Source organism: Ensifer oleiphilus (genome assembly GCF_013371465.1).
GTDB lineage: Bacteria > Pseudomonadota > Alphaproteobacteria > Rhizobiales > Rhizobiaceae > Ensifer > Ensifer oleiphilus.
On the sequence record NZ_JABWDU010000001.1, the window covers coordinates 113,380 to 337,739 of the forward strand.

General features: G+C 62.9%; 229 protein-coding genes, 2 tRNA genes and 1 other RNA gene (2 of these 232 only partly in view). 115 read left to right on the forward strand and 117 right to left on the reverse strand.

The annotated features are described in order from the left end of the window. Positions 1-8 carry the 5' portion of a BON domain-containing protein gene (locus HT585_RS00555; RefSeq protein WP_176351154.1) on the reverse strand. It extends 265 nt beyond the left edge of the window, so 8 of the gene's 273 nt are visible here — the first part of the coding sequence; its start codon is at positions 6-8; the stop codon falls past the left edge of the window. A gap of 163 nt (positions 9-171) precedes the next feature. On the opposite strand from HT585_RS00555, the gene HT585_RS00560 reads away from it, so the two are divergent. Continuing rightward, the gene (locus HT585_RS00560; RefSeq protein WP_176351155.1) at positions 172-1,116 is read left to right on the forward strand and encodes an AEC family transporter; all 945 of its coding nucleotides are present in this window, start codon (positions 172-174) and stop codon (positions 1,114-1,116) included. A gap of 84 nt (positions 1,117-1,200) precedes the next feature. Here HT585_RS00560 and HT585_RS00565 read toward each other — a convergent pair whose 3' ends face one another. After that, complete coding sequence (locus HT585_RS00565; RefSeq protein WP_176351156.1) at positions 1,201-1,881, reverse strand: c-type cytochrome; 681 nt, start codon at positions 1,879-1,881, stop codon at positions 1,201-1,203. A 156-nt stretch (positions 1,882-2,037) separates the two neighbouring features. On the opposite strand from HT585_RS00565, the gene HT585_RS00570 reads away from it, so the two are divergent. The 3 genes from HT585_RS00570 to HT585_RS00580 all read left to right on the forward strand — a co-directional run bounded on the left by HT585_RS00570 (position 2,038) and on the right by HT585_RS00580 (position 3,945). After that, positions 2,038-2,793, forward strand: a complete 756-nt coding sequence (locus tag HT585_RS00570; protein WP_176351157.1) for a 3-deoxy-manno-octulosonate cytidylyltransferase — start codon at positions 2,038-2,040, stop codon at positions 2,791-2,793. A 13-nt stretch (positions 2,794-2,806) separates the two neighbouring features. Next, positions 2,807-3,661 carry a prephenate dehydratase gene (locus HT585_RS00575; RefSeq protein ID WP_176351158.1) on the forward strand — a complete coding sequence of 285 codons (855 nt, stop codon included), beginning with the start codon at positions 2,807-2,809 and terminating at the stop codon, positions 3,659-3,661. Positions 3,662-3,807: 146 nt separating this feature from the next. After that, on the forward strand, positions 3,808-3,945 hold the full coding sequence (locus HT585_RS00580; RefSeq protein WP_065784874.1) for a DUF1127 domain-containing protein: 138 nt from the start codon (positions 3,808-3,810) through the stop codon (positions 3,943-3,945). 61 nt (positions 3,946-4,006) lie between these two features. On the opposite strand, the gene HT585_RS00585 is transcribed toward HT585_RS00580, so the two are convergent. From HT585_RS00585 to HT585_RS00600, 4 genes are all read right to left on the reverse strand, one after another. Next, a complete protein-coding gene (locus tag HT585_RS00585; RefSeq protein ID WP_176351159.1) occupies positions 4,007-4,375 on the reverse strand; it encodes a VOC family protein in 369 nt (122 codons plus the stop codon). Between the two features lie 129 nt (positions 4,376-4,504). Continuing rightward, positions 4,505-5,215, reverse strand: coding sequence for a helix-turn-helix transcriptional regulator (locus HT585_RS00590; RefSeq protein WP_176351160.1), 711 nt, complete (start codon positions 5,213-5,215; stop codon positions 4,505-4,507). A 31-nt stretch (positions 5,216-5,246) separates the two neighbouring features. Further along, complete coding sequence (gene nudC / locus HT585_RS00595; protein ID WP_176351161.1) at positions 5,247-6,227, reverse strand: NAD(+) diphosphatase; 981 nt, start codon at positions 6,225-6,227, stop codon at positions 5,247-5,249. A 2-nt stretch (positions 6,228-6,229) separates the two neighbouring features. Beyond that, a complete protein-coding gene (locus HT585_RS00600) occupies positions 6,230-6,634 on the reverse strand; it encodes an HIT domain-containing protein (protein WP_176351162.1) in 405 nt (134 codons plus the stop codon). 107 nt (positions 6,635-6,741) lie between these two features. On the opposite strand from HT585_RS00600, the gene ffs reads away from it, so the two are divergent. The 6 genes from ffs (at position 6,742) to HT585_RS00630 (ending at position 12,154) form a co-directional block, all read left to right on the forward strand. Further along, an RNA gene (gene ffs, locus HT585_RS00605) (signal recognition particle sRNA small type) lies at positions 6,742-6,839 on the forward strand. Positions 6,840-6,980: 141 nt separating this feature from the next. After that, on the forward strand, positions 6,981-8,855 hold the full coding sequence (locus tag HT585_RS00610; RefSeq protein WP_176351163.1) for a DNA polymerase III subunit gamma/tau: 1,875 nt from the start codon (positions 6,981-6,983) through the stop codon (positions 8,853-8,855). A 46-nt stretch (positions 8,856-8,901) separates the two neighbouring features. Continuing rightward, positions 8,902-9,225, forward strand: a complete 324-nt coding sequence (locus tag HT585_RS00615) for a YbaB/EbfC family nucleoid-associated protein (protein ID WP_029742357.1) — start codon at positions 8,902-8,904, stop codon at positions 9,223-9,225. A 202-nt stretch (positions 9,226-9,427) separates the two neighbouring features. Beyond that, on the forward strand, positions 9,428-10,039 hold the full coding sequence (locus HT585_RS00620) for a LysE family translocator (RefSeq protein ID WP_176351164.1): 612 nt from the start codon (positions 9,428-9,430) through the stop codon (positions 10,037-10,039). A 104-nt stretch (positions 10,040-10,143) separates the two neighbouring features. Beyond that, entirely contained in the window at positions 10,144-10,749 is a 606-nt protein-coding gene (gene recR, locus HT585_RS00625; RefSeq protein WP_176351165.1) for a recombination mediator RecR, read from the forward strand. 166 nt (positions 10,750-10,915) lie between these two features. After that, entirely contained in the window at positions 10,916-12,154 is a 1,239-nt protein-coding gene (locus HT585_RS00630) for a lytic murein transglycosylase (RefSeq protein WP_176351166.1), read from the forward strand. Between the two features lie 85 nt (positions 12,155-12,239). Here HT585_RS00630 and HT585_RS00635 read toward each other — a convergent pair whose 3' ends face one another. Then, positions 12,240-13,874 (reverse strand): MFS transporter, encoded by a 1,635-nt coding sequence (locus HT585_RS00635; protein WP_425513708.1) that lies wholly within the window; start codon positions 13,872-13,874, stop codon positions 12,240-12,242. A 275-nt stretch (positions 13,875-14,149) separates the two neighbouring features. Here HT585_RS00635 and rimP point away from each other — a divergent pair, with 275 nt between their 5' ends. The 12 genes from rimP to HT585_RS00695 all read left to right on the forward strand — a co-directional run bounded on the left by rimP (position 14,150) and on the right by HT585_RS00695 (position 28,124). Continuing rightward, positions 14,150-14,770, forward strand: a complete 621-nt coding sequence (gene rimP / locus HT585_RS00640; protein WP_176351167.1) for a ribosome maturation factor RimP — start codon at positions 14,150-14,152, stop codon at positions 14,768-14,770. A 49-nt stretch (positions 14,771-14,819) separates the two neighbouring features. Next, complete coding sequence (gene nusA / locus HT585_RS00645) at positions 14,820-16,436, forward strand: transcription termination factor NusA (RefSeq protein WP_077499353.1); 1,617 nt, start codon at positions 14,820-14,822, stop codon at positions 16,434-16,436. Further along, positions 16,436-17,134, forward strand: coding sequence for an RNA-binding protein (locus tag HT585_RS00650; protein ID WP_173418635.1), 699 nt, complete (start codon positions 16,436-16,438; stop codon positions 17,132-17,134). Before nusA ends, HT585_RS00650 begins: the two co-directional genes overlap by 1 nt. 105 nt (positions 17,135-17,239) lie before the next feature. Beyond that, a complete protein-coding gene (infB, locus tag HT585_RS00655; protein WP_176351168.1) occupies positions 17,240-19,942 on the forward strand; it encodes a translation initiation factor IF-2 in 2,703 nt (900 codons plus the stop codon). Positions 19,943-20,015: 73 nt separating this feature from the next. Continuing rightward, the gene (gene rbfA / locus HT585_RS00660) at positions 20,016-20,423 is read left to right on the forward strand and encodes a 30S ribosome-binding factor RbfA (protein ID WP_176351169.1); all 408 of its coding nucleotides are present in this window, start codon (positions 20,016-20,018) and stop codon (positions 20,421-20,423) included. A gap of 8 nt (positions 20,424-20,431) precedes the next feature. Continuing rightward, positions 20,432-21,367 carry a tRNA pseudouridine(55) synthase TruB gene (gene truB / locus HT585_RS00665; protein WP_176351170.1) on the forward strand — a complete coding sequence of 312 codons (936 nt, stop codon included), beginning with the start codon at positions 20,432-20,434 and terminating at the stop codon, positions 21,365-21,367. 195 nt (positions 21,368-21,562) lie between these two features. Further along, positions 21,563-23,284 carry a sensor histidine kinase gene (locus tag HT585_RS00670; protein ID WP_176351171.1) on the forward strand — a complete coding sequence of 574 codons (1,722 nt, stop codon included), beginning with the start codon at positions 21,563-21,565 and terminating at the stop codon, positions 23,282-23,284. Positions 23,285-23,326: 42 nt separating this feature from the next. Continuing rightward, a complete protein-coding gene (locus tag HT585_RS00675) occupies positions 23,327-23,668 on the forward strand; it encodes an SH3 domain-containing protein (RefSeq protein WP_176351172.1) in 342 nt (113 codons plus the stop codon). 170 nt (positions 23,669-23,838) lie between these two features. Then, positions 23,839-24,108 carry a 30S ribosomal protein S15 gene (gene rpsO, locus HT585_RS00680; RefSeq protein WP_025425494.1) on the forward strand — a complete coding sequence of 90 codons (270 nt, stop codon included), beginning with the start codon at positions 23,839-23,841 and terminating at the stop codon, positions 24,106-24,108. 358 nt (positions 24,109-24,466) lie between these two features. Further along, the gene (gene pnp, locus HT585_RS00685) at positions 24,467-26,608 is read left to right on the forward strand and encodes a polyribonucleotide nucleotidyltransferase (protein ID WP_176351173.1); all 2,142 of its coding nucleotides are present in this window, start codon (positions 24,467-24,469) and stop codon (positions 26,606-26,608) included. Positions 26,609-26,690: 82 nt separating this feature from the next. Then, the gene (locus HT585_RS00690) at positions 26,691-27,707 is read left to right on the forward strand and encodes a class I SAM-dependent methyltransferase (protein ID WP_176351174.1); all 1,017 of its coding nucleotides are present in this window, start codon (positions 26,691-26,693) and stop codon (positions 27,705-27,707) included. Between the two features lie 198 nt (positions 27,708-27,905). Further along, the gene (locus HT585_RS00695) at positions 27,906-28,124 is read left to right on the forward strand and encodes a hypothetical protein (protein ID WP_246707544.1); all 219 of its coding nucleotides are present in this window, start codon (positions 27,906-27,908) and stop codon (positions 28,122-28,124) included. A gap of 63 nt (positions 28,125-28,187) precedes the next feature. Here HT585_RS00695 and fabI read toward each other — a convergent pair whose 3' ends face one another. The 3 genes from fabI to fabA are packed head-to-tail and all read right to left on the reverse strand — an operon-like array spanning position 28,188 to position 30,784. Then, entirely contained in the window at positions 28,188-28,994 is an 807-nt protein-coding gene (gene fabI / locus HT585_RS00700; protein ID WP_176351176.1) for an enoyl-ACP reductase FabI, read from the reverse strand. A gap of 4 nt (positions 28,995-28,998) precedes the next feature. Beyond that, positions 28,999-30,222: a beta-ketoacyl-ACP synthase I gene (gene fabB / locus HT585_RS00705; protein ID WP_176351177.1), complete on the reverse strand. Its 1,224-nt coding sequence runs from the start codon at positions 30,220-30,222 to the stop codon at positions 28,999-29,001. 46 nt (positions 30,223-30,268) lie between these two features. Further along, positions 30,269-30,784, reverse strand: a complete 516-nt coding sequence (fabA, locus tag HT585_RS00710) for a 3-hydroxyacyl-[acyl-carrier-protein] dehydratase FabA (RefSeq protein WP_176351178.1) — start codon at positions 30,782-30,784, stop codon at positions 30,269-30,271. Positions 30,785-31,105: 321 nt separating this feature from the next. On the opposite strand from fabA, the gene irrA reads away from it, so the two are divergent. Continuing rightward, complete coding sequence (gene irrA, locus HT585_RS00715; protein WP_025425502.1) at positions 31,106-31,531, forward strand: iron response transcriptional regulator IrrA; 426 nt, start codon at positions 31,106-31,108, stop codon at positions 31,529-31,531. Positions 31,532-31,542: 11 nt separating this feature from the next. Here irrA and HT585_RS00720 read toward each other — a convergent pair whose 3' ends face one another. The 5 genes from HT585_RS00720 to HT585_RS00740 all read right to left on the reverse strand — a co-directional run bounded on the left by HT585_RS00720 (position 31,543) and on the right by HT585_RS00740 (position 35,158). Then, on the reverse strand, positions 31,543-32,178 hold the full coding sequence (locus HT585_RS00720; RefSeq protein WP_176351179.1) for a trimeric intracellular cation channel family protein: 636 nt from the start codon (positions 32,176-32,178) through the stop codon (positions 31,543-31,545). A 70-nt stretch (positions 32,179-32,248) separates the two neighbouring features. Continuing rightward, positions 32,249-33,064 (reverse strand): YdcF family protein, encoded by an 816-nt coding sequence (locus tag HT585_RS00725; protein WP_176351180.1) that lies wholly within the window; start codon positions 33,062-33,064, stop codon positions 32,249-32,251. Between the two features lie 78 nt (positions 33,065-33,142). Beyond that, positions 33,143-34,318, reverse strand: a complete 1,176-nt coding sequence (locus HT585_RS00730; RefSeq protein ID WP_176351181.1) for a TMEM43 family protein — start codon at positions 34,316-34,318, stop codon at positions 33,143-33,145. 168 nt (positions 34,319-34,486) lie between these two features. Beyond that, positions 34,487-34,562: transfer RNA gene (locus HT585_RS00735), tRNA-Ala, on the reverse strand. Positions 34,563-34,762: 200 nt separating this feature from the next. Then, on the reverse strand, positions 34,763-35,158 hold the full coding sequence (locus tag HT585_RS00740) for a TIGR02300 family protein (protein WP_077499558.1): 396 nt from the start codon (positions 35,156-35,158) through the stop codon (positions 34,763-34,765). 283 nt (positions 35,159-35,441) lie between these two features. On the opposite strand from HT585_RS00740, the gene aroA reads away from it, so the two are divergent. The 4 genes from aroA (at position 35,442) to rpsA (ending at position 40,147) form a co-directional block, all read left to right on the forward strand. Next, positions 35,442-36,788, forward strand: a complete 1,347-nt coding sequence (aroA, locus tag HT585_RS00745) for a 3-phosphoshikimate 1-carboxyvinyltransferase (protein ID WP_176351182.1) — start codon at positions 35,442-35,444, stop codon at positions 36,786-36,788. Continuing rightward, positions 36,785-37,639 carry a hypothetical protein gene (locus HT585_RS00750; RefSeq protein ID WP_176351183.1) on the forward strand — a complete coding sequence of 285 codons (855 nt, stop codon included), beginning with the start codon at positions 36,785-36,787 and terminating at the stop codon, positions 37,637-37,639. Before aroA ends, HT585_RS00750 begins: the two co-directional genes overlap by 4 nt. Beyond that, a complete protein-coding gene (cmk, locus tag HT585_RS00755) occupies positions 37,636-38,274 on the forward strand; it encodes a (d)CMP kinase (RefSeq protein ID WP_176351184.1) in 639 nt (212 codons plus the stop codon). Before HT585_RS00750 ends, cmk begins: the two co-directional genes overlap by 4 nt. A gap of 166 nt (positions 38,275-38,440) precedes the next feature. Continuing rightward, positions 38,441-40,147 (forward strand): 30S ribosomal protein S1, encoded by a 1,707-nt coding sequence (gene rpsA / locus HT585_RS00760; protein ID WP_077499319.1) that lies wholly within the window; start codon positions 38,441-38,443, stop codon positions 40,145-40,147. Positions 40,148-40,396: 249 nt separating this feature from the next. Here the strand turns inward: rpsA and HT585_RS00765 are convergent, their stop codons facing one another. Continuing rightward, positions 40,397-42,004, reverse strand: a complete 1,608-nt coding sequence (locus tag HT585_RS00765; protein WP_176351185.1) for a hypothetical protein — start codon at positions 42,002-42,004, stop codon at positions 40,397-40,399. 418 nt (positions 42,005-42,422) lie between these two features. Between HT585_RS00765 and HT585_RS00770 the strand changes: the two genes are divergently transcribed. Then, entirely contained in the window at positions 42,423-42,755 is a 333-nt protein-coding gene (locus tag HT585_RS00770) for a DUF6665 family protein (RefSeq protein ID WP_173418653.1), read from the forward strand. Here HT585_RS00770 and HT585_RS00775 read toward each other — a convergent pair whose 3' ends face one another. Both HT585_RS00775 and HT585_RS00780 read right to left on the reverse strand, forming a co-directional pair. Beyond that, positions 42,756-43,529 (reverse strand): hypothetical protein, encoded by a 774-nt coding sequence (locus HT585_RS00775; protein WP_176351186.1) that lies wholly within the window; start codon positions 43,527-43,529, stop codon positions 42,756-42,758. A 185-nt stretch (positions 43,530-43,714) separates the two neighbouring features. Then, on the reverse strand, positions 43,715-44,233 hold the full coding sequence (locus tag HT585_RS00780) for a BA14K family protein (RefSeq protein ID WP_176351187.1): 519 nt from the start codon (positions 44,231-44,233) through the stop codon (positions 43,715-43,717). A 217-nt stretch (positions 44,234-44,450) separates the two neighbouring features. Between HT585_RS00780 and HT585_RS00785 the strand changes: the two genes are divergently transcribed. The 3 genes from HT585_RS00785 (at position 44,451) to HT585_RS00795 (ending at position 47,341) form a co-directional block, all read left to right on the forward strand. Then, a complete protein-coding gene (locus tag HT585_RS00785; protein ID WP_176351188.1) occupies positions 44,451-45,878 on the forward strand; it encodes a phosphomannomutase in 1,428 nt (475 codons plus the stop codon). Between the two features lie 77 nt (positions 45,879-45,955). Then, positions 45,956-46,042: transfer RNA gene (locus HT585_RS00790), tRNA-Leu, on the forward strand. A 348-nt stretch (positions 46,043-46,390) separates the two neighbouring features. Next, positions 46,391-47,341 (forward strand): adenylate/guanylate cyclase domain-containing protein, encoded by a 951-nt coding sequence (locus tag HT585_RS00795; protein WP_176351189.1) that lies wholly within the window; start codon positions 46,391-46,393, stop codon positions 47,339-47,341. A gap of 21 nt (positions 47,342-47,362) precedes the next feature. On the opposite strand, the gene HT585_RS00800 is transcribed toward HT585_RS00795, so the two are convergent. The 3 genes from HT585_RS00800 to HT585_RS00810 form a co-directional block, all read right to left on the reverse strand. Next, positions 47,363-49,339, reverse strand: coding sequence for an adenylate/guanylate cyclase domain-containing protein (locus tag HT585_RS00800; RefSeq protein ID WP_176351190.1), 1,977 nt, complete (start codon positions 49,337-49,339; stop codon positions 47,363-47,365). Between the two features lie 167 nt (positions 49,340-49,506). Then, on the reverse strand, positions 49,507-50,538 hold the full coding sequence (locus HT585_RS00805; RefSeq protein ID WP_176351191.1) for a hydroxyacid dehydrogenase: 1,032 nt from the start codon (positions 50,536-50,538) through the stop codon (positions 49,507-49,509). A gap of 96 nt (positions 50,539-50,634) precedes the next feature. Then, on the reverse strand, positions 50,635-50,946 hold the full coding sequence (locus tag HT585_RS00810; protein ID WP_176351192.1) for a hypothetical protein: 312 nt from the start codon (positions 50,944-50,946) through the stop codon (positions 50,635-50,637). A gap of 112 nt (positions 50,947-51,058) precedes the next feature. On the opposite strand from HT585_RS00810, the gene HT585_RS00815 reads away from it, so the two are divergent. Then, a complete protein-coding gene (locus HT585_RS00815) occupies positions 51,059-51,685 on the forward strand; it encodes a ribonuclease D (RefSeq protein ID WP_176351193.1) in 627 nt (208 codons plus the stop codon). A gap of 4 nt (positions 51,686-51,689) precedes the next feature. On the opposite strand, the gene HT585_RS00820 is transcribed toward HT585_RS00815, so the two are convergent. Then, positions 51,690-52,034: a VTT domain-containing protein gene (locus HT585_RS00820; RefSeq protein WP_176352142.1), complete on the reverse strand. Its 345-nt coding sequence runs from the start codon at positions 52,032-52,034 to the stop codon at positions 51,690-51,692. 83 nt (positions 52,035-52,117) lie between these two features. Continuing rightward, on the reverse strand, positions 52,118-52,399 hold the full coding sequence (locus tag HT585_RS00825; protein ID WP_176351194.1) for an Rdx family protein: 282 nt from the start codon (positions 52,397-52,399) through the stop codon (positions 52,118-52,120). A 298-nt stretch (positions 52,400-52,697) separates the two neighbouring features. On the opposite strand from HT585_RS00825, the gene HT585_RS00830 reads away from it, so the two are divergent. Next, entirely contained in the window at positions 52,698-53,153 is a 456-nt protein-coding gene (locus HT585_RS00830; RefSeq protein ID WP_176351195.1) for a DoxX family protein, read from the forward strand. A 105-nt stretch (positions 53,154-53,258) separates the two neighbouring features. On the opposite strand, the gene rnk is transcribed toward HT585_RS00830, so the two are convergent. Further along, a complete protein-coding gene (gene rnk, locus HT585_RS00835) occupies positions 53,259-53,666 on the reverse strand; it encodes a nucleoside diphosphate kinase regulator (RefSeq protein WP_176351196.1) in 408 nt (135 codons plus the stop codon). Between the two features lie 370 nt (positions 53,667-54,036). Between rnk and HT585_RS00840 the strand changes: the two genes are divergently transcribed. Genes HT585_RS00840 through HT585_RS00855 form a run of 4 tightly spaced genes read left to right on the forward strand, consistent with a single transcriptional unit; the run spans position 54,037 to position 56,366 of the window. Continuing rightward, positions 54,037-54,792 (forward strand): type 1 glutamine amidotransferase, encoded by a 756-nt coding sequence (locus tag HT585_RS00840; protein ID WP_176351197.1) that lies wholly within the window; start codon positions 54,037-54,039, stop codon positions 54,790-54,792. Further along, positions 54,792-55,271 carry a GFA family protein gene (locus HT585_RS00845; protein ID WP_176351198.1) on the forward strand — a complete coding sequence of 160 codons (480 nt, stop codon included), beginning with the start codon at positions 54,792-54,794 and terminating at the stop codon, positions 55,269-55,271. The genes HT585_RS00840 and HT585_RS00845 overlap by 1 nt, the downstream gene beginning before the upstream one ends. Then, a complete protein-coding gene (locus HT585_RS00850; RefSeq protein ID WP_343213884.1) occupies positions 55,268-55,834 on the forward strand; it encodes a sugar O-acetyltransferase in 567 nt (188 codons plus the stop codon). Before HT585_RS00845 ends, HT585_RS00850 begins: the two co-directional genes overlap by 4 nt. Positions 55,835-55,874: 40 nt before the next feature. After that, positions 55,875-56,366: a GNAT family N-acetyltransferase gene (locus HT585_RS00855; RefSeq protein WP_425513721.1), complete on the forward strand. Its 492-nt coding sequence runs from the start codon at positions 55,875-55,877 to the stop codon at positions 56,364-56,366. 129 nt (positions 56,367-56,495) lie between these two features. On the opposite strand, the gene lepA is transcribed toward HT585_RS00855, so the two are convergent. Both lepA and HT585_RS00865 read right to left on the reverse strand, forming a co-directional pair. Further along, positions 56,496-58,322, reverse strand: a complete 1,827-nt coding sequence (gene lepA / locus HT585_RS00860; RefSeq protein WP_425513709.1) for a translation elongation factor 4 — start codon at positions 58,320-58,322, stop codon at positions 56,496-56,498. A gap of 82 nt (positions 58,323-58,404) precedes the next feature. Next, entirely contained in the window at positions 58,405-59,646 is a 1,242-nt protein-coding gene (locus HT585_RS00865; RefSeq protein WP_176351201.1) for an MFS transporter, read from the reverse strand. A 209-nt stretch (positions 59,647-59,855) separates the two neighbouring features. Here HT585_RS00865 and HT585_RS00870 point away from each other — a divergent pair, with 209 nt between their 5' ends. From HT585_RS00870 to HT585_RS00885, 4 genes are all read left to right on the forward strand, one after another. After that, complete coding sequence (locus tag HT585_RS00870) at positions 59,856-60,434, forward strand: helix-turn-helix domain-containing protein (protein WP_176352144.1); 579 nt, start codon at positions 59,856-59,858, stop codon at positions 60,432-60,434. A 2-nt stretch (positions 60,435-60,436) separates the two neighbouring features. Beyond that, positions 60,437-60,964, forward strand: a complete 528-nt coding sequence (locus HT585_RS00875; RefSeq protein ID WP_176351202.1) for a GNAT family N-acetyltransferase — start codon at positions 60,437-60,439, stop codon at positions 60,962-60,964. Positions 60,965-61,264: 300 nt separating this feature from the next. Further along, complete coding sequence (locus HT585_RS00880; protein WP_176351203.1) at positions 61,265-62,290, forward strand: histone deacetylase family protein; 1,026 nt, start codon at positions 61,265-61,267, stop codon at positions 62,288-62,290. A gap of 141 nt (positions 62,291-62,431) precedes the next feature. Further along, entirely contained in the window at positions 62,432-62,779 is a 348-nt protein-coding gene (locus tag HT585_RS00885) for an antibiotic biosynthesis monooxygenase (RefSeq protein ID WP_176351204.1), read from the forward strand. A gap of 87 nt (positions 62,780-62,866) precedes the next feature. On the opposite strand, the gene HT585_RS00890 is transcribed toward HT585_RS00885, so the two are convergent. Beyond that, positions 62,867-63,505, reverse strand: coding sequence for an exopolysaccharide biosynthesis protein (locus HT585_RS00890; RefSeq protein ID WP_176351205.1), 639 nt, complete (start codon positions 63,503-63,505; stop codon positions 62,867-62,869). A 205-nt stretch (positions 63,506-63,710) separates the two neighbouring features. Here HT585_RS00890 and HT585_RS00895 point away from each other — a divergent pair, with 205 nt between their 5' ends. Further along, complete coding sequence (locus tag HT585_RS00895; protein ID WP_176351206.1) at positions 63,711-64,376, forward strand: YiaD family glycine zipper/OmpA-like lipoprotein; 666 nt, start codon at positions 63,711-63,713, stop codon at positions 64,374-64,376. Positions 64,377-64,628: 252 nt separating this feature from the next. On the opposite strand, the gene HT585_RS00900 is transcribed toward HT585_RS00895, so the two are convergent. The 5 genes from HT585_RS00900 to epmA all read right to left on the reverse strand — a co-directional run bounded on the left by HT585_RS00900 (position 64,629) and on the right by epmA (position 70,223). Beyond that, positions 64,629-65,441, reverse strand: a complete 813-nt coding sequence (locus tag HT585_RS00900) for a class I SAM-dependent methyltransferase (protein ID WP_176351207.1) — start codon at positions 65,439-65,441, stop codon at positions 64,629-64,631. A 49-nt stretch (positions 65,442-65,490) separates the two neighbouring features. Continuing rightward, positions 65,491-66,930 (reverse strand): MFS transporter, encoded by a 1,440-nt coding sequence (locus HT585_RS00905; RefSeq protein WP_176351208.1) that lies wholly within the window; start codon positions 66,928-66,930, stop codon positions 65,491-65,493. Between the two features lie 205 nt (positions 66,931-67,135). Then, positions 67,136-68,008: an RNA polymerase sigma factor SigJ gene (gene sigJ, locus HT585_RS00910; RefSeq protein ID WP_210270291.1), complete on the reverse strand. Its 873-nt coding sequence runs from the start codon at positions 68,006-68,008 to the stop codon at positions 67,136-67,138. Positions 68,009-68,121: 113 nt separating this feature from the next. Beyond that, positions 68,122-69,174, reverse strand: coding sequence for a lysine-2,3-aminomutase-like protein (locus tag HT585_RS00915; RefSeq protein ID WP_176351210.1), 1,053 nt, complete (start codon positions 69,172-69,174; stop codon positions 68,122-68,124). Next, a complete protein-coding gene (gene epmA, locus HT585_RS00920) occupies positions 69,171-70,223 on the reverse strand; it encodes an EF-P lysine aminoacylase EpmA (RefSeq protein WP_176351211.1) in 1,053 nt (350 codons plus the stop codon). Before epmA ends, HT585_RS00915 begins: the two co-directional genes overlap by 4 nt. A gap of 177 nt (positions 70,224-70,400) precedes the next feature. Between epmA and efp the strand changes: the two genes are divergently transcribed. Further along, positions 70,401-70,970: an elongation factor P gene (efp, locus tag HT585_RS00925; protein ID WP_065773805.1), complete on the forward strand. Its 570-nt coding sequence runs from the start codon at positions 70,401-70,403 to the stop codon at positions 70,968-70,970. A gap of 300 nt (positions 70,971-71,270) precedes the next feature. Continuing rightward, entirely contained in the window at positions 71,271-72,512 is a 1,242-nt protein-coding gene (locus tag HT585_RS00930; protein WP_176351212.1) for an SAM-dependent methyltransferase, read from the forward strand. A gap of 16 nt (positions 72,513-72,528) precedes the next feature. Here HT585_RS00930 and HT585_RS00935 read toward each other — a convergent pair whose 3' ends face one another. Then, positions 72,529-73,338, reverse strand: a complete 810-nt coding sequence (locus HT585_RS00935) for a YiiX/YebB-like N1pC/P60 family cysteine hydrolase (protein ID WP_176351213.1) — start codon at positions 73,336-73,338, stop codon at positions 72,529-72,531. A gap of 164 nt (positions 73,339-73,502) precedes the next feature. Here HT585_RS00935 and mbfA point away from each other — a divergent pair, with 164 nt between their 5' ends. Then, the gene (gene mbfA, locus HT585_RS00940) at positions 73,503-74,486 is read left to right on the forward strand and encodes an iron exporter MbfA (protein ID WP_176351214.1); all 984 of its coding nucleotides are present in this window, start codon (positions 73,503-73,505) and stop codon (positions 74,484-74,486) included. Positions 74,487-74,556: 70 nt separating this feature from the next. Here the strand turns inward: mbfA and HT585_RS00945 are convergent, their stop codons facing one another. Next, on the reverse strand, positions 74,557-75,177 hold the full coding sequence (locus HT585_RS00945; RefSeq protein ID WP_176351215.1) for a transglutaminase-like cysteine peptidase: 621 nt from the start codon (positions 75,175-75,177) through the stop codon (positions 74,557-74,559). Positions 75,178-75,465: 288 nt separating this feature from the next. Further along, positions 75,466-76,275 carry an alpha/beta hydrolase gene (locus HT585_RS00950; RefSeq protein WP_176351216.1) on the reverse strand — a complete coding sequence of 270 codons (810 nt, stop codon included), beginning with the start codon at positions 76,273-76,275 and terminating at the stop codon, positions 75,466-75,468. A gap of 218 nt (positions 76,276-76,493) precedes the next feature. Here HT585_RS00950 and infC point away from each other — a divergent pair, with 218 nt between their 5' ends. From infC to pheT, 10 genes are all read left to right on the forward strand, one after another. Then, complete coding sequence (infC, locus tag HT585_RS00955) at positions 76,494-77,030, forward strand: translation initiation factor IF-3 (RefSeq protein WP_077503129.1); 537 nt, start codon at positions 76,494-76,496, stop codon at positions 77,028-77,030. Positions 77,031-77,246: 216 nt separating this feature from the next. Continuing rightward, entirely contained in the window at positions 77,247-77,843 is a 597-nt protein-coding gene (locus HT585_RS00960; protein ID WP_176351217.1) for a hypothetical protein, read from the forward strand. 331 nt (positions 77,844-78,174) lie between these two features. Continuing rightward, entirely contained in the window at positions 78,175-78,681 is a 507-nt protein-coding gene (locus tag HT585_RS00965) for a PepSY domain-containing protein (RefSeq protein WP_246707546.1), read from the forward strand. A gap of 7 nt (positions 78,682-78,688) precedes the next feature. After that, the gene (locus tag HT585_RS00970) at positions 78,689-79,354 is read left to right on the forward strand and encodes a response regulator transcription factor (protein ID WP_176351218.1); all 666 of its coding nucleotides are present in this window, start codon (positions 78,689-78,691) and stop codon (positions 79,352-79,354) included. Beyond that, positions 79,351-80,718 carry a sensor histidine kinase gene (locus HT585_RS00975; RefSeq protein WP_176351219.1) on the forward strand — a complete coding sequence of 456 codons (1,368 nt, stop codon included), beginning with the start codon at positions 79,351-79,353 and terminating at the stop codon, positions 80,716-80,718. The genes HT585_RS00970 and HT585_RS00975 overlap by 4 nt, the downstream gene beginning before the upstream one ends. A gap of 171 nt (positions 80,719-80,889) precedes the next feature. Beyond that, entirely contained in the window at positions 80,890-81,093 is a 204-nt protein-coding gene (gene rpmI, locus HT585_RS00980) for a 50S ribosomal protein L35 (protein WP_025425550.1), read from the forward strand. Between the two features lie 39 nt (positions 81,094-81,132). Further along, on the forward strand, positions 81,133-81,537 hold the full coding sequence (rplT, locus tag HT585_RS00985) for a 50S ribosomal protein L20 (RefSeq protein WP_025425551.1): 405 nt from the start codon (positions 81,133-81,135) through the stop codon (positions 81,535-81,537). A 91-nt stretch (positions 81,538-81,628) separates the two neighbouring features. After that, the gene (locus HT585_RS00990; RefSeq protein WP_176351220.1) at positions 81,629-82,456 is read left to right on the forward strand and encodes a BUD32 family EKC/KEOPS complex subunit; all 828 of its coding nucleotides are present in this window, start codon (positions 81,629-81,631) and stop codon (positions 82,454-82,456) included. A gap of 52 nt (positions 82,457-82,508) precedes the next feature. Then, positions 82,509-83,591 (forward strand): phenylalanine--tRNA ligase subunit alpha, encoded by a 1,083-nt coding sequence (pheS, locus tag HT585_RS00995; protein ID WP_176351221.1) that lies wholly within the window; start codon positions 82,509-82,511, stop codon positions 83,589-83,591. Positions 83,592-83,717: 126 nt separating this feature from the next. Further along, positions 83,718-86,144 (forward strand): phenylalanine--tRNA ligase subunit beta, encoded by a 2,427-nt coding sequence (gene pheT / locus HT585_RS01000; RefSeq protein WP_176351222.1) that lies wholly within the window; start codon positions 83,718-83,720, stop codon positions 86,142-86,144. A gap of 108 nt (positions 86,145-86,252) precedes the next feature. Here pheT and HT585_RS01005 read toward each other — a convergent pair whose 3' ends face one another. After that, entirely contained in the window at positions 86,253-86,612 is a 360-nt protein-coding gene (locus tag HT585_RS01005) for a nuclear transport factor 2 family protein (protein WP_173418691.1), read from the reverse strand. Positions 86,613-86,717: 105 nt separating this feature from the next. Continuing rightward, positions 86,718-87,713, reverse strand: a complete 996-nt coding sequence (locus HT585_RS01010) for an aldo/keto reductase (protein ID WP_176351223.1) — start codon at positions 87,711-87,713, stop codon at positions 86,718-86,720. Between the two features lie 229 nt (positions 87,714-87,942). Between HT585_RS01010 and HT585_RS01015 the strand changes: the two genes are divergently transcribed. Beyond that, entirely contained in the window at positions 87,943-88,833 is an 891-nt protein-coding gene (locus HT585_RS01015; protein ID WP_176351224.1) for a LysR family transcriptional regulator, read from the forward strand. Positions 88,834-88,930: 97 nt separating this feature from the next. On the opposite strand, the gene HT585_RS01020 is transcribed toward HT585_RS01015, so the two are convergent. After that, positions 88,931-89,881, reverse strand: coding sequence for an aldo/keto reductase (locus HT585_RS01020; RefSeq protein WP_176351225.1), 951 nt, complete (start codon positions 89,879-89,881; stop codon positions 88,931-88,933). A gap of 177 nt (positions 89,882-90,058) precedes the next feature. Between HT585_RS01020 and HT585_RS01025 the strand changes: the two genes are divergently transcribed. Continuing rightward, positions 90,059-91,045 (forward strand): Gfo/Idh/MocA family protein, encoded by a 987-nt coding sequence (locus HT585_RS01025; protein ID WP_176351226.1) that lies wholly within the window; start codon positions 90,059-90,061, stop codon positions 91,043-91,045. A 63-nt stretch (positions 91,046-91,108) separates the two neighbouring features. Here HT585_RS01025 and HT585_RS01030 read toward each other — a convergent pair whose 3' ends face one another. Beyond that, complete coding sequence (locus HT585_RS01030) at positions 91,109-91,516, reverse strand: hypothetical protein (protein ID WP_176351227.1); 408 nt, start codon at positions 91,514-91,516, stop codon at positions 91,109-91,111. A gap of 195 nt (positions 91,517-91,711) precedes the next feature. Between HT585_RS01030 and HT585_RS01035 the strand changes: the two genes are divergently transcribed. Next, entirely contained in the window at positions 91,712-92,491 is a 780-nt protein-coding gene (locus tag HT585_RS01035; RefSeq protein WP_176351228.1) for a helix-turn-helix transcriptional regulator, read from the forward strand. 6 nt (positions 92,492-92,497) lie between these two features. Here HT585_RS01035 and HT585_RS01040 read toward each other — a convergent pair whose 3' ends face one another. Beyond that, on the reverse strand, positions 92,498-92,725 hold the full coding sequence (locus HT585_RS01040) for a hypothetical protein (protein WP_176351229.1): 228 nt from the start codon (positions 92,723-92,725) through the stop codon (positions 92,498-92,500). A 176-nt stretch (positions 92,726-92,901) separates the two neighbouring features. Here HT585_RS01040 and xseA point away from each other — a divergent pair, with 176 nt between their 5' ends. The 3 genes from xseA to HT585_RS01055 all read left to right on the forward strand — a co-directional run bounded on the left by xseA (position 92,902) and on the right by HT585_RS01055 (position 96,177). Beyond that, a complete protein-coding gene (gene xseA / locus HT585_RS01045) occupies positions 92,902-94,494 on the forward strand; it encodes an exodeoxyribonuclease VII large subunit (protein WP_176351230.1) in 1,593 nt (530 codons plus the stop codon). 320 nt (positions 94,495-94,814) lie between these two features. After that, the gene (locus HT585_RS01050) at positions 94,815-95,399 is read left to right on the forward strand and encodes a chloramphenicol phosphotransferase CPT family protein (RefSeq protein ID WP_176351231.1); all 585 of its coding nucleotides are present in this window, start codon (positions 94,815-94,817) and stop codon (positions 95,397-95,399) included. Positions 95,400-95,586: 187 nt separating this feature from the next. Next, positions 95,587-96,177, forward strand: coding sequence for an NAD(P)H-dependent oxidoreductase (locus HT585_RS01055; RefSeq protein ID WP_176351232.1), 591 nt, complete (start codon positions 95,587-95,589; stop codon positions 96,175-96,177). 33 nt (positions 96,178-96,210) lie between these two features. Here HT585_RS01055 and HT585_RS01060 read toward each other — a convergent pair whose 3' ends face one another. Continuing rightward, positions 96,211-96,693: a MarR family winged helix-turn-helix transcriptional regulator gene (locus HT585_RS01060; protein ID WP_176351233.1), complete on the reverse strand. Its 483-nt coding sequence runs from the start codon at positions 96,691-96,693 to the stop codon at positions 96,211-96,213. 105 nt (positions 96,694-96,798) lie between these two features. On the opposite strand from HT585_RS01060, the gene HT585_RS01065 reads away from it, so the two are divergent. Beyond that, entirely contained in the window at positions 96,799-97,677 is an 879-nt protein-coding gene (locus HT585_RS01065) for an EamA family transporter (RefSeq protein ID WP_210270292.1), read from the forward strand. A 94-nt stretch (positions 97,678-97,771) separates the two neighbouring features. Here the strand turns inward: HT585_RS01065 and HT585_RS01070 are convergent, their stop codons facing one another. The 4 genes from HT585_RS01070 to HT585_RS01085 form a co-directional block, all read right to left on the reverse strand. Beyond that, the gene (locus HT585_RS01070; protein WP_176351234.1) at positions 97,772-98,566 is read right to left on the reverse strand and encodes a pyrroline-5-carboxylate reductase family protein; all 795 of its coding nucleotides are present in this window, start codon (positions 98,564-98,566) and stop codon (positions 97,772-97,774) included. Further along, complete coding sequence (locus HT585_RS01075) at positions 98,563-99,816, reverse strand: aminopeptidase (protein ID WP_176351235.1); 1,254 nt, start codon at positions 99,814-99,816, stop codon at positions 98,563-98,565. The genes HT585_RS01070 and HT585_RS01075 overlap by 4 nt, the downstream gene beginning before the upstream one ends. Before the next feature lie 80 nt (positions 99,817-99,896). Next, the gene (locus HT585_RS01080) at positions 99,897-100,784 is read right to left on the reverse strand and encodes an MBL fold metallo-hydrolase (protein WP_176351236.1); all 888 of its coding nucleotides are present in this window, start codon (positions 100,782-100,784) and stop codon (positions 99,897-99,899) included. A 78-nt stretch (positions 100,785-100,862) separates the two neighbouring features. Continuing rightward, positions 100,863-101,537, reverse strand: a complete 675-nt coding sequence (locus HT585_RS01085; protein WP_176351237.1) for a glutathione S-transferase family protein — start codon at positions 101,535-101,537, stop codon at positions 100,863-100,865. Between the two features lie 84 nt (positions 101,538-101,621). On the opposite strand from HT585_RS01085, the gene HT585_RS01090 reads away from it, so the two are divergent. Beyond that, the gene (locus HT585_RS01090; RefSeq protein ID WP_246707575.1) at positions 101,622-102,077 is read left to right on the forward strand and encodes a MarR family winged helix-turn-helix transcriptional regulator; all 456 of its coding nucleotides are present in this window, start codon (positions 101,622-101,624) and stop codon (positions 102,075-102,077) included. A gap of 4 nt (positions 102,078-102,081) precedes the next feature. Here the strand turns inward: HT585_RS01090 and HT585_RS01095 are convergent, their stop codons facing one another. From HT585_RS01095 to HT585_RS01115, 5 genes are all read right to left on the reverse strand, one after another. Further along, positions 102,082-102,666 (reverse strand): dual specificity protein phosphatase family protein, encoded by a 585-nt coding sequence (locus HT585_RS01095; RefSeq protein WP_176351239.1) that lies wholly within the window; start codon positions 102,664-102,666, stop codon positions 102,082-102,084. A gap of 68 nt (positions 102,667-102,734) precedes the next feature. Further along, positions 102,735-103,208, reverse strand: coding sequence for a Cys-tRNA(Pro) deacylase (ybaK, locus tag HT585_RS01100; protein ID WP_176351240.1), 474 nt, complete (start codon positions 103,206-103,208; stop codon positions 102,735-102,737). Positions 103,209-103,224: 16 nt separating this feature from the next. Then, the gene (locus tag HT585_RS01105; RefSeq protein WP_176351241.1) at positions 103,225-103,584 is read right to left on the reverse strand and encodes an ArsC family reductase; all 360 of its coding nucleotides are present in this window, start codon (positions 103,582-103,584) and stop codon (positions 103,225-103,227) included. Between the two features lie 79 nt (positions 103,585-103,663). Further along, a complete protein-coding gene (locus tag HT585_RS01110) occupies positions 103,664-104,299 on the reverse strand; it encodes a YitT family protein (protein ID WP_176351242.1) in 636 nt (211 codons plus the stop codon). Between the two features lie 15 nt (positions 104,300-104,314). Further along, complete coding sequence (locus HT585_RS01115; protein ID WP_176351243.1) at positions 104,315-105,484, reverse strand: amino acid aminotransferase; 1,170 nt, start codon at positions 105,482-105,484, stop codon at positions 104,315-104,317. Positions 105,485-105,714: 230 nt separating this feature from the next. On the opposite strand from HT585_RS01115, the gene HT585_RS01120 reads away from it, so the two are divergent. Further along, positions 105,715-106,188, forward strand: a complete 474-nt coding sequence (locus HT585_RS01120; protein WP_176351244.1) for an Lrp/AsnC family transcriptional regulator — start codon at positions 105,715-105,717, stop codon at positions 106,186-106,188. A 43-nt stretch (positions 106,189-106,231) separates the two neighbouring features. On the opposite strand, the gene HT585_RS01125 is transcribed toward HT585_RS01120, so the two are convergent. Then, positions 106,232-107,293: a succinylglutamate desuccinylase/aspartoacylase family protein gene (locus HT585_RS01125; protein WP_176351245.1), complete on the reverse strand. Its 1,062-nt coding sequence runs from the start codon at positions 107,291-107,293 to the stop codon at positions 106,232-106,234. A 166-nt stretch (positions 107,294-107,459) separates the two neighbouring features. On the opposite strand from HT585_RS01125, the gene HT585_RS01130 reads away from it, so the two are divergent. Next, positions 107,460-108,086 (forward strand): glutathione S-transferase family protein, encoded by a 627-nt coding sequence (locus HT585_RS01130; protein WP_176351246.1) that lies wholly within the window; start codon positions 107,460-107,462, stop codon positions 108,084-108,086. Positions 108,087-108,188: 102 nt separating this feature from the next. On the opposite strand, the gene HT585_RS01135 is transcribed toward HT585_RS01130, so the two are convergent. The 8 genes from HT585_RS01135 to HT585_RS01170 all read right to left on the reverse strand — a co-directional run bounded on the left by HT585_RS01135 (position 108,189) and on the right by HT585_RS01170 (position 114,173). Next, positions 108,189-108,602, reverse strand: a complete 414-nt coding sequence (locus HT585_RS01135) for a GFA family protein (RefSeq protein ID WP_176351247.1) — start codon at positions 108,600-108,602, stop codon at positions 108,189-108,191. Positions 108,603-108,813: 211 nt separating this feature from the next. Further along, entirely contained in the window at positions 108,814-109,278 is a 465-nt protein-coding gene (locus tag HT585_RS01140; RefSeq protein WP_176351248.1) for an SRPBCC family protein, read from the reverse strand. Further along, a complete protein-coding gene (locus HT585_RS01145) occupies positions 109,275-109,604 on the reverse strand; it encodes an ArsR/SmtB family transcription factor (protein WP_176351249.1) in 330 nt (109 codons plus the stop codon). The genes HT585_RS01140 and HT585_RS01145 overlap by 4 nt, the downstream gene beginning before the upstream one ends. A 527-nt stretch (positions 109,605-110,131) precedes the next feature. Then, positions 110,132-110,878, reverse strand: a complete 747-nt coding sequence (locus HT585_RS01150; protein ID WP_176351250.1) for a class I SAM-dependent methyltransferase — start codon at positions 110,876-110,878, stop codon at positions 110,132-110,134. 13 nt (positions 110,879-110,891) lie between these two features. Beyond that, a complete protein-coding gene (guaA, locus tag HT585_RS01155) occupies positions 110,892-112,454 on the reverse strand; it encodes a glutamine-hydrolyzing GMP synthase (RefSeq protein ID WP_176351251.1) in 1,563 nt (520 codons plus the stop codon). Positions 112,455-112,548: 94 nt separating this feature from the next. Further along, positions 112,549-113,187: a 5'-methylthioadenosine/S-adenosylhomocysteine nucleosidase gene (locus HT585_RS01160; RefSeq protein ID WP_176351252.1), complete on the reverse strand. Its 639-nt coding sequence runs from the start codon at positions 113,185-113,187 to the stop codon at positions 112,549-112,551. Continuing rightward, the gene (locus HT585_RS01165; RefSeq protein WP_176351253.1) at positions 113,184-113,636 is read right to left on the reverse strand and encodes a PaaI family thioesterase; all 453 of its coding nucleotides are present in this window, start codon (positions 113,634-113,636) and stop codon (positions 113,184-113,186) included. The genes HT585_RS01160 and HT585_RS01165 overlap by 4 nt, the downstream gene beginning before the upstream one ends. An 84-nt stretch (positions 113,637-113,720) precedes the next feature. Next, positions 113,721-114,173, reverse strand: a complete 453-nt coding sequence (locus tag HT585_RS01170) for a TspO/MBR family protein (protein ID WP_176351254.1) — start codon at positions 114,171-114,173, stop codon at positions 113,721-113,723. A gap of 83 nt (positions 114,174-114,256) precedes the next feature. Between HT585_RS01170 and HT585_RS01175 the strand changes: the two genes are divergently transcribed. Further along, on the forward strand, positions 114,257-114,811 hold the full coding sequence (locus tag HT585_RS01175; RefSeq protein WP_176351255.1) for a GNAT family N-acetyltransferase: 555 nt from the start codon (positions 114,257-114,259) through the stop codon (positions 114,809-114,811). 9 nt (positions 114,812-114,820) lie between these two features. On the opposite strand, the gene HT585_RS01180 is transcribed toward HT585_RS01175, so the two are convergent. The 10 genes from HT585_RS01180 to HT585_RS01225 all read right to left on the reverse strand — a co-directional run bounded on the left by HT585_RS01180 (position 114,821) and on the right by HT585_RS01225 (position 126,495). Further along, positions 114,821-115,912 carry a DUF1513 domain-containing protein gene (locus tag HT585_RS01180; RefSeq protein ID WP_176351256.1) on the reverse strand — a complete coding sequence of 364 codons (1,092 nt, stop codon included), beginning with the start codon at positions 115,910-115,912 and terminating at the stop codon, positions 114,821-114,823. Between the two features lie 83 nt (positions 115,913-115,995). Next, the gene (locus HT585_RS01185) at positions 115,996-116,985 is read right to left on the reverse strand and encodes a magnesium transporter CorA family protein (RefSeq protein ID WP_176351257.1); all 990 of its coding nucleotides are present in this window, start codon (positions 116,983-116,985) and stop codon (positions 115,996-115,998) included. A 305-nt stretch (positions 116,986-117,290) separates the two neighbouring features. Further along, on the reverse strand, positions 117,291-118,418 hold the full coding sequence (locus HT585_RS01190) for an imelysin family protein (RefSeq protein ID WP_425513710.1): 1,128 nt from the start codon (positions 118,416-118,418) through the stop codon (positions 117,291-117,293). Continuing rightward, positions 118,415-119,956 carry a di-heme oxidoreductase family protein gene (locus HT585_RS01195; RefSeq protein WP_176351259.1) on the reverse strand — a complete coding sequence of 514 codons (1,542 nt, stop codon included), beginning with the start codon at positions 119,954-119,956 and terminating at the stop codon, positions 118,415-118,417. The genes HT585_RS01190 and HT585_RS01195 overlap by 4 nt, the downstream gene beginning before the upstream one ends. A 48-nt stretch (positions 119,957-120,004) precedes the next feature. Continuing rightward, on the reverse strand, positions 120,005-121,285 hold the full coding sequence (locus HT585_RS01200) for an imelysin family protein (protein ID WP_176351260.1): 1,281 nt from the start codon (positions 121,283-121,285) through the stop codon (positions 120,005-120,007). A gap of 198 nt (positions 121,286-121,483) precedes the next feature. After that, positions 121,484-122,773, reverse strand: a complete 1,290-nt coding sequence (locus HT585_RS01205; protein WP_176351261.1) for an RsmB/NOP family class I SAM-dependent RNA methyltransferase — start codon at positions 122,771-122,773, stop codon at positions 121,484-121,486. 138 nt (positions 122,774-122,911) lie between these two features. After that, on the reverse strand, positions 122,912-123,286 hold the full coding sequence (locus tag HT585_RS01210) for a septal ring lytic transglycosylase RlpA family protein (protein ID WP_077503071.1): 375 nt from the start codon (positions 123,284-123,286) through the stop codon (positions 122,912-122,914). 470 nt (positions 123,287-123,756) lie between these two features. Next, positions 123,757-124,632 carry an SDR family oxidoreductase gene (locus HT585_RS01215; protein WP_176351262.1) on the reverse strand — a complete coding sequence of 292 codons (876 nt, stop codon included), beginning with the start codon at positions 124,630-124,632 and terminating at the stop codon, positions 123,757-123,759. Beyond that, complete coding sequence (queG, locus tag HT585_RS01220; protein ID WP_343213886.1) at positions 124,620-125,792, reverse strand: tRNA epoxyqueuosine(34) reductase QueG; 1,173 nt, start codon at positions 125,790-125,792, stop codon at positions 124,620-124,622. Before queG ends, HT585_RS01215 begins: the two co-directional genes overlap by 13 nt. Before the next feature lie 10 nt (positions 125,793-125,802). Next, positions 125,803-126,495: a glutathione S-transferase family protein gene (locus tag HT585_RS01225; protein ID WP_173418737.1), complete on the reverse strand. Its 693-nt coding sequence runs from the start codon at positions 126,493-126,495 to the stop codon at positions 125,803-125,805. A gap of 162 nt (positions 126,496-126,657) precedes the next feature. On the opposite strand from HT585_RS01225, the gene HT585_RS01230 reads away from it, so the two are divergent. Then, positions 126,658-127,464: an undecaprenyl-diphosphate phosphatase gene (locus tag HT585_RS01230; RefSeq protein WP_176351264.1), complete on the forward strand. Its 807-nt coding sequence runs from the start codon at positions 126,658-126,660 to the stop codon at positions 127,462-127,464. Positions 127,465-127,596: 132 nt separating this feature from the next. On the opposite strand, the gene HT585_RS01235 is transcribed toward HT585_RS01230, so the two are convergent. From HT585_RS01235 to dnaN, 7 genes are all read right to left on the reverse strand, one after another. Next, positions 127,597-127,758 (reverse strand): hypothetical protein, encoded by a 162-nt coding sequence (locus HT585_RS01235; RefSeq protein ID WP_176351265.1) that lies wholly within the window; start codon positions 127,756-127,758, stop codon positions 127,597-127,599. 242 nt (positions 127,759-128,000) lie between these two features. After that, positions 128,001-128,981 carry a complex I NDUFA9 subunit family protein gene (locus tag HT585_RS01240; RefSeq protein WP_176351266.1) on the reverse strand — a complete coding sequence of 327 codons (981 nt, stop codon included), beginning with the start codon at positions 128,979-128,981 and terminating at the stop codon, positions 128,001-128,003. Positions 128,982-129,101: 120 nt separating this feature from the next. Further along, the gene (locus HT585_RS01245; RefSeq protein WP_176351267.1) at positions 129,102-129,389 is read right to left on the reverse strand and encodes a DUF1330 domain-containing protein; all 288 of its coding nucleotides are present in this window, start codon (positions 129,387-129,389) and stop codon (positions 129,102-129,104) included. A gap of 140 nt (positions 129,390-129,529) precedes the next feature. Beyond that, entirely contained in the window at positions 129,530-130,234 is a 705-nt protein-coding gene (pyrF, locus tag HT585_RS01250) for an orotidine-5'-phosphate decarboxylase (protein WP_176351268.1), read from the reverse strand. Between the two features lie 7 nt (positions 130,235-130,241). Beyond that, positions 130,242-130,826: a histidine phosphatase family protein gene (locus HT585_RS01255; protein ID WP_176351269.1), complete on the reverse strand. Its 585-nt coding sequence runs from the start codon at positions 130,824-130,826 to the stop codon at positions 130,242-130,244. Positions 130,827-130,838: 12 nt separating this feature from the next. Then, positions 130,839-131,441, reverse strand: coding sequence for a phospholipid N-methyltransferase PmtA (gene pmtA / locus HT585_RS01260; protein ID WP_176351270.1), 603 nt, complete (start codon positions 131,439-131,441; stop codon positions 130,839-130,841). 221 nt (positions 131,442-131,662) lie between these two features. After that, positions 131,663-132,781 carry a DNA polymerase III subunit beta gene (gene dnaN, locus HT585_RS01265; RefSeq protein ID WP_176351271.1) on the reverse strand — a complete coding sequence of 373 codons (1,119 nt, stop codon included), beginning with the start codon at positions 132,779-132,781 and terminating at the stop codon, positions 131,663-131,665. Between the two features lie 255 nt (positions 132,782-133,036). Here dnaN and rsmI point away from each other — a divergent pair, with 255 nt between their 5' ends. From rsmI to HT585_RS01310, 9 genes are all read left to right on the forward strand, one after another. Then, entirely contained in the window at positions 133,037-133,966 is a 930-nt protein-coding gene (gene rsmI, locus HT585_RS01270; RefSeq protein ID WP_176351272.1) for a 16S rRNA (cytidine(1402)-2'-O)-methyltransferase, read from the forward strand. After that, a complete protein-coding gene (locus HT585_RS01275) occupies positions 133,956-134,324 on the forward strand; it encodes a YraN family protein (RefSeq protein WP_176351273.1) in 369 nt (122 codons plus the stop codon). Before rsmI ends, HT585_RS01275 begins: the two co-directional genes overlap by 11 nt. Before the next feature lie 159 nt (positions 134,325-134,483). After that, on the forward strand, positions 134,484-135,782 hold the full coding sequence (locus HT585_RS01280; protein ID WP_176351274.1) for an extracellular solute-binding protein: 1,299 nt from the start codon (positions 134,484-134,486) through the stop codon (positions 135,780-135,782). Positions 135,783-135,787: 5 nt separating this feature from the next. After that, positions 135,788-136,783, forward strand: a complete 996-nt coding sequence (locus HT585_RS01285; protein WP_246707547.1) for an ABC transporter permease subunit — start codon at positions 135,788-135,790, stop codon at positions 136,781-136,783. Positions 136,784-136,793: 10 nt separating this feature from the next. After that, positions 136,794-137,636 (forward strand): sn-glycerol-3-phosphate ABC transporter permease UgpE, encoded by an 843-nt coding sequence (gene ugpE, locus HT585_RS01290; RefSeq protein ID WP_176351275.1) that lies wholly within the window; start codon positions 136,794-136,796, stop codon positions 137,634-137,636. A 64-nt stretch (positions 137,637-137,700) separates the two neighbouring features. After that, positions 137,701-138,819: a sn-glycerol-3-phosphate import ATP-binding protein UgpC gene (locus HT585_RS01295; protein ID WP_176351276.1), complete on the forward strand. Its 1,119-nt coding sequence runs from the start codon at positions 137,701-137,703 to the stop codon at positions 138,817-138,819. Further along, complete coding sequence (locus tag HT585_RS01300) at positions 138,816-139,808, forward strand: endonuclease/exonuclease/phosphatase family protein (RefSeq protein ID WP_176352148.1); 993 nt, start codon at positions 138,816-138,818, stop codon at positions 139,806-139,808. Before HT585_RS01295 ends, HT585_RS01300 begins: the two co-directional genes overlap by 4 nt. Positions 139,809-139,869: 61 nt before the next feature. Next, on the forward strand, positions 139,870-140,817 hold the full coding sequence (gene gshB / locus HT585_RS01305) for a glutathione synthase (RefSeq protein WP_176351277.1): 948 nt from the start codon (positions 139,870-139,872) through the stop codon (positions 140,815-140,817). Positions 140,818-141,092: 275 nt separating this feature from the next. Further along, a complete protein-coding gene (locus HT585_RS01310; RefSeq protein WP_176351278.1) occupies positions 141,093-142,625 on the forward strand; it encodes a YifB family Mg chelatase-like AAA ATPase in 1,533 nt (510 codons plus the stop codon). A gap of 122 nt (positions 142,626-142,747) precedes the next feature. Here the strand turns inward: HT585_RS01310 and cysK are convergent, their stop codons facing one another. After that, on the reverse strand, positions 142,748-143,716 hold the full coding sequence (gene cysK, locus HT585_RS01315; RefSeq protein WP_176351279.1) for a cysteine synthase A: 969 nt from the start codon (positions 143,714-143,716) through the stop codon (positions 142,748-142,750). 138 nt (positions 143,717-143,854) lie between these two features. Further along, positions 143,855-144,472, reverse strand: a complete 618-nt coding sequence (locus HT585_RS01320; RefSeq protein WP_176351280.1) for a LysE family translocator — start codon at positions 144,470-144,472, stop codon at positions 143,855-143,857. A 215-nt stretch (positions 144,473-144,687) separates the two neighbouring features. On the opposite strand from HT585_RS01320, the gene HT585_RS01325 reads away from it, so the two are divergent. After that, positions 144,688-145,320, forward strand: a complete 633-nt coding sequence (locus HT585_RS01325) for a LysE family translocator (RefSeq protein ID WP_176351281.1) — start codon at positions 144,688-144,690, stop codon at positions 145,318-145,320. Positions 145,321-145,393: 73 nt separating this feature from the next. On the opposite strand, the gene HT585_RS01330 is transcribed toward HT585_RS01325, so the two are convergent. Further along, entirely contained in the window at positions 145,394-145,699 is a 306-nt protein-coding gene (locus HT585_RS01330) for an NIPSNAP family protein (RefSeq protein ID WP_077503050.1), read from the reverse strand. Next, positions 145,696-146,610 carry a DMT family transporter gene (locus tag HT585_RS01335; protein ID WP_176351282.1) on the reverse strand — a complete coding sequence of 305 codons (915 nt, stop codon included), beginning with the start codon at positions 146,608-146,610 and terminating at the stop codon, positions 145,696-145,698. The genes HT585_RS01330 and HT585_RS01335 overlap by 4 nt, the downstream gene beginning before the upstream one ends. 133 nt (positions 146,611-146,743) lie before the next feature. Here HT585_RS01335 and HT585_RS01340 point away from each other — a divergent pair, with 133 nt between their 5' ends. After that, positions 146,744-147,181, forward strand: a complete 438-nt coding sequence (locus tag HT585_RS01340; protein WP_176351283.1) for an Lrp/AsnC family transcriptional regulator — start codon at positions 146,744-146,746, stop codon at positions 147,179-147,181. A 64-nt stretch (positions 147,182-147,245) separates the two neighbouring features. Here HT585_RS01340 and dut read toward each other — a convergent pair whose 3' ends face one another. Beyond that, positions 147,246-147,713: a dUTP diphosphatase gene (gene dut / locus HT585_RS01345; RefSeq protein ID WP_425513711.1), complete on the reverse strand. Its 468-nt coding sequence runs from the start codon at positions 147,711-147,713 to the stop codon at positions 147,246-147,248. 96 nt (positions 147,714-147,809) lie between these two features. Between dut and HT585_RS01350 the strand changes: the two genes are divergently transcribed. Continuing rightward, positions 147,810-149,393 carry a peptide chain release factor 3 gene (locus tag HT585_RS01350; RefSeq protein WP_176351285.1) on the forward strand — a complete coding sequence of 528 codons (1,584 nt, stop codon included), beginning with the start codon at positions 147,810-147,812 and terminating at the stop codon, positions 149,391-149,393. Positions 149,394-149,456: 63 nt separating this feature from the next. Here HT585_RS01350 and HT585_RS01355 read toward each other — a convergent pair whose 3' ends face one another. From HT585_RS01355 to HT585_RS01370, 4 genes are all read right to left on the reverse strand, one after another. Continuing rightward, a complete protein-coding gene (locus HT585_RS01355; protein WP_176351286.1) occupies positions 149,457-149,825 on the reverse strand; it encodes a hypothetical protein in 369 nt (122 codons plus the stop codon). 156 nt (positions 149,826-149,981) lie between these two features. Then, positions 149,982-150,710, reverse strand: a complete 729-nt coding sequence (locus HT585_RS01360; protein WP_176351287.1) for a B3/B4 domain-containing protein — start codon at positions 150,708-150,710, stop codon at positions 149,982-149,984. A gap of 32 nt (positions 150,711-150,742) precedes the next feature. After that, positions 150,743-151,645 (reverse strand): DMT family transporter, encoded by a 903-nt coding sequence (locus tag HT585_RS01365; protein WP_176351288.1) that lies wholly within the window; start codon positions 151,643-151,645, stop codon positions 150,743-150,745. 152 nt (positions 151,646-151,797) lie between these two features. Then, positions 151,798-152,610, reverse strand: coding sequence for an AraC family transcriptional regulator (locus HT585_RS01370; RefSeq protein WP_176351289.1), 813 nt, complete (start codon positions 152,608-152,610; stop codon positions 151,798-151,800). Positions 152,611-152,841: 231 nt separating this feature from the next. Here HT585_RS01370 and HT585_RS01375 point away from each other — a divergent pair, with 231 nt between their 5' ends. Continuing rightward, the gene (locus HT585_RS01375; protein ID WP_176351290.1) at positions 152,842-153,546 is read left to right on the forward strand and encodes a DUF2268 domain-containing putative Zn-dependent protease; all 705 of its coding nucleotides are present in this window, start codon (positions 152,842-152,844) and stop codon (positions 153,544-153,546) included. A 5-nt stretch (positions 153,547-153,551) separates the two neighbouring features. Here the strand turns inward: HT585_RS01375 and HT585_RS01380 are convergent, their stop codons facing one another. The 7 genes from HT585_RS01380 to HT585_RS01410 form a co-directional block, all read right to left on the reverse strand. Further along, positions 153,552-153,956 (reverse strand): GFA family protein, encoded by a 405-nt coding sequence (locus HT585_RS01380; RefSeq protein ID WP_176351291.1) that lies wholly within the window; start codon positions 153,954-153,956, stop codon positions 153,552-153,554. Positions 153,957-154,089: 133 nt separating this feature from the next. Continuing rightward, positions 154,090-154,890, reverse strand: coding sequence for a 5-deoxy-glucuronate isomerase (iolB, locus tag HT585_RS01385; RefSeq protein ID WP_176351292.1), 801 nt, complete (start codon positions 154,888-154,890; stop codon positions 154,090-154,092). Positions 154,891-155,118: 228 nt separating this feature from the next. Continuing rightward, positions 155,119-156,018: a myo-inosose-2 dehydratase gene (gene iolE / locus HT585_RS01390; protein ID WP_176351293.1), complete on the reverse strand. Its 900-nt coding sequence runs from the start codon at positions 156,016-156,018 to the stop codon at positions 155,119-155,121. Positions 156,019-156,336: 318 nt separating this feature from the next. Beyond that, positions 156,337-158,190 carry a 3D-(3,5/4)-trihydroxycyclohexane-1,2-dione acylhydrolase (decyclizing) gene (iolD, locus tag HT585_RS01395; RefSeq protein ID WP_176351294.1) on the reverse strand — a complete coding sequence of 618 codons (1,854 nt, stop codon included), beginning with the start codon at positions 158,188-158,190 and terminating at the stop codon, positions 156,337-156,339. A 90-nt stretch (positions 158,191-158,280) separates the two neighbouring features. Then, positions 158,281-160,218, reverse strand: coding sequence for a bifunctional 5-dehydro-2-deoxygluconokinase/5-dehydro-2-deoxyphosphogluconate aldolase (locus tag HT585_RS01400; protein ID WP_176351295.1), 1,938 nt, complete (start codon positions 160,216-160,218; stop codon positions 158,281-158,283). Between the two features lie 115 nt (positions 160,219-160,333). Continuing rightward, positions 160,334-161,197: a MurR/RpiR family transcriptional regulator gene (locus HT585_RS01405; protein WP_173418772.1), complete on the reverse strand. Its 864-nt coding sequence runs from the start codon at positions 161,195-161,197 to the stop codon at positions 160,334-160,336. A gap of 115 nt (positions 161,198-161,312) precedes the next feature. Further along, the gene (locus tag HT585_RS01410; RefSeq protein WP_176351296.1) at positions 161,313-162,443 is read right to left on the reverse strand and encodes a Gfo/Idh/MocA family protein; all 1,131 of its coding nucleotides are present in this window, start codon (positions 162,441-162,443) and stop codon (positions 161,313-161,315) included. A 278-nt stretch (positions 162,444-162,721) separates the two neighbouring features. Between HT585_RS01410 and HT585_RS01415 the strand changes: the two genes are divergently transcribed. After that, positions 162,722-163,528, forward strand: coding sequence for a class II glutamine amidotransferase (locus HT585_RS01415; RefSeq protein WP_176351297.1), 807 nt, complete (start codon positions 162,722-162,724; stop codon positions 163,526-163,528). Between the two features lie 250 nt (positions 163,529-163,778). Here HT585_RS01415 and coaBC read toward each other — a convergent pair whose 3' ends face one another. Further along, positions 163,779-164,999, reverse strand: a complete 1,221-nt coding sequence (coaBC, locus tag HT585_RS01420) for a bifunctional phosphopantothenoylcysteine decarboxylase/phosphopantothenate--cysteine ligase CoaBC (RefSeq protein WP_176351298.1) — start codon at positions 164,997-164,999, stop codon at positions 163,779-163,781. A gap of 755 nt (positions 165,000-165,754) precedes the next feature. On the opposite strand from coaBC, the gene HT585_RS32045 reads away from it, so the two are divergent. Both HT585_RS32045 and HT585_RS01425 read left to right on the forward strand, forming a co-directional pair. After that, positions 165,755-165,877 (forward strand): hypothetical protein, encoded by a 123-nt coding sequence (locus tag HT585_RS32045; RefSeq protein WP_281410658.1) that lies wholly within the window; start codon positions 165,755-165,757, stop codon positions 165,875-165,877. Positions 165,878-166,063: 186 nt separating this feature from the next. Then, on the forward strand, positions 166,064-167,677 hold the full coding sequence (locus HT585_RS01425) for an ABC-F family ATP-binding cassette domain-containing protein (protein ID WP_176351299.1): 1,614 nt from the start codon (positions 166,064-166,066) through the stop codon (positions 167,675-167,677). 36 nt (positions 167,678-167,713) lie between these two features. Here the strand turns inward: HT585_RS01425 and HT585_RS01430 are convergent, their stop codons facing one another. The 9 genes from HT585_RS01430 to ubiE all read right to left on the reverse strand — a co-directional run bounded on the left by HT585_RS01430 (position 167,714) and on the right by ubiE (position 176,177). Beyond that, a complete protein-coding gene (locus HT585_RS01430; RefSeq protein WP_176351300.1) occupies positions 167,714-168,616 on the reverse strand; it encodes a cation diffusion facilitator family transporter in 903 nt (300 codons plus the stop codon). A gap of 235 nt (positions 168,617-168,851) precedes the next feature. After that, positions 168,852-170,120, reverse strand: coding sequence for an MFS transporter (locus HT585_RS01435; RefSeq protein ID WP_176351301.1), 1,269 nt, complete (start codon positions 170,118-170,120; stop codon positions 168,852-168,854). Between the two features lie 283 nt (positions 170,121-170,403). Continuing rightward, on the reverse strand, positions 170,404-170,874 hold the full coding sequence (locus tag HT585_RS01440; RefSeq protein ID WP_176351302.1) for a nucleoside deaminase: 471 nt from the start codon (positions 170,872-170,874) through the stop codon (positions 170,404-170,406). 14 nt (positions 170,875-170,888) lie between these two features. Continuing rightward, complete coding sequence (locus HT585_RS01445) at positions 170,889-171,482, reverse strand: ankyrin repeat domain-containing protein (protein WP_176352149.1); 594 nt, start codon at positions 171,480-171,482, stop codon at positions 170,889-170,891. 243 nt (positions 171,483-171,725) lie between these two features. Next, the gene (locus HT585_RS01450) at positions 171,726-172,505 is read right to left on the reverse strand and encodes an SDR family oxidoreductase (RefSeq protein WP_176351303.1); all 780 of its coding nucleotides are present in this window, start codon (positions 172,503-172,505) and stop codon (positions 171,726-171,728) included. Between the two features lie 173 nt (positions 172,506-172,678). Further along, positions 172,679-172,936 carry a hypothetical protein gene (locus HT585_RS01455; protein WP_176351304.1) on the reverse strand — a complete coding sequence of 86 codons (258 nt, stop codon included), beginning with the start codon at positions 172,934-172,936 and terminating at the stop codon, positions 172,679-172,681. 152 nt (positions 172,937-173,088) lie between these two features. Further along, entirely contained in the window at positions 173,089-173,598 is a 510-nt protein-coding gene (locus tag HT585_RS01460) for a GNAT family N-acetyltransferase (protein WP_176351305.1), read from the reverse strand. Between the two features lie 223 nt (positions 173,599-173,821). Next, positions 173,822-175,396 carry a 2-polyprenylphenol 6-hydroxylase gene (ubiB, locus tag HT585_RS01465; protein WP_176351306.1) on the reverse strand — a complete coding sequence of 525 codons (1,575 nt, stop codon included), beginning with the start codon at positions 175,394-175,396 and terminating at the stop codon, positions 173,822-173,824. A 4-nt stretch (positions 175,397-175,400) separates the two neighbouring features. Beyond that, entirely contained in the window at positions 175,401-176,177 is a 777-nt protein-coding gene (gene ubiE, locus HT585_RS01470; RefSeq protein ID WP_176351307.1) for a bifunctional demethylmenaquinone methyltransferase/2-methoxy-6-polyprenyl-1,4-benzoquinol methylase UbiE, read from the reverse strand. Positions 176,178-176,350: 173 nt separating this feature from the next. On the opposite strand from ubiE, the gene mutM reads away from it, so the two are divergent. The 4 genes from mutM (at position 176,351) to dnaA (ending at position 181,015) form a co-directional block, all read left to right on the forward strand. Further along, positions 176,351-177,241 (forward strand): bifunctional DNA-formamidopyrimidine glycosylase/DNA-(apurinic or apyrimidinic site) lyase, encoded by an 891-nt coding sequence (gene mutM / locus HT585_RS01475; protein WP_176351308.1) that lies wholly within the window; start codon positions 176,351-176,353, stop codon positions 177,239-177,241. Positions 177,242-177,295: 54 nt separating this feature from the next. Further along, positions 177,296-178,069 carry an enoyl-CoA hydratase gene (locus tag HT585_RS01480; RefSeq protein ID WP_176351309.1) on the forward strand — a complete coding sequence of 258 codons (774 nt, stop codon included), beginning with the start codon at positions 177,296-177,298 and terminating at the stop codon, positions 178,067-178,069. Positions 178,070-178,261: 192 nt separating this feature from the next. After that, a complete protein-coding gene (gene rpsT, locus HT585_RS01485) occupies positions 178,262-178,528 on the forward strand; it encodes a 30S ribosomal protein S20 (RefSeq protein ID WP_053248916.1) in 267 nt (88 codons plus the stop codon). A gap of 1,041 nt (positions 178,529-179,569) precedes the next feature. Then, positions 179,570-181,015, forward strand: a complete 1,446-nt coding sequence (gene dnaA, locus HT585_RS01490) for a chromosomal replication initiator protein DnaA (protein ID WP_425513712.1) — start codon at positions 179,570-179,572, stop codon at positions 181,013-181,015. Between the two features lie 48 nt (positions 181,016-181,063). Here the strand turns inward: dnaA and gcvA are convergent, their stop codons facing one another. Then, entirely contained in the window at positions 181,064-181,990 is a 927-nt protein-coding gene (gene gcvA, locus HT585_RS01495) for a transcriptional regulator GcvA (RefSeq protein WP_176351311.1), read from the reverse strand. A gap of 130 nt (positions 181,991-182,120) precedes the next feature. Between gcvA and HT585_RS01500 the strand changes: the two genes are divergently transcribed. The 8 genes from HT585_RS01500 to HT585_RS01535 all read left to right on the forward strand — a co-directional run bounded on the left by HT585_RS01500 (position 182,121) and on the right by HT585_RS01535 (position 187,931). Continuing rightward, positions 182,121-183,083: a DMT family transporter gene (locus tag HT585_RS01500; RefSeq protein WP_246707549.1), complete on the forward strand. Its 963-nt coding sequence runs from the start codon at positions 182,121-182,123 to the stop codon at positions 183,081-183,083. A 150-nt stretch (positions 183,084-183,233) separates the two neighbouring features. Then, entirely contained in the window at positions 183,234-183,608 is a 375-nt protein-coding gene (locus HT585_RS01505) for a YciI family protein (RefSeq protein ID WP_176351312.1), read from the forward strand. Continuing rightward, a complete protein-coding gene (locus HT585_RS01510) occupies positions 183,605-184,879 on the forward strand; it encodes an RNA polymerase sigma factor (RefSeq protein WP_176351313.1) in 1,275 nt (424 codons plus the stop codon). Before HT585_RS01505 ends, HT585_RS01510 begins: the two co-directional genes overlap by 4 nt. Positions 184,880-184,954: 75 nt before the next feature. Beyond that, complete coding sequence (locus HT585_RS01515; protein WP_176351314.1) at positions 184,955-185,437, forward strand: SRPBCC family protein; 483 nt, start codon at positions 184,955-184,957, stop codon at positions 185,435-185,437. A gap of 59 nt (positions 185,438-185,496) precedes the next feature. Continuing rightward, positions 185,497-186,363 (forward strand): nuclear transport factor 2 family protein, encoded by an 867-nt coding sequence (locus tag HT585_RS01520; protein WP_176351315.1) that lies wholly within the window; start codon positions 185,497-185,499, stop codon positions 186,361-186,363. 40 nt (positions 186,364-186,403) lie between these two features. Continuing rightward, positions 186,404-186,829 (forward strand): DoxX family protein, encoded by a 426-nt coding sequence (locus HT585_RS01525; protein WP_176351316.1) that lies wholly within the window; start codon positions 186,404-186,406, stop codon positions 186,827-186,829. Between the two features lie 11 nt (positions 186,830-186,840). After that, the gene (locus tag HT585_RS01530) at positions 186,841-187,209 is read left to right on the forward strand and encodes a DUF1801 domain-containing protein (RefSeq protein ID WP_176351317.1); all 369 of its coding nucleotides are present in this window, start codon (positions 186,841-186,843) and stop codon (positions 187,207-187,209) included. Between the two features lie 107 nt (positions 187,210-187,316). After that, positions 187,317-187,931, forward strand: coding sequence for a glutathione S-transferase family protein (locus tag HT585_RS01535; RefSeq protein ID WP_176351318.1), 615 nt, complete (start codon positions 187,317-187,319; stop codon positions 187,929-187,931). A 51-nt stretch (positions 187,932-187,982) separates the two neighbouring features. Here HT585_RS01535 and hemW read toward each other — a convergent pair whose 3' ends face one another. The 4 genes from hemW to rph form a co-directional block, all read right to left on the reverse strand. Then, positions 187,983-189,164, reverse strand: coding sequence for a radical SAM family heme chaperone HemW (gene hemW, locus HT585_RS01540; RefSeq protein ID WP_176352151.1), 1,182 nt, complete (start codon positions 189,162-189,164; stop codon positions 187,983-187,985). A 123-nt stretch (positions 189,165-189,287) separates the two neighbouring features. Further along, a complete protein-coding gene (gene rdgB, locus HT585_RS01545; protein ID WP_176351319.1) occupies positions 189,288-189,932 on the reverse strand; it encodes an RdgB/HAM1 family non-canonical purine NTP pyrophosphatase in 645 nt (214 codons plus the stop codon). Positions 189,933-189,973: 41 nt separating this feature from the next. Continuing rightward, entirely contained in the window at positions 189,974-190,369 is a 396-nt protein-coding gene (locus tag HT585_RS01550; RefSeq protein WP_176351320.1) for a VOC family protein, read from the reverse strand. A gap of 16 nt (positions 190,370-190,385) precedes the next feature. Beyond that, positions 190,386-191,105 carry a ribonuclease PH gene (gene rph / locus HT585_RS01555; RefSeq protein ID WP_176351321.1) on the reverse strand — a complete coding sequence of 240 codons (720 nt, stop codon included), beginning with the start codon at positions 191,103-191,105 and terminating at the stop codon, positions 190,386-190,388. A 159-nt stretch (positions 191,106-191,264) separates the two neighbouring features. On the opposite strand from rph, the gene hrcA reads away from it, so the two are divergent. Both hrcA and grpE read left to right on the forward strand, forming a co-directional pair. Beyond that, the gene (hrcA, locus tag HT585_RS01560; RefSeq protein ID WP_176351322.1) at positions 191,265-192,344 is read left to right on the forward strand and encodes a heat-inducible transcriptional repressor HrcA; all 1,080 of its coding nucleotides are present in this window, start codon (positions 191,265-191,267) and stop codon (positions 192,342-192,344) included. Between the two features lie 105 nt (positions 192,345-192,449). Further along, positions 192,450-193,121 (forward strand): nucleotide exchange factor GrpE, encoded by a 672-nt coding sequence (gene grpE / locus HT585_RS01565; RefSeq protein WP_343213941.1) that lies wholly within the window; start codon positions 192,450-192,452, stop codon positions 193,119-193,121. A gap of 84 nt (positions 193,122-193,205) precedes the next feature. Here the strand turns inward: grpE and HT585_RS01570 are convergent, their stop codons facing one another. Together HT585_RS01570 and HT585_RS01575 are read right to left on the reverse strand one after the other, a co-directional pair. Beyond that, positions 193,206-194,441, reverse strand: a complete 1,236-nt coding sequence (locus HT585_RS01570; protein ID WP_176351324.1) for a D-arabinono-1,4-lactone oxidase — start codon at positions 194,439-194,441, stop codon at positions 193,206-193,208. 14 nt (positions 194,442-194,455) lie between these two features. Then, positions 194,456-195,223, reverse strand: coding sequence for an SDR family NAD(P)-dependent oxidoreductase (locus HT585_RS01575; protein ID WP_115421080.1), 768 nt, complete (start codon positions 195,221-195,223; stop codon positions 194,456-194,458). 136 nt (positions 195,224-195,359) lie between these two features. Between HT585_RS01575 and HT585_RS01580 the strand changes: the two genes are divergently transcribed. Further along, positions 195,360-196,166 (forward strand): response regulator transcription factor, encoded by an 807-nt coding sequence (locus HT585_RS01580; protein ID WP_176351325.1) that lies wholly within the window; start codon positions 195,360-195,362, stop codon positions 196,164-196,166. A 19-nt stretch (positions 196,167-196,185) separates the two neighbouring features. Here the strand turns inward: HT585_RS01580 and ptsN are convergent, their stop codons facing one another. The 6 genes from ptsN to lptC form a co-directional block, all read right to left on the reverse strand. Next, on the reverse strand, positions 196,186-196,650 hold the full coding sequence (ptsN, locus tag HT585_RS01585; RefSeq protein WP_077503002.1) for a PTS IIA-like nitrogen regulatory protein PtsN: 465 nt from the start codon (positions 196,648-196,650) through the stop codon (positions 196,186-196,188). A 172-nt stretch (positions 196,651-196,822) separates the two neighbouring features. Continuing rightward, positions 196,823-197,392 carry a ribosome hibernation-promoting factor, HPF/YfiA family gene (hpf, locus tag HT585_RS01590; protein ID WP_077503001.1) on the reverse strand — a complete coding sequence of 190 codons (570 nt, stop codon included), beginning with the start codon at positions 197,390-197,392 and terminating at the stop codon, positions 196,823-196,825. Positions 197,393-197,630: 238 nt separating this feature from the next. Next, positions 197,631-199,190, reverse strand: coding sequence for an RNA polymerase factor sigma-54 (gene rpoN, locus HT585_RS01595; protein WP_176351326.1), 1,560 nt, complete (start codon positions 199,188-199,190; stop codon positions 197,631-197,633). Between the two features lie 142 nt (positions 199,191-199,332). Next, on the reverse strand, positions 199,333-200,151 hold the full coding sequence (gene lptB / locus HT585_RS01600) for an LPS export ABC transporter ATP-binding protein (protein WP_173418804.1): 819 nt from the start codon (positions 200,149-200,151) through the stop codon (positions 199,333-199,335). Between the two features lie 13 nt (positions 200,152-200,164). Continuing rightward, a complete protein-coding gene (locus HT585_RS01605; protein ID WP_077502998.1) occupies positions 200,165-200,722 on the reverse strand; it encodes an LptA/OstA family protein in 558 nt (185 codons plus the stop codon). A gap of 14 nt (positions 200,723-200,736) precedes the next feature. Then, a complete protein-coding gene (lptC, locus tag HT585_RS01610; RefSeq protein ID WP_176351327.1) occupies positions 200,737-201,405 on the reverse strand; it encodes an LPS export ABC transporter periplasmic protein LptC in 669 nt (222 codons plus the stop codon). Between the two features lie 262 nt (positions 201,406-201,667). Here lptC and sppA point away from each other — a divergent pair, with 262 nt between their 5' ends. The 3 genes from sppA (at position 201,668) to HT585_RS01625 (ending at position 203,484) form a co-directional block, all read left to right on the forward strand. Further along, complete coding sequence (gene sppA, locus HT585_RS01615) at positions 201,668-202,627, forward strand: signal peptide peptidase SppA (protein WP_176351328.1); 960 nt, start codon at positions 201,668-201,670, stop codon at positions 202,625-202,627. Positions 202,628-202,756: 129 nt separating this feature from the next. Next, a complete protein-coding gene (locus HT585_RS01620; RefSeq protein ID WP_176351329.1) occupies positions 202,757-203,056 on the forward strand; it encodes an integration host factor subunit beta in 300 nt (99 codons plus the stop codon). Between the two features lie 83 nt (positions 203,057-203,139). Next, positions 203,140-203,484, forward strand: coding sequence for a DUF1049 domain-containing protein (locus HT585_RS01625; protein WP_176351330.1), 345 nt, complete (start codon positions 203,140-203,142; stop codon positions 203,482-203,484). Positions 203,485-203,502: 18 nt separating this feature from the next. Here HT585_RS01625 and HT585_RS01630 read toward each other — a convergent pair whose 3' ends face one another. Continuing rightward, entirely contained in the window at positions 203,503-203,961 is a 459-nt protein-coding gene (locus HT585_RS01630) for an SRPBCC family protein (protein ID WP_176351331.1), read from the reverse strand. 314 nt (positions 203,962-204,275) lie between these two features. Between HT585_RS01630 and HT585_RS01635 the strand changes: the two genes are divergently transcribed. The 5 genes from HT585_RS01635 (at position 204,276) to olsB (ending at position 210,109) form a co-directional block, all read left to right on the forward strand. Beyond that, entirely contained in the window at positions 204,276-205,427 is a 1,152-nt protein-coding gene (locus HT585_RS01635; RefSeq protein ID WP_176351332.1) for a class I SAM-dependent methyltransferase, read from the forward strand. Further along, the gene (locus HT585_RS01640) at positions 205,427-206,287 is read left to right on the forward strand and encodes a TrmH family RNA methyltransferase (protein WP_176351333.1); all 861 of its coding nucleotides are present in this window, start codon (positions 205,427-205,429) and stop codon (positions 206,285-206,287) included. Before HT585_RS01635 ends, HT585_RS01640 begins: the two co-directional genes overlap by 1 nt. After that, positions 206,284-206,775 (forward strand): signal peptidase II, encoded by a 492-nt coding sequence (gene lspA / locus HT585_RS01645; protein WP_176351334.1) that lies wholly within the window; start codon positions 206,284-206,286, stop codon positions 206,773-206,775. The genes HT585_RS01640 and lspA overlap by 4 nt, the downstream gene beginning before the upstream one ends. Before the next feature lie 55 nt (positions 206,776-206,830). Next, positions 206,831-209,098, forward strand: a complete 2,268-nt coding sequence (locus HT585_RS01650) for a hybrid sensor histidine kinase/response regulator (RefSeq protein ID WP_176351335.1) — start codon at positions 206,831-206,833, stop codon at positions 209,096-209,098. Between the two features lie 120 nt (positions 209,099-209,218). After that, positions 209,219-210,109, forward strand: a complete 891-nt coding sequence (olsB, locus tag HT585_RS01655; protein ID WP_176351336.1) for a l-ornithine N(alpha)-acyltransferase — start codon at positions 209,219-209,221, stop codon at positions 210,107-210,109. A 347-nt stretch (positions 210,110-210,456) separates the two neighbouring features. Here olsB and HT585_RS01660 read toward each other — a convergent pair whose 3' ends face one another. Continuing rightward, entirely contained in the window at positions 210,457-212,742 is a 2,286-nt protein-coding gene (locus HT585_RS01660; RefSeq protein WP_176351337.1) for an NADP-dependent malic enzyme, read from the reverse strand. Positions 212,743-212,845: 103 nt separating this feature from the next. Here HT585_RS01660 and mutS point away from each other — a divergent pair, with 103 nt between their 5' ends. The 9 genes from mutS to olsA all read left to right on the forward strand — a co-directional run. Next, positions 212,846-215,590, forward strand: coding sequence for a DNA mismatch repair protein MutS (mutS, locus tag HT585_RS01665; RefSeq protein WP_176351338.1), 2,745 nt, complete (start codon positions 212,846-212,848; stop codon positions 215,588-215,590). 202 nt (positions 215,591-215,792) lie between these two features. Further along, positions 215,793-218,636, forward strand: a complete 2,844-nt coding sequence (locus HT585_RS01670; protein WP_176351339.1) for a [protein-PII] uridylyltransferase — start codon at positions 215,793-215,795, stop codon at positions 218,634-218,636. Further along, entirely contained in the window at positions 218,633-220,237 is a 1,605-nt protein-coding gene (gene murJ / locus HT585_RS01675; RefSeq protein ID WP_176351340.1) for a murein biosynthesis integral membrane protein MurJ, read from the forward strand. The genes HT585_RS01670 and murJ overlap by 4 nt, the downstream gene beginning before the upstream one ends. A gap of 144 nt (positions 220,238-220,381) precedes the next feature. Further along, a complete protein-coding gene (gene trpS / locus HT585_RS01680) occupies positions 220,382-221,446 on the forward strand; it encodes a tryptophan--tRNA ligase (RefSeq protein WP_176351341.1) in 1,065 nt (354 codons plus the stop codon). Positions 221,447-221,498: 52 nt separating this feature from the next. Next, positions 221,499-221,990 (forward strand): universal stress protein, encoded by a 492-nt coding sequence (locus tag HT585_RS01685; RefSeq protein WP_176351342.1) that lies wholly within the window; start codon positions 221,499-221,501, stop codon positions 221,988-221,990. A gap of 106 nt (positions 221,991-222,096) precedes the next feature. Then, positions 222,097-222,663, forward strand: coding sequence for a NifU family protein (locus HT585_RS01690; protein ID WP_077502982.1), 567 nt, complete (start codon positions 222,097-222,099; stop codon positions 222,661-222,663). Positions 222,664-222,784: 121 nt separating this feature from the next. Then, positions 222,785-223,444 carry a tRNA (adenosine(37)-N6)-threonylcarbamoyltransferase complex dimerization subunit type 1 TsaB gene (gene tsaB / locus HT585_RS01695; protein ID WP_176351343.1) on the forward strand — a complete coding sequence of 220 codons (660 nt, stop codon included), beginning with the start codon at positions 222,785-222,787 and terminating at the stop codon, positions 223,442-223,444. 6 nt (positions 223,445-223,450) lie between these two features. Next, positions 223,451-223,948 carry a GNAT family N-acetyltransferase gene (locus HT585_RS01700; protein ID WP_176351344.1) on the forward strand — a complete coding sequence of 166 codons (498 nt, stop codon included), beginning with the start codon at positions 223,451-223,453 and terminating at the stop codon, positions 223,946-223,948. A gap of 93 nt (positions 223,949-224,041) precedes the next feature. Beyond that, positions 224,042-224,360, forward strand: the 5' end (the start) of a protein-coding gene (gene olsA / locus HT585_RS01705) for a lyso-ornithine lipid O-acyltransferase (RefSeq protein ID WP_176351345.1). It continues 488 nt past the right edge of the window; only the first 319 of its 807 coding nucleotides appear in the window; it begins with the start codon at positions 224,042-224,044; its stop codon lies beyond the right edge, outside the window.

Here is a 224,360-nt window from a genome sequence, read left to right on the forward strand (position 1 = left end):
GTTGGCATTGGCTTTATCCCGGTGCTGTTCGGGAACGCCCCGGGCAAGGGAATGTTCCAGTCGTTTTGCCAATGATCTGCGGCCTTGCCCGATGCACGCAGCGGGCCGCTCAACCTTGCGGCGGTGACGCGAACGGGGCTATTCCTGTCGAACCAAGCGCAAGGCTGATGCATGTCCGATATTTTTCTGAACGTCCTGCCCGTCTTCATCCTGATCCTCACCGGCTGGCTGATCGTCAGGTTCGGTTATCTCAAGCCGACCGTCGGCGACGCGCTCGGAGATTTCGTTTTCCGCGTCGCGGTGCCGGTTCTCCTGTTTCGCACAATCGCCGAGGCGGACTTCAAGGACGGCTCGCCCTGGCCGCTCTGGGTCGCCTATTTCTCCGGTGTCGCCGTCACCTGGACCATCGGCCATCTCGCAGCGACGCTCGTCTTTGGCCGCGACGCGCGCATGGGGGTGCTGGCCGGTGTTTCCTCGGCCTTTGCCAATACCGTCTTCATCGGCCTGCCGCTGGTGTCGCGCATCGTCGGCGAGGAGGGGATCGTGGCGCTCTCCATCCTGCTCTCCGTTCATCTGCCTGTCATGATGATCGCCGGCACGGTGCTGATGGAGCGCGCCGAGCGCAAGGTCAGCGGCAAGCCGGGGCAAAGCCCGCTGAAGCTTCTGGGTGGCGTTGCCCGCAACCTGGCACGCAATCCGCTGGTGATCGGTCTTGCCTGTGGCGCCGCCGTCCACCTTGTCGGCCAGCCGCTGGGCGGGCCGGTCAAGAGTGTCGTCGATCAGCTTGCCGCGGTCGCCGCGCCGGCCGCACTCGTCTCGATCGGCATGGCGCTCGACAAGTATGGCCTGGTCGGCAATCTCGGTCTGGCGACGGTGACGAGCGTCTTGAAGCTCGTGGTCCTGCCGGGTGTCGTCTTTGCTGCCTGTCACCTGCTCGGCCTCAACGACAACTGGACGACGGCACTTGTGCTCACGTCCGCAGTGCCGACCGGCGTCAACGCCTGGCTGATCGCCAACCATTTCAACGTCGGTCACGCACTGGCGTCTTCGACCATCACGCTGACGACGGCGCTCGGCGTCGTCAGCGTTTCGGTCTGGGCCTACCTCCTGATGTAGGCCTGGTCGTTCGGACACAAAGACAGCAAAAAGCCCGGCGCGATGGCCGGGCTTCTCGAAATCAGATCGATTGCACGCTCTGGCTTATTGAGCCGGTGCGGGCTGGCCTTCCGGAGCAGCGTGGCCCTCGGCCGGCTTTGCTTCCGCTGCGGGCGCTTCGGCCGGCTTTTCGGCGGCACCTTCGGCAGCGGCAGCCGGAGCGGCTTCAGCAGCCGCTGCATCGGGCATTGCGGCCGGAGTGTCGGCATGTTCGCGCAGGTAGGCGATCAGGTTGGCGCGTTCGTCAGGCTTCTTGACGCCGGCAAAGCCCATTGCGGTGCCCGGAACGTGCTTCTTCGGTGCTTCGATGAAGAAGCTGAGGTGGTCGTAGTCCCAAACGACCTTGCCGCCTTCGGAGAAGGTCTTCATGCCAGCCGAGTAGCTGAAGCCTTCATGCGAGGCGATCGGGCGGTTGACGAGACCCCACAGGTTGGGGCCGACCTTGTTGGCCCCTCCCTTATCCACGGTGTGACAGCTTGCGCATTTCTTGAACACGGTTTCGCCGGCTGCGACGTCTGCCTTGAGGAGCAAGGGCTTGATGTCGACTTCAGCCGCTTCCTGGGCGCCCGCGCCGGCATCAGCCGTGCCTTCTTCGGCAACGATAGCGAAGCCTTCCTTCTCGGGAGCCTCGGAATGGAAAATGCCTTCCGACGCAATGGATACGGACATCAGAACGAAAACCGTACCCAGAAAGGCACCCACGCCCATGTTCACATATGAGTTCATCTGCAAACGCTCCCTTTGCCACCGGCGTAAACAAAAACCCGGCCCATCTTGAAATCGCGCGGAACCTATGTCTTTTGGCTCTGCGTTGCAACAGAGATTATGGACCCCGAACTGAGACTTTTTGACACCTTCGGCGGGGTTCTTGAAGGCCACATCATGAAACGCGAAAATTCAGGCAAAGCCATCGTGCTCATTCCGGCGCGCATGGCCTCCACCCGTCTGCCGGGCAAACCGCTCGCCGATATCTGCGGCCTGCCGATGATCGTTCAGGTTGCCAGGCGGGCGGCGGAAGCCGATGTCGGACGCGTCGTCGTCGCCGTCGACGACCAGACCGTGTTCGATGTCGTGCGCGACGCCGGTTTCGAAGCGATCATGACGCGGATCGATCACCAGTCCGGATCAGACCGGATCTATGAGGCGCTGACGAAGGCCGATCCGCACCGTGAGGCGGAATTCGTCATCAACGTGCAGGGCGATCTGCCGACCATCGAGCCCGCTCCGATCCGCGCTTCGTTGAAGCCGCTCATCGACAATGCCTCGACCGATATCGCCACCCTGACGGTGGCAATCACCGATGAGGACGAGAAGAAGAGTCCCAACATCGTCAAGGTCGTCGGTTCGCCGTTGTCGGTCACGCGCCTGCGCGCGCTCTATTTTACCCGCGCGACCGCGCCTTATGGTGAGGGGCCGCTCTATCACCACATCGGCCTTTACGCTTACCGACGCCAGGCGCTCGAAAACTTCGTCGCGCTGAAGCCTTCGACGCTCGAAAAGCGCGAATCGCTCGAGCAGCTCCGGGCGCTCGAGGCCGGCATGCGCATCGATGTCGAAATCGTCGATACCGTGCCGCTCGGCGTCGATACGCCGGTCGAGCTGGAAAAAGCCCGCCGCATCCTTTCCGAAAAAGCCTGAGAAGGAAGACAGTGTGACCACGAAGACCAACAGGATCTCCTTCCAGGGCGATTACGGCGCCAATTCCGACATGGCCTGCCGCGACATGTTTCCGTCGATGGAGCCGCTTCCCTGCCAGACGTTCGAAGACGCCTTCGTGGCGGTAGAGAACGGCGAGGCCGATCTGGCGATGATCCCGATCGAAAACACCATTGCCGGCCGGGTCGCCGACATCCACCATCTGCTGCCCGAATCGCGCCTGCATATCGTCGGCGAATATTTCATGCCGATCCGTTTCCAGCTGATGGTGCTGCCGGGCGTGACGCGCGACGAGATCCGCACCGTGCACAGCCACATTCATGCGCTCGGCCAGTGCCGCAAGATCGTGCGCGCCAATGGCTGGAAGCCGGTGGTCGCCGGCGATACGGCCGGCGCTGCCAAGCTGGTGTCGGAGCAGGGCGACCGGTCGATGGCAGCACTCGCGCCGCGGCTTGCGGCCGATCTCTACGGCCTCGAAATCGTTGCGGAGAATGTCGAGGACACGGAAAGCAACGTGACGCGCTTCGTCGTGCTGTCGCGCGAGGAGCAGACGCTTTCCCGCAGCGCCGATGACGAACTGATCATCACCACCTTCGTCTTCAACGTGCGCAACATTCCCGCCGCCCTCTACAAGGCGATGGGCGGTTTTGCCACCAACGGCATCAACATGACGAAGCTCGAGAGCTACCAACTCGGCGGCAAGTTCGTGGCCACGCAATTCTATGCGGATATCGAGGGCCACCCGGATGATGTCGGTGTGCGTCACGCCATGGACGAGCTGCGTTTCTTCTCCGAGAAGGTCCGCATTCTCGGCACCTACAAGGCGCACCCGATGCGCGGCGTGCTCTAAAGCCGCGCGATCCCCCGACTGCAGATCAAGCTTACCAATGCGTTAACCCGTTACGCGCCTGGTGCATGCCTAGTCTGCAATCGCGGTGGTACCTAAATAATGTGCAAATGCCTATTTGACGCTCGTTCACATATGGAGTGTTAAAAATGAAGATCCGTCAGAAGATCGTTGAATATGCAAAAATGCGCCGTGCGATCCGCGAGCTGAATTCGCTGGATGACCACGCCCTGAGCGATATCGGTATTTCCCGTTCGCAGATCCAGGCCGCCGTTTACGGCCGCTAATCAGCACCATTCGCCGTATCCCGCCACCCAAGCTGGCGGGATACGCGCAACGCCCTTGGCCCTATTCGTCAAAGAGACACACGCGCAGGCGGTGTCCATCCGGGTCAAGCGCCACGAAGGTCGGTCCGAAATCCATCTTCGTCATTTCCTGTGCAATTGGCAGGCCAGCGCCCTTCCATTTTTCATAATGTGCGCGAACTGCATCCTCGTCCTCTACCATGAACGCCAATTCCCCACGGTTGCCTGCCTTTGATGGCTCCGGCGCGACCGTGTCCTGTGCCCAAAGCCCGAGCACGAAGCCGTCCTGCAGCTCGAACGACGAGAACGTCGGGAAGGAAACGAGCGGCTCCTTGTCGAGCAGCTTGCTGTAGAAGCCGACGCTTGCCAGCGGATCGGCGACATAGAGAATTATGAGATTTGCCTTGGCCATGATCTGTCTCCTTTTCGGGAGTTGCAGATTAGCGTGCGCCGCTGCCAATTTCTGTCAGCATTGATTGGGCCGTCTTTGCTGTGCGTTTTGTCGATGGAAGACGCGCGCCGCGCTTTCGCTCGAAATGCCTCAGGCCGAACCGACACGCCTGCCCGAGGGCGGAACGATGTTCTGGGTTTCGCGCCATTCCCGAAGCAGGACCTGCCGGCGGCGTCCATAGCGCGTCTCGCTGATGTCCGCCTGCCGGATGCGGTCGGTCCGGAAGTGCCGGAACCCCTGGCGCAGTTCGCACCATGCAACCAGCACCCGGACATTCTCGAAGAAGCCGAGCGCGAACGGCCAGACCGTGCGGCGCGTCTCGCCGCCATCCGTATCGATATAGCTGAGATCGAGCTTGCGCTCGTGTCGGATGGCCTTGCGCAACAGAGAAACGTCGATGCGGTCGGTTACTGGCGGGGCCGGCCCGACCAGCAGCGTCGAGGCATCGAGCTCGTCGCGAAGGTCTGCCGGCAGCACCGCGGCAATCTTGGCGAGTGCATTGCCGGCCGCCGCCGCCAGGTGGGTGTCTGCACGTTTCGCCACCCAGCGTGACCCCAGCACCAGCGCCTCGATCTCCTCCTGCGAGAACATCATCGGCGGCAGCATGAAACCGGGTTTCAGAATGTAGCCGAGGCCCGGCTCGCCCTCGATATGAGCGCCCTGGGCCTGCAGGCTTGCAATATCACGGTAGAGCGTCCTGAGGCTGACGCCGGTTTCCTCTGCCAGCCGGCGGCCGCTGACGGGCTGTCGGTAGCGTCTGAGAACCTGCAGCAGGTGGAGCAGCCGTTCGGAGCGGGACAAGGCAAGTCTCCTCGTATCGGCCGGTCCGTGCTTAGCCGTGCTCGCCCCAGGCCAGCCAGTCGCGCATCAGCCGATGGGCGATGGCTCCCTTCGGCGGCGGAATATGCTCGTTGCCGGAATCGGCGACACCCGTCGTGCGCTCCAGCATTGCCGCCGTTTCGTCGCGGGTAAACCAGCGAACGTCCTCGAGTTCTTGCTCGTCGCGCTTGATCACTGTTGATTTGGCTTCGGCATAACAGCCGATCATCAGCGTGTGCGGCATCGGCCAGGGCTGCGAGGCATGGTAGCGCACACGGCCGACGTGGATGCCGGATTCCTCGTGGGTTTCGCGGCGCACGGCATTTTCGATGGTCTCGCCCGGCTCGACGAAGCCGGCGAGGCACGAATACATGCCGGCGGTGAAGTGCGGGCTGCGGCCGAGCAGGCAGAGATCGCGCTCCAGATCGATGGTCATCATGATGACCACGGGGTCGGTGCGCGGGAAGACCATGTGGCCGCAGGCGGTGCAGGCCCGGCGATAACCGCCTGATTTGCCCTCCATCGGGCCGGCGCAACGGCCGCAGAAGCGGTTGTTGGCGTTCCAGGTGATGAGGCTCGATCCCTGCGCGAACTGACCGAGAAGCTCTTCCGGCAGCATTTGCTGGCGATAGAGTGTGCGCCCGTCGGCGATCTTGAACGGCTCGGCGACATTGTCCTCGGTCAAGCCCGTCGGCACGGCCAGCCGCGGCTCACCGTTTGGCAGGTAGCCGAGCAAAATGGTCTCGTCGAGCACCGGATCCAGCCCCTCGAGCTCATAGGGGGCAAACAGCGGATCGATGATCTTCTCGTCGTGCTTGACGATCAGCTTCGGTCCGGAAAAGGCGAGGAAGTGGGCGCCAGGATGCTTGAGCGCAACTTCGATGCAGTCGTCGGCGCGGTGCTCGGACTGGCGATCCAGGTGGTTCTCGGAAAAGGCGACGAGGGTGCTCGGCTCCGGATGGGGGCTTCGAAGGTCAAAGATCGATTTCGTCATGTTCAGAGATTTTCCAGAATGCGGGCTGCAAATGCCTGGTGGTCCTTCTCGCCCCAGGGTTCCGACTTGCCGAAACCCCAGACAGGTCCGGGCCAGTTCGGGTCGCCGTCGCTGCGGGCGATGATATGCACATGGAGCTGCCGGACGATATTGCCGAGCGCACCGACATTGATCTTCTCGGCACCCGTGACTTTTTTCAAGGCGGTTGCCACCATGTTGGTCTCGAATGTCAGCATCGTCTGGTCGAGCGGCGACAGATCGAAGATCTCGGAGATACCCCCGCGTTGGGGAATGAGCACCAGCCAGGGCCAGCGGCGATCGTTCATCAGGCGCATCTGGCAGAGGCCGATCGAGGCGATCGGGATGCCGTCGCGTTCAAGCCGCTCGTCAAGGGTGAATGTCGTCAAGAAGGTCTCCTTGGGCCGGGAGCGGATTCGCCTTGTTTTGCATATCGATATCAGTTTTTTGATGGCTTGGCTTGCATTTGCTTGCGATATTGCCGATATGGGAGCCGGGAGGTTGGTGGTGGACGAGCCACTCGCCAACCGGGTCAGGTCCGGAAGGAAGCAGCCCTAACGAGCCCCGGCACGGGTCATCGTGCCAGCCTCCCACCTGCCTGATTGCTGAGATCGAAACCGATCTCAGCAATCAGGCAGCACCACACGCTGTTGCGGTGACCAGACGCATCCCATGCGACGCGCGGTGCCGTAAATCCGTCCTGTCGGGACACGAGTTCATTAAGCGGCAGGGTCGATGAGCGACGAAACGTCCATTTCATCCGAACAGAAACCAGCCGCCTACCGCGTTCTGGCGCGCAAGTATCGCCCCAAGGATTTCTCCGACCTGATGGTCGGTCAGGAGCCGATGGTGCGCACGCTGACCAACGCGTTCGAAACCGGCCGTATTGCTCAAGCCTACATGCTGACTGGCGTGCGCGGGGTGGGCAAGACCACCACCGCCCGCATTCTCGCCCGTGCGCTGAACTACAAGACACCCGACATCGATCGGCCGACCATCGACCTGCGCGTTCCCGGCGAACATTGCCAGGCGATCATGGACGGCCGCCACGTCGACGTCATCGAGATGGACGCCGCCTCGCACACCGGCATCGACGATATCCGCGAGATCATCGAGCAGGTGCGCTACCGCCCGGTATCGGCGCGCTACAAGGTCTATATCATCGACGAAGTTCACATGTTGTCGACGCAGGCCTTCAACGGCCTGCTAAAGACGCTCGAAGAGCCGCCGGAGCATGTGAAGTTCATATTCGCCACCACCGAAATCCGCAAGGTACCGATCACGGTCCTGTCGCGCTGCCAGCGCTTCGACCTTCGCCGCATCAGCGGCTCCGACCTCGTCGGCCTGTTTTCGACCATTCTTGGCAAGGAAGGCGTTTCCTTCGATCCGGAAGCGCTGGCGATGGTTGCGCGTGCGGCCGAAGGCTCTGCCCGTGACGGCCTGTCGCTGCTTGATCAGGCGATCGCCCATGGCGGCGGCTCTGTCGAGGTCGAGACCGTGCGCTCGATGCTCGGCCTTGCCGATCGCGCACGGATCGTCGATCTGTTCGACCATATCGTCAGGGGCGATGTTGCCGCAGCGCTCGGCGAGTTCACGGCGCAGTACGAGGCCGGCGCCAACCCGACGGTGGTTCTGACCGACCTCGCCGACTTTACCCATCTCGTCACCCGGTTGAAGTACGTACCGGATGCCGCCAACGACCAATCCCTGAGCGAGATCGAGCGGATGCGCGGCGCGGAATTTGCCGGCAGTGTCGCCGTCACTACGCTGTCGCGCATCTGGCAGATGCTGTTGAAGGGCATTCCCGAGGCAGAAAGTTCGTCGCGCCCGGCAGGGGCTGCCGAAATGGTATTGATCCGGCTTGCCCATGCCGCCCATCTTCCGTCGCCGGAAGACGCGGCACGGCGCGTGCTCGAACTTTCCGGCAGCGACAGCGGTGGCGCCCGTCCGACCTCAGGCGGCGGTGGCAATGGCGGCGGCATGCAGGCGTCAGCCGGCGCACCGTTGCAGGCGCAAGCCGCCCAGCCGACATCGATCGGACGGCCGACCGGCAATGGCGCGACCATGTTGCGCGCCGTTCCCGATGTCAGCCCGCAGCCGATCAGCGTGGGGCACACGGAGGAGCGGCCGGCAGCAGCCCCGGCAGCCAAGGCACAGCCGGCGGTGCCGGTCAATTCTGTCAGCGACATCGCCGACCTCTGCGGCAAGAATAAAGACATCAAACTGAAGACGCTGGTGCGTGGCTTCATACGGCTGGTGCGCATCGAGCCCGGCCGTCTCGACGTCAACGTTTCCGACGATGCGCCGAAGACGCTGCTGGGCGAACTCGCCGTCAAGCTCAAGGAATGGACCGGCATTCACTGGATCGTCAGCTACAGCCGCGACCCTGGCGAGCCGACGATGATCGAAGCCGAACAACGGGCCCAGGAAAAGCGTGTCAGTGACGCGCGCCAGGATCCGGATGTGGCTGCCATTCTCGCCCGTTTCCCGGGCGCCAAGATCACCGACGTGCGCATCCGCGCCGTCGAGGAAGAAGAGACCGAGAGCGTTGCTCCGGCCACAGCCGAATCTGCCGATGGCGATATCGTCCCCGGCGACGATATCGAATAGTCCGTCGGACGAACGACCGGAAATTTCTAGAGAACAGGAGACGACGATGCGCGACATCATGGGGATGATGGGCAAGGTCAAGGAAATGCAGGCCAAGATGGAGAAGATGCAGGCGGAAATCGCCGCGCTCGAAGTCGACGGCACCTCTGGCGGCGGCCTCGTCACCGTCCGTCTCGATGGCAAGGGCACGCTGAAGAGCCTGAAGATCGACCCGTCGCTGTTCAAGGAAGACGACGTCGAGATTCTTGAAGACCTGATCGTCGCCGCTCACAAGGACGCCAAGGACAAGGCCGAGGCCGTCCAGGCCGAAAAGACCCGCGAACTCACCGCCGGCCTGCCGATCCCGCCCGGCATGAAGCTGCCGTTCTAGTCCGCTTATTCCTTCATCGATGAAGGGCGACAGGCGGCTCACTTATATCGGTGAGCGTCTGTTGCTATCGCGATCGGTAAATCCTGCAATGCGCCTGCCGTCCGTCCGCACGGCGCATCGATGCCTCACGATTTCGCGCCCGTCCGCCACTGGTGCCGACGGCAAAGCATGGTAAATTGCCGCCTCCGGAGGAGGATCGCGCATGACCATGACGTCCCTGCTTGTGTTTGCCGGCGCCTTGCTGGTTGCGGCCGGCTCGCCCGGACCGAGCGTCGCGGCCCTTGTGGCCCGCGTGCTGTCGAAGGGCGCACGCGACGTGTTGCCGTTCCTCGTCGCGCTCTGGATCGGCGAAGCCATCTGGCTGTCGTTTGCGGTGGCGGGTCTCGCGGCGATTGCCGAGAGCTTTCATCTGCTGTTCGTCGCCATCAAGTGGCTTGGTGTCGCCTACCTGCTCTATCTCGCCTGGAAAATGTGGACGGCCGAGCCGGACATGCCCGGTGACAGCCTGCCGCAGTCGCGCTCAGCCTCCAAGCTGTTCTTCGCCGGGCTGACGGTGACGCTCGGCAATCCCAAGATGATGATGTTCTACGTCGCGCTGTTGCCGTCCATCATCGACCTGCGCTCCGTCACTGTGATCGGCTGGATGCAACTGGTCGCGACCATGCTTGTGGTTCTGGTCGTGGTCGATCTCGGTTGGGTCACCATGGCGGCCAATGCCCGCAAGCTGCTGAAGAGCAAGCGCGCTGTCCGCATCGCCAACCGCGCGAGCGCCGGAACCATTGCCGGGGCGGCCGTCGTCATCGCCACCCGTTGAGCTGTCGTGCCACGCGACCTTGTGCTGCTGTGCACGTCACATAGGCCGGTTCATATTCCGGTTAGGCGATTCCGTTCGGCGGCGATTTGGGCTAAAAGCGCCGCATGGCAAAGCGAGTCACCGGTCCTGAAATCGAAAAACTGATCCAGCTTCTGGCAAAGGTGCCGGGGCTGGGGCCGCGTTCGGCGCGGCGCGCGGCATTGCATCTGGTCAAGAAGAAGGACCAGCTGCTCGGGCCGCTGGCGGAAGCCATGGGCGAGGCCCATCGCAAGGTGCGCATCTGCTCGTGCTGCGGCAATGTCGATACGATCGATCCCTGCACCGTCTGCGCCGATGAACGCCGCGATCACACGATGATCATCGTCGTCGAGGATGTTGCCGACCTCTGGGCGCTGGAGCGTGCCGGGGCAATGAACGCCGCCTATCACGTGCTCGGTGGCACGCTGTCGCCGCTCGACGGCGTCGGGCCTGACGATCTCAACATCAAGGGGCTGGTGCAGCGCGTTGCCAATGGCGGCGTGCGCGAGCTGATCATCGCTGTCAACGCCACGGTCGAAGGCCAGACCACCGCCCACTACATCACCGACCAGCTCGAGGGCATGGAGGTGAAGATCACCCGGCTTGCCCATGGCGTGCCGGTTGGCGGTGAGCTCGACTATCTCGACGAGGGCACGCTGGCTGCGGCCCTTCGCGCCCGCACTTCGATCTGACGCCACGACCATGCCGGGGCTTTCGCCTCGACCGCCCGCGATCCAACCGATAAGGCGCGTTGCGGTCTTTCAGTTTAGCTGACTGCGCTTTACGTTCTTGTTTTTGCGCATGTCGTTGTCGCAAAACCGCTGCGCACTTTTGCGCGACACGCTCTAGGGAAGCCGGATGCTGAGATTTCTATTACTGTCGACAGTGCTATTCTGCGTTTTCGCGGGCTTGGCCCAGGCCGCCTCGAAAGCCGATGTCGAAAACCAGTTTCGCCAGTGGCTGCAGCGCGACCTCTGGCCCGAGGCGGAAAAATCAGGCGTTTCGGCACAATCCTTCAAAGCGGCATTCGCCGACGTGAAGCTGAACTGGGATCTGCCCGATCTGGCACCTCCCGGTTTCCCCAAGCCGAAGGAGCAGAAGCAGAGCCAGGCCGAGTTCTCCTCGCCCGGCAGCTACTTCTCCGAAAAGCGCCTGCAGGGACTGGCGGCAACCGGGCGCAGCCTTGCGTCCACCCACGCCTCCACCTTGAAGCGGATCGAAAAAACCTATGGCGTTCCCGCGTCGGTGGTCGTGGCGATCTGGGGCCGCGAATCCGGCTTCGGCCGCGCCAAAATCCCCTATCCTGTCGTCGATGTGCTCGCGACGAAGGCCTTCATGTCGACCCGGCCCGATCTGTTCCGCCGCGAGCTGATCGCCGCCTTGCACATCCTCGATAGCGGCGACGTCGAAGAGGCGTCGATGCGCGGCTCCTGGGCCGGCGCCATGGGCCAGCCGCAGTTCATGCCGTCGAGCTTCCTGCAATATGCCGTCGATTTCGACGGCGACGGCCGCCGAGACATCTGGAATTCCGTTCCAGACAGCCTTGGCTCCATCGCCAATTACCTCGTCAAGAAGGGCTGGCAGCGCGGCCGCGACTGGGGCTTCGAAGTGTCGATCCCGGCGGGCGTCTCCTGCGCGCAGGAAGGCCCTGATCTTGCCCGGCCGATGGCCGACTGGGCGGCCAAGGGCATCACCCGGATTTCCGGCAAGGCGTTCCCGTCGCATGAGCTTTCCGCGCCCTCGATGATGCTGGTTCCGGCCGGCACCCACGGGCCGGAGTTCATCGTCACGCCGAATTTCTACGTGCTCAAGGAATACAACAACTCCGACCTCTATGCTCTGTTCATCGGCAACCTTGCCGATCGCATCGGCTCGGGCGGCGGCGCCTTCCGCGGACCCTGGGGCGATGTCGGCAACATGCTGCGCTCCGACGTGCTGGCGATGCAGAAGGCACTGGTTGCCAAGGGCTACGATGTCGGCAAGGCCGATGGGCTCGCCGGCTACAAGACGCGCCGCTCGCTCGGCGACTGGCAGGCCAGGAACGGCCTCAAGTCGACCTGCTTCCCCGATGCCTCGCTGAAGGCGAAGCTTCGATAAGCGGTCACTCTCCTTTGGCGGCTGAGAACGTTCGGGTCGTCCAGCTTCGAAGGGTTGGTGCGCGCCCGGTTTCGGGCGCGTCCCGTCAGTGCATATCGACGTCCACCTGGCGCTTGTAGCGTTCATAGTGCGTCGGAACGATCGTCTGGCGCTCGATCATGCGGTGCACTCGCGGCGGTGCAGTACCCCGATGCAGCGCCGTCAGCTTGTCGCCGACCGAGGCGTCGGCCTGGGTGCGGCGCTGGTTGTGGCGCACATATTCCACCCAGGTCGGCACGTGATAGGTCTCCGTCCAGGTCGTCGGAATTTCGAGGTCGCGCATCAGCGCCCAATGGCCGGCGCCGTCCCGGATGCGGATGCGCCGCCGTTCAGCCATGGTTTCCAGGAATTCCGGAATGTCGGCATCGTCGATCTCGTAATCGATCATGATGACGATCGGGCCGCTACGGGGCTTCAGGTCCAGTTCGAGCAGCGGCTCGTTGAAGCGGTTGAGCGGATCGAGGTTGAGCGACTTGAACTCCGGCAAGGGCAGGCGCAGGCCGACGGCCGCCCCCGCCAGCATCAATAAACAGGACGCAAACAGCGCGTTGGTGGCGCCATATTGCTCGGCCGTCGTGCCCCAGAGCCAGCTGCCGCCGGCAATGCCGCCGAAGGTCATAGTCTGGTAGAGTGACAGCGCCCGGCCGACCACCCAGCGCGGCGCCGAAAGCTGGACGGTGGTGTTGAAGAGCGACAGCGCCAGCACCCAGGACGCGCCGGAAGCAAGCAGCATGAGACAGCTGAGCCACGCATAGGGGCTGAAGGCGATCACCAGCGTGCTCAAGGCAAAACCGCCGAAGGCCAGGCGAACGATCGCCTCGCTCGACATCATTTCGCGCAGTCTTGCGCTCAGCAAGGCGCCGCCGATCGCGCCGAGGCCGAAGGCGCCGAGCATGAGGCCGTAGGTGAGCGGGCCGCCCTGGACGAGATTGCGTGCCACCAGCGGCAGAAGTGCGAGAATGGCGCTCGCCGAAAGGCCGAACAGGAAGCCGCGCACCAGCACCTTGCCGATATTGGGCGACATGACGACATAGCGCAGGCCCGCCGTGATCGCCCGGCCGAGCGTTTCGCGCGGCAGCGGGCTCATGGTCACTTCGCGCCGCCAGCGCACCAGCGCAAACAGGATGGCGAAGTAGCTGAGCGAGTTGGCGGCAAAGGCGGCCGCCGCACCCGCCGTCGCCACGATCACGCCGCCGATCGCCGGGCCGACGCTGCGGGTGATGTTGAAGCCCATGCTGTTGAGTGCGACCGCCGCCGGCAGGTCGTCCCGCGGGACCATGTCGCCGACCGAGGCCTGCCAGGAGGGGTTGTTGAGCGCGGTGCCGCAGCCGATCAGGAAGGTGAAGAGCAGAAGCAGCCAGGGCGTGATTATGCCGAGATAGGCGCACACGGTCAGAAGTGCGGACACCGTCAGCATGAAACACTGCGCGATCAGCATGATCCGTCGCCGGTCGAAATTATCGGCCAGCGCGCCGGAGACCAGCGAGAACATCATGATGGGAAGGGCGGTCGATGCCTGCACCAGCGCCACCATGTTGGCCGAGGAGGAAATCGAGGTCATCAACCAGGCGGCGCCGACCGACTGGATGAGGCCGCCGAAGTTGGAGGCGAGGCTTGCGATCCAGATGGTGCGGAAGATGTCATGCTTGAAGGGGGCCAGTGGCGATATACGGGTGGGCACCTCGTCTTCTCTCTTGTGTCTTTTGATTGCGATATCGAAGCGGTTCGTTGTCTGTTATAAACCTCGAAGACCGAAGTGCCAGCCGCTGAAACTTGCCGTCGCATCGATTGCCTGCCGCCCGCACCGGTGCGGCGCGTTGGACCGCCACCGGTGGAACACCTTGCAATTTGCGGCAACGAGGCGTATATGGGCCTCAAATTCTTGATCGGTAGATGAAGAGTGGGCCCGTCAGGACCCGCTCTTTTTTATTAGCCGGTCCCATGAGGAGACATCGTTTGTCCGATCCGACAACGGCTGAAATTGAAAATGAACCCCGCCTGATCACCGAAACCGGTCTCGATCAGCGCATCGCCGAAATCATCGAGCCGGTGCTGATACCGATGGGCTATCGCCTGGTGCGCGTGCGCATGTCCGGCCAGAACGGCATGACGCTGCAGATCATGGCCGAGCGCAACGACGGCACCATGACCGTCGAAGATTGCGAAGCGATCTCGATGGCTATTTCCCCGGTTCTCGATGTGGAAGATCCGGTCGACAAGGCGTATCATCTGGAAGTGTCGTCGCCCGGCATCGATCGCCCGATGGTGCGCAAGTCGGATTTCTTCCGCTGGCAGGGTCACCTCCTGAAATGCGAAACCTCGGTGCTGGTCGAGGGCCGCAAGCGTTTCCGTGGTAAGATCGTGTCCGTGGATGCGGATGGTTTCCAGATCGAGCGCGATCAGCCGGCCTATGGCGAGGAAGCGACGGTCACCATTCCGTTCACCACGCTTGCGGAAGCGCGGTTGATCCTGACCGACGATCTGATCCGCGACGCCCTGACGGCCGACAAGAAGGCCAAGGCAGCGCGCGCCGCGAACGAGAATTTCGAAGACGAAGATTCACCTATCGAAGAATAAAAAGCCGGGGCGGTGCTTGAGGCCCCCTGCAACCAGACGGAGACATGAGATGGCAGTCAGTGCTAACCGGCTCGAGCTTCTGCAGATCGCAGATGCAGTGGCACGCGAAAAGGTGATCGACCGCGAGATCGTTCTGGCCGCGATGGCCGATGCGATCCAGAAGGCCGCGCGCTCCCGCTATGGTTCGGAATCCAACATCCGCGCCGACATCAATTCCAAGACCGGTGAAATCCGCCTGCAGCGTCTCCTGGAAGTGGTCGAGAAGGCGGAAGACTATTCCACCCAGATCCCACTCGAACTGGCCCGCGACCGCAACCCGGACGCCAAGCTCGGCGACTTCATTGCCGATCCGCTGCCACCGATGGATTTCGGCCGTATCGCCGCCCAGTCTGCCAAGCAGGTCATCGTGCAGAAGGTTCGCGAAGCCGAACGTGACCGCCAGTTCGACGAGTTCAAGGATCGCGTCGGCGAAATCGTCAACGGCACCGTTAAGCGCGTCGAATACGGCAATGTCATCGTCGATCTCGGCCGTGGCGAAGGCATCATCCGTCGCGACGAAATGATCCCGCGCGAAAACATGCGTTACGGCGACCGCGTTCGTGCCTTCGTCTACGACGTTCGCCGCGAACAGCGCGGGCCCCAGATCTTCCTGTCGCGCACGCATCCGCAGTTCATGGTCAAGCTCTTCACCATGGAAGTGCCTGAAATCTACGACGGCATCATCCAGATCAAGTCGGTCGCCCGTGACCCGGGTTCGCGCGCCAAGATCGCCGTCATCTCGAATGACAGCTCGATCGACCCGGTCGGCGCCTGCGTCGGTATGCGCGGTTCGCGCGTTCAGGCCGTCGTCGGCGAGTTGCAGGGCGAAAAGATCGATATCATTCCGTGGTCGCAGGATCCGGCATCGTTCATCGTCAACGCGCTGCAGCCGGCCGAAGTCGCCAAGGTCGTTCTCGACGAAGACGCAGAGCGCATCGAAGTGGTCGTCCCCGACGAACAGCTGTCGCTCGCCATCGGCCGTCGCGGCCAGAACGTTCGCCTCGCGTCTCAGCTGACGGGCTGGGATATCGACATCCTCACCGAGCAGGAAGAAAGCGAACGCCGCCAGAAGGAATTCAACGAGCGGACCAACCTGTTCATGGACTCGCTCGACGTCGACGAAATGGTCGGCCAGGTTCTGGCTTCCGAAGGCTTTGCAGCCGTCGAGGAGCTCGCCTATGTCGATCTCGACGAAATCGCCTCGATCGACGGCTTCGACGACGAAACCGCCACCGAAATCCAGACCCGCGCCCGCGAGTTCCTGGACAGGCTCGAAGCCGAGATGGATGCCAAGCGCAAGGAACTCGGCGTTGCCGACGAACTGCGCACGATCAATGGCCTGACCAGCCCGATGCTGGTCGCGCTCGGCGAGGAAGGCATCAAGACCATCGAGGACTTTGCCGGTTGCGCCGCCGACGACCTGGTCGGCTGGAGCGAACGCAAGGACGGCGAGACCAAGCGCTTCGAGGGCACGTTCTCGAAGTTCGAGGTGTCGCGCGCCGATGCTGAAGCCATGATCGTTCAGGCCCGCCTCGCTGCCGGCTGGATCACGGAAGACGATCTTGCCGTCGAGCAGGAAGAAGAAGAGGCGATCGAGGTTGCCGAAGGCGCGGAACAGGACGCCTGATGGCGACCACCGCATCGACTGACGCTGACGCTCTGCCTTCGGACAACGGTCCGAAGGACAAGAGCGGCAGCACCCGGACTTGCATCGTGACGCGCGAGAGTGGCTCGCCCGACGATCTGATCCGCTTCGTCGCCGGACCCGACGGCCGCATCGTTCCCGATCTGAAGCGTCAGCTTCCGGGGCGCGGCTGCTGGATCAAGGCGGAGCGGGCGCTGGTTGAAAAGGCCATGGCGAAGAAGCTCTTTGCCCGTGCCTTGAAGGCCGACGTCAAGGTCGATGCGACGCTGGCCGACGACGTGGACAGGCTGCTCGTAGAGCAGCTTGCCGGCATGATGAACATGGCGCGCAAGGCGGCCCAGTTCATCTCCGGCGCAACGAAGACGGAGCAGGCCGTTCGTGGATTGGCGGCGCTCGCCGTCTTTCATGCGAGCGATGCGGCCGCCGACGGCGTCCGCAAGATTGACCAGGCCCGCAAGGCAATGAGCTTTGTGGTTGAAGATGAAACGGAAATACCCGCGTTCCGCCCCTTTTCGGCGGCGGAAATGGAGGGCCTTTTGGGAAGTAATGCTTTTATCCATGCCGCAACGCTTGCAGGGCAGGCGGGTGAGGGTGTAGTGAAGCGCGCAATCATGCTCGAAAAGTACCGTGGATCCGTCCCGGTCCGGGCCGAAGGCGGCGCTGGCAAGCCACAGCAATGACCCGCGTCACCGGCAAAATCCGGCATCGCGTACATTGTTTGAGACAATTTGGAAGACAGGGTCAGGTGATACGCATCCGGCCCTGATCGCTAGGAACGGAACGGAATGACCGACAACAACGACGACAAGACAGGCAGCGCAGCAGGCAAGAAGACGCTGACCCTGAAGCCCTCCGGGGTTTCGCAGGGGACCGTGCGTCAGGACATGGGCCGTGGCCGCACCAAGGCGGTCGTGGTCGAAACCAAGAAACGCCCCTTCCATCGCCCGAAGGACGAGCGCCCGATCACGCCGGTTGCCGCTACTCCCGCTGCCCGGCCGGTCGAGCAGCGTCCGGCTCCGCCGCAGCCTTCGGGCCGTCCGGCACCGCAGCCGCAGCAGCATCAGACCCGCCAGGAAGCCAACCAGGCGAACCGTCCGCGCGTCGGCGTCGTTCTGAACCAGCTTTCCGCCGGTGAGATCGATGCGCGCCGCCGTGCTCTGGCCGAAGCGCAGATCCGCGAAGCGGAAGAAGCGATCGTCCGCGCCGAGAACGAAGCGCGCCGCAAGCGTGAGGAAGAAGCCCGTCTCCTGCAGGAGAAGGAAGACGCCGCACGCCGCGCCGCGGAAGAAGCAGCCCGCCCGGCTGTCGAGCCCGAAGCCAAGGCAGAAGAGGTTGTCGAAGAGCGCCCAGCGGCTGCTCGCGCGCCGGCTTCCACCGAGCGTCGCCCCGACAGCCGTCCGCAGGCCGGAAGGCCCGCTGCCGCACCGGCAGCCGGCGTTCCGACACCGGCACCGGCCGGTGCTCTGCGCGGCCGCAAGGTTGACAACGAAAAGGACGACGATCGTAGCGCTCGCCCCGGCGCAGGTCCGGTCCGCGGCAAGGTTGTGCGTCCGGAGCCGGCAAAGCCGGTCACGCGCCCGAAGGGTGACGATGGTCGCCGCCAGGGCAAGCTGACGCTGACCACGGCTGCCGACGAGGATGCCGGCCAGCGCGCCCGTTCGCTGTCGGCAATGCGTCGCCGCCAGGAGAAGTTCAAGCGCAGCCAGATGCAGGAGACCCGCGAGAAGATTTCGCGCGAAGTCGTTCTGCCGGAAACCATTACCATTCAGGAACTGTCGCAGCGCATGTCCGAACGCGCCGTCGACGTCATCAAGTACCTGATGAAGGAAGGCCAGATGATGAAGCCCGGCGATCTGATCGACGCCGACCTGGCTGAACTCATCGCCGGCGAATTCGGCCACACCGTGAAGCGCGTTTCCGAGTCCGACGTCGAAGAAGGCATCTTCAACGTTTCCGACATCGAGGACGAACTGGTTTCGCGTCCGCCGATCGTCACGATCATGGGTCACGTCGACCACGGCAAGACTTCGCTGCTCGACGCCATCCGTCATGCGAACGTTGTTGCCGGCGAAGCGGGTGGCATCACCCAGCACATCGGCGCCTACCAGGTCGAGCAGAACGGTCACAAGATTACCTTCATCGACACCCCCGGCCACGCGGCGTTCACCGCCATGCGTGCTCGTGGCGCCCAGGCGACCGACATTGCCATTCTGGTGGTTGCGGCCGACGACAGCGTGATGCCGCAGACGATCGAATCCATCAACCACGCCAAGGCGGCTGGTGTTCCGATCATCGTGGCGATCAACAAGATCGACAAGCCGACGGCCAATGCCCAGAAGGTTCGCACCGAACTTCTGCAGCACGAAGTCTTCGTCGAATCCATGGGCGGTGAAGTCCTCGACGTCGAAGTTTCGGCGAAGGCCGGAACCAACCTCGACAAGCTGCTCGAAGCCATCCTACTTCAGGCCGAAATCCTCGACCTCAAGGCCAATCCGAACCGGACGGCCGAAGGCACTGTGGTTGAAGCCGAGCTCGACCGCGGTCGCGGTGCGGTTGCGACCGTTCTCGTCCAGAAGGGCACGCTGCGTCCGGGCCAGATCATCGTTGCCGGCGACCAGTGGGGCCGTGTGCGCGCCCTGGTCAACGACAAGGGTGAGCACGTCAAGGAAGCCGGTCCCTCCATGCCGGTTGAAGTTCTCGGCCTGTCGGGTACGCCGGCAGCGGGCGACAAGTTCGCCGTCGTCGAAAACGAAAGCCGCGCTCGCGAGATCTCGGAATACCGTCTGCGGCTTGCCCGCGACAAGGCGGTTGCCCGTCAATCCGGTTCGCGCGGTTCGCTCGAACAGATGATGACCCAGCTTCAGACCTCTGGTCTCAAGGAGTTCCCGCTCGTCATCAAGGGCGACGTGCAGGGCTCGATCGAAGCAATCGCCGGTGCGCTGGAGAAGCTCGGAACCGACGAAGTGCGTGCGCGCATCGTCCATTCGGGTGCCGGCGGTATCACCGAGTCGGATATCTCGCTCGCAGAAGCTTCGAATGCCGCCATCATCGGCTTCAACGTTCGCGCCAACAACCAGGCCCGTTCGGCAGCCGAGCGCGCAGGCATCGAAATCCGCTACTACAACATCATCTACGATCTGGTGGATGACGTTAAGGCGGCGATGTCCGGCCTGCTTTCGCCCGAGCGCCGCGAAACCTTCCTCGGCAACGCCGAGATCATGGAGGTTTTCAACATCACCAAGGTCGGCAAGGTCGCGGGTTGCCGCGTCACCGAAGGCAAGGTCGAGCGTGGCGTCGGCGTCCGTCTGGTTCGCGACAACGTCGTTATCCACGAAGGCAAGCTCAAGACGCTCAAGCGTTTCAAGGACGAAGTCTCGGAAGTCAACGTCGGTCAGGAATGCGGTATGGCGTTCGAGAACTACGAAGACATTCGCGCCGGCGACACGATCGAGTGCTTCCGCGTCGAACACATCACGCGGACGCTGTAAGATCCGTCCGATTAGAAATTGTGCGGGCGCCGGGTTATCCTTCGGCGCTCGCATTTTTTTGAGGTATTGACCAATGACCAGAGCCACATCCTCTGCCCCCAATCAGCGCATGCTGCGCATCGCAGAACAGGTGCGCGCCGCGATCACGCAGGTTCTGCAGCGTGGCGACGTCCGCGATCCTGTGATCGAGAAGACGCTGATCGCGATTTCCGAAGTCCGCATGTCGCCCGATCTGAAGATCGCCACCGCCTTCGTGACGCCGCTCGGCGTTCCCGACCATGCCGAGGTCATCGAGGCGCTGAACAAGCACGCCAAGTACATCCGCGGCCGTCTCGGCCCGCAGTTGCGCCAGTTGAAGTACATGCCGGAGGTTCGCTTCCGCGACGATACGAGCTTCGACAACTACAAGAAGATCGACGCCCTCCTTCGCTCGCCGGAAGTCAGCCGCGATCTCGATCCGAATACCGACGACGAAGAATAGAAGAGTTCATGTCCAAACCGCGTAAACCCAAGGGCCGTCCGATTTCAGGCTGGCTGATCCTCGACAAGCCGCTCGATTTCGGCTCGACCGAAGCCGTCTCCAAGATCAAGTGGCTGTTCAAGGCGCAGAAGGCCGGCCATGCCGGCACGCTCGATCCGCTGGCCTCCGGCATGCTGCCGATCGCCCTTGGCGACGCGACCAAGACCGTCCCCTATGTCATGGACGGCCGCAAGATTTACGAATTCACCGTTGCCTGGGGCGAGGAACGCTCGACCGACGACCTCGAAGGCCAGGTGACGCATGCCTCGGATGCGCGCCCGACGGAAGAGGCGATCCGTGCCCTGTTGCCGAACTACACCGGCGTGATCAGCCAGGTGCCTCCGCAGTTCTCGGCGATCAAGATCGACGGCGAGCGCGCCTACGATCTCGCCCGCGAAGGCGAGACCGTCGATATCCCTGCGCGCGAAGTCGAAGTCTTTCGCCTGACGCTGCTCGGCGCTACCCCCAACCTCGCCCAGTTCGAGATCGAATGCGGCAAGGGCACCTATGTGCGCTCGCTCGCCCGCGACATGGGTCGCGATCTCGGCTGTTTCGGTCACATCGCGTCGCTGCGGCGCACTTTCGTCGCGCCGTTCGGCGAGGATGACATGGTGCCGCTTGCCGACCTGGTGGCGCTGGAAAAGATCGAAAACGAAGAGGAGCGGCTCGCAGCCCTCGACGCCTTCGTCATCGAAACCGGCGAAGCGCTCTCCAGCCTGCCGCATATCGCTGTCAGCGACGACCAGGCGCATCGGCTGAAGATGGGCAATCCCATCATCCTGCGCGGCCGCGACGCGCCGCTGGCAACGCCCGAGGCCTATGCGACAACCCGCGGCAAGCTGATTGCCATCGGCGAAATCGCCGAAGGCGAGTTCCGGCCTAAGCGGGTTTTTTCTGTCGGCTGATCTCCTCGATCGCGGCATTTGCCTTTGCCGCATCGCTGACGCATGATCCCGCAAAAGGTGTTGCGACTGCGTCGAAGCGGCTCCGTTTCGCCTTCGCAAGCGGGCGCTCGTCGCCCGTCTTGGCCGCCGTTCGGCGGTCTTGACCACCGCGCGCCGCGATGCGACGCGCGGCTCGGCAATTGAGAGGCGGTGCAGTTGGCGCAGGTTTCGCAAGAGGGGAGGGAGAGTGCCGTGGGTCGCCTTGCGACAGCTCTCGATTTCATTCGCCACCGCATGACGCGGCCCTTTCGATTTTATCTGACATCGCTGCTTCTCATCGCGATCGTGCCGGCGTTCATCTTCTCGCTGGTGGTGCTGAAGCGCAGCGTCGACGCGCAGGAACAGGTGATCACGGCGCTGCTACAGGCATCGACCGGATCGGTGACCCGCATCGTTGAGCGCGATGTCGAGGGCATGTTGACGACGCTGAAGGTGCTCTCGACAGCGCCGGCAGTCGAGGGCGGTAATATGGAAGCCTTCTATCACAGGGCGTCGACCGCGCTCGCCGACACCGGCTCCTATCTGATCGTCATCGACCGCAAGCACGACCAACTCCTGAACACGCGGGTCCCCTTCGGCACGCCGCTCGGCAAGGGGTCCGATCCGGAATCCGTCGAGCGCGCCTTCACCAACAACGGCGCACCGCTGGTTTCCAACGTCTTCTTCGGCCAGACCGCCGGAAAATGGGTCTTCAACGTTTATTTGCCGGCGAAGCTTCCAACCGGCGAGGACTATCTGCTGACCTTGACGCAGAACGCCGAGAGCATGGCCAAGGCCGTCAACCGCGAGACGCTGTCGCCCGGCTGGAATGCGGCGCTTGTTGATGGCAACGGCAAGGTCATCATTTCCTCCGATGCTGCAGTCAAGGCGGGCGAACCGTTCTTCCTCGACAAGGTGCCGGCGATCAGCATCGGCGTGCGCAACATCACGGAAAACGGCACGGCCTATCGTGTGGCGACGGAGTTTTCCGTCATCACCGGCTGGCGCATCATTGCCTGGGCGCCGCGCGCCACCGTCGATGGGCCGGCCACGTGGTCGTTTCTCTGGTTGTCGCTCGGTGGCATCATCTTTGCCGGCATCGCCATTGCGGGATCGCTGGCCATCGCAAGAGTTCTGTCGCAAGGCGTGAAGCTCGTCGCGCTTGATGCCCGTCGCCTCGGCGCCGGCGAGCGCATCGAGCCGCGCCCGCATATTATCGCCGAAGTCGAAACCGTCTCTGCCGCGCTTGCCAAGGCGGCTGCGTCGCGCACCAAGGCTGAGGGCGAAATCCGTTTTCTCATGCGGGAGGTCGCCCACCGCTCGAAGAACCAGCTGACGGTGATCCAGTCGATGCTGAACCAGTCGGTGCACTCGGCGGAAAGCGTCGCTGATTTCGCCGAATCCTTCCGCAAGCGCATCGCCGGTCTTGCCCGCTCCACCGATCTGATGATCGCCAATGCCGCGCAGGGCGTCGATTTCCGCGAGCTTGCGCAGAACCAGCTGCAGCCGTTCACGCCGGATGATCCCAAGCGCGTGGTGTTGTCAGGGCCGCCGTTGAGGCTCGACACGGAGAGTGCGCAGACGCTCGGCATGGCGCTGCATGAACTGGCGACGAACGCCACGAAGTATGGTGCGCTTGCCAATACCACCGGCGTGGTCAAGCTCTCCTGGTCGCTGTCCGACGAGGGCATTGCCATCCGCTGGCGCGAGGAAGGGGCCGACATCGAGGCGCCGACGACGCCGCGCCGCAAGGGCTTTGGAACGCTGGTGCTGGAGCGCATGCTCGGCATGGCCCTGAAGGCCGAGCTCGAACGGATCATGCACCCTGACGGCATCGAGTGGCGCATCAACATCCCGCGCAATGCCAAAGATGGCGACGGAGATGACGCAGACGCTTGAGACCCTTGCGATGATGACGGGGTGGTTTTGAAAGGCACGGCAATGCGGGTTCGCGCAGTTCGCTTCGGCATCGTCCTAAGCGCCTTCAGCCTTACGGCCATGGCACCCGCCGGCGGTCAGGACGTCGCCTGCGTTGTTGCCGACCCGACCGGCACGCCGCTCAACGTCCGCACGGAGCCAAACGGCCGGGTCGTCATGACACTCAACAATGGCAGCAAGGTTCGCCGTGTCGGCGATCGCCGACATCAGGGCAAAGGCTGGGCACTGGTTGCAAGCGACGGCGGAGCGCTCGGCTGGGTGTTTGCCGCCTATCTCGACTGTGTTCCGGTTGACGGCGACGAGCTGAAGTCGGCGCCGATGCGGCCCCGGCCGTCTGGCAATTGAGAGGCGCTCGGCCATCGCCGAAGGGTCGTTTTCATGACCCTTTCCTTTTTCATCCAATTCGGTTATAGGCACGCCAGCAAAAGGCGCATGCCCATTGCATTCACGGCCGCAGCTGGACGACATCCCGGCTGAAGGCGTCCCTAAATCCTCGAAATCGAAAGGATCATCCGATGTCGATTGCTGCAGAGCGTAAGGCTCAGCTCATCAAGGAATACGCAACCGTTGAAGGCGACACCGGTTCTCCGGAAGTCCAGGTTGCTATCCTGACGGAACGGATCAACAACCTGACCGAACACTTCAAAGGCCACAAGAAGGATAACCATTCCCGCCGTGGTCTTCTCGCGATGGTCTCCAGCCGTCGTTCGCTCCTCGACTATCTGAAGAAGAAAGACGAAGCGCGCTACACCAAGCTGATTGGTGCCCTCGGCATCCGTCGCTAAGCGACTTGCCCGGCGGATCGCATGCGGTCCGCCGGCATTTTTTATTATGGAGCGCAGAGCGCTCGGCAAATAAACTCTCCGCAAGCGCACTAGGCGCGCAAATGGAGAGGTATCCAGCGGGCCGGATGGGCCGGATCCGCGGATCAACCGATGGCCCGTCATGGGGCAGGATTGCAGGATGCTTCGGCGCCTGCTTGCAGAACCCGCTGCGGAGCAGCCAGGTTTTGCACAGCGGAAAGCGGCCGGTCTCTTTTGAAGCCTCCCGTTGTCTTGCCCGTGATGCGCCATACCAGGCGGTTTTCCGACCACCCGCGCTGCAACAGCCGCGGAAAGGTCTGCCGCACACGAAGGACAGAACATGTTCGATACCCATAAGGTTGAAATCGAATGGGCTGGGCGTCCGCTCAAGCTCGAAACCGGCAAGGTCGCCCGTCAGGCTGACGGCGCCGTTCTCGCCACCTACGGCGAAACCGTGGTTCTCGCCACCGTCGTTTCGGCGAAGTCGCCGAAGCCGGGCCAGGACTTCTTCCCGCTGACCGTCAACTACCAGGAAAAGACCTATGCCGCCGGCAAGATCCCAGGTGGCTACTTCAAGCGCGAAGGTCGTCCGAGCGAAAACGAAACGCTGGTTTCGCGCCTGATCGACCGCCCGATCCGCCCGCTTTTCCCCGATGGTTACAAGAACGACACCCAGGTCGTCGTCACGGTCATGCAGCATGACCTCGAAAACAACCCCGACGTCCTGTCGATGGTTGCCGCTTCCGCTGCGCTGACGCTGTCCGGCATCCCGTTCATGGGCCCGATCGGCGGCGCGCGCGTTGGCTACATCAACGGCCAGTACGTTCTCAACCCGCATCTCGACGAGATGGACGAATCGACCCTCGACCTCGTCGTCGCCGGCACGCAGGAAGCCGTGCTGATGGTCGAGTCGGAAGCCAAGGAACTGGGCGAAGACGTCATGCTCGGCGCCGTCGTGTTCGGTCAGAAGGGCTTCCAGCCGGTTATCGACGCCATCATCAAGCTCGCTGAAGTCGCCGCCAAGGAGCCGCGCGATTTCCAGCCGGAAGATCATTCCGCGCTTGAAGCTGAAATGCTCGGCATGGCTGAAGCCGAACTGCGCGATGCCTACAAGATCACCGAGAAGGCTGCCCGCTACGCTGCCGTCGACGCCGTCAAGGCAAAGGTGAAGGCACACTTCTTCCCGGAAGGCGCAGAACCCAAGTATGCCGCTGAAGTCATCGGCGCCGTCTTCAAGCACCTGCAGGCCAAGATCGTTCGCTGGAACATCCTCGACACCAAGAGCCGCATCGACGGCCGCGATCTGGAAACCGTTCGCGCAATCGTTTCGGAAGTCGGCCTTCTGCCGCGCACGCACGGTTCGGCGCTGTTCACCCGCGGTGAAACGCAGGCGATCGTTGTTGCCACCCTCGGCACCGGCGAAGACGAACAGTACGTCGACAGCCTGACCGGCATGTACAAAGAACGCTTCATGCTGCACTACAACTTCCCGCCCTACTCGGTCGGTGAAACCGGTCGCATGGGCTCCCCGGGCCGCCGCGAAATCGGTCACGGCAAGCTCGCCTGGCGCGCTATCCGCCCGATGCTGCCGGAAGCCGAGCAGTTCCCCTACACGCTGCGCGTCGTTTCCGAGATCACCGAATCCAACGGCTCGTCGTCGATGGCGACCGTCTGCGGCACCTCGCTCGCTCTCATGGATGCTGGCGTTCCGCTGGCAAAGCCGGTTGCCGGTATCGCCATGGGCCTGATCAAGGAAGATGAGCGCTTCGCCGTTCTCTCCGACATCCTCGGCGACGAAGACCACCTCGGCGACATGGACTTCAAGGTAGCTGGCACCGACGCCGGCATCACCTCGCTGCAGATGGACATCAAGATCGAGGGCATCACCGAAGAGATCATGGGCATCGCGCTCAACCAGGCCAAGGGCGGCCGTCTCCACATCCTCGGCGAAATGGCCAAGGCCATTTCCGAAAGCCGTGGCCAGCTCGGCGAATTTGCACCGCGCATCGAAGTCATGAACATCCCGGTCGACAAGATCCGTGAAGTCATCGGTTCGGGCGGCAAGGTCATCCGCGAAATCGTCGAAAAGACCGGCGCCAAGATCAACATCGAAGATGATGGCACCGTGAAGATCGCCTCTTCGTCGGGCAAGGAAATCGAAGCGGCCCGCAAGTGGATCCACTCGATCGTTGCCGAGCCGGAAGTCGGCCAGGTCTACGAAGGCACCGTTGTGAAGACCGCCGACTTCGGCGCCTTCGTCAACTTCTTCGGCGCCCGCGACGGCCTCGTCCACATCTCGCAGCTCGCCTCCGAGCGCGTTGCCAAGACCACCGACGTCGTCAAGGAAGGCGACAAGGTCTGGGTCAAGCTGATGGGCTTCGACGAGCGTGGCAAGGTTCGCCTCTCCATGAAGGTCGTCGACCAGGCGACCGGCAAGGAAGTTGCCGCAGAAAAGAAGGGTGACGGCGAAGCCGCTGAATAAGCGGTCTCTGCCCGAACGCATTCGGGGCGCGGAGCGGATCGCTCCGCGCCCTTTTCTTGTACGAGATCGACGGAAGAAACCGATGAGCCGAGATGCATTGAAGACCCTGTTCCACCCGTTCGAAACCGGGGTTATCGACCCGCCGGGCGAGGGCGAGCGTGTGCTCTTCCTCGGCGCAGAAGCGGGCTACAGGCTGCCTGAGGGCTTCGGGGCGTCGATCGCTGCCGTCCAGCCGCTAAGGCCGCTCTATCGCGCCCTGGAGGCTGAGCGCGCCGATGTGGCCCCTGTGGTCACCGGCGAAGACTATGATGTCGCGCTGATCCTGTGCGGCAGGCACAAGGGTGAAAACGAGGACCGCATCGCCGAGGCCTTGAAGCGCACCCGCGAGGGAGCGGTCATCGTCATTGCCGGCGGCAAGGAAGACGGCATCCAGTCGCTGAGGAAGCGCATTGCCAAGTTCGAATGGGATGGCGACCACCTGCCGAAGTATCACGGCGTCGCCTTCTGGTTCACGCGCCCCGAAGACGTCACTGACGCCGTTCAGAAGCTTGCCAAGGTGCCGGTCCGCGTCGACGGCCTGTTCGAGGCATCGCCGGGCATGTTCTCGCACGATCGTATCGATGCCGGTTCGGAGCTGCTTGCCTCGCGCCTGCCGCGCGATTTCAACGGCCATGCGGCCGATTTCGGCGCCGGCTGGGGCTATCTCGCGGTCAAGCTCGCCGAAGCATCGCCAGGCACCAAGGGCATCGACCTGTTCGAGGCCGATCACGATGCGCTGGAAGCTGCCCGCGTCAACATGATGGCAAACGCGTCACGCATGCCGGCACGCTTCTACTGGTTCGACCTGACGAGCGAAGAGCCGCGCGACAAGTACGATCTCATCGTCATGAACCCGCCGTTCCACGAGGGTCATGCCGCCGAGCCGTCGCTGGGCGTGGCGATCATCAAGGCGGCGCACAAGGCGCTGAAGCAGGGCGGCAAGGTCATGCTGGTCGCCAATCGCGGCCTGCAGTACGAGCAGACCCTTGCAGAGACCTTCAAGGAATATGGCGAGACCTGCCGCAACGCGCGCTTCAAGGTTCTCTGGGGCAAGCGCTGATCGCCAGCCGACATTCTGATCCATTGGAAAGGCCGAGCCAAGCGCTCGGCCTTTTGCTTTTGCAAGAGCTGCAACACTGGCAGGCAGCCGTCCTCAAATCCCATTGCCATCGGTGGCGAACAGGCACACGATGAGGTGTCAGTCGGTATTTCCTATCGGAGGTGCGGTGCTATGCCATTCGGGCCAGGAAGGTCGCCTTTGACCGAGGATGTGGCGGAAGTGATCGCCAAAGATATCAAGCAGGCGGAGGGACATGGTGCGACCTCGGAAGTGCCGATGCCGTTCCTCAGAAGTCTTTATCGCCTGCCGCTGATACCGAACCCCATTCGCAGGACGCATGTTTGCCTGATGACCGCTGCCGTCGCTGCAGCCTTGGTCGCGATCCTGCTGCTTTCGGGTCTGCTGACCGCCGGATAAGGCGCATGAAAAAGCCCATGGACCGGATGATCCATGGGCTTTGATGATGGTCGTGGCCGGTTCTTACTCGGCGTCGGCGGTCCTGAGCGCATCGAGCGCCGGCATGGACGTGATGTTGTAGCCGGAGTCCACGTAGTGGATTTCGCCGGTGACGCCGCGCGACAGGTCGGACAGCAGGTAGAGCGCAGAGCTGCCGACATCGTCGATCGTGACGGTGCGGCGAAGCGGCGAGTTCTTCTGCTGCCAGGAGAGCATGGCGCGCGCATCGGAAATTCCGGCGCCAGCAAGGGTGCGGATCGGGCCGGCGGATATCGCGTTGACGCGGATGCCGCGCACGCCGTAGTCCGCGGCCAGATAGCGCACGGAGGCTTCGAGAGCAGCCTTCGCGACGCCCATGACGTTGTAGTTCGGCATCACCCGCACCGAGCCGCCATAGGTCAGCGTCAGCATCGAGCCACCGTCGTTCATCAGTTCGGCGGCCCGCTTGGCGATCTCGGTGAACGAGAAGCACGAGATCACCATTGTGCGGCTGAAGTTGTCGCGGCTGGTGTCGGCGTAAAGGCCCTTCAGCTCGTTCTTGTCGGAAAAGCCGATGGCATGGACGATGAAGTCGAGCTTGCCCCAGCGCTCCTTGATGGCCGAGATCACCGTATCGACCGACGCGATGTCCTCTACGTCGCAGGGAAGCAGGAAGTCGGACCCGACTTCGGCCGCCAGCGGCTTCACGCGCTTGCCAAGCGCTTCACCCTGGTAGGTGAAGGCCAGTTCCGCGCCCTGGGCTGCCAGAGCCTTGGAGATGCCCCAGGCAATGGAGTGGTTGTTGGCCACACCCATGATGAGGCCACGCTTTCCGTTCATCAGTCCCGTCATGGTGTTATCCGTTGTGGCGCTGGAAGACGAGCGTTGCGTTGGTTCCGCCGAAGCCGAACGAGTTGGAAAGGACCGTGTCGATCTTGGCGTTGTCGATGCGCTTGCGCACGATCGGGACGCCGTCGAATTCCGGGTCGAGTTCGGTGATATGAGCGCTCTCGCCGATGAAGCCAGCCTGCATCATCAGGAGACCGTAGATCGATTCCTGGACGCCGGCAGCACCGAGCGAGTGGCCGGTCAGCGACTTCGTCGACTGGATGTGCGGGATCTTGGAGCCGAACACTTCGCGGATGGCACCGATTTCCTTGCTGTCGCCAACCGGGGTCGAGGTACCGTGCGTGTTGATGTAATCGACGTCGCCCTTCACGGTCGACAGCGCCTGGCGCATGCAGCGGGCAGCACCTTCGCCCGAGGGCGCGACCATGTCATAGCCGTCGGAGGTTGCGCCGTAGCCCACGATTTCCGCGTAGATCTTGGCGCCGCGCGCCTTGGCATGTTCAAGTTCTTCGAGCACCAGCACGCCGGCACCGCCGGCAATGACGAAGCCGTCACGGCTGGCGTCATAGGCGCGCGAGGCGGTCGACGGGGTGTCGTTGTACTTGGAGGACATCGCGCCCATGGCGTCGAACAGGTTGGACATCGACCAGTCCAGGTCCTCGTGGCCGCCGGCGAACATTACGTCCTGCTTGCCCCACTGGATCATTTCTGCGGCATTGCCGATGCAATGCGCCGAGGTCGAGCAGGCCGACGAGATCGAGTAGTTGACGCCGTGGATCTGGAACCAGGTCGCAAGCGTGGCCGACGCCGTCGACGACATCGCCTTCGGCACCGCAAACGGGCCGATGCGCTTCGGGCTCACGTTCTTGCGGGTGATGTCCGCCGCCTCGACGATGGTGCGGGTGGACGGGCCGCCCGAACCCATGATGATGCCGGTGCGCTCGTTGCGGGAAATGACCGATTCCTCGAGGCCGGAATCGGCAATCGCCTGCTTCATCGCCACGTGGTTCCAGGCGCCGCCCTGCGACAGGAAACGCATCGCGCGCCGGTCGACGAGATCGGTCGGATCGAGCGTCGGTGCGCCCCAGACTTGGCACTTGAAGCCGTTTTCGGCGAAATCGGGAGAAAACGTGATGCCCGATTTGGCGTCGCGCAGCGATGCCGTGACTTCGTCGGCATTGTTTCCGATCGAGGAAACGATCCCGAGGCCCGTGACAACAACCCGTCTCATGGTAATGACCTTTTCTTTATCTCATTCGGTGCGGAGAACCCGCGGATTATTCGGCCTTTTCCTTCGACAGACCGACACGCAGGTCGGTTGCCTGGTAGATGGTCTCGCCGTCGGCCTTCAGCCAGCCGTCGGCAGTGCCGAGCACGAGGCGGCCGCGCATGACGCGCTTGAAGTCGATACCGTACTGGAGAAGCTTGGTGTGCGGGCGAACCATGCCCTTGAACTTCACTTCGCCCGTTGACAGCGCCATGCCGCGACCGGGCTCGCCGAGCCAGCCGAGGAAGAAGCCGGTCAGCTGCCACATGCCATCGAGGCCGAGGCATCCGGGCATGATCGGGTTGCCCTGGAAGTGGCAAGGAAAGTACCAGTCGTCAGGGCTGACGTCGTATTCGGCGCGGATGAAACCCTTGTCGAAGGCGCCGCCCGTTTCGGAGATTTCCGTGATGCGGTGAACCATGAGCATGGGCGGCAGCGGCAGCTGCGCATTGCCGGGGCCAAACAGTTCACCTCGGCCGCAGGTCAGGATTTCCTCATAGCTGAAGCTTGATTGTCTGGTCGTCATCAATGGTTGTTTCCCCGAGTAACATAAAGTGTTGTCAGACCTGCTTTAGAGCAAGTTCGCTGTGAAATGAAGCGCATCAATGGCCGTTTTCGATGTTTCCGACGTCGGCGTCGCCCATTTCGGTGGCGATATCGTTCCGCCGTCGCTTACAGGATCAATGTGGGCCCGACCAGAGTTAAATACCAGCCTTTGCCGAAATAGGCCGGTTTTTCAGGCATTCCAGCCTTTCTGCACCTTAGAATCTATTGAAAGAACAGCGCGCAAAAGTTATATCGCAACGGAAGTATTGTAAATTTTACGGGATCCATGGAACGCTCCTTGATGACGAAAGCAACCGAAGTGAGTTCGGAAGAGAGATTGCGCAGCTCGGGTCTGCGCCCGACGCGTCAGCGTGTCGCGCTTGCCGATCTGATCTTCGCCAAGGGCGATCGTCACCTGACCGTTGAAGAACTGCATGAAGAGGCTGTTGTCGCCGGTGTGCCGGTTTCGCTGGCAACTGTCTACAACACGCTGCATCAGTTCACCGAGGCTGGCATGATCCGCGTGCTCGCGGTGGAAAGTGCAAAGACCTACTTCGACACCAATGTTTCCGATCACCACCATTTCTTCATCGAAGGTCAGAACGAAGTTCTCGATATCCCGGTGAGCAATATCGAGATCGGCAATCTGCCGGAGCCGCCGGAGGGCATGGAGATTGCCCATGTCGACGTGGTCATTCGGCTCCGCCGCAAGCGCGAACGGTCGTAACGACCTTTTTCCTACATCACATCGTCGGGGTCGCGGCCGGGGCCTGCCTTGCCGATCGGCAGCGTCCAGCCGTATCGGAGCGCGCCGGCGCGCACGGTGAAGGCTGAGATCACGCCAAGCGCCGAGGTCGCCGCCAGCGGCAATCCGAACATGGTGGCGACGACAAAGACGCCCGAGCCGATCAGGGCAGCCGTCACATAGACTTCCGGGCGCAGCAGCACCGAGGGCTCACCCGCCAGGAGATCGCGCAGGATGCCGCCGAAGGTCGCCGTCAGCATGCCGGTGACAAGGGCGACCGCGGGCGAGCCGGTTGCCGCCAGCCCCTTGGCAGCACCCATGACGCAATAGGCCGACATGCCGATCGCGTCGAGCCAGACGAGCACGCGATAGCGCGAATAGAACAGGTGCGCCGTGAAGAACAGGACGACGCTCACCGAGGCGCAGACGAGCAGGTAGGTCGGCTTGAGCACCCAGAACACCGGCGTTGCGCCAAGGACGACGTCGCGCATCGTTCCACCGCCGATGCCGGTGACCGAGGCAAGGAAGAGATAACCGATGATGTCGAGCTGCTTGCGCGAAGCCGAGAGCGCACCTGTGGCCGCGAAGACGGCGACGCCGGCATAATCGAGGATTTCGAGGATCGTCATGGCCGCTCCGTTGAAAGGCGCATCGCGGAAGTCTGTCGCATCACAAGCTGGAACATCCGGGACCGCCGCGTCAACGGGGGGACGCGTTGGGCGGTGAGAGGCCGGGAAGCAGGCTGTCGGTCCGGCCACCGTAGTAATAGGCCGCCAACCCGATCCATTCGCGCATCGCCGTCGTCGTCAGCTGGGCATTGAGAGATGGCTGGGTGAAGTCGAAGCCTGGCGTGACCATGCCGCTGGTGCGGTAGTCCGCCGGCCAGGGCATGACCTTGAGCCCGAGCTTGTGGAAAAGCCCGACCGAGCGCGGCATATGGAAGGCCGACGTCACCAGCGCGCAGTTGCTGAGGCCGTTTGCTTCAAGCAGTCCCTGCGTGTTGCGGGCATTTTCGAACGTCGTTCTCGACTGCTCCTCGCGAATCAGCCGCTCAGGGCCGATGCCGAAGGCGGCAAAGAAGGCGTCCGATGCCTTGGCATCTCCGTCATAGGCGCCGCTGAACGAACCATCGCCGCCGGACACCAGAATGCGCGCCTCCGGATAGCGCTCGGCCAGCATGGCCGTCTCGATGAAGCGGTCGGCCGCCTGGTTGAACTCGATGCCGCCACGGCTTGCCATGACTTCGTTCTCGAAGGCGCCGCCGAGCACGATGATGCAGGAGAGGGATACGGGTGGCTCAGCCGGCCGAGGGAAGCGGTCCTCGAGCACCTGCAGGAAATAGGATCCCGTCGTCGTGAACAGGCTGATGAAGAGAACGATTGCGCCGGAAAGGCCGAAGGCGATGCCGGTGCGCCTGAGGCCTGCCGACGTTGCGACGAGCCCCGCCAAGGTGGCGAAGAACGCCAGGGAAAGGGGCTGCGCGACGAGCCAGAAGATCTTGGAAAGAAGAAACATCAGGCCCGTGTTCTTCCCTGCGATCCCTTAATATTTCGCAAAGGCATGGGGGCGGGTGCCCAGCGCCCGCCCCATTCGTCAGGCCGGCATGCCAGCGGCGATCGGTTTCGCCTTGCCGGCCCGCAAATAGCCGATGCCGAAGGCAACGAGCGCGCCGACGGCGACGATCGCCAGCGACAGCAGCGGGCGATAGGCAAACCAGGCGATGGCGATGACCAGGGGGCCGATGATGAGCGTCAGGATCGCCGCGATGACGCCGGTGCCAAATGCGACCACTGATCCGAGGACCGGAATGACGTCGGCGATGATGGAAATGAGCGACAGCATCAGCGTGAAGCCGATGAACAGGCCGATCAGTCCGCCCACCCGAACCAGCCAGGTAATCAGCGTGTTCTCGCTCTGGGCTGCGTCGAACATCTCGGCGGCGCTGGCAATGCCCGCCGAACTCAGGAACAGGTCGCGGCCGTTCGATGTGCGATAAGGGGCGAGGCTGCCGCCTTTCTGCGCCGCGACGAAGCTCGCGGTTTCCGTGTCTTCGCGGGTAAAGCCGATGCGCAGATCGCCGACGGCTGGGTTCTGGCGGTCAGCGGAGACAAAGATCGTCTGGCCGTCGGTCTTGACTGGGCGGTTGGTGTCGAGCGCATCGGCCACGCGCTGCAGATCGGCGTCCGCCATCTTCACCGGGCTGTCGCGACCGAGATCGGCTACGGCCCTGCCATTGACCGAAAACGCGCCGAGCATCGCGCGCTCGACGGTGAAGCGCTCGCTCGAGAGCGGCATTTCCGGGTTCTGGTGCCCGTTGCCGTCGCGGAAATCGGCCGAATCAGCGCGGTCGCTGCGCCACTCCTTGGTGTAGGAATAGGTGGTGACCGTTTCCTCCCCGCCGCCGAGCGTCTTGCGCGTCTCGCTCTTCTTTTCCTCGACCCATTGGTACATCTCGACCGAGCGGCGCAGACCCGCAGCCCCATTGGCGGACACGTCCAGCAGGCTATCGGTTGGCGTCCCCACAGGGTCGATTCGTCCGGCGATGTGGACCAGCTTGCCCTCGTTGCCAGCCTCGACGGCGCCGCTGTCGACATCGACAACCGCACCGGCGCCCTCGACGAGCGCCCGATACGTCTTGACCGAACGACCCTCGTTCCAGGCCAGCAGCCAGATCATGCCGAATACCAGGATGAGCCCGATGAAGATACCGATGACACCGTTCTTGAGGCGCGCAAACCACGACGTTCTGGTCGTTTCGGTAAAACTCATCTGATCCCCCGGCACGTGAATTCAATCCGGATCGCCAAGCGAATCCGTCGATTTTCCCGTTGGTATCAGAAAAAAAGCGCGAGGGAATATATCGGCCGACGGGTGCAGTCGTTTGGCCCAAATATGGTGAAGCGGTCAGTTCAAGGCGATGTATTTGATGGGAGGGTTTGGTGGAGCTAAGCGGGATCGAACCGCTGACCTCTTGCATGCCATGCAAGCGCTCTCCCAGCTGAGCTATAGCCCCATATCGGGTCCGGCGAGGCCGGTTCCGGGAAACTTGTCGGGCTGTTGTGCCCGGCGAGTGGCGGCTTATTACTTCTGCTTTTCGCGGATAGCAAGCCGAAAATGTCAGGCCGGTGGAAATAATTTCAGGACCGGCCCGATTTTCTCCCGTCCACGCCATTCGGCAGGGGACGGGAGGCATTCGCGTATTATTTTAAGTGCTTAGACGTCGTCGTCGTCGTCGGACACGCCGATGAGGTCGCTCATGTCGTCGTCATCGTCTTCGTCGTCGGTCTGCAGGAAGGTATCGTCGTCGTCGTCGTCGCCGTCGATCTCCACTTCGTCGTCGCCCAGATCCGGAATCTCGTCGCCGCCGGCTGCTTCGTCGTCAGCTTCCTCGAGCGATACGAGTTCGACTTCCGTGTTCTCGGTGTCGACTTCAGCGACGTCCTCTTCCTCTTCCTTCTCCAGCACCTTGGCGACCGAGGTTTCTTCGAAGAAGGACAGCGGGTAGGACTTGCCGGTGTAGGGGGAAACGATCGGATCACGGTTCAGATCGTAGAATTTGCGCCCCGTTTCCGGGTCAATGCGCTTTGTTCCGAGTTCCGCTTTTGCCACAGTCAAAGCCTCTTGAATGGCCGGCCGAGCCGGCGCTTGCCGGAAAGCCGGCGGGTGGAAAGGATATCAAGCCTATGATGATTAGCCGGTCCCCATAATCATCTTGGCTGCATCTGTCAAAGATAAAACTCGAAAGCCCTGCGCCGCCTGCTTTTTCTTGCGCGCGGGAGGATGATCGCGCAATCCCATTGTGTTAGGCAGCGGGAGCGGAAGATGGTCGCACCCCGATCGCCGTTTCGCGTGTTGCGGTGGATTGCCGGCCGCAGGTTTGAGGAAGGTTTGTATGTCCGCTGGCGTGATCGCAAAGCCTGCCGTTGCTTGCAGATCCGGGGCACTCCGTGGAGCAGTGCGTATCCCCGGCGACAAGTCGATGTCCCATCGCGCCTTGATGCTCGGCGGGCTTGCGGCCGGCCGGACGCGCATTGCCGGCCTGCTCGAGGGCGAGGATATATTCAATACCGCAAGGGCGATGCAGGCCCTCGGCGCCACAGTGCGCAAGGAAGACGGCACCTGGATCGTCGACGGTGTCGGCAACGGTGCGCTGCTTGAGCCCGAAGCGCCGCTCGATTTCGGCAATGCCGGTACCGGTTGCGGACTGATTATGGGGCTCGTCGGCGTCTATGATTTTGCGACGACCTTCGTTGGCGATGCATCGCTCGTCATGCGGCCGATGGACCGCGTGCTCGATCCCTTGCGCCAGATGGGTGTCCAAGTGGTGTCGGCCCAAGGCGGTCGACTGCCGGTGACGCTTCGCGGGCCGAAGACGGCAAACCCGGTGAGCTACCGCTTACCGATGGCCTCGGCCGACGTGAAATCCGCCGTGCTGCTCGCAGGCCTGAACGCGCCCGGCATCACCACGGTGATCGAGCCGGTGCCGACCCGCGATCATACGGAAAGAATGCTGCAGGCCTTTGGCGCCAACCTGACAGTCGAGGCTGGCGCTGAAGGCGAGCGCATAGTTCGGCTCGAAGGGCAGGGCAGGCTGACGGGCCAGGATATCGATATTCCCGGCGATCCGTCGTCTGCCGCGTTTCCACTGGTGGCGGCGCTCGTCGTGCCGGGTTCCGACGTCACCCTTCTCAATGTGGTGATGAACCCCAACCGGACCGGACTTATCCTGACGCTGAAGGAAATGGGCGCTAGGATCGATGTGCTGAAAACGCGGCATCAAGGCGGCGAGGACGTGGCCGATCTGCGCGTCCGTTTTTCCGAGCTGAAGGGCATCGCCGTGCCAGAAGACCGCGCGGCCTCGATGATCGACGAATATCCGGCGCTGGCCATCGCTGCTGCCTTTGCCGAAGGACGCACGGTGATGAGCGGCCTTGCGGAACTGCGTCTCAAGAAATCCGATCGCCTGGCTGCGGTTGCCTTCGGTCTCAAGCTCAACGGCGTCGATTGCGAAGAAGGGCCAGCCTCTCTCGTCGTACACGGACGCCCGGACGGCAAGGGTCTCGGCAACGCCGCGGGCGCCGCCGTCGCCACTCATCTCGACCACCGCATCGCCATGAGCTTCCTCGCCATGGGGCTTGCTACAGAACATCCGGTCGCCGTCGACGACGCGACGATGATCGCTGCCAGCTTTCCCGGTTTCATGGAACTGATGGCGGGATTGGGTGCGACGATCGAATGAAGAAGCCGGGCGTATCCTTCGCGCAGCCGCGCCCTCTGATCCGTTGGTCCGTCCATGCTGCGATCGTCATACTGTTGACGGCTCTGACGCAGATCGGTGGCTTGGCCTGGCTTGCCGCCATGCTGCTGTCGCGCCGCTTTCGAGGCACCAGGCGCGCTATTGCCGTGCTTGCCATGTTCGTGCCTCTCTATGGGCTCGGCAGCGCTCTCGCCTCTGTGGTTGCACCCGTCTTTGGCCGTGTCCCGCTACCATGCCTTGCCGAGCAAGGGGCGACGATGCACATGCAGTCCATGCTTTACTGCGTGCTGAACCGGCAATATGTCGTGCCGGAGCTTAAGACGGCCGCATTGGCATTGTCGGCTCATATGAACAGTTCCTTCCCCGGAACGACGACACTGACGCTCGACGGCAACTTCCCGTTCTTTGACGGCTTTCCGCTGCTGCCGCATCTTTCCCATTCGGATGGCCGCAAGCTTGATATCGCATTCTATTACAACGATGTCGCCGGCGTGTTCCGCGACGGAGAAACACGCTCGCCGCTCGGTTATTTCGCCTTCGAGCAGCTGCGTGAGGGTGCTGCTTCGCCGTGTGAAGGGCGCGACGATGTCGTGACCATGCGTTGGGATCTCGCAGCTCTGCAATCGCTCTGGTCGCCGATGGCGCTTGAGGAAAAGCGCACCAGCGAAGCGATCCGCTGGCTGTCTGACGAGGGCCGGGCCTACGGCGTCGCAAAGATCTTTGTCGAACCACATCTGGCCGAACGGCTTGGCGTTTCGGCGGAAACGATTAAATTCCAGGGCTGCCGTGCCGCAAGGCACGACGACCACATTCACATTCAGGTTTCAAAATGACACTCACCATCGCTATCGACGGACCCGCAGCGGCAGGCAAGGGCACGCTCTCGCGCCAGATTGCCGAAGAGTACGGCTTTCACCATCTCGATACCGGGTTGACCTACCGCGCGACGGCAAAAGCCCTGCTCGACGCCGGCCTGCCGCTCGATGACGAGGCGGTGGCCGAGCGCATGGCGCTCGAGGTCGAGCTTTCCGGCCTCGATCGCTCCATCCTGTCGGCGCATGCGATTGGCGAAGCGGCGTCGAAGATTGCCGTCATGCCGGCCGTGCGCCGCGCACTGGTCGAGGCGCAGCGGGCGTTTTCGAAGAAAGAGCCGGGCACCGTGCTCGATGGCCGCGATATCGGCACCGTCGTCTGCCCGGATGCGGCGGTCAAACTCTACGTTACCGCGTCGCCGGAAGTGCGGGCGAAACGCCGCTTTGACGAGATCGTCGGCAACGGCGCTGTCGCCGATTACGCGGCGATCTTCGACGATGTGAAGAAGCGCGACGAGCGGGACATGGGCCGCGCCGACAGTCCTCTGCGTCCCGCCGATGACGCGCACTTGCTTGATACCTCTGAAATGAGTATAGAGGCGGCGTTTCAGGCCGCGAAATCTCTGATCGATGCGGCCCTGATCAAGAAGATCTGAAGAAGAGCCTATCCCCGACGCTGTCAGGATCGCTCTTCTTGCATAAGCCTGAAATCCCGTCCACGCGCCGGATTGTCCCTTTGATGGGACGGACTGGGTTCAGGCCTTTTCAACACCAACCCCCGGCGCATGTGTGTCTCCATTTGAGATGCATGCAGGAGATTTCATGTCTGCTACCAACCCAACCCGTGATGATTTCGCAGCGCTTCTCGAAGAATCCTTCGCGAAGACCGATCTGGCCGAAGGCTATGTTGCCAAGGGCATCGTCACGGCCATCGAAAAGGACGTCGCCGTTGTCGACGTCGGCCTGAAGGTCGAAGGCCGCATCGCTCTGAAGGAATTCGGCGCGAAGGCCAAGGACGGCTCGCTCAAGGTCGGCGACGAAGTCGAAGTCTACGTTGAGCGCATCGAAAACGCGCTCGGCGAAGCTGTTCTTTCGCGCGAAAAGGCTCGCCGCGAAGAAAGCTGGATGCGCCTGGAAGTGAAGTTCGAAGCCGGCGAACGCGTCGAAGGCATCATCTTCAACCAGGTCAAGGGTGGCTTCACCGTCGATCTCGACGGCGCCGTTGCCTTCCTTCCGCGCTCGCAGGTCGACATCCGTCCGATCCGCGACGTGACCCCGCTGATGCACAACCCGCAGCCCTTCGAAATCCTCAAGATGGACAAGCGTCGCGGCAACATCGTCGTTTCGCGTCGTACGGTTCTCGAAGAATCCCGCGCCGAGCAGCGTTCTGAAATCGTTCAGAACCTTGAAGAAGGCCAGGTTGTCGAAGGCGTCGTCAAGAACATCACCGATTACGGTGCGTTCGTCGACCTCGGCGGCATCGACGGCCTGCTCCATGTCACCGACATGGCATGGCGTCGCGTGAACCATCCGTCGGAGATCCTGAACATCGGCCAGCAGGTCAAGGTTCAGATCATCCGCATCAACCAGGAAACCCACCGCATCTCGCTCGGCATGAAGCAGCTCGAGTCGGATCCGTGGGATGGTATCGGTGCGAAGTACCCGGTCGGCAAGAAGATCTCCGGTACCGTCACGAACATCACCGACTACGGTGCGTTCGTCGAGCTGGAGCCGGGCATCGAAGGCCTGATCCACATCTCCGAAATGTCCTGGACCAAGAAGAACGTACACCCCGGCAAGATCCTGTCCACGAGCCAGGAAGTCGACGTTGTCGTTCTCGAAGTCGATCCGACCAAGCGTCGTATCTCGCTCGGCCTCAAGCAGACGCTCGAGAACCCGTGGCAGGCATTCGCGCATAGCCATCCGGCTGGCACCGAAGTTGAAGGCGAAGTCAAGAACAAGACCGAATTCGGCCTGTTCATCGGCCTCGACGGCGACGTTGACGGCATGGTGCACCTTTCCGACCTCGACTGGAACCGTCCGGGCGAGCAGGTCATCGAAGAGTTCAACAAGGGCGACGTCGTTCGCGCCGTTGTTCTCGACGTCGACGTCGACAAGGAGCGCATCTCGCTCGGTATCAAGCAGCTCGGCAAGGATGCTGTCGGCGATGCCGCCGCTTCCGGCGAACTGCGCAAGAACGCTGTCGTTTCGGCCGAGATCATCGCCGTCAACGACGGTGGTATCGAAGTGAAGCTCGTCAGCCACGAGGACATCACCGCGTTCATCCGCCGCGCCGATCTGTCGCGTGACCGTGACGAACAGCGTCCGGAGCGTTTCTCGGTTGGCCAGGTTGTCGACGCACGCGTCACCAACTTCTCCAAGAAGGACCGCAAGATCCAGCTGTCGATCAAGGCTCTGGAAATCGCGGAAGAGAAGGAAGCCGTTGCTCAGTTCGGTTCGTCCGACTCGGGCGCTTCGCTCGGCGACATTCTCGGTGCCGCTCTGAAGAACCGCCAGACCAACGAGTAATCGTTGCCTGACGTCTGAAATAAGAAGGCCCGCGGAGAGCGATCTCCGCGGGCTTTTGCTTGTGAGCGTTTCGCTGGGCTGCAGCATGGCTGCACGCGGCGCGTCATTCATCCGGAATCGATCCGAACCAAAGCATGTCGCGCAAAGGTGTTCCGCGGTTTTGCGATAACGACATGCGTCAAAACAAGAACTTAAGACGCGCCAAGCGGATCTAAAGATCGCGACGCGCTTTATCGATCCATCCGAGGTTCAGCCAAGGCCACCGAGCTTGCGATAGAGCTCGTAGACATCGGGCTCATCGTTCTGTTCGTCGCCCGCTTCGCTCTTGTCGTCCTCTGTCTGCTGCCTGTCCCGCGTGGTTTCGTCCTTTGAGGGCTCGCCGTCGTCTTGCGCGGCTTCGCCGTCGCCTCTGCCTTCGTCCCGCTCGCTCTTGTCAGTCTCGTTCCTCATGTCCTCAACGGCGATCGGATAGGGGATCATCGCAAACGGGATCGCCTCGCGCGGCAAGCCGTTCTCGATCAGTCTGGCGATTGCCTGCTGCATCGCCTGGTCGTCAGTCGGCTTCTGAGGGCGCTGGGTGGCTGTTGCGGCTGCCGAGGCGGATTGCTCCGTATCGTCGTCCGCAACGCTTAGAGCGGCAAGCTCGGCGCCAGCAGTCGTATCGCGTGGTCGCAGCGGGTTTGGGCGACCCGGCTCCACGCCGTCCGCTTCCGGGAGGCTTACCGCTGCCTTCGCCTCGGCGCTTTCGAATTCGGATGGGATCGTTTCGGGCGCATCTGCACCTGCAGGTTCTCCGGGCAGACCCAGCGCGTCGCGCACGATCACCTTCAACGCGTCGGAAAGCGCACGATCCGTGCGGCTCTGGTCGCTGCGTGTCGCTGCCCTGTCGTTCTGCAGATGGTCCTCGCCATCGGGGTGTGGGCGATAGGTGCCGTCCGGCTCCTGGTCTTCGTCGGCGTGACCCGCCTGGGTGCCGGCATCCGTCGGCGCAGCGCCGTTGCGTGGCTCCGCGTCCCTGGCCTTTAGCGGCAAATCGCCGTCGTCGGCGGCCGTGGCAGGCTGCGCTGGCGCATTTTCCTCTTCACCGAGCCGAGCCTTGTCGGCGCCGGCCTCCGGATCGACGACGTCGGGATCGGTCTCTCCATTGATGGTGGCGGTCAGGGATTCGATCTCCGGGCCGTCCAGTGATGGCGGTCGGCCGGGTATTGTTCTCGGCTCCGATCGCTCCGGCACGGTCTGTCGCCGTGCCGTTGCCTCGCCCTCGGCAGGCAGCCTCGCCTCCGCCTCCTCGGTCACCAGGCCCGACGCGTCATTCTCGCTGCCGACCCCAAAGGTCTTCTTCAGCACGGACTGCAGCAACGCGACCTCGCTTGCGACCGGGCTCCGGGCGGCGGCGAGATGCAGCGGAATGGCCGGCTGCAAAGGCGGGTTGCGGAGGCTGGGCAACGCAGCGCCCGTGGGCGGCGATGCTGCGCCGTTTCGGATGGCCGGCAGATCAGCGAGGATACCGACTCGCAGCGCCAGGTTCCGCCCGCCCAGCTGCCGCTCAAGCGCCACGCGTTCCGGCATCGGCATGGATTCGAGAAAAGTGACGAGTCGACGCACGAAGTCGCGTCCGCCCTCCTGCGGCAGCGGCGGAAATTTCAGAATGCGGGCGAGGTCCTCCATCAGCCGCACGAGGGCGTCCTTGGAAAGGATCTCGCGGCCGGCCAGATGCCGGGTCAGCGCATCGAGGATCTTCTGTATCGCTTCGCCCCGTTGTGCGGCCGTAAGGGGGGCTGACGGCTGCTGGGGCCGCGTGCTCGCCTCTTCGGCTGGCCCGGTCGCGGTTCTGACCGTGAGAATGGGTGTCAGCATTCTGGTCTCCCTCTCGCTTGACCCTCGGGTTGAAGCGCCACCGTCGGCAGGCGGCATCCAGATTCCATGCGTTTCGACGGACCAATTCGATATCCGCCGTAGAGATTGGCTGTTCTATTCGGGCTGGCGCCTCATGCGCGTCTCGGCCAATCGGCCAGACTTGCCGCAGCTTGGCTGCGGATACGGGAATCGGCATGATGCTTCGACGTTAGGTGAGATAGGTTTATAAAATCTTAACCATGCGGCAAGGCGGCCCATGCCCTTGGGACGCCTTGTCGCGGCCGTCGCCGCCAGCCAGGGTCGTGCACGATCCCTTTGCATCGGGACCGATCTGGCGGCAAGATCGGGCGCTGCCGTCGCCATTGTCCACCCTGGCCGGCGAGCAGCGCTATCCCAAGTCCATGCCATGGAGTTTCGGATGACTGTTCGCCCTCCAAAATCGCTCAGCCCATCCCATTTCGCTTCCGGCGCCATCAGCGCTCTCGAATACGAACTGCTATCGGAGCGCGCCGACGCGCTCGGGCGGCACGGCCTCAAGGTCGAAAAGGCGATCGCCGCCTTGCAGGCGGTCGCGGGGAAGGAAAGCCCACCGGAATTGCGCGAGCGGTTGCTCGACGATGCGGCTGACGCCGTCTGGGCGTTTTTTATCCAGCGCGAGATCTGCGGCCTGCGCGACAGTCGCGATGCTGTGCGGCGCTACGGCATCCCCAAGGCGGTGATGGCGAGATTGGGGATTGTCCGTCGAAAGTGATCAGGCGGCGAACAGCGCCTGGCTGGCGAGACTGTAGAGGCCGATCTCGTCGATCCGGACTGGCAGCGGGCGCTCGGCTTCAACCTTGCGGGCGTCACGCACGTCTTCCAGATTGTCTTTGGCCTCGAGCGCTTGCAGTTCCTTCTGCTGCTCGGCCAGGGTCTCCGCGTCGGCAACGCGCGTCGGATCGCTCGTCAGACTGTCCAGCTGCAGCTCATCCAGCGACTTCACCTCCGCCGCATCCGCAAGGCGTTGGATCGCCTTGGCCGCGTCGCTGCTGTGGCCGGCCTTTTGGGTGCCCTTGCTGTCGAGCGCGTCCTGCAGCTTCTTGCCCTGGCTACCCTGCGGATCCTTGATCGCATCGACGAGCTCGGTCAGCGAGATGTCGATATTCGTCAGTCCCAGCTGCTTCTCGATGTCGCGAAGCATATCCGTCGGCAGGTTTTCGACGATCTTTTCCAAGGCGCTGCCGAAGGCGAAATCGGACTTGAAGTCCTCACGCTTCAGATCGAAGAACGCGCCGACTTCCCGGATGAGCACCATCCGGTTGCTGTTGGCATCGTTTCCAGCCTGATTGAAGAAGTGATCGTTGATCTTGGTGTTGGCCGCTTTCTGGGCGTCGTCCGACTTCACCTGCGCCTTCAGGATCTTGTCGTCCTTGGTGCCCTTGGCCTTTTCTTCCTCTTCCGCCTGACGCTTCTCGATATCCTTCAGGATCGAGCCGACCAGATTGGTCGTTGCGGTGGCGCTGGATTGCTGGGTGGGCAGCAGCATCGTTTCATTCCGGCAAAAGTTGCGAACGGTATGAAACGGTAAGATGGCGAGGTTAATTGCAGCTTAACCTGTCATTCCCAGATATCGGCCCAGATATCGGCCAGATATCGGCCAGGATGCTGGCCACTATGCCGGATCGGGGGGGGAAGCGGCGCAACGCGGTCGCTGCGCCGCCTCAGCGTGAGCTATCGATAGGGCGAATAGCAGGCGCGATAGACGCCGCTGTAGGTCAGGAACCGGTTGGTTGCCGGATTGTAGGAGCGATAGCGCGACAGGCACCAGTTCACATGGGCGCTGTAGCCGCGGCGAACATAGTTGTCGCGATAGTAGTAGCGCTCCCGGTAGTAGCGGCGTGGATAGTAGTCGTCGTAGTAGCGGGGGTAGTTGTTGTAGTAACCGCCATAGCTCTGCCCGAAATAGAGGCTGAAGCCCGGCCGGTAGTAGGATCCCCATCCACCGCCGTAGTAGCCGGGCCCCCATCCGCCGCCCCAGCCGCCACCCCAACCGCCGCGGCCCCAGCCGTTGGGATACATGACGCCTCCGTATCGCCTGTACGGATAGTATTGTGCGTTCTGGACGTCGCCTTGCACCTTGATCTGAATGTCGCTCGCTTGCAGCGGCATGGCCCGGGCGGGTCCGGCCGGGGTCGCCAGAGAGGCGGCGGCCAGGGCGCAGCCGATAACGAAATTCCGAAATCCCGTCATGCTTTCCTCACTTTCCGAAAGGGTTGCTTTCAGGTTGTGTCCCTGCTTCACATTACGTGTCTTTTTCTTGGTTTATTCATGGCGAAACCGTGCGGATCTGTTTGGCCAGCCGCCGGATTTTTGCTCCGTCTGTATTCGGATGTAGGGTGCGCCGGACCGTTTGCCATGTCACTGTTATTCTTGTTATTGCCGGTCGTCAGCGATCACGGAGCATGAGATGCAATTGAAGTTCGGTACCAGCGGCCTGCGCGGCCTGTCGGAAGAGCTGAAGGGCGAGCCGTCTGCACGCTATGCGAAGGCCTTCGCGCGGCACCTGATCGCCTCCGGGCAGGCGAAGGCGGGGGATCCGATCCTCATTGCCCGCGACTTTCGCCAATCCAGCCCCGAAATCGCGGCCGTTTGCGCCGATGCCCTGAAGGGCGAAGGCTTTCGCGTGTTCGATTGCGGCACCGTGCCGACCCCGGCACTGGCCCTCTATGGTCTGGTCCATAAGGCCGCGGGCCTGATGATCACCGGCTCGCATATTCCCGCCGATCGCAACGGCATCAAGTTCTACAGGCCTGACGGAGAAATCGACAAGAACGACGAACTGGCGATCAGCGCCCTTGCCGATGCGATCGCCGGCGAGGCCGTGCCTTCGGCCGGCTCCGGAGAAGATCATGCGGCGTTGGCCGCAGACCAGTTCCTTCAGCGCAACAGAGACCTGTTGCCGTCAGGCTCGCTCGTCGGTCTGCGCATCGGCGTCTATCAACACAGCACCGTCGCCCGCGACCTTTTGGTCGATGTGCTCTCGTTTTATGGTGCCGAGACGGTGGCCTTGGGCCGTTCCGAGGATTTCGTGCCTGTCGATACCGAGGCCGTTTCGTCTGAAACGCTTTCCAGGCTTGCCGCCTGGGCGCCGGAACATGGCCTGGATGCGATCGTCTCGGCCGATGGCGATGGCGACCGCCCGCTGGTGGCCGACGAGAAAGGCGCACCGCTGCGCGGCGACCTGTTGGGTCTTGTCGCCTGCGAGTTCCTCGGCGCGCAGGTGGCCGTGACGCCGGTCACCTCCAATTCCGGCCTCGAACGAGCCGAAGGCCTGTCGGTCATCCGCACTCGCGTCGGCTCGCCCTATGTGATTGCCGCAATGGCGCAAGCGGTCCGCGAGGGTGCGACGAAGGTCGCCGGCTTCGAGGCGAATGGCGGTACGCTGACGGCGAGCGATTTCTCAGGTCGCAATGGCGTCCTTAAGGCCCTGCCCACCCGCGACTGCTTCCTGCCGATCCTCGCGGTGCTTGCGCGCGCCGTCGAGCGCCAGATGCCCCTCTCGGCGCTGGCAGCGTCCTATCGCCTTCCGGTCGCGCTCAGCGACCGGCTGGAAAACTTCCCGGTGGAAACCAGTGCACGCCTGATGGCGTATCTGCGCGGTGGGGCAGGAAACGTCGGCGCCTTCCTCGCTCCCATCGGTCGTCCGGCCACGGTCAGCGACATTGACGGCCTGCGCGTGACCCTCGCCGATGGCCGTACTGTGCACTTCCGCCCATCCGGAAACGCACCGGAGATGCGATGCTATGTCGAAGCCGAGACGACGGCGGAAGCGGAATCGCTGCTCGCTCAAGGACTTTCCACAATCAGGTCCTGGGCAAGAGCGACGCCAAACTGACTTTTTTGCGTCGTGACACGAAAACTTCAAAATGCCTGTTGACACTTCGGCTCGAGCCTTTTACACCCCCGCTCGTCGCCCAGATGGCGGAATTGGTAGACGCGCCAGCTTCAGGTGCTGGTACTCGAAAGGGTGTGGAGGTTCGAGTCCTCTTCTGGGCACCATTCCTTTAGCCAAACATTTGTTTTGGCTTGAAAAACCCCGGCTTGCCGGGGTTTTTTCGTTTCTGGCTTTTGGCCTGAGCCATGGGCAATGACCGCTGGTTTACCTGAGGAAAAGTGGCCCATTTCCTGAGCCCGCAACGGCGCTGTTGGGCCTGCGTTGCTGCATCGGGTTTGCGGGCCTGCCAGCACGCCACAGGCGGCGTTTCTAAGCATCTGGTGCATCTGGCGGTGGTGAGGCGTTCAGCCTTCAGGAAGGCCCTTATGGCGGCGCATCTTGCGATCCGTGTCAGGCTCACTACTATCTCATCATCCGCTGCGGCGGCGGATTTTAAGCGAGGATCAACCGCGATGGCTGAAACGCGTCGCAAGCTGACGACCATCTTCTCCGCTGACGTCCAGGATTACTCCCGCCTGATGCGTGCGGACGAGGAGGGCACGCTTGCCACTCTCAAACGGTACCGGGATGCCATGACGCGCCTGATCGAGGCGCATGGCGGCCGGGTCATCAATACCTGGGGTGACGGGCTGATCGCCGATTTTCCGAGTGTCGTCGAGGCTTTGCGCGCGGCGATCGACGCCCAGAGCGAGCTTGCCGGATATAATGCGAAAAGCGCAGACAGTGCGCCGATGCTGTTTCGCATCGGCATCAACCTCGGCGACGTGATCGCCGAGGACGACGACATCTATGGCGATGGCGTCAACGTGGCCGCGCGCCTACAGGCCTCCGCCCCTGCTGGCGGCATCGTGATCTCCAATACGGTCTACGACCAGGTGCGCAACAAGGTTGCCGTCGGTTTCGAATTTTTGGGCCAGCTCGAGGTCAAGAACATCGATGGCGGCGTGCCGAGCTATGCCGTGCGCATCGGTGCGGCCGATGACGCTGCGGGCGGGTCGGAACATCAAGGCGAATGGGGCCGATCGGTCGAACCGCCAAGGCAGCCGACGGCGGCACCGGTCGAAACCGTCGGCAAACCGATGAGCGTGACTGGCAAGCTTCTCGGCCTACTGGCGGTGGTCGGAGCCGGTCTCGTTGCGCTCAATCTGTTGAGCTGGCGGGGCGTCTTCTGGGCCTCCTGGCCGCTTCTGGGGTTGGCGGTCGCAGCCGCCCTGGAATGGGTTCGGGCAAACAGCAGGATAGACCGGGTGATCGGCATGCTCGCGATCGCCGGATTGGCGCTTGTTGCCATCAATCTTCTCTCCTGGCGGGGCGTATTCTGGGCGGTGTGGCCGTTGCTCGCCATCGCTGTTGCCGCTGGCATCCGTTGGGTGATGCGCCAGAGAGATAGCGCCCGGCGGTGACCGGGCGCGCTGAAGCCCCTGTCAGGATGACGCAACGGGCGCTTGCGACTGCGGCGCCTCGATCACGCGGCGCGCGCTCAGCACCTCGTAGATTTCCAGCGCCGTGGCGCGCCCCTTGGCCTGTGCCGATCCAAGCGGCCGGAAGGTGATCGCGTCTGACGCCTGCGCGACGACGGCACCGCTTGCCATGATTGTCGTGCCATAGTTCTTGTTCATGCCTTCGAGCCGCGAGGCGACGTTCACCGTGTCGCCCATGGCCGTGTATTGCAGCCGCTCCTTCGCGCCGACGCTGCCGACGACGGCGGTGCCGGTGTGGATGCCGAAGCGGGTGCGGAACTCCGGCAATCCCTTCCTGCGCTGCGCGTCGTTGAACACCTGCAGCCGTTTCTCGACCGCCAGCGCGCAACGACAGGCATTTTCCGCATGGCGCTCGTCCGGTGCGGGCGCATTCCACATGGCAAAAACCGAATCGCCGAGGAACTGGATGATCGTGCCGTCATGGGCATCGACCACCTCGCTGAAGATGTCGAAATATTCCGAAAGCATCGCCACCACCTCTTCCGGCGCATGCTGCTCGCTCAAGGTGGTGAAATCGTAGATATCGGTGAAAAGCGCAGTCACCTCCTGGCGCCAGGCCGCGCGGCCACCGAACTGACCGGATTCGATGCCCTTGCGCACCAGTTCTCTTGGGACGTAGAGCGCGAAGGTGAAGATCGCGTCGCGCGCCCGGTTCATCGCGCCGCCGAGGGTGGAAATCTCGCTCACGTGCGACGACACGTCGATCGGCGTGGTGAAATCCAGGTCCTGCAGCCGGTTGGCACTAGCGGTCAGCTGGTTCAGTCCCTTGGTGATCAGATGCGCAAGCACCAGGGAGGCGAGCACCGCGAGCGCCACGACGGCTGCGGAAATCGCCAATCCCTGCACGAGCGTCCGGTTAGCCTCTGCCATCAGTTCATCGAGCGGCGCGGCCACCACGGCGCGGGTGCCGGAGAGAAGCAGCGCGGATTCGAGCGGCGTCACCATGACGAGATAGGTTCGGTCTCCGACTTCGACGAAGTCGGCCTTGCCGGGCGCTGGCGGATTGAGACGGATGCTCTTGATCAGGGGGTCGCTCTCGGCCTGAACGATCGGGCCATCCTTATCCCGCGCCGCCATGATGCGTCGCATCATCACCCGGTCGGAATGGATGATCGGTTTACCGACGGCATCGAGGATGAAAGAGACCGAGCCCGTCGTCAGCCGCTCGCGGGCGAGGAAATCGGTGATCGTATCGAGGACGACGTCGGCGCCGATGACGATCTGCGGATTGCCGCGATGGGCCTGCGAAATCGTCATACCAAGCGTTTCGGTCGTGGCACTTTCGTAAGGGCCGGTCGAAACCGCAGCCTTTCCGTTCACGGCCGCACGATACCAAGGCCTGGTTCGTGGGTCGAAGCCTGTGGGTGGCACGCGCCGTTCGGAGAATTGCGTACCGTCCTTGTCCAGGAAGAGCACCCGCTGGAGGGGATTGCCGCTTGCATCCTTCTCCATCGAGCGCACGGCAATGGCCGCGCCGCGCGGGGCATCGAGCGCCACGCGCCATGCGACCTGCTTGAGGTCGACCATCTGAAAGAAGGCGCCGTTTGGGTAGCCGACATAGACCCCGTCGATATGCGGCGAACGGGCAATGCCCTCGCGCAGGACTGCCACCTTGTCGTTCATCCGCTCCGGTGGCGGCACGAGGAAGGAGTTGGCAACCGAGGAGACGAGGCTGACGAGCGCGGAGGTATCGCCGGAGAGGACGCCCAGCCGGTCGACCAACCGGTTCATGAAGCCATGCATATTGGCCTCTGCATCCGCGATTGCTGCATTGCGCGAGCGGTTATAGTCAAGCCCGACGAGGATCGTGGAAACGGCGATCAGCATGGCGACCATGACCAGGCTGAACAGTGACCGAAGCGAACTGTTCCAGCCATCGCCTGTTTTGCTTTGTCGAGCGTCGGGCGCCTTGTCTGCCATTACGGGCCTCTGGTCTCGCTCTACCCTACGGTTTGCACAGTCCGGCGACTTTTGCGTGTATCGATGATATGCATGCCGCCGCTGCGTTGAACGCTATATGCAATTCCCATAAAACACGTTAATCGGCGAATGAACGAACCAGCCGAAATCAACTTGAAACCGGTGGATCAGTTGACCGTCACCGGCTTAGAGCGCATCCGCGCCACCGTCTCGCGCTCGGCGCGCTTGCAGCGCATCGGCGGCAGGTCGCGGTCCATCAGGTCCATGTCTTCCAGCACCATGTCGCCCATCTTCTTGAAGGCGCTGTCGAGCGCGCCCGCCCGGTGGGCCGAGCGCAGGAAGCCGGGCAGGCGGCGCACCTTGTGGTCGAGCGGCAGTGGCTCTTCGGGGAAGACGTCGCTGGCCGCAACGATGTGTCCGCTTTCGACGGCCGACATCAGGGCATCGAAATCGACGACGCCGGCGCGGCTGAGCAGGATGAAGGCTGCACCCGGACGCATGCCGGCAAAGGCCTTTGCGCCGAGAAAACCTTCGTTTTCGCTGGTGACCGAGGCGACGACGAAGACGAAATCGCTTTCTGTCAGCACTTTCTCGAGCGTCGCCGGTTCGACGCCGTTTTCCCGGAGGATCGATGCCGGCATCCAGGGATCGAAGACGCGGATCCTGGCGCGGAAGCCCGACAGCACCCGGTTGAGTGCCTTGCCCAGGTCCCCGAAGCCGATGATGCCGATGTCTGCGCCGGATAAGAGCCGGGCCGAGCGATTGCCGTCGCCACCCCAAAGTTCGCGGCCTTCGCGAAAGGCAAGATCCGCATCGACGATGCCGCGCGCGATGTTGAGGGCCATCGCCAGGCCCATTTCCGCAACCGGCTCGGCAAACACCTGGCCGGTCGTGACCACGTGAATGCCACGCTCGAACAGCACCTCGTAGGGCATGTTGTTGATCAGGTTGCTCTCGACATTGAGAAGGGCGCGCAGCTTCGGCAGGCGCGCCAGCGTGGCGTGATCGAGGGGCGGCTGGCCGATGATGTAGCGCGCATGCGACAGCACCTCGTCGCTAAGGCCGGCGATATCCTCCGGGTCGGTTTCGACGATGCGGTAGCGCGCATGCAACTGCTTTAGGGCGTCGTCCGTGAAGATCAGATCGAGCGTGCGCGGTTCCGGCACGCTGATAGCGAGCGGTCTCGTGTCGTTGGGCATTGTTCCTCCTCGGTAGAAGCAGAACGCCTCCACTGTTCCTTGCCTGATTTTCTAGGAACTATTCGGCGGCTTGCCAAGCCGAACCGCTGCAGGCCGTTAGTAGCCGAGCCCGCGTTTCTGTCGGTAGAGCGAAGGCGGCAGGTCGCTGCCCTGGAACACCGGGCCGTCGCCGCGGCGGCAATTGTAGATCGTGTCGTACCGCGGTCCGCCGCGCGCGCTCGATTCGAACGGATAGTCGCGATCGACAAGTGTCTGCTCGCACACCACCTTGTCACCGTTGTCGTTCAGAGGGTCCATCGGGCGCACGCCCGGCAGATCTGTATAATTCTGCGCCAGCGCCGGCATGGTGAAGAGGCCGAGAGCCACGGAAAGGATTGAAAGAGCGAGGGCGGGGCGGCGGGATATCATCAATGCGAGCTTTCAAAGACAGCACCCAGGGGCGAGGCGCCATGAGATGGTTTCGCCAGGGCCGAACTTGCGCTATAGGCGACACCACTTCCGTTTCATCTGGGGATTTTCGATGGCGAATGCAATACGGTTTCACGAAGGCGATATTTCCGCAGCCGATGCCGCCCGCTACCGAGGCGCGATTGCCATCGACACCGAAACGCTTGGCCTCGTCCCCCGCCGAGACCGGCTCTGCGTCGTCCAGCTTTCACCGGGAGACGGAACGGCCGACGTGATCCGGATTGCCGCCGGTCAAAAGGAGGCTCCGAACCTCGTCGCCATGCTCGAAGACCCGGCGCGTCAGAAGATCTTTCATTTCGGCCGTTTCGATATTGCCGTGCTGTTCCACACCTTCGGCGTGACGACGACGCCGGTGTTCTGCACCAAGATCGCCTCCCGCCTGACCCGCACCTATTCGGACCGTCACGGACTGAAGGACAATCTCAAGGAAATGCTCGACGTCGACATTTCCAAGCAGCAGCAGTCCTCCGACTGGGGGGCGGCCGTCCTGTCGCCGGCGCAGCTCGAATATGCTGCGTCGGACGTGCTGTACCTGCATGCGCTGCGCGAAAAGCTGACGGCGCGCCTTTTGCGTGATGGCCGCATGGAGCATGCGGATGCCTGCTTCGCCTTCCTGCCGACCCGCTGCAAGCTCGATCTGCTCGGCTGGGACGAGACCGACATTTTCGCCCACAGCTGAACCGTCAGGGCGTCAGCCAGAGCACGACGCCGTAACGCAGCGCCTTGCCGATCATCACGAACACCAGGAACAGCGCGAACGGCATGCGCAGCAATCCGGCGACCAGCGTCAGCGGATCACCGACAATGGGCAGCCACGATAGCAGCAGCACCGGCTGGCCATAGCGCGCAAACAGCGTCTCCGCCTTTTGCCGCGCCGCCGGCGAAATCGGGAACCAGCGCCGTCCCTCGAAGCGGATCAGAAATCGTCCAAGCACGAAGTTGACGACGGCGCCGAGCACGTTTCCGGCCGTGGCCGCCATGAACAGGGCGACACGGCTCGTTTCACCATGAAGCGCCGCAGCGACGATCGCCGCCTCCGACATGCCGAACAGAAGTGTCGCGGAGAGGAAGGCTGCCGAAAAAACGCCAGCAAGAATGCCGAAATCCAGGATCAGCTCCTGTCCGTGTGGCCGAGATCGCGCTCAGGCTCGATGATGTCGCGGATGCGCTGCTTCAGTTCCTTCGGTCCGGGAAAGCCGCCGTCGCGCTTGCGCTCCCAGATCAGCTCGTCATTGACCCGGATTTCGAAGTTGCCGCCGGTGCCGGGTATCAAGGCCACTTCGCCCAGCGATTGGCCGAAAGTCTGCAGCAGCTCCTGCGCCATCCAGCCGGCGCGCAGGAGCCAGTTGCACTGCGTGCAATAGAGGATGGTGATCCGCGGCTTGTCGTCCATTGCTGATTCCCGGGTGGTTTGCGCGCCGCAACATACTGCATGATCCGGCAAGATCGGAACCGGTCTGCCGAGAAAATTGCGCAGAAGTTTCAAGCGTTACCGTGTTCCCGGACGATCATCCTTCTCACGTTGCGCCGTGACGCCGATCCGACGCAGCCGGTGGTCACGTGTCTCTCACGCAATTGTCAACTGATCTAATCATGTTTTTATCAGTCGCTCCCTTGCAAAGGAAAAGGCGCCCGGCGAGACATTGCTGCATTGCACATATTGTCGCAGCCCCCTCAAAGAGGACTTAACCATGACTGACGCCACCGTTTCGACTTCCCGTCCCCGTGCAATCCTGCCGGCGCTTGAAAAGATCTATCTGCCGCTCGACACCTTTGCCGAAACGCTGCTGCGCGTCCTGTGCGGCGTGCTGCTCGTAACCCACGGCTACGGCAAGATCGTCAATCCCTTCGGCGCTGTCGGCATGGTCGAAAGCCTCGGCTTTTACCCCGGCGTCTTCTGGTCGCCGTTGCTTGCCGCGACCGAGTTCTTCGGCGGCATCCTGATCGCCATCGGCCTCTTCACCCGCCCGGCTTCGTTTGCCGCGATGATCGTGCTGCTCGTTACAGTCTACTTCCATGGCGTCGTGCAGGGAGAAGGCCTCGGCGGTGCCGAGAAGTCCATTCTCTGGGCAGCGATCCTGTTCTTCTTCGCCATTCGCGGCGCCAACAGCCAGTCCGTCGACGCCAAGCTCGGCAAGCAGTTCTGATAGCTTCGGCATCCGAAGAGCGGGGAGGGCGGTCTGAAAGGCCGGCCTCCTCGACGCGTTTTGGGGGAAACGATGTATCCCCCATCGGCGGGCAGGGCGCGCGGCTCAGACCTTCTCGGCTGAAGTCACGCTGCGGATGGTCATCCGGTGAACCTTGCCGGAGCGGTCGTGCCAGTCGATCGACTGGCCGACGGAGAGCCCGATCAGGGCAGCGCCGATCGGCGTCAGCACCGAAATACGCCCGGCTTCGATATCGGCCTCGCCGGGATAGACCAGCGTCACCTGCTTGGCAAAACCGTTGTCGGCTTCGAAGGCGACAGTCGACCCCATCTGCACGCTGTCGGCCGGGAGCTTTGCTGGCGCGGCAATGCGGGCACGCTCGAGCTCCGACAGGAGCGCTTCGGCGACTTCGGGAATGCGATCGAGGGCGGAAGAGGCAAGTGCCGTCAGGCGCTTGTGGTCCTCGGCATTGATGATGATTGCGGGAAGTTTGTTGCGCGCGGTGGTCGCCATGATGATACCTGACATTCTCTGCGACGGGCCATGAGCGCCGTCGTTGCTGTTCTGGGATAATTCTATCGGGAAAAAACTCGGCGCTCGGATCGCGGCCTGGGAACGGGCGTTCTCATTTGCCGACGCGAAATGCTCCCCTGACCCGGAGAGCGCAAGCATCCGGGCTGGGGTCAGGTTCCTGCGATCGGGCACACCCGGAAGCAGCGAAGAGAAGAAATCGCGAGCATCATGATGTCCAGAAGGTCGGAAAGTTCGGCGCAGAAGTCAAGACCCGCTTGCTTTGGGGAACGAGCATCGAGCGCTTGGCCCTCTTGAACCGAGACGCCTGTCGTGATCAATCTTCCGCCGAGACGGCGAAGGAAAGGTCATCATGCGGGTACTGGTGGTGGAAAACATGGCGAAGACCGAACTCGGCCAGGTCGGCACGGCGCTTCGCGAGGTCAAGGCGGAGATCGAGGTTCGCCGCGCCTATGCCGGCGACCCGGTTCCGGATACACCTGACGGCTTCGATGCACTGGTGGTGCTCGGCGGCGAGCAGAGCGCACTCGACGACGCGGCTTTCCCCTACCTGCCGCAGCTTGCAGCTCTGATGCGTCGCTTCGGTGACAGCGAACGTTCCGTGCTTGGCATCTGCCTCGGGAGCCAACTGCTCGCGCGCGCCTACGGCGCAAAGAACCTGCTCGGTGAAGCCAAGGAATTCGGCTGGCACCAGGTGCGCGTGCGCGCCGAAGGGCAGAGCGATCCGGTGCTGGCATCCGTCGGCGAAAGCTTCCCGATTTTCCAGTGGCATGGCGATACCTTCACGCTTCCGGACGAGGCGGTGCACCTTGCCGAAAACGACGTGACGCGACATCAGGCGTTTCGCGTCGGGCGTGCGGCCTATGGAACGCAGTTCCACTTCGAGGCCGATACGGATCTCGTCGAAGACTGGAACCGCACGTTCCCGCAGACCATCAATCGCCTCGATCCGACCTGGTTGGCTGAATACCCTGCCCATGCACGGCGCCACGGCGAAAAAGCCAATGCCGCCGGCCTCGCCTTGGCGCGCGCCTGGGTCGCCACCATCAGGCGCGACGACGCCTCTGTCCCCGCGCCGAGCAACGAGGTGCTGGAGGAGGCCTGCTGATGGACGAAGGGATGGGTGGTGGCTGTTTCTGCGGACGCATCCGCTACCGGCTGAAACGCAAGCCGATGTTCGTCAATTGTTGCCATTGCACCGATTGCCAGCGCCAGGTCGGAAGCGCCTTCGTGGTCAACGGCGTCATCGAACGGGAGAACATCGAGCTGACGGCGGGCGAACCCATCATCGTGACGCTGCCGACCGGGAGCGGCCGTCCGCACGACGTCTACCGCTGCGCCGAATGCCAGACGGCGCTCTGGAGCGATTACGGCCGGCGCGGTTGGCTCGCCTTCCTGCGCATCGCAAGCCTCGATCGCCCGTCGGATTTTCCGCCGGATGCCCATATCTTTACCCGCTCGAAGGTCTCCTGGCTGTCGCTTGAGGGCGGTGCCCCGGCCTTCGAGATCTATTACGACATGAAGACCATGTGGCCGGCCGAAAGCCTGGCGCGGCGTGAAGCCGCCGAAGCAAAGGCGAAGGCGTGAGCGGCAGCGAGCGTGAAAAAATGGCGGCGGGCGATTGGTACTGCTGCCTCGACCCCGAGCTTGAGCACTTGCGCCAGCGCGCGCGGGCCGCCGTGCACCAGCACAACACCATGGCGCCCGACGCGAGGGGCGCGATGGCGCCGGAGCTGAGGGGGCTGCTTGCAAGCGTTGCCGATGACGTCTTCATCGAGGCACCGTTTCACTGCTCCTACGGCATCAATATTTCGCTCGGGCCCCGCGTCTATCTCAATGCCGGCTGCACCATGCTCGACAGCGGTCGCATTTCTATCGGCGAGGGCTCGATGCTCGGCCCGGCGGTGCAGATCTATTGTGCCGAGCATCACAAGGACGTGCCGCTCAGGAGCCGCGGCATCGAGATTGCAAGACCCGTCGTGATCGGCAAGGACGTCTGGATCGGTGGCGGTGCCATCATCCTCGGCGGTGTGACCATCGGCGACGGCGCCATCGTCGGGGCCGGATCTGTGGTCACGAAAGACGTGCCGGCCGGCGCGACCGTCGTCGGCAGCCCGGCGCGGATTCTGGCGCGATCCGACGCGCGATAATTCAACAGGGAGATTTTTAGTGGTCGACGAGACAACAACGATCAAGGTGCGCCCGGCAACCCCTACCGACGTGCCTGAACTCTGCGCCTTCCTCAACGAGATCATTCGGATCGGTGGCACCACCGCCAACGAGACGCCGTTCACGCCCGAAAGCTTTACCGCGCATTACCTCGCTGGCCCGGGCTTCGTCAGTTGCTTCGTCGCCGAGGATGCTGACGGCCGCCCGTGCGCCTTCCAGGCGCTGGAGCGCTACGACGGATTGCCGGAAGGATGGGCCGATATCGGCACATTCTCCCGGCCTGACGCCAAGGTGCGCGGCGCCGGATCGGCGCTGTTTGCAGCAACGAGGGACAATGCCCGTGCGTTGAGTCTGAAAGCGATCAACGCCACCATCCGCGCCGACAACACGGGCGGTCTCGCCTATTACGCCAAGATGGGCTTCGTCGACTACAAGGTGGACAAGGCCGTCCCGCTCAAGAGCGGTCTCCCGGTCGACCGCATCTCGAAGCGGTATTTGCTCGCGCAGGGGTGAGGCGAACACCTTCGGGTCAGCCCGATCGCAGTGGCGAGCGCGCAGCCACGATCGTCCAACAAAAACGGGCGGCCAAAAGGCCGCCCGACTTGTATTCGGTATCCTGAACGAAGCGGACAGTCGAACCGCCTATTCGTCGCCCATCTTGAGCGCGGCGATGAAGGCTTCCTGCGGGATCTCCACCTTGCCGAACTGGCGCATGCGCTTCTTGCCGGCCTTCTGCTTTTCCAGCAGTTTGCGCTTGCGGGTGGCGTCGCCGCCGTAGCACTTGGCCGTCACGTCCTTGCGGAGCGCCGAGATGGTTTCGCGGGCAATCACGTTGCCGCCGATTGCCGCCTGGATCGGGATCTTGAACATGTGCTTCGGGATCAGCTCCTTGAGCTTCTCGCACATTTCACGACCGCGCTTTTCAGCCGCCATGCGGTGGACCATCATCGACAGCGCGTCGACCGGCTCGCCGTTCACGAGGATCGACATCTTCACCAGGTTGCCTTCCTTGTGGTCGGTGATCTGGTAGTCGAACGAGGCGTAGCCCTTGGAGATCGACTTAAGACGGTCGTAGAAGTCGAACACGACTTCGTTGAGCGGCAGGTCGTAGGTCAGCATCGCGCGGGTGCCGACATAGGTCAACTCGATCTGGATGCCGCGCCGGTCCTGGCAGAGCTTCAGGATGCCGCCGAGATAGTCGTCGGGCGTCAGGATCGTTGCGCGGATCCACGGCTCGTGGATCTCGGCGATCTTGACGACGTCGGGCATGTCGGCCGGGTTGTGCAGTTCGCGCTCGGTGCCGTCGGTCATGAACAGCTTGTAGACGACCGAAGGTGCCGTCGCGATCAGGTCGAGGTCGAACTCGCGCTCCAGGCGTTCCTGGATGATTTCGAGGTGCAGGAGGCCGAGGAAGCCGCAGCGGAAGCCGAAGCCGAGGGCCGCGGACGATTCCATTTCGAACGAGAACGACGCGTCGTTGAGGCGCAGCTTGCCCATCGCCGAGCGCAGGTCTTCGAAATCGGCAGCGTCAACCGGGAAGAGGCCGCAGAACACCACCGGCTGCGCCGGCTTGAAGCCCGGCAGGGCCTTGGCGGTCGGGCGCTTGTCCTCGGTGATGGTATCGCCGACGCGGGTGTCGGCCACTTCCTTGATTGAGGCGGTGATGAAGCCGATTTCGCCGGGTCCAAGCGCATCCATCGCCACCATCTTCGGCGTCAGCACACCGATGCGTTCGACGGAGTACTTGGCGTCGGTGCCCATCATGCGGATGGTCATGCCCTTCTTGAGCGTGCCATCGATAATGCGCACGAGAACCATGACGCCGAGATAGGTGTCGTACCAGCTGTCGACGAGCAGCGCCTTCAAGGGTGCGGTTTCGCCGCCTTCGCTCTTCGGCGCCGGCAGCTTGGTGACGATCGCTTCCAGAACATCGGGAATGCCGAGGCCGGTCTTCGCCGAGATCAGCACGGCGTCCGATGCGTCGATGCCGATCACTTCCTCGATCTGTTCCTTGATCCGCTCCGGTTCGGCGGCGGGAAGGTCGATCTTGTTGAGCACGGTGACGAGCTCGTGGTTGTTGTCGATCGCCTGGTAGACGTTGGCGAGCGTCTGGGCTTCCACGCCCTGCGACGCATCGACGACCAGCAGCGAACCTTCACAGGCCGACAGCGAGCGCGAGACTTCATAGGCGAAGTCGACGTGGCCGGGCGTGTCGATGAGGTTCAGCACGTAGGTCTCGCCGTCATTGGCCTTGTAGTGCAGACGCACGGTCTGGGCCTTGATGGTGATGCCGCGCTCGCGCTCGATATCCATGCTGTCGAGCACCTGCTCGGACATTTCCCGCTCGGCAAGACCGCCGGTCGACTGGATCAGTCGGTCGGCCAGCGTCGATTTGCCGTGGTCGATATGGGCCACGATCGAGAAGTTACGGATATGCGACAGGGGCGTCTTGGAAGATGTTGTGCTCATGGGCCGCATATAGCAGTGCCTTCAAGCCGCGCAAAGCGGGAAATGAAGGCTTCGTTCACTATAAATCGCAAGGCTTGCGCGCCTATTCGGCTCTGGCCTCGGCGTCGATCAGCGCGCCGGCATTCGGGATCTGCGCGCTCTTCAGTTCGAAGGTCTCGCGTTCGCCTGCCGGCACCTCGTCGCGCTTCCTCAATCGCATGAGCACGAACAGCGCGTAGAGGGCCGCAACGATCATCGCCGCATAGATGAAGGTGCGTGGCCCGAACACCGGCGTCAGCACCGTTACCAGCATCGGCACCAGGGTTGCGGCCACCGACCAGGCGACGAGCATGGTGCTTGCCAGCGGCACGAAATCCGCTGGATCTGTGCGGTCGTTGGCATGTGCGTTGGCTATCGAATAGACGGTCTCGACCGCGCCGGCGAAAAGCGCAAAGACCACCATCAGCAGCAGAAGATTGCCGAAGGTGGCGGAAAGCGCGAAGAAGCCGGCGATAACGATGATGAGGCAGGTGGCGATCAGCACGAGCCGGCGGTCGATCCGGTCCGAAAGCGTGCCCATCGGGTACTGGATGGCGATCAGCCCGAGCTGCATCACGAACATCAGGTTGGCGACGTCGCCTTGGCTCACCTGGTTGTCCGCCGCGTAGATCGGCGTGAAGCCCTGCACCACCATCGACAGGCCGCCGGCGGCAAGCACGCCGATGAAGGCGACGGGCGAGGCGCGCCAGACCATCGGGATGTCGATGCTGACCTTGGCCGGCGCCGGCGGAGTCGGCAGGCGGGTGAGCCCGATCGGCAGGATCGCAAGGGCGGTGAAGAAGATGGTGATCAGCGGCGGCAGGTTTCCGTCGACCGGAATCTGCCCGAACAGCCACGCGCCGGTGCCGAGCCCGATCACATAGGCCATGTAGAACATCGCCATCGCCCTGCCGCGCCAGCGGTTGTCGCTCGCGTGGTTAAGCCAGCTCTGGCTGATGATGAAGTTGGTGTTGCCGGCAGCGCCGTAAAGCCCGCGGGCGAGCACCCAGAGGATCGGGTGCATGCCGAGGCTGATGGTCAGCGCCGAGAGGATGACGAGCGCCATCGAGCAGGAGAACGCCCGTGCATGGCCGACACGGCGGATCATCGGCCCGGCGATGACGCAGCCGACAAGCCCGCCAAAGGCAATCATGGTGACAGCCGCACCCGGAACCCAATCCGGCGCATCGGACCGGGTGAGCATGAAAGGCACATAGGCGAGCATCATGCCGTTGCCGATCGCCACGGATGTCATCGACGTCACGATGCTGGCGATCGAGGTCAGCGAGGAGGGCTGCTTGTCCATGTCTTGCCGTTCCGTTTCGTCAGTCCTGGCGGCCGGTTATGTGAGGTCCGCCTAAATTATTGAGGTGGAACGTCTTTTCGCTCCGCATGCCCGTTGCGGACGTTAGCGCAAAGCACCCCGCCGCGATGTCGCCAAAGCGGCATCTGCCGCCTTTATTTTCAGATCGTAATGGTCTTGACTCCATTATATGAGAAATGCAATCTCAAATAATGGAAATCACCGGCGATCCACTCGAGCACGCCATCGGCGAACGTGTCCGTTCGCTCAGGGCCGAGCTGAACCTGACGCTCGATGATCTGGCGACGCGGTCGGGCGTCAGCCGGGCGATGATCTCGCGCATCGAGCGCGGCGAGGTCAGCCCGACGGCACAATTGCTGGCAAAGCTCTGCAGTGCGCTGTCGACCACGCTCTCGGCACTCTTTGCCTTTGAGGTCGAGCAGGCTTCGCCGGTTGCGCGGCGCGCCGACCAGAGACTTTGGCGCGATCCGGAATCCGGCTATCTGCGCCGCTCGATCTCGCCCAATGGCGTCGGCTCGCCGGTCGATATCGTCGAGGTCGAGTTTCCGCCGGGCGCGCGCGTCGTGTTCGAGCGGCAACCGGCCGACCGCGGCATCACCCAGCATCTCTGGCTTTTCTCCGGTCGGCTCGAGCTGACGATGGAATCCGGGCCATATGTGCTCGATGCAGGCGACTGCCTGTTCATGGGGCTCGAACAGGCACACGTCTTTCACAATCCCCATGATGAGCCGGCTCACTATGCCGTCATCCTTAGCCGAACCAGGACCTGACCATGCCCGACATCACCATCCGTCTTCTCAGCGAAACCGAGGCCCGTTCCGCCGTGCCGGCCCTTGCCGAGGTGTTGTCCGATTGCGTCGAGGGCGGGGCATCGGTCGGTTTCATGCAGCCCTATCCGCCGGAGGCGGCCATGGCCTACTGGCAGGGGGTTGCCGATGCGGTTGCCGCCGAGGAAACGCTGCTGATGGTCGCCGAAGACGAAGGGCGGATCGTTGGCACTGTCCAGGTCGGCGTGGCGCAGATGCCCAACCAGCCGCATCGCGGCGACCTGAAGAAGCTGCTCGTCCATCGCGCCGCCCGCGGCAAGGGTGTCGCCCGGCTGTTGATGCAGGCCGTCGAACAGGAGGCGGCTCTGCGCGGCAAGACACTGCTGGTGCTCGATACGGCCACCGGTAGCGAGGCCGAAGCGATCTATCCACGTCTCGGCTGGGAGCGCGTCGGCGTCATCCCAGATTACGCCATGTGGCCGGAAGGCGGCCTCTGCGCCACGACACTCTTTTACAAGCGCATTGCGGCTTAGGGGCGCGCTGCGCGATTGCCCCTCACCCTAGCCCTCTCCCTGCAAGCGGGGAGAAGGGACGCGAATTGGTCGCTAATGTCTCATTTGGCGCGCCTGTCATTCAGAAAAAGACTGAGAGTTGAGCTTGCGGCCGAGCGCCCGCGGGTCGCATCCTTCTCCCCGCTTGCGGGGAGAAGGTGGCCGGCCGGCCGGATGAGGGGCACCGGACACTCCGGCACCTGGACGGGGGGCGTCAAGGTTGCCAAGCCCGCACGCTCGGGTAGTTTAGCGCCCTTCGTTGCTGACTTCAGGACCCTCCCCATGCGCATCTTCTTCTCCGAGGACCACAAGCTCCGAGACGCCAGGACCGAACTGTTCGGCGGGGAACTCGTGTCGCCTTTCGAGGCGCCGTTTCGGGCCGAATGGATCCTGGCGGCGGTGAAGGAAGCGGGCTTCCATGACGTTGTCGCGCCTGCGCGCCACGGGCTGGAAACGGCCGGCAAGTTGCACGCAGCCGACTATCTCGACTTTCTCGAAACCGCCTGGTCGCGCTGGGTCGCCGACGGCTATCGCGGTGAGGCGATCCCGACCAGCTTTCCCGCCCGCCGCATGCGCCAGCATCCGCCCAAGGATATCGACGGCGCGCTCGGCTATTACGCCTTCGCCGCGGAAACATCGATCACCGAAGGCACCTATGCGGCCGCGCGCGCGGCGATGGACTGCGGGCTTTCGGCGGCCGAGCATGTCAACGCCGGCGCGAGCGCCGCTTTCGCCCTTTGCCGCCCGCCCGGCCATCACGCGGCGATCGATCTCTACGGCGGCTATTCTTTCATCAACAACGCCGCCTGCGCCGCGCAGCGTCTGCTCGATCTCGGTGCCGCCAAAGTCGCGGTACTCGATGTCGACTTCCACCACGGCAACGGCACGCAGGACATTTTTTATCAGCGCGGCGACGTCTATTTCGCCTCGCTGCATGGCGATCCGGTCGACGCCTTCCCATACTTTCTCGGCTTTGCCGACGAGGAGGGCACAGGCGCAGGGCTCGGCTCCACGAAGAACTACCCGCTGCCGCGCGGTACCGAATTTGCCGCCTGGTCGGCGGCGATGGACGATGCCCTTCGCCGCATCGCAGCCTTCGGCGCCGAAGCACTGGTGGTTTCGCTCGGCGTCGACACGTTCGAGCGCGATCCGATTTCAACGTTCAAGCTGAAGTCTGAGGACTATCTTGTCATGGGCGAGCGGCTGAAGAAGGCGGGCCTGCCTGTTGTCGTCTGCATGGAGGGCGGTTATGGCGTGCCGGAAATCGGGCTCAACGTTGCCAATGTGCTGAAGGGCATTGCCTCCTAGGCTTCTCCTGCCGTCCGGCGGAAAAGCAGATTTTTCCACGATCCCTGTTGACCTCAACTTTGCTTGAGGTCGTACGCATGCTTCTTCCCGAAGGCGAATGGTCGTCGGCGGGGCTTGAAGAGACACGTGAGGGAGAATTTCATGAGCAGCAGCACACAGGCTGACATCATCGCGCCGCTGTATCGTATCAACAAGTTTGCTGTGCCGACTGCGGCGCGCGCTGAGTTTGTGGACCTGGTGGAACGGACGCTTGCGGTCATTCGCAGCCAGGAAGGCTACGTCAAGGACCTGTTCCTCGAGCAGCATGCGGGCCCCGGAAGGTTCAACTTCTGCACCATGATCGAATTCGAAAGCGAAGCCTTCGCGCCGAAGGTCGCGGCAGCGATCGCCGACTTCGACAAAAGCCTCGGTGTCGATCGTACGGCACTGATGGCAAAACTCGGGGTCGAGACCGATTCCGCCAGCTACAAGAGCTTCGAGGCAGCCTGACCCATCCCGCCGCTCCGGCCTCTCCGCCGGACCGGCGACCGGCGCGTCGATCGTGACGCGCCAGGCTCGCATGCAGACTGGCGGGCTTCAGGAAACGAAGAAAGTGGACAGGCCCTGGCCGGCAGCAAAGGCCATGTAGGCGAGCACGGTGAAATAGATCGTGGTCGCGATCAGGAACAGATAGCCACCGGCGACCATCAACCCGTCGCGCTGGATGATGCCGAGCGACAGGAGCAGGATCGCAATGCCCGGCAGCGTGTTCGACAGCGGAATGAGGCCGAGCGGAAACATCAGGAGCACGCCACCGGCCATGATCATCAGGCCGTTGAAGCGGTTCATCAGCGCCCCTTGGGTCAGGAAGCCGAAGCGCGGCCGTACGAAACGGTCGAGCTTGGAGACCAGTGCTGCGCCCTTCTGAAGCGTCGGCACCAGCTTTTCCGTCTCGATCTGCCGGTCGAGGATGCGCTGTGGCATCCAGGGCAAGCGATTGAGCGTGATCGAAATCGAGATCAGGATGATGGCGGCGCCGAAGACGGTGCTGACGCCGGGAATGGAAACCGGCAGCAGAAACGGCAGTGTCAGCAGTGCGCACAACAGCAGAAAGCCCTGTTCGCCGATCCCGGTCATCAGGTCGCGAAGCGTGATCGTATTGCCGCGGATGGAGCCGATCATGCCGTTCAGCGTGTCGCTGAGACTGCGTTGCGTGTCGCCAAACTCGATTGCCATCAGATCGTCCGCCTCGATTTTTTCCGAACGCGCTTGTTATCAAGAGCGTGTGAAGGATCGGTTAGTGTCCGGCCGTTTCGTGACTTCGTTGCGGCCGATGCGCCATTTGTCGTCAAACCATGGCATCAGTGGGACGCCTCTTCATCTTCCTGCCGCAATCGCTAGTATGAAGCACTTTAGAGCACGAATGGGGACCATTGATTCTATGATCAAGAAATGCGCCATACTGGCTGTTGCGGCCATCTATCTCTCGGGATGCACGACCACCGATCCCTATACGGGTGAGCAGAAGATGTCGAACACGGCTGGTGGCGCGCTGATCGGCGCGGGCCTTGGTGCTGCGACCGGCCTTCTCGTCGGCGGCAGTGCAGCGGGACGACGCGACGCCGCGCTCGTCGGCGCCGGCATCGGCGCGCTCGGTGGCGGCCTCGTCGGCAATTACATGGACAGTCAGGAATCGGAACTGCGCGCACAGCTGCAGGGCACCGGCGTTTCCGTTACCCGTGCCGGTGACCGCATCATCTTGAACATGCCGTCGAACATCACGTTTGCCACCGACCGCGACCAGGTGATCCCTGCCTTCTACGACACGCTGAACTCGGTAGCGATCGTGCTGCGCAAATTCAACAAGACGCTGATCGACGTCGATGGCCATACCGATTCGACCGGCAGCGCCTCGCACAACCAAGGCCTCTCCGAGCGCCGCGCCGCCTCCGTTGCCAACTATCTGGCAAGCCAGGGCGTCGACCAGCGCCGCATGGCCACCATGGGCTTCGGCGCGGATCGGCCCGTTGCCTCCAACGGCAGCGAAGCCGGCCGGGCGCAGAACCGCCGCGTCGAAATCTCGATCGCGCCGATCAAGCAGGGCTGATCGGGTCTTTTCAACACCTGGATATCGAAGGGCTGCACCGTCATCGGTGTGGCCCTTTGTCATTTGTGATGCGCTGCGGCTTCCGGATAACGGCGCCTCGAAAACAAGGTCCAAAAGGAGTGGGTTCGGTCCGCTATCCCGCGACTTCCCCTGGGGCGTTTCCGGTTTAGTCGAAACCGCGGAAGCGCTCTGACGCCTTGTCTTTACGCATTAACTGACGGAAAACCGCTTCGCATTTTTCCTGCAAATGCTTCAGAAACGATAGCGCAGCAAGCGGCCCATCCGGTTCAGCAGTGGGATGATGCTGAAGACCTGGATGGCGATGCGCGCGCCCGGCGACATCCTGTCGATCTGGGCCGGATCGTAGTTCGTGACCTCTTCCAATAGCGAAAGCCCGGGAACGCGCCGCTCCAGCCCGCGCGGGTCGTCGATGCCCCAGCGCAACTCTGCTCCGGTCGCGCGGATGGCAGGGTTGAAGCGTAGCAGGTGAATGCCGAGATGGCTGTAGGCGTCGAAGGCGATCTCGCCGGAAGGCAGATGCGTGCAAAGGCGCAGCAGCAGGTCGTGGACGTCCGTCTCTGCGATGTAGGGCAACACACCTTCGGCGATGACGATGGCAGGCCTGTCGTCCGGTATCTGTGCCATGAGCGCCGGGTCTGTTATCGATGCGCCGATTGCAGCATAGCCGCTGCGATCCGGGTAAAGTCTGCGGCGGAGTTCGATGACATCGGGGAAGTCCACGTCGAACCAGCGCACTTCGGCTGGTGGATCTAGACGAAAGATGCGCGTGTCGAGGCCGCAGCCGAGATGCAGAACGGTCGCATCGGGGTGCCGGTCGATGAAGGCTCGGGTCCAGCGGTCGAGCATGTAGGCGCGCATGGCGATGCCGACTGCCATGTCATGGCCGACATCGAGATGCCCGGTGCCCTGGCCGAACCGCCGCATGGCATCGGCGGCAAAGTGGTCGTGCAGCAGGGAATCGGCAAGCTGGCTTTCCGCAGCTTTTGCGCGCAGCGTGATCAACAGCGTCTCGCGCACGCCGGTCAGGCCGATGCCGTCGCCCATGACTGCCTCCTCTGCCGAACCTCCGCGACGTCAGGCCTTGCCGGGCCTGTCAGGCTCCGGCCTTTGCACTGCGCGCCCGCCGAACACGCCTTGCCGTCAGGATCGCCAGCGCCGGCGCCAGCGCGAACAGCCAGAAGAGCCATTGCGTCGCGCGCGCGATCCCATCGGAGCTGCTCGCTTCGATGCCCGCCAGGTTGGCGGTCAAACCGGCAAGCGCGGCACCAAGCGCGGCGGCGAAAAGCTGCACGGTGGTGATCGAGCTCGATGCCTTCTCCTCCTCGCCCTTGGGCGCCAGTTCGTAGACGGCCGTGACGATATGCGGCCAGGCGAAGCCCATACCAAACCCGACGGCCATGATACCGGCCGACAGCGGCGCGGCGATTGCGGCAAAGCCGAAGCCCGCCATCGGCATGAACACGGCGATCAATGCCAGGCCGGCAAAGCCGAAGCCCGGGCCGGCGAAGATCGTGCGTTGCGCCCGGTCGCCATGCCAATGCGCGCTCGTCATCGACCCGGCGGTCCAGCCGATCGACATCAGCGCGGCGATGTAGCCGGCAACCAGTGGCGACAGCCCATGCAATTCCTGCAGAAGATACGGTACGTAGATCTCGGGCTGCATGCCGATCATCAAGAGCGTGATCGTAGCATAAAGTGCTGCCAGCGGGGAGGTTATGGTGAAGCTGCCGGTCGGCAGGAGCTTGCCGACAGCCCGGCGTTCGACGAAGAGAAGCACGGCGAACGTCAGGATGGCTATGCCGACCGAAGCGAGCTGTTGAACGGATGTCGACAGCGTGCTGGCGATCGACAGCGCAAGGACGACGCCGATGAGGAGCAGGAGTTGCAGCACCGGCAACGGGGTGCGGTTGCCTTCAGACGAAGCGTTGCGCGGCAACGTCCAGAAGGCCAGCGCCGCCAGAAGTGCGGTCAACGGCAGCAGCGACCAGAAGGCCGCGCGCCAGGTGGCGAATTCCGCAAACATGCCGCCGACGGCCGGGCCGATGAGGGTTGCCGTGCCCCAGGTGGCCGAGATCAGGCCGATGGCGCGGGTCCAGAGCGCAGGCGCGAACACCAGACGGATGACGCCGTAGGCGAGCGCATAGAGCAGGCCGCCGCCAAAGCCCTGGATCGCACGGCCGCCTAGCAGCACCAGCATATCGGGGGCGGAGGCGCAGAGCAGCGTACCGAGCCCGAAGACGAGCGCGCCGACCGCATAGGCTGAGCCGGCGCCGACGGCAGCAAGCAGCCGGGCGGAGAGGGCGGCGCCGAGGATCGACGCGGCGACGAAGACGGTCGTGCTCCAGGCATAATATTCGAGCCCGCCGATCTCGCGCACGATCGACGGCATGATGGTGGTGACGACATAGATGTTGAGCGCGTGCAGCGCCACGCCGCCGCTCAGCACCAGGGAATGAATGGCGTTTTCGCCCGACAGCAGCGCGAGCCAACCGGTATCGGCCTTGTCAGTGGATTCAGATGTCTTGTCGAGCATGTGTCTGCGCCTTTCCTATTCGTCACGACGGCCGGGTGGCGAACGCGTCGCGCATCGCGTTGCTGCGCGCGCGTCGGCCTAATTCCGTCGGTATCGGTGGAGCGTTCCCCGACCAAAAACGGGGTCTTGCAGCCGCTCCATCTTTTTGTTTTTTTGCATTTCCTGGCTGAAAACCGCTTCGCACTTTTCCTGGAAATGCTTTGAGTCAATGGACCGCGGCGTCACCAAGATGGGTGAGCTTGTCCGGATTGCGAACGATGAAGATATCGTTGACGTTTCCGTCGCCGTCATAGCCGAAGGAAACGCTGGCGGCGATATCATTTTCGCTCTCGCCCCGGAGCACAATGCCGCGCCCGCCGTTGATCTCGGCCACGTCCCAGACATAGTGCGCCCAGTATTCGGTGAGCCGGTCGGCGATGAAGGCCATCACGGTTTCCTTGCCCGAAAGTACGCCGAGCACCGTCGCCACCTTGCCGCCGCCATCTGCCGTCAGGCGCACGTCGGCAGACAAGAGGCTCGAAAGCCCGGCGATGTTGCCGCCGTGGATTGCCGACAGCAGTTCGTCCTGGCGCTCGCGCGGTGTCTGGTGGCGGTTCTTTTCGATGCCGATATTGGTCTTGGCGCGCGACACCAGCTTGCGGGCGGCGGCCTCCTGCATGTGGAGCGTTTCGGCGACCTCGTCATAGGGCTGGCCGAAGATTTCGTGCAGCAGATAGGCGGCACGCTCCTTCGGCGTCAGCCGCTCCAGCATCAGGAGGAAGGCGGTGGTGAGCGACGAGGTCAGCGCCAGTTTCTCCTCGGCGTTGTCGTCGCTTGCCGTGTGGATCGGCTCGGGCAGCCAGGCGCCGACATAGTCGACGCGCTTGCGATGGGCGGCCTTCAACAGGTCGAGGCAGCGGCGGGTGCAGGCGGTCGTCAGCCACGCGGCCGGTGTTTCGATTGCTTCGTGGTCGGCTTCCTGCCACTTGACAAACGTGTCCTGCACCGCGTCTTCCGCGTCCGCCCGCGAGCCGAGGATCCGGTAGGCGAGGCCGAGAAGGCGGGGACGGGCCGCCTCGAAGATATCGATGCTGTTCATGCCATTCATCTCTGGGCCTCGGATACGGTTCAGACGGCCAATGGCCGCGATCGTTGCGTACGACCACCTGACGATCGGCCATGCGCAGCTGTGACGCCGTCTTGAAATTTTTCTCAGATCTTTGGCGGGTATATGTGCTCTTCGCCGCGGAAGTCGGTGACGGTGTAACATCCGCCGCCCTCTGCCGCGATCGACGCGGCGCTGATCACGGCCTTGCCATGGCCGCCGGGAATGTCGAGGATATAGGCAGGTTGGCAGAGGCCGGAGACCCGGCCGCGCAGCGACGCGACCAGCGCCTGGCCCTCCTCGATCGACAGCCGGAAATGGCTGGTGCCGGGCGCCAGATCCGGATGGTGCAGATAATAGGGCTTGATCCGGGTTTCGACGAAGGCGCGCATCAGGCTGGCCAATACATCCGCATCGTCATTGACGCCCTTCAAGAGAACCGATTGGCTGACCATGACGATGCCGGCGTCGATCAAGCGGGCCGAGGCGTCCCGGGCGTCCTGCGTCAGTTCACGCGGATGGTTGGCGTGCAGCGCCACATAGGTTGCCTTGCCGCCCGCCTTCAGCGCTGCAATCAGATCGGCATTGACGCGTTCCGGCTCCACCACCGGGACGCGGGTGTGAAAGCGGACGATCTTGACGTGGGCGATGGGCTTCAGCCGCTCCATGATTTCGCCAAGCCGGCGCGGCGACAGCACCAGCGGGTCGCCACCGGTGAGGATGACTTCCCAGATCTCCTCATGCGCGGCGATATAGGCGATCGCCGCGTCGAGCTCTGTTGGTGTCAGTGTGCCCAGCCCCTGCGGTCCGACCATTTCGCGGCGGAAGCAGAAGCGGCAATAGACCGGGCAGACATGCACGGCCTTCAGAAGCACGCGGTCGGGATAGCGGTGGACGATGCCGGTGACGGGACTATGCGCCTTGTCGCCGATCGGGTCCTCGCGCTCTTCAGGCAGCAGTGTCAGCTCGGCCGCATCGGGCACGAACTGGCGGGCGATCGGATCGTTCGGGTCGTTGCGGTCGATCAGCCTGGCGATCGCAGGGCTGATGGCGACCGCATAGCGCTCGGCCACACGCGAAACGGCGCCGTGCTGCGACGGTTCGACAAGGCCGGCGTCGACGAGATCTTCGGCCGTCTTGATCGGGCGGTGAACGTTCATGATGCCGTCTCCGCCACCGGTGCCCAGAGCACCTGGTCGATGCGCGTCGCACCCGTCGCCAGCATCACCAGCCGGTCGAAGCCGAGCGCGATGCCGCTGGCTTCGGGCATGATGGCGAGCGCTGCCAGAAAGTCCTCGTCGATCGGATAGGTCTCGCCGTAGACACGGGCCTTTTCCGCCATTTCCATCTCGAACCGACGGCGCTGCTCGGATGCGTCGGTCAGTTCGCCGAACGCATTGGCGAGTTCGACGCCGCAGGCATAGAGCTCGAAGCGTTCGGCGACGCGGTGGTCGCGCGCGGTCGGCCGGGCAAGGGCCGCTTCTGCAACCGGATATTCATAGAGGATCGTGGCGCGACCAAAGCCGAGATGCGGTTCGACTTTTTCGACAAGCACGCGGCTGAAGAGATCCGCCCAGGTGTCGTCGACGGCAACCCGCAGGCCCGCCGTTATCATGGCGGCGGCAAGCGTTTCGCGGTCGGTTTCACCATCGGGCGCGATGGAGGCGATGAGGTCGATGCCCGCAAAGCGCTCGAAGGCTTCGGCCACCGCCAGCCGTTCCGGCGCGGCGAAGGGGTCTGAGGTGCGGCCCTGGAAGGTGAACTGGCGCACACCGGTCGTCTCAGCCGCGAGCGCCAGTATCTCCGCACAGTCGCGCATCAGCGTCTCGTAGGTCTCACCCGCGCGGTACCATTCGAGCATGGTGAACTCAGGATGGTGCAACGGCCCGCGTTCGCGGTTGCGGTAGACATGGGCAAAGCAGGCGATGCGTTTCTCGCCGGCGGCGACAAGCTTCTTGCAGGCAAATTCGGGCGACGTGTGCAGATAGAGCGGATGGGCAGAGCCGTCGTGGTTGAGCGCCTGGGTGGCAAAGGCGTGCAGATGCGCCTCGTTGCCGGGCGAAACCTGCAGCGTCGCGGTATCGACTTCGATGAAGTCGCGCTCGTCGAAGAACCGGCGCAAAGCCGACTGGATCCGGTTGCGCCCGAGAAGAAACGGACGCCGGTCGGCATGGACATCAGGCGTCCACCAGGGTGAGGCATGCGACATCGTCGTTCGGTCCAGGCTTTCTTCGCGCCCCAGGGCTTTCTTCGCGCCAATGCCGGCGCAGGCTGGCTATTTGCACGAAATTAGGGTAGTGGCGGCGCGATATCATATTTTCGCGTCTTTCGGGGCCGGCTTTCCCGGCGCGCCGTGTCGCGCATACCTCTGTTACAAGGAAGACTAATGGTCAAGGTCATCGCTTCATCTGTCCGCAAGGGCAACGTTCTCGACGTTGACGGCAAGCTCTACGTCGTTCTTACCGCGCAGAACTTCCATCCGGGCAAGGGCACGCCGGTCACCCAGGTCGACATGCGTCGTATTTCCGACGGCGTGAAGGTCTCCGAGCGCTACCGCACGACCGAGCAGGTCGAGCGCGCCTTCGTCGAAGACCGCGAGCACACCTTCCTTTATGAAGATGGCGAAGGCTTCCACTTCATGAACCCGGAAAGCTACGACCAGCTGGTCATGACCACCGACGATATCGGCGACCTCAAGGCCTACCTGCAGGAAGGCATGGCCTGCATTCTTTCGATCCACGAAGGCCTGGCGATCGCCATCGACCTGCCGCGCCACGTGACGCTCGAAATCACCGAGACCGAGCCGGTCGTCAAGGGCCAGACGGCATCGTCGTCCTACAAGCCGGCTGTTCTTTCGAACGGTGTTCGCACACTCGTTCCGCCGCATATCCAGGCCGGCACCCGCGTCGTCATCGCGACCGAAGACGGCTCCTATGTGGAGCGCGCCAAGGACTGACACGGGTCCGAGGATCGGCACGATCGAATGATCGCATGAAACGGGGACGGCAGGTTTTACCTGCCGTCCCCGTCGTCGTTTCTACGGCATGGCTACGTCGACCCTTGACGGTTCGAAGGGAGAGCGAGGCGTCAAGTGCCATGCGCACGGCGTCCTTGCGCGGTCATTGGAGGTGCGAGGCCGCAGTACCTAGAAGCTGCGACAGCAGCTGAATAAGCAACCCCAAATTTAGGGGAAGCATTTCGAAAAACGGGTGCTAGGATGCCGACGCTACGACGTTTCTGTCACGAGAGGATCCGCATGTTTCCATTGTCGCACATGATGAAGTCGTTCATTCGCAAGGGTCGCCTGACGGTGATCGACGCCGATGGCAAGAGGCATGTTTTCTCCGGTGAACCCGGACCAGCGGTGACGATGCGGCTCACCGACAAGAAGCTCTATCGCAGCCTCGTCTTCAATGCGGAACTGGCTGCCGGCGAGGCCTACATGGACGGCACCATGCGCTTCGAGGAAGGCTCGACGCTCAAGGATTTCCTGACGCTGTTTTCGATCAACCGTCTGTCGCTCGGCTCCTACCCGATCCAGAAGGTGCTGCGCGCGATCAAGATGCGCTTCCGCAAGCGCCAGCAGGCCAATCCCAAGGGCAAGGCGCAGGAGAACGTTGCCCATCACTACGACCTTGGCAACGACTTCTACAAATTGTTCCTCGACGAGAACATGCTCTATTCCTGCGCCTATTTCCGCGAGCCGGACGAGAGCCTGGAAAAGGCCCAGCGCAACAAGCTGCGGCTGCTCGCTTCCAAGCTCTGCCTGGAGCCCGGCATGAAGGTGCTCGATATTGGTTCCGGCTGGGGCGATCTGGCGATGTACCTGGCCAAGCTCGAAAACGTCGAGGTGCTTGGCGTCACGCTTTCGAAGGAACAGCAGGCGCTGTCGACCCAAAGGGCAAAGGCCGCAGGGCTTGCCGACCGCGTTCGCTTCGAACTCAAGGACTATCGCGATGTGCAGGGGCCGTTCGACCGTATTGTTTCCGTCGGCATGTTCGAGCATGTCGGCGTGCATCACTACGACGAGTTCTTCAAGAAGCTCAACGCCCTGATGCCGGATGACGGCGTGGCGGTGCTGCATTCGATCGGTCACATGAGCCCGCCGGGCATGGCGAGCGCGTGGCTGCGCAAGTACATCTTCCCCGGCGCCTATTCTCCGGCGCTTTCCGAGGTCTTCGACGTCGTCGAACGCAACAGCCTGTGGGTCTCCGATCTTGAATTCCTGCGCGTGCATTATGCCACGACGCTGGCGCATTGGGGCGCGCGGTTCGAGGCCAACCGCGACAAGGTGATCGCGATGTATGACGAGCGCTTTGCCCGCATGTGGGAGTTCTATCTGATCAGCGCCGAGATGATGTTTCGCACCGGCAGCCAACTCGTCTTCCACATGCAGCTGTCGCGCTCGCGCGACGCGGCGCCGATCGTGCGCGACTACATCACCGACCGCCAGCGCGAGTTCATAGACCGCGAGCAGGCGCTCGACCTCAACATCTGACCGGTTTTTCTGCCTGTCAGTCTCCGTTCCAGCGCAGCCGCTTGTAGTCGAAGCCGAATTCGAGCGTCGGTTTGACGATCGAGAAGAACGGCGAGAGATCGAAGTCACGCGGCGTGTAGAGCGAGTAGTGGCGGATATGCAGGATCTCTTCGCGTGAATAGGTGGAGGTGGCCGATGCCCTTCCGGGTGCACGCGTAACCTCCGGCAAGATCGGGTATCGTATCTGCTCGAAGGCTTCGGCAATCAGCGTCGAGCAGATCGCCCGCGTCGGATCGCCGGAGCCGAACGCCAGCAGGCGTCGTCGCCAGCGCACCGGCACCGGCGGTGCCGGCATGAAATAGCGCAGCATGTCGAGAATGTTCTTCAGGTCGTACTTCATGCCGAGCCGGGAGATCATGAAGCCGACGAGTGCGGACCGGTCGTCGGGCGTCAGCGCCACCGGTCGGCAGATGCGCGTGTTGAAAGACGCATATTTCTTCAAGGGCACGGCGATGCAGCCTTCGCCGATATTCACTTCGATCAGCTGGGGCCTTTCGATAACCGGCAGGGTTGCCTGGTCGAGCGTCAGCGGCATCTGGTCGCCGGCAAAAAACGCCGCGTGCGACCAGGTCGACTGGGTCAGATACTTGATCGCAGCCGAAACCTTCTGGTTGCCCTCGATCAACAGGACGTCGCCAGGGCGCAGCGTGCGTGCCAGCGTTTCCTGGTCGGATGGCGTGTAGGGTTCGTAGCCAAGCGTCTGCGTCTGCAGCCTGGCGGCCATGCGGGCGCCAAGCCGGTCCAGAAACGTATCCTTGCTTTCGGAAAGCGGGTAGATGGTCCTCATGGAGGCGATTGCTCCAGCGACGGGAGGGGGATTCGCATGCACGTACATGGTGGCCGAGCCGCGACACTCTGTCGAGTGATTGTCGCGTGATTGCATGGCTTTGGCCTTGACGCACATTCTCGGGGTTTCTATTTTAGAATAATTCTAAAGAAGGTTTTTCGTCGATGTTCTCCCGTCTCTTCTCCCGCTCCAAACGTCCCTTTCTCTCCCTCAACGAACAGGAAATCCTGGCGCTGGCGATTTCCTCCGAGGAAGACGATGGCCGCATCTATCTCGCCTATGCCGATGCGCTCAGGGAAAAATATCCGCACTCGGCAAAAGTGTTTGAGGAGATGGCCGAGGAAGAGAGCCATCACCGGCAATGGCTGATCGACATGCATATGCAGCGTTTCGGCAACCGAATCCCGCTCATCCGCCGTGAGCATGTGCGCGACTTCCCCGATCGCAAGCCCGACTGGCTGATCGGCGAAATGCCGATCGAAAAGGCGCGTGCGGAAGCCGAAACCATGGAGGAGACGGCGCACCGCTTCTACGTCGAAGCGGCAGCGCGCACCCAGGATGCGGCGACACGCAAGCTGCTGGGAGATCTGGCGATCGCGGAAAAATCGCATGAATCGCTCGCCCGCAGGCTGGGCGAAAAGCACACGCCGAACGATGTGCGCGAAGAGGAGGAGCAGACCGCCCGCCGACAGTTCATCCTGACTTACGTTCAGCCGGGGCTGGCGGGGCTGATGGATGGCTCGGTCTCGACGCTGGCGCCGATCTTTGCTGCGGCCTTTGCCACTCAGGACACCTGGCAGACTTTCCTCGTCGGCCTGTCGGCTTCGGTCGGCGCCGGGATTTCCATGGGCTTCACCGAGGCTGCTCACGACGACGGCAAGCTGTCGGGCCGCGGTTCGCCGATCAAGCGCGGCCTCGCTTCGGGCATCATGACGGCGCTCGGTGGTCTCGGGCACGCGCTGCCCTATCTCATCCCGCATTTCTGGACGGCGACCATCACGGCGGCCGTCGTTGTCTTCTTCGAGCTTTGGGCGATCGCCTTCATTCAGAACCGCTACATGGAAACGCCGTTCCTGCGCGCTGCATTCCAGGTTGTGCTGGGCGGTGGACTGGTGCTGGCCGCGGGCATCCTGATCGGCAATGCCTGATCAGGCGCAGGCTGAAACGAAGAAGGGCCGGTTCGACCGGCCCTTCTCACGAAACTGTATTGGTACGCTATCAGTTGCCGACCGAGCCGACGACCAGTTCCGCGCCGTTGTCGATGGTGACCCAGCGACCGCTGTTGAACGAAGCCTGACGCTTGAGATAGCGGTAGGGCGTCTGGGTCCAGAGCTTCACGCCGTTTTCGAGATTGTCGAGCACGAAGTCGCCCTGGGCGGTGCGCACCGTCAGAACCGCGTGGCCTTCGCCGTCGGGTTTGCGAACGACGGTGATCAGCAGCTCGCCTGCGGAAAAGCCCTTGCGCATCAGGCGCTTGCGCTTTTCGAGGACAAAGTCCTCGCAATCGCCGGCGTCCTGCGGGTAAGCCCAGACTTCATCCCTGCCGAAGAGCTCCTGATCGGTGACCGGTGTGATCTCCCGGTTCACCTGGGAGTTGACCTGTCGGATCGTCGCCCAGCCGCGTTCGGTGACGCGCGGTGCCACTGTCGCCTTCGACTTGACGTTGCATTCGCCCTTGTGCTTCTGGCAGAACTCGTAATGTCCGATAGGCTGCGAAGTAGCCGAGCCGGTCTGCATCCAAGGAGAGGATCCCGCCTGTGCGGGAATTGCCGTGTTCGCTGAGATGAAAAGTGCGCAAAACGCCGCGATACTTCCCTTAACTCCAGTCCAAGACGCCATTCATGTCCCCTGCGTAACGCGGTATGCCGAACTCTTCATGTTCGGACGTATTCGCGCAATCCTGAGTTGCGGGCAGCTTGTTCAGGTCTTTCGCCTCACGCTGCTCTAATCGTTAACAAAGAGTTAATAGCGTTGGGGTCGGAGAGTCAATCTACTGATTCGGGCATTGGACTTTATGGTTAAAGCCGTTGCCGGAATGCAGCGCAAAGCCCTGCGCAGCAGGCGATCTGCGGCGCATCGAGCCGAAAAACGGGTCGTCGAAGAGATGTCTCGTGCTGTCCTTGCGGCTTAAGCCGAAGGCAGCATGTTGCCGATTGCCTGCTTCATTTTAGCAATGTCTTCCTCGCGCGAAAGACGATGGTCGCCATCGCGGATCAGCGTCATGACGACATCGTCGGCGGGCAGATGCTCCATCAGTTTCAGCGCGTGGCCGTAGGGCACGTCGGGGTCGCGCATGCCCTGGAGGATATGGACCGGGCAGCCGGTGGTGATCGTGCCGACGAGCACACGGTTGTCGCGGCCATCCTCGATCAGGGCGCGCGTATAGATGTTGGGCTCGGGGCTGTATTCGGACGGTTCCTCGAAATAGCCGCGCTCGTCAAGCGAGCGCTGTTCTGTCTCCGTCAGGTTGGGCTCGATGAGGTCGGCGGTAAAGTCGGGAGCAGGGGCGATCAGCACCAGCCCGGCGACGCGCTCGCCCATGCCGTGCAGGCGCAGTTCCTGGATCAGCCTGAGCGCGATCCAGCCGCCCATCGACGAGCCGACCAGGATCAGGCGTTGGCCGGGAGTTGCATGGTCGATAACGGCAAGGCTCTCTTCCAGCCAACGCGAGATCGTTCCATCCTTGAAGGCGCCGCCGGAGGCGCCATGGCCGGAATAATCGAAGCGGATGCAGTCGGTTGCGCGGTCTCTCGCCAGGTGTTCGACCGCGACGGCCTTCGTGCCGGTCATGTCGGAGCGGTAGCCGCCGAGCCACACGAGGGCGGGCCTTTCGGAGGGCATTTGCGCGCGCAGAATCCGCATGGCGATGCGTCGACGGGCGGCATCCTTGCCAACCTCGATGAAGGTCGTTTCGGTTTCGGCTGTCGTCGTTTGCATCGCAATTCTCTCCAAATGCCCGGATTGGCGGCGAATTTCTTTCTAAAACAGATTCGTCTTGGCTTCGACAGGTGGTGATTTTCCCTGCAAGCCATGCTATTGACTCTCGCGTCGCAATTCACACATTGCCGTCGGCGGCAGATTGAAGCATTTCGGCCAAGGCCGCGCCGACAATTTATTGAACCGCATTTCGGAAACAGCTCGAGGAGAGTACGACCATTCGCAGACCGTTCAAAACGGACGCCCCCGTCAAGGAGGGGCCGCGCTCAAACAAGGAAATCCGGGTACCCCGGGTTCAGCTTATCGATGCCGAAGGCCAGAATATCGGTGCCGTCCCGATCGACCAGGCGCTCCGCATGGCGGAAGAGGCCGGTCTTGATCTGGTAGAGATCGCACCGAACTCCGAACCGCCGGTGTGCAAGATCCTCGATCTCGGCAAGCTGAAATACGCCAACCAGAAGAAGGCGGCCGAAGCGCGCAAGAAGCAGAAGATCGTCGAGATCAAAGAGATCAAGATGCGTCCCAACATCGACACGCATGACTATGAAGTGAAGATGCGGGCGATGAATCGTTTCTTCGAAGAAGGCGACAAGGTCAAGGTGACCCTGAAGTTCCGCGGTCGCGAAATGGCGCACCAGGAACTCGGCATGAAGCTCCTGCTTCAGGTCAAGGACGACACCCAGACGATTGCCAAGGTCGAAGCCGAGCCGAAGCTCGAAGGCCGCCAGATGATGATGGTCCTCGCTCCGCGTTGACCGCCGTTGACGGACGCATCGTCCGTGCACCGTATCAGGTAGGAAGCCGCCCTTGGGGCGGCTTTTTGCGTTTGAGCGCATTCCGATGTCCCAAACGATCCCCAGTGGCGTCATTCTCTGCGCCTTGCTGACAGAATGCTGACAACCGGCCTCAGCGAGCTGTCAGCGGCGGCATGGCAATCTGACGTCATCGAATTCAGGAGAAGGACGAAAATCATGTACGTCACGCTTCGAAAAGCTTTGCTTGTGTCCACCATGGGCGTTTGCGGCCTCGTCTCGGCGCCTGTCGGGTTCTCGCTGGTGGCCACCGGTCCGGCGCATCCATTTGCCATGTCCGCACTTGCCAGCGGCGACGACGACAACAGCGGTCGTGGCGGCAGTGATGATCGTGGCGGCGACGACCGCAGCAGCGAAGATCGCAGCCACGACGATCGGGACGATCACGGCGGCAACAGCGGCCGCGGCAGCGATCATGATGACAACGACAACGACAACGACAACGACAACGATGATGACAACGATCATCGCGGTCGCCACGGCCATGACAATGCCAATGACGATGATGCGGACGATGATCGCGACAATGACCGCAATGACCGTGACGAAGTCACACTCAGCGTTTCCGAGGACAGCCTGCGCGGACTGCGCGACGGCTCATTGGTTGCAGTCGACAATCTTGGCCGTGCGCTTGAGGTGGAAGTCGAGTTCGAACACGGTGTGCGTGTGGTGACGGTCAAGCCGCATGGTGGCGATGCCCGCCGCAATCCGGGTCCCATTACCAGCGTTTCGATCCAACCGGCTTCGGCTCGCTGATCTGAACAACGAATGTCCGGTGCATCCGCCCCCGTAGTGCACCGGAATGATGGGCTCATTCCGCTTAACGCCCGCCCAGCGGATTGGCCCAAGGAACGCATGACCCCCTGCGCCGGGACCGACGCAGGGGGTCATGCGCTTTTCCATGTCTGGCTCCACGCGTCTGGCCTCTTGCGCTCGGCAGCGCAGGGGATCAGTCTGAAGCCAGACGAGCGAGGGGATCTTACAAGCGCATGGGGGGAATGCGCCTCGGGAATAAGGGACGCCGGATGATGTCGGGAAGGACGCGGCGTTTTTCGCAAGGCTTGAAAATGTGGAACTGGATCAAACCATGCCGATGACGCGACGAAATCTAATTGCGATGGTCTGCTGCTCGTTGCTGATGTCGCTTGCGCCGCAGGTGGGAGGCATTTCCGCCTTTGCCAAGGACGGTCGCGATGATGACGACAGCAGCGGCAGCGGCAGCAGCGGGTCCAGCGGCCACGGCGGTGACGATTCCGACGACGACCGCAGCGGTCGCGGCGGCGGCGATGACGACGACCACAGCGGACCTGGCGGCGGCGACGACAAGGACGATGATGGCGACGATGACAATTCCGGCAGCGGTCGGCGCAGCGATCAGGAACGGGCGCGCGATGGCGTCGAGAAGGGGCGCATCCTGGCGTTGAAGGAAGTGCTGCGGCTCGTCGACGAGAACAAATACGGCGCGGTCATCGCTGTGGATCTGAGGAACAATGGCGAAGTCTACCGGCTGCGCACGCGCGACCGGCAGGGCACTATCCGAAATCTGCGCATCAATGCGCGCACGGGAAAATTCATGAACATCTTCGGGTTCTGAGGACAGAATGCGCATTCTTCTGGCGGAGGACGATCGCAACATCGCCACCCATGTGGTGACGAAGCTGGAGGCCGAAGGTTACGGCGTCGATACGCTGGCCAACGGTCCCGACGTGTGGGAGCAGGGTGAAAACGGTGCCTATGCCGCGATCATTCTCGATCTGGGCCTGCCGGGCATGGACGGCCTGTCGATCCTCAAGCGCTGGCGCAAGGCAGGGCTGGAAACGCCGGTGCTGGTGCTGACGGCGCGCGGCTCCTGGATGGAGCGGGTCGACGGTTTCGACGCAGGGGCCGACGACTATCTGCCGAAGCCGTTTCGGGCCGAAGAGCTGGTGGCGAGATTGCGTGCGCTGCTCAGGCGCGCCGGTCCGCGGTTGCAATCCGTGCGTTCCGCCGGGCGCTTCACCCTTGATGAAACGACGCGCCGGGTCACGTTCGACGGCCAGGTTCTGGAGTTGAGCCCGCTCGAGTACCGCATGATCGCGCTGTTCATGGAGCGCAAGGGCCAGGTTTTGACGCAGCTTGAGCTGGCAAGTCACGTGCAGGGGCGAGAGGACGACGCGGCCAAGAATGCTGTCGAGGCGATGATTGCGCGGCTGCGCAAGAAGACCGAGAGTTCGGCGATCGAGACCCGGCGCGGCTTCGGTTACCTGCTGCCGGACGACGGCAGATGATCCGTTCCCTTCGGCTGCGACTGGCGATCGGCGCGCTGATTGCCGTCGGCGTGGTGCTGCTGGTGGTCTGGTTCTCGCTCTCTCGCCTTTTTACCGATTATGTCGTCGGCCGCTACCGCGCGGAAATGATCACGACCGTCGATACGATTGCCGCCCAGGTGGTCGTCAGGGACGGCGAACTCGCTCTGCCGCGCGAGCCGGCGGATCCGCGCTTTTCGCTGCCGGCCGGCGGCCGCTACTGGCAGCTCGCGCCGGAAGCGGGCACGCCGATCCGATCTCGTTCCCTTTGGGATACCGTCATTGATACCAAGACCCCCTCCGCCGGCCATTACGAAGGCTTCGTGGAACTCGAAGGTCCTGACGGTGCGCCGATGCTTGTTCATAGCCAGACACTGGCTCTCGGCGATGGCCCCAACGCCGAGCGTTTTTCCGTTCAGGCCGGATTTGGTCGCCAGGAGCTCGACGATGCGCTCTCGTCATTTCACGGGCGGATGCGGCTTATGCTGCTCGCAACCGCCGCCGTGCTCGCCGGAGCTGCCTTCTTGCAGGGCGCACTCGGTCTTGCACCGCTTAGAAGCCTGCGCGAGCGGGCCGCACTCGTGCGCGCCGGCAGCGAAAGGGACTTCGGTTCGGCCGGCCCCAGCGAAGTCGGGCCCGTTGTCAACGAGATCAACCTGCTTCTGGCCGAGCGCGAGACGGCCGTCGAGCGCGCCCGCGCCCGCGCCAGCGATCTCGCCCATGGACTGAAGACGCCGTTGACCGTGCTTGCCCAGCTTGCCGAACGCCTGCCCGACAAAGAACGCCGGTTGGCCTTGCAGCAGGTCGATCTCGTGCGCCAGCGTGCCGACAGGCAACTTCAGGCCGCCCGTATGGGCGTCGAGCGCATGGCAACCACATCGGTCGCCAGCATGGCGGGCAAGCTCGTCAGCGTGTTGCGGCCGGTTACCGCCGAGCGTGGCATCGTCTGGGAGGTGACGATCGATCCTGCGCTGTCTCTCGATATGGATCCGGCCGATCTGGCGGAGTGCCTTGGCAACCTGCTCGACAATGCCGCCAAATGGGCGCGTTCGCGCATCCGCGTTTCCGCAGCGCTGACCGAGGATCGATTGCATATCGTTGTCGGCGACGACGGACCAGGCATCGCCGACGGTGATCGCGAAAGGGTGATGGAGCGGGGCGGCCGCGTCGTGGATGGCGAGGCGGGGCAGGTGCCCGGCACCGGGCTCGGCCTTGCCATCAGCGCCGATATCGCCGATGCCTATGGCGCGACGCTGACGCTCGGGCAGTCGCCGCTCGGCGGGCTGGAGGCGGTTCTGACCTTTGAAACGGTGGGCGGGCGCAAGCGTCCGCGCGATCCGGTTTGATGCGGCCTGTCGCTTCCGCAGCGCTTCTTCGATTCCGCAGTTGCGCTTTTGGGGATGTCCGGGTATAAGCCCCCGTCCGAACGGTCCGGCAGGGCATGCCGTGGCCGTTCTTAACGCTGGAAATGGACCTCGTCTGTCCGTTTCGAATTCTTAAGAAAATGGAGTAGCAAAATGCCCAAGATGAAGACGAAATCGTCTGCCAAGAAGCGGTTCAAGATCACCGCTACCGGCAAGGTTCGTGCAGCTGCTGCTGGCAAGCGCCACGGCATGATCAAGCGTTCCAACAAGTTCATCCGCGACGCACGTGGAACCATGGTTCTCGCGGAGCCCGATGGCAAGAAGGTCATCAAGAACTACCTGCCCAACGGTCTCTAAGACTTTCAGGCATTTTGGACACGTTAAGGAGATCATGACATGGCACGTGTAAAACGCGGCGTAACCGCTCACGCCAAGCACAAGAAGACACTCAAGGCAGCCAAGGGCTTCTACGGCCGCCGCAAGAACACCATCCGCGCCGCAAAGGCTGCGGTTGATCGTTCCAAGCAGTTCGCTTACCGCGACCGCAAGGTCAACAAGCGCAACTTCCGCGCTCTGTGGATCCAGCGCATCAACGCTGCCGTCCGCGAATTCGGCCTGACCTACGGCCGCTTCATCGACGGCCTGAACAAGGCTGGCATCGAAGTCGACCGCAAGGTTCTGTCCGACATGGCAATCCATGAGCCGGCAGCATTCGGCGCCCTCGTCGAAGCTTCCAAGAAGGCGCTTGCCTACCTCAAGGAAGCCGGTACGACCAACGAGTTTGAAAGCGCTGTTCGTTAAGCCAGCGTTTTCCCAAAACCGTTCTTGAATTTTGTTGGGAAACCCGCGCTGGCAGGGCTAGCGCGGGTTTTTCTTATTTTGCGAGACGAAAGTGCACGACGATCGAAGAGGGCCGCTCGCGGTTCCGCAGTTGGACGACGACGACATGGCGGCTCTGCTGGCAGCACTTGCCGGCGGATCGTCCCGTGTCGAGCACTGCCAGCTCAAGAATCGCGCGGTCTGGATCAAGCGTTACCAGCGCCTCGGGGCCCGTATCGGTCAGCGCCTGCAGTGGCTTGCATCGCGGCTGACCGGCGTCACCATTCTTCGGCCGGCCCCGCTTCTCGATCCGCAGGGCATGCTCGACCGCGAGGTCCGGCAGATCAATTCTTTCTCCGCCGCCGGCTTCAAGACACCACAAATCCTCTATCGCGGCACGACGGCGCTGGTGCTGTCGCATCTCGGCCTGCCGGTCAGCAAGCAGATGGGCGCCTTGCGCGACAAGGACGCCGATGGCCACGATGCGCTTCTGGTGCGCTGTGCCGCCGAACTCGGCCGGCTGCACGCCGCAGGCCTCTGCCACGGCCGTCCGCATCCGCGCGATTTCATCATCGACGACGGCGAATTCTGCTTCCTCGACTTCGAGGAGGAGCCGGCAGCGGTCATGCCGCTCGCAATGGCACAGGCGCGTGATGTCTGGCTCTTGTTCCTGCAGATCGCAAGCCGCGCGCTGAAACCGGAAACCCCGGACCGGGCCTTTGTCGCCTGGAAGCTTGCCGCCCCGGCGGAAACCGCCGTCGCTCTCTCGCAGATCATGCCGTTTTTCGCGCGACTGCTGCCGCTGGCGCGCTTCCTCCTGCGCATCCAGAACGGCCAGGACCTCGTGCGTTTCGTGGCGGCGACGGACTATCTGACGAGCGCGACGCAATCACAATCCTGAAGACAACAACCGATATAGAACCGAACCCATTCCCGCATCGAGGCAGGACAGAATGAGCGAACTGGAAACACTGGAACGGACACTGCTGGCGGACATCGATGCCGCCGGCGACGAAGGATCGATCGAAGCGGTGCGCATTGGCGCACTCGGCAAGAAGGGCTCGATCTCCGAGCTGCTGAAGACGCTCGGCACGATGACGCCGGAAGAACGCCAGACCCGTGGCGCCCAGATCAATGCGCTGAAGACCACGGTCGCAGACGCGATCACCGCCCGCAAGTCTGCGCTGAAGGACCTGGCGATCGCCGAACGCTTGGCCCGCGAAACCGTCGATATCAGCCTGCCGGTGCGCTCGTCGCCGGCCGAGCGTGGCCGCATCCATCCGATCAGCCAGATCGTCGACGAGATCACCGCGATCTTCGGCGACATGGGCTTCTCGATCGCCGAAGGTCCCGATATCGAAACCGACTACTACAATTTCACGGCGCTGAACTTCCCGGAAGGTCACCCGGCCCGCGAGATGCACGACACCTTCTTCTTCAACGAAGACGACAAGGGTGAGCGCAAGGTGCTGCGCACGCATACCTCGCCGGTGCAGATCCGAACGATGGAAGCGCAGGACCCGCCGATCCGCATCATCATCCCGGGCAAGACCTATCGCCAGGATTCCGACGCCACCCACTCGCCGATGTTCCATCAGGTCGAAGGCCTTGTCGTCGACAAGTCCGCGAACGTCGCCAACATGCGCTGGGTGCTGGAAGAGTTCTGCAAGGCATTCTTCGAGGTCGACAAGGTAACGATGCGCTTCCGCCCGTCGTTCTTCCCGTTCACCGAGCCGTCCTTCGAGGTCGACATCCAGTGCGACCGCTCCGGCCCGATCGTCAAGTTCGGCGAGGGCACCGACTGGATGGAAATCCTCGGCTGCGGCATGGTGCACCCGAACGTACTGCGCTCCGGCGGGCTTGACCCGGACGAGTATCAGGGTTTTGCCTGGGGCATGGGCCTCGACCGCATCGCCATGCTGAAATACGGCATGCCGGACCTGCGTGACTTCTTCAACGCCGACGTCCGCTGGATGAACCATTACGGCTTCCGCCCGCTCGACATGCCGACGTTGTTCGGCGGCCTTTCGGCCTGATCGCATTCGGAGCATTTCCAGGAAAAGTGCGAAGCGGTTTTCCGTCCGGAAATGCGAAAAACAAAGGGATAGAGCGTTTCCGCGCTTCGATTTAAGCCGGAAACGCTCGAGGATACAGGTGAAATCATGAAATTCACGCTTTCCTGGCTCAAGGACCACCTTGAAACCGACGCTTCGCTGGAAGAAATCTGCGCGCGCCTGACGATGATCGGACTCGAGGTCGAGGACGTCGACGACAAGGCCGCCTTCAAGCCCTTCGTCATCGCCAAGGTCGTCTCCGCCGAGCAGCATCCGAATGCCGACAAGCTCCGCGTGCTGAAGGTCGATACCGGCTCGGGCGCCCCGATCCAGGTCGTCTGCGGCGCTCCGAATGCGCGAGCCGGCCTCGTCGGCGCCTTCGCGGCCGCCGGCACCTACGTCCCGGGCATCGCCGTCACGCTTTCCGTCGGCAACATTCGCGGTGTTGAAAGCCACGGCATGATGTGTTCGGAGAAAGAACTGGAGATCTCCGACGACCACAACGGCATCATCGACCTGCCTGATGACGCGCCCGTCGGCACGAGTTATGCCGCCTATGCCGGCCTCGACGACCCGATGATCGAGATCAACCTGACGCCGAACCGCCCGGATTGCACCAGTGTCTACGGCATCGCCCGCGACCTCGCGGCCTCCGGCCTCGGTACGCTGAAGGCGCGGCCGGCACCGTCGTTTGCGGTCGAAGGTGAAACGACGACCAAGCTCACGATCGACCTTGGCGACGACCGTCACCTGTGCCCCGGCTTCGGCCTGCGCCTGGTGCGCGGCGTCAAGAACGGCCCGTCGCCGAAGTGGATGCAGCAGCGGCTGCTGTCGATCGGTCTTCGCCCGATCAACGCGCTGGTCGACATCACCAACTACATGACCTTCGACCAGGGTCGGCCGATGCACGTCTTCGACGCCGCCAAGGTCCAGGGTAATTTGACTGTCCGCCGCGCCAAGGAAGGCGAAACCGTGCTTGCGCTCGACCAGCGCGAATACAAGCTCGGCCCCAACAACGTCGTCATCTCGGACGAAAACGGCATCGAGTCGATCGGCGGCATCATGGGCGGCGAACACTCCGGCTGCGATGAGAACACCACCGACGTCCTGATCGAATCGGCGCTCTGGGACCCGATGAACATCGCCAAATCAGGTCGCACGCTCGGCATCATCACCGATGCGCGCTACCGATTCGAGCGTGGCGTCGACCCTGAGTACATGGTGCCCGGTCTCGAACGCACCACGGAGCTGGTCGTCCAACTCTGCGGCGGCACGCCGGCCAAGGCCGAGGTCGTCGGCTATGCGGGCTATACGCCGAAGATCGTCGATTTCCCGATGTCTGAGGTCAAGCGCCTGACCGGGCTTGAAGTGTCGTCCGAGGAGAGTGTCGCGATCCTGACGAAGCTCGGCTTCGGCGTCGAGGGTTCGGGCGAGCGCGTCAACGTGTCGGTGCCGTCCTGGCGCCCTGACGTCGACGGCAAGGCCGATCTCGTCGAAGAGGTGATGCGCATCCACGGCGTCGACAATATCGTCGCAGCACCGCTGCCGAGCCATGGCACCGTCAACGGCAAGATCCTGACGACGCTCCAGATCCGTACCCGCCTTGCCAAGCGTGCACTCGCAAGCCGTGGCATGCTGGAAGCTGTCACCTGGTCGTTCATTTCCGAGGATCAGGCAAGGCTCTTCGGTGGCGGTTCGCCGGCGCTCAAGCTTGCCAACCCGATTGCGGCCGACATGTCCGACATGCGGCCGTCGCTGTTGCCGGGTCTTCTGTCGGCGGCGCAGCGCAATGCCGACAAGGGTTTTGGCGACGTCGCGCTCTTCGAAGTCTCCGGCACCTACGAGGGTGATGGTCCGGATCAGCAGCGCCGCGTTGCCGGCGGCGTGCGGCGTGGTACTGCATCGCTCAATGGCGCCGGTCGCCTCTGGTCGAACGCGGCCAAGGGCGGCGGCAAGCCGGTCGATGTCTTCGACGCCAAGGCAGACGCGATCGCGGTCTTGGAAGCCTGCGGCGTGCCGATGGGCAATGTCCAGTTCGAAGCCGGCGGCCCTGCCTGGTATCATCCCGGCCGCTCCGGCACGATCAAGCTCGGCCCGAAGATCGTGCTTGGTACGTTTGGCGAATTCCACCCGAAGACGCTCGAGGCGCTCGACGTTTCCGGTGCGCTCTGTGGCTTCGAGATCTATGTCGACGCAATGCCGGAACCAAAGAAGAAGGCGACCCGCACCAAGCCGGCGCTGGACCTTTCACCCTTCCAGGCCGTCAAGCGCGACTTCGCCTTCGTCGTCGACAAGGGCGTCGAGGCAGGTGCCATCCTGCGCGCGGCCTCAGGTGCCGATCGCAAGCTGGTGACCGGGGTCAGCGTCTTCGACGTGTTCGAGGGGGCGTCGCTCGGCGAGGGCAAGAAGTCGATTGCCATCGAGGTGACAATCCAGCCGGTCGAGCGCACGCTGACCGACGAGGATTTCGAAGCGTTGACGGCCAAGATCGTCGCCAACGTCACCAAGACGACCGGCGGCGTGTTGCGCGCCTGAAGGCCGTTCAAGTCATAATCACCGCAAAGGCCGCTGCTTGCAGCGGCCTTTTGCATGCGGCGTCCGTGGAACGCCGCATCGGATGCAAGCCTCGGGTCGGTCTCGTCATCAGCCGTGAAGATGGTAGATCTTGTTGACGATAACCCAGCGTCCGTCGATCTTGACCAGCGACAGATAGTCGGAAAAGCGCTCGCCGGCAAAGCTGTCGATCACCTTGACCGTCGCAGCATCGCCGGCAATGTCGGTCATCTCCACATCCATTTCCGGCTGGGTGCCGGGCGGTGCGCCTCCCTGGTCCAGAACCGCCTTGATGAAGCCGTCGCGCGTCATCCATTCGAGCGCGCCTCTGTAGTTGCCGATGATCGCCGCATCCGGGTGAAACGCCTTGCGCAACGCACCCTCGTTGGCAAAGGCCATGCCGTCGACATAGAGATGCACCACCGCGCTGATCGCCTGCTCGTCGGACATTCCCGCTCCTCCGCTATTGTTGGTTACGACGGAAGAGGTAGTGCGCCCGGCTCAAAATTCGATGGGGATATGCCCCGCCTCGGCAAGGAGGCGGGGTTTCGGCGTTCAACGATTGGTGAGCGCCAGCGAAGCCTCGCTGTAGCGCTTGCCGGCAACGAGCGACGGCGACAGCGCATCGCCCAACCGGGCGCGTTCGTCGACGGTGAGAACGATATCGGCCGCCGCCGCATTCTGTTCCAGGTGGTTGAGCTTTCTGGCGCCGGGAATGGGCACGATGAAGTCGCCCTGATTGATCACCCAGGCGAGCGCCAGTTGCGCCGCGGTCACACCTTTTTCACGCGCGAGAGTCTCCAGAGTATCGACGAGGGCGGCATTGGCACCGAGGTTCTCCGCCTGGAAACGCGGCAGCGAGCGGCGGAAATCGTCGGCGGCCAGATCGTCCGCCTTGCGGATCGTGCCCGTCAGCATGCCGCGTCCGAGCGGGCTATAGGGCACGAAGCCGATGCCGAGCTCGCGGCAGGTGGCGAGCACATCCTCTTCGGGGTCGCGCGACCAGAGCGAATACTCGCTCTGGACCGCTGCAATCGGATGCACCTTGTGGGCACGGCGGATGGTTTCGGCGCTTGCCTCGGAAAGGCCAAGCGTGCGCACCTTGCCCTGGCGCACCAGATCGGCCATGGCGCCGACGGTTTCCTCGATGGGAACGGCGGGGTCGACGCGGTGCTGGTAGTAGAGGTCGATCACCTCGATCCCCAATCTCTTGAGCGAGGCATCGGCCACGGCCCTGGCGTTTTCCGGCCGACCGTCGATGCCCTTGATCGCCTCGGCTGCCGGCTTGCCCGGCTCGATGCGGAAGCCGAATTTGGTGGCGATCGTCACCTTGTCGCGCAAGGCTTTGAGCGCCTTGCCGACAAGCTTTTCATTCTCATAGGGGCCGTAGACTTCGGCCGTGTCGAAGAAGGTGACGCCGAGGTCGACGGCGCGCTGCAGCGTGCGGATCGATTCCGTCTCGTCAGCGCCGCCATAGGCAAAGCTCATGCCCATGCAGCCAAGGCCGATGGCAGAGACGGTCAGTTCATTCCCGAGTTTGCGGGTCTTCATGGCATGTCCTTTCGGGGTGTGGGCGGCGATACCAGACGCGCCGGGGGCGCGCGTCAACGGATCGAAGCAAAAGGTGTTGTCGTGACAGGTCCGCCCGGCCCGAAGCGGTGCGCCCGCGCGCCGCTTCGGGCCGGGGCCGCTTGGCCGTGACGATGGGGAGAGGATAGAGCCCGGGAGCGCGCGTGAAAATCCCTGTCAATTCTCACGGGCTGTTCTATTATTTAGATCAATGAATCGAACCCAGCTTTCCCAACTTGCCGTTCTGGCTGCCGTTGCCGCCCATGGCAGCTTTCGCGGTGCCGCCCGCGAGCTTGCCATCGCGCCTTCGGCGGTGAGCCATGCGGTCTGCAGCCTTGAGGCCAGTCTTGGCGTCCGGCTTCTGGCGCGCACAACCCGCAGCGTCGCGCCGACCGAGGAAGGTCGGCGGCTGCTGGAGCGGCTGGCGCCGGCGCTCGAAGAGATCGCCCACGCACTGGAGGCCGTCGCCGATGCGCGCGACCGGCCGGCCGGCAATCTGCGCATCACCGCGCCGCGGTTTGCCGCCGATCTGATCCTCGCGCCTCGGCTCGGAGAATTTCTCGACCGCTACCCCGACATCGTGCTGGAGGTCGCCAACGAGGATGGCTTCACCGATATCGTCGAGGAGGGGTATGACGCCGGCATCCGGCTAGGCGAAAGCCTCGAAGCCGACATGATCGCCGTCAAGGTCGGGCCGGAACTGGAAAGCGCTGTCGTCGCCTCGCCCGATTACTTCGCGCGTTTCGGCCGCCCCTTGCATCCGCGCGACCTTGCCGGCCACCGCTGTATCCGGCGACGCTTTTCCAATGGCACGCTCTATCGCTGGGAGTTCGAGAATGGGGGCGAAGAGTTGACGGTCGCAGTGGAGGGGCCGCTGATCCTCGGCGAAGACAGGCCGATCATCAAGGCAGCCATAGGCGGGGCAGGGCTTGCCTATCTATTCATCACGCGCGTGGAACAGGCGATCGCCGAAGGACGGCTGATCCGCGTGCTAGACGACTGGTGCGCGCCCTATGCCGGCCCGTTTCTCTATTATCCCAGCAGGCGGCAGATGCGCCCGGCTCTCCGCGCCTTCATCGACTTCTTCAAGTATGCCGGATAGAGAAGATAACATAGCCGGCCCACAGGCGCGCCAGTGCGTTTCGTCGCCGGCGGTCGCCGCCCGTATGCTCAATTCCATTGTCTTCGTCTTGCCTTTGCTATTCGCTGACGTCGTTGAGCTTGCGCATAGCCTCGTCGCTCAGCGTCAGCTCGACTGACCGGATGAGGCTCGTCAACTGGTCGAGATTGGTGGCGCTGGCGATGGGGGCGGTGATGCCCTTGCGGTTTCTGACCCAGGCGAGCGCGATCTCGGCCTGTGTCGCTCCGGTCTCCTCGGCAAGCTCGTCGAGCACGCCGAGGATCCGCATGCCGCGGCCATCGAGATATTTTTCGACACCGGAGCCGCGCGCTGAGCCTTCCAGGTCCTTGTGGGTGCGGTACTTGCCGGAGAGGAACCCGCGCGCCAGACCGAAATAGCTGATGACGCCGATCTCCTCGCTGACGCAAAGGTCGCGCACCGGCCCGTCGAAACTGTCGCGGTCGTAGAGATTGTATTCCGGCTGCAGCACCGCATAACGCGGCAGGCCGCCATTGGCGGCAACATCCAGCGCTTCGCGCAGCTGCAGCGAATTGAGGTTCGAAGCGCCGACGGCGCGCACCTTGCCGTCAGACAGCAACTGGTCGTAGGCGGCGAGCGTTTCCTCGTACGGCGTTTCCGGATCGGGCCAGTGCGACAGGTAAAGGTCGATGTAGTCCGTCTGCAGTCGCTTCAGCGAATCCTCGACCGCCTGCAGGATCCAGCGGCGCGACAGGCCCTTGCGGTCCGGCCCAAGCTCGGAGCCGACCTTGGTGACGATGACGGCCTTGTCGCGGCTGTGACCCGACTGTTTCAGCCATTTGCCGATGATCGTCTCGGATTCGCCGCCCTGGTTTCCTGATGCCCAGGAGGAGTAGACGTCGGCGGTGTCGATGGCATTGAGGCCGGCATCGAAGAAGGCGTCGAGCAGGGCGAAGGACGTCTTTTCGTCCGCCGTCCAGCCGAAGACATTGCCGCCGAAGACGAGCGGCGCGATTGCGAGGTCGGTACGGCCAAGTCTGCGTTTTTCCATGGTTTCGCTCCATTGGACTGGATGAAAGCAAGTGCGCGATCGGGAGGATTGCCGGCAGGAACATAAGGCAGGCGAACAAAGTTTGTCACCTGCCGCCGGTCCTTTTTATCGCATATCGCCGCTTGATAGGTACGTACCTCGTCGCTAATCTCCGGCGCTTAATCAGGGAGCCCCGCCATGTTTCGTTTCGGAATTCTGTCCACGGCCAAGATCGGCCGCGATCTCGTCGTGCCCGCCATCCAGGACGCCGAAAACTGCGTGGTTTCGGCAGTCGCCAGCCGCGACCTTGCAAAGGCGCGCGCCATGGCCGACCGATTTTCCGCGCCGCATGCCTTCGGCTCCTATGAGGAGATGCTCGCCTCCGACGCGATCGATGCGGTCTATATCCCGCTGCCGACGTCGCAGCATGTGGAATGGACCATCAAGGCTGCCAATGCCGGCAAGCATGTGCTTTGCGAAAAGCCGATCGCGCTCAGGGCATCCGAGGTCGATCAGCTGATTGCCGCACGCGACCGCAACAAGGTGCTGATCGCCGAGGCCTTCATGGTCACCTACAGCCCCGTGTGGCGCAAGGTCCGCTCGCTCATCGCCGAAGGCGCGATCGGCCGGCTGCGGCATGTGCAGGGCGCCTTCACCTATTTCAATCGCGACCCCGGCAATATGCGCAACATTCCCGAGCTTGGAGGTGGTGGCCTGCCGGATATCGGCGTCTACCCGACGATCACCACCCGCTTCGTCACGGCCAAGGAGCCGGTGCGCGTGCAGGCAAGCACCGACCGCGACCCGGAATTCGGTACCGACATCTATTCGAGCGTGCGCGCCGATTTCGGCGATTTCGAACTGAGCTTCTACATCTCCACCCAGCTCGCCGCCCGCCAGGTCATGGTCTTCCATGGCGACAAGGGCTTCATCGAGGTGAAGTCGCCGTTCAATGCCGACCGGTATGGCCGGGAGGAAGTAGAACTGACCAATCAGAACCACGCCCAGTCCCAGCTCTTCCGCTTCCAGGATGCGCGCCAATACAAGCTGCAGGCGGAAGCGTTTGCGCGGGCGGCCAAGGGAGAGCAGGAGGAAGTGGTGACGCTCGAAAACTCTCGGGCGAACCAGAAGCTCATCGACGCGATCTATCGCGCCAGCGACAAGGACGGCTGGGAAAAGGTCTGAGCGGGCTCCTGAAAGACAAAAACCCGCCGGCTTGCGCCGGCGGGTTTGTTCGTTTTGGCTGGGTTAGGCGAGCGCTGCGCGCTCGCTGGCAAAACCCTTCAGCTTGAAGAACAGAAAGTCGGCGACACCGACGATGCCGATGATCACAAGAGCGACGCCGATTGTTGTCAGCGAGTTGTAGGCGACCGCAAGCAGGGCAAGGCTTGCGACCTGCCACAGGACGTCGCCGGCGATGCTGACCCGGGCGGCGGTCGAGACCGGGCCGCCGTTGCGGGCGGCGGCGAGATGGAAAATCCCCCAGGCAAACAGCCCGACGCCGAGCAGCTTCATCATCAAGGGTGTGGCGTCCGCGCTGATGAGGGCGGCAAGCGGCGCCGCGTCGAGGATCAGGATCGCGCCGACCAGGAGCGAAAATGCGCCGTCGGCGAGGAAGGTCTTGTTGAGCAGGCTGCGGTTGGAAAGGGTCAACATGTCAGGCTCCATCGGTTTGTCGATGGCAGGATGGTGCCGCCTGATGATCATGAAACCAATTACCTCAGGGGTAATGAGCGCCTTACCTCGGGGTAATGCAGATCTTACGTCGCATAATTGATCCTGTTACCCCGGAGGTAATGGATTTTACCTCGCCGCTACGCCAATCTGCCCGCGCAACGGAGATCGGCATCGATGGAATTCGGCAATCATCTGAAGGAATGGCGCGGGCATCGCCGCATGAGCCAGCTTGACCTGGCGGTTGCTGCCGGTATCTCGACGCGGCACCTTTCCTTTCTCGAAACCGGCCGCTCGAGGCCGTCTGAAGGCATGATCCTGCGGTTGGCCTCGGTGCTCGATATCCCGGCACGCGATCAGGGAACGTTGTTTTCGGCCGCCGGCTTCCGCCCGCGCATGACGACGCGCCCGGCCTCGGGGCTCGATGCCATGCCGCCTGCTGTCGCCAATGCCATCCGGCTGATCCTTGCCCGCCACGATCCCTATCCGGGCCTCGTGCTCGATCACGAATACACGCTCCTGATCGTCAACCCGGCATTGGCGGCACTCGCCGTCTCCGCCGATGTGCCCTTTAACCCCGGCCAGAACTTTCTCGATGCTTTTCTTTCCTCGGAAAACGTCCGCTCCCTGGTCGTCAACTGGGAGGCGGCCGCGGCCGACCTCGTTCAGCGCGTGCGCACCGAGGCCTGGCTGCAGGGGCCAAGGAGCCGTCTTGGCAAGCGGCTGGAGAAACTCGCGGCCGATCCCGCCGTCAAGCGTGCGGTCGAAAACTATCCGGATACCGACCGTCTGCCGGTCTTGCCGGTCGAGTTGCGGGTCGGGCCGGTGAACCTCAGCTTCATCACCACGCTCCAGACGTTCGGATCGACGCAGGACGCTCTGGTGGAAGGCGTGCTGATTGAATCCTTTTTCCCGGCCGATGAGGAAACGAAGAACTTCTTCGAGAGAAAAGGCTGAGCGAACCTAGCGCTCGCGCGACAGGTCAAGCGCAATGGCGCCGCACAGCGCCAGCGCAATCCCCATGTTGTAGCCCCCGATCGCCGCAACAATCCCCAGCCAATTGTCGGTTCCGGCGATCGAGCCCGACAGTGCGCCGGCAGCAACCAGCGCCACGGCAATGAGCACGCAGACCGGCGCCGAGCGCAGGCAGCAGCTGGCAATGCCAAGAACGAAGGCGACGATGACGATCATGAAATTCCGTTTCTGGAAGGATGCCGATCATCCTGCCGCAACGGCGCTAAATTTCGTTTAACCGACGCGGCCAACTCTAGCCATATCCGCCGCAAGCGCGCCTGGAATGGCAAAAGGTCTGTTGAGCGTGGCGCCAAAGGCTGGCCTTCCGCAGGCGCTGGCGGCAAACTGGCGCAATGAGCTCCATCTTCGACAACGATTCTCCGAGCAATCTCGCCGAATACTCGGTTTCCGAGCTTTCCGGCTCGATCAAGCGCACGGTCGAGCAGGCCTTCGATCAGGTCCGCGTGCGCGGCGAGATCTCGGGGTATCGCGGTCCGCACTCCTCGGGGCACGCCTATTTCGCGCTCAAGGACGACCGGGCGCGCATCGATGCGGTGATCTGGAAGGGTACGTTCTCGCGCCTGCGCTTCCGGCCGGAAGAGGGCATGGAAGTCATTGCCACCGGCAAGGTCACGACCTTCCCCGGTTCGTCCAAATACCAGATCGTCATCGAGACGCTGGAGCCGGCCGGTGCCGGCGCGCTGATGGCACTGCTAGAAGAGCGCAAGCGCAAGCTTGGCGCCGAAGGCCTGTTCGATGCAGCGCGAAAGCGGCCGCTGCCCTATATGCCCAGGGTGATCGGCGTGGTCACCTCGCCGACCGGCGCCGTCATCCGCGACATTCTCCACCGCATCGCCGATCGCTTCCCTGTTCACGTGGTCGTGTGGCCCGTCAGGGTTCAGGGCGATGGATCTGGAGACGAAGTGGCGGCGGCCATTCGCGGCTTCAACGAATGCGAACCGGGCGGGCCGATCGCCCGGCCCGATGTCCTGATCGTCGCGCGCGGCGGCGGCAGCCTTGAAGACCTATGGGGTTTCAACGACGAGGCGGTGGTGCGCGCCGCTGCCGCTTCCCAGATCCCACTGATCTCGGCCGTCGGCCATGAGACCGACTGGACGCTGATCGACTATGCCGCCGACCAGCGGGCGCCGACCCCGACAGGGGCGGCGGAAATGGCTGTTCCGGTCAAGGCCGATCTGGAGGCGGAGATTTCCGGCCTGTCGGCGCGTTTGCAGTCCGGCATGGTCAGGCAGATGGAAAACCGTCGCCAGGCGGTTCGATCGCTTGCCCGCGCGCTGCCGTCGCTCGACCAGTTGCTGGCGCTGCCGCGCCGCCGCTTCGACGAAGCCGCGCTCGGTCTCGGGCGAGGCCTGATGATGAACACCGTGAACAAGCGCCGGCTGTTCGAGCGCGCTTCCGCCGAACTGCGACCGGATCTGCTCAAGGCAAGGCTCGGCGATCGCCGGCAGCGGATCAACGATGCGATGAGCCGTGCGGACCGGGTCGTCGAACGGCAGGTCCACCGGGGACAGTCGCGGGTATCGGCGGCGGATGCCTCGCTGCGTGGACTGCCATCGCGCCTGCTCGCCCAGGTCCACCGTTCGACCGATCGTGTCGCCGGTCTCGCCGCCCGCTGCGACGCGGCTATCCGCACGGATATCCGCCGGCTAACGGGTGTCATCGCCGCGCAGGACCGTATCCTGCAATCGCTGTCCTATCGCAACGTGCTGCAACGCGGCTTCGCTCTGGTGCGCGACGGTGAGGGTGGTCCGGTCCGCCAGGCTGCTTCCGTTGCGCCGGGAATGGCGCTGTCGCTGGAATTTGCCGACGGCAGCGTTTCGGCTGTTGCCGGCGAAGGTGGGGAGCCGCCGGCGCAGGCGGCGATCAGGAAGAAGCAGCCGAAATCAGGTGGCGGCGATCCGTCCAAGCAGGGCAGCCTGTTCTAGAGCATGTCGCGCAAAAGCGTGCAGCGATTTTGCGATAGCGACATGCGTGAAAACAAGAACTTAAAGCGCGCCAAGCCAATCTGGAAGATCGCGATGCGCTTCAACGCTTTCCCGTAAAAGCGTTCAGTGGCTTTGCGATACCGGAGCCCAATGTGCCAAGCGAGCTTTGACTGGGATTGCGGCGTTCAACACCTTTCGTCGCGCAACGGGACAGAAGTGGGCCGAATGATTCCGGCAACAATACGCCTGCCGTTCATCTGGTTGTGACGTAGGTAGCATAACGCCGGCGTTCACAGCACTCTGCGGGATGGAAGCCAAACATGGTCGAACGAGCCAAGATCATTTTCATTCACGGCGCCTCCAGCAGCGGAAAATCCACGCTGGCGCGTGCGGTCCAGGCACGGCTGGGCGAACCGTTCTGGCATGTCTCGATCGATCACCTTCGTGACTCAGGCATGGTGCCAATGGAACGGTTCCGGCGCGGTGACTTCAGTTGGAAGGAATATCGCGCCCGCTTCTTCGATGGCTTCCACCGCTCGCTGGTCGCCTACGCTTCGGCCGGCAACAGTCTTCTGCTGGAGCACATTCTCGAGGAGCCCGGCTGGGTGTCTGACCTGGCGTTGATGCTCGAGCCTTTTGATGTCTTCTTCGTCGGGCTTCATTGCGAGCTCGATGAACTCGTCCGGCGAGAAACGCTGCGCGCGGACCGGCCGCTCGGCAGCGCCGCAGATGACTTTCATCGGGTCCACGAGGGGCAGCGCTATGACCTTGAGCTTCGTTCGGGACAGGCTGTTGAAGATAACGCCGCGCAGCTGATTTCCGCCTGGGCGGCGCGCCGCTCGCCATCCGTCTTCGAGGGCCTTGCGCGGGAAGCGGTGGCGACGCGCGCCGATCAACCTCGCTAGCTGCACGGGGTTTGCCTGATCCCGCATACGCGCGAAACACAGTTGCGCTGCCGAGGTCGACTTCGCGGTCCTGGAGCACCATCGTTCTTGGCAAGCGGAGCGAATATGGTTGCAACAAACTGATTTTTCACAGCATTTGTCGGGCAGATCGTTTTTACGTCCAATCCTAATCCGCAGGGAACAATGGATGCGCATTCTGCTCGTGCTTGCCCACCCGCTTGAAGACAGCTTTGCCGCAAGCGTCGCCCGCGAAGCGCATGAGGCGCTTGTCGCCGGCGGCCATTCCGTCGATCTGCTCGACCTTTATCGGGAGGATTTCGATCCGAGGCTGAGCAAGGTGGAGCGTGGCAGCTACTTCAGCGACCACTACGACTCCAGCCTGACGGAAGGGATGATCGCGCGGCTGCAGGCAGCCGATGGGATCGTTCTGGTCTTTCCGCAATGGTGGTTCAATTTCCCGGCGATCCTGAAGGGCTTCTTCGATCGCGTCTTCGTGCCGGGCGTCGCCTTCGACAATGATCCGGCAGGCGGCCGCATCATCCCGCGGCTGAAGAACATCAAGCTGTTCTGGGCGCTGACGACGACGGGATCGCCCTGGTGGGTGGTGCATCTCTATATGGGTAATCCCGTGCGCCGGCTGTTGAAACGCGGCATTGCCGCCTTCTGCGCCAAGGGCCTCGATTTCCGTATGCTCAGCCTGCACGACATGGACCGGGCAACCGACGAGAAGCGCAAGGCGCATCTGGCGCGCGTGCGCCGGCTGGCAGCAAGGGTCTGAGCCGGCCTGTCCGCCCGGCCTATTCGCCCGTTCCTATTCGAAAGCCGCGAGATACTTGCGCAACAGCGCGTCGAGGTTCGCCCGCTCCTCGGGCGACAGCTCGGAAACGACCCGGTGCTGGTTGGCCACATGGGCGGTCGCGGCGTCGTCGACGCGTTTCAGACCCTCGTCGGTCAAGGCGATGATCACGCCGCGCCGGTCATCTGGATTGTCGAGCCGCTCCACCAGTCCCGCTTTCTCCAGTTGGTCGATACGATTGGTCATCGTGCCGGAGCTGACCATCGTGGTCGCCAAAAGGTCGCCGGGGGAAAGCCGGTAAGGTGGACCGGAGCGGCGCAGCGTTGCGAGCACGTCGAAGCTCGATGAGGAAAGGCCGCGTTCGGCAAATGTCTTCTCGATCTCCCGGCCGATATGGGTCGACAATCGTCCGAGGCGGCCGAGAAGCCCCATGGCCGACACGTCGAGGTCAGGCCGTTCCCGGTGCCATTGCGCCAATATCCTGTCGACACGATCCATAACCAAGCCTCCGCCCTTCATGGCGCAGATATAGAGTATCTTGACGTAGAGAGAAACTCTGTTATCGTCAATTTATCTTGATGTAGAGATTCTTGAGGTAAAGATATGATCGCGACCCGCAACCTCGACCTCGCCTTGACCGCGATCGCACCTGCGGTCTGGGGCAGCACCTATCTTGTTACGACCGAGTTTCTGCCGGCTGGCTATCCGCTGACGGTTGCGATGCTGCGGGCGCTGCCGGCCGGACTGTTGCTTCTGCTCATCGTTCGCAAGCTGCCCTCAGGCATCTGGTGGCCGCGCACGTTCCTGCTCGGAGCGCTCAATTTCTCGTTCTTCTGGGCGATGCTGTTCGTATCCGCTTACCGGTTGCCCGGCGGTGTCGCCGCCACCGTCGGCGCGATCCAGCCGCTGATCGTCATTCTCCTGTCACGCGTCTTTCTCGGCTCGCCCATTCGTGCGCTGAGCATCGTCGCCGGTCTTGCCGGCATTGTCGGTGTCGGCCTTCTGGTACTGACCCCCGGTGCGGCGCTCGATCCGCTTGGCGTCCTCGCCGGTCTCGCGGGCGCCGTGTCCATGGCCTTCGGTACGGTTCTGAGCCGCCACTGGGCGCCGCCGGTGCCGCCCTTGACCTTCACCGCCTGGCAGCTTGCCGCCGGCGGTGTGCTGCTGGTGCCGGTCGCGCTGTTCTTCGAGCCGGCCTTGCCGGGTCTGACGGCGGAAAATGTCACCGGTCTTGCCTATCTCGGGCTTGTTGGCGCCGCCTTCACCTACCTGCTCTGGTTCCGAGGGCTGTCGCGCCTCGAGCCTTCGGCCGTCGCACCGCTCGGCTTCCTCAGTCCTGTTGTCGCGATCCTGCTCGGTTGGGGCGTTCTTGACGAGCGTCTGACGCCGGTCCAGGCGCTCGGTATTCTGGTTGTGCTCGTCAGCGTCTGGCTGAGCCAGCGGGCGCAACTGGCGCCTCGGGTTCGGCCTGCCCGTGCATGAAAGGCCGAGCCTGCCGCGGGGCGGGCTCGCTCGAAATGTTTGAGAAACGTGCTTCCGCCGCGCAGAATGGGCGCTTCAGCAAACTGTGGCTGACCTATTGCCTTCGCGTGCCGGCCGCCGCCTTCGCCGCGGCGGCCGTCAGGCCGTGTGCGATCGGCGTGCGGATATCGGCCGCGGCCATGGCCTCAAGCCCGGCGGCAGTCGTACCGGCGTAGTCGAGGAACGTTTGTACGATTTCGGCGGGCGTCTGCTCGCTGCCAGCCATCAGCGCGCTGCCGCCAAGGAAAAGCTGGCGCACGGCGCGCTCGGCAATGCCATGCTCTATGCCTTTCGTCACGGCGTCGGAGATCATGGCATCGGCAAAGGCGGCGAGAAAGGCCGGGCCTGAGCCGGTCAGCGCCGTAAAGTAGTCGAGCTCCGCTTCCGTCGTGATCCTCCGCGCTTGACCGGATGCATTGAAGAACCGATCGGCAAATGCGCAATCCGCATCCGTCACATCGGGGCTGGCAAGCCAAGGCGTGAAGGAGAGCCGCTTTTCGGCGGCAGCGTTCGGCATTGCCCGGATGATGCGGCGAGCCTTGAAACGGGTGGCAAGGTCGTCAAGCGAAACCATCGCCATCACCGAGATGACCAGTTTGCCGGAGAGGTCGAGCGCGATGGCGTCAAGATCCTGCGGGCGCACGGACAGCACTACCACATCTGCATTGGCGGCAAGCTCAGCATTGCTGTTCGTCTGGCGGACATGCGGCCAGGGCTCGAAGCCCGCCACAGCGCCGCTGCGCGAGGAGACGGTCAGCGCCTCCTCGACAATCAGGCCATCGGCAAGGGCGGGCAGCAACAGGGCCTTGCCCAGCCAGCCGCCACCACCGATGACGCCAACTCGCGTCAAGCCCACTCGCCCTGACGCATGACCGGCACGCGGCTGCCGTCGGCGCGCACACCGTCGATATCGACCTGGCCGGAGCCGATCATCCAGTCGATGTGGATCAGGCTCGAATTGCCGCCCTGGGCGCGGATCTGCTCCGGGGTCAGGCTGGTATCGTCGACGAAGCAACCGGAATAGCATTGTCCGAGCGCGATGTGGCACGAGGCATTTTCGTCGAAGAGCGTGTTGTAGAACAGGATGCCGCTTGCCGAGATCGGCGAGGAATGCGGCACCAGCGCCACTTCGCCGAGCCGGCGCGCGCCTTCGTCGGTATCGAGCACCTTGTTCAGCACTTCCTCGCCGCGGGAGGCCTTCGCCTCTACGATGCGCCCGTCTTCGAAGCGGACCTGGATGTCGTCGATCAGCGTGCCCTGGTGCGACAACGGCTTGGTCGAGGAGACATACCCCTCGACACGCAGCGCATGCGGCGTCGTGAACACCTCTTCGGTCGGGATGTTCGGGTTGCAGATGATGCCGTTTTTCGCTTCCGACGCGCCGCCGCACCACAGATGACCGTCGGCCAGGCCGACGACGAGATCGGTGCCGGGGCCGGTGAAGTGCAGCGAGGCGAAGCGTTCGCCGTTGAGCCACGCCGAGCGGCGCGCCAGGTTGGCGTTGTGCGCGTTCCAGGCGGCGACCGGATCGTCGAGATCGACGCGCGACGCCGCGAAGATGGCGTTCGCCAGCTTTTCCACCGCGATCGGCTCCGGATCGTTCGGGAACACCAGCCGCGCCCAGGACGGGTTGGGATAGGAAACGATGTTCCAGTTGATGTCGAAGTTCGAGATCTTTTCCAGCGCCGGCTTGTAGGCGATGGAGTTGGCCTTGTTGGCGCGCGCGACCTTGCTCGGATCCTGGGCCGACAGCATCATCGGGTTGTCGCCGGAAATGGCAAGGCGCGCCGCGCCGCCGGCAAAGGCCTTGGCCATGCCTTCATACAGCCAGTCGCTCGCCCGGTCGAAGCTTTCGTCCGGCGCATGTTCATAACGCGCCAGCGTCGTTTCCTCGTCGGAATAGAAGGTCGTCACCAGACCGGCACCGGCCTTGTAGGCGTGCTTGGTGATATCGCGTACCAGCGGCATGGCGGCGATCGGCGCCGTCATCACCAGGTCCTGGCCCTTCTGCAGCTGCAGGCCGACCTTGATGGCGACTTCCGCGAGCTTGTCGAGTTTGACCGGGTCGATCGGGGTGGGGGTGTTGGCGGGATAGGTCATGATCTGCCTGTCGTTATGAAATCGATGTCAGAAGACTTAGTGCTGTTTGCGGCGAAAATGAAGGCTGGCGGTTGCAAACCTCAGCCGGCCTTGGCTGCGGCACGCATTCTGGCGACATTGCTGTCGTGGACGTCTTCATAGGGGGCGAAATAGAGGATCGAACCGGCAGCGATCTCGACGGCGGCAAAGTCCTTGAGCGCGCTGATCTGCGCTCGGTCGGCTGCGGCCGTCTGCAACCGTTCGAGATAGCTTCGGTTCGCATCGATCAGCGTGCCGTCGTAGCCGCCGGCGGCGATGCGGTCGCGGTCGCCATGGCTCGGCAAGATGTGGGCGATCGGCAAGAGCCGCATCCGCTTCAGTTCGTCGATGTGCGTGGCGACATGCTCGGCCTCGGAGATGAAGGTGGCGCAGTCTTCGACCGTATCGCCGGCCAGCAGCAGCTTTTCCTCCGGCAGCCAGAGCACATTGCCGTCGGCGCTGTGAATGGCGAAATGGTGCAGTTCCACCGTCCGCTGCCCGACCTTAAGCACGAGCCTTCCTTCGAACGTGCGAGTGGGCATGACGAGGGGGTGGATCGGCGGCGTCGCCGTCTCGATTTTTTCGCGGTTCTCTGCAAGCCGTTCTGCCGTCAACGCCAGTGCGATGATCTCGCAATCGGCAAAAGCGGCGTTCCCGGCCACATGGTCCTTGTGCCAATGGCTGAGAACGACCCGGATCGAGGTGACGTCGAGGCTTTCGAGATGGGTCCGGATCGCCTCGGCATGGGGCACGGAAATGTGGGTGTCGTAGACCAGCGCCTCGCCGCCGTCGACGATGGCATAGGATGCGACGCCGAGCGCATAGGCACCGTCGTCGAGCCAGTTCGGTCCCTCCGAATGCAACCGGGTCCCGGCAATCCGACCGTCGTAGTAGGCGAAGATGCCGGGATAGGGCTGCAGTATCGTCAGGGTTGACGTCATATCAGGCATGGCGCGCTTCTCCTCGGCCGGGTTTGCATCCGTCATAGGACGGTGCGGGCCGAAAAAGAAGGGGCGGGCAGCCGTGCTCTATTGCGCGCGCAGCAGATAGGCGTCGTGCTGTTTCAGGAAGGTCATCAGCCGCTCGCCGTAATCCGATGCCACGGCAGCCTTGACGCTCGGCCGTTCCGCCAGAGCCCGCCGCCAGGCGGAAACGCGGGTGAGCCCATTGAAAATCCCGTGGTCGACCAGCGTGTCGAACAGATCGAAGTAACGGAAGATCGGTGCAAAGACCGCATCCACAAGCGAGAAGTCGTTTCCGGCGAAATAGGGGCCGTCGCCGAGCACGGCTTCGACCGTCGCGAACTTTGCCGCGACCGCCTTGCGCTTCTGCTCGAAGATGTCCGCATCTCCAGTGGTTTCGAAACCCCAGAGCTCCGAGAGGATCGACGAGCCATATTCCATCCAGCCGCGGTGGCGCGCCCGTTCGAGCGCGTCAGTCGGATGCAGCGGTGCACCGGTTTGCGTTTCCTCGAGATACTCGCAAATAACCGAGCTTTCGAACAGGACGGCATCGCCCGACGTCTCAGGTATCTGCAGCAGCGGCACCTTGCCGAGCGGCGAGATTTTCAGGAACCAGTCGGGCTTGGCCGCCAGATCGATATTGACGCGGTCGAAGGCAACGTTCTTTTCGGCAAGCGCGATTGCGGCCCGCTGCACATAGGGGCAGAGGTGATGGCTGATCAGGGTGAGGGCACGCGTCATGGGCGATCTCCTGGTTGGGTGAAGTAGATGCATCTGCATGTATGTGTGCTTGCCAATGATTTCAAGATCGATGTATTTACATCTATGAACGGTTTTTCTGAAGATACCGAGCCGCATCCGACGCAGGCTGTCACCCAGGCCTGGATCGGCCTCATGCGCGCACAGCGGCGCGCGCTTTCGGCAATCGAAGCCGACTTCAAGAAGGCGGGTCTACCGCCACTCGGCTGGTACGACGTGCTCTGGGAACTGGTACGGGCGGATGGCGGCAAGCTGCGCCCCTTCGAAATCGAGTCCCGCACCCTGCTTGCCCAATACAATCTCTCGCGGTTGATCGACCGTCTTGAGCGGGAAGGGCTTGTCCGTCGCGAGACTTTTGATGCTGACGGCCGCGGACGCTGGGTGGTCGTCACCGATGAGGGGCGCCAGATGCGGGCGCGCATGTGGCAGGTCTATTCCGCGGCGATCGAGACGCATGTCGGCGCGAAACTGAGTGCTGGCGAAGCGTTGGAACTGGCGCGGCTGCTCGCCAAGCTGCGGTAGATCTTTAGCTGTCGAGGCCGAAGGACTTTTCCAGCGCTTCCCAGGTCTCGTCCATGGCGAAGGTCGAGGAAAAGTAGGGCAGTGCCACATGGCCGTAGATCGGCGAGAGCTGCCATTCGGCCGTTTCTTCGTCCACGCCGGCAATCTGCTGCAGATAGATCGTCGAGACCAGGCCCGTCCGGTCGGCGCCGGCCTTGCAATGGATCAAGAGAGGTTTCGGCGCGTCCCGCAGGATCGCCATCAGCGCCCGTGTTTCCTGCAGGCTGATGGCCGATGACGACGACATCGGGAAATTGATGAGACGAATGCCGTTGCGCTGGGCGGCTGCCGCTTCGTCGCGGTACCAGCTTTCTTTGCTCTCGCCGCGCAGGTTGAGAATGGTGCGGATGCCATAGGTCTTGGAATAGGCGGCAATCGAACGCGAACTCGGCTGGCCCGACCGGTAGACCTCGCCCGCAACCAGCGTGTGGAAGTTGCCCGTCCATTGCAGTGCCACGAGATAAAGCACGCTGACGGCTGCGACGACGGCGACTGCAAGGATGAGGCGACGGGCGAAGCGCTTCGGGCGCAGGTTCAATCCTGATTGCATGGATGGGCTTTCAAAGACCTCGACGATTTGAGGTGTAGCCGGCATCCATGATGTTTTGATGGCGTGTTTCAGGCAATCAGCGGGGCCGCCGCTGCCTTCAGAACATCCCGCGCATCTGCGGGTGCAAGCCGCACCTGCAGCCCGCGCTGGCCGCCATTGATATAGACCTGCGTCTCGGAAAGGGCGGCCTCTTCGATTGCTGTCGGCACCGGCTTTTTCTGCCCGAAAGGGCTGATGCCGCCGACATGATATCCAGTCAGCCGTTCGGCATCGGCCGGCCTCATCATCGCCGCCGACTTGCCACCGAAGGCCGCAGCCAGTTTCTTCATGCTGACCTCACGATCGGACGGAACGACGCAGCAGACCGGCTTGCCGTCGACCTCGGCCATCAGCGTCTTCAGCACCCGGCTTGGATCCTCGCCCAGTGCTTCCGCCGCCTGCAGGCCGACGCGCTCGGCGTTCGGGTCGTAGTCGTAGGTGTGGACGCTGAAGGCAACGCCGGCCTTGGCAAGGGCCTGTGTCGCGCGGGTGGTCTTGGACATCGCGCAGCTCCCGGCGTCAGGCGTTGGCCTTGTCGAACAGGGCTTCGTAGAGATCCGGCTTGAAGCCGATCAGCAGGTTTCCGTTGGCCTCAAGCACCGGGCGCTTGATCATCGAGGGCTGCGCCAGCATCAGCGCGATGGCGCTGTCGGCATCAAGGTTCTGCTTGTCGGCGTCGGGCAGGTTGCGGAAAGTGGTGCCGGCGCGGTTGAGCACGATCTCCCAGCCAGCCTCGTTGCACCAGCGATCGAGATGGGCGCGGTCGATGCCCTCGGCCTTATAGTCGTGGAAGCGATAGGCGATGCCCTGGCTGTCGAGCCAGGTGCGGGCTTTTTTCATCGTGTCGCAGTTCTTGATGCCGTAGATCGTGACCGTCATTCCCGTGCCTTTCCTGCCTTGCGGGCAAATTCGTGCCGGGAGTGATAACCTCCCTCGTCAAGAGAGGGAAGACACTGTCTCAGGTCACGCCGGCATAACGACCGGGCTTGTGGTTGATGGCGAGCGTCATGTTGACGACGGCAGCGCCCACCACGGACAGAACGAGGTTCGCCGGCGGCAGCACGAAGAAGGCCGCGGCCAGGATCGCGAGGTCCACGGCCAGCTGGAAATATCCGGCGCGGATGCCGAACTTCTCCTGCAGGTAGATCGCCAGAATGTTGATGCCGCCGAGCCCGGTGCGATGGCGAAAAAGGATCAGCAGTCCGGTTCCCATCAGTCCGCCGCCGACGACGGTCGCATAGATCGGGTCGAGCCTGGCGAATTCCACCCATCCCGCCGTCAATTTCGAAAACAGCGCCACCAGGGTTACGGCAAGGAAGGTGCGCAACGCAAACATCCAGCCGAGCCGCTTGATCGCCAGCACGTAGAAGGGCAGGTTGATGAGCGAGAACACCAGCCAGAACTGCGTGCCGGTTGCATATTGCAACAGAAGCGCGAGGCCGGAGGTGCTGCCGGTCAAGAGCATCGCCTTGCTGTAGATGATGACGCCGAGCGACATGATCAGCGTACCCGTCAGGATCGCCAGCGCGTCCTCATAGAGGCGGTGGCGTTCCGTGGGGACTTCGGTTGCATCGATCAGTCGCTCGGTCTTCATCTTGGCTGTCAGTCCTTAGAGGTTCTTGAACTTGCCGATGACGTCACCGACTTCGGCCGTCTTGAGCCCGGCAATGTTGATGCGGCCGGAACCCGGCATGTAGATGCCGTGTTCGTTACGGAGCCGCATGACATCCGCTTCAGTCAGCGGCAGCAGCGAGAACATGCCCTCCTGGTCGGCGATGGCGCCGAGCGCCTGCCAGCGGTCGCGCAGGCCTTCCGCCAGCGACTGGCGGATGCCGGAAATGCGCAGACGCATGGTTTCGAGCTCTTCTTTCCAGTCGCGCGCCAGGTCTGCGTCCGACAGGATGGTGCGCACGATCGCGGCACCGTGATCCGGCGGCATCGAATAGCTGGTGCGGGCGAGACCCGCGAGGTTGGAACGGACCGTGTCGGCCGACGAGGATGAGGTGGTCACGGCGAAGATCGCGCCGGTGCGTTCGCGGTAGAGCCCGAACGATTTCGAGCAGGAGACGGCGATCAGCGCTTCCGGCACGACGCCGACGATATGGCGAAGACCGACGACATCCTCCTCGAGGCCGCGGCCAAAACCCTGGTAGGCAAGGTCGATCACCGGCAGCAGGCCACGCTCGGCGACGACCGCGGAAATCTCCAGCCATTGCGCCTCGGTCACAACGCCACCCGTCGGGTTGTGGCAGCCGGCATGCAAGAGCACCGCGTCGCCGGCGGAAGCGCCCTGCAGCGCGCTCATCATGGTGTCGAAGAGCACGGTCTGGGACGGGACGTCGAAGAATGGATAGCCGGCTGTCTCGACGCCCGCCGCCTTGAAGATGCTGGCATGGTTCATCCAGCTCGGCAGGCCGATCCAGACACGCTTGCCGCCCATCTGGCGGATGAGGTCGGCGGCAAGTCTGAGTGCGCCGGAGCCGCCGGGCGTCTGCACACCGGCAAGATGGCTGCGATTGACCGTGTCGCCACCGACCAGCGTCCAGAGATGATCGACGAAAACGAGATCGCCCTCGGGCCCGACATAGGCCTTGCTGTCCTGCGTTTCGAGCAGGCGCTTCTCCGCTTCCTTGACCGCGCGGAAGATCGGCGTATGGCCGGTCTCGTCGCGGTAGACACCGACGCCAAGATCGACCTTTCCGGGGCGCTCGTCCTTGCGATAGAGCCCGATCAGGGCCAGCAACGGATCGTCGGGTTGGCGGGTCAGAGTGTCGAACATGCCGGAATTCCCCCTTGGCAGTGGCAGAGTAGCGATGAGCGGTCGAGAAAGATCGTGCCGGCGGCCGCCCTCCGGCCGCCCGACTGACCTCTTCATTAAGGCAACCATCGCGCAAAATCGACGACGTATTTGCCACAGGGACAATATTCGCATAGATCGAATTGCGTAGATCGATGCATTTCTTTTGCCGATTTGCGCAGATCGCGGAAAATGCAGGAGAGGGTTGTCTGATGGCGGAGCGCGGAACCACCGAACTCGATGCGATCGACAGACGGATCATCCGGCTGCTGGTCGAGGATGCATCGCGAAGCAACAACGAGCTTGCCGCACGGGTCGGGCTGTCTCCGGCGCCGCTTTCACGCCGTCTGGCGCGGCTCTATTCGGCAGGCGTTATCCGGCAAACTGTCGTGGTCGATCCGAAGGCGGCGGGCGTCGGTTTCCAGGCCTTTCTCGAGGTGACGCTGGAGCGAACGGCCAGCAAGGTCGGGCAGCGTTTCATCGAGCTGGTGTCGCGCATGCCCGAGGTGGTGGAATGCCACACCGTCGCCGGCGATTTCGATTTCCTGTTGAAGATCGCCGTGCGCGATGTCGCCGATTACAAGCGGCTGCTGTGGAGCGAGTTCGAGCAGGTCGGCGAGATCAAGACGCTGCGCTCGACCATTCTGCTCGATAGCCCGAAGATGTCCGCGACGATGGCACCCTGAAATCCGGAACGCCTTGAGGACGTTCCGGACCAGAGATACTGGGTCAGGCTTCCAGCGGGCCGGGCTTGCGGGCAGCACTAGAGGCGGTTGCGCAGGCGATCTTCATCAGGTCCGAGCGTCGGCGGGCGTGCCGGGTCGATACCCGGGTAACGATCAGCCCATCCTGTGGTGCGCGAACTTCGATGGCGCCGTCCGGTTGGCCGGGCCGATTGAGGATCGTCACCAGCAGGTCGCCGGCCTTCACCTTGTCGCCGATGTCGCGGTGGAAGAGGATGGCGCCCGATTCCGGTGCGCGGATCATCTCGATATTGTCGAGCGGCGCAACGATACCGCCGAAGGCGGGAACCGCAGCCTTATCACCCGCAACCACGCCGCGGGCGACGAGGAAGCGCAACAGACCTTCGGCGTCCTTGCGTGCCATATCGGGATAGACATCGCGCGTGCCGCGAAGCTCCACCGTGACCGAAAGTCGCCCGGGCAGGCTGGTCTTCTTCTGACCCGCCGTCTCATATTTCCAGGCGTAGGCCACGGCCTCTTCGAAGGCCGAGCTTTCGCCATCGGAAAGAAACACTGCTTCCATGTCGAGCGCCGCCGCGAGGTCGGCGGCCTCCGGCCAAAAGGCTTCGTCGATATAGGCGTATTGCAGCGCTTCGTCGTCGCAGTGCAGGTCGAGCATCAGCTCGGCGCCGAGCGCCATGTGCAGCAATTGCCGCTTCAGGCGGTCTGTCGCCGAATGGCGATCGAGATCGGACAGAAGACTATCGCGCTCGCCGAGTGCGATCAGCGGAAAATCGCGGTTGAAATTGGTGCGCGAGCCGAGATCGAACCGACCCTGCAACTCGCCGAAATGCGACTGCGCAGTGCCGATTGGGTTTGCCTGCGGCACCACGGTGATGTCGCCGAGAATGGCGCCGTTGTTCTCCGCCTCGGAGAGCATCGGCAGCAGGAAATGCGCGGCGGCCGTGCCGGGCAATTCGTTGGCATGCAGTGCGGCCTGGATATAGGCCTTGGGCCCGCCAGGGGTCTTGCCCTTGAAGCGGAAGACCGGCAGACGCCATTCGATGCCCGCGGTGTCGCCGGCGATGATGATTTCCGAGATGTCCATGGTCTCCCCCGCTTGTCTCGTGTCGATGGCTTATCGGCATTCCCGATACGCTTCGCAAGTGGCTAGAAACGGGGAGCACGCACAGCGCCGGCGGCGGAGCGAGGCTTTGACTTTTGCCATGCGGCGGGTGTCTTCTGGTCGCGTTCGCACCACAGGGAGTTCGCAGATGATCCTGATCGGCCAGTATGACTCCCCCTTCGTCCGCCGCGTCGGCATCGCGCTCACCCTCTACGGCATGAAATTCGAGCATCGCCCCTGGTCCTCCTTCGGCGATGCGGAGAGGTTGCGTGCCTACAATCCGCTGACGCGTGTGCCGACCCTGGTGCTTGACGACGGCACTGCACTGGCCGACAGCCACATCATCCTCGACTACCTCGACAGCCTGGTTCCTGAGGATCGCGCGATGTTTCCAAGGTCCGAGCCGACCCGCCATCGCGCCTTGAGGATTGCGGCACTCGCAACCGGGCTCGCCGACAAGGTCGTCAGCCTGTTCTATGAGAAGCGCCTGCACAACGAAGTCTCCGCGCTCTGGGTCGATCGCTGCCGCCTGCAGATCCAAGCGACGCTTGCCGTCCTTGAGGCCACCCGGGCCGAATGCGTTTCGGAGTTCTGGTTCGGGGAGCAGATCGGCCATGCCGATATCGCCGTGGCGGTGGTGCTGCGTTTCCTGTGCGAGGTCCATCCCGAGCTGATCGCGATCTCCAACTATCCTGCCCTGCGAGCGCATGCCGAAAGGCTGGAGGCGACGGCTGTGTTTCAGGCGATCAGCCAGCCTTTCATCGCCCCGACGTGACACCAGCCGGGGCGTGGGGGTTATCGTAGCGCCCGCCAGCCATGAGGCGGGCATGCGATCGGTACAAATCGATCGTCATGCAACCCTTTTTCAAGGGCACCGCTACTTCGGTGGCATCGTGTCGAACTTCGGCAGCGCCGGATCGAGGTGATCCCAAGGATAGCCGCGCGATCCATAGGTGACGGCGTCGGGCTTGTAGCGGCTCGGGTCGTCGAGGCTTGCGGCACGCACGGTGAAGACGTCGGGCATTGCGGCAAAGGTCATGTAGACCGGCGAGCCGCAGGTGGGGCAAAAGGCCCGCGTCTTCACGTTGCCGCTGTCGGCGACCATGTCCCAGAGCGCTGCCTTGCCTTCGAGCTTCACGCCGTCCCGCCTGAAGCTCAGGTGCGATCCATGCCCGGTGCCGCTCTCCTGCTGGCAGTCGCGACACTGGCAGTCGTTCGAGAAAATCGGTTCTCCAGCGATTTCGTAGCGGATCGCGCCGCAGGCACATCCACCGATATAGGCCTTGCTCATCTCATTTCTCCTGGGTCGGGTGCGTAAAAACAAGGCGTCCCACAGCGGTCGGCGACGCCGGCTGTTCTCTTCCACTGCTTCAAATATTTGGGGCAGGCCCGGAGCCGATATCCTTTCGGGAGCGCGGCGTCGCCGCCGTTCGGTTCCCGGGACGATCAGACGACCTTCTGCTGGTCCGGCCTGCAAACGGCGCGCAGTCTGCGCGACGCGATCAGCTCTGTTCGTCGGTGACGGCGCCGATCTTTGAAAGAACTTTCGTCCAGCCCTGGCTCATGTTCTTGAAAGCCGTGTCGTTGCGCGGCGTGACGAAGCCGGAATGGACGAGCCGGAGACGTGTACCGCCCTCGACCTTCGAAAGCGTCCAGGTGACGACCGTGTCGAGGCGGGAGCCATAATCACTGTTGCCTTCGTGCCCGCCTTTCCAGGCATAAACGAAGCGCTCATTGGCTCGGATCTCCAGCACCTTGCAGTGAATGACGCCATCCCATTCGCCGGCCGCCGTCGTCTGGAAGGTGAAGCGGTTGCCTTCGACCGGTTCGAAACCTGTCGGGACCATCATCCAGCGGCTCATCAACGCACCGCTCGTCAGTGTCTTCCAGATCGTCTCCGGGCTGTGAGGGAAGACCTCGTCGACCACGATGTCCTGCGTTTCGGGCTGCAACGCGATTTCGTTCATGGGTCGATCTCCTTCAAGAGAGTGCGCAGATTGGCAAATCGTTCGCGCCAGAAGACGCCGTAATGGCTCATCCAGTCGACCAGTGGCTCAAGGCCCTCCGGTTGGGCGCGATAGTAGACGTTGCGGCCCTCGGGGCGCTCGGTGACGAGGCCCGCCTGCTTCAACGACTTGAGGTGCTGCGAAATGGCGCCCTGTGTCACGCCGCTGCCGCGCGTCAACTCAACCACTGTGATCTCGTCGGCGTTGGCGATGCGCTCGAACACGGCACGCCGGGTCGGGTCGGCAAGGGCGCGCATGATGGTGGTAATGGGTGCGGCTTCAATCATGACGAAATCATTAGCGCATACTGATTGATTAGTCAATACTATTGTTTTCGAGGATGTCATGGTTGCAACCCCGAAGTGGCGGGTCGATGTGGGCAGCAAAAAGGGCCATGCCTCGGCCCGCCCCTCTATGCGTTCTTCGATGCTCTCTCCGCAAACGGACACAGCGCTTGCAGCACTTATCGCTAGCGAATTGCGGTCGCCTGCGAGCAGACGACCACCCATCTGTTGTCACGATGTTCGTATGCATCGGTGTGCCAGTAGTCGCTGCGCGGGATCCGGAGGAAACGGAGACGCCGTGTGAATGACATAGCGGTAGCCTTCGACGGCCTCACGCCACACCTCCTCTGAATCCAAATCGGCCCGCCCGAAGCCAGGCTGCTGATGCGGCTCTTGCGCGCGGCGGTGACGCCGCGCACCATTACTGGTTAGTCAGTCTGGCGAACCGCGCATGGGTGTACCCCGGCAAAAATTGACACAGCTGGAACCGTATTCGGTGCGGTCCTGACCGGCGTCTTGGAAGGGTGCGGCTAACGCCTGCGACCGATGGGAATGATTTCCGGTGCAGCTGCCGCGAACGGCCTGCCATCCCACCCCCCGAGCCATCGTTCGACGACGAGGCCCGCCTCGTCCATCATCGAGACGAGGTCTTCGTATGACGGGAAGGCGATTTTCGACTGCGCCGAATAGGTGCGCTCGTCGGTTGCGACCCGGTAGAACGTATCGTATTCCACGATACCGGTAGATGGGTCATGCCGGACGTCGTTCCATGCGAACACGTCGCCCAGATCAGGGTGAACGATAGTTCGCTCGGATTCGGCCGGCGTCCATTCTTTCCATTCCTCGACTTCAGGATTACGGCTGTCGAAGATGAAACGCCCTTCAGGCGAGAGATGTGCGGCAATGGTCCGCAGAGCGGCGAGCTGATCTTCCCCGGTGAGGAAAACCTGGAAGGCGTGGCCGCTGAGCAGCACCAGATCGAAGGTTTCTCCGAGGCGGATGGTTCGCCCGTCGCCTTCGATCCAACGCACCCGTTTACCGCCGGGTCGCTGCCTTGCGATTTCGAGCATCGCAGCGGCCGGGTCGACGCCGACGACCCGCTTGCCGCCCTCTCGTGCGAAGGCAGCTGCCAAAAGACCGGTGCCGCACCCGAGATCGAGGATCGAGGCGCGGCCGGTGGCCATGCGGTGGAGATACTCGGAATCGGCAGTCCAGCCGTTCTCGATGTCGTAGAACTCTACAAGGCCTGGATCGTTGTAGAGTTTGTCGATCGTCATCGAGATGACCGGATCACTCCCATTCGATCGTGCCGGGCGGCTTCGACGTGACGTCGTAAACCACGCGGTTGATGCCACGGACCTCGTTGATGATGCGCGTTGCCGCACGGCCGAGGAATTCCATGTCGTAGTGGTAGAAGTCGGCGGTCATGCCGTCGACCGAGGTGACGGCGCGCAGCGCGCAGACGAACTCGTAGGTACGGCCGTCGCCCATGACGCCGACGGTCTGCACCGGCAGAAGCACGGCGAATGCCTGCCAGATGGCGTCGTAGAGGCCGGCCTTGCGGATCTCGTCGAGATAGATCGCATCGGCTTCGCGCAGGATCTCGAGCTTCTCGCGGCTGATGCCACCCGGGCAGCGGATGGCAAGGCCCGGACCCGGGAAGGGATGGCGACCGATGAAGCTGTCGGGCAGGCCGAGTTCGCGGCCGAGCACGCGGACTTCGTCCTTGAACAGTTCGCGCAGCGGCTCGACCAGTTGCATGTTCATGCGTTCCGGCAGGCCGCCGACATTGTGGTGCGACTTGATCGTGACCGACGGGCCGCCGGTGAAGGAGACGCTTTCGATGACGTCGGGATAGAGCGTGCCCTGGGCAAGGAAATCCGCGCCGCCGAGCTTCTTTGCCTCTTCCTCGAACACCTCGATGAACAGGCGGCCGATGATCTTGCGCTTGGTCTCCGGGTCGCTCTGGCCTTCCAGTTCACCGATGAACCGGTCGGAAGCGTCGACGTGGAGGAGGTGCAGGTTATAGTGCTCTTCGAACATGGCGACGACGTTCTTCGCCTCGTCCTTGCGCATCAGGCCGTGGTCGACGAGGATGCAGGTCAGCTGGTCGCCAACCGCCTCGTGTATCAGGAGAGCGGCGACCGAGCTGTCGACGCCGCCCGAAAGCGCGCAGATCACCTTCTTGTCGCCAACTTGGCGGCGGATCGCGTCCACCGCCTTGGCGCGGTAGGCCGACATCGACCAGTCGCCCTTGATGCCGGCGATCTTGTGCACGAAGTTGGAAATCAGCTTGGCGCCGTCAGGCGTGTGCACGACTTCCGGGTGGAACTGCACGGCATAGTACTTGCGCTTCTCGTCGGCGATGAAGGCGAACGGGGCGTTGGCCGAGGTGGCGACGACTTCGAAGCCTTCGGGGATCGCGGTGACGCGGTCGCCATGCGACATCCACACCTGGTGGCGCGAACCGAGCGACCAGACGCCGTCAAACAGCGCGCAGTCCTTCTCGACTTCGAGGAAGGCGCGGCCGAACTCGCGATGGTGGCCGCTCTCGACCTTGCCGCCGAGCTGGGCGCAGATGGTCTGCTGGCCGTAGCAGATGCCGAACACCGGCAGGCCGGAATCGAAGATCACCTGCGGCGCGCGCGGCGAGCCGATGTCGAGCGTTGAGGCCGGGCTGCCGGAGAGGATGACGGCCTTCGGCTTCAGCCGCTGAAAACCTTCTTCCGCCGACTGGAACGGCACGATTTCACAATAAACACCGGATTCGCGCACGCGCCTGGCGATGAGCTGCGTCACCTGGCTGCCGAAGTCGACGATAAGAACGGTGTCGGGATGGGCTGTCTGGGTCATGTCGGGCCTTCAAACAAGCTTGATCATGGCGAGCCTTTAATGAAAGCCCGTCTTTAGCGCAACGATTAGATTGCACCCGGACAATCCCGGGCTTTCAGAGCCTGATCTCTCCGGTACCGATCGCCGCCTCGAGACTGTCGATGACGCCGGCGAGCTTTTCGTCGATGACATCAAGGTACTCCGTCCAGTCGCTCACATGCTTGAGCTCTGCCTTGCCGTCCGAAATGCCGCGAAGCGCGATGAGATGCACACCAAAGGATTGGCAGGCACGCAGCACCGCATAGGTCTCCATCTCCACCATGTCGGCGTCGATGCCGTCATAGGCGGAGCCTGAGACGATGTTGGCGCCGGTCGACAGTCGCGCCTCCTTGACGCCGGGGATCCGCAGCGGCAGCGACACGACGGCCGGAAGATCGAGAAACGGCGTTGCCCCTTTCTCGAAACCGAGCGCCGAGGCGTCCATGTCGCGGTAGCCGACGGATACCGCCTGATAGACTTCGGTCTGCTCGAGCTTGGCGGCACCCGCCGAGCCGAGCGAGACGACCAGTTTCGGAAGATTGCCTTCGGCGGCAAGCCCGGCCAGCGCCTTCGTCAGCGTCACGGCGGCCTCCACCGGACCGACGCCGGTCATCAGCGGTGCGATCCGCGCCTTCAGATGCGGGCCGTATTCGGCATCGACAGCCATCACGTAGAGAACCTTGCGGCCGGCGACGTCTTTCACTGCAAAACTCATCCTTCGACATCCTCGCGTCCGCGGATCACCATCATCGTGCCGGTCATCGAGGCAATCAGCTTGGCCGGCCCGTCCGCGCGGATCGCGTAGCCGCGCCCGTCCGAGACGATGATCGTCGTGCCCGGCTTGGTGACTTCGCCACGAAACAGGAAACGCTCGCCGCGCCCCGGCGACAGGAGGTTGACCTTGAATTCGATCGTCAGGATCGAGGCATCCGGGTCGATGACCGAATAGGCGGCGTAAGTCCCGGCCGAATCGAGTGCGGCAGAAATCACCCCTGCATGCAGGAAGCCATGCTGCTGCGTCAGCTTCTCGTCGAAGGGCAGCTCGATTTCGACCGTGCCCTGCTCAACCAGCGTCAGCTCAGCGCCGATCGTTTCCATCGCCGCCTGCCGCGCGAAGCTCTCCCGGATGCGTCTGCGGAAATCTGGGGGATCGCTATCGTCCATCAGTCTGTACGGCCCTGGTTTCGCGGAAGGCCCAGTGCCCTCCAGATCGATGGACAGTGGCATGGCCGCACCGGTGCGACAAGCTCAATTCATGAGGAAAATCGAGCCGTTGAGCACTGTCGCAAACGCCACCCAAGCGAGATAGGGCAGGAACAGCAGGGTCGAAACGCGGTCCCTGTTCCAGCTTGCGACGATGACGCCGGCAACGGCGATCAACAGCGCGATGATGACGATCAGGGCCGACGAGACGTTCTGCATGCCGAAGAACAGCGGCGACCACAGGAAGTTGAGGATCATCTGCGCCAGCCACAATCGCATTGCCGCGGAGCGGCGATGGTCGAGAAACAGCCGCGCGCCGACAAAGCCGATGATCACGTAGAGGATCGACCAGACCGGGGCGAAGATCCAGTTGGGCGGGTTGAAGGCCGGCTTTGCCAGAGCCTGATACCATTCGCCGGGGATGTTGTTGTAGCCGATGAGGAGCCCGAGACCGAGCACAGTGGCGATGAAGACTGCGTAGACGAGGGTTCTGTTCATGCGCCGACAGATAGGGCGCCCTTCGGCGCTTTCCAGCACCGGCTGACGTTTTGAAGTGACAAGGCGTCACCTATATCTCTGCCATGAAAAGCTTCCGTCGCATCGACATCCGTCCGGCCGGCCCGGACGACATCATGATGATCGCCTCCGTTATCGTCGAAACCTGGCGATCGAGCTTTCGCGGGCTGATTTCCGATGACTTTCTCGATGCGATGAGCATCGAGGAGCAGGCCTTGCGGCACGCGAGGCGCATGCGCGTCGCGGATGTCTTCCACCTGGTTGCTGTCGACATGGGCACAAACCGGGTGATCGGCTTTGCCAACTACGGCAAAGCCCGCTCGATGCCGCCGCGGTTCGATCGCGAGCTTTACGCTCTCTACATCCTCAAGGAGTTCCAGGGGGCGGGCATCGGCTCGGCTCTGGTGCGAAGCGTTGCCGCCCATTGCCGGGAGATGCGCGCGGCGTCGCTGTTTGCCTGGGTGTTGTCAAGCAATCCGAACCGGGCATTCTACGAGCGCCTGGGTGCCGTTGCGGTCGGCCAGGGCCAGGTGAGCCTTGGAGGCGAAAATCACGACCAGACCGCCTATCGATGGGACAATCTGGCAAAGCTCGCCGGCGAGGGTCGGTTTTCGGCCTGACGCCTGCTGTCAGGACCGAGCGAGCCGCACGATATGCTGGTCCCAGGCGACGGGGTTTTGGTGATCCTTGAAGCGGCCGTCATAGGACGACACGGCAAAACCGTGATCGGCGGCGGCGACACCGGCGGCGTCGATCACGCGCTCCTGTTTCAGCACTGCGCCGGTGCCGGCGTCGAGCGTGACGGCAATGCCTCCCTTCGGCGAGGTCAGGCCGATCAGCCCGTCGTTACGGTTGACGGCGATGGCGCCGACATAGTTGGCAAGCGCCGCCGTCGTGCTTTCGGGCAGCGACACGAACGCGAGATCTTCGCCGTGAGAGAAGTGGCCGACAAGCGGCGGCAGGTCGTCGCGCGCGCCTTCGTACTGGCAGGCAAACCAGATCTCCCCCTTCGGGCCGATATCGACATGGCGGGTAGAGAGACGGCTGAGGTCGGCAGGCAGCGTGTGCTTCTGGATCAGGGCGCCGGTCGCGGTGTCGACCAGCGTCAGGCTGGGTTCCATATGGTCCAGATTGAGCTTGGTCCGGCCGAAATCCGGATGGGTCTCGATGCCGCCATTGGCGATGGCGAGCATCCGGCCATCGGCGGAAAGCGTCATGTCGTGCGGGCCGATGCCATAGGTCGGGAATTCGCCGATGCGGGCAAAGGAACGGGTGCCGTCGTAGATGCCGATCATGCCGCGATTGCCGGCAAAGTCGTTCTCGGTGGCGTAGAGCAGGCGGCCGTCGGCGGAAAAGCAGCCATGGCCGTAGAAATGCCGGCCCTCCGCCGCGGCGATGACGATCGGTTCGGCGCTGCCATCGGCCGAAAGGATCATTGCATAGGTGCCCGGGCGGCGGGCGAAGGCGACCGTGCGCTCGCTGGCGGCGGAATAGGCCATGCCGTGGGCGCGGGCGGGCAGCGCCGTGCGCTCGATGATCTCGCCCGCTTCGGTCAGCGTGGCAAGGCCAAAGCTTCCGTCCGGGGCCATGAAGGCCGAGGCAAAGACCGCGTCAGTGCGCTCGAGCGCAAAAGTGCTGCGCGCTCCGAGCGTCGCCACCCAGGCGGCGCCGGCCATCGTGATGAAACTGCGTCGGTCGATCAGACCCGTGGTGGCGCCCATGCCATTCCCGCCTGCCATTCTGTCGGAGCGGCAGCGGAAATCCGCCGCCGGACCTTGTCGCTACGATGTAGCAGATTACGCTTTCAGAGCCAGCCCCGCCGCTTGAAGTAGAGGAAGGGAACGATCGCTGAAAGCACCATCAGCGCCAGGGCGTAAGGGTAGCCGAAGCGCCACTGCAGCTCGGGCATGATCTCGAAGTTCATGCCATAGATCGAGGCGACCAGCGTCGGCGGCAGGAACACGACGGCGGCGACCGAAAAGATCTTGATGATTTGGTTCTGCTCCAGATTGATCAGGCCGAGCGTCGCGTCGAGCAGGAAGTTGATCTTGTTCGACAGGAACAGTGCGTGGTCGCCGAGCGATGTCGCATCGCGCTGGATCAACTTGATCCGCTGCCGGCTTTCCTTTGCCGCCTTGCGCGGACCGATGCCTTCAAGCGCCACGTGATAGGCCACAAGGCGCCCGATGCTGACCAGGCTTTCGCGCACGATCGTCAGAAGGTCGCCCTTCTGGCCGATCTGCTCGATCAGCGACTGCAGGTCGCGCGTCTTCTTGGTGGCGCTGGCATTGGTCTTGCGGAACACGTCACGCGAAATGCCGTCGACCTCGCTGCCGGCCCGCTCCAGCGCGTCGGCGGTGCGGTCGATCATCGCTTCGAGAAGCCCCAGCATTACCAGTTCGCCCGTCTCGCAGGCCTGGCCATTGGCCTTCTGCAACCGGTTGGCATAGGTCTGGAAGGGTTTCGGGTCGGCGTGGCGCACGGTCACAAGCGTGGCGCCCTTGACGATGAAGGTCACGGGAACCTTGACCGGATATTCGCTGTCGAGCTTGGCGACCGCCGTCATGGTCATGAACTGGGCGCCGTCTTCCTGGTAGAGCCGGTCGGACAGCTCGATTTCCTGCATTTCGTCACGGGTCGGGATCTCGACGCCGATTTGGCCCTGGACCAGCCGGGTCTCTTCGACCGACGGGTTGAGGAGGTCGTACCAGATGACAGGCGTCGGCGAGGCAAGGCCGTCGAGCATATCGACGAGCACGAGATGGCTGTTCTGGCTTTTGTAGATGCGCAGCATTTTGGGCTCCATAGGGCGAGTCATCCGACCGCCACGAAGCCCTGATCAATCAGGACCGAGCGGTCGTGAGCATGAAGGCTCGACTTCGACTGTCGGGGTTCATTGCAAGTTGATCCTTGTGGTGAAACGTGCCCGCGAGAGCGGACACGGGGAGCGCTTTGCGCCCAAACAGGGGGATTGTCAACACCTCCAGCGCCATGAGTCTTTTCAGGCGCACAAAGGTCGCTGGAGCACTTTCAATCGCGGCATGTTTCCGTAATCGAACACGATTTACGGAAACATGCCGTCGCCGGAAGGTCGTGGGCTCAGTCGCCGTCGGCAAAGGAGAAGCCGGCGCCAAGGCCGATGGCGCCGCCGAAATCCCTGTTTAGCCGGTCGAGCAGATCGGCGGTGTTGAGGGTCAGAAAATCGAGCTTGGCGCGGCTCTTGTCGTCGGCAATCGCATTGGCGATCGGACCGTCGATTGTCTGCGAGATGCCGATGACGGAATTGAAGACGAAGTTCGCCGATCCGGCGACCGAGCGGCTGTCTTCGGGAAGCAAGCTATCCATGTCTGCCACCTTGAACAGGGTCTTGAGGCCGGCGAAGTTGGCGGCAATCGAGGGCATGGTGTTTTGCGACCGCCAGTAGATCGCCGACTTCGGATGTCCCTTGTCCGGCGTGCCGTCTACCGTTCCGGCATAAAACGGTTTCAGCCGCTGGTCCTTCACCATCTCGACGCCGTGCACGAAAATGCCGAGCAGCTCGGTTGCTGCCTCCTTGCTGTCGCGAAACTCCGGATTTCCCGGGCCGGGCTTCTTCCAGGCGGCCTGGATTCCGTCGGGTTTTTGCCATTCCGCCAGGAACTCGTTGGCAATCGTGTCGAGGTTCTGCGCGATCGCCACGCCGTAGCGGCAGCGGAACTCGCCTTCCTTATTTGAAAGGACCTCGGAACCGTTGCCGTAGAGCACGTATTCCAGTGCGCCCAACCCTTGCGCTGCGACGCTCTTGCCCTTGAGCGACGCAACGTCGGTCGCGGTCTCGTCCTTCTTGGCAAGAATGGCCTGCACCTGCTTCAGGCCCGTGCTCTTGCGGTCGGGGTAGAACAGGAAGCGCTCGAAACGGTTCTGCTCGAGCGCCGGTCCAAGGCGAATGATTTCGACCGTGGACCAGGCCTGCACCAGTTCGGAAAATGCGGCTTGCGCATTCTCCCGCGACGCCGTCGACGGCGTTTTGCAAAGGGCTGTCGACGTCTTCGCCAGAGCCGCGGTCTTGTCCGACAGGTTGCGGTAGCCCGGAATGATGAAGTCGTCGACCGCCTTCGCCATCACCGCCGGCACGGCAGCCTCGTTGACGACGCGCGGGGACAGCGCACTTCCTTCCTGCGCCATCGCGGGCAGGGATAGAGCGGTCAGCGCAAGGCCGAAGGCAAGCGAGGGCATGGGGGACATCAAAGGGACTCCAGAAATGCGATGAGGTCACGGCGGTCGCGCGTGGAAAGGCGGGCGAAGGCGTCGCGGGCAGCCTGCCCTTCGCCGCCGTGCCAGAGGATGGCTTCCGTGAAATTACGGGCGCGGCCGTCGTGAAGCAGATACGTGTGGCTGCTGACGGTTTTCGTCAGACCGGTGCCCCAAAGAGGCGGGGTGCGCCACTCGCTGCCGCTTGCGCTGCCCACGGCCTGGCCATCGGCAAGGCCTTCGCCCATGTCGTGCAGAAGGAAATCGGAATAGGGCCAGATCAGCTGAAACGCCTGGGCCTTGTGGCCGGCATCTCGGCGCGTCACGAATTTCGGCGTATGGCAGGCGGTGCAGCCGATTTCGTAGAAAACCTGCTTGCCGCGCAATGTCTTCGGAAAGCTCGCCTGGCGGCGGGCTGGAACGGCGAGGTTGGCGGTGTAGAATGTCACGAGACCAAGCACCGGATCGGGCGCCTCAACCGTACCAAGGCGTGCCTGCACGCCGGTGGGCATGGCAAGACAGGCGGCCTGCGCCTGGGTGCAGTCACCGTGGCTGCGGTCTGCGTCCGGCGTCGACAGGCCGATGTCGGCAGCGAAGGCATCCGCCGTCTGCTGCCGTATCGTCGGGTTTTGTGCCTTCCAGCCGAAACGGCCGAGCGTGATCTTGCCGGTGCTGCGGTCGCGGGCAAGCGCCGCACGTCCGCTGATGCCGTCGCCGTCACGATCGTCGGGATCGGCGCCCGCCAGGATGTCGGCCTCGTGAATGGCTTCGATCAGCCCGAGACCAATCATCTGCGGTGCCACGCGAGGAGAGAGCGTCGTTGTCGGGTCGAGATCGCCATAACCCAGGTCGGTCACGGTATAGGATGGCTTGCGCAGGAAGACGAGTTCGCCGTCGGCCAATGTCACCGGCAGCTCCGAATAGGTCATCTTCATATGACCTTCCGCGGCAAGTCCCGGAACGGCGCTATCCTGCAACTGAGCACCATAGATGGGATCGGGAAAGTTCGGCAGATCGTAGTTGGCCACCATCTCACGCTCGCGCTCATTAGCTGGCGCGCGCGCCAGTCGGTAGAGCATCGATGTGCCGTCAGGCGAGCCCTCCGGCGGGCGGCCGCGCCCATCGCGCGGATGACAGCTTTCACAGGCCCGGGCATTGTAGAGCGGCCCCAATCCATCCGACGCCTGGGTCGAGGAGGGCGATGACACCCAGAGTTTCTCGAAGAGCGCATCGCCGAGTTTGAAGGCTTCCTCGTCCGAGAAGGCAAGATTGGCGGAAAACAGCGTGAAACTGTCCTGGTCGACGGGGGCGATCGAGGTCCCGGCGCCACCGGACATTGCCTCGTATCGCTCGGCTTTGGAGAAGTCGGTCGTTGGCCGGACGATGGTTTCGACGCGGCTGCGGTCGGATTCGGAAAGATCGTCGCGTGTCCGCGGCAGGTTGGAGGCGTCATCAGACGCTGCAACGGATGTTGCAAGCAGGCAGAGCAGCGCTGCGAGCTGTCGCGACAGGGATTGGACAGTCCGTGCATTCATCGACTGAGGATCGGGCCGCGTTGTTGCGACGCGGCCCGCCTTTTCAACTCATTGGAACACAGCGTTAGGATTATCCAAGCTGTCGGAACCTTCAAGCTCAATTGTTCCAAGATCGAGCGAAGCGATGACGCGCTGCACAGTCTTGGCCTGGGCGATGAGGCCGTCGATCGCAGCCTGGACGGTGGCGTTGCCCTCGGCATTGCCTTCCCCGATCATCTGATCGTAGGCCTCGACGGTTTCGGCGCGCTTGGCCATCGCCTGCATTTTCTCGACGGTGGTGGCCAGATCCTTGGTCATTTCCTTGTCGAGAGCCGCATCCTTGGCGGCAACCAGTTCGGAAAGCGAGGCGCCGGTCAGCTTGGTGCCGTCGACGCGGGTATAGTCGCCGGTATAGGCCGACTGGATGCCGATCGCGTCATGCAGGTGAGAGTTGTGCGTGTTGTCGGAGAAGCAGTCATGCTCTTCTTCCGGATCGTGGAGGAGCAGGCCGAGCTTCATGCGCTCGCCGGCAAGCTCGCCATAGGAGAGCGATCCCATGCCGGTCAGGATGGCGGTAATTCCAGCTTTCGGATCGGCTTCGACGGCCTTGGTCGCGGCACCATCCGGCGTCCAGTTGGCGACCATTTCCTTGAGGTCGGCAACGAGCAGCTCGGAGGCGGCCTTCAGATAGGCCGCACGGCGATCGCAATTGCCACCGGTGCAGGCCTTGGTGTCGTAATCGGTGTAGGGACGGTTGCCGGCGCCAGCCTTGGTGCCGTTCGTGTCCTGACCCCAGAGCAGGAATTCGATGGCGTGATAGCCCGTGGCGACGTTCGCCTCGATGCCGCCTGCTTCCTGGAGGGTGCCCGCCAGCAGTTCCGGTGTGATGTTGGTGGCATCGACGTCCTTGCCGTCGATCTTGATCGTCTTGTTGGCGATCACATTGGCGGTGAACAGGCCGTTCTCGTCGCTTTCGCTGCCGTAGCTCGGGTCGACATAGTCGATCAGGCCTTCGTCCAGCGGCCAGGCGTTGACCTTGCCTTCCCACTCGTCAACGATCGCGTTGCCGAAGCGGTAGACTTCCGTTTCCTGGTAAGGGTTGCGGGCCTTGAGCCAGGCCTCGCGCGCCGCCTTCAGCGTCGCTTCGCTTGGGGTCGCAATCAGCGCGTCGATCGCCTTGTCGAGCGCTTGCGCCGTGATCAGTGCGTCTTCGAACTTGGCATGCGCCACGACGGTGTAGTGCTTGACGACGGCGGCCGCATCGGTAGCGGCCTGTGCCGGCTGCAGGGCCAGCGTCGACGTTGCCGTCATGAGCGCCAGCGCCGCGGCGCGGATGAAATTCTTGGTCATGACCCTCTCCTGTTCTTTTCCCGGCGGGACCGGAACGGACACCGCGGGACGGCGTCATCGCTCGGCAAGGGTCGTCAGAAATCCCCCGCCGACCCGCCGGAGCGTGATTGTCATGAACCAAAACTAAACTGGTGTCAAAGTGTATAGTTTAGAAGGTTTTCAATCTGATGTGCGTGTTTTGACTGTTGTCAAAAGCCATCAGCCCTTGCGCTGCATCAGGCAGAAGAAGAAGCCGTCCGTGCCGGTCGAGGCCGGCGTCAGCGTCACCGTCTTCATGTCGGCGGACCACGGCTGCGGCTTGTCGGTGCCGAACAGTCCGGCCCAGATGTCGGCGGCCGACAGGATCTCGAATTCCGGATTGTCCTCGCAGAAGCCGTAGACCTGTGCCTCGTTCTCCTCGGGAAGGACCGAGCAGGTGACGTAGATCAGGTGTCCGCCCGGCCGCACGAACTGCGCGGCACTTGCCAACGCCTCTTCCTGCTGGGCGATGCGCTCTTCGAGGTTCTTCTGGTTGAGCCGCCATTTGGTGTCGGGGCGACGGCGCCAGGTTCCAGTGCCGGTGCAGGGCGCATCGACGAGAACCCGATCGAAGCGGCCGGCAAGCGGCTCAAGGCTCTCGGTGGATTCGTGCACCTGGACGTTGCGCGTTCCCGCGCGCTTCAGCCGCTCGATGATCGGCGCGAGACGCTTGCGGTCGGTGTCGTAGGCGTGCACCTGGCCCTTGTTGTTCATGGCCGCCGACATGGCGAGCGTCTTGCCGCCGCCGCCGGCGCAATAGTCGAGCACCTGCTCGCCTTCCTGCGGGAAGGCGAGGTCGGCCACGATCTGCGATCCCTCGTCCTGAACTTCGAACCAGCCCTTCTGGAAGGAGAGCTCGGCGGTGACGTTGGGCAGGCGCGAGGCGCCTTCGCCGGCCGGAATGCGAATGCCGTTGCGTGCGATCGTCGCCGCTTCTGCGCCGCTGCGCTCCAGCGCCTTCAGCACCTTGGCGCGCGTCGCCTTCAGCGTATTGGCGCGCAGGTCGAGTGTCGGGCGTCCGGCAAGCGCCTTGGCCTCATCGAGCCAGTCGTCGGAGAAATTCTCCTCGAAGGAGGCCTGCACCCATTCGGGAATATCGCCCTGGATATGGGGAGCGGCGTCCTCGAGACGACGGGTGGCGAAAGCCTTGGTCATGTCGGCCGACGGCATCTCGGGCGCGAACTTGTCGCCATCGAGTTCCGCGGCCAGCTTGTCGGGTGAAAACCCCCACTGGCGGTACATCACCGCGTGGCCGAGAGCGGCTGCGCTGTCACTGTCCATCAGGTAGGCATGGGAGAGCTTCATGCGAAGCGCGTCATAGACGATGTTGCCGATCGCCGATCGATCGCCGGAGCCGGCGAACCGATGGGAAAGGCCCCAGTCCTTGAGTGCGTCGGCGACCGGGCGCTTCCGCTTTTCGATATCCTCAAGAACCTCAATGGCTCCAGCGAGCCTGCCGCCCAATCGCATCTTCGATGAACTCCTTTTTCGCCGTGGTAGCGGCGATGGCATCGAAGAGCAAGACGCTGCTAAATATTAAACGCGGGGAACGGTCTTTCTCAAAGCAGAACCACCCGCATCAGAATGCCGGGCGGAAGTCTCCTGCGATCAGGAATTGACGACGCGATAACAGATGCTGGCGTGGCCGGAGCTGATCATGCCGATCTGCGAGGCGGCTGCTTTGGAAAGATCGATCACACGGCCACGGATGAACGGCCCACGATCGTTGATGCGAACGATTACACTCTTGCCGTTGCGCTTGTTGGTAACCTGCACCTTGGTGCCGAATTTCAGACTGCGATGGGCTGCGGTGAGGCGGGCGGCGTTCATGCGTTCGCCGGAAGCCGTCTTGGAGGTCAGCGCATACCAGGAGGCGCCACCACAGCCGGCGCCTGCTGCCTGGCTATCGGAAACGGAAACGAGGCCGATCCCGGCGGTGAACAGCGCTGCCGCAGCAACAGTCTTGATTTTCGCTGGCGTCAAACTGGCGACCCTCGGTTAGAGCCTTTGGGCGGTGGCTCTTGGTTAACTCTTTCGAAGATCGCTAATTGGGGCGAAAAATGGCGAAAACGTGCTTCAACCATTTACGTTCTATTAGGATTTATTGAAAAAGGACGAAAATTAAAAATCGAAGATTGTTTGAAATAGTTTAAGCGATGCCCGGAAGTTCTTTGGAATCAGCGGTTGAACATCAATGGCGGCACGCGCGCGTGCCGAGATCTTGGCCTCGCGATAAAAATCATTAAAAATTTCGTTTTGAACGAAATGTCCGGATCCGGATGGTTCAAAATGCCATACTATCGCCAAGGTTGCATACAATTCGCAAAGTATAGAATGAATATCTCACGAGGGTCACAATTGAGCCCCCCGTGAGATCGCCAATACTAACGTTCATGCAATAGGCAATGTTCCATTGCGAGAGGGATATGTTGACCCTTTCGCGCAGCAATTGTTCACTGGCCGCGCCAGCTGTCTGTCTGCCACAATTGCGCAAGTGACACGCGATAGTCGGGATAGGAAAATTCGAAGCCGGTTTCCCGTATGCGTGCATTTGAGACGCGCTTGTTCTCGCCATAGAAGGAGCGAGCCATCGGCGAAAGCTCGGCGGTTTCGAACGGCATCTCGGGTGGCGGCTCGACGCCCATCAGTCGTGCGGCCTCGGCAACGATGTCCTGCGGCGGTGCCGGTTCGTTGTCGGTGATGTTGAAGATCCCGCCTTGCAGCCGTTCTGAGAGGTAGGACGTGGCGGCGCCGATATCTTCGACACGGATGCGGTTGAACACCTGGCCGGGCTTGATCAGCCTTCGGGCCGTGCCATTGGCAAGATTGCAGAAGGCATTGCGACCCGGGCCGTAAATGCCGGAAAGCCTGAGCACGGCGACGGGAATATCGTGCTTTGCGCCAAAAGCGCGCCAGGCGTCTTCCGCCTCGACCCTCTCGACCGAACGCGCCGAGACCGGCTTCGACAGCATGTCTTCCGTCACCCACCCGCCGCCATGGTCGCCATAGACGCCGACGGTCGAGAGGTACCCGATCCAGCGAAGAGCAGGGGCAAGCTCGGCAAGGTCGGCGCTGCCGGATCGGAACATCGGGTCGCCGTCGCGGCCGGGGGCGATCGACTGGATGAGATGGGTCGTCTGCCGCAGGGCGGCTGCCAGTTCGTCTGAGACCGTGTCGCCGTCAAAGACGATGGGGCGGATGCCTGCCTTTTCGAGCTTCGCGGCCTTTTCCGCGCTGCGGGTCGTACCAGTGACGCTGTCGGCCTTGCCGGCCAGTGCGCGGGCGATCGCCATGCCGGAATAGCCGGCGCCAAGAACTAGGACATGCATCGGCTCACTCCTGCCATTTGCCATTCGGACAACACTTCCTCGTCGCTTTCCGCGCCGCACTGCCGCTCATACGCCGCAAGCGCGTCGGGCGAAATCAACCGCGACAGAGCCCATACCGCCATCGCCCTCACCACCGGCGAGGCATCGCCGGTCAGCGTCTGGCAGGCGTCCACGAGGCTCTCATCGCCGGAATTGCCTGCTGCGATCAAGACATTTCTGACGAAGCGATCACGCCCTATGCGCTTGACCGGCGAGCCCGAAAAGAAGGTTCTGAACGTCGGGTCGTCGAGGGTCAAAAGAAAGGCGAGCGACGGCGCCTTCAGGTCGTCTCGCGCCTTGAGCTTCATCTCGGATGCCGTTTGCGCGAACTTGTTCCAGGGGCAGGCGGCAAGACAGTCGTCGCAGCCATAGATGCGATTGCCGATCAGCGGACGCAGCGCCGGGTCGATCGGCCCCTTGTGCTCGATCGTCAGGTAGGAAATGCAGCGCCGCGCGTCGATCCGGTAGGGGGCCGGGAAGGCTGCGGTCGGGCAGGCGTCGACACAGGCGCGGCAGGAGCCGCAATGGTCGCGCTCGGCTGTGTCGAAGGCAAGGTCTGCCGTGGTGAACAGGCTGCCGAGAAACAGCCAGGAGCCGAATTCGCGGCTGACGAGATTGGTGTGCTTGCCCTGCCAGCCGAGGCCCGCTTTCTCGGCGAGCGGCTTTTCCATCACCGGCGCCGTGTCGACGAACACTTTCACGTCCTCGCCGGCGCGCGCGGCAAAGCGGGTCGCGACCTCTTTCAGCCGGCCCTTGATGATGTCGTGATAGTCGCGGTTCTGGGCATAGACCGAAATTGCGCCACGATCCGGCTGGTCGAGGATGCCCCGCGGGTCTTCCTCGGGGCCGTAGTTCATGCCGAACATGACGACCGAGCGCACGTCGCTCCAAAGGGTGCGCGGATCGGAGCGGCGCTCCGCCGTTTCGGCGAGCCACTCCATCGTGCCATGGAAGCCTTCGTCGAGGAAATCTGCGAGCCGCGCCGGCGCCTCCGGTATGGCATCGGGCCGTGTGATGCGACAGACGTCAAACCCCTTTTCGGCCGCCTCGGCCTTCAGGAAGTCCGTCAGCTTCTGCCGCCGTCGCTCCTGGTTCTCAGCCTTGGCAGCACTGCCGGGCACGGCTTGATCCTCAGAAGTCGAGATCCGCATAGTGCGGAACCGGTGTGACGCCGCGCACGCGCTCGGAAAGCAATGGGCGGAACGAGGGGCGGGACTTCAGCCGCTGGTACCATTCCTTGGCGGTCGGCGCGTCCGACCAGTCGATCTCGCCGAGATAATCGAGCACCGAAACGGTCGCGGCAGCCGCAAGGTCGGCATAGGAGATCCGGTCTCCGGCAAGCCAGGGCCGCGAGCCCGCGAGCCACGACAGATACTTCATGTGCTGGCGGATATTGGCGCGCGAGGTGCGCAGCACCTTGCTGTCAGGCGCGCCGCCGCCCTGATCCGGCGTCATCTGCAGCTTGTAGATACGCTCGCGCACCAGCGGCCGCGTCACGTCGGCTTCCATCTTGTGCAGGAACCATTCGGCGAGGCGCCGGATTTCCGCGCGCTGGAACGGGTCCTCGGCGAGGAGCCGCCGATCTCGTTTCATGATGCCGTTCGTCTCGTCGAGATATTCCGAGATGATCGTGGCGCCACAGAGCGCCCTCATACTGTCGTCAACATAGACCGGTAACGTTCCCGCCGGGTTGAGCGTCAGAAAGTCCCGCCGGTTTTCCCACGGCTGTTCCTCGGTCAATTCCGTCTGGTAGCCGTATTCCGAAAGGATCAGGCGCACGAACCGCGAAGCGGATGACATGGGGTGATGGTACAGTGTCGGCATCGATGATCTGGCTTCTTATGGTCTTTTTTCAGGGGACGTCCACGTGGCGGCGCATGCGTCTGGCCACGGCTCATCAGAAAAAGCTATAGGAACTTGTGGTGGCAAACACAAGCGAATCAGCCTTTTCCTCCCACTCCAAAACTTGTCAGGAAATTCTTATATATGGCGGATCAATCGATCATCAGCGCGCTCGTCCTCGGCCTCATCGAGGGGCTCACGGAGTTCATTCCGGTGTCTTCGACGGCGCATGTGCTCCTTGCCGGGCATTTCCTCGGGTTCAGATCGCCGGGCAACACCTTCGCCGTTCTGATACAGCTCGGCGCCATCCTGGCGATCCTGCTCGTCTATTTCCAGAGGCTCCTGTCGATCGCGCTGGCGTTGCCGACGAGCGTCAAGGCCCGCCGCTTCGTCGTGTCGGTGCTGCTCGCCTTCCTGCCGGCCGCCGTCATCGGCGCGATCGCTCATGACTTCATTAAGACCGTGCTGTTCGAAACGCCGGTGCTGATCTGCCTCGTGCTCATCGTCGGTGGCTTCATCCTTCTGGCGATCGATCGCCTGCCGCTGACGCCGCGCTACACCGACGTCATGGAATACCCGCCGTCGCTGGCGCTGAAGATCGGTCTGTTCCAGTGCCTGGCGATGATCCCGGGCACGTCCCGCTCGGGCGCGACCATTGCCGGTGCATTGCTGATGGGAACGGACAAGCGGTCGGCGGCGGAGTTTTCGTTCTTCCTCGCCATGCCGACGATGCTCGGCGCTTTCACGCTCGACCTCTACAAGAACCGCGATGCGCTGTCGTTCGACGATTTCACCGTGATCGCCGTCGGTTTCGTCGCAGCCTTCGTCGCCGGCATCTTCGTCGTCCGCTCGCTGCTCGACTTCGTCTCGCGTCGCGGCTTCACGCCCTTTGCGATCTGGCGCATCGTCGTCGGCACGGCCGGTCTCGTCGGCCTCTGGATGCTTGGCTGATCCGAAGGCACCGAGCGTCATGTTTGACGCGCGCTGCCGTAACAAAACAAAACCGCGTGCGTTTCAGATGAAACGCACGCGGTCCCTGGCCCCCGCCAATAACTCAAAGCTTTTCGCCCGGTGGGCGCCGGCTTACCTGCCGGAAAGGTCGATCGACGCCGTCGTGCACGGGTCGACGCCATAGGCCGGCGTGCATCCCTTGCGGCTGCTCGCGACCGTATTCGGCGCGATGAATGAGCCAGCCAGAATGATCAGTGCCGCACACGCAAAAAAGATTGCGATCGACTTGCCCATGGACGCTATGCCTTTCGAGAGTGATGTTGCCGCCGCCGAGACTGAACCTTGCGATCGGGGCGCGGGGCGGTTTTTATGCGTTGGATATGTCTTGATCAATATCAGGACATGTTGAATCTGCGGTAAATGCCATTCGCTTTTGTGACTGCGGCAGAACTGCAACGCTGTTGCCTGAACGACACAACAAAAAACGCCGCCGGCAAGGCCGGCGGCGCTCGAAAAGACTTTGCGGTGCGGCTGGTTCAGGCGGCGCGGCCGCTGCGCGTATACTGGCCTTGCGGGCGATAGCGCACGAGATAGGTCGACAGGATCGATTCCAGCATCGTGGGCGTGATGCCGATGCCGCGAAGCGTGCGGCCCTCGGACTCGGCCTTGGCGGAGACGATATTGTCTGATTTCAGCAACACCACCTGGTCGGGCGTCACCGGCGGCGCGATGAAGGGGATCATCGACGCGATGCTGCCCATCAGCGAGGCGATGCTGAAGGGCACCGAGATCAGCGGGCGCTTGCGGTCGATCGTCTGCAGCATGATCTCCAGACATTCGCGGAAGGTCAGAACGTCAGGTCCGCCGAGTTCGTAGATCGTCCCGGCCGACAGCTTGCCTTCGACGGAGCGGGCAACGGCTTCGGCGACGTCGGTGACATAAACCGGCTGGAACTTGGTATTGCCGCCGCCGATCAGCGGCAGCGCCGGTGCGAACCGGGCCATCTGGGCGAACTTGTTGAAGAAGCCGTCTTCCGGTCCGAAGATGATCGACGGGCGCAGGATGATCGCATCCGGCAGCGTTTCGCGGATGGCGGCTTCGGCGCGCCCCTTGGTGCGGGCATAGCTCGATTCCGACTTGGCATCGGCGCCGATCGCCGAGATGTGCGTCAGCTTCGCGCCGACGTTGCGGGCAGCTTCGGCAACCGCCCGGGCGCCGAAATCCTGCACGGCGTCGAAGGTGTTGCGACCGCTCTCGAACAGCACGCCAACGCAGTTGATGACGTGGTCGGAGCCCTCGACGGCGCGGTCGACCGACTTGCGATAACGCAGGTTGGCCTGGACGAAGGAGATCTGGCCGACATTGCCGAGCGGCTGCAGGTGGCCTGCAAGATCAGGACGGCGAACGGCGACGCGGATGCGATAGCCGCGCTTGGCAAGCGCACGCACGACATGACGGCCGACGAACCCGGATCCGCCGAAAATCGTCACCAGCGGCGGAAGGTTGGACAAGGTCATGGGAAACGCACTCCTGATCTCATTTGGAAGAATTATCTGCTACATAGCCCAACAGCCGCGAGAGGTGAAGGCCAATCCTCGCGGCGGGTGGTGTTGCAACAGCTTGCCGCGCATCGCGCGTCAGATGCCCTCGACGACCACCATCTCGGCGTCTGCCACCTGCTGGCGGATCGCCGCGGCTATCTGGTACTCGGGCGAATTGTAACAGTCGACGGCGGCCTGCAGCGTCGGAAACTCGATGACCACGTTGCGGGCGCGAACCCCGCCTTCCAGGCGCTCGAATTGACCGCCTCGGGCAAGGAAGTTGGCACCGTATTTCTCGAAGGCAGGCTTTGCCGCCGCCACATAGTCTTTATAGCGTTCCGGGTCCCGCACATCGACCCGCGCGATCCAGTATCCCTTTGCCATGCTGAACTCCTCGTCTTCAGGCATCAAAAGCAGACGGGGGTGTTACTTCCGGCAAATCCAGAGCGAGGTCAAGCGCAACGGTTGCGGAAGCGGGCGATAGGCGCGACGGATCGCCTGCCTGTTGCAAGAGGGTGTCAGGATCAGCGCGAAAGCGCGCCGGTCATCTCGTCGAGAATGCCGCGGGCGGCGGCGAGCGGGTCTGCTGCTGCGACGATTGGGCGCGCGACGACCAGGTGGCTCGATCCGGCCTTCAGGGCATCGGCAGGTGTCATGACGCGTTTCTGGTCGCCCTTGTCGCTGCCGGCCGGACGAATGCCCGGTGTCACCAGCGCCATGTCGGGGCCGATGATCTTGCGCACGGCTGAGGATTCCTCGGCCGAGCAGACGATGCCGCCCATGCCGGCGATGCGCGCCTGTTCGGCCCGGCGCAGCACCAGCGTATGCGGGTCGTATTCGTAGCCGGCGTCGATCACGTCCTGCTCGTCCATCGAGGTGAGAACCGTGACGCCGAGCAGGCAGAGATCCGATCCCTTCGCCGCCTCGACGGCCGCCTTCATCGCCTTGGGATAGGCATGCAGGGTCAGCATCGACATGCCCATCTTGACGATGTTCTCCACGCCCTTGGCGACCGTGTTGTCGATGTCGAGCAGCTTCATGTCGAGGAAGACCTTCTTGCCGCCTGCGGCCAGATCGCGGGCGAACTCGAGGCCGCCGGCAAACACCAGCTGGTAGCCGATCTTGTAGAAGGCCACGTCGTCACCGAGCGTGGTGACGATCTTTTCGGCCTCTGCGATTGTCGGAAGATCCAGGCCGACGATCAGTCGGTCACGTGCGGTCTCGGTCATGTCGCGGTCACCCCTGCCAGAATTCCATCGGGGTCCAGTCGCATGTGAGGGCACGATCCGCAAGGCGGAATGCGAAGAGATTGCCGCCGCCGCCACCCTTCTGGTCGGCGCTCCGGCTGATGGCGCTAGCACCCAGCTTGCACTTCAAGAGGGTGCCGACGCCGCCATGGCCGACGAAAGCGATGGGGATATCAGGGTCGTGTTCATCGAGAATACGAAAGACGGCAGCCGAAATACGGGCCTGCGCGTCGATGGCGCGTTCCCAGCCGTTGAAACTCTCATCCGGGTTGGCAAAGAACCAGTCCGCCGCCTTCTCGAATTCGGGAGGCGGCAGGAAGCCGGTGGCCGAACGATCGTTTTCGGCCATCGTCTCGTCGATTTCGACCGCGATGCCGGCAGCGCCGGCCAGAAGATTCGCGGTCTCGATCGCCTTGGTTTCGTCGCTCGAAACGATCCGCCCGAGCGTTCTAACCCAGGGCTGCTGCGCCGTTATCTCCGCTCGTGCATGTCCGATTTCCGACAGTCCCCATTTCGGCACAGGCACTGCCGGATCGATCTGCACCTGCGGGTGCGTGATATACAGGCCGAACAACGTTGTGCTCCGTCAGTGCGCCTTACGGTAGACCCAAAGCTGGGCCGGAGGGATGTTGCGCACCACGAAGTCGAGATGCTGGATACTGTAGCGGTCGGGCATGGCAACGACCGGCGACAGCGGACCATAGGAGATCTGAACGACAGGTCGGCCGATCGGCATGCGGGACAAGAGATCCTCGATCAGCTCGACGCGACGGTACATCGGGAAATTGAGCAACGGCACGGCGGAAATGACACTGTCGAAGGTTCGGTCCTTCATCGCGCCAAGCGTGTGCTTCAGATCGAACGCGTCGCCATTGATGAAGTTGACGTTGGCGTAGTTCGCCTTGAGCTGCTGGTAGAAGTCGGTGGAGTATTCGACCGACACCAGATCTTCCGGTGCGACGCCACGCTCCAGGATCGCCTTGGTGATGACGCCGGTGCCGGGCCCGAGCTCCAGAACCGGCAGTCCCGAATGGGGATCGATGACGCTCGCCATGCGCCGGGCGGTGACGGAAGATGTCGGCAGGATGGCCCCGACCGCCTTCGCATTGCTCATCCACCCTTTGAAGAAACGGATCTCCTCGTCGAATTTCCGGCCAAGCCGTTCCTTCACCTTCACGCGCAAATTCATTGAACCCCTCAAAACCGTCGTCCTCTCATACGGATCGTCCGGTCTCGCTGATTCGAGCGGGGCGCGGACATTGTGAATATAATGTGATCCCATCTGCGGCAAAAACAAGTCTGTCTACGCCTGAAAGCGTCGTCTTATCAACAACGCACGCATATCGGCGCCAACAAAAAACCCGCCACGCGGGGCGTGACGGGTCGCTTTCTTCATCGCGGCACGGGCGACTAAACCCGCATCGGCATCAATACGTAGAGCGCGTCTTCGGCCGCCAGATCGCGCACCAGCGTCGGCGAGCCCGGGTCGGCCAGCATGAATATGGCGTCGGTTCCGGTCAGCTGCGAGGTGATGTCGAGCAGGTACTTGGCGTTGAAGCCGATTTCGAGCGGGTCGTGGTCGTAGCCGACCGGCAGCTCTTCGGTCGCACTGCCCGAATCCGGGTTGTTGACCGTCAGCGTCATCTGGCCGTCGGTCAGCGCCAGCTTCACGGCGCGTCCGCGCTCGGAGGAAATCGTCGAAACGCGGTCGACGGCCTGGGCGAAGGACTGGCAGTCGACGCGCAGTTCCTTGTCGTTATTGGCCGGGATGACGCGCTGGTAATCCGGGAAGGTGCCGTCGATCAGCTTTGAGGTCATCACGATCGAGCCGATCGTCAGGCGGATCTTCGCGTCCGAGACTTCGACCGTCACGACGATATCGGGATTGTCGAGCAGCTTCTGCAATTCGCTGACGGTCTTGCGCGGAATGATGATGCCCGGCATGCCCTCGGAACCGGACGGCGCCTCGACGTCGGCGCGCGCAAGGCGGTGGCCGTCGGTGGCCACGGCGCGAAGCTTCAGATCGCCCTTGCTTTCGACCGTGTGCACGAAGATGCCGTTGAGATAGTAGCGGGTTTCCTCGGTCGAGATCGCAAACTGTGTCCGGTCGATCAGCATCTTGAGGTCGGTCGCCTTCAGGCGGAACGTGTGGGAGAAGGTGCCGGCCGTCAGGTCGGGGAAGTCGGATTGCGGCAGGCACTGCAGCGAGAACTTCGATCGGCCCGACTGGACCGTCATCGCCGTGCCCTCGGCGTTGGTCGCAAGCAACACTTCAGAGCCATCGGGCAGCTTGCGCACGATGTCGTAAAGCAGATGTGCCGGAACGGTCGTGGCGCCAGCCTGCTCCACCTGCGCCGGCGTCGCCTCGGTGATCTCGAGGTCGAGGTCGGTCGCCTTCATTTCGAGGCTGGCACCGTCGGAGCGCAACAGGACGTTCGAGAGGATCGGGATCGTGTTGCGCCGTTCGACCACGCGGTGAACGTGGTTCAGCGACTTCAGAAGATTGGACCGCTCGAGAGTAATGCGCATGGGATGCTACCGCTTTCAACCGTTGCTCGGCGGGCGAGGCTCCCGCCGCAGCGTCAACTGCGAGTGTCCCGGCCGACCGACCGGAAGGATGTGGACCGGCAAAATGGCAGAAACATCGCCTGAAAAGCAAGGGGTTTGACGGGCGCTGTCCCCAGATGACACGCAGACCTGTCGCGTCGCGCCCTTGCCCTGCCATGTCGGCTCACTCATAAAGGCTGAAACCGGTCGGCCGGCACAGTCATCAGGAAGCTGCAGTTGGAAAAACACAAGACGTCGGACGCCACGGACGGGCAGAAGCAGCGCAGCTACCGCCTGCACAATGCCAACATTCCCGCGCGCCCGCTCGATGTCGCACTCTATCTGGTGGCGACGCCGATCGGCAATTTAGGTGACATCACCCTGCGCGCACTGGAAACACTGGCCGGCGCCGACGTGCTCGCTTGCGAGGACACGCGCGTCACCCGTGTGCTGCTCGACCGCTATGGTATCGTCAATCGGCCCTATGCCTACCACGAGCACAATGCCGACGAGGTCGGCCCGCGGCTGCTGGCCGCTCTTTCAGAGGGTCGTTCGGTGGCGCTCGTCTCCGATGCCGGCACGCCGCTGGTCTCCGACCCGGGCTACAGGCTAGGGCAGCTGGCGATCGAGGCCGGCTACCGCGTCGTGCCGATCCCCGGCGCCTCGGCGCCGCTCGCGGCTCTTGTCGGCTCCGGCCTTCCCAACGACGCCTTTCTCTTTGCCGGCTTCCTGCCGACCAAGGACAAGGCCAAGCGCGACCGGCTGCAGGAGCTGGCGAGGGTCCCGGCGACGCTGTTGTTTTTCGAATCGCCGCACCGGATCGCGGCCACCGTAGCGGCTGCCGCCGCCGTGCTCGGCGAAGACAGAAGGGCGACGGTCTGCCGCGAACTGACCAAGACGTTCGAGGAGTTCCGCCGTGGCACGCTCGGCGAACTCAAAGCGTTCTATGACGACGCCGGGGCGGTCAAGGGCGAGATCGTCTTCGTCATCGGCCCGCCGGACGCGCCGCCGGAACCGGAGGCGGCCGACGTCGACGCGCTGCTCGTCCGGTTGATCGCCGATATGTCGACCGGCAAGGCGGCGACCGAAGCCGCAAAACAGACGGGGATTCCGCGCAAGGAACTTTACGACCGTCTGCTGGAACTCAAGGACCGCGATGGCGACTGACGGGCCCGATCGGCGGAAGGTAAGCGCCCAGAGGCGCGGTCGGTTCGCGGAATATCGCGCCGCCCTCTGCCTGCTGTTGAAGGGCTACCGCATCATCGCCATGCGTCATCGCACCAAACTGGGCGAAATCGATATCATCGCCCGCAGAGGTGACCTCATCGCTTGCGTCGAGGTCAAGGCCAGGCGCTCGGCAGATGCGGGCGTCTTTGCAGTCACCGCCACGGCGCAGCATCGCATCCGCGCCGCCAGCGATCTCTGGCTCGCGCGCCAGCCCGATTTCGCCAGACTCTCCGTCCGATACGACATCATTACTGTGACGCCCTGGCGCTGGCCGCGGCATCTCCCGGATGCATTCTGAACGGGCGGCAATGAGAGAAAATGATCGCGCTGTTCCGTCGGCGCCGGCTCGTGGAACATATTCGCGAATTTGTAATCGTCCCGACATAAAAGCGTTACCGGCCTGTCACTGAAGGCCACTAGTCCACTGCCATCCGCAATCCGGTGGAGAGGACCAGTCATGTTCAAGAAAATTTCACTCGCAGCCATCACCCTCGCTTTTTCGGCAACCTCGTCGCTTGCCGCAACCAATATTACCTGGTGGCACGGCATGGCCGGCCGCAACGGCGAGGTCATCAACGAGATCTCCCAGAAGTTCAACGAAGCCCAGAGCGCCTGCGCGCTGACCCCGGTTTCCAAGGGCACCTATGAGGAAGCGCTCGCTTCCGGCATCGCCGCATTCCGTTCGGGCGAACAGCCCAACATCCTGCAGGTCTTCGACGCGGGCGCCGCGACCATCATCAACGCCAAGGGCGCCGTCGTTCCCGCCGAAGACCTGATCATCAAGGCCGGCCACAATTTCGACCGCAACGCCTTCATCGATGGGGTGCGCTACTTCTATGCCGACAGCGAAGGTAAGTTCGTCGGCATGCCGTTCAACTCCTCGGCCCCGATCATGTACGTCAACGACGAGGCCCTGAAGAAGGCCGGCGTCGAAGCGCCGAAGACCTGGGAAGAGTTCGAGGCCGCTGCACCCAAGCTGAAGGCTGCCGGCTACATCCCGCTCGTCCAATCGCAGCTGACCTGGCAGTTCACAGAGAACTTCTTCTCGCGCAACAACATCCAGTTCGCCACCAACAACAACGGTTACGACAGCGTGGTCGATACCAAGCTGAAGGTCACCGACCCGAACCTCATCATGATGTTCGACAAGCTCAAGGCCTGGAAGGACGAAGGCTACTTCGCCTTTTACGGCGCCGGCTGGAACGACAACCAGAAGGTCTTCGAAGAAGGCAAGGCCGCATTCTGGATCGGTTCGTCCGGTTCGTTCGGCGGCCTGCAGAAGACGGCGCAGATGCCGTTCTCGGCAACCTTCCTGCCCTACTGGAACGCCATCGAAGGCGCCGGCACCAATTCGTTCATCGGCGGTGCTGCCCTGTTTGCGATGTCAGGCAAGACGGACGAGGAAAACAAGTGCGTCGCCGACTTCTTCCAGTTCCTGACTTCGCCCGAGATCCAGTACTTCTACCACAAGGCAACCGGCTACGTGGCGATCACCAAGGCAGCCTACGAGCTTGCCCAGAAGGACGGCTACTACAAGGAAAAGCCGGTCGCGGAAGTCGGCATCAAGCAGTTGATACTGCCGGCTGGTGACTGGTCGAAGGGCTACCGCCTTGGCTTCTACCCGCAGATCCGCGAGATCATGGAGCGCGAATACGGCCGCATCTTCTCCGGTGAAACCACGGTGAAAGACGCCTTCGACACCATCGAGAAGGAAGGCAACGACCTGCTCGCCCGCTTCGCCAAGACGGCCGGCTGATCTCGATGACAACTGGAACGGAAAGCCTCCCCGCGCTGCGGGGAGGGACTGCAACGGATGGGCGTCGTTCTGGCGTCCTCCGGCTGTTTGGCGGCAAGGCGAAGGGCGGCGAAGAGGCTGCCAAGCGCGTGCAGTTCTCCTCGCCCTATCTGCCCTATCTCTTTCTGGCGCCGCAGCTGGCGATCATCTTCGTGTTCTTCTACTGGCCGTCGATCCAGGCGATCCAGTCGTCCTTCTATCTGGAAGATCCGTTCGGCTTCGGCTCGACCTTCGTCGGCATGGCGAACTATACCGACGTGCTGACATCAGGCGAGTATCTGGGCATCGCGCGCTTCACGGCGATCTTCACCGCGCTCGTCACGTTCTTCGCGCTGTCGATCGGCCTGCTGCTCGCCGTCAAGGCGGATGGCGTCATCCGCGGCAATGCCACCTACAAGACGTTGCTGATCTGGGTCTATGCGATCGCGCCGCCGGTTGCCGGCCTCATCGGCATGATGTTCTTCGACCAGCATATCGGCCCGATCGTCGAGCTGGCGCGCTGGTTCGGCTGGGAGATCAAGGTCGGTATCAACTATTTCGATACCGCCTTCGCGATGATCGTCGTCTCGGTCTGGAAGCAGATCCCCTACAACTTCATCTTCTTCCTCTCCGGCCTGCAGGGCATTCCGGTGGCGGTGCGCGAGGCGGCGGCGATGGATTGCCGCTCCGGCTTCCGTCGCTTCTGGACGGTGATCCTGCCCCTCTTGGCGCCGACGGCCTTCTTTCTTCTGATCATCAACGTCACATATGCGCTGTTCGACACCTTCGGCGTCATCGACGTCATGGTGAAGGACAAGGCGGCCAACAACCCGATCACCCTTGTCTACAAGGTCTACATGGATGGTTTCCGCGGCAACGATCTCGGCGGCTCCTCCGCGCAATCGGTCATCCTGATGCTCATCGTCTTCGTGCTCACCATTTTCCAGTTCCGCTTCATCGAGCGGCGCGTGCACTACAATTGAGGCGGGGCCGATGTATCGCACCAAGTTCTTCGACCACGTCATCCTGCTCTTCGGCGTCTTCATCATGGTGGCGCCCGTCGTCGTCGCCTTCATGACCTCGACGCACGAGGCGGCCGATATCCACCGCAACGGCCTCAGCCTCACCTGGGGCGGCCATTTCGTCGAGACCTACGAGACCGTGCTCACCCGCAAGGGCGGCTTCACCGGCAAGATCACCGGCCTCAACATGATGATGAACTCGATGATCCTTGGCCTAGGCTTCGCGCTCGGCAAGATCGTCCTGTCGATGCTGGCCGCCTATGCGATCGTCTATTTCCGCTTCCGGCTCGGCACCTTCTTCTTCTGGATCATCTTCACGACGCTGCTGCTGCCGCTCGAAGTGCGCATTCTTCCGTCCTACGAAGTAATGAACACGCTGAAGCTGACCAACACCTATACCGGCCTGATCGTGCCACTGCTGGCATCGGCCACGGGCACGTTCTATTTTCGGCAGTTCTTCAAATCGGTGCCGGATGAGCTGCTGGAGGCGGCGCGCATCGATGGCGCCGGGCCGTTCAAGTTCTTCATCGACGTGCTGGTGCCGCTGTCGCGCACGATGATGGCGGCGATCTTCATCATCATGTTCGTCTATGGCTGGAACCAGTATCTCTGGCCGACATTGATGACCACCGACGAAGGCTTCTTCACGCTGGTGCGCGGCATCAAGCAGATCCTGCTCGTCTGGGTCGGCTCGAACATCCCCGATTACAACGAGGCCTTTGCGCTGGCGATCCTCGCCATGCTGCCGCCGGTGCTGATCGTGGTGATCTTCCAGCGCTGGTTCATCAAGGGCCTGACGGAAAGCGACAAGTAGAAAGCTGAGCGGCGGGATCGTCTTTGCCGCTCCCTCAAACGCAATTTTACCAATGGAGGCAGCCATGGCGGCCATCACCATAGCCGAGGTCTCGAAGATCTATACCGGCAACGTCGAGGCGGTGAAATCCGTCTCGATCGACATCGAGGACGGCGAATTCATCGTGCTGGTCGGCCCGTCCGGCTGCGGCAAGTCCACGCTCTTGCGCATGGTCGCAGGCCTCGAAGGCATCTCGAAGGGCACGGTTAAGATCGGCTCGCGCGTCATCAACGAGGTCGATCCGGCCGAGCGCGACATCGCCATGGTCTTCCAGAACTATGCGCTCTACCCGCATATGACCGTCTACCAGAACCTTGCCTACGGCCTGAAGAACCGCAAGACGCCGAAGGCCGAGATCGACGCCCGCGTCGCGGAAGCCGCGCGCATGCTGGAAATCGAACCCTATCTCGACCGCAAGCCGCGCGCGCTTTCCGGCGGCCAGCGCCAGCGTGTGGCCATGGGCCGCGCCATCGTGCGCAAGCCCGCCGCCTTCCTCTTCGACGAACCCCTGTCGAACCTCGACGCCAAGCTGCGTGTGTCCATGCGCGGCGAGATCAAGCGGCTGCAGAAGCGCCTCGGCACCACGTCGCTCTATGTCACGCACGACCAGCTCGAGGCGATGACGCTCGCCGACCGGCTGGTGGTGCTGAACGGCGGCCGCATCGAGCAGATCGGCCGCCCGCTCGAAGTCTATCACCGCCCGGCCTCGACCTTCGTCGCGAGTTTCATCGGCTCGCCGGCCATGAACCTGATCAAGGGCCGCATCGAAGGCGCGCGCCTGCATATTGGCGCTTACCGGATCGACCTTGGCGATCGTGCCCCGGCCGAGGGGGGGGCAGTGACCGTCGGCCTGCGCGCCGAGGATCTACGACTGGCCGGCGTCGGCGAGGATGCGATGCTGTTCCAGGTCGATTATGTCGAGGAACTGGGTGCGCAGCGCCTCGTTCACGGCACCATCGAGGATCAGGCGCTGACGCTGGCGCTGTCTCCCGAAGTCTCCTTGTCGGGCGATCTCGCCGTGACGATTGCCACCGACCGCCTGCATTTCTTCTCGCCCGAAAACGGCAAGCGACTGGAGCGCGGCGCGTCCTTCGCCAATAGTGGCGAAAGCGCACGTCCCCTCAGTCTGGAGCCGGCATGGTGATCGAAGAGACTGTCAGCCAACTTGCCGTTCCATCGCAGGAAACCCGCGCCGGCTTCATCAAGATCGAACGTTCGATTGCAGCCCATGACGCCGTGATGGCGGCGTTGCCGGAGATGAACAGCATCGAGATCGGCGGGGCGCCGTCATCGACCGCGCCGCTTGCCTTCCCGTTTGCCGTTGCCGCATGGAACCTGGAGCGCTGCCTGTTTGCGCCGGAAAGTGCGGCCCATCTGGCGGCAACCGGTGCCCCTGTCGTGCTGCTCTCGGAAATGGACGATGGCATGGCCCGCACCGGTCAGCGCCACCCAACGGCCGAGGTCGCTACCATCCTTCAGATGGAGTATGGCTATGGCGTCGAGTTCATCGAGCTTGGCCTCGGCTCCGATACGGAGTTGGAATTCTGCAAGGACGACTTCAACGAGAAGGGCTTTCACGGCAACGCGCTGATGGCGTCAGTGCCGCTCGGCCGACCGTTCATGCTCCGCCTCTGGGGCGAGCGGCTCTGGTTTATGGATGGCGGCGACCAGCCGCGCGTCGGCGAACGTTTTGCCATCGGTGCCGTGATCGAGACGGAAGCCGGGCCCTTCGTTGCCGTTTCCACCCATCTCGAAAGCGCCACCACGGCCCCCTATCGCGAGCGACAGGTGAAGGAACTCATCGATACCATCGATGAAGCCTTCCCGGGCAAGCCCGTTCTGATCGGCGGCGACCTCAACACCGGCAACCATGCCGGCGGCAATTTCGAGGCCGAAGGGTTGTTTGCCATGAGTGCGGCACGCGGCTTCACCCGCCATGGCGGGTCGCTCGATGCGATGACCACCCGGCCCAGCCTGATCACGCGCTGGCCGGAGCGGGCGATGAAGCTCGACTGGTTCCTGTCGCGCGGGTTGAAGATCGGCGAAAGCCGGATCATTCCCTCGCTCGACGCAAACGGCCGCCCACTGTCCGATCATGATCTCATCACCTGCGTCGTCGAGGGCTTCGAGTAGCCTTGCCTAAGCCGGGTCCGCATTCTACATGTTGCGGGCTTTTTCAAATGGGGACGGGAAGATGGCGAAAATCGTCAATGTCGGGGTCCAGATGGACCATGTGTCGGGCATCAACATCGCAGGCGATTCCACCTTCGCGATGAGCCTGGAGGCACAGGCCCGCGGCTACCGGCTCTTCCACTATACCCCGGAGAAGCTGTCGCTGCGCGATGGCAAGGTTTTCGCGACTGCGCAGCAGATGACGCTACGCGACGTCAAGGGCGATCACTTCACGCTCGGCGAGCCCGAGCGGCTCGATCTGGCGTCGATGGATGTAATCCTGCTGCGCCAGGATCCGCCTTTCGACATGGCCTACATCACCTCGACGCACCTGCTCGAGCGCCTGCACCCGAAGACGCTTGTCGTCAACGACCCGGCCTGGGTGCGCAATTCGCCGGAAAAGATCTTCGTCACCGAATTCGCCGACCTGATGCCGAAAACGCTGATCACCCGCGATCCCGCCGAGATCGCGCGGTTCCGCGAAGAGATGGGCGACATCATCCTGAAGCCGCTCTATGGCAATGGCGGCGCCGGCGTGTTCCACTCGGCGCGTGACGACCGCAACATGTCGTCGCTCTTGGAAATGTTCGGCCAGATGTTCCGTGAACCCTTCATTGCCCAGGAGTATCTGCCGGCGGTGCGCAAGGGCGACAAGCGCATCCTGCTCGTCGACGGCGAGCCGGTGGGAGCGATCAACCGCGTGCCGGCTGAACACGACGCCCGCTCCAACATGCATGCCGGCGGCCGGCCCGAGCCGACCGAACTGACGGCACGGGAGAAGGAAATCTGCGCTCGCATCGCCCCGGCGCTGAAGGAGCGCGGCTTCCTCTTCGTCGGCATCGACGTCATCGGCGACTACATGACCGAGATCAACGTGACGTCGCCGACCGGCATCCGCGAAGTCAAGAAGTTCGGCGGCGCCGATGTTTCCAGCCTGCTGTGGGACGCGATCGAGCGCAAGCGCGCCTGACACATGCCGCGCAGAAGCGTGGAGCGGTATTGCGATAACGATATGCACGAACACAGGACCGTGCTCTAAGCGGACCTGAGGGATCGCAAGGCAAGGGCAGTGCCTCGACCATTCATCCGGTTTCCGGTCGGACCCCGCCACCCGAGGTGGGTGACCTTCGATGAAAGCGATGTTCTATTATTGTTCTTGTTTTTGTGCGTGTTCCGTGCAAGATTTTCCGTTGCAACCAAGAGGGTTGCGGCGGCGCGGCGGCCGCCCTTGTCGAAGAGGCGGTCATGGTTGCGCGTGTCAGTACGGTGGCATTCCAGGGAATAGAAGGTGTGCCGGTCGACGTTCAGGTGATGGTTGCGCCGGGGCGGGTCGGCATGCAGATCGTCGGGCTACCGGACAAGGCTGTCGCAGAAAGCCGCGAGCGCGTTCAGGCGGCCCTTCATGCATCCGGTCTGGCGCTGCCGGCCAAGAAAGTTACGGTCAATCTCGCGCCTGCGGACCTGCCGAAGGAAGGCAGCCATTTTGATCTCGCAATTGCGCTGGGGCTGATGGCGGCACTTGGCGCGATACCGGGAGACGCACTGAACGGCTATGTGGTGATCGGCGAGCTTAATCTCGACGGCACGGTTGCGGCGGTTGCCGGCGCACTGCCGGCCGCAATCGGCGCCAACGCGGTTGGTAAGGGGTTGATCTGCCCGGCCGAAAGCGGACCGGAGGCAGCCTGGGCCGGCGCCGACATCGATATTCTCGCCCCGCGCAGCCTGATCGCCATCGCCAATCATTTCAGGGGAACTCAGGTGCTTTCCCGTCCCGAACCGGCCATTCGCGCCGGTGCTGCCGATTTGCCCGATCTTGCCGATATCAAGGGGCAGGAGAGTGCCAAGCGCGCGCTCGAAGTGGCGGCGGCCGGCAACCACAATCTGTTGATGATCGGTCCGCCGGGCTCGGGCAAGTCGATGCTGGCTTCGCGCCTGCCGTCGATCCTGCCGCCGTTGACGCCGGCCGAACTGCTCGAAGTCTCGATGATCCATTCGATTGCCGGTCAGCTGCCGGGCGGCAAACTGTCCGATCGGCGGCCGTTCCGCACCCCGCACCATTCCGCCACCATGGCGGCGATGATCGGCGGCGGCCTCAGGGCAAAACCCGGCGAGGCTTCGCTTGCCCATAATGGCGTCTTGTTTCTCGACGAGTTTCCCGAGTTTACGCCGCAGGTGCTCGATGCCTTGCGTCAGCCGCTCGAAACGGCCGAATGCATCATTGCCCGCGCCAATCATCGGGTCAGCTATCCCGCCGCAATCCAGCTGGTGGCAGCGATGAACCCCTGCCGGTGCGGCATGGCGGGTGAGCCCGGGCGTTCCTGCGCCCGTGGCCCGCGCTGCATGAGCGATTACCAGGCGCGCATCTCCGGCCCGCTAATGGACCGGATCGATCTGCGCATCGACGTGCCGGCCGTCAGCGCTGCCGACCTGATCCGGCCGATGGCGGCGGAGGCCAGCGCGGCCGTGGCAAAACGTGTCGCCCGTGCCCGCGAATTGCAGATTGATCGTTTCATCGCGCTCGGCAGTCGTGAACCCACAAGCAACGCCCGCTGCTCGACGGCGATGATCGAGCGCATTGCCGAGCCCGATGCGTCGGGGCTGCAGTTGTTGCGGGACGCGGCCGAGAAGCTGAAGTTTTCCGCACGCGGCTATCACCGTGTCCTGAAGGTTGCGCGCACGCTTGCCGATCTCGACGGGGCGGCGACGGTCGGTCGCGTTCATCTTGCCGAGGCGATCTCCTACCGGATCGCCGGCGAACGTCTGCAGGCGGCGGCATAAGGCTATCGTCGAATGCGTCGGCATTTCGCCGCCCTTGTTTTCATGCTGCTGTCTGCCGCTCAATCTCGAGCAACAAAAAGGGCGCCGCGGCGCCCTTTCGTGCATCATCTATAGCAAGACGCTTACGCGCCAAGACCTTCGAAAAGGACCGTCGAAAGATACCGTTCGGCAAAGGATGGGATGATGACGACGATGGTCTTGCCGGCGTTTTCCTCGCGCTGGCCGATCTCGATGGCGGCGGTCAGTGCTGCACCCGAGGAGATGCCGACCGGCACGCCTTCGAGTCTGGCAACCAGCCGGGCGATCTCGACGGCTTCGGCGCTGTTGACGGTCACGACTTCATCATAGATGCCGGTGTCGAGGATGGCGGGTGCAAAGCCGGCGCCGATGCCCTGGATCTTGTGCGGACCGGGGTTGCCGCCCGAAAGGACCGGCGATTCCTCCGGCTCGACCGCGATTACCTTGATCGACGGCTTGCGTGCCTTCAGGACCTGGCCGGCGCCGGTGATGGTGCCGCCGGTACCGATGCCGGAGACGAAAATGTCGACAGCACCTTCGGTGTCGTTCCAGATTTCCTCGGCGGTCGTCTTGCGGTGGATTTCCGGGTTGGCCGGGTTTTCGAATTGCTGCGGGATGATGGCATCTGGCAGGGTCTCGACCAGTTCCTGCGCCTTGGCAATCGCACCCTTCATGCCCTTGGCGCCTTCGGTCAGCACCAGTTCGGCGCCAAGCAGCGCCAGCATCTTGCGGCGCTCGACCGACATGGTTTCGGGCATGGTCAGGATCAGCTTGTAGCCCTTGGCGGCGGCGACGAAGGCAAGCGCGATGCCGGTATTGCCCGAGGTCGGCTCCACCAGCGTGGTGCGACCAGGTACGATCTTGCCCTGCGCTTCCAGGCTCTCGATCATGGCGACGCCGATGCGGTCCTTGACCGAAGCGATTGGGTTGAAGAATTCGAGCTTGGCGAGAAGGTTGGCCTTCACGCCCTTTTCCTTGGCAAGCTTGTCGAGCCGCACGATGGGAGTGTCGCCGATCGTTTCCGTGATCGAAGAGTAGACGCGGCCGCGGCCGGGCTTGCGCGTGTCAGACATTGAGTTTCTCCCTTGGGTTCGATCTGTTTGGTTGTGACAATAGGGACAATGCTCGTTCTATTCCAGAACGGTAACCACGACACGGCGATCCGCCGGAGGAAAAAAGACCGGCATGAGTGCTGTCCAGGGAATGTTTTTTCAGGCGGCCCGAGTGGCGATATAGGCGGCCGTGCCGGCGAGCACGCCTGCGGCAACGCGGTTCAGCGCCTGCAACGCCTTCGGCTGCTTGAGCAACGTGCGCGCCCTTGCCGCGAGCAGGATATAGGGCAGGAGCACGGTCAAAAGCACGAGGAATGTGGCGATCAGCAACAGACCGTATTCGCGCGGCCCGATCACCGCGATGTCGATCAGCGTCGGCACCAGCGCCACGTAAAACAGCATGGTCTTCGGGTTGCCGAGCGTGACGAGCAGGCCGGAAAGGAACGACATCGACACGCTCTTCGACGTTTTCGCCTTGATGTCCTGTGGCAACAGGCCTGATGTCCAGAGCTTCCAGGCGATATAGCCGAGATAGAGCACGCCGGCGAACTTGACGATCAGGAAGGCGGTCGTGAAGGTCTGGGCGATCAGCGCCAGGCCAAGCACCACGGCGGTCAGGTACACCATGTCGCCGACGATCAGGCCGAGCCCCATGAAGAAGGTCTCGCGAAAGCCCGAGCCGAGCGCCCGCGCGACGAGCGCGGTCACGCCGGGGCCGGGAATGATGGCCGCGATGAACAGAGCGCCACTATAGGCAAGCAGGGCTGCAAGCGTCATGATCGTTCCTCAAGGGTGGCGATGCCGTTTTTTAGCGCAGGGCGTCGAAAATGGAAATCGGGATCCTCGCGTCGAAGACGATTTCGCGACAAAATTGATCGGGTGACAAGTCCACCATTGCCCGGGTTCGGCAGATGCGTAGAGCTTTGCCTTGCGGCGACCTTTGCGCGTGAGGCGCGGGGCGGCGTAGGAAATTCCGCAACAAAGGCGCCCTTATGCCCGAGCTCCAGAACCTCCTCGGCTTTGCCCTCATCGCCCTCGGCATGGTGCTGACACCAGGGCCGAACATGATCTACCTGATCTCCCGCTCGATCACCCAGGGGCCGGCCGCGGGCCTGATTTCGCTTGGCGGCGTTGCGCTCGGCTTTGTCGTCTACATGATCTCCGCAGCCCTCGGCATCACCGCGCTGCTCATTGCCGTGCCTTTCGCCTATGACGCCCTGCGGCTGGCCGGTGCCGCCTATCTCGTCTATCTCGCCTGGCAGGCGGTCCGGCCCGGCGGGCGCTCGCCGTTCCAGGTCAAGACCCTGCCGAAGGACGGCCCGCGCAAGCTGTTCCTGATGGGCTTCCTGACGAGCCTCTTGAACCCCAAGGTCGCCGTCCTCTATCTCTCGCTCTTGCCGCAGTTCATCCGCCCTGATGCGGGCAACGTCTTGGCGCAGTCGATGATTTTCGGCTCGATCCAGATCGCCACGAGCGTGACGGTCAATGCGATGATCGCGCTTGCCGCAAGCTCCATCGCCACCTTTCTGGCCGGTCGTCCGCTGTTCATGGTGGTGCAGCGCTGGGCCATGGGCACGGCTCTGTTCGGCTTTGCTGTCAGCATGGCCGCCGAAGCGCGCCGCTGAGGGATAAGGCCCGTCAGGCTTCAGACCAGGTCTTGCCGCATGCCACCTCGCGGTGCCACGCGGCGTGACTTTCCTATTCGAACATCGGCCGCATGAAGCTGCGCTCATAGCTGACGATGCAGCGCGTCTTTTCGCCGTAGGCGAAGGCTTCCAGGCATTCCGGATCCCTCGCCATTTTCTCGCGATAGATCTCGTATTCGGCGAGACTGGGGAACGTGAAGAGCGCCAGCGCGATGTTGTTGGCGCCCTCGTGCGGCATGAAATAGCCGTGGTGGGTGCCGCCGAGCCGGTTGACCAGTGGTATCCAGAGCTTGGCGTAGTGTTCGAACTCGGCCAGCTTGTAGGGGTCGATAACGTATTTCAGGTAGCAGGTGATCATGCGGTTCTCCCTTCGCCTCTCCGCTTGATAGGGGAGGGCAGCCGAAGTTTCCAGCCGAGATTCATGCCCGCGGCAGCCAGCAGGATGGCGATCGATCCGAGGATCTGGATCGGCTGCAGCGCATGGCCGAAGGCGAGGCGGTCGACGACGATGGCGGCGATCGGGTAGATGAAGGACAAGGCCCCGGTCATGTGCGTCGGCAGCCGCTGGATCGCGCCGTAGAGCAGCACGTACATGATGCCGGTATGGATGACGCCGACGGCAACCAGGATCGACCATTGTTCGGCGCCGGAAGGAGCGGGGGCGGCAAGAGCCATCGGCGCCAGCATCAGCGTGCCGGTGATCACCTGGATCAGCGCGATCAGGTGCGGCGGCGTTCCCTTGAGCAGCTTGGTCAAAAGCGCCGCGATCGCGTAGAAGAAGGCAGCACCGATCGAAAGCGCAATACCAACAAGGTAATCCTCCGGCGCAAAGCCGCCGCCGGGCTTGGCCGAAATGATCGCCAGCATGCCGGCAAAGGAGATCGACAGCCAGAAGACCTTGGTCGCGGTGATCTTTTCGCCGAGGAACAGGGCGCCGAGGGCCAGCAGCATGAATGGCTGGGTGTTGTAGACCATCGTCGCGATCGAGATCGAGGCATGCGAATAGGCGGCAAACAAGAGCAGCCAGTTGACGACGATGGCGACGCCGCCGGCAATCGACAGCAAGACGACCCGCCGGGTGAAATGGCGCCGGTCAAGAAGGCCGAGCATGGCCGCGATCACGACCAGCGTCACCGCGCCGAACACGCAACGCCAGAAGACGACGCTTGTCACCGGCTGACCCGACATCAGCACGAACCAGCCGATCGTGCCCGATATCAGCATCGCCGCCGTCATCTCGACACTGCCTCTCTTGATGTCTGCGCCCATGGCGATCACTCCTCGATTGATGCGCCAAGATTAATCGGCCTCATCAGCGGTTTATATGGAAGATCACAGGCGCTTAGGCTATTTTGCCTAATCATCGAAGATAGTTTCGATGATTAGGCTTAGGAGGTTGCCGATGCTCGACGAACTCGATCGCCGCATTCTGGATATCCTGGCCGCAAATGCGCGCGTGTCGCTGAAGGAACTGGCGCAGGAGGCGGGCCTGTCCTCGCCCAGCGCCGCCGAACGGCTGCGCAAGCTCGAAGAGCGCGGCGTGCTCGACGGTTTCACCATCGCCCTCAATCCGGTGAAGCTGGGCTATCCGCTCCAGGCGATCATCCGCGTCCGGCCTATGCCGGGCATGCTGCATATCGTCGAAAAGCTGATTCAGGAGACGCCGCAGATCGTCGAATGCGACAAGGTCACCGGCGACGACTGCTTCATCGCCAAGCTGTACGTGCGGGATATGGCGGAACTCGACACGTTGCTCGATCGCATCGCCGAGAAGGCGCAAACCAACACGTCGATCGTCAAGTCGACACCGGTGAAGCGGCGCTTGCCGCCGCTTATCTGATCGGGCTTTTCGAGATCACGCAATTGCGGGCGAAAAATCGCTGCGCACTTTTTTTGGGAATGCTCTAGACGCCGGTCGAGCCGAAGCCACCGGCGCCGCGTTGCGTCTCGCTGGCGCTGCCGGCCTCGCGCACGCTCACTTGGGTCACCGGCGCGATCACCATCTGAGCGATGCGCATGCCGCGCTCGACGACGAAATCCTGGTCGCCGAGATTGACGAGCAGAACCTTCACTTCGCCGCGATAGTCGCTGTCGATCGTGCCCGGCGTATTGAGGCAGGTGATGCCGTTCTTGAAGGCAAGGCCCGAGCGCGGGCGGATCTGCGCCTCATAGCCGGCCGGGATCTCGAAGATGAAGCCGGTCGGCACCAGCGCCCGCTTTCCCGGCGCAAGCGTCATCGGCTCGCCGGCGGCAACGGCGGCGCGCAAGTCCATGCCGGCAGCACCCTCGGTCTCATAGGCTGGCAGGTCCAATGCCTCGCCATGCGGCAGGCGGATGAGGGTGAGGGCGGGCTTGGTCTGGGGCGTGTGCATGGTCATTGATCCATAAGCCGGGCGCTCGCTGCACCGGTCAATTGCATAATGAGGGCCGAGCCTGTAAAGACGCGGCAACTCACAGGATTCTACGATATGGCAGAAAGTCTCGCCGAGGCGGTATCCCGCCGCCGCACATTTGCGATCATCGCCCACCCCGACGCGGGTAAGACCACCCTCACCGAAAAGCTGCTGCTGTTCGGCGGCGCCATTCAGCTCGCCGGGGAAGTCAAAGCCAAGAAGGATCGCATCCAGACCCGTTCGGACTGGATGAAGATCGAGCGCGAGCGCGGCATCTCGGTCGTCACCTCGGTGATGACCTTCGAATATGGCGGCAACGTCTTCAACATTCTCGACACGCCCGGCCACGAAGACTTCGCCGACGACACCTACCGCACGCTGACGGCAGTCGACGCAGCGGTCATGGTGATCGACGCCGCCAAGGGTATCGAGCCGCGGACGCTGAAGCTGTTCGAAGTCTGCCGCATGCGCGACATCCCGATCATCACCTTCGTCAACAAGATGGACCGCGAGAGCCGCGACCCCTTCGAGATTTTGGACGAGGTCGAGGAGAAGCTGGCGCTCGATTGCGCGCCGGTGACCTGGCCGATCGGCCGCTCGAAGACCTTCTGCGGTTCCTACCACCTTGCCGACAACACCGTGCGTGGGGCCGACACCCAGGAAGTGCTGACCCGGGTCAACGGTCCAGAGATGGTCGCCCACCGCCTCCCGGAAAACGAGCGCGACGCCTTCATCGAAGAAACGTCGCTGGCGATCGAGGCCTGCAAGCCCTTCGACAAGAAGGCCTTCCTTGAAGGCCATCTGACGCCGGTGTTCTTCGGCTCGGCGCTGCGCAACTACGGTGTGCGCGATCTGATCAACGCGCTCGGCGAGATCGCCCCGCCGCCGCGCGACCAGGTTGCCGACACGCGTACTGTGCATGCGACCGACGACAAGATGACCGCCTTCGTCTTCAAGATCCAGGCGAACATGGACCCCAACCACCGCGACCGCATCGCCTTCGCCCGCGTCTGCTCCGGCAAGCTTGAGCGTGGCATGAAGGCGCGGCTGGCGCGCACCGGCAAGCAGCTGGGCCTCAGCGCCCCGCAGTTCTTCTTCGCCTCGCAGCGCCAGCTGGCCGATACGGCCTATGCCGGCGACGTCGTCGGCATCCCGAACCACGGCACCCTTCGCATCGGCGATACGCTGACCGAGGGCGAACATCTGGTCTTCCAGGGCGTGCCGAACTTCTCGCCGGAAATCCTGCGCCGCGTGCGCTTGGAAGATGCGATGAAGGCCAAGAAGCTGAAGGAAGCGCTGCAGCAGATGGCCGAAGAGGGCGTCGTTCAGCTGTTCTCGCCGGAAGACGGCTCGCCGGCGATCGTCGGCGTCGTCGGCGCGCTGCAGCTCGACGTTCTGAAGGAGCGTCTGCAGGGCGAATACGGACTGCCGGTCTCCTTCGAAATGTCGCGTTTCTCCGTCTGTCGCTGGATCTCGTCCGACCAGCCCGCCGAGCTCGACAAGTTCGTCACCGCCCGCCGCGGCGACATCGCCCGCGATCTCGATGGCGACCCGGTCTTCCTGGCGCAGGACAGCTTCTCGCTGCGTTACGAGGCCGAGCGCTACCCGGCGATCAAGATGGTCGCCATCAAGGAGTACCACGTCGCCAAGGCGGCGTGAGCGACACCGATATCAGCCGGCGGGATACGCCGGCTGATCCCCAGCCGTTCAGGGAGTGTCCCTTCAGAGGGTCGACATGCGCAGCGCCAGCACCAGCTGTGTCACCCGGAGCGTCACGAAGGCATAGATCGCCAGAAGCAGGATTTGCAGCGCCAGATGCCGGCGGACCTTCGACAGTCGGTGCAGGCCATCCGCCAGATTGAGCAGAAACAGGACGATGCCGATGGTGGAGACGATGTAACCTGCCACGGCGGTGTTCGGCAGTCCCTTGATATCGAGGCTGCGACCGTTCTCGACCGCATGCATGCCGGCGGCGATCACCAGCGTCGCGACCACCAGGTTGCGCACGTGGCGAAAAATCTCCTCGAGCCCGCCATTCTCGAACAGCATCCGCCGCACCAGGCTGACTTTCGAGCGCATTCCTTCTGTCATCGCTGCCTCTTGTTGACTGCATGAACCTTCAGCTCAGCCTTGATCCAACGGCGTAACCATGCGGCATTTCCGGTGAGCTGCGATGGCGCGCGCGATGTCGACGTGCACGCTGCCGCTTGCTGCGAGGCCGCGATAGTATGTCCGCTTGGCCCTGCGTCAAAGACTTTCGCTGCGCGCTGCCTGTCCGCTGGAAACAAGGGCAAAGCGCGGTGCGCCTCGGCTGAGCAGCGCCGCCGTCGGACGAACGTGCCAGGTGACGCCGATGGCTTCCTTAAGGGCCGTAACAAGCTCGGCCACATCCGCGGCGGCGGTTTCATGCAACGCTTCGGCGACGATGAGGGCTGACGTCGTCTGCGGGCGGATCGCCGAATGGCCGCTTTGCCTGTTGGTCCAGCGGCGAGCATGGGCGCGTCCAGCCGCGTCGCGAAAGATCACTTCATCCGGTTCGGGGTGCTCCGTCTCGCCGGAGAAGGTGGCGTAGACCTCGTCCCCTTTTGCACGCGTCACTTCGAGATTGCCGGCGATGCGCGAAAGATCGAAAACGGCGATGGGAATGGCAAAGGCGAGGGAAATGGCGTTGCAAAGGTCGATCAGCGGATGGATCGACGGCAGGTCGCCCTCTTTCCGGAACCGACGCAGCAGCGCCTCCGACGCGCAGCGATACTGCGTCGGCTTCAACCCCATCCTGGAAAACGTCCGGCGCCAGGCCTGGATTTCCGCAAGCTCGCCTTCCGGACTTGCCACGAGGGCGTTCCTGGCAATGGCCTGAAATCGGGCCACGGCATCGGCCACCGAAACGTCGCTGCTGATACCTTCGACGTGGAGTGTACCCGCCGCAAGCTCGGGAAAATCACGCCAGATGCTGTCTGAATGCTGGAAGTGCATGGGGTGCCTCGAAATGAAGGGGGAGAACGGGGTCAGCTTTGCGTCTGACCTGTCGTCTTGGACCGGAGATGCGGCATGGCAAGGCTGAGGACGGCGACAAGCACGCAGCCGATGCCAGTGAGCTGGTTGATACTGACGGGTTCGCCGAGAAGGGCGAAGGCGAGCAGAACGGCGGAGACGGGCGCAAGAGCGGTAAAGACCGCGGCTTCCGTTCCGTTGACCCTGGCGGAGCCCGCATACCAGAGGATGAAGCCGGCAATCGTTGGCACCAAGGCGTAGTACAGCACGGCCGCCAGCGACTGCATCGCGACGACCTGCATCGAAGGAGCCTCGAAGAGAGCGGGGACGATCGCCACGCCCACACCCATGCCGGCCATGATGGTCGAGAGGGCGAGAGGCGCGATCGGCGTTCGGATACGCTTGTTGATCAGGATGAACAGCCCTTCGCAAACCACCGCGCCAAAGACGAGCGCGATGCCGAGCGCCGAGTGGTGCGCACCGTCGTCGGGCCGCAGCACGATCGTTAGCACGCCTGCTGCCGCCAACCCGATCGCGATCAGGGTCGAACGGCTGGGGCGTTCGCCGAGCAGCAGGATGGCGATGGCGGCGGAGACCACGGGAAGCGTGCCGATAACGACGCCGGCATCCGCCGCCGAACTGTAGCGCAATCCGGCGATCAGAAGTGTCGTATAGCCGACGCTGCCGGCGCCTGCCTGCAGGAGGAGGATCAGCCATTCGCGCCGTTCAAGCTTTGGCCAGGATGTTTGTGTCAGGCGCATCAAGGCGAGGAACAGCGGAAAGGCGACGGCGAAGCGCAAGGCGGTAGCAACAAAGGGCGGCAGGCCGGAAGCGATCAGCTTGCTGGCGATCACCGTGCTGCCCACCATGACCATCGCCAGCGAAAGATAGAGATACCCTTGAAATTTTTCCGTCATTCGGCCACTCCTGCGTTGGCGCGCAAGAAACCTCATCCGGGTCTTTCGGTCTTGAACGGAATTGCAGGCGGCAATGCCGTTCGTGCGGAAATGCTCAGCGGCCCTGCATCAGTGACCTGCACAAAAGCGAGAGCGCAAGGCGCAGTCTCGGGTCAGTGGAAGGATTCGGCATAGGCGCCGGGCGAAATGCCGTACTTGCGCACGAAAATCCGCGTCATGTGGCTCTGGTCGGCAAAGCCGCCCTCCGCCGCCGCCTCGGCAAGCGGCACACCGCGCGCGATCAGCCTCCGCGCCAGATCGATGCGGCGCTGCACGAGATACGCATGCGGCGTCAGCCCGAAGCTTTTGGAAAAACCGCGCACCACCTGAAACCGGCTGAGGCCCGCCGCCTGTGCAAGATCGGACAGGGTGACGGCGACGTTCGGATCGTCGTCGATCAGGCTTTGCGCCCTGGCGATCGCCTGCGGCACGCGCCCGCCATGCCTTTGGCCGTCACGCTCGTGCATCACGTCGGCAAGCAGCAAAAGCGTGCACTCCTCGTCGAGCATCTCGCCTCGATCGCCATCGCGCGCGGTGATTGCGCTGAAAAGCGCCTGAAAGTGTCTGGACGTCCGCACATCATGGAAGGCGGGGGCGGTGAACTCCGCAATCCGCGTCCGGCCCTGGCTGATGTCCTCCATGGCGTTGCCGATCACGACCGGGTCGAAATAGAGCATCCGCCACGACCGTCCGGCATCGCCGATCGGCATGCCGTCATGGACCTCGCCGGGGTTGACCGTAATCATGTCGCCGGCTCCGGCTTCGACCATGCCGCGGCCGCTCAGCGATTTCTGGGCTCCCTGGTGGATGAGGCCGATGCCGAATTGCTCATGGGTGTGGCGTGCAAAAACGTGCCCCGACGAGGCAGCGACGGCCTCGACGCCGCCAATGCGGCAGGGGAGTATCGTGAAGCTGCCCTTTGTCATCGCTCCGCCTGCTCGGGCACAGGCGGCCCGTCGGATGTTTCTGTCATTCTCTTACAACGGCCGCGGCTTTCCGGCCATGGGGATCTGCAAAAACCGCCGGCTGGATCCGCCGGGGCGGCGCGACAAAAGGCGCTGGCCTGGGCGGATGCTTTCGCCCTTGCGGCGTTGCAATCGGCGTCCGCATCGGTAAATTCCGCCATCGAAAGACGATGACGACTGGAGAATTGCCGAATGCTGGACCTGCGCCTTCACTTCCTCGAAGCCGACGGATCCCTTGCACCCTGGCGCGAGACGATTCTCACTGACGTGCAGATGACGGCGGAGCGTATCGGCGGCAGCGTTTCAGCATCCGACAGGTCCGCACCCGTCGATGTCCTCATCGAACGCCGGCCGGGTGAAACGATTCCGGAGCTTGGTCTGTCGGGTGCCTGTTACCGCCGCGGGCTCGTGACTGTGACGCTGGATCCTGACAATCCCAACTTCGAGGCCAGCCTCGCCAAAGGCGCGTTGCGAAAGACACTCACGCACGAGCTTCACCATTCTTTCCGTCATGCGTCTTGCGGCTATGGTTTCAGGCTGGGAGAGGTCCTGGTCACCGAAGGTCTGGCCGACGCCTTTGACGCGGAGATCAACGGTGGCGACGGCAATCCGTGGAACCACGCTGTCCCTGCGCAAGACTGGTTGAGATTGATCGAGCGGGCCGAACTGGAGCTCTGGGCCGACGGCTATAACCACAGCGCCTGGTTCTTCGGCTGGAACGGTCATGGCGACCCGCTGCCGCGCTGGGCCGGCTATTCGATCGGCTACCACCTGGTCAGAGCATATCTCGCTGCCAACCCGGACGCGCGTCCGTCGCAGATGACGGGGACGCCGGCGCCGGAGGTGATCGGCCGGGCGTGGGCGCATCTAAAAGCCGGAAAATCGTTAACCGTCTGACGAAGTTAATCCCGCTCGTGACCGGGCAGCGTGCCGACGTCGTGGATCCAGGGGAGGGAGGAAGAGCGCCAGATCTGGGATTTCGGGCAGAGCGCGCGGCGCTGGTTGATCGTGCCGAGGCGAATGCCGACCTCATCTGCATCCTCGTCCGTGCCGGTGGTGTAGACTGGCGAGCCGCAGTTCGGGCAGAAGAACTGCAGGCGCTTGCGGCCGTTTTCCGCGGTTTTGACGTAAAGCTTCGGCTCGCCGCCGGTCAGCCGGAAATTCTCGCGTGCCGTACCCGCCGTCACCCGGTAGGCCGAGCCCGTCAGCTGCTGGCAATCGGTGCAGTGGCAGATCGCGACATCGTCCGGGTCGATCTCCGCCTCATAGGTCACGAAGCCGCAATGGCATTGTCCGTCGATCCGCATGGCACAGCCTCCCTGAACGGCCGTAACCTAGTGCGGCCGGACGCATCCGTCCATCGCATCGATCTGTCTATCGGGAGGCTGGCCCGTTCGGTGCGCACCCAAGATCGTGGCGGATGGGTGCGCGATCTGGCGGCTAAACGCCGGTAAACAGCCACTCATGTTCGCGGGCATTGTGGAATTTCCACACCCGCTTCGGTCCGGCCATGACATTGAGATAGTAGACATCGTAACCGTGTACGGCGGCAACCGGATGATATCCCCTGGGCACCAGCGTCACGTCTCCGTCTTCCACCGCCATGGTCTCGTCCAGCAAGCGGTCGTCGGTGTAGACGCGCTGCATGGCAAAGCCCTGCGGCGGGTTCAGGCGGTGATAATAGGTTTCTTCCAGATAGCTCTCGGCCGGCAGGTCGTCCTGGTCGTGCTTGTGCGGCGGATAGGAGGAGGTGTGCCCACCGGGCGTGATCACCTCGACCACCAGCAGCGACTGCGCGGAGCTGTCGTCCTCGGGCATGATGTTGGTGACATAGCGGGTGTTGGTGCCCTTGCCGCGGGTCATCTGCGGGTGCGTTCCCGGCCTGATCACCTTGGCCTTGAAACCCTCGCCGCCCGGGGCCGAGCAGATCGCGAGATCGAGATCGGTCGTTGCCGTCGCCTGCCAGCGGCTGCCCTTCGGCACGTAGACGGCATAGGGCTGTCCCTCGAACGGCGTCATCCGCTCGCCAAGCTCGCCGAAATCGTCGCCATCGACGGAGACCTTGGCCTTGCCGGAGACCAGCACGAGGCAGATTTCCTTGTCGCCGGCCTCGCCATCAGCAGTCTCGCCTGGCTTCAGCCGGTTGAGCGCAAAGCCGACATAGGTCCAGCCCGCACTTTCCGGTGTGACGTCCTGCATCAGGCCGGACTTGGCTTTCGGTTTGACGAGCAGCTTGGGCATGGGATGGTCTCCTGAAATTTTTTGGGGGCGCCGAGTGCGCAGAATGCCCCTCACCCTGCCCCTCACCCTGGCCCTCGCCCCGCAGGCGGGGAGAGGGGATCTTGGAGTTTTTCTCGCCCGTTCTTCGCGATTGGGGTTGAACGGCGCGGCATATCCCTTCTCCCCGCGAGCGGGGAGAAGGTGGCGGCAGCCGGATAAGGGGCACGCCCAAACCCGGAAACCGAAAGCTTACTTGTCGAGCCCCGCTTCCCTGGCAAATGCCTTCAGCGACTTCAGCCCCAGCGATTGATACTCGAAGGGATTGCGAACGGCCGAATCCTGTTCCGCCTCGATCACCAGCCAGCCATCGTAATTGTGCTCGGCGGCAATTTTCAGCACGGGCAGAAAGTCGACGCCGCCTTCGCTGTCGCCGGGGACGGTGAAGACGCCGCGGCGCACGCCCTCGAGGAAGGAGAGGCCTTCGCCCTCGACGACCTTGCGCACCGCCGTGCGCACGTTCTTGCAATGGACATGGCGGACGCGGTGCATATACTTTTTCGCGACCTCGGCCGGGTCGGAGCCACCGAACCAGGCATGGCCGGTGTCGAGCAGGAGCTTGGTCGCCGGACCGGTGTTCTGCATGAGGAGGTCGATTTCCTCGCCGGTCTGGACGATCGTGCCCATGTGGTGATGGTAGACGAGGTCGATGCCCTGATCGGCGCAATATTGCGCGATCGCCTCGAGGTCGGCGCCGAACGTCTTCCACTGGTCGGCCGGCAGCACCGGCTTGTCGCTCGCGACCGACTTGGTGTCGTCGCCATGGATGGCGTTCGAGGTCTCGCAGATGATCGCCACCTTGCAGCCATTGTGCTTCAGGAGATCGAGATGCGGCTGGATCGACTTCTTCTCGGTTTCGACGTCATGGGTGAGCAGGTTGGTCGAGTGCCAGCCGGAGACGAAGACGAGGTCGTAGGATGCGAGCTTCGCCTTCAGCGCTTCCGGATCGGAAGGCATCTTGTGGCCTTTCTCGATACCGTCGAAGCCGATCTTCTGGCAATCGGACAGGCAATCCTCAAGCGTCAGATGCGCGCCGATCGAGTGATCGTCGTCGTTGCTCCAGGCGATCGGGTTGGTTCCGTAGCGGATCATGTCAGTCGTTTCCTATAGCATTGTCCGCTTGGCGCGGACCGTTCGTTTTGTCTCATGAATGCGCAGCGGAAGGGCAATGGCCCCTTATCCGGCTGCCGCCACCTTCTCCCCGCAGGCAGGGAGAAGGGAAATGCCGCGCCCTCCATGTTCCCGCTCTACGATAGGGGAAAGGCATGCACAGTGCCGTGTGAAGTCCCCTCTCCCCGCGTGCGGGGAGAGGGCTAGGGTGAGGGGCCGATTGCTGGGCTCAATCCGTTCGGACATCGCCCGATAGGCAAAAGCGCCCGCGCGAAAAACGCGAGCGCCGAAAGGGTGCTCTCAGCCGAAGCGCTGGGAGGCGAGCGCCTTCTCGTAGCCCTTGCGGGCTTCGTTGACCTGAGTGCGGTTCGAAACCTCGGGGACCGCCACATCCCACCAGTGGCCGCCTTCGTCGGTGGTGACCAGCGGGTCGGTGTCGATGACGATTACAGTGGTGCGCGCCTCGCCCGCCGTTTCCTTCAACGCCGATTCCAGCTCCGAGATCGAGTCGACCTTGCGGGTCAGCGCACCCATGGCCGCGGCATGCGCGGCGAAATCGATCTGCGGCAGCTCGACATGGTGGGTGTCGGCCAGCAAGTTGTTGAAGTTGGCGCCGCCGGTTGCCATCTGCAGCCGGTTGATGCAGCCGTAGCCGGCATTGTCGAGCAGCACGATGGTGATCTTGGCGCCGAGCATGATCGACGAGGCGATCTCCGAATTCAGCATCATGTAGCTGCCGTCGCCCACCATGACGATGACATCGCTGTCTGGCCGCGCGAGCTTGGCGCCGAGGCCGCCGGCGACCTCATAGCCCATGGTCGAGAAGCCGTATTCCATGTGGTAGCCGCCGGGCGTTTCCGCCTGCCAGAGCTTGTGCAGCTCACCGGGCAGGCCGCCTGCCGCGCAGACGAGGACGGTATCCGCTCCGCCGCGGGCACGCTGGACCGCGCCGATCACCTGCGCGTCCGAAGGCAGCGCCGCATTGGTGGTTGCCGTCGCCTTGTCGGCAGCCTTCAGCCACTCTGTCTTTCCGGCCTTCGCCTTGTCGGTCCAGGCGGCGTCGACCTTGTGATTGCCGAGCCCAGTGGAAATGCGCTCGAGGCCGATCCGCGCATCGGCGACCAGCGGCAGTCCCTCATGCTTGGCGGCATCGAACGGCTGGACATTGAGGCCGATGATCTTCAGCCCCTCGTTCTTGAACAGCGCCCAGGAGCCGGTGGTAAAATCCTGCAGCCGCGATCCGACGGCGAGCACGACGTCGGCAGCTTCCGCCAGCTGGTTGGAGGCCGACGTGCCGGTGACGCCGACCGACCCCATGTTGAGCGGGTGGCTGTGTGGCAGCGAGGATTTGCCGGCCTGTGTCTCGACGACGGGAATGCCGTGCTTTTCCGCGAAAGCGGCCAGCGCCTTGCTGGCCTCAGAATAGAGCACGCCGCCGCCGGCGATGATCACCGGCGACTTCGCCGCCTTCAGCGCCGCAATCGCCGCTGCCAGTTCGTCGGCATCGGGCTCGATGCGGCGCGAGGACCAGACCTTTTCGTCGAAGAAGGCTTCCGGATAATCATAGGCTTCCGCCTGCACGTCCTGGCAAAGCGACAGCGTCACCGGGCCGCAATCGGCCGGATCCGTCAGCACCTGCATGGCGCGGCGCAGCGCCGGGATGATCTGCTCCGGCCGGGTGATGCGGTCGAAATAGCGCGAGACCGGACGGAAGCAGTCATTGGCCGAGATCGTGCCGTCGGCAAAACCTTCCACCTGCTGCAGCACCGGATCGGGCCGGCGGTTGGCGAAGACGTCGCCGGGCAGGAACAGCACCGGCAGGCGATTGACATGGGCAAGGGCTGCCGAGGTCACCATGTTGAGAGCGCCCGGGCCGATCGAGGTGGTGCAGGCCATGAAGCGACGGCGGAAGCTTGCCTTGGCAAAGGCGATCGCCGCATTGGCCATGCCCTGCTCGTTCTGGGCGCGGTAGGTCGGCAGCGTGTCCTTGATGCCATGCAGCGCCTCGCCGACGCCGGCGACGTTGCCGTGGCCGAAGATCGCGAAGACGCCGCCGAAGATCGGCACCTTGTTGCCGTCGATGACGGTCATCTGGCGGGTCAGGAACCGCGCCACGGCCTGTGCCATGGTCAGGCGCACGGTCTTCTGGCTCATACTCTGTTTCCTCCTCGTGGCGAAATCATCCCGTTTCGCCCACTCGCATCATTTCCTGGACAGGGGCAGGCGCGTCAGCCCGCCCCAACCCTATGCCGCTTTTGTTTCACCCAGCTGCAGCCAGAGATCGACCAGCGCCTTGAATTTTCCCGCCATGTCGGCGATCGCCTGCTCGTCGGTCATGGTGCCGCCGAGCCAGGCCTTGCTGGCATCGGCAAATATGGTGCGGCCGACGGCAAAGCCTTTGACCGTCTTCGACGTGCGGGCCGCGGCAAAACCTTCCTTCAGCGCCTCGTAGGGCGCTTCAAGGCCGAGCAGCACCACGCCGCGGCAGAGCGGATCGCGCTGTTCGATGACCGCATCGATCGCCGCCCAGGCGTTCCGGCTTGCCTGCGGCTCCAGCTTCCACCAGTCGGGCTTGAGGCCGGCATCGTAGAGTTCGTTGAGGGCACGCGGAATGGTCTGGTCGTCGAGCTTGCCGTGTTTGCCGGCGATGATCTCGATCAGGATTTCGCGGCCGACCTTGCGCGCCGCCTCGAAGGCCGAACGGAGCTTGGCAATCTGCGTCGCCTTCATCTCGGCCGGATCGTCCGGGTGGTAGAAGGACAGCACCTTGATGCAGTGGTCGACCGGCCAGTCGATCAGGCGGCTGCCGAGGTCCTGGCTGAATTCGAACTGCAGCGGCCGCGAGCCCGGAAGCTCGATCGGCTTGCCGATCCAGAAATCGCGGTGGGCGCCGGCGGCATAAAGCGCGTCGCGGCCATATTTGTCGTCGATCAGCATGCCGAAGCCGGAGCGGCCGGCAGCCACTTGCGCTGCGGCCTTGACCGCCAGCACCTTGAAGGCGGGGATGCGGGCGAGCAGTTCGGGATTGCCGGCGGCCGCATCTTCGAGCTGGCTACGGTGGTCGATCGCCAGCGCCATCAACAGCGGGATCTCGCGGCGGCGCGTGGTTGCCCAGTGAACGTGGTTGATCGCCTCGTCCTTGCGCAGCGCCCGTTCCTTGCTGCCCTTCTCCAGGAAGAACTGCAGCTCGGTCCAGGTCGGAATTTCCGGCGCGCAGAGCAGGCGGGAAACGGCAAAGGCGCCGCAGGCATTGGCCCAGGTGGCGGATGTCACATGCGGCTCGTTCTTCAGCCAGCCGCGCAGGAAGCCGGACATGAAGGCGTCACCGGCGCCGAGCACGTTGTAGACCTCGATCGGGAAACCCTTGCCGATGATACCGTCCTCGAGATCGTCGGAGATCGGGCCGTCATAGACGATGCAGCCCATGGGCCCACGCTTCAGGACGATCGTCGCCGTCGACAGCGCCCGGATGGTCTTCAGCGCCTGCAAGAGGTCGCTTTCGCCCGATGCGATCAGCACCTCTTCCTCGGTGCCGACGATCAGGTCGCAATCGGCAAGGACGGTCTTCAAATGGGTCGAAACGCGATCGGAGGCGATGTATCGGCTTTCGCCCGCGTCATGGCCGGCGAGGCCCCAGAGGTTCGGGCGGTAGTCGATGTCGAAGACGATCTTGGCGCCGTTCTCCTTGGCAAGGCGCATCGCCTTGCGCTGTGCCGCATCGGTGTTGGGCTTGGAAAAATGCGTGCCGGAAACGAGGATCGCCCGAGCAGCGCGGATGAACTCTTCGGAAACGTCATCTTCGCATAGCGCGTTGTCGGCGCAGTTGTCGCGGTAGAACAGCAGCGGGAAGGACTTGTCGTTCTCGACCGCAAGGATGGCGAGCGCCGTCAGGCGCTCCGGATCGGTGACGATGCCGCGGGTCTCGACACCTTCGCGGGTGAGCTGCTCACGGATGAAGCGACCCATCTGCTCGTCGCCGACGCGGGTGAGAAGCGCGGACTTCAGGCCGAGGCGCGCAGTGCCGACCGAGATGTTGCAGGGGCAGCCGCCGACCGATTTCGCAAAGCTCGAAACGTCCTCGAGCCGGGTGCCGATCTGCTGGCCGTAAAGGTCGACAGAGGCCCGACCGATGGTGATGAGGTCGAGCGGCTTTGCTCCCTGTGACGAAACGTTCTGGCTCACTGCTTCCTCCCCGCGGACGCCTTTGCGGCCCCGACCATTCTCGTTCTGTGGGTGATGCAGGTATGAAACATAAATTCCGGCGTTTCGTCAATATAGAATTTTCATTCTATCCGTTCTATTCGGTCCTCGCCTCTTCTTGCAGGCGGTGACGCTTCTCGGCAATCGCGACGGTTAGCGCCATGGCGAAGGCCATGCTGGCCGAAAGCGAGCGGAAACCGGCGTGATCCGCCTCCACCAGTTCGAACCAGACCTTGGAGGATTCGGCGAGCGGCGAGAAAGCAGAATCGGTCAGCGACACGACCGGCACCTTGCGTTCGGCAAGCAGTCGCGCCTGGGCGGCGCTTTCGGAGGCATAAGGCGAGAAGCTGACCGCAAAGGCGGCGTCGTTCTTGCCGGCCATCGCCAGCATGTCGTCGTCGATGCCGGCGGCGGTGCCGACCAGCTGATACTTCACCTTCAGCTTGCCGAAGGCATAGGCCATGTAGCTGGAGATCGGATAGGAGCGGCGCTTAGCGATCAGGTAGACCGTCTCGGCCTTGGCGAGAATATCGACCGCGCGCTCGAAGGCTTCCGGATCGACTGAGGTTGCAATGTTGTCGAGCGAGCGGTGGGCGGCGGCGACGAAACCGTTGAAGATCGAGCCGCTCTCGAGCTTGCTGTGCTCGTTTTCGCTGAGCGCCTTCAGCCGGTCTTCGTAGCCGGGCGTGCGCTCGCGCAACCGGGCACGGAAGATCTGCTGCAGGCTGGAGAAACCCTCGAAGCCGAAGTGCTGGGCAAAACGCACCAGCGTCGATGGCTGGACGTCGGCGGAGGTGGCGATGCTCGCGGCGGTGCCGAAGGCTATCTCGTCGGGATTGTCGAGCGAATAGGCGGCCACCTGCTTCAGCCGTTTGGGCAGCTGCGCCTTTCGCTCCAGAATGACCGTCTTCAGCGCCTCGAAATCCTGCGGGACCTCCGTCGTCGTTTCAGGCGTTGCCATTCTTGTCCGTCTCCAGTGTGACCCGTGTTCGTTTGTGACCTCACACTAATCGATTGGTGACAGTTGGGATAGAACAGGCGTTCCATTTTTTGTCGCCTCTTCCATTTCGGCTTTCTCAGCCGATCTGCACCCATTCATTGGTCTTTGCCGACTGGTAGGTGGCTGACAGGACCTTCTGGACTTCGTAGCCTTCGCGGAAATCTGTCGATGGCGATTTGCCCTTGGCGATCGCCTCCAGGAATTCGTTGACCTCGATCGCCTTCAGGTCGTTGAAGCCGATCTGGTGCCCGGGGGCGACGCAGAAGGCGCCATAGGGCGGATGCTCGGGGCCGGCCCAGATGGTGCGGAAACCGCGCGTGCGGATATCGTCGCCGGTCTTGTAGAGGCGGATCTCGTTCAATCGCTCCTGGGTGAAGACGATGCTGCCCTTGGAGCCGTAGATCTCGAAATCGTGCTGCATCTTGCGGCCGGTGGCGATCCAGTTGGCCTCGAAGCTGCCCGTGGCACCATTCTCGAAACGCACGAAGGCGCGGGTGATGTCGTCGACCTCCACAGCGCGCATCTCGCTCGCGCCGGCAGAGACGGGCCGCTCGGGGATCTGGATGATGGTTTCGGCCAGCACCGAACGGATCGGCCCGACGAGGTGGCGCATGGAGGCGATGATGTGGCTGCCGATATCGGCAAGCGCTCCGCCACCGCTAGCCGGATTGAGCCGCCAGCCCCACGGCACCGAGGCGTCGGCCATGAAATCTTCGGCATGAACGCCGCGCATCGAACGGATCTCGCCGATCTCGCCGCTTTCGATGATGTCCTTGGCGAGGAAGATCAGCGGGTTCTTCAAGTAGTTGAAGCCGACCTGGGTGACGACGCCGGCCTTCTCGGCAGCCGCGACCATTTCGGCGCAATCGGCAACCGTCGGTGCCAGCGGCTTTTCGCAATAGACGTGTTTGCCATGGGCGATGGCTGCGAGTGCCATTTCCTTGTGCAGAAGGTTCGGTGTGGTGATGTCGATGATGTCGATATCCGGGTCGGTGAGCAGCTCGCGCCAGTCCGCCGTCGCCTTGCGAAAGCCGAGGCGCTGGCGGGCGTTTTCGGCACTCTCGACGGTCACATCGGCGACCGACACCAGATCGAGCTCGAACGGCAGGTCGAAGACCCGCGCGGCGATGGTGAAGCCGAGCGCGTGCGCCTTGCCCATGAAGCCGGTGCCGATCAGGCCGACGCCCAGTTTTTTCTTGCTGCTCATGCCATTCCTCCGGGGGTCAGCGACCTGTGTCGTGGCTCGGAATGAAATGAAATGTGCAGGATTTGTCAATATGGAATATTTGTTCGAAAATGAGTTTGAGCGCGATAGAGGGATATTGCCCCGTGTTTCGGTCAATACAGCGCGACCCGGTCGCCTAAGATACGTTCGTTGGCGACCAGATGAATTTGTTAACGCATTTTTACCATGTTTCGTCGGAACATCCCCCATGGTTAACGAATCGCATCCGTATGCGCGGGCGAAACCGGAGTGATGTCAGCATGTGCCGCTGGGCAGCCTATCGCGGGGAGCCGCTTTATCTCGAGGAACTGGTGACCTCTCCGGCGCACTCGCTGATCGAGCAGTCCCATTGCGCCACACGGGCGAAGACGGCGACCAACGGCGACGGCTTCGGCATCGCCTGGTATGGCGACCATCCGGAACCTGGCCGCTACCGCGACATTCTTCCCGCCTGGTCCGACTGCAACCTAAAAAGCATCGCCCGCCAGATCCGCTCGCCGCTGTTTCTGGCCCATGTGCGTGCGGCGACCGGCGGCGGCACGCGGCGGGACAATTGTCATCCCTTCGTCTTCGGCCGCTGGTCCTTCATGCACAACGGCCAGATCGGCGATTTCGAGCATCTGCGCCGGCCGATGGAAAGCATGCTCGACAATGACCTTTATTCTGCCCGCACCGGCACGACGGATTCCGAGCTTCTGTTCCTGCTCGCCATGCAGTTCGGGCTCGACCACGATCCGCTCGGTGCGATCGCCGAGGCGCTGGCCTTCATCGAACAGCTTGCCGCACATCTGGAGCGCCAGGTTCTGGTGCGGTTCACCGCCGCCTTTTCCGACGGCCACGATCTTTACGCGGTGCGCTACGCCTCCGACTGGAAGGCGCCGACGCTCTATGCAGCCCCCATGGGCCCGAGCGGCGGCTACTGTCTCGTCTCCGAGCCGCTCAACGACGATGACAGCGCCTGGGTCGAAATCCCCGACGGCACAGCGGTGATTGTCGGCGAAAACGGTGTTGATGTGCGACTGTTTTCGACGCAGGGCGCGCCGGTGCGAAAGTATCGTACGGCCTGAGCCGCCAGCATGTTTGGCGGATGAAGGCGACCGCATAGCTCGCGACGCTGCCACTGCCCCTCATCCGTTTGCCGCCACCTTCTCCCCGCAGGCGGGGAGAAGGGACATGCCGCACTCTCACCGAATCCAATAATCTGCTGCTGGCGCTTTGCTCGCGCGGGGCACGTGCCCTCGCCCCGCTGGCGGGGAGAGGGCTAGGGTGAGGGGCTTTCTGTAAAAGGGCGTGAGGGGCCTCGCTAAAGCCAACAGATCAACCCCGCTCTTTTCGCTCCAGCTCAGCCGCAATCAGCGCCGCCAACTTCTCCGCAACCGCGTCCTTGTCCATATCAGGCCAGTCGTCGTTGCCGGCGGCCGAGATCAGCTTCACCCGGTTGCGGTCTCCGCCCATGATGCCGGTCGCCGGTGACACGTCGTTGGCGAGGATATAGTCGGCGCCCTTGCGCTCAAGCTTGGAGCGGCCGTTGTCGGCGACGTTCTCCGTCTCGGCGGCAAAGCCGACGACCAGCGTCGGCCGGTCGGCATGGTGGCCGACGGTCTTGAGGATATCCGGGTTCTCGGCGAGTTGGAGCGGCGGCGGCGCTTCGCCGGGCTTCTTCTTGATCTTGTAGCCGGCGGCACTGGCCACGCGCCAGTCGGCGACGGCGGCAACCATGACCGCCACATCGGCGGGAAGGGCTGATAGCACCGCATCGCGCATTTCCTCGGCGCGCTCGACGCGGATCACTTTCACCCCAGCGGGGTCGGGGATCGTCACCGGACCGGACACCAGCGTCACGTCGGCACCGAGCCTGGCAAGGGCGGCGGCAATGGCGTGGCCCTGCTTGCCCGAGGAACGGTTGGCGATGTAGCGCACCGGATCGATCGGCTCATGCGTCGGGCCAGAGGTCACGATTGCCTTGCGGCCGGCAAGCGGTCTCGGACCGCCCGCAAACAGGCTTTCGACCGCAGCGACGATCGCCAGCGGCTCGCTCATGCGGCCTTCGCCGGCTTCGCCGCTTTCCGCCATTTCGCCGGCTTCCGGGCCGATGAAACGGATGCCGTCGGCGCCAAGCGTCGCGCGGTTGCGCCGGGTCGCCGGATGAGCCCACATCCTCGGGTTCATCGCCGGCGCGACCAGAACCGGGCGGTCGGTGGCAAGCAGGATCGTCGAAGCGAGATCGTCGGCATGACCGTTCGCCATCTTTGCCATCAGGTCGGCGGTGGCGGGCGCGACGACGATCAGATCGCATTCGCGCGCCAGCCGGATATGGCCGACATCCTGCTCGTCCTCGCGCGAAAACAGGTCGAGATAGACATGAGAGGCCGAAAGTGCGCCGACGGCAAGCGGTGTGACGAACTGTTGAGCGCCTGACGTCATGACAGGGCGGACAATGGCGCCGCGCTCGCGCAGGCGCCGGATCAGATCCAGGCTCTTGTAGGCCGCAATGCCGCCGGAGATGATCAGGAGAATGCGCTTGCCCGACAGTGTCATCGCGTCCCGGCCTTTCGGCCGCCTTCTTCTCCAGCGCTTTGCGCCGGTCCAGCCATGTTGTTCGACAGCGTCCTTCCAGCAGGTTTGCCGATGAAGAATGCGGTTCGCGGCGACCCTACTTGAGCGTTTCATCGGGCGCAATGCACCGGGCCGGCACGCCGCGCACGCGCACATTTCCAGCGGTAAGGTCGGAGCGGCAACACCCGGATCGCAAACCCCGCCCGGCGAGGAAAGCCGTCTGCGGTGGAACCGGTTCGGCATCGCGAAGCCGCCAGAAAATCGCGCCTGGTGATCGCTGCGCTTAGGCCACCCCTTTCAGGGAAGCGATTGTCCCTTGGTATCCGCCGACCGAAGGCGCATACTCTTTTTCATCATCGGCCGATCGTTCGGGCGTCGATGACTGGGAGATCGTTGCGCTTTCGCCCCAACCGAGGAGATCGCGGCATGTACCCGGTCGACGGATTTCGAGGGCGGCCAATTCTTCCGACAGAGTTTCCGATGATCGAGGACGTCTTTCGAGATGTCGTGCGGGTCCGCTATCCAGCACTGGAGCGTGACGAGCTTGAGACGCTTCTGTCCCGACTTTCGGATTTGCATCGGAGTGGTTCTAAAGATCGGGCGCGTTGCGTCCAGTAGTTCCCCATCCTTGAAGACAGCTGCCGCCGACAACCGAACGGATAACAAAATTGCACGCAGGTGATCGCGTGGCCTGAGCCTTCATGGGCGACGGGCAGTCAGACACCAGGGAGAATGCCATGTTTCACACGCTTGCTTCGCACTTTCGTCGCTACGACTACACGCTTGCCGCCATCAAGGCATCGCTCGTGCTTGCCCTGCTGATGATCGCGCTGATGACGCTCAACGGTCTCGTCTGGTAGATCCGCGCGATCGCTCCGGAGTGACGGCAATGACCCGCCCTGGCCACTTCACGGCATCGCCGCCTTGAAGAAGACACGAACAGTGCTATCTTCACGGCGATAGCAATCGCCAAAGGATACAAGCATCGATGGATTTCCACCTGACAGCAAAGCTCGCTCTTTTTGCCATCAGGGACATCCGTATCCATGCCTGTTTCGATCTCGCTCTCCCATCTCACCTGGTCCACGCCTGACGGTCGCAGCCTCTTTTCCGACCTGAACCTGACCTTCGGCCCGGGCCGCTCCGGCCTTGTCGGGCGCAATGGCGTCGGCAAAAGCACGCTCCTGAAGCTGATTGCCGGATCGCTGCAGCCGCAGGCCGGAACAGTCTCGGTCGACGGCAGCCTCGGCATCCTGCGCCAGACGGTGCAGGTCGGCGAAGAGAAGACCGTTGCCGACCTCTTCGGCATTGCCGATGCGTTGACGCTTCTCGATCGTGCGGAGGAAGGCACGGCCAGCATCGACGAGCTGTCGATAGCCGACTGGACGCTGGAGGCGCGACTGGCCGAGGCTCTCGCGCGCCTCGGACTTGAGGCAGAGGCACGCACGCCGCTCTCGTCGCTATCAGGCGGACAACTGACCCGCGCCAAGCTGGCGGCATTGGTCTTTGCCGATCCCGATTTCATCCTGCTCGATGAACCCACCAACAATCTCGATCGCGCCGGGCGGGTAGCGGTGATCGAGCTGATGGCGAACTGGCGCGGCGGCGCCATCGTCGTCAGCCATGATCGCGCGTTGCTCGACAGGATGGATACGATCGTCGAACTCACCTCTCTCGGCGCCACCAGTTACGGCGGCAACTGGAGCCTCTATCGCGAGCGCAAGGCGATCGAGCTCGCCTCCGCTCGCCGCGATCTCGCCGATGCCGAACGACGCCTTGCCGAGGTCGACCGTAAGACGCAGGCGATTGCCGAACGCAAGGCCCGCAAGGACAGCGCCGGGCGCCGGAAGCGCGCCCAGGGCGACGAGCCGCTGCTGCTGCTCGATGCCCGCAAGGAGCGCAGCGAAAAGACCGGCGGCGACAATGCGCGCCTTGCCGAACGCCGGCGCGACCAGGCGCTCGGCGATCTCACGGCTGCCCGCGACCGCATCGAAATCCTGCAGCCGTTTTCGGTGCGGCTGCCTTCGACCGGACTGCCGCCCGGCCGCGTTGTCCTGCAGGTGGACAAAGTCAGCGCCGGCTACATCCCGGGCCATCCGGTGCTCGCCGATCTGTCCCTGACGATATCAGGGCCGGAACGGGTAGCGATCACCGGCCGCAACGGTTCGGGCAAGACGACGTTTTTGTCGCTGCTCACCGGCACGCTTACGCCCTGGTCGGGGAATGTCCGGGGCCTGGCGGACTTCGCCATGCTGGACCAGCAGGTAACTCTGCTCGATCCAGAACTATCGATCCGCGACAATTTCCGTCGGCTCAATCCGGAAGCCGGCGAAAATGCCTGCCGGGCGGCGCTCGCGCGCTTCATGTTCCGCGCGGACGCGGCGCTTCAGCGCGTCTCCAGTCTCAGCGGTGGCCAGATGCTGCGCGCGGGGCTTGCCTGCGTGCTCGGTGGCGACAGCCCACCGCCGCTTCTGATCCTCGACGAACCGACCAACCATCTCGATATCGAATCCATTGAGGCGGTGGAGGCGGGGCTGCGGGCCCTCGATGGGGCGCTCATCGTTGTCAGCCACGACGAGGCGTTTCTGGAGGCCGTCGGGATCACGCGTCGGATCGATCTGTCCGAGCTGTTGGACGGCCGCCGCGCCGCCGCTTGCTAGCGGGCTCGGTTTCGCGCGGCACGCGGATGTCGGGCGCTATTGCGCCCATTTGACGTCGCCGGTAAAGGCGATCGTCAGCCAGCGGTCGCGCCCGGCTTCGCCAATTTCTTCGCCGATCTCGGCGCGGATCGCATCGAGGCTCGCAAGCGTCCCAAATTTGGTTTCAGCCGATCCGATCAGGTAGATCTCGATCAGTCGGGCACGCCCGACCTTGGCGACGTAGGTGCGATAATCGGCAAAGCCGTGGCGGCTGGCAGCGCCGCGGGCGGCCTCGCGCACCTTTTCGTCCAGCTCGACCGGCGCCACGAGGAAGATGTCCTTCAATGCGGCATAGACCGTCTTCAGCGGCAGCGGGATCAGGCACAGCGTCAGAACCACCAGGATCGCCGGGTCGGCATAGGGCGTCCAGCTTTCGTAAGCGGTCCCTTCCAGCGTTGCCGCGACGACGAAGGCGACGAGCAGGGCCGCGGTTATCGTGCCCGACATCGCCCAGGCGCGCACGTCGAGCGCCAGGAATTCGGAGCCGATCATGCGGTTCGCCCGCCGCCCGTAGAAGAACATCACGACGCAGATGACGACGACGACAGCGGCATAGGCGATTGCCCAGTCGAAGGCGAGTTCGCGCCCGCCCGTCAGCAGTGAGCCGACCGCGTTGATCAGCGCGTAGAAGGAAAGCGTGGCGAGCAGGCCGGCGTTGAGCAGCAGCACCATCGGCTCGATATGCCAGAACCCCATCTGAAAGCGGCTGCTTTCCCTCGGGATCAGCCGCGTCACACCGAGCGCCAGCAGCGTCATGGCGGCGTCGACGGCGGAAAACACCCCGTCGAACACGATCGATACCGATCCGGACAAGAGGCCGAAGAGCACGCCTGTCGCACCGACGACGATGGTTGCAGCGATCGATCGCTTGAGGACTATTTGTTCGGTGGCGGCGGTCATGATCTTGTATTCACTCCTGTTTCGACGCGGTGCGTAGGCGGTGCCGGTGACGAAATGGTGACGATGATCACTCAAGTTGCGGGATGGTAGCGTTTGGCGTAAGCAAGCGAAAGCGACAGGAGCGCTCTCTTGCGGTGATGGTGTGAGGCACCCGCCGGCGAACGGAGGCTGGGTAGAGCAGCGAGCCTGGACGGGGCGTTGCTGCGGGTGTCAGGCCGCGGGAGCCGGCCTCGCCTTACGCAAGTTGACCGAGCCGCATGAGATCCCCGCCCAGGGCGCCGCGATCGACCGTGCCTGTACGGGCCGCCTGCGGGCGTGGCGGCGGCATGGAGTGGCCGATCGCAAACAGGAGCGCACTTGCCGCCGAGAACAGCGCGAACAACAGGAACATGCCGGCGCCGCCGATCGCGCCGAGCGCGAGGCCGCCGATGAGCGGGCCAAGAAAATTGCCGACCGACGACAGGGAATGCGCGCCGAAATAGGTGCCGCGATTGCCGGCATCGGAGATGCCATCGACCAGTACATATTCCGAGGGCACGACCAGCACCTCGCCGATGGTGAAGAGGATCATCGAAGCGACGAGCATTTCCATCCCTGACGAAGCTGCAAAGCCGATTTCACCCAGCAGGAACAGCAGGCAACCGAACGAAAGCGCCTTGAGCGCACCGATCCGCTCAATGACGAAGCGGGCGGGCGTGCTGGCGATCAGCACCGTCGCGGCATTGGTGGACACCAGCAGCGCGAAGAGCGTGACGCCATCTTCGAAACCGGTGTTGAGATATTGCGACAGGGTCACCGACCACTGACCGTGTACGGCGAGAAGCAGGGTGCCGCCGATGACGAAGAACACCAGTCGTCGGTCGCGCAAGGCGGCAACAAGCCCGCGCCAGCCACCGGTCGCCTGTGATGCCGCAGCAGTCTCTGTCGCTGGCCGGTCGCTCGCGTCGGGAACGGTGACGAACAGCACGAGGCCGAAGGCCGCATGCATCAGGCCGGCAAGGACGAACAGCGTCGCATAGGCAGCACCGATCCAGACGCCGATCAGCGGCCCGACGGCCCAGCCGGCATTGATGGCGAGATAGCGCCAGGAAAAGACCCGCAGCCGTAGGTGCGGCGGTGCGGTGTCGCTCATCAAGGCGCGCGAAACCGGCTCGTAGACAGCGGCTGCGACCGCAGAGACGACATGCGCCAGCGCGAAGGCGGCGATCGATTGTGCCAGTCCGAGCCCGGCCAGCGCCAGTCCGGCCATGCACAATGCCGCGGTCAGCACACCCTTTCGACCGATGCGGTCGGACAGGGTTCCGGCAAACGGGCTGACCATCGCGCCGACGAGCGGGCCGGCACCGATCAGGGCACCAATGCCGGCCGGGCTCAGCCCGAAATCCTTCTGCAGGCGGATCGCCAGGAACGTCAGGCTCATGCCCTTGGCGATCGTCACAACGCCGGAGCCGGCGATGAGGAGCAGCGCAATCAGGCGACCCGTACGTTCGGAATAGGCATTCATCGCAGACACTCGCAGGCTGGAAGCCGCCGATGTTCGGTGACGAACGCCGACGGGAGGGAAGGGAAACTCGTTTGCGCGAATACACCTATCGCGTGTGCGCGACAAGGGGTGTGATTGTGGACCAATCGTCCATCGACCAGCGTGGATGGTGTGTGCGAGCACCCGTTTGCGCGCTTGCCATCCCGGTTCGCCGCGCGGGCCGCTTCAACGGCGGCCTTTCTGATTGTGGTCGTGGCAGGCGTGTCGGGCGATGGAGCGAGTGTTTGTCGGCACCCGGCAACGGTCAGTCGTTTTTCATCCTGTGCTGCCATGCCGCATAGAGCGGTGTCGCTTCGGTGTCATCGAGCGGTACATGGCGGAAGCGCATGGCCTGCTCGCCCAACGGTCTCGCCAGTTCGGCATAGGTCGCCGCCGTCGATAGACCATATGGGTCGGCGTCGGCATTCGAGTGGGCGTAGGCGATCTCTGTGATGCCGGCCATGCGCATGGCGGCAAGGCACATCGGGCAGGGCTGGCCGCTGGCATAGATCGCGACGCCCTCAAGGCGCGGAGAGCCGAGGCGCTGTGCTGCCAGCCGAAGCGCGTTCATCTCGGCATGCGATGTCGGATCGCCGGTCTCAAGCATCTCATTGACGCCGCTGGCGATCACTTCGCCATTGTGAACGGCGACCGCGCCGAACGGACGGCCGCCGTTTGCGATGTTGGCGCGGGCAAGGGCGACAGCCTCGCGGAGAAAGCGCTTTTCCTGGTCCATGTCCCCTCCTGAAGTCAGCGGGCGCCGGCGGCGACGAGCAGCTTTTCGATGCTGCCGTAGCCGCGCTGGCGGGCATGGGTCAGCGGGCTGACGCCCTCGCCGTCGGCAAGATTGACGTTCGCGCCCGCGTCGATCAGCAAGCGCACGATCTCCGTGTGCTTTTCACCGCCGGTGCCGAGGACGACGGCTTCGATCAGCGCCGTCCAGCCGAGCCGGTTGACGTGGTCGACATCGACGCCGGCCGCAATCAGCGTCTTCACGGTCTCGACGTGGCCGCGTTCGGCCGCAGGGATCAGCGCGGTGCCGCCGTAGCGGTTGGTGCTTTTCAGGTCTGCGCCGTTCTCGAGTGTCAGTTTCAGGATTTCGAGATGGCCGCGCGCGCCGGCATAGAGATAGGGGCTGTCCTGGATGTTGTCCTTGGCGTTGACATCCGCGCCGGCTTCGATGAGCGCGCGCGCCGCGTCGACGCGGTTTTCGTGCGTTGCGACGAGCAAGGCGGTGGCGCCGCTTGCGTCGCGCGCGTCGAGCGTGGCTCCGCGCTTGATCAGTTCTCGCAGTCCGGCGGCATTGCCGGCTTGGGCAGCGGCAATCATTTCCTTTTCAAGCATGGCGGCTCCAGCAGCGGCGGGAAGGACGATCGAGGCAAAGAGGGCCGCCCCGAGCAGCCATCCGGTCGAAGGTGATTTCATGGTTGTCGTTCCAGTCGTATGGCCAGCAATATGGTCAGCCGGGCAAACGTCGCCCGGCTGCAGGTTTACTGCATATCCCCTGAAACCCGCATCAATTTGCGGTGAAGTTCATCCGTTACAGCGAAGCGCCGGAGCGCCGTACCTGTCGAACGGTGCAGCAGTTCAAAGCATCGAGCGGCTGAGGCCGCCGTCGACGGGAAGCGCCACGCCGGTGATATAGGCCGCCGGCTTCCCCGACAGAAACGCGGCGGCAGCCCCGAATTCCGCCGGCGTTCCATAGCGGCCGATCGGAATGTCGGCCTGGCTGCGCGCGGCAACCGTCGCGACATCGACCCCTTCGCTCTCGGCGTCCATCCGGTCGAAGCTCAAGGTGCGATCGGTCGCAAGCCGCCCCGGCAAGAGCATGTTGACGGTGACGCCATCGGCGGCGACCTCGCCGGCCAGTGTCTTCAGCCAGCCCGCAACTGCACTTCGAAGCGCGTTGGAGGCGGTCAGCCCCGGGATCGGTTCGCGGATGCTGGTCGAGGCGACGGCGATGATGCGGCCGAAGCCGCGCTCGCGCATGCCCGGCAGGACCCGACCGGTGATGCGCATGCCGGCGAGCACCATGCTTTCGAACTGCGCGCGCCAGAAGTCCGGCTCGATCGCGGATGCAAGCGACGGCGGAGGTCCGCCGCCGTTGAGGACGAGAATGTCGATGGCGCCGAAATCTGCGACGATCCGATCGAGCAGGCCGTCAAGGCTCTCTGGCCTGGAAAGATCGAGCGCAAAGCCGCGAGCGGTCGGGCTGATCTCTGCGGCGGCCCTTTCGGCGGATCCGGCGTCGCGGCCGGTCAGTGCCACGACAACGCCTTCGGCGGCGAGCGCTTCGGCAATGCCGCGTCCAAGCCCCTTGCTGCCGCCGAGCACGAGCGCCTTTTTGCCTGTGATGCCGAGGTCCATGGTTGTCTTCCTTCCCATGCGATTTGCGTTGCTGCTTTTGGAGCCCGGCAGCAACGCGGCGTCAATGGGGTAGGAGGCAGAGCGAGCAATTCGGATCTGAGAGGGCGACGACCAAACGTCAAAAAGCCCGGCCGAAACCGACCGGGCTTCGTGCCCCTCTTCCTTGGCCGCCATTAGCGGCAGACGCGGATGCGCTCGTAATAGACGTTGCCGTAATGATCGTAGCGCCTGACCTTCTTGATGAAGCAGTAGGGCCGGTACTCGTAATAGTCGCCGCCGTAGTAGCCGCCGACATAACCGATCTGGCCGCTCCAGCCGCTGCCATAGTGGCCGTTGCTGAAGCCGATCGTCACGCCGCCGGCGTGCGATGGTGCGGCAAAGGAAACGGCTGCAGTGATCGCGACGGCGGCTGCGATGATGATCTTGCGCATGATCGTCTCTCCTCCAGGGATCGGGATGAACTCCCTTCATCCATGAGAAGACGATGGCATGGGCACATAATATGCGCAGTTCCGAATGGAACATGGGTTGCTGGCGGCGGCAGAACGCAACCGCCTTCCGGCCTCCAACCGTCCGGGCCAGGTCAGGCGCGAATGCGCGCCATGGCGAGGACGTCGGCAAGAACTCCGTTTCGCAGCGCATAGGCTTTGTGCGTGCCTTCCGGTTCGAAGCCGGTCTTGCGATAGAGCGCGATCGCCGCCTCGTTGTCGGTAAAGACGGTGAGTTCGATGCGGCTGATCCCGAGCCAGTTGTCGGCGGCATCGATCAGGGATGTCAGCAGTGCCTTGCCGATGCCTTCGCCGCGATGGTTGTCGTCGACGCTGATGCCGAGCATGGCGGAGTGATGCCGGCGTCCCTTGTTGCGGTGCAGACCGGCCATGCCGACGATCCGGCCGTCGCGCTCGGCAACGATGGCCGTGTGGTCATCGGGCAGGCTTTCCAGCCACTTGCGCGTCTGCTCCGGCATCAAATAGGGCAGTCTCAGCGTGCCGGAACGGATACCCGGCTGGCTCATCAGTGCGGCGATCGCTTCCCAGTCGACGATACGCGCCGCTCGGATCGTGAGTGTCGGGGTGGGGTTGTCTTCGGTCATTGTTTCCTCTCTGGCTTAAAAGCTGCGAGGAAACAGGACCACACCCTGCTCGCCTCGGCAGGGTTGGTCGGGGGACAGTCCGCTTAACGCAAATGGTCTCCCGCACACCCCAGGGCGTGCGTGCAAAGCACCATTGCGATCATCGAACGATTGTCCATGCCCCAACGATAACAAGCGGCAGTGGAATTGCAAGCCGGCGGGCGGACCGGATTGCAGGTGGCGCTCAGGTCACCTGCCAGGCGATGTAGACGAGCGTGGCGGCGATCAGCCACAGGGCAATCCGGCCGGAGCGCGTGTGGCGCGCCTCGGCCTTTCCGATGGCATGCGCCGTCTCGGCGTCGAAACGCAGGCCATTTTCACTCATGGCCATGATCTCGCTCGAGAATCTCTCGGTGCGGGCGGCGATTTCGGGTGCTGCTTCGGCCAGCCGAAGGGCTGCATGCAGACCGTCGCGCAGGTCGGTGACGATGCGCTTCGGCCCGAGATTGTCGCGGATCCACTTGCCGACGACCGGCTCGGACGCCTTCCACATGTTGAAGCGCGGATTGAGCGTGCGCGCCACGCCTTCGACGACGACCATGGTCTTCTGCAGCATGACGAGTTCTGGCCGCGTCTGCATGTCGAAGAGTTCGGTTACCTCGAACAAGAGCGTCAGCAGCTTTGCCATCGAGATGGTTTCGGCCGGCTGGCCGTGGATCGGTTCGCCGATGGCGCGGATCGCCTGGGCGAAGCTTGCGGCATCGTGATGCGAGGGCACGTAGCCTGCCTCGAAATGCACGTCGGCGACGCGCTGGTAGTCTCGGGTGATGAAGCCGAACAGGATTTCGGCAAGGAAGCGGCGCTCCTTCTTGCCGAGCCTTCCGACGATGCCCATGTCGACGGCAACGATATGGCCGGCATCGTCGACGAACAGATTGCCCTGGTGCATGTCGGCGTGGAAGAAGCCGTCGCGCAGCGTGTGGCGCAGGAACGACTGGATGAGCGTATCGGCGAGCGCGTCGAGGTCGTGGCCCGATGCCTTCAGCCCGTCGACATCCGACATCTTGATGCCGTCGATCCACTCCATGGTGACGACGTCGCGGCCCGTGCGCTCCCAGTCGACCTTCGGCACGCGAAAGCCGGAATCGTCCTTGGTGTTCTCGCCGAGCTCGGAAAGGGCTGCCGCTTCGAGCCGGAGATCCATCTCGATCTTGGTCGTCTGCTCGATCGTCTTGGTGACCTCGACCGGCTTCAGTCGTCGCGTGTAGGGCAGGAACCGTTCCTGCATGTGGCTGACCAGATACATCGCCTCGATGTCGGAGGCGAAGCGCTGCCGGATGCCGGGACGGATGACCTTGACGGCAACCTTATGCGGTTGGCCGTCGCGCATGACGATCGCCGGGTGCACCTGGGCGATCGACGCGGCTGCCATCGGCTCGGAAAACTCGGCGTAGAGGTCTTCGACCTTGCGGCCGAGCGAGCCTTCGATCGCAGCCTTCGCCTCGCTTTGCGGGAAGGTCGCCATCCGATCCTGCAGCAGCGACAGGTCGGCTGCAAATTCCGCGCCGACGACATCCGGACGGGTCGCCAGGAACTGGCCGATCTTCACATAGGACGGGCCGAGGCGGGCAACGGCGCGCGACAGCCGGTCGCTGCGCTCCTCGCCGGGCACCTTGCGGCGGGCAAGAAGTCCGGCCACTTTCTGGCCGAAACGGGCAAAGGGCGGCAAGTGTTCTGAAGGCACCGCCGAGACGACGCCTTCGCGCACGAGGACCCAGCCGATCCGCGCGAGGCGGACATATGCTCCTGCAGTGCTCATAAGATCAGATTTTCCAGCCGGAATGCAGCGCTGCGATGCCGCCGGTGTAATTGGTGAAGGAGACACGGGAGAAGCCCGCCTCCTTGATCATGGCCGCAAAATCACGCTGGTTCGGGAACTTGCGGATCGATTCCACCAGATACTGATAGGGCGCTTCGTCACCGGTGATCAGCTTGCCGAACTTCGGGATCGCGTTGAACGACCAGGCATCGTAGAACCGGTCCAGAAGCGGCATCTCCACTTCGGAGAATTCGAGCACCAGCAGCCGGCCGCCGCGCTTCAGCACGCGATAGGCTTCCTTGAGTGCGACATCGATGCGCGGCACGTTGCGGATGCCGAAGGCGATCGTGTAGGCGTCGAAGGAATTGGCCGCAAACGGCAGTTCCTCGGCATTGGCTTCGACGAAATCGAGATTGGCCGAAAGCTTCTTCTTCTCCGCCCGCTCGGCGCCGACGGCGAGCATCGAGCCGTTGATGTCGAGGACCGTCGAATGGGCCTTGCGGTCGGAGGCTTCGATGATGCGGAAGGCAATGTCGCCGGTGCCGCCGGCAACATCGAGGGTTCTGTAGCCCTCGCGGCGCGGCGGGTTGAGCGCGGCGATCATCGCATCTTTCCAGGCGCGGTGCAGCCCGGCCGACATCACGTCGTTCATGATGTCGTAGCGCTTGGCCACCTTGTGGAAGACGTCATTGACGAGCGGCTGCTTTTCGCCCGTGCCGACGTTGCGGAAACCGAAGGAGGTTTCCATGCCGCCATTGGCCGATACCCGCTGATCCGTCATACGAAAACTCCACCTGAACCAATTTTGCCGGCACCATAGCGAAATCGCCCGACCCGCGCTATCTCGGGGGCGGGGCCATGGCTGCGGCATAGCGCACCCCTATAGGATAAGTGGCTCGCCAAGGAAATGCCAACCGGCGGCCTTATGGTGGTTAAGAAAAGAGGAGACGACGGATGCCGGAACTGCCGGAGGTCGAAACGGTGAAACGAGGCCTGGCGCCGACCATGGAAGGCGCGCTCCTCGTTAACGCGGAACTACGCCGGCCGGATCTGCGGTTTCCCTTTCCCGTCGATTTTTCCTCGATTGTCGGCGGCCAGCGCATCGTCTCGCTGTCGCGCCGGGCAAAGTACCTAATGATCGATCTGGAGGCGGGCGACGTCATCATCGCCCATCTCGGGATGTCAGGCTCGTTCCGCATCGAGCAGGGTGTGCAGCCGGAAACACCCGGTGAATTTCACCACCCGCGCGGCAAGGACGAGAAACACGATCACGTGATCTTTCATCTGGACGGTGCCGCCGGCCCGGCCCGCGTCATCTATAATGACCCGCGCCGCTTCGGCTTCATGGATCTCGCCCGCCGGGAGACGGTCTCGGCCCATGCATTCCTTCGCGGGCTCGGCGAGGAGCCGACCGGCAACGCGCTCGATGCCGCCTATCTCGCCGGGCGCTTCGTCGGCAAGGCGCAGCCGCTGAAGGCGGCCCTGCTCGACCAGAAGAACATTGCCGGCCTCGGCAACATCTATGTCTGCGAGGCGCTCTGGCGTTCAGGGTTGTCGCCGCTGAAGCCGGCCGGTGCGCTCGTCGACAGACATGGCAAGGCAGGCTCGGCGCTGCAGGACCTGACCGTTGCCATCCGCGAGGTCATCGCCGATGCGATCGCGGCGGGCGGTTCCTCGCTGAAGGATCATATCCAGACGGACGGATCGCTCGGCTATTTCCAGCATTCCTTTTCGGTCTACGACCGGGAAGGGCAGGCTTGCCGCACGCCCGGTTGCGGCGGTACGGTCGCCCGCATCGTGCAGGCGGGACGGTCCACGTTCCATTGCCCGCGCTGCCAGAAGTGAACATGAGGGGTCCGGTCGGACCCTGCTGCTGACACGAATTCGGAGGAGACGAGAATGAGTTACGAGACGCTGCTGGTCGAGACGCGCGGACGCGTGGGCCTTATCACCCTCAATCGCCCGCAGGCGCTGAATGCACTGAACTCGACCGTGATGCGCGAGCTCGCCACGGTGCTGAAGGCATTCGATGCCGACAAGGGTATCGGCGCCGTCGTCATCACCGGTTCGGAAAAGGCCTTTGCCGCCGGTGCCGATATCAAGGAAATGCAGACGCTCGACTTCGTCGACAGCTATCTTGGTGATTTCATCGGTGGCTGGGATCAGGTGGCGGCCGCCCGCAAGCCGGTCATCGCTGCCGTTTCCGGCTATGCGCTCGGCGGCGGATGCGAACTGGCCATGATGTGCGATTTCATCATTGCCTCGGAGACTGCAAAATTCGGTCAGCCGGAAATCACGCTGGGCGTCATCCCCGGCATGGGCGGTTCGCAGCGCCTCACCCGTGCCGTCGGCAAGGCCAAGGCGATGGACCTGGTGCTGACTGGACGGATGATGGACGCGACCGAGGCGGAACGCGCAGGACTCGTTTCGCGTGTGGTGGCGCCGGAGAAATTGATGGAGGAGGCGCTCGCCGCTGCCGAGAAGGTTGCGTCGTTTTCGCTGCCGGCGGTGATGATGGCCAAGGAGGCCGTCAATCGCTCGCTGGAGGTCACGCTCGCCGAAGGCCTGCGGTTTGAACGCCGGCTTTTCCATTCGTTGTTTGCGACGGAAGACCAGAAGGAAGGCATGGCCGCCTTCGCCGCCAAGCGCAAGGCAGAGTTCAAACACAGGTAGATCAAGGGGTGACGCGCAGTTTTCTCCAAATTGCGCGTTGACGGGGCGGCTGTTTCTCGTTATATGCCGCCCTCAGTTTGGAACGCCAAATCTGGGCTTTCCGATAATGCTCCCGAATTGCTTTGATGACAGGTCGCAGTGACCCGGCACGGCGAGGGCGGAGTTCATGTCAGTTTTCGAAGAGAGGCATCAATGGCCAATACAACTTCGGCGAAAAAGGCGACCCGCAAGATCGCACGCCGCACTGCAGTGAACAAAGCCCGTCGTTCGCGCGTCCGCAACTTCGTCCGCAAGGTCGAAGAAGCGATCGCAACCGGCGATCAGGCCGTCGCGGCCGCCGCTCTGAAGGCCGCTCAGCCCGAGCTGATGCGCGCTGCCACCAAGGGTGTGCTGCATTCCAACACCGCTTCGCGCAAGGTTTCGCGCCTTGCACAGCGCGTGAAGGCGCTTTCGGCCTAATCCGGCTAATAAAAATCTGTTAATTGAGAGCCCGGCCCTTGCGCCGGGCTTTTCCGATTCATACTTCTGTCATCGCGATGGTTAACCTGCGTAGCGTTTCTCGTGTCAATGCGATGACAGAATTTCTATAGTTATTTCAGGGGCTTACGAGAGGTCCTTGGCAAAAGGGTGTCTCTGGCTGGGGGTCTTCTGGGCCCAAGATGAGTCAAGAGAATTTTTATTTTTTTTCTTTTTCGCCAGCTAATCAAAGAGCTGAAAATCAAAACCCTTGATTCAACAGCGATTCTTCCCGGACTCGGTTTGCGGCAAGCAAATGGCGGGATGAGAGTCAACGGGCAGCGCTTAAGGTTGCGTAAAAATCGCGATTGATCTTGCCCATCGATCCTGCCTAAATGCCCTCCACAGGGGACACGGACCATATCTGTAAAGGGAAGTGCGGAGGCCATTTCAACGAAATGGTTTCAGGCTTTCTGTTCCCTGTATCAGGGCGGCTCCACGTCGTTCAATCAGACATGTCGAGAACGAAAAACCGGATGGACCAGCCATTCCGGACGAGGACCTTTCGACTTCTGGTTGCCGGTGGCGCCGCGCCTCAAAGTCAGGTGCAAGCGGTGCCTGACGCGAGGCAGAATCCAGCGCTCGGCTGTCCGCTTCGTACGAGGGTGCGAGACAGTTGTTGACGAGGAGGAGGATCCGGCACGGTCCAGGGCGGACCGGGGGATTTGTTGACATCGAGGCGCGAGGGGACATCAGCCGGCCGATAAGGTCTGGCAGGTGCGCGTAGCGCGCAGCCGTTCGGGAGATGAGGAGCCCGGTTGGACTGCGACTGTGACGTTCGGTTAAGCGGCATGACCTCGATAGAGGAAGCCGTGGCAGCCGGACATAAGAGATGGGGCCGGCAGAGATGACGGCGTCTGAACATAATCGGAAGGCGGCAAAATGCAGATGAATTTGGCGACGGCGGCGGGCGCGTTTCAAAAGGACGGCGACGCGTTTCAGGCCGGAAGCAATCTATCTCAGGCGGCGGGGGATAAGCACGACATGAGGCATGACGCACTGTTCGAGCGGGTGAGTGCGCGTTTGAAAGCCCAGGTCGGCCCCGATGTCTTCGCCAGCTGGTTTGGGCGTCTGAAGCTCCATTCGACTTCCAAGAGCGTCGTGCGCCTCTCGGTTCCCACGACATTCCTGAAGTCCTGGATCAACAACCGTTATCTCGATCTCATCACCCAGATCTTCCAGCAGGAAGACGCCGAGATCCTGAAGGTTGAGATCCTGGTGCGGACCGCGACCCGCGGCGCCCGCCCGGTTTCACAAGAAGAGGCGCTGCCGCAGGCAACCGAAACGACCCCGGCAACGCCGGCACGCCGTCCGACTTCAGCCCAGTCCGTGGCTTCGGTCGCGGCAACGACGGTTGCCAGCGTACAACGGCCGACCCAGGCGCCGCTTTTCGGCTCGCCGCTCGATCAGCGCTACACCTTTGACAGCTTCGTGGAAGGCTCTTCCAACCGCGTTGCGCTTGCAGCCGCCCGCACGATCGCGGAAGCCGGCGCTGGTGCCGTGCGCTTCAACCCGCTGTTCATTCATTCGAGCGTCGGTCTCGGCAAGACCCACCTTCTGCAGGCGATCGCCATCCAGGCACTGCAGAGCGCCCGCGCTCCACGCGTCGTCTATCTGACTGCCGAATACTTCATGTGGCGCTTTGCCACCGCGATCCGCGACAACGACGCGCTGTCGCTGAAGGAATCGCTGCGCAACATCGACCTTCTCGTTATCGACGACATGCAGTTCCTGCAGGGCAAGTCGATCCAGCACGAATTCTGCCACCTGCTCAACATGCTGCTCGATTCCGCCAAGCAGGTCGTCGTTGCCGCCGACCGTGCCCCTTGGGAACTGGAATCGCTCGATAGCCGCGTTCGCTCGCGCCTGCAGGGCGGCGTCGCCATCGAGATGGACGGCCCCGACTACGACATGCGCCTCGAAATGCTGAAGCGCCGTCTCGACTGCGCCCGCCAGGACGATACCTCGCTGGATATTCCCGGCGATATCCTGAGCCATGTTGCCCGCAACGTTACGGCCAGCGGCCGCGAGCTGGAAGGCGCTTTCAACCAGTTGCTTTTCCGCCGCTCGTTCGAGCCGCAGCTGTCGATCGAACGGGTCGATGAACTGCTCGGCCATCTCGTCAACGCCGGCGAGCCGCGCCGCGTCCGCATCGAGGACATCCAGCGCGTTGTTGCCAAGCATTACAATGTTTCTCGCCAGGAGCTGGTTTCGAACCGCCGTACCCGCGTCATCGTCAAGCCGCGCCAGATCGCCATGTATCTGTCGAAGACGCTGACGCCGCGCTCCTTCCCGGAAATCGGTCGTCGTTTCGGCGGTCGCGATCACACCACCGTTCTGCATGCCGTGCGCAAGATCGAGGAGTTGATCTCCGGCGATACCAAACTCAGCCACGAGATCGAGCTTTTGAAGCGCCTGATCAACGAGTAGTCTGCAGCGCTTACGCTCGAAAGGCCCGGTTTGCCGGGCCTTTTTGCGTTAGCGCACGACCTTCGAGGTCGATCCTGCCTTTTCGTCGAATGTCTGTGTGCGAGCTTGCGCGACGATCCAGGCGCGGAAGGCGGCGACTGGTGGACGGTCGAGTGCGGCTGGCGGATAAACGAGGTGATAGGCAAGGCCTGTCATGACGCCATCGGGGAAGGGCGCGACGAGCACGCCGTCGGCAATTTCGCGGGCAACCAGCGACAGGCGCACCAGTGCAACGCCGTCGCCTGCCTTGGCCGCATCGATGGCGCCGTTGCTGTTGAGGAAGATCGGCCCGCGTGCAGCGTCGACACCCTCGGCCCCGGCTGCATCCAGCCAGAGGCGCCAGTCCTGACGGTGCACGTCATGCAGCAGCACGTGATCGCGAAGGTCGGCCGGTGTGTCGAGGGCGCGCTTCTGTCTGAGCGCCGGGTGGATCACCGGTACCGGATCGTCGTCGATCAGGCGTTCGCTAACGAGCCCGTCGTAACGACCGAGCCCGTGCCTGACGGCGATGTCGACGCCGTCGCTACGAAAATCCGTCAGCCGGTTCGAGGTGCTGATGCGGATGTCGATGCCGGGCATGACCTGCTCGAAAACGCCGATGCGCGGCACGAGCCATTGGGCGGCGAAGGTCGGCGTGCAACTCACCGTCAGCACCGGCGCACGTTTGCGCGCCATCAATTCCTCGGTTGCCTCCCGCATCAGGCGGAAAGCCCGCCGCAGTGTCGCGAAATAGCTGCTGCCATCCTCCGTCAAGAATAGCTGCCTCGGTCGCCGCTCGAAGAGCGTCACGCCAAGCGTCTGCTCAAGTTCCCTGACCTGCAAGCTGACGGCGCCAGGTGTGACGTTGAGTTCGCGTGCGGCGTTGGTCACGCTTAAATGCCGCGCGGTTGCCTCGAACGCGCGAAGTGAGGAAAGGGAGGGGAGCTGTGTCGACATGGTTTAGTCAAACTCAATCATGGGTCGAGAAATGATCGTTTGTGGGGCAACTAATATCCTGAGAATATTGGATTGTTGTCAAGGGACCACTTCTTGACGATTGAGTTTGGCAAAATTTGAGGTTTCGACGATGGTGCAGCCGATTCAGGCCAAGGTCATGGGCGCCCGCGAGTGGGGCATGTTGATCACTCTGTCGCTTCTATGGGGCGGCTCGTTCTTCTTCGTCGGTGTCGCGGTCACGGCGCTGCCGCCTTTTACCATCGTTGCGCTGCGGGTCCTGCTTGCGGCGGCCGCACTTCTGCTCTTCCTGCGCTTCACCGGGCGCTCCATGCCGCGCGACCCGCGCATCTGGCTCGCCTTCTTCGGCATGGGCCTGCTCAACAATCTGATCCCGTTTTCGCTGATCGTCTGGGGGCAGACTCATATCGCCAGCGGCCTCGCCTCGATCCTTAACGCGACGACGCCGCTTTTCGGCGTCATCGTCGCCCATCTTTTGACCGACGACGAAAAGCTGACCGCCAACAAGTTGACCGGCGTGCTAGTTGGTTTTCTCGGCGTTGCGGTGATGATCGGCCCGGCAGCGCTTGGCGGTCTCGGCACGAACGTGCTGGCGCAGGTCGCTGTACTGGGGGCAGCCCTTTCCTATGCTTTCGCCGGCGTTTTTGCCCGTCGTTTCAAGCGCATAGGTGTCGCGCCGATCGTCACGGCCACTGGGCAGGTCAGCGCGTCGAGCATGATGCTGATCCCAATCGCGCTTCTGATCGATCGTCCCTGGGCCTTGACCGCGCCGGGCCTTGAGGTGTGGGGTGCGATCGTCGGCATCGCCCTCATCTCGACGGCGCTTGCCTATGTCTTGTTCTTCCGCATCCTCGAAACGGCTGGTGTCACCAACCTGATGCTGGTGACGTTCCTGATTCCGGTCAGCGCCATTCTGCTCGGTGCCCTGTTTCTCGGCGAGAGCCTCGAGCCCAAGCACTTCTTCGGCATGGCGCTGATCGCCGCCGGCCTTGCCGCCATTGATGGCCGTCTGCTTCAGCGGTTCCGTCGCAAGACACCCGTCGATCCTGACCTCGAATGCGGTGAAAATATCTGAAATCGGCTGCTTTTGCTGAAGATCGCGGCGGTGCCCAGGCACGCGCCGCGATCTTCGTGTCTGAACCCGCGGTTGCGGGTATTTTTTTTGTCTATGCTGTCGACTATCTCTTCTTCAGATCGTCCTTGTAACAGGAGCAGGAGAGTTCCAATGCTTTACGCCGTATTTTGCTACAACCAGGAAGACGTGACCGCCAACTGGTCGAAGGAAGAGGACGACAAGGTCATGCGCGACCTTGCCGCCGTCCAGCGCAAATATGGCGATGCCGGCAAGCTCGGGCCGGTGGCGCGGCTGCTGCCGACCACGGCTGCGACGACGCTGCGCCACAGCGCGAGCGAGACCGTCGTCATCGACGGCCCGTTTGCCGAAACGAAGGAGCAGCTGCTCGGCTTCTATGTGGTCGATTGCGCATCGCTCGACGAAGCGCTCGACTTCGCCCGGCAGCTGAGTGCTGCCAATCCTGCAACCGGCTCCTATGAAATTCGTCCCCTTGCCATCTACAAGCCAAGTGAGCTTCCCGCATGACAGACACGACCTGGATCGACCTCGCACTTGTTTCCGCTCGGCCGCAGGCAATGGGCGCGCTTCTGCGCTATTTCCGCAATCTGGATACGGCCGAGGAAGCATTTCAGGAGGCCTGTATCCGGGCGTTGAAGGCGTGGCCGAAGAGCGGCCCGCCGCGTGATCCGGCCGCCTGGCTGATCTTCGTCGGACGCAACAGCGGCATCGACAAGGTCCGTCGCCAGTCGCGGGAAACCGCTCTGCCGCCGGAGGAATTGCTGTCGGATCTAGAGGATCAGGAGAGCGATCTCGCCGACAGATTGGACGGCTCCCACTATCGCGACGACATCCTCAAGCTCTTGTTTGTCTGCAGCAATCCGGTTCTACCGGCAACGCAGCAGATCGCGCTCGCGCTGCGGATCGTCTCCGGCCTTTCGGTCAAGCAGATTGCCCGTGCCTTCCTCGTCGGTGAGGCGGCGATGGAGCAACGCATTACCCGGGCGAAAGCCCGTGTCGCCGCCGCCGGTATCGAATTCGAAACACCCGACGCGGCCGATCGGTCGGAGCGGCTGGCGGCCGTCGCAACCATGATCTACCTGGTCTTCAACGAAGGCTATTCGGCGATGAACGGGCCGGACAGCGTCTCGGCCGATCTGTGCGAGGAAGCGATCAGGCTCGCGCGGCTGCTGTTGCGGCTGTTTCCCTCAGAACCCGAAATGATGGGGCTGACGGCGCTGCTCCTGCTGCAGCATTCGCGTTCACGGGCGCGTTTCGATGCCGATGGCGGCATCATCCTGCTCGACGATCAGGATCGCAGCCTCTGGAAGAAACCTCTGATCACCGAGGCGCTGGCGATGATCGACAAGGCTGTGCGCCATCGCCAACCCGGTCCCTACCAGATCCAGGCGGCAATCGCCGCGCTGCATGCGCGCGCGACACGCCCAGAGGAAACGGACTGGGAGGAGATCGACTTGCTCTACCAGGCGCTGGAGCGGCTGCAACCGTCACCGGTGATAACGCTCAACCGCGCCGTCGCCGTCTCGAAGCGGGACGGGCCGGAGGTAGCGCTTGCGCTGATAGAACCGCTTGCCGAAAAACTCGCCGGCTACTTTTACTTCCATGGGTTGAAGGGGGCGCTGTTGAAGCAGGCCGGCCGGGTTCGCGAGGCGCGCGTCGCCTTCGACCGTGCGATCGCGCTTGCGACCAACGCCGCAGAAGCCTCCCACATTCGCATGCAGCTCGATCATCTGTGCAAGGATGAGTGCGGAAACAACGTCGAAGAAGAAAAAAGATAAAAATCTCTCGGCGGCTGTCGGGACCGTGACTGCAACTTCGTCCTTGGACTGAACCCGCTGACGGAGACGCAAACAATGACCGCTTTCACCGACATCAAAGCCGCCGACGACCGCGAACTGGTGATCACCCGCCTGATCGATGCGCCCCGCGAACTCGTCTACCGCTGCTGGACGGACGCCGAACTATTGAAGAAGTGGTTCGCCCCGTCGCCCTGGACGACGCCAGAGGCAAGGCTCGACGTTCGTGCCGGCGGTGCCAACCGCATCGTCATGCGTTCGCCCGAGGGAGAGGACTATCCCAACCTCGGCGTCTATCTCGAAGTGGTGCCGAACGAGAAACTGGTGTTCACAGACGCTTTCACCGACGCCTGGGCACCCTCTGACAAACCGTTCATGGTCGTGACCGTGACCTTCGAGGATGTCGGGACTAAGACCCGCTACACGGCACGCGTCCGCCACTGGTCCGTCGAGGATCGCGATGCCCACGAAAAGATGGGCTTTCATGAGGGTTGGGGCCAATGTGCCGCCCAGCTCGAAGGTACAGCCAGGCAACTTTGAAACCCGCCGCGTGAAGCCGTTGCTCTCACGCCGACCAGCATAGGGAAAGGAGACCCATCATGTCCGTGATCGACAACAAAAGTGCTGCCGTCGCCGAAATCCGTGCGGTGATCGATGATTGGGCGGATGCCCTGCGGATAAAGGACGCACAGCGCGTCATCGGCCACGGCGCGCCCGATTGCGTGCTCTTCTCCCTGGCGCCACCGCTGAGGACCTCCGATGCCGGCGCGGGCGAGCTCGAACGGTGGTTTTCCACTTGGCGCGGACCACTTGGCTATCGTTTTGTAGATCTCGATATCTCGGTCGGCGGCGACGTCGCTTTCGTCACGATGCTCACCGAGCTTTCCGGCGAGAAGATCGATGCTGGAAAAATATCGGTCTGGTTCCGCCAGACGCTTGGCTTGAAGCGTGGCGAGACCGGCTGGAAGATCGCGCACCAGCACGAGTCCGTGCCGTTCTACATGGATGGCAGCCTCAAGGCGGCGGTCGATCTCAACCCAGCGTCCACGGTCGACGGGCAAGCGCCGGCGCCACCGCCGATGCCCGGACCGATCGCCTATCTCTGTGTCGAGGATGCGAACGCGACCGCCGATTTTTATACCCGCGCCTTTGCCGCAACCGATGGCGGACGCATGCTCGCCGAAGACGGCAAGCGGCTGGTGCATTGCCATCTGACGATCAATGGCGGCGCCCTGATGCTCAACGATCCCTTCCCGGAACACGGCATGCCCTATGCCGCGCCGCAGGGTGTCGTCCTGCATCTGGTGGTCGAGGACGCGCAATTCTGGTGGGACCGCGCGGTTGCTGCCGGCGCCGAGGTGACGATGCCGCTCGGCGTCGCCTTCTGGGGCGATCTCTACGGCCAGCTGCGTGACCCCTTCGGCATCCGCTGGGGTATCGTCGGGCCGGTGAAGAAGACAGTCTGAAAACGTTTTGTGATAACGGGAAACGAGGAGACCTCCCCGAATGAACACTGCGCTTGTCATGCCGGCTCCGGCCGGAAAAATGGTGATCCTCGGCCGCGTGCTGAGCGGTATGGTTGTTGCGTTCCTCGCCTTCGACGGCGCGATCAAGCTCGTGCCGCTGGACGTAGTGACCGAGACACTTGCAGTGCTCGGCTATCCCGCCGAGGTCGGCCTTGCGCGTACGCTCGGCGTGCTCACGCTTCTGTGCGCCGTGCTCTACGTGATCCCGAAAACGTCGGTTCTTGGTGCCATTTTGCTCACTGGCTATCTCGGTGGCGCCATGGCGACCCATCTGCGCGCCGATAGCCCTCTCTTCACCCATCTGCTGTTCGGCTTCTATCTCGGCGTCATTGCCTGGGCCGGCCTGTGGCTGCGGGATTCTCGCGTGCGCGCGTTGATCCCGTTCAAGGACGAAACACAGGCTTAAGGGGATAGACGATGAGCAAAACCGTCAACGACTACATCGCAGGCCTCTCGGGTACGCCGGCTGATGTGGCCAAGGCGTTGCACGGCGCCATTCTCGCCGCCGGCGGCACGAAGGACAGCGTGAAGTGGGGGCATCCGATCTATGAAGCCGGCGGCCCGGTCTGCCTGATCAAGGCGGCCAAGGACCACGTGACGCTCGGCTTCTGGCGCGGCGCCGACCTGCTCGACCTCGACCCGCGTCTGGCTAAGGGCGGCGGCAAGGGCGACATGGCCTTTATCAAGATGAAGGTGATCGGAGAGGTGGACCAGGCCCAGGTGGCGCGGCTCGTGGCCAAGGGCATCGCCCTCAATGCCGAAAAGGGTGATCCGTTCAAATCGTGAGCGACGAAACAAACTTGCGAAAGGCGCTGCAAAACAGAGCGCCTTTCTCTTGTGTGATGCAATACATCTTCGCGGGAACACCAATTTCACAAGGCTCGCGAGGCACGATGATCCTCTACTATCAGACCCATTCCCCTTTCGCCCGCAAGGCGCTCGTCTTCGCCCACGAGATCGGCATCGCCGAGCAGTTACAGGTAATCCACCACGAGACCAGCCCGACGCTGCGCAACGAAAAAGTGCATGCCGAAAATCCACTCGGCAAGGTGCCGGTGCTGCTGCGTCCCGATGATGAGGCGATTTTTGATTCCGACGTCATCTGCGCCTATTTCGACACGCTACATGACGGCCGCAGGCTGATCCCCGAAAATGGCGAGGCACGCTGGCGGGCTTTGAGATTGCAGGCCGTGGCGCAAGGGCTTGCTCAGGCGGGCATCGGGCTGCGCTGGGAAACAGACCGGCGCCCGGAAGCCCTGCGATATCCGGCCCTGGCAGACGGCTACGCCGAGAAATGCGAACAGACCTATGACTGGCTGGAGCAGACGCTCGATGTCGATGCGCCGCTCGATATCGGCCATATCGCGCTGGCGACGACCTTGTCCTGGATGGCTTTTCGCCACCTGCCGTCGTTCCGTAACCGCAAGAAACTAAGCGACTGGTTCGATGCCTTCGAAGAAAGAGCATCGATGCAGGCAACGCCGCTTTCCGGCGAGACCCACGATTGAATCCTGGCCCGGCCGGGTGATGCAGGCCGGGCGTCCGCCCGCCTGCAACGGTCAACAGGCGAGGTCGGCGACGACGGCGTCGAGGATCAGCATGCCGGAAGGTGTGCAGCGCAGGCGCGAGTTGCCCAGCCGCTCGATAAAGCCATGATCGATAAGGAACTGTTCGCGGTCCGGATCGGGATCGCGGCCCGAAAGTGACTGCCAGCGGGCGAGATCGACGCCTTCCTTCAGGCGCAGGCCCATCAGCAGCAGTTCGTCCGACTGGGCCTCGAGATCGAGCACTTCGCGCTCGACCATGCCGTGGCCATAGGTCTCGACCAGTCGCAGCCATTCTTCCGGCTTGCGCTCCGTTGCCGTTGCCACCTTGGCGCCGCCGACGCTGAGGCGGCCATGGGCGCCAGGTCCGATGCCGGCATAGTCGCCATAGCGCCAGTAGGTGAGATTATGGCGGCTTTCGGCGCCCGGGCGGGCGTGGTTGGAAACTTCGTAGGCGGGCATGCCGATCGACGCGGTGATGTCCTGGGTCGCCTCGTAGAGGACTGCCGACTGTTCGCCGTCCGGAACGATCAGCTTGCCGGCCTTGTGCAGGCCGAAGAAGGGTGTGCCTTCCTCGATCGTCAACTGGTAGAGCGACAGGTGGTCGACAGCATAGGAGACGGCTTCCTTGAGCTCGCGCTCCCATTCCTCGACGGTCTGGTTGGGACGGGCATAGATCAGGTCGAAGGACATGCGCGGGAAGATCTCGCGCGCCAGCCGGATCGCCTTCAGCGCGTCCTCGACATTGTGCAGCCGTCCGAGAACCTTGAGATCCCGATCGTTCAGCGCCTGCACCCCGAGCGAGACACGGTTGACGCCGGCGGCGCGGTAACCGTGGAAGCGCGTCGCCTCGACGCTCGAAGGGTTGGCCTCCATGGTGATCTCGATACCGTCAGGCACATGCCATTCGCGGGCGATGCCCGAAAGGATTGCGTCGACGGTTGTCGGATCCATCAGCGACGGCGTGCCGCCGCCCATGAAGATGCTGGTGACCGTGCGCGGACCGGAAAGCTCGCGCGCGTCTGCCATTTCCTTGAGGAAGGCGGCGACGAAGCGCGGCTGGTCGACCGGCTGGTAGCGCACATGGCTGTTGAAGTCGCAATAGGGGCATTTGGCCGCGCAGAACGGCCAGTGCACATAGATCCCGAAGCCGGGGTCCATGCCGTCACCGATCGCCGATAGCGTGGCCGTCTGCATTGTTGCGTCTCTCATGCGGTGGATCTCGATGACGTTGGCCCGATCGATCCAAAGTCATGAACGTGATCTGTTCTCGTAAACTGGAACGGCGACGGTGCGGCACACCGCATACACGTTTCCGCGTCAGGCTCCAAGGCAGGTTTCGGCGAAGATCTTGAACGCGCGGGCGCGGTGCGACAAGGCTTCGCTATCGCCCGGCTTCCACCCGTGTTTCTCGTCTGCGCTCATTTCGCCGAATGTGGTGTCGTACCCCTTCGGCTGGAAGACCGGATCATAGCCAAAACCTTGGTCGCCGCGTGGCGGCCAGACAACGTGGCCCTCGACTTCGCCGCGGAAAAGCTCGACATGGCCGTCCGGCCAGGCAAGGCAGAGCACGGAGACGAAGCGGGCTGTCCGCTTCTCGGGTGCGCTGGCGCCCTTGTCCTGCAGTGCGTCCTCGACCTTCTGCATCGCCATGGCAAAGTCGCGGCTGCCGTCTTCGCGCTCGGCCCAGTTGGCGGTGTAGACGCCGGGTGCGCCATCAAGCGCGTCGATCGCAAGACCGGAATCGTCCGAAAGCGCCGGCAGGCCGGAGGCCTTCGCCGAGGCAAGCGCCTTGATCGTCGCATTTTCTTCAAACGTCGTGCCGGTTTCGTCCGGCTCGACGAAGTTGAGATCGGCTGCCGACTTGGCTTCGAAGCCGAGCGGCCCGATCAGGTCGCGGATTTCGCGGATCTTGCCGGCGTTGTGGCTGGCGACGATGAGTGTCTTGTCATCCAATGTGCGCATGATGTGTCGTCTCTTAAAAGATGCGGGCGCAGGGGCCGGTTTCATTCGATGGACCAGAGGCCCGGTTCCGCGCATTCCAGGCTGTTTCCGGCTGGATCGCGGAAATAGAAGGAGCGCGCGCCGTTCGGCCAGGCAACATCGGCCTCGATCGCAACACCTGCCGTTTCCAGCTTGGCCTTCCAGGCGTCGAGCGCCTCACGGGCGACGCGGAAGCACATGTGGCCCTGGCCTGTGGCACCGTGCGAAAGAGGCGGTTTGATCGTCTCTGCCGGATTGAAAATCAGAAGAACGCCCGGGCCGCAGCGGAAGAACACATGCCGATTGCCGGCGCGGGTGATCTTTTGCAGCCCGAGCACGCCGCCGTAGAAGGCCTCGGCGCCGTCGAGATCAGGCGCATAGAGCGCGGTCTCAAGAATACCTTCCAGCGCCGGGGTCATCGTCTCCGTCCTTTTGTCAGCCTGCGATCGCCTGCTTCTGCAGCGCGACCAGTTCGGCAATGCCGGTCTTTGCAAGGCCGAGCAGGCTTGCGAATTCCTCTTCCGAGAAGGGCTTGCCTTCCGCCGTGCCCTGGATCTCGACGATACCGCCGGTTCCGGTCATGACGAAGTTCGCGTCGGTCTCGGCAGCGGAATCTTCGAGGTAATCAAGATCGATGATCGACTGGTTGGCGAAGATACCGCAGGAAATGGCGGCGACATGGTCCTTCAGGACCTTCTCGACCTTCACCATATTGCGGGCTTCCATCCACTTCAGGCAATCATGCAGCGCCACCCAGGCGCCGGTAATCGAGGCCGTGCGCGTGCCGCCATCGGCCTGGATGACGTCGCAGTCGATCGAGATCTGGCGTTCGCCGAGCGCCGGCAGATCGACGACGGCGCGCAGCGACCGGCCGATCAGGCGCTGGATCTCCTGGGTGCGGCCGCTCTGCTTGCCGCTCGAGGCTTCGCGGCGCATGCGCTCGCCCGTGGCGCGCGGCAGCATTCCGTATTCGGCCGTCACCCAGCCCTTGCCGCCATTGCGCAGCCAGGCCGGAACCTTTTCCTCAAGGCTAGCGGTGCACAGGACGTGCGTGTCGCCGAACCGCACCAGACAGGAGCCTTCCGCGTGCTTGGAGAAATTGCGCTCGAACGAAACCTTGCGCATTTGGTCGATTTTTCTGCCGGATGGCCGCATCATCAAACTCCTATCGTATCTGGTGAGCCTTCTAGAGCATGGCAGAGGTAAAGGGAACCGGTGGATAGCAGGCGATCGGGGCGATTTTTCCCTTTTGCTATCGGGCGCCGGCATCACTATATTTCGGGCGGCAGGATTGGCCTGCGAACTTGGAGCGACATGGTACTGCGCAATCCCGGAGTGACCGATATCGCGGCGGCGCTGGACGAGCGTTCCGGTGAAATTTTCCGTCGCATCGTCGAAACCTATTTGAACAACGGCGAACCGCTAGGCTCCCGCAACCTTTCGCGGTTGCTGCCGATGTCGCTGTCGCCGGCCTCCGTGCGCAATGTGATGAGCGATCTCGAAGATCTCGGGCTCATCTATTCGCCGCATGTCAGCGCCGGCCGCCTGCCGACGCAGACGGGCCTGCGCTTCTTCGTCGATGCCTTCATGCAGGTCGGAAATCTTTCTCCCGAGGATCGTGCCTCGATCGACCGTCACGTACGGCGCAGCGATCACGCCCAGCCGGTCGACACGCTGCTGGCAGAGGCAAGCCAGATGCTGTCGGGCATGTCGCGCGGCGCCGGGCTCGTCATCACCGCCAAGAACGATCCCGTTCTCAAACATGTCGAGTTCATCCGGTTGGCGCCGACCAAGGCGCTGGCCGTGCTCGTCGGAGAGCACGATCAGGTCGAAAACCGTATCATCGAGCTTCCGGCCGGCGTGACGAGCTCGCAGCTGACGGACGCGGCGAATTTCCTCAACGCCCATCTCGCCGGCCAGACGATCGGCGAGGTGCGCTCGCAGCTCGAAACGGTCAAGCAGACCGTGCGCAGCGAACTCGATGCGCTTTCTCAGGATCTGGTCGAGCGCGGGCTGGCGATCTGGTCGGGCAGCGAGGGCGATGAAAAGCCGGCACGGCTGATCGTTCGCGGCCGCGCCAACCTGCTCGAGGGCCTGGAGGGAACCGAGGACATCGACCGCCTGCGCATGCTGTTCGACGACCTGGAAAAGAAGGATAGCCTGATCGAACTGCTCGATCTTGCAGAGAGCGGCCCTGGGGTGAGGATTTTCATCGGCTCGGAGAACAAGTTGTTTTCGTTGTCTGGTTCGTCGCTGATCGTCGCGCCTTATCGCGACAACGAGGACCGGATCGTCGGCGCCGTCGGCGTCATCGGTCCGACGCGGCTCAACTATTCGCGCATCGTGCCGATGGTCGATTATACCGCGCAGTTGATGTCGCGGCTTTCGCGCTGAGATGGCGCATTTGGCTATAGGCAGCATTGAACCCTTGATTTTTCGGCCCTAAACCTCGATATCGGCATCAAATCCAGTCACTGGGCATTTTTACGCCATGCGGCCATCGTTGCGCGCGGGCGTGAAGATGCGAAAGACACGACAGACGATACACCGGAGAACGTCATGACCGACGAAACAAACAAGCACGGACACGAAGCTGCCGCGACCGACGAGGCAGACAACGCTACGCCCGAGGCTGTGGAAGCGGCGCCGGTTGCCGAACCCGATCCGCTGGAGCTTGCAAGGGCGGAGAACAACGACCTGCGCGATAAGTATCTGCGGCTCGCAGCCGAGATGGACAACCTGCGCCGCCGCACCGAGCGCGACGTGAAGGATGCCAAGTCCTATTCGGTCGCAGGCTTTGCCCGCGACATGCTGGCCGTCTCCGACAATCTGCGCCGTGCGCTCGATGCCATTCCGGCGGAAGCCAAGGAAGCCGGCGAAACCGGCCTCAACGCCTTGATCGAAGGCGTCGAGATGACCGAGCGCGCCATGCTGTCGGCGCTGGAGCGCCACGGCGTGAAGAAGCTGGAGCCGGAAGGCCAGAAGTTCGATCCGAACTTCCATCAGGCGATGTTCGAAATCCCGAATGCCGATGTGCCGAACAACACGGTGCTGCAGGTCGTTCAGGCCGGCTACACCATCGGCGACCGCGTTCTGCGCCCGGCCATGGTCGGCGTGTCCAAGGGCGGCCCGAAGGCAGCCGTTGCTGAAGGCGACAGCCCGGCGGCCTGAGCTACGCTCTGAATTGCTGAAACGCCGCGCGTCCCAGGACGCGCGGCGTTTTCGTTTTCGCAGTCCTATCGGCGCAGGCCGGTCTCAGCCAAACAGTTGCCGCAGGTGGTCGTTAAGGAAACGTCCCTCCGGGTCGATCTTTGCCCGCAAGGCTCGGAAGTCACCGGCCCGTGGATAGAGCGCGCTCACGTCGTCGGCGCCGAGGAAATGCAGCTTGCCCCAATGCGGCCGCGAGCCGTACTGGCGCAGGATCGTGTCGACATCCTTCAAGTATTCCCAATAGTCCGTGCCCGGTTCGCCCGAGACCGAAAGCGTGATCGAATCCTGCTGGTAGAACGGGCTGATCCAGCCGGTGTCGCCGGCCGTGAAGCGATACTCGATCGGGTAGATGCAGGTCGGATGCTTTTCCAGCATCAGCTTGCGCACCGCTTTCACGGCATCCTTGCCGTTGGCAACGGGCACCGCATATTCCAGCTCGTGGAAATTCGGAACGTATTCGATCGGATAGATCTCCGAGGAATAGGCGATCTTCTCGAAGCCCTGTTCCATCGGCGGCCGGTCGGTGATGTCGATCACCTTCATCTCGCAGACGTCGGAAGTCATGTCCGTCGTCGAAACCGACGCGGTATCGGGCAGGCAATAGCAATGCCGGCTTTCGGGGACGGGGCACCAGAAGAAGCCGAAATGCCGGTGCTTGGCGGCGAGTTCGTCGTGCTGTTCGATCATCTCGTCGAAGGTGCAGCGCCAGAGCTTTTCATGCAGGTTGTAGCTGTCCATTGCCTGCAGCGTGATCTCGGAGATGACGCCGAGCATGCCGATCGAAACACGCGCCGCTTCCAGCAAGTCCGGCGTCGTCTCGTCGACGACGAGAATGCTGCCATCCGGCTGAACGAGCCGCATGCCGACGATCTGTGAGGCCATATTGCCGAGTGTGGCGCCGGTACCATGGGTGCCGGTGGTGAGTGCGCCTGCGAGCGCCTGGCTGTCGATGTCACCCTGGTTGATGAGCGAGAGACCGCTCGACTTCAGCACCTTGCCGAGCTGGTTGATGGTCGTGCCGGCCTTCACGGCGACACGCTTGCGCGCCTGGTCGATATTGACGACTCCCTGCATGTTTGAGAGCGTCAGATGCAGCCCGCTCGTCAGCGCCACCGGCGTGAAGGAATGGCCGGAGCCGGCGCAGCGCACATTGAGCCCCTGCGACGTCGCCTCGCGAACCATTTCGGCGAGCGCCGCCTCGCTCTCTGGCGCGCCGCGCTGGCGCACGATGCATGATTGGTTTCCGACCCAGTTGCGCCAGTGGCCACCTGATTGAAGCATGTTTCTCCCCTCCCTCAAACCGCCGTGAAGCAATTGTCGACGAACAGATGCGTGCCATTGACGAAGCTCGCCTCGTCGCTGGCAAGAAACAGTGCCGCGTTCGCCACTTCCTTCGGGTCGCACATGCGGCCCTGCTGGGCGGCGATCGCCGCTTCAGAGACGTCGACGCCGTATTTGCTGAGGCCGACCAGTTCGCGCTTGCCGTGATCGGTGGCGATGAAGCCGGGGCAGACAGCGTTGCATCGGATGCCGCGGTCGCGGAATTCGACGGCGATGGCGCGGGCAAACATGTGGCAGGCGCCCTTGGTCGTGTCGTAGAGAACCTCCATCGGCGTTGCCGCAACCGCCGAGATCGACGAGGTGCACACGATGCTGCCGCCGCCGGCGGCCAGCATGCCCGGCAGCACCGCCTTGGTCATCAGGAACATGCTGCGCACGTTGACGGCCATCAGCCGGTCCCACTCGTCTTCCTCCGTTTCGAGGAACGGTCCGACCGCCAGAATGCCGGCGTGGTTGAAGAGAACGGTGATCGCGCCGAAGGCTGCTTCGACCGCCTTGACGGCGGAACTCACCTCGGCCGAGACGGAGACATCCGCCGGCGCGAAGATCGCCTCGCCGCCGTTCGCGCGGATGGCGGCGGCCACCTCTTCGCCCTTGCTGCGCGGCAGGTCGACGATGCCGACCTTCGCCCCCTCGCGGGCGAAGAGTTCGGAGGCGGCAAGCCCGCAGCCGCCCGCCCCACCACTGATCAAAGCCACTTTTCCCGAAAGTCTGCCTGCCATCTGATCCCCCTTGCGCTCAAGCGCCACACGGTCTCCGTGCGGCGATCTCGGTCCTCATGGGATGGATTATTGTTGACGAAGGGGGGGCTGTCGATATCCCATGGGGGATACGCGGGCAGGGGAGAGTTCGACGCTAATGCTGGCTCGGGAATCGGCCGATATTTCGGCCCTGATCGGATTGATCGGAACGCAGGATTTCGGCAGCGCGCTCGATCGCATGCTGCGCTCGGTCGCAAGTTTCGACCTCTCGGTCGCCTTCGCCTATCCCTATGACAAGCGGCCGGTCGTGCTGCATGACGGCTATACCGCCAAGGTCTCCGCCAGCGCGCTTTCCGCCTATCTCGGCGGTGCCTATCTGCTCGACCCGTTCTATGTCGCCTGTAGCGGCGGCCAGCCGGCGGGGCTGTGGCGCATGCGCGAGCTGGCGCCGGACCAGTTCTTCCATTCGGACTTTTCAAGTTCGGCCGAAGTGCATCCCTGCATCTCGATGGAAAGCGGCGTTCTGGTGGAGGAGATCGGCTTCGTCATTCCGCTCGATGAGCAGGTCCAGGCGACCTATTCGCTGATGCGCGGTCGCGGCGGTGCGCCGTTTACCGACGCGGAGCTGGAGCGCCTGAGGATCTACGAGCCGATCGTCAGGGAAGCCGTGCGGTCGAACTGGCGCCAGCAGAGTGAAGTCGTCGCGGCGGCACCTCGGGACGACGACGCGATCGAGACCGCCTTCGACAGCCTCTGTGCCGACCGCCTGACCCGGCAGCAGCGCAACATCGTGCGGCTGATCCTGCGGGGGCATAGCAACCTGTCGATCGGCAAGACGATGAACATCGCCGAAGGAACCGTCCGCATTCACCGCAAGAACATTTACCGCCGGCTCGGCATTTCGAGCCAGGGCGCGCTGTTTCGGATTTTCATTGATCATTTGAACCGGCGTCAGCTTTACTGACAGCCGGTTGAGGGGCGCTTCAGGCGGCGTGCGAGGTCGTGTCCTCGTTGAGCAGCGTGTAGATCGCGTTGGCGGAATCGCTCGATCGTATCTTTGCCACCATATCGTGGTCGCGCAGCACGCGGGCGATGCGAGACAATGCCTTGAGATGGTCGGCGCCGGCGCCTTCGGGCGCAAGCAGCAGGAAGACGAGGTCGACAGGCTGGTCGTCGAGGGCTTCGAAATCCACCGGCGTGTCCAATCGGGCAAAGATCCCGATGATCGACGGCAGGTTGTTCAGCTTGCCGTGCGGAATGGCGATGCCGTTGCCGACGCCGGTGGAGCCGAGCCGTTCACGCTGCAGGATGACGTCGAAAATTTCGCGCTCCGGGAGCCCGGTGATCTTTGCCGCTTTTGCCGCCAATTCCTGAAGGAGCTGTTTTTTCGAGTTGGCCCTCATGGCCGGGATGATCGCATTTTGGTGCAGTAGACCTGCCAATGCCATTCTTTTGTCCTCGTTCGCCGGTTAGAGCCGGACAACATCATCACAAATGCGTCGCAATGGCTCTAACCATCTTTGTCTTGGCGGGTCCCATGCACAGAAAAGTCGTATTTTCCGGCCTGTCCGCTGATCCAAGTGGAGGGAACGCCGGCACACCGGCGCTCCCCTTTTCCACTCATCCCTTGATATTGGCAGCGTCAATCCAGCCAATGTTTCCATCGTTGCGTCTGTAGACGATATTCAACTCTGCCTTGCCGGGTGTCCGGAACATCAAAACGGGCTCATCCGTCATGTCGAGCGCCATCACAGCGCTCGCGACAGACATCGTCCTCAATTGTTTCGAACTCTCGGCCACGATCGTCGGTGCGTAATCCTCGGGGACTTCGTCATCCTCGAAGGGCACCGAGTCCATCACTGTGTAAGCCACCTCGGTACCTTGACCATTACCGTTGTGGTGATCCTTGAGCTTGCGCTTGTAGCGGCGAAGGCGCTTTTCGATGCGCTCCGACGCTGCGTCAAAGGCAGCCTGAGGATCGTTGGCCTGTCCGCTCGCCTGCATAACCACGCCCGTATCGAGATGAAGCTTGCAGTCGGCGCTAAAGCGCGGCCCAGACTTTTCCACAGTGACCTGGCTTGAATATCCTCCGTCGAAATATTTGGTAACGGCCTGTTCGATCTGGTCGCCGATGCGGGCGCGGAACGAATCGCCGATTTCCATTTGTTTACCGGATACACGCACACTCATGGAGTTTCCTCTCTATTTCGTGATTTGCGCAGCCAGTCTATTCCAAGCGCTCCCGTCATCCAAGCCTTTCACGCTTGCGGAAGCCTCTGTGTCGCACCTGCCGGTCGTACCGGCCGCCCGAGGAAGACCGTGTCCTCGGCAATTGCGGCGGGCTCATATCCCCTGCGTCGCGGAGAGTCAATCGAAGGTCGCAAAAAAGTTAACGCGCCTTAACTTTGAGGTGGCTGTTTTGATGGGCTCAGAAGCCCGATACCTTGGCGAGTGCCCGCTTTTCCCGCCGTCGCTGGACGGAGGAGGGGATGTTCATCGCCTCGCGGTATTTCGCAACCGTGCGGCGCGCAATATCGATGCCTGCCTGCTTGAGGCTGTCCACGATATCGTCGTCGGACAGCACCGCGTCGGCTCTTTCCTCATGGATCATCGTGCGGATGCGATGACGCACGGTTTCGGCCGAATGGCTGTCGCCGCCTTCGGCCGAGCTGATCGAGACGGTGAAGAAGTATTTCAATTCGAACAGCCCGCGCGGCGTCAGCATGTACTTGTTCGAGGTAACGCGGCTCACCGTCGACTCGTGCATCTTGATTGCGTCCGCCACGGTTTTCAGGTTCAAGGGCCGCAGGTGACCGACGCCATGGACGAGGAACGCATCCTGCTGGCGAACGATCTCGCTGGCGACCTTCATGATCGTCTTGGCGCGTTGATCGAGACTGCGGGTGAGCCAGTTGGCGGTCTGCAGGCATTCGTTGAGAAAGGCCTGGTCGGCGCTGTTCTTTTCGGTGCCGCGTGACACTGACGTGAAATAGGCCTGGTTGACGAGGACGCGCGGCAGGGCGTCCGGATTGAGCTCGATCAGCCAGGTTCCATCCGGTGCTGCCCGCACGACGATATCGGGAACGATCGCTTCGCTGACGCTGGTCTCGAAGCTCGTTCCCGGTTTCGGGTCGAGCTTGCGGATCTCGGCCAGCATGTCGATCAGATCCTCTTCGTCGACGCCGCAGATTTTCTTGAGGCTGGCGAAATCGCGCCGTGCCAGAAGCTCCAGGTTGGCGACGAGAGCCTCCATCGCCGGATCGAGGCGATCACGAAGGCGCAGCTGAATGGCAAGGCATTCGCTGAGCGTGCGCGCAAACACGCCCGGCGGGTCGAACTGCTGCAGGGTGAGGAGGACGCGCATGACGTCGGCATCCGCCGCGCCGAGGCGCTCGGTGACCTCGTTGAGGTCGGCCTGGAGATAGCCTGCCTCGTCGAGCTGGTCGATCAGGTGCTGGGCGATCAGCCGGTCGGATGCGGCGGAGAGCGCAAAGGGCAGTTGCTCCAGAAGCGTCTCGCGCAGGCTTTTGCGACCGGCGACGAAGTCGTCGAAATCGTAGTCGCCGCCGTCACCGCTGCCGGGCATCGATTTCCATTGGCCGAGCAGTTCCGGCGCGTCGGCGCGCTGCGGCGCCGTATCGTCCTGGTAGACGTTGCCGAAGTCCGCGTCGAGCTGTTCGTTGAGCCGCTCGCCCCCGGTCGCCATGGCGTTGTCGTAGAGGTCCCGCTGGCCGGGCGCTTCCTCGGCTCCACCGAAATCGTCGCCGGATCCGGACGCTGGCTCTTCGCGGCTGCCCTGTTCGGAACTGCCGCCGAAGTCGTCGTCATTGCCCTGAAGCTCGAGCAGTGGATTCTTCTCGACTTCCTGCGCGATGAACTGATTGAGCTCCAGATGCGTCATCTGCAGCAGCTGAATCGATTGCATCAGCTGCGGGGTCATGACCAGCGACTGGGACTGGCGCAGATGAAGGCTGGCCGACAATGCCATGCGGACCTGAAACTCCCGACGAAATCTCCACCGGCCGCGTCATTGGACGGCCCGGTTTTTCATTTGGCCCAAAAATTGCTTATTGGAGGGGTTTGGTCAAGCACGACCGCGGCCGAGATGTCGGATTCGCCCGCGGATCACGTCAAAGGCTGAAATTATCGCCGAGATAGAGCCGGCGCACATCCGGATTTGTGACGATGTCGTTGGCGCGGCCGTGGGTCAGCACTTCGCCGGCATGGATGATATACGCCCGGTCGATCAGGCCGAGCGTCTCGCGCACATTGTGGTCGGTGATCAGCACGCCGATGCCGCGCGACGTCAGATGGCGCACCAGTGCCTGGATGTCGGCGACCGAAATCGGGTCGACGCCGGCAAAGGGCTCGTCAAGCAGCATGAAGGTCGGGTCCGTGGCCAATGCACGGGCAATTTCGAGCCGTCGCCGCTCGCCGCCGGAAAGGGCGATTGCCGGCGACTTGCGCAGATGCGTGATGTTGAACTCGCCGAGCAGGTCGTTGAGCTTGCTTTCGCGCCGCTCCAGGTTCTTGTCGTGCACTTCGAGCACGGCGCGGATGTTGTCTTCCACCGTCAGTCCGCGAAAGATCGAGGCTTCCTGTGGCAGGTAGCCGACGCCGAGGCGGGCACGGCGATACATCGGCATCGTCGTCACGTCGTTGCCGTTGATCTCGATCGAGCCTTCGTCGACCGGCACCAGGCCGGTGATCATATAGAAGCAGGTGGTCTTGCCGGCGCCGTTGGGGCCGAGCAGGCCGACGGCTTCGCCGCGGCGAACGACCAGCGACACACCGTTGACAACGCGCCGCTCGCGATAGGCCTTGGTCAGGCCACGGGCGATCAGCGTGCCGTCGTAACGCGCCTTGTCGACCGCGTGGCCGGCGACGGCAGGCGTTGCAGCCGACGGCTTGCGGACGCGCTTGCGCTTGTGAAGGAAGGGGAGTTGCACGAGCGGATCTACGTCAGTTCTTTTTCTGCGACTTCGGGTCGAGCTGGATCTGCACCCGACCGCCACAGGCGTCGAGCTGCGCCTCGCCCGTGTTCATCTGCACATTCAACTGGCAACCGACGAACACGTTCTTGCCTTCCGACAGCACGACCTTGTCGCCCTTCAGGACGAAGGTCTGCTTGGTCATGTCGAACTCGCCGCTGTCGGCGGTCGCCTGCTGCGTGCCGGAGCTCAGGAAGACGCGCTGGCTGACCTCGATGCGATCGATGTCGGCGTCGCCGCTCGAAACCGAGCCGCCACCGGACTTGTAGAAGACCGTCATGCTGCCGGCCTGCAGCGTCGTCGTGCCTTGTACGACCTTGACGTTGCCGGTGAAGATCGCCTTGCTTTCCGGATCCTTGATTTCAAGCTTGTCGCTTTCGATCTGGATCGGCTTGTCGTTCGACAGTTCGAGGCCCTTCATCTTGCTCGATGTGGCCTGGGCTGACGCGCCCGAAACAATCATCAATGCGCCGATGCCGGCAACGGCCAGGCTGGCTGAAATCCTGAAAAAAGTAGCGGGTACCGACATGGATGCACCAGATCCTAATTCGTGTTCTTGCGGATGGAGGTGGGTTCGAGATTGACCCTCACCATGCCCTCAAATGTTACTATGCGTCCCTTATCCGTCATTCGCAGCCGCTGCGCAATGATCGAACCGCCCTTCATGCTGATCGCAATCGGTTGTTTCGTTTCCATTTCGCCGGCGTTGATATCAAGATAGGCCGACTGGAAGTCGGCGTTGACGCCATTATTCATGGTAATCGTGAACGGGGCGTTCATGTCGAGCGTATTGGCGCCGCGATCGTAGATGCCATTGGTCGCGTCCACCGTAGCGATCAGCTTTTCGTTCACCGGCATTTCCGCATGGATCGTCTGCAGCGTGATGATATCGGGATTGACGATATCCTGCAGCGCGCGTTGCGCCTTCATCGAATAGCTGATGCCCTGCTTGTTGCGCCCGGCAATCGCCGGATTCTGCATGACGATCTTGCCGTCTTCGATCGTCGCGCTATCGAGTTGCAGATCGACCGGCATGAAGGCACGCACGAAGGAAATGGCGGCGAAGATCGCCGCGATGACGCCGGCGACCACAGGCAGGATGATCTTCAGACGCTTCACGCGCGCCGAATGCCGTGCGGCAAGCGCATAGGCGTCCGACGAGCTCGCACCCGTATCGGCAAAAAAGCCGGGGGCTGGCGCATGATCTAACATGTGAAGACCTGTTGGTTCCGTTGCTTTTCAGCGTTCTCGCGAGAGCCGCGTTTTACATACATTCGTGTAAGTTGTCGCAAATATGGATATTTTTTGCCGCCGTACAATGCTGCCGCAAAAAACTTCGTGAAGACAGGAAAACGGCGGGCACGGCTTTTAACCGGGACCGACCGCGTCTATTGAGTATGCCACTTGCCGCGCAAATAGCATGTTCCTTCGGAAACTGACAGAAGCTGCGCCAACAAATTCGGGAGAAACCCACATGGATGAACTTGCCATCGCTGATCGCCGCAGACTGCGCAGGAAGCTCAGCTTCTGGCGCTGGATCGTCGCCGGCCTGCTCGCCGTCGTGGCACTGGTGATGTTGTCGTGGTCGGGTTGGGCCGATAGCGCAGGACGTGGCCGCGACCATGTCGCCCGCGTGACGATTTCGGGCCTGATCCAGGACGACCGCGAATTGCTGGAGCGGCTTCAGCGGATCGAGGACAACGATTCCGTCAAGGCGCTGGTGGTGACGATATCGTCGCCTGGCGGCACCACCTATGGCGGCGAGGTCATCTACAAGGCGATCCGCAAGGTCGCCGCCAAGAAGCCCGTCGTCTCCGACATCCGCACGCTGGCTGCCTCCGCCGGCTACATGATCGCGCTTGCCGGCGATACGATCGTTGCCGGCGAAAGCTCGATCACCGGCTCGATCGGCGTCATCTTCCAGTATCCGCAGGTCAAGGAACTGATGGACAAGCTTGGCGTCTCGCTGGAATCGATCAAGTCGAAGCCGCTGAAGGCCGAGCCGTCGCCCTTTCACCCACCGAGCGACGAAGCCAAGGCGATGATCCAGGCAATGATCGACGACAGCTATGGCTGGTTCGTCGACCTCGTTGCCGACCGCCGCAAGCTGTCGCGCGACGAGGCTCTCCTGCTTGCCGACGGGCGGATTTTCACCGGTCGCCAGGCACTCGGCCTCAAACTCGTCGACAAGCTTGGTGGTGACGACGAAATCCGAGCCTTCCTGGCCGACAGGAAGGTGTCGAAGGAGCTTGCCGTGGTTGATTGGGAAGCGCCGCGCCAGACCCTGCCGTTCGGCCTCGGATCGGCCGTCTCCGAGTGGGTCAAGATGTTGGGATATGACGCTTTTCCGGCGATGAAAGGCCTCGAAAAAATCGGGGGTGACAAGTTGTTTCTTGACGGTCTTGTTTCGGTTTGGCAGGTTGAAGCTCAATGAGGATGGCAGCATATGCCCAGCCTGATCCGTAACGTGGCCGTCCGCGCCAGATGAGCGCCGGTCACAGTCTTGCGGCAATCACAATGCAGACCGAAAAAGCAAAACAAACAAGAACTTAAGGGGGCGACAGTGATCAAGTCAGAACTGGTGCAGATTGTTGCAGCTCGCAATCCGCATCTCTACCACCGCGACGTCGAAAACATCGTCAACGCGGTGCTCGATGAGATCACAGACGCGCTGGCTGCCGGAAACCGTGTCGAACTGCGCGGTTTCGGTGCTTTCTCGGTCAAGAACCGCCCGTCGCGCTCCGGCCGCAACCCGCGCACCGGCGATTCCGTTTTCGTCGAGGAAAAGTGGGTGCCGTTCTTCAAGACCGGCAAGGAGCTGCGCGAGCGGCTGAACCCGGGCATGAACGACGAAGACGACTGATCGTCCTGCCCGATCGTCATGAAGCCGGATTGTCGCTACGGCCGCTGAGGCCCGTGCGATGATCCGGAAAACGGGAGCGCCGAATGCTCAAGAAACTGATCAACATCGTTTTCCTCGTCCCGATCGGTGTCATCCTGATCGTGCTCAGCGTCGCCAATCGTCAGAGCGTCACGCTGGCCCTCAATCCGTTCCGGCCCGAAGACAGCGTGCTGTCGGTGAGTGCGCCCTTCTTCGTTTTCCTGTTTCTTGCTGTTGTCGTCGGTCTGATCCTCGGGGCTGCCGCCACCTGGTTCAGCCAGGGAAAATATCGCAGGCGCGCGCGCAATGAGGCGACCGAGGCGCTGAAATGGCACCGCGAAGCTGAAAAGCACCGCAGTCAGGCGGAGAAGCTGGCGACCCAGGCAACACTGGCCGCCCCGCAGAACTGAAGCCGAGGGCGTGGCCTTCTAGCTGACCGCTTCCGCAGGTCCACCGACAGCGGCGCTGAAATCCGTAAAGAACTGCTGCGCCAGCTTCTTGGCGGTCGAGTCGACCAGCCGGGAGCCGAGCTGCGCCAGCTTGCCGCCGATCTGCGCCTTGACGTCGTAGCGCAGCAGCGTCTCCTTACCGTCGTCGACCAGCGTCACATCCGCGCCGCCCTTGGCGAAACCGGCAATGCCGCCCTTGCCCTCGCCGGAGATGGTGTAGCTTTCCGGTGGGTTGAGGTTCGACAGAATGACGTCGCCGGTAAAGGAGGCCGAGACCGGGCCGATCTTGATCTTGACCACGGCCGAAAGCTCGGTCGGCGATTTCATCTCGATCGACTGACAGCCGGGGATGCATCGCTTCAGGATATCCGGGTCGTTGAGCCCACGCCAAACGGCATCACGCGGTGCCGAGATGCGTTCTTCGCCGGTCATGTCCATGCGCATTCCTCCCAGTGATGGTGCCACGCGCCCGGCAGGGCGCGCGAAGGTTCATGTAATTCTCTGATTTCGCCTTGCAATCCTGTCCTGAATTCGATTTCCAGCGATCGATTGAGGCAACTCTCACTCCCACACTGATCTTGGCAAATCGGAAACGGCTTTGCCAAGAGCATGAGCGGTGCTATTTGCAGCAACTGAACATGCCTCGCCTCGAAATCCGGGGTGCGGCGGCATACCTCATGGTGCCGGCCCGATTGCATCCGATATTCGGGAGGGTAGCGCCTCGTGACAAAACAAAGCCCAGGGATCTCAGCGTGAAGGAAAAGGACCGGCGGTCGAAGAATGCCTCCGTGACGACGGCGAAGGGCCGCGGAGCCGAGGCGCGTGGTGGTGGCCGCCTTGAAAAGAAGCGTCCACCTTTTGCCAAGTCAGGCGAGTTCAAGGAGCGTGCCCCCGTCCAGGCGACGGCGAAAGCCGCAGAGCCACGCGACAGGCCACCGAGGGCACAGGCCGAAAACGAGGCTCCGGTCCGCGTCATCCCACGCCGCTCCGGCGACAAGCCGGGCGAACATGTGCCGCTCATTCTCGAGACTTCAGGCGTTTCCGGCTATCATCTGATCGACAGCGGCGCCGGCGAAAAGCTCGAACAGTACGGACCCTATCGGATCGTGCGCCCCGAGGCGCAGGCGCTCTGGCAGCGAACCCTGCCCGATAGCGTGTGGGAAAACGCCGACGCGATCTTCACCGGCGATACCGACGAGGACGGCATGGGCCGCTGGCGGTTTCCGGGCGCGGTTCTTGGCGAGACCTGGCCGATGCAGCTTCTCGGCACCGACTTCCACGGCCGCTTCACCTCCTTCCGCCATGTCGGCGTGTTTCCAGAGCAGCTCGCGCATTGGAGCTGGGTGAAGGATCAGGTCGAGGCGGCCCGCCGGCCGCTGAAAGTCCTCAACCTCTTCGGCTACACCGGGGTTGCCTCGCTGATCGCGGCCAAGGCCGGTGCCGAAGTGACCCATGTCGACGCCTCGAAGAAGGCGATCGGCTGGGCCCGGGAAAACCAGGCGCTGGCGCGCGCGGAAAAGCTGCCGATCCGCTGGATCTGCGACGACGCGATGAAGTTCATCCAGCGTGAGGAACGCCGCGGCAGCCGCTACGATATCATCCTGACCGACCCGCCGAAGTTCGGCCGTGGTCCGAACGGCGAAGTCTGGCAACTTTTCGACCATCTGGCGGCGATGCTCGACATCTGCCGCGAAATCCTGTCGCCCGAAGCCCGTGGTCTGGTGCTGACGGCCTATTCGATCCGGGCCAGTTTCTACTCGATCCATGAACTGATGCGCGAGACGATGCGCGGCCGTGGTGGTCGGGTCGAATCGGGCGAACTCATCATCCGCGAAGGCGGGCTCGACGGCCGTGAGCCGGGACGGGCGCTTTCGACATCTCTCTTCAGCCGCTGGGTGCCGTAATGAGCAATGACAGAAGCGAACACGGCGCAGGCCGTGTCGGGCAGGTGAAGGAAGTCACCAGCCTCACCAATCCGATCATCAAGGACATCAAGCTGCTGGCGCAGAAGAAGCATCGCGACGAGACGCGGTCCTTCATGGCCGAGGGCCTGAAGCTGGTGATCGATGCGCTCGATCTCGGCTGGAAGATCAAGACGCTGATCTACGCCAAGGCGGCCAAAGGCAAGCCGCATGTGGAACAGGTGGCGGCAAAGACCTTCGCCCGCGGCGGCCTCGTGCTCGAAGTCAGCGAAAAGGTGCTGTCGACGATCACCCGGCGCGACAATCCGCAGATGGTCGTCGGCATCTTCGAGCAGCGCTACCGGGCGCTGAAGGATATCCGCCCCGAGCTCGGCGAGACCTATGTGGCGCTCGACCGCGTTCGCGATCCCGGCAATCTCGGCACGATCATCCGCACGGCCGATGCGGCCGGCGCCTCCGGCATCATTCTCGTCGGGGAGACGACGGATCCTTTCTCGCTCGAAACCGTGCGGGCGACCATGGGGTCGGTCTTCGCCATGCCGGTCGTACGCGCCAGCGTCGACGACTTCGTCAAATGGAAGAAGCAGGCCGGGGTGAAGGTCGTGGCCACGCATCTTGCCGGTTCGGTCGACTACCGCACGATCGACTACAAGTCGAAGCCGGTCGTGCTTTTGATGGGCAACGAGCAGGCGGGCCTTCCCGAAGAGCTTGCCCGCGAGGCCGGAGCGCTGGCCCGCATTCCGCAGGCAGGCCGTGCCGATTCCCTCAATCTCGCCATCGCCACCGGCATCATGCTGTTTGAGGCGCGACGTCACCTCCTGGCGCTGGATGCAGGCGCATGAGCGAAAAGCAGGTCCTGTTTTCGAGGCCGCTGCCGATCGCGGTCTTCATCGTCTTGGCACTCGCTGCCGACCAACTGATCAAGTATCTGGTCGAGGCCTATCTGCCGTTCAATGAAGCGGTTCCCGTCGTGCCGATGCTGGCGCTTTACCGCACCTACAACTACGGTGTCGCCTTCTCGATGCTGTCAGGCATGGAAGGCTGGTTCATCGTCGGCATGCGCCTCGTCGTCGTTACCTTCGTGCTGTGGCTGTGGCGGCGCACACCGAAGGACAGGTTCTTTGCGCATCTCGGCTATGCCCTGATCATTGCCGGTGCACTGGGAAACCTCGTCGACCGGCTGATCTTCGGCTACGTCATCGACTATATCCTGTTCCACACGCAGACATGGTCCTTCGCAGTCTTCAACCTGGCCGATAGTTTCATCACCGTTGGCGCCGGTGCGATCATTCTCGACGAGTTGCTGCAGGCGAAAAAGGCCAACGCTTAAGATTTTATCGATGCGCTGAAGCCATTCGGAACGCTTGCCGTGTTAGCCAAGTGGCATGAGCGAGCCGTCACGATTGTTGGAGCAGATCGAATCCGGTTTCGGTGCGCAAGCCCGATCCAGCGATGCGATGGCTGCCGGCGCCATGGCGGATGGCCCCGGAGCGATACCCAAGGACGGCGCATCGGCTTACTCCCTGCGCCGTCTTTCGCTGGCGTCTCTCGGGGTTATCGCCTCCGGCCTCGTGCTTGCGATCGGTATCGCTGCCGGTCTCTATCTGTTTTCCGCTGCGGTTGCAGCGGCCGGCCTTGCCGGCGTGCTTCTGCTGATTGCCGATGGCATCAGGGCTGTCGACAGCGACAGGACGGGTGCGGAAACCAGGCAGGACGGCGACTGGGATCGCCACGAAACCTCGGCGCTGCTTTCCACCATCCACGATGCGCTTGGAGACCTGGCGATCATGCGTGGCATGGACGGCAAGATCGTGCATGCCAATGCCGCCTTTCATCGCGCCTGCGGACTTGACGATGCAAGAGGGCTGACCTGCGCTGCCATCGGCCTCAGTTTTGAGCCGAAGGTCGAACCCAATCACTATCTCGTGCGGATAGCGGCACCTGAAGGGCTGCGCCTCTACGATTGGCACGACGTCATTGCAAGGGATCCGGCAAGCGGAAGGCTGATGCGCCACAGCATCGCGCGCGACGTGACCCAGGAGGCACGCGCCGCGCGCGAACGCGAGGACGCACGGCGCCGCGCCGAAGAGGCGAGCCAGGCGAAATCGCGATTGCTCGCAACCGTCAGCCACGAAATCCGCACGCCGCTCTCCGGCATCCTCGGCATGAGCCACTTGCTCGGCCAGACCCGGCTGTCGAGCGAACAGAAGAACTATCTGGCCGGCATGCAGCAGTCCGGCCATGCTCTGGTGCAGCTTGTCGAGGACCTGATCGATTTCTCGTCGCTTTCGGCCGGCCGCTTCCAGTTCCGCCCTTCGCGGCAGGATCCGCGCGGCGTCATCGAGAGCGTCGTCGAAATGCTCTCCAATCGCGCCCATGAAAAGGGCGTCGAGATCGGCGCAACCGTGAGCGCCGACGTGCCGGCGCTGATGGAGTTCGATGCGGCCCGCCTGCGCCAGGTCCTGTTCAATGTTATCGGCAATGCGGTGAAGTTCACGGAGCTCGGCGGCGTCTTCGTCAGCGCCGACATCGTCGAGGATTGCGTGCGCATCCTCATCGACGACACCGGACCGGGCATGTCGGGCGACGAGTTGAAGCGCATCTTCGAAGAGTTCGAGCAGGCCGGCAATGACGAGCAGCGCGCCAAGGGCACGGGGCTCGGGCTGGCGATCTCGCGCCGGATCATGCAGGCCTGCGGCGGCAGCCTGACGGCGTCGAGCGCGCCTGGGCGCGGCAGCCGCTTTGAGATCCGCCTGCCGCTCGCCGAAGTCGAGCGTGTCACGCCGGAGCGGCGCGTCAGGCTCGCCCGATCGCATGTGCTTGTGATGGCCCCGGATGGTCCGGCGTCCGCTGCATTGTCTTCGACCATTGCCACCCTCGGCGGTCGCTGCCATCGGGCAACCACGCTGGCGGCCGCGCAGAATGTCATCTCGGACGTCCTTGCCGGCGGCGCCGCGTTGACCGACATCATCGTCGATCATCGCCACGCCGGTCAGTTCAAGCAGCTTCTCGCCCTGCAGTCGGCGGTGGCACGCCTAGACGTGCGTCGGACCTATCTGATCAACCCGGAGGAGCGCAACAATCATCCGGTCGACCAGATGGACGGTTATGAGGCCTGGCTGATCCGCCCGTTGCGCGAGAAGTCGTTGGTCGAGGTGCTGCTCGGGCGGCTGAAAGGCATCGAAAAACGCGACGCCATCAACGACAACCGGCCGATCCTCCGCGAAGAGCCGACGATCGCCCCCGCCAAGCAGAGCCCCCGCGGCATCCTCCTGGCAGAGGACGATCCCGTGAATGCGCTGATCGTGCGCACCGTGCTGGAGCGCGCTGGATTGACGGTTCAGTTGGCGACGGATTTTGGCGCCGTCGACCAGATCCTGTCCGGCGCCGGCGATCCGGCCCAGGCGATGCCGGAGCTCGTCGTCACCGATCTGAACATGCCGGGCGGTGACGGGTTCTCGATGATCAAGCGCCTGCGTGAGAACGAGGCCATGGGGCCGGGGCGGCGCCTTCCGGTGGTCGTGCTCACATCCGACGTGCGGCTGGAGGTGAGGGACAGGCTCATTGCGGCCGGCGCCGATGTCGTGCTGCCCAAGCCCGCGGATCCGCAGCGGCTGATGGCGGAAATAAGCCGCCTTCTCGCGATACGGTAAGCGCTGAAGTCGTAACGGTAACACCGTCCCGGCAGGGGTTGTGCGCCGTTTTCATGTCACTATGTTGTTGCAGAAACGTGGTCTAAGCCCGGCAGATATGAATGATTCGGGATGACGCGGATGACGATCGAGCTTCTGGATTCGACGAGCGTGGTAGACACTTCTCAGGCTTGCGTCGGCAAGACAATGACCGCCCCGGCGACCGACGTTCTCGGACGAATAGCCAATCTGGAGACCCGCCTTGCGCGCAACGCATCTGAGATCGATGCGGCGCAGGCTGTGCGCTACAAGGTTTTCGTCGACGAGATGAAGGCGCAGGTCGGCCCCGACCTCGATCGTCGCAAGCGCGACGTCGATAGCTGGGACGCGATCTGCGACCATCTGCTTGTGCTCGACACGGCGATCGAGGGCGATCCGGAGGACCAGATCGTCGGCACCTACCGCCTGCTGCGCCAGGATGTGGCCGAACGGGCGGGCGGCTTCTACTCCGCTTCGGAGTTCGATGTCGGAGCCCTTGTCTCGCGCCACTCCAACAAGCGCTTCATGGAACTCGGCCGCTCCTGCGTGCTGCCGGAATACCGCACGAAACGAACGGTAGAGCTGCTGTGGCAGGGCAACTGGGCCTACGCATTGCGATACGGCGTCGATGCGATGTTCGGCTGCGGATCGTTCCCGGGCACCGTTCCGGCCGAGCATGCGCTGGCGCTCTCCTTCCTTCACCACAACATCCGTGCGCGCGAGGAATGGGCTGTCTCCGCGAGGCCCGAATTGCACCGGACGATGGACATGATGCCGGTCGAAGCCATCAATCCGAAGAAGGCGCTGGCCGCCTTGCCGCCGCTGATCAAGGGCTACATGCGCCTCGGGGCAATGGTCGGCGACGGCGCTGTGGTCGATCATGCATTCCGCACCACCGACGTGCTGATCGTTTTGCCGATCAGCAACATCTCGGGCCGCTACCTCAATTATTACGGCGCGGATGCCGGGCGGTTCGCGACTTCGGTGTCCTGACAGGTAGTCGACGCAATTAACCAGATATTAAGGATGGATTTGACTCTCGGCCTCGAAAGAGACGATAGTCTTGTCAAGAAGAGTTTTGGTTTTATGACGAAATAATAGAAAGATTAACGGAGAGAGCCGCTAGATTCAAATGAGATTGGCGTGCATTTTGCTCTATCTCCACATTATTTCATCGCATAGGAAGTAAGTCTTCCATTATGTATTGAGCTCGACCCCTTTCCCAAGGGTGTCGAGCTCTTCTTTTGTGTAAAGATCTATGATTTTTCCGCGTGGGATCGACACACCCTGCTCCATTGATGGACAGGGCGTGTCTCGAAATCGGACATTTTGCGTCGATGTCACATTCCGGCGTTGTAGGCTGCGATTGCAGCCATGTTGACGATATCGGAATCCTTCGCCGACATCGAAACGATCTGCACCGACTTGTCGAAGCCGACGAGCAACGGACCGATGACGGTCGAGCCCCCGAGCTCCTGCAGCATCTTGGTCGAGATCGAGGCGGAGTGGAACGCCGGCATGACCAGCACGTTGGCCGTGCCGGACAGGCGGCAGAACGGATACTGCTCCATCACCTTCGGATTGAGCGCTACGTCTGCGGCCATTTCGCCGTCATATTCGAAATCGACGCGGCGCTTGTCGAGAATATTGACCGCCTCGCGGACCCGTTCCGAGCGTTCGCCGGAGGGGTGGCCGAAGGTCGAATAGGCCAGCATCGCAACGCGCGGCACGTAGCCGAGGCGCTTGGCAAGACCGGCCGCTTCCTCGGCGATATCGGCGAGCTCCTCCGACGACGGCATGTCGTGTACCGCCGTGTCGGCCACCAGCACGGTGCGGCCGCGGCAGAGTGCGATCGACACGCCGATGACCCGATGGCCGGGCTTCGGATCGATGCAGCGGCGCACGTCCTCGAGTGCCGTCGAATAGTTGCGCGTGACGCCCGTCACCAGGCCGTCGGCATCGCCGAGCGCCACCATGCAGGCGGCAAAATGGTTGCGGTCGTTGTTGATCAGGCGTTGGGCATCGCGGAACAGATAGCCCTTTCGTTGCAGCCGGGCGTAAAGGTAGTCGGTATAGGCGCCGACCCGCTTGGAAACGCGGGCGTTGACGATCTGGATGCCGGGGCGGTCGAGATCAATGCCCTCGCGCTCCGCCGTTTCGCGCATGCGGTCCTCGCGGCCGAGCAGGATCGCGGTGCCGAGTTGCTGGTTGGCATAGGCGATCGCCGAGCGCATCACCTGCACCTCTTCGCCTTCGGCAAAGACGATGCGCTTCGGCTGGCGCCGGACGCGCTCATAGATCCGCTGCAAGGTCGAGGCGATCGGGTCACGCCGGGCAGAAAGCTGCCGTCCATAGGCTTCGAGATCTGTGATCGGCTTGCGGGCGACGCCGCTCTCCATCGCCGCCTTCGCGACGGCCATCGGGATCGCCGAGATCAGGCGCGGATCGAAGGGAACCGGGATGATGTACTGCGCGCCGAAGCGCGGGCGGTTGCCCTGATAGGCGGCTGCCACATCGTCCGGCACGTCTTCCTTGGCAAGGCTTGCCAGCGCCTCGGCGGCTGCGATCTTCATCGTGTCGTTGATGGTCGACGCGCGCACGTCGAGCGCGCCGCGGAAGATATAGGGGAAGCCGAGAACGTTGTTGACCTGGTTCGGATAGTCCGAACGGCCGGTGGCGACGATCGCGTCGTCACGGATGCGCGCGACTTCTTCAGGTGTGATTTCCGGATCCGGGTTGGCCATGGCGAAGATGATCGGCCGCGGCGCCATCGAGCGGACCATGTCTTCGGACAGCGCACCCTTGGCGGAAAGGCCGAAGACCACGTCGGCGCCCTCGATCGCCTCGGCAAGCGTGCGGCGGTCGGTCTTGACCGCATGCGCCGACTTCCACTGGTTCATGCCTTCGGTGCGGCCCTGGAAGATCACGCCCTTGGTGTCGCAGAGGATGACGTTCTCCGGGTTGAAGCCCATCGCCTTGATGAGTTCGATGCAGGCGATCGCCGCCGCACCCGCGCCGTTGCAGACGAGTTTGGTGGTCTTGAAGTCGCGGCCGGTCAAGGCCAGCGCATTGATGAGCCCGGCCGCGGCAATGATCGCGGTGCCGTGCTGGTCGTCGTGGAACACCGGAATGTCCATGACCTCGCGCAGCTTCTGCTCGATGATGAAACAGTCCGGCGCCTTGATATCCTCGAGGTTGATGCCGCCGAAGGAGGGGCCGAGGAAGCGCACGCAGTTGATGAACTCGTCGACGTTCTCGGTATCGACCTCAAGGTCGATGGAATCGACATCGGCGAAGCGCTTGAACAGCACCGCCTTGCCTTCCATGACCGGCTTGGAGGCAAGCGCCCCGAGATTGCCGAGGCCGAGGATGGCTGTGCCGTTGGAAATGACGGCCACCATGTTGCCGCGCGTGGTGTAGTCGTAGGCGGTCGAAGGGTCCTCGGCGATCGCCTTGACCGGCACGGCAACGCCCGGCGAATAGGCAAGCGACAGGTCGCGCTGCGTGGCCATGGCCTTGGTGGGGGAAATCTCCAGCTTTCCGGGACGACCCTGCGAGTGAAAATCGAGCGCTTCCTGCGCGGTGACGCTCGTCATTGTGCGATCGGTCTTGTCGGTGGCCGGCATGTTTCCTCTATCCTCCTGTGGGCGACCCTGTCGGGCCGCCTCTTTATGGTTGTCGTCTATAATTGCTTGGCGATAGTGTGCCATCTCTTTTTTCGGGACAATCATGAATTTCGTGACAGACCAATCGAGCCGCTCCGGCGAGGTGTTTTCTGCAGCTGAACTGGCGACCGAGGAGAGCCGCTCCACGGCAACGCCGATGATGGAGCAGTTCATCGAGATCAAGGCGAACAACCCGGATTCGCTGCTGTTCTATCGCATGGGCGACTTCTACGAGCTGTTCTTCCAGGACGCGGTCGAGGCATCGCGGGCACTCGGCATCACGCTGACGAAGCGTGGCCAGCACATGGGGCAGGAAATCCCGATGTGCGGCGTGCCGGTGCACGCGGCCGACGATTATCTGCAGAAGCTGATCGGCCTCGGCTTCCGCGTCGCGGTTTGCGAGCAGGTCGAGGATCCGGCCGAAGCCAAGAAGCGCGGCGGCAAGTCGGTCGTGCGCCGCGATGTCGTCCGGCTGGTGACGCCGGGTACGATCACCGAGGAAAAGCTGCTTTCGCCATCCGAGACCAACTATCTGATGGCGCTCGCGCGTATCAAGAGCAGTTCGGAGCCGGCCTATGCGCTCGCCTGGATCGACATCTCGACCGGCGTCTTCCGGCTCGCCGAAACGGCTGAGAGCCGGTTGCTCGCCGATATCCTGCGCATCGAGCCGCGCGAACTGATCCTCGCCGACACCGTCTTCCACGATCCGGAACTGCGTGCCGTGTTCGACGTGCTCGGCCGGGTGGCGGTGCCGCAGCCGGCCGTGCTGTTTGACAGCGCCACCGCCGAAGGCCGCATCGCCCGCTATTTCGGCGTCAAGACGCTTGATGGTTTCGGCAGCTTTTCGCGCGCCGAGATGGCGGCGGCATCCGCTGCCATCTCCTATGTCGAAAAGACCCAGCTTGCCGAACGCCCGGCGCTCGGCACGCCCGAGCGCGAAAGCGCTGCCTCGACGCTGTTCATCGACCCGGCGACGCGCGCCAATCTCGAGCTGGTCAAGACGCTCTCTGGTGCCCGTGAAGGCACGTTGTTGAAAGCGCTGGACCGGACGGTGACGAGCGGCGGCGCGCGGCTCCTGGCCGAACGGCTGATGTCGCCGCTGACCGATCCCGACCGCATCAACCAGCGGCTCGATTCGATCGAGATCCTGGCCGGCCAGCCGTCCTTTGCCGGCGATCTCAGGGATTCTCTGCGGCGTGCGCCCGATATGCCGCGGGCGCTGTCGCGGCTGGCGCTTGGCCGGGGCGGTCCACGCGATCTCGGCGCCATTCAGGCCGGTCTTCGGGCAGCGGCAACCATCTCGCGGCTGATGGCCTCGGGCAATCTTTCCGAGGAGCTTGTGGCGGCGCGCGCGGCGATCGACGCCCTGCCGGCGTCCGTTCTCGACCACCTCGATGCGATGCTTGCCGACGAGCTGCCGCTGCTCAAGCGCGATGGCGGCTTCCTGCGCGAGGGGGCCAATGCCGATCTCGACGAAGTCAGGGGACTGCGCGATCAGTCCCGCCGGGTGATCGCCGGGCTGCAGCTGCAATATTCCGAAGAGACCGGCATCAAGTCGCTGAAGATCAAGCACAACAACGTGCTCGGCTACTTCATAGAGGTGACGGCGGGCAATGCCGGCTCGATGACCGACACGGACGAGGGCCGCGCCCGCTTTATCCATCGCCAGACCATGGCGAATGCCATGCGCTTCACGACAACCGCCCTTGCCGAGCTTGAGAGCAAGATTGCCAACGCTGCCGATCGGGCGCTGACGATCGAACTTGCCGCCTTCGACGCGATGACCGCTGACGTCGTCTCGGCGGCCGAGGTCATCAAGGCGGCTTCGCTGGCGCTTGCAACCGTCGACGTGTCGGCCGGTCTTGCGATCCTTGCCGAAGAACAGAACTATGCCCGCCCGGTCGTCGACCACACGCGCATGTTCGCCATCGAAGGTGGCCGCCATCCTGTCGTCGAGCAGGCGCTTAAGCGCCAGGCGGCCAACGCCTTCGTCGCCAATGGTTGCGATCTGTCGCCGCCGTCTGGCGAAGAGGGCGGATCGATCTGGCTGCTGACGGGCCCGAACATGGGTGGTAAGTCGACCTTCCTCCGGCAGAACGCCCTGATCGCCATTATGGCGCAGATGGGCACCTTCGTTCCCGCCGCAAGCGCCCATATTGGTATCGTCGACCGGCTGTTTTCGCGCGTCGGCGCCTCGGACGATCTCGCCCGCGGCCGCTCTACCTTCATGGTCGAGATGGTGGAGACGGCGGCAATCCTCAATCAGGCAACCGATCGCTCATTGGTCATCCTCGACGAGATCGGGCGTGGCACCGCCACATTCGACGGCCTGTCGATCGCCTGGGCCTCGGTCGAGCATCTGCACGAGGCCAATCGCTGCCGCGGCCTGTTTGCGACCCACTTCCATGAGCTGACCGTGCTTTCGGAAAAGCTCGGCCGGCTGTCGAACGCGACCATGCGCGTCAAGGAGTGGCACGGCGACGTGATCTTCCTGCACGAGGTCGGGCCGGGGGCTGCCGACCGTTCTTATGGCATCCAGGTCGCCCGTCTCGCAGGCCTGCCGGCCTCGGTCGTGGCGCGGGCCAAGGACGTGCTGGCCAAGCTCGAAGACGCCGATCGCAAGAACCCGGCAAGCCAGCTGATCGACGATTTGCCGTTGTTCCAGGTGGCGATCCGCCGCGAAGAGGCCAAACCTGCCGGGAACTCCAGGGTTGATGAGGCGCTGAAGGCGCTCAACCCTGATGATATGACGCCGCGCGAGGCTCTCGATGCGCTCTACGCCCTGAAGAAGGAACTGAGCGCCCGTTGACTGGCGCGCCGTTTTTCCTGTGCATGCGCCGGTGAAAAAGGCTATACAGCGCCGCGCGCCCTTCGAGGGCGTGGCGATGAGCCTGTAGTAACTCGAAATACTGTACGGTCCCGGTTCGGCCTTGATCGAATGGGAGCATGCAGGAATGTTCTTCATGCAGCGGACCACGCAACCAGTCGGACAGGACGCCCCTCGGCACTTCATGGGCAGACACGAAACTTCCTTTCCCGAAATTCTCGATGTCGCAGCGCTTCGGGCGAAATGCGACTTCATCGCCTCGGCCCACGCCGAGCAGCGCGAACCGATGCGCCAGGCACTGCTTGCTGCCTTCAAGCAGGCAAATATTGCAGGCCGCGCCAAGGCGCGCGAACTGTTTGCCGGCGACGGCGGCGGCATTCTCTGCGCCGAGCGCATTTCCTGGCTTCAGGACCAGCTGATCACGGTGCTGCATGATTTCGTGCTCAACGAGATTTTCGACGCTGCCAATGCGCCACCGGCTTCACGCATCGCTGTGGCTGCCGTCGGCGGTTATGGCCGCGGCACGCTGGCGCCCGGCTCCGATATCGACCTTCTGTTCCTGCTGCCGGTCAAGAAGGCCGTCTGGGCCGAACCGGCCATAGAGTTCATGCTCTATATCCTCTGGGATCTGGGCTTCAAGGTCGGTCACGCCACGCGCACGATCGAGGACTGCATCAGGCTCTCGCGCGCCGACATGACGATCCGCACCGCGATCCTTGAAACCCGCTACATCTGCGGCTCCGAGGTGCTGGCGGCCGAGCTTGAAACGCGCTTCGACCATGAGATCGTGCGGAACACCGGGCCGGATTTCATCGCCGCCAAGCTTGCCGAACGCGACGAGCGCCACCGCAAGGCGGGCGACACGCGCTATCTCGTCGAGCCCAACGTCAAGGAAGGCAAGGGCGGGCTCCGGGATCTTCACACGTTGTTCTGGATCGCCAAGTATTTCTATCGGGTCAAGGATTCGGCCGATCTCGTGAAGCTCGGGGTTCTCTCCCGAACGGAATACAAGCTGTTCCAGAAGGCCGAGGATTTCCTCTGGGCAGTACGCTGCCACATGCATTTCCTCACCGGCAAGGCCGAGGAACGGCTGTCCTTCGACATCCAGCGCGAGATCGCCGAGGCACTCGGTTATCACGACCACCCGGGCCTTTCGGCGGTCGAACGTTTCATGAAGCACTACTTCCTGGTGGCGAAAGACGTCGGCGACCTCACCCGCATCTTCTGCGCAGCACTTGAGGATCAGCAGGCCAAGGACGCGCCGGGCCTTTCCGGGATCATCGGCCGCTTCACCCATCGCAGCCGCAAGATCGCGGGCACGCTCGACTTCGTCGATGACGGTGGGCGCATCGCGCTCGCAAGCCCCGACGTCTTCAAGCGCGACCCGGTCAATCTGCTGCGCTTCTTCCACATCGCCGACATCAACAATCTCGAGTTCCACCCGGCGGCGCTTCGCCAGGTGACGCGCTCGCTCGGCCTGATCAAGCCGCAGCTGCGCGAGAGTGAAGAAGCCAACCGGCTGTTCCTGTCGATCCTGACCTCGCGGCGCAAGCCGGAGCTCATTCTTCGCCGCATGAATGAAGCCGGCGTGCTTGGCCGCTTCATTCCGGACTTCGGCAAGATCGTCTCTATGATGCAGTTCAACATGTATCATCACTACACGGTGGACGAGCATCTGCTGCGTGCAGTCGACGTTCTCTCGCGGGTCGAGCGCGGCATCGAGGAGGACGCCCACCCGCTGGTGGCCAAGCTGATGCCCGGTATCGAGGAGCGCGAGGTGCTCTATGTCGCCGTGCTTCTGCACGATATCGCCAAGGGCCGGCCGGAGGATCATTCGGTCGCCGGCGCCAAGGTGGCGCGCCGGCTCTGCCCGCGCTTCGGCCTGACGCCGAAGCAGACCGAGCTTGTCGCCTGGCTGATCGACGAGCACCTGACGATGTCGATGGTCGCCCAGACCCGCGACCTCAACGATCGCAAGACCATCGTCGACTTTGCCGAGCGGGTTCAGTCGCTCGACCGGCTGAAGATGTTGTTGGTCCTCACCGTCTGCGACATCCGTGCCGTCGGCCCGGGGGTGTGGAACGGCTGGAAGGGGCAATTGCTCCGCACGCTCTATTACGAAACCGAACTCCTGCTTTCCGGCGGCTTCTCCGAGCTGTCGCGCAAGGAGCGTGCGGCCCATGCCGCAACGATGCTGAGCGACGCGTTGACCGACTGGCCGCCAAGCGAGCGCGAAGCCTATGTCCGGCTGCACTACCAGCCCTATCTGTTAACGGTGGCGCTTGAAGACCAGATCCGCCACGCCCGCTTCATCCGCGAGGCCGATGCTGCCGGCAAGGCGCTGTCGACCATGGTGCGCACCCACCAGTTCCATGCGATCACAGAAATCACCGTGCTTTCACCCGACCACCCACGGCTGTTGACGGTCATCGCCGGCGCCTGTGCCGCGGCCGGCGCCAACATCGTCGATGCGCAGATCTTCACGACGTCGGACGGCCGGGCGCTCGATACCATTCTCGTCAACCGCGAGTTTCCCGTCGACGGCGACGAGACGCGCCGGGCGGCAAGCATCGGCAAGCTGATCGAGGACGTGTTGTCGGGCCGCAAGCGGCTGCCCGAGGTGATCGCCAGCCGCACCAAGGTGAAGAAGCGCAACAAGGCCTTCACCGTGACCCCGGAAGTGACGATCAGCAACACGCTGTCGAACAAGTTCACGGTCATCGAGGTCGAGTGCCTCGACCGCCCCGGCTTGCTGTCGGAAATCACTGCCGTGCTCTCGGATCTGTCGCTCGACATTGCCTCGGCGCATATCACCACCTTCGGCGAGAAGGTCATCGATACCTTCTACATCACCGATCTCGTCGGCCAGAAGGTCACCAGTGAAAACCGCCAGATGAACATCGCCGCCCGCCTGAAAGCCGTCATGGCCGATGAGGCCGACGAGGTTCGAGACCGGATGCCGTCCGGCATCATCGCGCCTGCCGCAGGCACGTCCTCCGCTCAAAGAACGACAAAAGCCGAAACATGAGTCTGGTCAAGAAATTTGCAACCGTCGGCGGCGCCACGCTCGGCAGCCGCCTGTTCGGCTTCATCCGCGAAACCTTCATGGCGGCAGCCCTTGGCACCGGCCCGGTCGCCGATGCCTTCAATACCGCCTTTCGTCTGCCCAACACCTTCCGTCGGCTGTTTGCCGAAGGTGCGTTCAACTCCGCCTTCGTGCCGCTCTTTGCCAAGGAGATCGAGGCGAACGGCATGGAAGGCGCGCGGCGCTTCTCCGAGGAAGTCTTCGGCGTCCTCTTCACGGTGCTCTTGTTCCTGACGATCGCGATGGAACTGACGATGCCCTTCATCGTCAGCAACCTGATCGCCCCCGGCTTTGCCAACGATCCGGAAAAGCTCGGCAATACCATCGTCTTTGCAACGATCATGTTCCCCTATCTCGCCTGCATGTCGCTGGCCGCGATGATGGCCGGCATGCTGAATTCGCTGCATCGCTATTTCGCTGCCGCAATCGCGCCGGTGTTTCTCAACATCATCCTGATCGGCATCCTCGGTTATGCCTGGTACGTCGGCCAAGACCCGATTGCCGTCGGCTACGGCCTCTCCTGGGGCGTGATGGCAGCAGGCCTCGTGCAACTGGCGATCGTCTGGGTGGCCGTGCGCAACGCCGGCATCAAGATCGGCTTCCGCCGGCCGCGGCTGACGTCCAACGTCCGGCGGTTGCTGGTGCTTGCGCTGCCGGCCGCGATCACCGGCGGCATCACCCAGATCAACCTCTTGATCAACACCAACATCGCCTCGGCTCAGGCGGGCGCCGTCTCCTCGCTCGTCTATGCTGACCGCATCTACCAGCTGCCGCTGGGGGTCGTCGGCATCGCGGTCGCAACGGTGCTGTTGCCGGAATTGGCGCGGGCGCTGCGCTCCGGCAACCTCAACGAGGCGTCGAACCTGCAGAACCGCTCTGTCGAATTCACCCTGTTCCTGACATTGCCGGCGGCGGCCGCACTGCTCGTGATGTCCGAGCCGATCGTCCGGCTGCTGTTCGAGCGCGGTGAATTCTCGGCGTCGTCGACCGTGGTCGTCGGCCATATCCTGGCGATCTACGGCCTCGGCTTGCCGGCCTTCGTACTGATCAAGGCGTTCATCCCCGGCTTCTTTGCCCGCGAGGATACCCGCACGCCGATGGTCTTTGCCGGTATTTCCGTGGCCGTGAACGTGTCGCTGGCACTGACACTGTTTCCGCGGCTGGGCGCGAGCGGTATCGCAACGGCGGAAATCGTTGCCGGCTGGGTCAACGCCGTGCTCCTCTTCGGCATGCTCGTCTGGCGCGGCCACTGGGGTCGTGACATCCCGCTTCTGACCCGCATTCCCCGTCTCGTCATCGCCGCCGCCGGCATGGCTGTCGCCTTGCACTTTGCCTTGCAATGGCTGGCCTACGAAGTGTCGTCGGCAGCGCCGCTGATCGTGCGCGCGACGACGCTCTGCGCTCTGGTTGCCGTCGCCATGGTGATCTACTTCGCCATCGCCTTCGGCATCGGCGGCGCCAATCTCGGCATGATTCGCCGCAACATGAAGCGCAAGGCGAAGGCCAAGGCAGAACCTGCACCGACCCCGGACGCGGACGCCTGAACCATCCGGCGATGCCTATCTTAATCGGCGTCGGCCGCTTGGATTTGGGCCACTTGATTGCGCACCCTCCGACGTGCATAAGCCATGCCGTTAGCTACATGGGCGACAAGCCCTGGGGCCCTCCACCAGCCTATTGAGGACGACATGAACGAATTCAAGCCGCTCGTATTTTCCGGCGTACAGCCGACGGGCAACCTCCATCTCGGCAATTATCTCGGCGCGATCCGCAAGTTCGTGGCCCTGCAGGAAAACAACGACTGCATCTATTGCGTCGTCGACTTGCATTCGATCACGGCCCAGCTCGTGCACGAGGACCTGAAGGGGCAGATCCGCTCGATCGCCGCCGCCTTCATCGCGTCCGGCATCGATCCGGAAAAGCACATCGTCTTCAATCAGTCGGCGGTGCCGCAGCATGCGGAACTCGCCTGGATCTTCAACTGCGTCGCCCGCATCGGCTGGATGAACCGGATGACCCAGTTCAAGGACAAGGCCGGCAAGGACCGCGAGAATGCGTCGCTCGGCCTGCTTGCCTATCCGAGCCTGATGGCCGCCGACATCCTCGTCTATCGCGCCACGCATGTTCCCGTCGGCGACGACCAGAAGCAGCATCTCGAACTGACGCGCGACATCGCCCAGAAGTTCAACATCGACTTCATGGAGCACATCCGCGCCCGCGGCTATGGCGTCGACACCGTCGTCGGCGAAGAGCCTGTTCACGCCTATTTCCCGCCGGTGGAGCCGCTGATCGGCGGCGCTACGCCCCGCGTCATGTCGCTGCGCGATGGCACCAAGAAGATGTCGAAGTCCGATCCGTCGGATCTTTCGCGCATCAACCTGATGGACGACGCCGAAACCATCTCCAAGAAGATCCGCAAGGCCAAGACCGATCCGGACGCGTTGCCGAGCGAAATCGACGGCCTCAAGGGCCGTCCCGAGGCGGACAACCTCGTCGGCATCTACGCAGCCCTTTCCGACAAGACCAAGGAAGAGGTTCTGGGCGAGTTCGGTGGCCAGCAGTTCTCGGTGTTCAAGCCGGCTCTGGTGGATCTGGCGGTCGAGGTTCTCGCGCCGATCACCGGCGAGATGCGTCGCTTGATGGGCGATACCGCCCATATCGACGCCATTCTTCGCAACGGCGGCGAGCGTGCTCGGGCGCGTGCGGAAAAGACCATGCACGAGGTTCGCGATATCATCGGGTTTCTGCAGTAATAGACGAAAATGAGACCTTGCGGCGGATAATCTGGAATGTAATGTTCGCCGCATGGTCTCGACCCGACTCTCACGACTTGAAGGTCACCGCCGCAAATTCATGGCGGTGATCGACGATACCCCGGAATGCGGCCGCGCCGTGCACTATGCTGGCATGCGCGCCAAGAATTCCAATGGCGGTCTCGTCTTGCTCTACATCATCGCCGACGGCGACTTCCAGCAATGGCTGGGGGTCGAGGAAATTATGCGTGCCGAAGCCCGCGAAGAGGCGGAAGCCACCCTTGCCAAGGTGGCGCAGTCCGTGCGCGAGCGCATCGGGATAGAGCCCGAAATCGTCATCCGCGAAGGGGCCGCGACCGAGCAGATCCATTCGGCCATCGAAGAGGATCGCGACATCGCCATCCTCGTTCTGGCCGCAGGCTCGGCAAAGGAAGGCCCCGGTCCGCTGGTATCGTCGATCGCAGGTAAGGCGGCCGCCTTCCCGATCCCGGTAACCGTCATCCCGGATCTCCTCACCGACGAGGAAATCGACGCGCTGAGCTGAGCTGCGTCCCTTTGCGCCCTTGCGGGGGCGGAACGAAGATCATATATTCTTTTGAACTATTCTAAAGAGCCGGTTGAGGACCGATCCCGGCGAGACGGAGAAAAACATGTTCATCCAGACCGAAGCCACGCCGAACCCGGCCACGCTCAAGTTCCTGCCGGGCAAGGTCGTGCTGGAAAACGGCACCGCCGAATTCCGCGACGAGGAAGAAGCGCGTGCCGGCTCGCCGCTTGCTGCCCGCCTGTTCTCGATCCCCGGCGTCAGCGGCGTCTATTTCGGCTACGACTTCATCACCGTCAGCAAGGACGGGCAGGAGTGGCAGCACCTGAAGCCCGCCATCCTCGGCTCGATCATGGAACACTTCATGTCCGGCGCGCCGATCATGGCCGGTGCCGGTCGTGCCGAGCAGCTGGATGAGGAAGACGAGTTCTTCGAGCCGGGCGACGAGACCATTGTCGCCACCATCAAGGAACTGCTCGAAACCCGGGTTCGCCCCGCCGTTGCGCAGGACGGTGGCGACATCACCTTCCGCGGCTTCAAGGATGGCACCGTGTTCCTGAACATGAAGGGCGCCTGCTCCGGTTGCCCGTCGTCGACGGCAACTTTGAAGCATGGTGTGCAGAACCTGCTGCGCCACTTCGTGCCCGAGGTGGAAGCGGTCGAAGCCGTCTGATATCGCGATGGCGAACGGCTGCGCCCTTCGGGGCCGTGGCCGCCTGTCTTTGTCGAGTAAGCGTGACCGCGATGCCATCGGGGCGACGCGGCGAGATGCGTCTGGAACTGCTGCAACTGAAATGATCGTCCTTGCCATCGACACCTCCGGGTCCGGCTGTTCCGCTGCCATCTATGACAGTGGCTCTGACGCCGTTCTCGGACAATCCGGGGCCGACATCGGCCGCGGCCATGCCGAACGGCTGATGGAGTTCGTCGACGCGGCGCTCGCCAGCGCCGATCGCCCGATTGGCGATATCGATCGCATCGCCGTTACCATCGGCCCGGGATCGTTTACCGGTATCCGTGTCGGGGTCGCGACCGCGCGCGGTCTGGCGCTTGCGCTTGGCAAACCGGCAGTCGGCATTTCCTCACTTCACGTTCTCGCGGAGGAAGCCCGTGCCGCGGCGCCGGGCAAAGCGGTTCTAGTCGCCATCGACGCCAAGCGCGACGAAGTCTATCTCCAGGCGTTCGATGCGGCGGGCCATGCCGTCACTGAGCCGGAAGCGCTCCCGGTCATCACCGCGCGCGACCGCTTTGCCGGTTTTGAGGGGTGCGTTGCCGGTTCGGGCGCCGAACTCCTGACCTCCGTGACGCCGGTCAAGACTGCCGAGCTTGTCGATATTGCAGTGGTCGCCCGGCTTGGTGCCAGCGCAGATCCAGCCTCGGCCAAGCCGAAGCCCCTATATCTTCGGGGCCCCGACGCCAAGCCGCAAGCGGGCTTCGCCGTGACCCGAGCCTAGACCCCGATGAGTTTCACCGACTACTTCACGCGCCGTGCCGAGTTCGACATCTTCCCGCTGGAGGAGCCGGATCTCATGGCTGCTGCCGGCCTGCATCGCCAGCGCTTCGCCTCTCCTTGGAGCGATGGTGAAATCCATGCTCTGCTGGTCCAGGACACGGTGTTCGGTTTCGTCGCCCGCCAGACCAACGGTTCGTTGCGGCCCGCCTTCGGTGGTTTCGTGCTGTCACGCGCTGTTGCCGGCGAAGCCGAAATCCTGACGATCGGCGTCGATCCCCGTTATGCCCGCTCCGGCCTCGGCTGGCGGCTGATGCAGGCGGCGATGCGCGAAGCCTCGGTCAAGGGATCGGACACGCTCTTCCTCGAGGTGGACGAGACCAATCAGGCCGCGATCGGACTCTACCGCAAGCTTGGCTTCCTCAAGGTCGGCGAACGCGGTGCCTATTATCAGGACAAGACAGGACAGCGCACTGCCGCGCTTGTCATGCGGCTCGATCTTCGCTAGTGCGAACACGATTGGTTTGGCACGTATCGGATGAGCCAAGCCTTCGCACAACCATGCGGAGTGGTGCGTGAACGGCGCAGGAAATCCTTTTCGATGATCAATTGGCTGCGCATCGCCCTTTTTGCGCTGGTGCTGGCGCTTGCGTCGCTCGTGCTGATGCCGGTGCAGATCGTCTGCCTCTGGCTGGATCTGAAGCCGCGCCGCCTGTTGCCGCGCTACTGGCACCGCATGGCCTGCTACCTGCTCGGCATCAAGGTGCGGGTGCACGGTATACCCGACCGCCGCCGGCCCCTGCTTCTGTGCGCCAACCATGCTTCGTGGAAGGATATCCTGGTCCTGTCTTCGGTGGCCGATGTCGTCTTCGTCGCCAAGTCCGAGGTCAAGGAATGGCCGGTCTTCGGCGTTCTCGCAC

Bases quoted from the DNA above. Each gene is read 5' to 3' on its own strand.
- HT585_RS01230 (WP_176351264.1), top strand. From the start codon at position 126,658: ATGGCGGATCAATCGATCATCAGCGCGCTCGTCCTCGGCCTCATCGAG.
- HT585_RS01215 (WP_176351262.1), bottom strand. From the start codon at position 124,632: ATGCATGTCCTAGTTCTTGGCGCCGGCTATTCCGGCATGGCGATCGCC.
- HT585_RS00830 (WP_176351195.1), top strand. From the start codon at position 52,698: ATGACTGACGCCACCGTTTCGACTTCCCGTCCCCGTGCAATCCTGCCG.
- rpsO (WP_025425494.1), top strand. From the start codon at position 23,839: ATGTCGATTGCTGCAGAGCGTAAGGCTCAGCTCATCAAGGAATACGCA.
- rpsT (WP_053248916.1), top strand. From the start codon at position 178,262: ATGGCCAATACAACTTCGGCGAAAAAGGCGACCCGCAAGATCGCACGC.
- HT585_RS01660 (WP_176351337.1), bottom strand. From the start codon at position 212,742: ATGCCGGCCACCGACAAGACCGATCGCACAATGACGAGCGTCACCGCG.
- iolB (WP_176351292.1), bottom strand. From the start codon at position 154,890: ATGCCCAAGCTGCTCGTCAAACCGAAAGCCAAGTCCGGCCTGATGCAG.
- HT585_RS01310 (WP_176351278.1), top strand. From the start codon at position 141,093: ATGGTTGCGCGTGTCAGTACGGTGGCATTCCAGGGAATAGAAGGTGTG.
- hemW (WP_176352151.1), bottom strand. From the start codon at position 189,164: ATGCAGACGGCCACGCTATCGGCGATCGGTGACGGCATGGACCCCGGC.
- HT585_RS01445 (WP_176352149.1), bottom strand. From the start codon at position 171,482: ATGCTTGAAAAGGAAATGATTGCCGCTGCCCAAGCCGGCAATGCCGCC.
- HT585_RS00950 (WP_176351216.1), bottom strand. From the start codon at position 76,275: ATGCAAACGACGACAGCCGAAACCGAAACGACCTTCATCGAGGTTGGC.
- HT585_RS01105 (WP_176351241.1), bottom strand. From the start codon at position 103,584: ATGACGGTCACGATCTACGGCATCAAGAACTGCGACACGATGAAAAAA.
- HT585_RS01240 (WP_176351266.1), bottom strand. From the start codon at position 128,981: ATGACCTTGTCCAACCTTCCGCCGCTGGTGACGATTTTCGGCGGATCC.
- HT585_RS00890 (WP_176351205.1), bottom strand. From the start codon at position 63,505: ATGGCAATCGAGTTTGGCGACACGCAACGCAGTCTCAGCGACACGCTG.
- HT585_RS01320 (WP_176351280.1), bottom strand. From the start codon at position 144,472: ATGACGCTTGCAGCCCTGCTTGCCTATAGTGGCGCTCTGTTCATCGCG.
- fabA (WP_176351178.1), bottom strand. From the start codon at position 30,784: ATGACGACCAGACAATCAAGCTTCAGCTATGAGGAAATCCTGACCTGC.
- HT585_RS00930 (WP_176351212.1), top strand. From the start codon at position 71,271: ATGTTTCCATTGTCGCACATGATGAAGTCGTTCATTCGCAAGGGTCGC.
- HT585_RS01055 (WP_176351232.1), top strand. From the start codon at position 95,587: ATGCGCATTCTGCTCGTGCTTGCCCACCCGCTTGAAGACAGCTTTGCC.
- HT585_RS00800 (WP_176351190.1), bottom strand. From the start codon at position 49,339: ATGGCAGACAAGGCGCCCGACGCTCGACAAAGCAAAACAGGCGATGGC.
- rpoN (WP_176351326.1), bottom strand. From the start codon at position 199,190: ATGGCATTGTCGGCCAGCCTTCATCTGCGCCAGTCCCAGTCGCTGGTC.
- HT585_RS00895 (WP_176351206.1), top strand. From the start codon at position 63,711: ATGATCAAGAAATGCGCCATACTGGCTGTTGCGGCCATCTATCTCTCG.
- HT585_RS01685 (WP_176351342.1), top strand. From the start codon at position 221,499: ATGGTCTCGACCCGACTCTCACGACTTGAAGGTCACCGCCGCAAATTC.
- pheT (WP_176351222.1), top strand. From the start codon at position 83,718: ATGAAATTCACGCTTTCCTGGCTCAAGGACCACCTTGAAACCGACGCT.
- HT585_RS01380 (WP_176351291.1), bottom strand. From the start codon at position 153,956: ATGCGGATCGACGGACAATGCCATTGCGGCTTCGTGACCTATGAGGCG.
- coaBC (WP_176351298.1), bottom strand. From the start codon at position 164,999: ATGACACTGTCGGGCAAGCGCATTCTCCTGATCATCTCCGGCGGCATT.
- HT585_RS00965 (WP_246707546.1), top strand. From the start codon at position 78,175: ATGCCGATGACGCGACGAAATCTAATTGCGATGGTCTGCTGCTCGTTG.
- HT585_RS00935 (WP_176351213.1), bottom strand. From the start codon at position 73,338: ATGAGGACCATCTACCCGCTTTCCGAAAGCAAGGATACGTTTCTGGAC.
- HT585_RS01525 (WP_176351316.1), top strand. From the start codon at position 186,404: ATGAACACTGCGCTTGTCATGCCGGCTCCGGCCGGAAAAATGGTGATC.
- HT585_RS01225 (WP_173418737.1), bottom strand. From the start codon at position 126,495: ATGCCGACACTGTACCATCACCCCATGTCATCCGCTTCGCGGTTCGTG.
- HT585_RS01460 (WP_176351305.1), bottom strand. From the start codon at position 173,598: ATGACCGAAGACAACCCCACCCCGACACTCACGATCCGAGCGGCGCGT.
- HT585_RS01575 (WP_115421080.1), bottom strand. From the start codon at position 195,223: ATGGCAGGCAGACTTTCGGGAAAAGTGGCTTTGATCAGTGGTGGGGCG.
- HT585_RS01295 (WP_176351276.1), top strand. From the start codon at position 137,701: ATGGCGGCCATCACCATAGCCGAGGTCTCGAAGATCTATACCGGCAAC.
- hrcA (WP_176351322.1), top strand. From the start codon at position 191,265: ATGGTACTGCGCAATCCCGGAGTGACCGATATCGCGGCGGCGCTGGAC.
- HT585_RS01370 (WP_176351289.1), bottom strand. From the start codon at position 152,610: ATGACAAAGGGCAGCTTCACGATACTCCCCTGCCGCATTGGCGGCGTC.
- HT585_RS01145 (WP_176351249.1), bottom strand. From the start codon at position 109,604: ATGATTGAAGCCGCACCCATTACCACCATCATGCGCGCCCTTGCCGAC.
- efp (WP_065773805.1), top strand. From the start codon at position 70,401: ATGGTCAAGGTCATCGCTTCATCTGTCCGCAAGGGCAACGTTCTCGAC.
- HT585_RS01195 (WP_176351259.1), bottom strand. From the start codon at position 119,956: ATGAATGCACGGACTGTCCAATCCCTGTCGCGACAGCTCGCAGCGCTG.
- dnaA (WP_425513712.1), top strand. From the start codon at position 179,570: ATGAGGCATGACGCACTGTTCGAGCGGGTGAGTGCGCGTTTGAAAGCC.
- HT585_RS00570 (WP_176351157.1), top strand. From the start codon at position 2,038: ATGAAACGCGAAAATTCAGGCAAAGCCATCGTGCTCATTCCGGCGCGC.
- cmk (WP_176351184.1), top strand. From the start codon at position 37,636: ATGACACTCACCATCGCTATCGACGGACCCGCAGCGGCAGGCAAGGGC.
- HT585_RS01040 (WP_176351229.1), bottom strand. From the start codon at position 92,725: ATGATCGTCATCGTCGCCTTCGTTCTTGGCATTGCCAGCTGCTGCCTG.
- HT585_RS01480 (WP_176351309.1), top strand. From the start codon at position 177,296: ATGAGTTACGAGACGCTGCTGGTCGAGACGCGCGGACGCGTGGGCCTT.
- HT585_RS01550 (WP_176351320.1), bottom strand. From the start codon at position 190,369: ATGACCCCGGCGCTGGAAGGTATTCTTGAGACCGCGCTCTATGCGCCT.
- HT585_RS01280 (WP_176351274.1), top strand. From the start codon at position 134,484: ATGTTCAAGAAAATTTCACTCGCAGCCATCACCCTCGCTTTTTCGGCA.
- HT585_RS01505 (WP_176351312.1), top strand. From the start codon at position 183,234: ATGCTTTACGCCGTATTTTGCTACAACCAGGAAGACGTGACCGCCAAC.
- HT585_RS01520 (WP_176351315.1), top strand. From the start codon at position 185,497: ATGTCCGTGATCGACAACAAAAGTGCTGCCGTCGCCGAAATCCGTGCG.
- HT585_RS01650 (WP_176351335.1), top strand. From the start codon at position 206,831: ATGAGCGAGCCGTCACGATTGTTGGAGCAGATCGAATCCGGTTTCGGT.
- HT585_RS01375 (WP_176351290.1), top strand. From the start codon at position 152,842: ATGCTGGACCTGCGCCTTCACTTCCTCGAAGCCGACGGATCCCTTGCA.
- HT585_RS01125 (WP_176351245.1), bottom strand. From the start codon at position 107,293: ATGGACATCTCGGAAATCATCATCGCCGGCGACACCGCGGGCATCGAA.
- HT585_RS00630 (WP_176351166.1), top strand. From the start codon at position 10,916: ATGCTGAGATTTCTATTACTGTCGACAGTGCTATTCTGCGTTTTCGCG.
- murJ (WP_176351340.1), top strand. From the start codon at position 218,633: ATGAGTCTGGTCAAGAAATTTGCAACCGTCGGCGGCGCCACGCTCGGC.
- HT585_RS00690 (WP_176351174.1), top strand. From the start codon at position 26,691: ATGAGCCGAGATGCATTGAAGACCCTGTTCCACCCGTTCGAAACCGGG.
- ubiB (WP_176351306.1), bottom strand. From the start codon at position 175,396: ATGAGCACTGCAGGAGCATATGTCCGCCTCGCGCGGATCGGCTGGGTC.
- HT585_RS01340 (WP_176351283.1), top strand. From the start codon at position 146,744: ATGCTCGACGAACTCGATCGCCGCATTCTGGATATCCTGGCCGCAAAT.
- sigJ (WP_210270291.1), bottom strand. From the start codon at position 68,008: ATGAACAGCATCGATATCTTCGAGGCGGCCCGTCCCCGCCTTCTCGGC.
- HT585_RS01690 (WP_077502982.1), top strand. From the start codon at position 222,097: ATGTTCATCCAGACCGAAGCCACGCCGAACCCGGCCACGCTCAAGTTC.
- HT585_RS01365 (WP_176351288.1), bottom strand. From the start codon at position 151,645: ATGACGGAAAAATTTCAAGGGTATCTCTATCTTTCGCTGGCGATGGTC.
- HT585_RS01060 (WP_176351233.1), bottom strand. From the start codon at position 96,693: ATGGATCGTGTCGACAGGATATTGGCGCAATGGCACCGGGAACGGCCT.
- HT585_RS01015 (WP_176351224.1), top strand. From the start codon at position 87,943: ATGAATCGAACCCAGCTTTCCCAACTTGCCGTTCTGGCTGCCGTTGCC.
- lepA (WP_425513709.1), bottom strand. From the start codon at position 58,322: ATGAGCACAACATCTTCCAAGACGCCCCTGTCGCATATCCGTAACTTC.
- HT585_RS01130 (WP_176351246.1), top strand. From the start codon at position 107,460: ATGATCCTGATCGGCCAGTATGACTCCCCCTTCGTCCGCCGCGTCGGC.
- rbfA (WP_176351169.1), top strand. From the start codon at position 20,016: ATGACCAGAGCCACATCCTCTGCCCCCAATCAGCGCATGCTGCGCATC.
- HT585_RS01605 (WP_077502998.1), bottom strand. From the start codon at position 200,722: ATGTCGGTACCCGCTACTTTTTTCAGGATTTCAGCCAGCCTGGCCGTT.
- HT585_RS01050 (WP_176351231.1), top strand. From the start codon at position 94,815: ATGGTCGAACGAGCCAAGATCATTTTCATTCACGGCGCCTCCAGCAGC.
- HT585_RS00815 (WP_176351193.1), top strand. From the start codon at position 51,059: ATGGCGAATGCAATACGGTTTCACGAAGGCGATATTTCCGCAGCCGAT.
- HT585_RS01625 (WP_176351330.1), top strand. From the start codon at position 203,140: ATGCTCAAGAAACTGATCAACATCGTTTTCCTCGTCCCGATCGGTGTC.
- HT585_RS01020 (WP_176351225.1), bottom strand. From the start codon at position 89,881: ATGGAAAAACGCAGACTTGGCCGTACCGACCTCGCAATCGCGCCGCTC.
- HT585_RS00795 (WP_176351189.1), top strand. From the start codon at position 46,391: ATGGCTGAAACGCGTCGCAAGCTGACGACCATCTTCTCCGCTGACGTC.
- rph (WP_176351321.1), bottom strand. From the start codon at position 191,105: ATGCGGCCATCCGGCAGAAAAATCGACCAAATGCGCAAGGTTTCGTTC.
- HT585_RS00840 (WP_176351197.1), top strand. From the start codon at position 54,037: ATGCGGGTACTGGTGGTGGAAAACATGGCGAAGACCGAACTCGGCCAG.
- HT585_RS01075 (WP_176351235.1), bottom strand. From the start codon at position 99,816: ATGACCTATCCCGCCAACACCCCCACCCCGATCGACCCGGTCAAACTC.
- HT585_RS01410 (WP_176351296.1), bottom strand. From the start codon at position 162,443: ATGAGCAGCAAGAAAAAACTGGGCGTCGGCCTGATCGGCACCGGCTTC.
- HT585_RS01095 (WP_176351239.1), bottom strand. From the start codon at position 102,666: ATGCAATCAGGATTGAACCTGCGCCCGAAGCGCTTCGCCCGTCGCCTC.
- HT585_RS00975 (WP_176351219.1), top strand. From the start codon at position 79,351: ATGATCCGTTCCCTTCGGCTGCGACTGGCGATCGGCGCGCTGATTGCC.
- HT585_RS01025 (WP_176351226.1), top strand. From the start codon at position 90,059: ATGTTTCGTTTCGGAATTCTGTCCACGGCCAAGATCGGCCGCGATCTC.
- HT585_RS01135 (WP_176351247.1), bottom strand. From the start codon at position 108,602: ATGAGCAAGGCCTATATCGGTGGATGTGCCTGCGGCGCGATCCGCTAC.
- HT585_RS01275 (WP_176351273.1), top strand. From the start codon at position 133,956: ATGGCGACTGACGGGCCCGATCGGCGGAAGGTAAGCGCCCAGAGGCGC.
- ugpE (WP_176351275.1), top strand. From the start codon at position 136,794: ATGTATCGCACCAAGTTCTTCGACCACGTCATCCTGCTCTTCGGCGTC.
- tsaB (WP_176351343.1), top strand. From the start codon at position 222,785: ATGATCGTCCTTGCCATCGACACCTCCGGGTCCGGCTGTTCCGCTGCC.
- HT585_RS00865 (WP_176351201.1), bottom strand. From the start codon at position 59,646: ATGGACAAGCAGCCCTCCTCGCTGACCTCGATCGCCAGCATCGTGACG.
- HT585_RS01185 (WP_176351257.1), bottom strand. From the start codon at position 116,985: ATGCTGCGCATCTACAAAAGCCAGAACAGCCATCTCGTGCTCGTCGAT.
- HT585_RS01085 (WP_176351237.1), bottom strand. From the start codon at position 101,537: ATGACGCGTGCCCTCACCCTGATCAGCCATCACCTCTGCCCCTATGTG.
- HT585_RS00885 (WP_176351204.1), top strand. From the start codon at position 62,432: ATGAGCAGCAGCACACAGGCTGACATCATCGCGCCGCTGTATCGTATC.
- HT585_RS01205 (WP_176351261.1), bottom strand. From the start codon at position 122,773: ATGCGATTGGGCGGCAGGCTCGCTGGAGCCATTGAGGTTCTTGAGGAT.
- HT585_RS01175 (WP_176351255.1), top strand. From the start codon at position 114,257: ATGAAAAGCTTCCGTCGCATCGACATCCGTCCGGCCGGCCCGGACGAC.
- HT585_RS00615 (WP_029742357.1), top strand. From the start codon at position 8,902: ATGCGCGACATCATGGGGATGATGGGCAAGGTCAAGGAAATGCAGGCC.
- gcvA (WP_176351311.1), bottom strand. From the start codon at position 181,990: ATGTCGACACAGCTCCCCTCCCTTTCCTCACTTCGCGCGTTCGAGGCA.
- HT585_RS00845 (WP_176351198.1), top strand. From the start codon at position 54,792: ATGGACGAAGGGATGGGTGGTGGCTGTTTCTGCGGACGCATCCGCTAC.
- HT585_RS01235 (WP_176351265.1), bottom strand. From the start codon at position 127,758: ATGGGCAAGTCGATCGCAATCTTTTTTGCGTGTGCGGCACTGATCATT.
- HT585_RS01630 (WP_176351331.1), bottom strand. From the start codon at position 203,961: ATGGACATGACCGGCGAAGAACGCATCTCGGCACCGCGTGATGCCGTT.
- HT585_RS00785 (WP_176351188.1), top strand. From the start codon at position 44,451: ATGCAATTGAAGTTCGGTACCAGCGGCCTGCGCGGCCTGTCGGAAGAG.
- HT585_RS01110 (WP_176351242.1), bottom strand. From the start codon at position 104,299: ATGAAGACCGAGCGACTGATCGATGCAACCGAAGTCCCCACGGAACGC.
- sppA (WP_176351328.1), top strand. From the start codon at position 201,668: ATGGATGAACTTGCCATCGCTGATCGCCGCAGACTGCGCAGGAAGCTC.
- hpf (WP_077503001.1), bottom strand. From the start codon at position 197,392: ATGAGTGTGCGTGTATCCGGTAAACAAATGGAAATCGGCGATTCGTTC.
- HT585_RS01160 (WP_176351252.1), bottom strand. From the start codon at position 113,187: ATGAGTTTTGCAGTGAAAGACGTCGCCGGCCGCAAGGTTCTCTACGTG.
- nusA (WP_077499353.1), top strand. From the start codon at position 14,820: ATGGCAGTCAGTGCTAACCGGCTCGAGCTTCTGCAGATCGCAGATGCA.
- HT585_RS00945 (WP_176351215.1), bottom strand. From the start codon at position 75,177: ATGGCGTCTTGGACTGGAGTTAAGGGAAGTATCGCGGCGTTTTGCGCA.
- recR (WP_176351165.1), top strand. From the start codon at position 10,144: ATGGCAAAGCGAGTCACCGGTCCTGAAATCGAAAAACTGATCCAGCTT.
- HT585_RS00970 (WP_176351218.1), top strand. From the start codon at position 78,689: ATGCGCATTCTTCTGGCGGAGGACGATCGCAACATCGCCACCCATGTG.
- HT585_RS01065 (WP_210270292.1), top strand. From the start codon at position 96,799: ATGATCGCGACCCGCAACCTCGACCTCGCCTTGACCGCGATCGCACCT.
- infB (WP_176351168.1), top strand. From the start codon at position 17,240: ATGACCGACAACAACGACGACAAGACAGGCAGCGCAGCAGGCAAGAAG.
- mbfA (WP_176351214.1), top strand. From the start codon at position 73,503: ATGTTCTCCCGTCTCTTCTCCCGCTCCAAACGTCCCTTTCTCTCCCTC.
- HT585_RS01415 (WP_176351297.1), top strand. From the start codon at position 162,722: ATGTGCCGCTGGGCAGCCTATCGCGGGGAGCCGCTTTATCTCGAGGAA.
- dut (WP_425513711.1), bottom strand. From the start codon at position 147,713: ATGCACACGCCCCAGACCAAGCCCGCCCTCACCCTCATCCGCCTGCCG.
- HT585_RS01150 (WP_176351250.1), bottom strand. From the start codon at position 110,878: ATGACGATCGACAAACTCTACAACGATCCAGGCCTTGTAGAGTTCTAC.
- truB (WP_176351170.1), top strand. From the start codon at position 20,432: ATGTCCAAACCGCGTAAACCCAAGGGCCGTCCGATTTCAGGCTGGCTG.
- aroA (WP_176351182.1), top strand. From the start codon at position 35,442: ATGTCCGCTGGCGTGATCGCAAAGCCTGCCGTTGCTTGCAGATCCGGG.
- rnk (WP_176351196.1), bottom strand. From the start codon at position 53,666: ATGGCGACCACCGCGCGCAACAAACTTCCCGCAATCATCATCAATGCC.
- HT585_RS01005 (WP_173418691.1), bottom strand. From the start codon at position 86,612: ATGTCCGACGAGCAGGCGATCAGCGCGGTGGTGCATCTCTATGTCGAC.
- HT585_RS00675 (WP_176351172.1), top strand. From the start codon at position 23,327: ATGCGGGTTCGCGCAGTTCGCTTCGGCATCGTCCTAAGCGCCTTCAGC.
- HT585_RS01030 (WP_176351227.1), bottom strand. From the start codon at position 91,516: ATGTTGACCCTTTCCAACCGCAGCCTGCTCAACAAGACCTTCCTCGCC.
- rpsA (WP_077499319.1), top strand. From the start codon at position 38,441: ATGTCTGCTACCAACCCAACCCGTGATGATTTCGCAGCGCTTCTCGAA.
- HT585_RS01455 (WP_176351304.1), bottom strand. From the start codon at position 172,936: ATGCGCAAGATCATCATCGCAGCCGCCGTCGCGATCACTGCAGCCGTT.
- lspA (WP_176351334.1), top strand. From the start codon at position 206,284: ATGAGCGAAAAGCAGGTCCTGTTTTCGAGGCCGCTGCCGATCGCGGTC.
- mutM (WP_176351308.1), top strand. From the start codon at position 176,351: ATGCCGGAACTGCCGGAGGTCGAAACGGTGAAACGAGGCCTGGCGCCG.
- lptC (WP_176351327.1), bottom strand. From the start codon at position 201,405: ATGTTAGATCATGCGCCAGCCCCCGGCTTTTTTGCCGATACGGGTGCG.
- mutS (WP_176351338.1), top strand. From the start codon at position 212,846: ATGAATTTCGTGACAGACCAATCGAGCCGCTCCGGCGAGGTGTTTTCT.
- HT585_RS01335 (WP_176351282.1), bottom strand. From the start codon at position 146,610: ATGGGCGCAGACATCAAGAGAGGCAGTGTCGAGATGACGGCGGCGATG.
- HT585_RS01330 (WP_077503050.1), bottom strand. From the start codon at position 145,699: ATGATCACCTGCTACCTGAAATACGTTATCGACCCCTACAAGCTGGCC.
- HT585_RS00620 (WP_176351164.1), top strand. From the start codon at position 9,428: ATGACCATGACGTCCCTGCTTGTGTTTGCCGGCGCCTTGCTGGTTGCG.
- pyrF (WP_176351268.1), bottom strand. From the start codon at position 130,234: ATGACCGAGACCGCACGTGACCGACTGATCGTCGGCCTGGATCTTCCG.
- HT585_RS01140 (WP_176351248.1), bottom strand. From the start codon at position 109,278: ATGAACGAAATCGCGTTGCAGCCCGAAACGCAGGACATCGTGGTCGAC.
- HT585_RS00720 (WP_176351179.1), bottom strand. From the start codon at position 32,178: ATGACGATCCTCGAAATCCTCGATTATGCCGGCGTCGCCGTCTTCGCG.
- HT585_RS01450 (WP_176351303.1), bottom strand. From the start codon at position 172,505: ATGGACCTCGGCATCACAGGCAAAAAGGCGCTCGTGCTCGGCGGCAGC.
- fabB (WP_176351177.1), bottom strand. From the start codon at position 30,222: ATGAGACGGGTTGTTGTCACGGGCCTCGGGATCGTTTCCTCGATCGGA.
- ybaK (WP_176351240.1), bottom strand. From the start codon at position 103,208: ATGTCCAAGACCACCCGCGCGACACAGGCCCTTGCCAAGGCCGGCGTT.
- HT585_RS01180 (WP_176351256.1), bottom strand. From the start codon at position 115,912: ATGGGCGCCACCACGGGTCTGATCGACCGACGCAGTTTCATCACGATG.
- HT585_RS01535 (WP_176351318.1), top strand. From the start codon at position 187,317: ATGATCCTCTACTATCAGACCCATTCCCCTTTCGCCCGCAAGGCGCTC.
- gshB (WP_176351277.1), top strand. From the start codon at position 139,870: ATGGCGAAAATCGTCAATGTCGGGGTCCAGATGGACCATGTGTCGGGC.
- HT585_RS01165 (WP_176351253.1), bottom strand. From the start codon at position 113,636: ATGGACGATAGCGATCCCCCAGATTTCCGCAGACGCATCCGGGAGAGC.
- HT585_RS01200 (WP_176351260.1), bottom strand. From the start codon at position 121,285: ATGACCAAGAATTTCATCCGCGCCGCGGCGCTGGCGCTCATGACGGCA.
- HT585_RS00810 (WP_176351192.1), bottom strand. From the start codon at position 50,946: ATGATATCCCGCCGCCCCGCCCTCGCTCTTTCAATCCTTTCCGTGGCT.
- HT585_RS01245 (WP_176351267.1), bottom strand. From the start codon at position 129,389: ATGGCAAAGGGATACTGGATCGCGCGGGTCGATGTGCGGGACCCGGAA.
- HT585_RS01440 (WP_176351302.1), bottom strand. From the start codon at position 170,874: ATGGACCAGGAAAAGCGCTTTCTCCGCGAGGCTGTCGCCCTTGCCCGC.
- HT585_RS00765 (WP_176351185.1), bottom strand. From the start codon at position 42,004: ATGCTGACACCCATTCTCACGGTCAGAACCGCGACCGGGCCAGCCGAA.
- HT585_RS01640 (WP_176351333.1), top strand. From the start codon at position 205,427: ATGAGCAATGACAGAAGCGAACACGGCGCAGGCCGTGTCGGGCAGGTG.
- HT585_RS00580 (WP_065784874.1), top strand. From the start codon at position 3,808: ATGAAGATCCGTCAGAAGATCGTTGAATATGCAAAAATGCGCCGTGCG.
- guaA (WP_176351251.1), bottom strand. From the start codon at position 112,454: ATGACCCAGACAGCCCATCCCGACACCGTTCTTATCGTCGACTTCGGC.
- dnaN (WP_176351271.1), bottom strand. From the start codon at position 132,781: ATGCGCATTACTCTCGAGCGGTCCAATCTTCTGAAGTCGCTGAACCAC.
- irrA (WP_025425502.1), top strand. From the start codon at position 31,106: ATGACGAAAGCAACCGAAGTGAGTTCGGAAGAGAGATTGCGCAGCTCG.
- trpS (WP_176351341.1), top strand. From the start codon at position 220,382: ATGAACGAATTCAAGCCGCTCGTATTTTCCGGCGTACAGCCGACGGGC.
- HT585_RS01430 (WP_176351300.1), bottom strand. From the start codon at position 168,616: ATGACCGCCGCCACCGAACAAATAGTCCTCAAGCGATCGATCGCTGCA.
- HT585_RS01500 (WP_246707549.1), top strand. From the start codon at position 182,121: ATGGTGCAGCCGATTCAGGCCAAGGTCATGGGCGCCCGCGAGTGGGGC.
- ptsN (WP_077503002.1), bottom strand. From the start codon at position 196,650: ATGGCATTGGCAGGTCTACTGCACCAAAATGCGATCATCCCGGCCATG.
- ubiE (WP_176351307.1), bottom strand. From the start codon at position 176,177: ATGACGGATCAGCGGGTATCGGCCAATGGCGGCATGGAAACCTCCTTC.
- HT585_RS01360 (WP_176351287.1), bottom strand. From the start codon at position 150,710: ATGCACTTCCAGCATTCAGACAGCATCTGGCGTGATTTTCCCGAGCTT.
- HT585_RS01510 (WP_176351313.1), top strand. From the start codon at position 183,605: ATGACAGACACGACCTGGATCGACCTCGCACTTGTTTCCGCTCGGCCG.
- HT585_RS01325 (WP_176351281.1), top strand. From the start codon at position 144,688: ATGCCCGAGCTCCAGAACCTCCTCGGCTTTGCCCTCATCGCCCTCGGC.
- HT585_RS01285 (WP_246707547.1), top strand. From the start codon at position 135,788: ATGACAACTGGAACGGAAAGCCTCCCCGCGCTGCGGGGAGGGACTGCA.
- HT585_RS01700 (WP_176351344.1), top strand. From the start codon at position 223,451: ATGAGTTTCACCGACTACTTCACGCGCCGTGCCGAGTTCGACATCTTC.
- HT585_RS00585 (WP_176351159.1), bottom strand. From the start codon at position 4,375: ATGGCCAAGGCAAATCTCATAATTCTCTATGTCGCCGATCCGCTGGCA.
- HT585_RS01120 (WP_176351244.1), top strand. From the start codon at position 105,715: ATGGCGGAGCGCGGAACCACCGAACTCGATGCGATCGACAGACGGATC.
- pnp (WP_176351173.1), top strand. From the start codon at position 24,467: ATGTTCGATACCCATAAGGTTGAAATCGAATGGGCTGGGCGTCCGCTC.
- HT585_RS01350 (WP_176351285.1), top strand. From the start codon at position 147,810: ATGGCAGAAAGTCTCGCCGAGGCGGTATCCCGCCGCCGCACATTTGCG.
- xseA (WP_176351230.1), top strand. From the start codon at position 92,902: ATGAGCTCCATCTTCGACAACGATTCTCCGAGCAATCTCGCCGAATAC.
- cysK (WP_176351279.1), bottom strand. From the start codon at position 143,716: ATGTCTGACACGCGCAAGCCCGGCCGCGGCCGCGTCTACTCTTCGATC.
- HT585_RS01010 (WP_176351223.1), bottom strand. From the start codon at position 87,713: ATGAAGACCCGCAAACTCGGGAATGAACTGACCGTCTCTGCCATCGGC.
- HT585_RS00730 (WP_176351181.1), bottom strand. From the start codon at position 34,318: ATGAGTTTTACCGAAACGACCAGAACGTCGTGGTTTGCGCGCCTCAAG.
- rplT (WP_025425551.1), top strand. From the start codon at position 81,133: ATGGCACGTGTAAAACGCGGCGTAACCGCTCACGCCAAGCACAAGAAG.
- HT585_RS00725 (WP_176351180.1), bottom strand. From the start codon at position 33,064: ATGTTTCTTCTTTCCAAGATCTTCTGGCTCGTCGCGCAGCCCCTTTCC.
- HT585_RS01515 (WP_176351314.1), top strand. From the start codon at position 184,955: ATGACCGCTTTCACCGACATCAAAGCCGCCGACGACCGCGAACTGGTG.
- HT585_RS00770 (WP_173418653.1), top strand. From the start codon at position 42,423: ATGACTGTTCGCCCTCCAAAATCGCTCAGCCCATCCCATTTCGCTTCC.
- olsB (WP_176351336.1), top strand. From the start codon at position 209,219: ATGACGATCGAGCTTCTGGATTCGACGAGCGTGGTAGACACTTCTCAG.
- HT585_RS00560 (WP_176351155.1), top strand. From the start codon at position 172: ATGTCCGATATTTTTCTGAACGTCCTGCCCGTCTTCATCCTGATCCTC.
- HT585_RS32045 (WP_281410658.1), top strand. From the start codon at position 165,755: ATGTTTCACACGCTTGCTTCGCACTTTCGTCGCTACGACTACACGCTT.
- HT585_RS00650 (WP_173418635.1), top strand. From the start codon at position 16,436: ATGGCGACCACCGCATCGACTGACGCTGACGCTCTGCCTTCGGACAAC.
- HT585_RS01405 (WP_173418772.1), bottom strand. From the start codon at position 161,197: ATGGCAACGCCTGAAACGACGACGGAGGTCCCGCAGGATTTCGAGGCG.
- HT585_RS00775 (WP_176351186.1), bottom strand. From the start codon at position 43,529: ATGCTGCTGCCCACCCAGCAATCCAGCGCCACCGCAACGACCAATCTG.
- HT585_RS00805 (WP_176351191.1), bottom strand. From the start codon at position 50,538: ATGCCCAACGACACGAGACCGCTCGCTATCAGCGTGCCGGAACCGCGC.
- HT585_RS01580 (WP_176351325.1), top strand. From the start codon at position 195,360: ATGCTGGCTCGGGAATCGGCCGATATTTCGGCCCTGATCGGATTGATC.
- HT585_RS00900 (WP_176351207.1), bottom strand. From the start codon at position 65,441: ATGGGCGACGGCATCGGCCTGACCGGCGTGCGCGAGACGCTGTTGATC.
- HT585_RS00880 (WP_176351203.1), top strand. From the start codon at position 61,265: ATGCGCATCTTCTTCTCCGAGGACCACAAGCTCCGAGACGCCAGGACC.
- HT585_RS00780 (WP_176351187.1), bottom strand. From the start codon at position 44,233: ATGACGGGATTTCGGAATTTCGTTATCGGCTGCGCCCTGGCCGCCGCC.
- HT585_RS01170 (WP_176351254.1), bottom strand. From the start codon at position 114,173: ATGAACAGAACCCTCGTCTACGCAGTCTTCATCGCCACTGTGCTCGGT.
- epmA (WP_176351211.1), bottom strand. From the start codon at position 70,223: ATGTCGCATGCCTCACCCTGGTGGACGCCTGATGTCCATGCCGACCGG.
- iolD (WP_176351294.1), bottom strand. From the start codon at position 158,190: ATGAGCCAGAAGACCGTGCGCCTGACCATGGCACAGGCCGTGGCGCGG.
- HT585_RS00750 (WP_176351183.1), top strand. From the start codon at position 36,785: ATGAAGAAGCCGGGCGTATCCTTCGCGCAGCCGCGCCCTCTGATCCGT.
- HT585_RS01080 (WP_176351236.1), bottom strand. From the start codon at position 100,784: ATGCCTGATATGACGTCAACCCTGACGATACTGCAGCCCTATCCCGGC.
- HT585_RS01090 (WP_246707575.1), top strand. From the start codon at position 101,622: ATGAACGGTTTTTCTGAAGATACCGAGCCGCATCCGACGCAGGCTGTC.
- rdgB (WP_176351319.1), bottom strand. From the start codon at position 189,932: ATGCGCACATTGGATGACAAGACACTCATCGTCGCCAGCCACAACGCC.
- HT585_RS00610 (WP_176351163.1), top strand. From the start codon at position 6,981: ATGAGCGACGAAACGTCCATTTCATCCGAACAGAAACCAGCCGCCTAC.
- HT585_RS01035 (WP_176351228.1), top strand. From the start codon at position 91,712: ATGGAATTCGGCAATCATCTGAAGGAATGGCGCGGGCATCGCCGCATG.
- HT585_RS00825 (WP_176351194.1), bottom strand. From the start codon at position 52,399: ATGGACGACAAGCCGCGGATCACCATCCTCTATTGCACGCAGTGCAAC.
- pheS (WP_176351221.1), top strand. From the start codon at position 82,509: ATGAGCGAACTGGAAACACTGGAACGGACACTGCTGGCGGACATCGAT.
- fabI (WP_176351176.1), bottom strand. From the start codon at position 28,994: ATGACGGGACTGATGAACGGAAAGCGTGGCCTCATCATGGGTGTGGCC.
- pmtA (WP_176351270.1), bottom strand. From the start codon at position 131,441: ATGAATTTGCGCGTGAAGGTGAAGGAACGGCTTGGCCGGAAATTCGAC.
- rpmI (WP_025425550.1), top strand. From the start codon at position 80,890: ATGCCCAAGATGAAGACGAAATCGTCTGCCAAGAAGCGGTTCAAGATC.
- iolE (WP_176351293.1), bottom strand. From the start codon at position 156,018: ATGATCCGCTACGGAACCAACCCGATCGCCTGGAGCAACGACGACGAT.
- HT585_RS01570 (WP_176351324.1), bottom strand. From the start codon at position 194,441: ATGCTTCAATCAGGTGGCCACTGGCGCAACTGGGTCGGAAACCAATCA.
- HT585_RS01355 (WP_176351286.1), bottom strand. From the start codon at position 149,825: ATGACAGAAGGAATGCGCTCGAAAGTCAGCCTGGTGCGGCGGATGCTG.
- HT585_RS00875 (WP_176351202.1), top strand. From the start codon at position 60,437: ATGCCCGACATCACCATCCGTCTTCTCAGCGAAACCGAGGCCCGTTCC.
- HT585_RS01435 (WP_176351301.1), bottom strand. From the start codon at position 170,120: ATGAATGCCTATTCCGAACGTACGGGTCGCCTGATTGCGCTGCTCCTC.
- HT585_RS00915 (WP_176351210.1), bottom strand. From the start codon at position 69,174: ATGAACGTTCACCGCCCGATCAAGACGGCCGAAGATCTCGTCGACGCC.
- HT585_RS00565 (WP_176351156.1), bottom strand. From the start codon at position 1,881: ATGAACTCATATGTGAACATGGGCGTGGGTGCCTTTCTGGGTACGGTT.
- HT585_RS01425 (WP_176351299.1), top strand. From the start codon at position 166,064: ATGCCTGTTTCGATCTCGCTCTCCCATCTCACCTGGTCCACGCCTGAC.
- nudC (WP_176351161.1), bottom strand. From the start codon at position 6,227: ATGACGAAATCGATCTTTGACCTTCGAAGCCCCCATCCGGAGCCGAGC.
- HT585_RS00870 (WP_176352144.1), top strand. From the start codon at position 59,856: ATGGAAATCACCGGCGATCCACTCGAGCACGCCATCGGCGAACGTGTC.
- HT585_RS00960 (WP_176351217.1), top strand. From the start codon at position 77,247: ATGTACGTCACGCTTCGAAAAGCTTTGCTTGTGTCCACCATGGGCGTT.
- HT585_RS00905 (WP_176351208.1), bottom strand. From the start codon at position 66,930: ATGCTCGACAAGACATCTGAATCCACTGACAAGGCCGATACCGGTTGG.
- HT585_RS01115 (WP_176351243.1), bottom strand. From the start codon at position 105,484: ATGTTCGACACTCTGACCCGCCAACCCGACGATCCGTTGCTGGCCCTG.
- HT585_RS01530 (WP_176351317.1), top strand. From the start codon at position 186,841: ATGAGCAAAACCGTCAACGACTACATCGCAGGCCTCTCGGGTACGCCG.
- HT585_RS01670 (WP_176351339.1), top strand. From the start codon at position 215,793: ATGGGCAGACACGAAACTTCCTTTCCCGAAATTCTCGATGTCGCAGCG.